The following is a 224,100-nucleotide window of genomic DNA, read 5'->3' on the forward strand; positions in this document are numbered from 1 at the left end:
TCGATCGTGACAATCTGACCGACGCCATGCGCGGGATAAACGATCGACTCACCGGTTTTGAAACCGTGACGGGCTGAAGTCTTCTTGATCTGGGTTGTCATGCTTTTCACAAACTCCCTAAAATGCTTCCGGTTGCCCGGGTGCGGCCCAGGGGCCGGGGGAGGCGACGCTTCGCCTGATAGTCTGACCGCGACATTTAAATTGCAGGCAAGCCCTTGATGCGGAGCGGATGAAATCAGTCCACCGAATGGTGCAGGTTTCAAGAGCGCCGCATGGAGGGATCGTAGCTTTCGTGATGTTTGGGCAAGTTACGCCCTTCGGGATCAGTGGGAGAGTGTCTACCACAAAAAACGGTGGAAATCAATAATTTGCTTTGACCTGCCGCAAGGACGCTCCACGGCGCTTCGCATCGTGGTTAAGCAGGAGAATCACGTCTGGAGGCGAACCCCGTTGGACGCCCTCCATGAAAGCGCCCCGCCCCTCTGCTCCCAGCAGCCGCCTGTCGAACCCAGGCGGCGGCTGCGCTTTCCATTCCTCAGTCGCCGGAGCCGGGCTTTTCAGAGAAGTACTTTTCGAACTTGCCTTCGACGCCGTCCATTTCCTTGGCCTCGGGAAGAGCGTCGCGCTTCTGAGTGATATTCGGCCAGATGGTTGCGTATTCAGCGTTTAATTTCAGCCACTTATCCAGACCGCTTTCGGTGTCCGGCTTGATGGCTTCGGCAGGACATTCCGGTTCGCAGACGCCGCAATCGATGCATTCGTCTGGATGGATGACCAGGAAATTTTCACCCTCGTAGAAACAGTCGACCGGGCACACTTCCACGCAGTCCGTGTACTTGCACTTGATGCAGTTGTCGGTCACGACATAAGTCATTCCAGGGCTCCAGATAAGGACGGGTCGACGGGCGTGGCATGCCCGATAAATTGTTTGTCCACTAGCTTTTTTGCCCCTGCTTTGCAAGGCGAAGTCAGGGAAAACGAGGTCTGCGGGCGGTGCATATCTGCCTTGCGTGAGGCTTGCCGAACGCAAACCTCATTCGTCGAAATCGTAACGACCCTTCAGACGTTCCATCTGGCGTCGTTCTTTCTTCTCCGGTCGGCCCGCGCCCGGTTCGCGCGTCGCCTGTTCGAATTTTGTCAGGCGTTCGCGCGGCGGAGTTTCGTCGTCATAGAGGAGCCGCGCTTCCTCGTAAGGGCCGCGGCGGTCTCCCGCCGCCTTGACGACGACGACGACGTGCTTTTCAGCCGTCGCCACCTCCAGCCGGTCGCCGATCTTCACATCGGCGCTCGGACGTCTGACCTTGTCGCCGTTGACGGCGACATGGCCCGCCTCGATCCAGCCTTGCGCCAGCGTGCGCGATTTGGCGATTCTCGTGAAGAACAGCCATTTGTCGATCCGCTGGCGTTGGCTGGCCTGGGCGTCGTTCATACCTTACTTCTTCAGCTGTTCCTTCAGCGCGGCGAGCTTGGCGAAAGGAGAATCCGGATCGATCGGCTTTTCCTTGCGGGGCTTTGCCTCGAAGCGCTGCGGCTGGCCGCGATTGCCCTTGTCCTGGCGAGGGGCGGCGTCCTGGCGCTCCTGACGATCCGGCCTATCCTGACGGGGACGGTCGTTGCGGTCGTTGCGCGGCGGACGATCCTGCTCCTTGCGGTCACCACGGCGGCCTTCGCCGCGGTTCTGGGCGTTCTGCGGACGACGATCGTCGCCCTGACGCTCGGGCCGGCGTCCGCCTTCGCGGGGAGCCTGGTCACGGCGGGGGCCTGCATTGCGCTGCGGCGCATCGCTGCGGCCGCCTGGACGCCAGAGAAGAACCCGCTTTTCTTCCTGCGGCTCTTCAGGCGCGGCGTCCTGAGCCGGAGCCGCGGTCGCCTCGGTCGGCGCCTCTTCGGTCACGGCGGGAGCCGCGGCCTGTTCGGCTGCTTCGGAGGCTTCTGCGGCGGCGGAGTCGTCTTCGGTCTTCGGCTCATCCGCAGGCGCTTCGGCTGACGCCGCGGCCGGCTGGGCCGGCGCCGGCGCGGTCGACGCCAGGTAAGCGCCGGCTTCTTCTGCGGTCACGCTGTCGGCGCGATAGCCGAGGCCCTTGAGGATCTCCTCGATGTCGTCGGCGGTGGCGCCGAGGATCGACAGCATGGCGGGCGTCGTCAGGAAGCGACGCCCGTCATAGGCGCCGTCCGGACGCGTCGGCGAACCGGGCTTCCACTGCAGAAGCGGACGAATGAGATCGGCGAGACGCTCGAGAATGTCGATGCGGACCGCGCGCTTGCCGAGGAAACGGAAGCCCGCGAGCCGGTAGAAATTGCGCTCGAAGCTGTGATCGGTGACGATCGAGGTGCGGCCTGCGGCCAGCGCCGGAATGAGATCGCCATAGCCCGGCAGGCCGAGCGCGTCGTTCTTGAGCGCCCAGAGCAGGGTGATGAGCTCGGCCGGAGCGGGCTTCAACAGCGCCGGCATGAAGACGTGATAGGCGCCGAAGCGGATGCCGTATTTGCGCAGCGAGGCGCGGCCGTCCTGGTCAAGCGCCTTGACGTCGTCGGCGACGTCGCGGCGGAACAGAACGCCGAGGCTCTCAGCCAACTGATAGGCTATGCCCTTGGCGATGCCCTGGAGATCCTCGGCGCGGACGAGGTCGTCGAGCGGCTTGAGGACGGTGGCGATGTGATGATTCACGAAACGCTCGATGCGAGCCTGAACGTGATCGCGGGCATGGCCCTGCAGCAATTCGTCGGCCAGCAGCACGATGCGCGGACGCATCACGTGATCCGACGCCGTCAGGCGCGCCACCGGCTCGCCGAGCCAACGGACCAGCCCGTCATTGGCGATCGCCAGGTCGCTGTTTCCAGCCGCGTGCAGCCGGGCGGCGCGCGCCTCGAACTCCAGACCGAGCGCCTTGCCGACCGCGCTTTCGACAGCTTTCAAATCCTGGCCGTCCGTCCCGCCCGCAAGCGTAAAGCGGAAACCCGACAACTGTCCCACATGATGCCCTTCGACGAAGACATCGCCATTCACACTGATTTCCGCTTCGAGCATAGCATTCTCTCTTAACCGCTTCATGAGCACAGATGTCCTGCGGTCTACGAAGCGTTTGGTCAACCTTTCATGCAGCGCGTCCGAGAGACGATCTTCGATTTCGCGCGTTTTTTCCTGCCAGTGCGCCGGATCGGCCAGCCAGCCGGGCCGGTTGGACACATAGGTCCAAGTCCTGATTTGCGCAATACGGGCCGAGAGCGTGTCGATCTCGCCATCCGTCCTGTCCGCCCGGCGCACCTGCTCGGCAATGAAATCCTCCTTCACCGCGCCGAGCCGGACGATGTCCTTGTAGATGGCGGCGACGAGATCGGAATGCTGCAGCGAGGTGATCCGCCTGTAATCAGGCAGGGCGCAAATCTCCCAGAGCTTTTCCACCCTTTCCCGCGATGTGGCAAGCTCCAAAATGTCCGGATACCGCGCCAGATGCTCAAGCGCCTGCATGTCGACCGACGGCAGCGCCTTGGTCAGGCCCTGCACCCGGGGTGCCAAGTCCAGGCTCTTGCGCAGATTGTCGACCGAGGAGAAATCGAGGGTCTTGGTGCGCCATTGCATCACCTTGACGGGATCGAATTCGTGGCTCTCGATGCGCTGGACCATTTCGTCGTCGAGCGGGCGGGTCTGGCCGGTGACCCCGAAAGTCCCGTCGCGCATGTGGCGTCCGGCGCGTCCGGCGATCTGGCCCATCTCTCCGGGCGTCAGATTGCGATACTGAAAACCGTCATATTTGCGGTCCTGGGCAAAGGCGACATGGTCGACGTCGAGATTGAGGCCCATGCCGATGGCGTCGGTCGCAACGATGTATTCGACATCGCCTTCCTGATAGAGCGCGACCTGGGCGTTGCGGGTGCGGGGGCTCAAGGCCCCGATCACCACGGCCGCGCCGCCGCGCTGGCGTTTGACCAGTTCGGCGATGGCGTAGACCTCGTCGGCCGAAAAAGCGACGATGGCCGAGCGGCGCGGCAGGCGAGTGATCTTCTTCTGACCGGCATAGAAGAGCTGCGACAGGCGAGGCCGCTCGACCACGGTCAGACCCGGCAGGATCTGGGTGAGAATCGGCTTCATGGTCGCAGCGCCCAGAAGCAGGGTCTCCTCCCGACCACGCAGATGCAGGATGCGGTCGGTGAAGACATGGCCGCGTTCGAGATCGGCGGCGAGCTGCACCTCATCGATGGCGACGAAAGAGGCGCGGGTCTCGCTCGGCATGGCTTCGACGGTGCAGACGGAATAGCGGGCCCCGGGGGGCGAGATTTTTTCTTCACCGGTGATCAGCGCGACATTGGCGACGCCGACTTTCTCGGCGACACGGCCATAGACCTCCCGGGCGAGCAGGCGCAGCGGTAAGCCGATCACGCCGGAGGCGTGCGCCACCATTCGCTCGATGGCGTAATGGGTCTTGCCGGTGTTCGTGGGGCCGAGAACCGCAGTGACGCCGCGGCCGCTCAAGATCAGGGGATCGGAAGTCAATGTGTCCAGTCCAGATGAAGGAGTCGGCGTAAAGCCGGCGGCTTTCCTTGCCCTCTAAAAGCGGCAATTGCAAGAAAAAGGGCGGGAGAAGGGAGATTTCATCTCGTCAAAGCAGTAGGGCGCAAGCTTCGGAACAGCTTGGGAACGAATCGGAGACGAATCGCAGACTCGACGTTGTTCACGACGCGTTCCCTACTAGATATTGAGGATTCCCGCGCACGCTTTCGATAGGTTGAATCGGGCGGAGAATCGCATGAGTTGCAGCCGAAAGTGGAGGATTTCGCCCCTTCCGGCGGTCAACGACCTCCGGAAATCATGGTGAATCAAACCTTTCGTCGGTCCGTCCTCCTGTGCCGGTCCGGCGCGCAGAAAACCCTGAACCTAGGTGGTACGAATCACCGACGAATCAGGCGTTGCAATCGGTTGCTTACCTGTCCACCACCATATCTTGTAGCGCAACGGTCCGTTAACCAGATTATTCATGCCTTTTGCCTGCGCCGTTTTCCTGGCGAAAATTCGTATCCACCGCCGGAACAAACCGCTTCATCGCTCGTTCTTTCCGTCAGTTCGATTGCGCATATGGGGTAGCGACATGCTTGGAACCATTCTTCTTATCATTCTGGTCCTGCTTCTCATCGGGTCTGTGCCCACCTGGGGTCACAGCAGAGGATGGGGATACGGTCCTTCCGGCGGAATCGGGCTGGTTCTCGTCATAGTTCTCATACTCGTCCTGATGGGCAGAGTCTGATCATTCGGAGAAGGAGCGTAGCGATGAAGAAAGTTATCCTGTCCATGGCCATGATCGGCGCCTTGGCGTCCTGCACCGCCACTGAGCGAGGCGCGGGCGTCGGCGCCGCCACCGGCGCCGTGATCGGCGGCGTGGCCACCGGCAATGTCCGCGGCGCTGCCGTGGGCGCGGTGGTAGGCGGCGCGGCCGGCGCGCTGATCGGCAGCGCAAGCCGCGAAGGATATTGCGTCTATCGCGACCGTTATGGCCGCCGCTACGAAGCGCGCTGCTGAAGCTGAGGCGGCGCCTGAACGGGATCGGAACGAATCGCCGACGAATCAGGCTTGATCGAACGTTCTCGAGACGTTCACCGCAAGATGTTGTATTTTATGCAAATTTTAACCATGGAGGCCGCCCATCGGGCGGCCTCCATTTTTTGTCTCACACCATATACTGACCGCCATTGGCGGAAATCGTCGATCCCGTGATAAAGCCGGCGTCGTCGGAGGCGAGGAAGACCACGCAGCGGGCGATCTCCTCGGGTTCGCCGAGGCGGCCCACCGGGATTTGCGGAATGATGCGCTCGTTAAGCACTTTCTCCGGCACGGCGCGCACCATCTCGGTGCCGATATAGCCCGGGCAGATGACGTTGACGGTGATTCCCTTGGCGGCGCCTTCCTGGGCGAGCGCCTTGGTGAAGCCGATGTCGCCCGCCTTGGCGGCGGAATAGTTGGCCTGACCCATCTGGCCTTTCTGGCCGTTGATCGAGGAAATGCTGATGATGCGGCCGAAGGAGCGATCGCGCATGCCCGTCCAGACCGGATGGGTCATGTTGAACAGGCCGGAGAGATTGGTGGAGATCACCGCGTTCCACTGTTCCGGGGTCATCTTGTGGAACATGGCGTCGCGGGTGATGCCGGCATTGTTGACGAGGATCTCGACCGGGCCCAGTTCCGCCTCGACCTGAGCGATGCCGGCGGCGCAGGCCTCATAGCTCGACACATCCCATTTGAAGGCGGGGATGCCGGTTTCGGCGGTGAAAGCCTTGGCCGCCTCGTCATTGCCGGCGTAATTGGCGGCGACCTTATAGCCGGCGTTCTTCAGCGCGATCGAGATGGCGGCGCCGATGCCGCGCGTTCCACCGGTAACGAGTGCTACTCTGCTCATGAATTCCCTCCCTGGATGGCGTTTTTGCCGACAGTGTTTTGGAGGGAGCGGCCGGAAAACGGGCCGCCCCCCAATGCAATCAAAGCGCCTCGAAGCACATGGCGATGCCCATGCCGCCGCCAATGCAGAGGGTGGCGAGGCCCTTCTTGGCCGAGCGGCGCTTCATTTCGAACAACAGCGTATTGAGCACGCGCGCGCCGGATGCGCCGATCGGATGGCCGATGGCGATCGCGCCGCCATTGACGTTGACGATCGACGGATCCCAGCCAAGATCCTTGTTGACCGCGCAGGCCTGGGCAGCAAATGCTTCGTTGGCTTCGACGAGGTCGAGGTCGCCCACCGACCAGCCGGCCTTTTCGAGCGCCTTGCGCGAGGCCGGGATCGGGCCGGTGCCCATGATCTTGGGATCGACGCCGGCGGTCGCCCAGGAAACGATGCGGGCGAGCGGCGTGATGCCGCGACGGGCGGCCTCGGCTTCCGTCATCAGCAGGGCGGCGGCGGCGCCGTCATTGAGACCGGAGGCGTTGCCGGCGGTCACGGTGCCTTCCTTGTCAAAGGCCGGACGGAGCTTGGCGAGCGCGTCGATGGTCGCGCCGGCGCGGATATATTCGTCGGCGTCGACGATCGTGTCGCCTTTGCGGCCCTGGATGACGAAGGGCACGATTTCATCCTTGAAACGGCCCGCAGTCTGGGCGGCTTCGGCCTTGTTCTGCGAAGCGACGGCGAAGGCGTCCTGCTCGTCGCGGGACAGCTGCCACTGGCGGGCCACGTTTTCGGCGGTGATGCCCATGTGATAGCCATGGAAGGCGTCGGTCAGGCCGTCCTTGATCATCGTGTCGATCAGCTTGACGTCGCCCATCTTCACGCCGCCGCGCAGATGCTGGCAGTGCGGGGCCATCGACATGGATTCCATGCCGCCGGCCACGATGATCGACGCGTCACCGGAAGCGATCTGCTGCATGCCGAGCGCGACGGCGCGCAGGCCGGAGCCGCAAAGCTGGTTGACGCCGAGCGCTGTGGCTTCGATGGGCACGCCGGCCTTCACGGCGGCCTGGCGGGCCGGGTTCTGGCCTTCGCCGGCTGGAAGCACCTGGCCCAGGATCACTTCGTTGACTTCGGAAGCCTCGACGCCCGCGCGTTCGAGCACGCCCTTGATGACGGCCACGCCGAGTTCATGGGCGGGGACATTGGCGAAGCTGCCGTTGAAAGAGCCGACGGCGGTGCGCGCCGCGCTTGCGATGACGATCGAAGGGCTGCTCATGATTGTTTCCTCCTTGATGGGTTGTCCTGACACTCGCAAACGCAAAAGGGGCTGTCAATGACGCGAAAGACCTACATGCCGCATTGCGGCACTTTGTTCATCTTCTCGTCATAGTTGATTTAGTTGACCCGCATGCGCCTGCCGTCTGCTGAGCGACGCCTGCTTTCGCCCGCTCACGCCGCAACGCACAAAAGCATTGTGCCCACAGGGCTTTTCGGCTTAGACTGGCCAAAAGCGCCTGAGAAATCGAGTGGAGGAGGCGTTTTTGCAAAAGAAAAGACGGTCAGGAGGAACGAATGGCCAAACATGATGGGCAGATCGTCATCAAAAAATACGCGAACCGGCGCCTCTACAACACCGGCACCAGCACCTATGTGACGCTCGACGATCTGGCGCAGATGGTCAAGAAGGGGGAGGACTTCACCGTCCAGGACGCAAAGAGCGGCGACGACATCACGCATTCGGTGCTGACGCAGATCATCTTCGAACAGGAGTCCAAGAACGGCAATACGCTGCTGCCGATCTCTTTCCTTCGCCAGCTTATCTCTTATTACGGCGATCAGATGCAGATGTTCGTGCCGTCTTATCTCGAACAGTCAATGCATGCCTTCAGCAGCCAGCAGAGCCAGATCCGCGATCACCTCGCCAAGTCGCTCGGCGATACGCCGCTCGCCAAGAATTTGCAGATTCCGATTCAGCTCATGGAAGAGCAGGTCAAGCGCAACACGGAGATTTTCCGTCAGGCGATGGAAGTGTTCACGCCTTTCGCCCCGAACGCCCAGGCCAAGACCGAGCCCAAAGGCAAGGCCGACGCCAAGGACATCGAAGATCTGAAGGAGCAGTTGCGCGCGCTCCAGGCCAAGATCGAGAATATGTGAGTTTTAGTTTGGGCGGCGGTCATTCGCCGCCCTGATCACAGGTCGTCACAGACCGATCGACACATCCCGGCCTGTCGACGAGATCGAAATGGTAAATCCTGCCGCGACATCGATGAAGCAGATCGCCATCAGCAGGAAGAACACATGCGTGGCCGCAGCCGGCGCCAGCAGAAACTCCACCAGAAACACCACGAAAAGCAGCATGGACAGAAGGTGATCCAGAACCGCTGATCTGCGTCGCGTCGCCTTGATGATCTCGAAGAACAGCACGAACAGCGCCACGAGGATCAACAGGTCTCCCAGGCTCATCGTCCAGGTCGCCCCCGACATCATGTCCAGGCTGAAGATCGAATTGTCCAGCGCCGCCACGCCGCCCGAGCCCAGCGCGCCGAACATGGCGAGATTGTAGAGAATGAAAGGAATGATCATCAGGGGGATGACGGCCATGTCGCGCTCCGCTTGTTTCTTGGCGCGACAATAAAGGCTTTCGGCGCGAAACGGAATCCGGGAAACGCCTTGGGCCGCCGATTTCAAACGATGAAGCGTTGGCGGCCGTTTTCGAAAGCCCTGAAAAGCAAAGGGCCGGCTTTCGCCGGCCCTTGAAATTTTGCGCAGGAGCGCGCCTGAAATCAGGCGTTTTCCTTCGGCGTCAGAACCTGGCGACCGCGATACATGCCGGTCTTCAGGTCGATGTGGTGCGGACGGCGAAGCTCGCCCGAGTTCTTGTCTTCCACATAGGTGGACGCCTTCAGGCCGTCAGCGGAACGGCGCATACCGCGGCGGGACGGGCTGGTTTTTCTCTTAGGAACTGCCATTTTCTTAACTCCAATCTCACCCGGACATCGTTTCGTTCAGCCAGGAAGGCCGCGCGCATCAGCGATCTTTTCCGGAAAATTTGGCGGGCTTATACATGCGCCAGAGGGCTTTGACCAGTCCCCCCGGATATTTTTTCTCAACCCTGCCGATTCCCGTCGTCAGGCTTCGTCTTCGGGGACGATCCATGTTTCGAGCGCTGCGGCCGCCGCCCATTCGCGAAATGCCGGGTGATCGACGACAGCCTGCATATAGGCGCGCGACTGCGGCTTTTCCGTGAGCATATAGGCGTCGAAGCGATTGACGACGGGCGCGAACATCGCATCGACAGCGCTGAAGTCGCCGAACAGGAACGGGCCCCCGCTTCTTGCGAGCGCATCCGACCAGATCTTTTCGATGCGCGCCACATCGGCCAGCAAATCCTCGCCGACCGCCATGGCCTTGCGCGGACGGCGCAGATTCATCGGGCAGGCGTTGCGCAGCGCGCGGAAGCCCGTGGCCATTTCGAGACTATAGGCGCGTGCAAGGGCGCGATCGCGAATGTGTTCGGGCCAGAGGCGCTTGTCCGGAAAGAGGTCGGCGACATAGTCGATGATCGCCAGCGATTCCCAGACCTTGAAGTCGTCATGCACCAGAAGCGGCACGCGCCCTGTCTCCGACACCGCCTTGATGGATGGATTGCCGGCCGGGAAATCGAAGGGAATGACTTCGTCTTTGAAATCGACGCCCGCCGCCTTCAGGGCGAGCCAGGGCCTGAGCGACCAGGACGAATAATTCTTGTTGCCGACATAGAGTTTGAGCTGCGCCATCGGGATCCTCCGTTGCCGCGAGATTACCCAATGCAAACGGCGTCAACCAATGAATTCAGGAGAGATCAGTCATAAAGGCATTTGATGTATTCGCCCGAGCCCTTGGCGCGGCGCTCGATCAGCGCGGCCAGCCGCTTCATGCCGCGGCCGGGTTTGGAGGCGTTGCGGGTGATCGGATTGGGCAGCGCCACGGCGAGAAGAGCGGCCTGCCGGCGCGTCAGTTTCTTGGCGGACGTGTTGAAATGATGCTTTGCGGCAGCCTCGACGCCATAGACGCCGGGACCCCATTCGGCGATGTTGAGATAGATCTCCATCAGCCGGCGCTTCGACCAGACGAAATCCGCTCCGACCGCGAGCGGCAGCTCCAACCCCTTGCGGATGAAGGAGCGACCGTTCCACAGGAATAGATTTTTGGCGGTCTGCATGGGGATGGTGGACGCGCCGCGGGTCTGCTTTCCGGCGAGCGCATCGTCGACCACGCCGTTCATCTGCACCCAGTCGACGCCGGAATGACTGCAATATTGCCCGTCTTCCGACATCATCACCGATTGGACGAGGACGGGCGCGATCTCCTCGAACTCCACCCAGCGGCGATCATAGCCCTGGAAGGTGACGAGATCCCAGAGCATCAGCGTCGATACCGGCCGCACCAAGTCGATCTTGTAGAACAGGATCAGGAGATAGGGGAGGACCAGCAAACCCAGAAGCGCAAGTCCGGCTTTTCGAAGATGAGCGCGCATCGGTCTTTCGCTTTCGTCGAGACGAGGCGTCGCATTCGCGGGCGTCCCCTGCCCTGCGTCCACAACCGCATTCGCCTCCGTCATGGCGTCCAAGATCGTCCGGTTCCTTTTGCCCTTCGCCACGTCTTCATAAACCGGGCGACGCAGCCTGACCAGACCACCGGCGCCGCTTTGTCGCGCCATCCCCGTGAACTGCGCGGTTGCAAGGCCTGCGCCGGCATGCGAAAGAGCCGGCATGCAGGACGAACTCTTCTTGACCACCCTTCAAGATCACGCCCGCGACGTCGAGACGTTGCTGGGGGCGCTTCTGTCGTCTGAGCCGCTGCCGGGAGAAGTCGCTCGGCCGCAGCGATTGCTCGCCGCCATGCGGCACGGCGTTCTTGCGGGCGGCAAGCGCATGCGCCCGGCGCTGGTGATCGAAAGCGCGCGGCTGTTTGACGGCGATTGCGATGCGGCCCTTCGCGTGGCGGCGTCTCTGGAATGCGTGCATTGCTATTCGCTGATCCATGACGATCTGCCGGCCATGGACGACGACGATCTCCGCCGCGGCCAGCCCACGGTGCATAAAGCGTTCGATGAAGCGGCCGCGATCCTGGCGGGCGACAGCCTGCTGACCTACGCCTTCGACGTGCTCGCCTCTCCGGATACCGATCTGCCGGCAGCCATCAAGATGGATCTGGTGCTGAGACTGGCGCGCGCCTCGGGACCGGGCGGCATGGCCGGCGGCCAGGCGCTCGATCTCGAAGCCGAAACCAAGGCGCTGATCGAGACCGAAATCCGCCAGCTGCAGGCGATGAAAACAGGCGCGCTCATCCGCTTCGCCTGCGAGGCCGGGCCGGTTCTGGCGGGCGCCCCGGACGCGGACATCGAGCGGCTGACGCATTTCGGCCGCATCATCGGTCTTGCCTTCCAGCTTCGGGACGACGTGCTGGATCTCGTCTCCGACAGCGCCACCCTCGGCAAGGCCGCCGGCAAGGATGCGGCGCGCAACAAGGGCACGCTGCCGGCCCTTTACGGAGTCGACTGGACAGAGCGGACCTTGAAGGATCTCGTCGACGAAGCGCATGCCGCGCTCGCGCCCTATGGCGTCCGCGCCGAAATGCTGTCGCGCCTCGCCACCTATGTCGCCACGCGGGAAAAGTAAGTCATGAGCAAATTCTGGTCGCCTCTGGTCGCCGACCTCAAGCCCTATGTCGCGGGCGAACAGCCGCGCATCGCCAATCTCATCAAGCTCAACACCAATGAAAATCCCTATGGCCCCTCGCCCAAGGCGCTGGAGGCCATCAAGGAGGCCGCAGACGACCGCATGCGGCTTTACCCCGATCCGTCCTCGCTCACGCTGCGCCAGGCGATTGCGACGCGGCATGGGGTGGAGGTCGACGAGGTGTTCGTCGGCAATGGATCCGACGAAGTGCTCGCGCATGTGTTCCAGGCGTTGCTCAAGCATGATGCGCCGCTTCTGTTTCCCGATATCAGCTACAGCTTCTATCCGGTCTATGCGGGATTGTTTGGCATCGACACGGTTCAGGTCCCGCTCGATGAGACGTTTCGCATCCGCATCGCCGATTACGACCGGCCGTGCGGCGCGATCATCATTCCCAATCCCAACGCGCCGACGGGCATCGCTCTGTCGCTTGAGGAGATCGAGGCTCTTGCCCGGTCGCATCCCGACCAGCCGGTGGTGATCGATGAGGCCTATGTGGATTTCGGCGCAGACAGCGCAATCGGCCTCACCCGCCGCTATCCCAATCTTTTGGTCGTGCACACGTTATCGAAATCCCGTTCGCTGGCCGGCCTTCGCGTCGGTTTCGCGATCGGCCAGCGCCCGCTGATCGATGCGCTGGAGCGCGTGAAGGACTCCTTCAACTCCTATCCGATCGACCGGCTGGCGGAAGTCGGCGCGACAGCGGCGATCGAGGATGAAACCTGGTTTCAGGAGACGACTCGGAAGGTGATTGCGTCGCGGAGCCGGGTGACGGACGCGCTTGTCGCGCGGGGCTTCGAGGTATTGCCCTCATCCGCCAATTTCGTCTTCGCCCGCCATCGCGATCATGAGGGCGCCGAGCTTGCCGCAGGACTGCGCGCCGAAGCCGTGCTGGTGCGTCATTTCGCCAAGCCGCGCATCGGCGATTTTCTCCGGATCAGCATCGGGACAGATGCGGAATGCGACCGTCTGGTCGAGGCGCTCGATCTTCTTCTGAACACGTGATCGAGCCAGCCGTCAGTCCCGTCAGGGGCGGATGACGCAGACGCCGTTTTCCATCGAGCATTCATTCCCGCCGGGCAGCGCCTCGACATCGATCATCAGGGGCTCGGCCGGAATTCCACTCGTTTGGATGTAAGCCACGGAAGAGCCGACCGAACCGAGCGACCAGGACCCGACGCCGGGGATGGTTACGATGTTCACATCGCCGGAATAACGGTCGAATTCCCGCCAGTCGCGCCCATGGTGGTGGCGATGATTGCGGTGGTCGAAGTCGGAACGGTCTCCGGCGAAACTCGGCAGGGAGATTGCGGCGAAGACCGCGGCGAGAAAGATCGGACGCAACACAGGAGCAAACCTTTCGCTAGGGGTGGCGGGAATACGCCGGTTAATGAAAGGTTAACATTGCGACTGCGGGGAAATCAACGTCGACCCGCGCAAATCTTCGCTCGCAGAGACAAAGGCTTAATACTAATCCGGCAGTCTCCGGACGGCGTAAAATGCAATAATCGATTAAAACGGAAATTGGCCTTTGGCAGGGCTTGCGGCGTTGTCATGACGGGACTAAACACGATTTTGACGCATTGCACACAGGCCTATGTGCAACACAAACCCTCGTGCGCCCCGGCTCCGGCGCATTTCGATTGCCCTCTCAGGAGGTTTCCATGGCGAATACGGTGAAAAACCGTCCTCTCTCCCCGCATTTGCAGATCTACAAACCGATTCCCACGATGATGGCGTCGATCACGCACCGAATCACCGGCGGCGCCTTGTTCTTCGGAACACTGCTCGTGGCCTGGTGGCTCATCGCGGCTGCATCCGGCGAGGATCATTTCAATCTCGTCAACGCGGTGTTCGGCTCGATCATCGGCCAACTCGTGCTGTTCGGCTATACCTGGGCGCTGGTTCATCACCTGCTCGGCGGTCTCAAGCACATCATGTGGGATCTCGGACATGGCTTCGAGAAGCACTTCTCGACCCGTCTCGCCATCGCACACTTCATCGCCTCGCCCGTGATCACGGTCCTTTTGTGGATCGTCGGTTACGCGGTTCGCTGAAAGGAGCCGACATCATGGATATGCGCACCCCTCTCGGCAAAGTCCGCGGTCTCGGTTCCGCCAAGGAAGGCACCGAACATTTCTGGCTGCAGCGCCTGACGGCCGTAGCCAATGTTCCGCTGGTTCTGTTCTTCATCGGCTTCGTCATCACCCATTCGGCGTCGTCCTATTCGGAATTGCGCGCCGCGATCGCCCATCCGGTCGTCGCCGTGCTGATTGGCCTGTTCATCGTGTCCTCGCTCACCCATATGCGTCTCGGCATGCAAGTGATCATCGAGGACTATGTGCATGGCGAAGTAACCAAGCTGGCGCTTCTGATGCTCAACACCTTCTTCACGGTCCTGGTCGGCGGTCTCTGTCTTTTCGCCGTGCTCAAGATCGGATTTGCAGGATAAAAACAATGGCTGCATCTTCCTCTCCCGCACTCGCCGGCAAGGCCTATGAGTTCGTCGACCACGCCTATGACGTCGTGGTGGTCGGCGCCGGCGGCGCCGGTCTCCGCGCCACGCTCGGCATGGCCGAACAGGGCTTCAAGACCGCCTGCATCACCAAGGTCTTTCCGACCCGTTCGCACACGGTGGCGGCGCAGGGCGGCATCGCCGCTTCGCTGCAGAACATGACGCCGGACAGCTGGCAATGGCATCTCTACGACACCGTCAAGGGCTCTGACTGGCTCGGCGATGTCGACGCCATGCAGTATCTCGCCATGGAAGCCCCCAAGGCCGTTTATGAGCTCGAACATTACGGCGTGCCCTTCTCGCGCACCGAAGACGGCCGCATCTATCAGCGTCCGTTCGGCGGCCACATGCAGAATTACGGCGAAGGCCCGCCGGTGCAGCGCACCTGCGCCGCGGCCGACCGCACCGGTCACGCCATCCTGCACACGCTCTATGGCCAGTCGCTGAAGAACAACGCAGAATTCTTCGTCGAATATTTCGCGCTCGATCTGATCATGGAAGCCGACGGCCGCTGCACCGGCGTGGTCGCCTGGAACCTCGATGACGGCACGATCCACCGCTTCGCCGCCAAGATGGTGGTGCTGGCGACCGGCGGCTATGGCCGCGCCTATTTCTCGGCCACCTCCGCGCATACCTGCACCGGCGACGGCGGCGGCATGATCGCCCGCGCCGGCCTGCCGCTGCAGGACATGGAATTCGTGCAGTTCCACCCGACCGGCATCTACGGCGCCGGCTGCCTGATCACCGAAGGCGCGCGCGGCGAAGGCGGCTATCTCGTCAATTCCGAAGGCGAGCGCTTCATGGAGCGTTATGCGCCGACCGCCAAGGATCTGGCGTCGCGCGACGTCGTTTCGCGCTGCATGACGATGGAAATTCGCGAAGGCCGCGGCGTCGGCAAGAGCAAGGATCATATCTTCCTGCATCTCGATCACCTCGATCCCGCCGTTCTCGCCGAGCGCCTGCCGGGTATTTCCGAATCGGCCAAGATCTTCGCCGGCGTCGACGTGACCCGAGAGCCGATCCCGGTTCTGCCGACCGTTCACTACAATATGGGCGGCGTGCCGACCAATTATTGGGGCGAAGTGCTCAACGCCGACAGCGACAATCCCGAACGCATCGCGCCCGGCCTGATGGCTGTGGGCGAAGCCGGCTGCGCCTCGGTGCATGGCGCCAACCGTCTCGGCTCCAACTCGCTGATCGACCTCGTGGTGTTCGGCCGCGCCGCTGCAATCCGCGCCGGTCAGGTGATCGACCGCGCATCGGCGATCCCCGCTCTCAACAAGGCGGCCTGCGACAAGATCATGGAGCGCTTCGACAAGACGCGCTACGCCTCGGGCTCCACGCCGACCGCCGTGCTGCGTGAAAAGATGCAGCGCGCCATGCAGGAAGACGCCGCGGTGTTCCGCACCCAGGAATCGCTCGAAAGCGGCTGCCGCCGCATGAGCGCGATCTGGAAGGAACTGCCCGACGTCAAGGTCACCGACCGCTCGCTGATCTGGAACTCGGATCTCGTCGAGACGTTGGAACTGGACAATCTCATGGCCAACGCCATCGTGACCGTCTATGGCGCGGAAGCCCGCAAGGAAAGCCGCGGCGCGCATGCCCGCGAGGACTTCTCCAGCCGCGACGACGTCAACTGGCGCAAGCACACGCTGGCTTGGGTCGGGGAAAGCGGTGACGTCAAGCTCGACTACCGGCCGGTGCATACCGACCTGATCGCCGACGGCATCGATCTCGCCAAGATCGCGCCCAAGGCGCGCGTCTATTAATCCGGGGATGGTGGATCATGGTTGAACTCGCACTGCCCAAGAATTCGCAGGTGACGGAAGGCAAGGTCTGGCCGAAGCCGGCCGGCGCCAAGAATGTCCGTGAGTATCGCGTCTATCGCTGGTCGCCCGACGACGGCAAGAATCCGTCGATCGACACCTATTACGTCGATGTCGACGACTGCGGTCCGATGGTGCTCGACGCGCTGCTCTACATCAAGAACAAGATCGACCCGACACTGACCTTCCGCCGCTCCTGTCGCGAAGGCATTTGCGGCTCCTGCGCGATGAATATCGACGGGACCAACACACTCGCCTGCACCAAGGGCACGGACGACATCAAGGGCACGGTGAAGATCTATCCGCTGCCGCATATGCCTGTCGTGAAGGATCTGGTGCCGGATCTCAACAACTTCTACGCCCAGCACCGCTCCATCGAGCCCTGGCTGAAGACGGTGTCTCCGACGCCGGCCAAGGAATGGAAGCAGAGCCATGACGACCGTCAGAAGCTCGACGGTCTCTATGAATGCATTCTCTGCGCCTGCTGCTCGACCTCCTGTCCGAGCTACTGGTGGAACGGCGACCGCTATCTCGGTCCGGCTGTTCTGCTGCAGGCCTATCGCTGGCTGATCGACTCGAGAGACGAAGCCAAGGGCGAACGTCTCGACAATCTCGAAGATCCGTTCCGGCTCTATCGCTGCCACACGATCATGAATTGCGCCCAGGCGTGCCCCAAGGGTCTGAACCCCGCCAAGGCGATCGCCGAAATCAAAAAGATGATGGTCGAACGCCGCAGCTGACGGCGGGCCACGGCGCCGGGCGAAAAGCCCGGCGTTTTTGCATGCGGGCGCGGAACTTCCGTTCATTTCGGCAGTTTCGCGGCAATGGCGGTAAAGCAGGGCCAAAATTTTCGCCCGGCAACCTTAGCGCTTGATTAACCATGGCGTCCTACGGTAATTCCGCCACATTTCACGCATGGTCATACAGGACGGTTTCTAGGAGTCTGGGATGCGAATTACACCCGTCGTCGGCATGATGGTTTCCATGGCGATGCTTGCCGGTTGCGCGAGCGACAGGATGGACGACATCGACACCGGCGTTCGTCCGCAACCTCTGGAGGCTCAGCCGATCGGTCAGGTCCAGTCGGGTCAATTGCCCGATCCGACCACGTCCACCTCTCAATTTCCTGAGAAACCGACCGTCGCCCCCGGTCTCGAGGGGCAGCAGGTCGCATCAGCCAATCCCGCCGGCGCGGCGCCCGCTACGGCCCTGGACGTCAAGAAGGAAACGATGGTCGGCGGCTGGAAGGTCAATTCCGCCGGCGCCGGCTGCGACATGTTCCTGACCTTGACCAATCTCGGCTCGGGATCGCGCGGCGGCACCCGCGGCTGCGTCGGCCCGCTCGCCGGCATGGGATCCTGGGAGGTTTCGGGCAAGCAGGTGATGCTGCGCGACCGCGCCGGCAACACCATCGCCACGCTCTACAAGTCGGCGGAAAACCGCTATGACGGCACGGTCAATGGCGGCCAGCTTGTCAGCCTGAGCCGCTGAGGTCCAACATTTTATGAAAGCGCCTCCGGATTATGCCGCCAGCGTCGTCGAACGGCTGGAGGCGATGGCAGCGGCCGGCGAAATCACCCGCGATGCGCAGCAGATCGCCATCGCAAAGCGCCTGGACGGCATTCTCGAAGCGCTGAAATCGCAGAAGCCGGCGGCGAAGAGTTCGGCGCTCGGCTGGCTGTTCGCCTCCAAGCGCCGTTCGAAAGAACCGGTGCGCGGGCTTTATGTCCATGGCAGCGTCGGCCGGGGCAAGACCATGATGATGGACCTGATGTTTGCGCTGGCGCCCATCGAACGCAAGCGCCGCGCCCATTTCCATGAATTCATGGCGGATGCGCATGCGCGGATTCACGAGCATCGCCAGAAGCTGAAGCGCGGCGAAACGAAACAGGCCGATCCTGTGCCGCCCGTTGCAGAAGCCATTGCCAAAGAAGCGACGCTGTTCTGCTTCGACGAATTCACCGTCACCGACATCGCCGACGCCATGATCCTGTCGCGGCTCTTCACCGAGTTGTTCGCGCGAGGCTGCGTGCTGGTGGCGACGTCCAATGTCGAGCCGGACAATCTCTACAAGGACGGGCTGAACCGCCAGCTGTTCCTCCCCTTCGTCGATCTTCTCAAGCAGTATGTCGATGTCGTCTCGCTGGACACCCCGACCGACTACCGCATGGAGAAGAACCGCAGCCTGCCCGTCTGGCTGACGCCTCTCGGCGATGAGGCCGACGCCAGGATCGAATCCGCCTGGCGGTCGATGACCGACGGCGCAAAGAGCAGTCCGGCGGAGATCGAACGGCCGGGCAGAACGATCCGGGTGCCGCAAGCCGCGGGCGACGCCGCACGCTTCACCTTCGCCGATCTCTGCGAGGCGCCCCTCGGCGCCACCGATTATCTCGCGCTCGTCGAACGCTACAGAACGGTGTTCGTGGAGCGCGTGCCGGTGCTCACGGTCGAAAAGCAGAATGAAGCCAAGAGGTTCATCAATCTGGTCGACACGCTTTACGACAATCACGTCCGGCTGGTGGCCTCGGCGGCCGTGATGCCGGAGGAGCTTCTGCCGGTCCGGCGAGGAACGGTCGGTTTCGAATTCGACCGCACCGTGTCCCGTCTCTTCGAGATGCGCAGCCGCGACTATCTGGAATCGTGCGAACAATAGGCGGTCAACTATTTCAGCCGTGCGACAAACTTTGACGTTTACGTAAGAAAATATAGTTCTAACCGATTGAATTTGCTTACGTCAAAATAATGTGTTGATATTTTAACCTTTTGGGTTTACTCCGATGCGCCATCCAGGGCCCTGATTGCGAAGCGCCCTGCGTCCAACAACCTGAAGGAAAGATTTCCCATGGCGCGTAAGAAAATCGCACTCATCGGTTCTGGCATGATCGGCGGCACGCTGGCGCATCTCGCGGGCATGAAAGAGCTCGGCGACGTCGTGCTGTTCGACATTGCCGACGGCATTCCGCAGGGCAAGGGTCTCGACATTGCCGAGTCCTCGCCGGTGGACGGCTTCGACGCGCATTATCAGGGCGCGAGCGACTATTCGGCCATCGAAGGCGCCGATGTCTGCATCGTCACCGCCGGCGTGCCGCGCAAGCCGGGCATGAGCCGCGACGATCTTCTCGGCATCAACCTCAAGGTCATGGAACAGGTCGGCGCCGGCATCAAGAAATATGCCCCGAACGCCTTTGTCATCTGCATCACCAATCCGCTCGACGCCATGGTCTGGGCGCTGCAGAAGTTCTCCGGCCTGCCGAAGAACATGGTGGTCGGCATGGCCGGCGTGCTCGACTCCGCCCGCTTCCGCTACTTCCTGGCGCAGGAATTTAACGTTTCGGTCGAAGACGTGACCGGCTTCGTGCTCGGCGGCCATGGCGACACGATGGTGCCGCTCGCCCGCTACTCCACCGTCGGCGGCATTCCGCTTCCGGATCTGGTCAACATGGGCTGGGTCTCCAAGGAGCGCCTCGAGGAAATCATCCAGCGCACCCGTGACGGCGGCGCTGAAATCGTCGGCCTGCTTAAGACCGGCTCGGCCTACTACGCGCCGGCTGCTTCGGCCATCGTGATGGCGGAGTCCTTCCTCAAGGACAAGAAGCGCGTCCTGCCCTGCGCCGCCTATCTCAACGGCCAGTATGGCGTGAAGGACATGTATGTCGGCGTTCCCACGGTCATCGGCCAGGGCGGTGTCGAGCGCATCATCGAGATCGATCTGAACGGCGCCGAAAAGGCCGCCTTCGACAAGTCGGTCGCTTCCGTCGCCGGCCTCTGCGAAGCCTGCGTCAACATCGCGCCGTCGCTGAAGTAATCCGTTTCCTGACAGGATTTCCCAATGAACATTCATGAATATCAGGCAAAAGCCCTTCTGAAGGGCTATGGCGCGCCGGTCGCCCAGGGCGTGGCGATCCTTTCGGCCGATGAGGCCGAAGCCGCCGCCAAGCAGCTTCCCGGTCCGCTCTACGTGGTGAAGAGCCAGATCCACGCCGGCGGCCGCGGCAAGGGCAAGTTCAAGGAACTCGGCCCCGACGCCAAGGGCGGCGTGCGACTCGCGAAATCGATCGAGGAAGCCGTCTCTCACGCCAAGGACATGCTCGGCAACACGCTGGTGACCGCCCAGACCGGCGAAGCCGGCAAGCAGGTCAACCGCCTCTATATCGAGGACGGCGCCGACATCGCTCGCGAACTCTATTGCTCGCTGCTCGTCGACCGTTCGGTCGGCCGCGTGGCCTTCGTCGTCTCGACCGAAGGCGGCATGGACATCGAGGCGGTCGCCCATGACACGCCCGAAAAGATCCACACGATCGCGATCGACCCGGAAACCGGCGTCACCGCCGACGACGTGGCCAAGATCGTTTCCGCGCTCGAACTCGACGGCGCAGCCGCCGAAGACGCCAAGTCGCTGTTCCCGATCCTCTACAAGGCCTTCAGTGAGAAGGACATGTCGCTGCTCGAGATCAACCCGCTGATCGTCATGACCGATGGCCATCTGCGCGTTCTCGACGCCAAGGTGTCGTTCGACGGCAACGCGCTGTTCCGCCATGACGACGTCAAGGCGCTGCGCGACGAGACCGAGGAAGACGCCAAGGAAATCGAAGCGTCGAAGTGGGATCTCGCTTACGTCGCTCTCGACGGCAATATCGGCTGCATGGTCAACGGCGCTGGTCTGGCCATGGCGACCATGGACATCATCAAGCTCTACGGCAAGGAGCCGGCGAACTTCTGCGACGTCGGCGGCGGCGCCGGCAAGGAGAAGGTGGCGGCGGCCTTCAAGATCATTACCGCTGACCCCAAGGTCGAGGGCATCCTCGTCAACATCTTCGGCGGCATCATGAAGTGCGACGTCATCGCCGAAGGCGTGGTCGCGGCCGTGCAGGAAGTGGGCCTCAAGGTTCCGCTCGTTGTGCGTCTCGAAGGCACCAATGTCGAGCTTGGCAAGAAGATCCTGAACGAATCGGGCCTGGCGATCACCGCTGCCGACGATCTGGACGACGCCGCCAAGAAGATCGTCGCGGCGATCAACGGCTAATCGGAAGGACCGGAACACTATGTCGATTCTCGTCAACAAGAACACCAAGGTCCTGGTTCAGGGCCTGACCGGCAAGACCGGCACCTTCCACACCGAACAGGCGCTTGCCTATTACGGCACGCAGATGGTCGGCGGCATTCATCCCAAGAAGGGCGGCGAAACCTGGACTGGCTCCAAGGGCGAAAGCCTGCCGATCTTCGCTTCCGTCGCCGAAGGCCGCGACAAGACCGGCGCCGATGCGACCGTGATCTATGTCCCCCCGGCTGGCGCCGCGGACGCGATCATCGAAGCGATCGACGCCGAAATCCCGTTCATCACCTGCATCACCGAGGGCATCCCGGTCATGGACATGGTGCGGGTCAAGGCCAAGCTCGACAAATCAAAATCGCGCCTGCTCGGCCCTAACTGCCCGGGCATCCTGACGCCGGAAGAATGCAAGATCGGCATCATGCCGGGCTCGATCTTCCGCAAGGGTTCGGTCGGCATCGTGTCGCGCTCGGGAACGCTGACCTATGAAGCGGTGTTCCAGACTTCGAACGAAGGCCTGGGCCAGACGACCGCCGTCGGTATCGGCGGCGATCCGGTCAAGGGCACCGAATTCATCGACGTGCTGGAAATGTTCCTCGCCGACGACGCGACGACCTCGATCATCATGATCGGCGAAATCGGCGGCTCCGCCGAAGAAGACGCCGCGCAGTTCCTGATCGACGAAGCCAAGAAGGGCCGCAAGAAGCCGATGGCCGGCTTCATCGCGGGCCGCACGGCGCCGAAGGGCCGCACCATGGGCCATGCCGGCGCCGTGGTTTCCGGCGGCAAGGGCGACGCTGAATCCAAGATCGCCGCCATGGAAGCGGCCGGCATCAAGGTGTCGCCTTCGCCGGCGCGCCTTGGAAAAACCTTGGTCGAAGTGCTCAAGGGCTGATGACAGGAAGGCGGAGGTCAATCCTCCGCCTTTGCAAACCGGGCCGGCAAACCGGCCCTGACGACAGATCAGGAGGCGGAGCCCGCTCCGCATTGGAAACATGGCAAGGCAAGAGGCCAATCAGAATTTCCTGGCGACATCCTTCCTGGACGGCGCCAACGCCCACTATATCGAGCAGCTTTACGCCCGCTTCCAGGAAAACCCTGACTCGGTGACGCCCGAATGGCAGGAATTCTTCCGCGCGCTTCAGGACAATCCGGGCGATGTTTCCAAGGCAGCCAAAGGCGCGTCCTGGCAGAAGAAGAGCTGGCCGCTCGCCGCCAATGGCGAACTCGTCAACGCGCTCGACGGCGACTGGCCTGCGGTCGAAAAGGCCGTGACGAAGAAGATCGAGGCGAAGGCCGCCGCGACGCCGGGCGCAGCGTCTGCGAACCCGGCCGACATCGAGCGCGCTGCGCGCGATTCCGTGCGCGCCATCATGATGATCCGCGCCTATCGCATGCGCGGCCATCTGCACGCCAAGCTCGATCCGCTCGGGATCGCCGCCCCCGTCGAAGACTTCAACGAGTTGTCGCCGTCCAATTACGGCTTCGGCCCCGAGGACCTCGACCGCAAGATTTTCATCGACAACGTGCTCGGCCTCGAATACGCGACCGTGCGCCAGATGATCGATATCCTTGAGCGCACCTATTGCTCGACGCTCGGCGTAGAATTTATGCATATCTCCGATCCCGAGGCGAAGGCCTGGATCCAGGAGCGTATCGAAGGCCCGGACAAGGGCGTCGATTTTACCCCGACCGGCAAGAAGGCCATCCTCTCCAAGCTGATCGAGGCTGAGGGCTTCGAGCAGTTTATCGACGTGAAATACAAAGGCACCAAGCGCTTCGGTCTCGACGGCGGCGAATCGCTGATCCCGGCGCTCGAGCAGATCATCAAGCGCGGCGGCCAGAGCGGGCTCAAGGAAGTGGTGCTCGGCATGGCCCATCGCGGCCGCTTGAACGTGTTGACCAATGTGATGCACAAGCCGCATCGCGCCGTGTTCCACGAATTCAAGGGCGGCTCCTACGCGCCCGACGACGTGGAAGGCTCGGGCGACGTGAAGTACCATCTCGGCGCCTCGTCCGACCGCGAATTCGACGGAAACAAGGTCCACCTTTCGCTGACCGCCAATCCGTCGCATCTGGAAATCGTCGACCCGGTGGTGATGGGCAAGGCCCGCGCCAAGCAGGACCAACTGGCCCAGACCTGGGACGGCGACATCATCCCGCTCAAGGAGCGCGCCAAGGTTCTGCCGCTGCTTCTCCACGGCGATGCGGCATTTGCGGGCCAGGGCGTCATCGCCGAAATTCTCGGTCTTTCCGGTCTTCGCGGTCACCGCGTCGCCGGCACCATGCACTTCATCATCAACAACCAGATCGGCTTCACCACCAATCCGGCCTTCTCGCGCTCGTCGCCCTATCCGTCCGACGTCGCCAAGATGATCGAAGCGCCGATCTTCCACGTCAACGGCGATGATCCGGAAGCCGTCGTCTACGCCGCCAAGGTGGCGACCGAATTCCGGATGAAGTTCCACAAGCCCGTCGTCATCGATATGTTCTGCTATCGCCGCTTCGGTCACAACGAAGGCGACGAGCCCTCCTTCACCCAGCCGAAGATGTACAAGGTCATCCGCGGCCACAAGACCGTCGTGCAGCTCTACGCCGAACGTCTGATTGCCGAGGGTCTGATCACCCAGGGTGAACTCGAAAAGATGCGGGCCGACTGGCGCGCTCATCTCGAGCAGGAATTCGAAGCCGGCCAGGCCTACAAGCCGAACAAGGCCGACTGGCTCGATGGCCTTTGGTCCGGTCTGCGCACCGCCGACAATGCCGACGAGCAGCGTCGCGGCAAGACCGCCGTGCCGATGAAGTCGCTCAAGGAAATTGGCAAGAAGCTCTCGACCATTCCGGAAGGTTTCAAGGCGCACAAGACCATCCAGCGCTTCATGGAAAACCGCGCCAACATGATCGAGACGGGAGAGGGGATCGACTGGGCGATGGGCGAAGCGCTCGCCTTCGGTTCGCTCTGCCTCGATGGCCACAAGATCCGCCTTTCCGGCCAGGATTGCGAGCGCGGCACCTTCTCACAGCGCCATTCGGTGCTTTACGATCAGGAGACGGAAGAGCGCTACATTCCGCTCGCCAACCTGTCGCCGAGCCAGGCTAAATACGAAGTCATCAACTCGATGCTGTCGGAAGAGGCGGTTCTCGGTTTCGAATACGGCTACTCGCTGGCGCGTCCGAACGCGCTGACGCTGTGGGAAGCCCAGTTCGGCGACTTCGCCAACGGCGCTCAGGTGGTGTTCGACCAGTTCATCTCCTCGGGTGAACGCAAGTGGCTGCGCATGTCCGGTCTCGTCTGCCTTCTGCCGCATGGCTATGAAGGTCAGGGCCCGGAACATTCGTCGGCTCGCCTCGAGCGCTTCCTGCAGCTCTGCGCCGAAGACAACATGCAGGTCGCGAACGTCACGACGCCGGCGAACTATTTCCATATCCTGCGCCGGCAGATGAAGCGCGATTTCCGCAAGCCGCTTATCCTCATGACGCCGAAGTCGCTGCTGCGCCACAAGCGCGCCGTGTCTTCGCTGTCGGAAATGGCCGGCGAAAGCTCTTTCCATCGCCTGCTCTGGGATGATGCCGAGGTCATCAAGGACGGCCCGATCAAGCTGCAGAAGGACGCCAAGATCCGCCGCGTGGTGATGTGCACCGGCAAGGTCTATTTCGATCTTCTGGAAGAGCGCGAAAAGCGCGGCATCGACGACATCTATCTCCTGCGCGTCGAGCAGCTCTATCCGTTCCCGGCCAAGGCGCTGATCAACGAACTCAGCCGCTTCCGCCACGCCGAAATGGTGTGGTGCCAGGAAGAGCCGAAGAACATGGGCGCCTGGGCGTTCATCGACCCCTATCTGGAATGGGTGCTGGCCCATATCGACGCCAAGTATCAGCGCGTGCGCTATACCGGCCGTCCGGCGGCGGCCTCTCCGGCGACGGGTCTGATGTCCAAGCATCTCGCCCAGCTTGCCGCCTTCCTCGAAGACGCGCTCGGAAGCTGATTTTCAGCTTCCGTTCCGCGCTACACGACATTCGATCCTTGACGATCACATAAACGGAAAAACGACATGGCCACCGAAATCCGCGTCCCGACACTCGGCGAATCCGTCAGCGAAGCCACGATTGGAACTTGGTTCAAGAAGGTGGGCGACGCCGTCGCCGCCGACGAAATCCTCTGTGAGCTCGAAACCGACAAGGTGACGGTGGAAGTGCCGGCTCCGGCGGCCGGCGTGCTTGCTGAAATCACCGCGCAGGCGGGCGACACGGTGGCTCCGGGCGGCCTGCTCGGCCAGATCGCCGCAGGCGCTGGCGCTTCTGCGCCCGCCGCGGCTCCGGCTGCTGCCCCGGCCCCCGCCGCCGCTCCGGTCGCCGCAGCTCCTGCCCCGGCTGCAGCGCCCGCTGCCGCTGCGTCCAGCATGCCGCCGGCTCCGGCCGCCGCCAAGCTGATGGCCGACAACAATGTCGCTGCCAGCTCCGTCGATGGCTCGGGCAAGCGCGGCCAGGTGCTGAAGGAAGACGTGCTGGCTGCGATCGCCAAGCCGGCCGCCGCGGCTCCTGCCCCGGTTCCGGCGGCCGCTCGCGCGCCGTCTTCCGCTCAGGATCAGGTCCGTGAAGAACGCGTCAAGATGACCCGCCTGCGCCAGACCATCGCCAAGCGCCTCAAGGATGCGCAGAACACCGCCGCCATGCTCACCACCTATAACGAGGTGGACATGACCGCGGTGATGAGCCTGCGCAACAAGTACAAGGACATCTTCGAGAAGAAGCATGGCGTGAAGCTCGGCTTCATGGGCTTCTTCACCAAGGCCGTGACGCATGCGCTCAAGGAAATCCCGGCCGTCAACGCCGAGATCGACGGCACCGATATCATCTACAAGAACTACGCCCATATCGGCGTGGCCGTCGGCACCGACAAGGGTCTCGTCGTTCCGATCGTCCGCGACGCCGACCAGATGTCGATCGCCGAGATCGAGAAGGATATCGGCCGTCTCGGCAAGGCGGCCCGCGATGGCCAACTGTCGATGGCCGACATGCAGGGCGGCACCTTCACCATCTCCAACGGCGGCGTCTACGGCTCGCTGATGTCCTCGCCGATCCTGAACGCGCCGCAGTCGGGCATTCTCGGCATGCACAAGATCCAGGAGCGTCCGGTGGCGATCGGCGGCCAGGTCGTCATCCGCCCGATGATGTATCTCGCGCTGTCCTACGACCACCGCATCGTCGACGGCAAGGAAGCCGTCACCTTCCTGGTGCGGGTCAAGGAAAGCCTGGAAGATCCGGAACGTCTGGTCCTCGATCTCTGATCTGAACTTGCCGGGCGCGCGATTACAGCGTGCCCGGATGCTTTCCGGAGACGGCCCGCATGGAAAACCTGACCCTTCTCACTTTCCCGGGGCTCGTCGCGCTCAGCGTCGCGCTGCTGGTTTTCCATGTCATGCTGCAGGGCAATCTCGCCACGCGGGAACTCGGATCGCAATGGAACGCCGGCCCCCGTGACGAGGGCAGGAAGCCGCAGGGCAAATTCGCTGGCCGCGCCGAGCGCGCCTTGCGAAATTTCCAGGAAACTTATCCGGCCTTTATCGGTCTTGCGCTGGCGCTCGCCATCGCCGAGCCGCACTCCTGGCTCGGCCTTATCGGCGCCTTCATCTGGTTTGCCGGGCGCATCGTCTATATTCCGCTCTATCTGTTTGGCGTATCCTATATCCGCTCGCTCGTCTGGCTCGTGGCCATGGCCGGGCTCGGCTGCATGGCTGTTGCGCTGCTGTTCTGATCGGAGACGCCTGTTGATGTCGCATTATCTCATCGAACTTCTGTCCCTGATGGCGATATTCTCCTTCGCCATCGTGTCGCCGGGCGCCGATCTCGCCATGGTCATCCGCCAGTCGGTAACCCATGGCCGTCGCGCCGCGATCATCACAAGCGTCGGCATCGGCGTGTCGCTGATGTTTCACGTGACCTATACGATCCTGGGTCTTGGTCTGGTGATTTCCCAGTCGATCCTGCTGTTCAACATAATCAAATGGTGCGGCGTCGCCTATCTGATCTATATCGGCGTTCAGTCGCTGAGGGCGGGCGCCAGCGAGATTGGACCTGGTCCAGCCGCAGTCGGCGCCGGGGCCCGCGAACAATCCGCCGTCAAGGCGTTCGTTCTCGGCTTCATGGCCAATGCGCTCAACCCCAAACCGGTGTTCTTCTTCCTGTCGGTGTTTTCCGCCGTCGTGCACCATGACACGCCGTCGATGGTGAAGTTCGGTTACGGCCTGGTCATGGCCTCCTGCCTGATCGCCTGGTTCGTCGGCGTCTCCTATTTCATGACCACACCGGCCATGCGCGCCGCCTTCGGCCGCATGAGCAAATGGATCAACCGTGCGAGCGGCGTCGTCTTCATCGGCTTCGGCCTGAAGCTCGCGACCGAAAAGGCGGGATGAGATGCGACGGGCGCTCGCCGGATTGTCTGTCTTGCTGTGCGCTGGCCCTTCGCTGGCCTCGCCCAGCGCCTGCACGCAGGAACGGGCGGTCTATGCCGACGCCGACAAGATCTTCGAGCTCCGCTTCCTGCCGGTCGATAGCCAGGCGGCGTCGGCCACCCATCGTTTCGAGATTGTCAGGCCCGGCAAGCGGCCCGCGCTCGACGGCTATGTGATGGCGACGGAACCGGTGATGCGATCGAGCGGCATGGTGTTCAACCAATGCCCCGAAGGCGACGTGACCGGCGAAGATCTCGCCAAATGCACCGTGTGGGAAGGGGTCATCTATGGCGAAGCCGCCGGCCGCCTGAATCTGCTGCCGCCTGAGGGACAGCCTGCCGCCGCAGAAATCCTGCTCTCCGGCTTCGGACCGGCGCTCGTCCAGTCCTCCGCCTGGGACAACGCCAAGGACCGGATCGCTCCCTGGGACGTGTTCACCCTCAAGGGATGCGGCGCATGACCGAAAAACCCGTTCTCCTCGTCACCGGCGGCAGCCGAGGCATCGGCGCCGCCATCTGCCGCAAGGCTGCGGCCCAGGGCTGGGCGGTGATGATCAATTACGCCAGCAATGAAACGGCCGCCCGCGCGCTCGCCGACGAGATTGAGGCGCAAGGCGGCGAGGCGCGCATCGTTCAGGGCGACACGTCGACGGAAGAGGGCGTCGCCGCGATCTTTTCGGCGGTGGATCGGGAATTCGGTCGGCTTGATGGCCTGGTCAACAATGCCGGCGTCGTCGATATTCCGCAGAACGTCGTCGATTACAGCCGCGCCCGGCTCGACCGGATGTTCGCGATCAATGTCATCGGCAAGATCCGCTGCGCCAGCGAGGCGGTCAAGCGCATGTCGACGGACCAAAGCGGCCGGGGCGGCGCCATCGTCAACATCTCCTCCATGGCCGCCATCATCGGCAGCGCCGGCCAATATGTCGATTACGCCGCCTCCAAGGCCGCCATCGACACGTTCACCCTCGGCCTCGCCCGCGAAGTCGCCACCGAAGGCGTGCGCGTCAACGCTATCCGTCCGGGGGTCATCGACACGGATATCCACGCCTCCGGCGGCCTGCCAGATCGCGCCGCCCAGATGGCCTCCCTTATCCCCATGCAGCGCGCCGGCACCGCCGATGAAGTGGCTGACGCCGCGCTCTATCTTCTGTCCGAACAGGCGTCCTATGTCACGGGCGCCATGCTGAATGTCAGCGGCGGCCGCTGACCGCCCCATAGAAGGAAAAGACCATGTCCTATGATGTCATCGTGATCGGCACCGGCCCCGGCGGCTATGTCTGCGCGGTCAAGGCTGCCCAGCTCGGCCTCAAGACGGCCGTCATCGAAAAGCGCGCCACCTATGGCGGCACCTGCCTTAATATCGGCTGCATCCCCTCCAAGGCGCTTCTGCACGCCTCCGAACAGTTCGCCCATGTCTCGCATGGCATGGACAGCCTCGGCATCGAAATCGCCGGGGCCTCGCTCAACCTGCCGAAGATGATGGGTCACAAGGACGGCGTGGTGAAGGCCAATGTCGACGGCGTCGCCTACCTGTTCAAAAAGAACAAGGTCGACGCCTTCCAGGGAACCGGCAAGATCGTCGGCGTCGGCAAGGTCTCTGTCACCAATGACGCCGGCGAAACGCAGGTGTTGGACGCCAAGAACATCGTCATCGCAACCGGCTCGGATGTCGCGGGCATTCCGGGCGTCGCCGTCGAGATCGACGAGACCGTGATCGTCTCCTCGACCGGCGCGATCGCGCTCGACAAAGTGCCGGAAAAGCTGGTTGTGGTCGGCGGCGGTGTGATCGGCCTCGAACTCGGCTCGGTCTGGGGCCGCCTCGGCGCCAAGGTGACCGTCGTCGAATATCTCGACACGATCCTCGGCGGCATGGATGGCGAAGTCTCCAAGCAATTCCAGCGCATTCTCGCCAAGCAGGGCTTCGACTTCAAGCTCGGCGCCAAGGTCACCGGCGTCACCCGCACCGAGACCGGCGCCCAGGTGACCTTCTCCCCGGTCAAGGGCGGCGATGCAGAGACCATCGACGCCGACGTGGTGCTGATCGCCACAGGCCGCAAGCCCTTCACGGCCGGCCTCGGCCTCGAGGAAGCCGGCGTGGCGCTCGACAATCGCGGCCGCATCGAAATCGACGGCCACTACCGCACCAATGTCGCCGGCATCTACGCTATCGGCGATGTGGTCAAGGGTCCGATGCTCGCGCACAAGGCCGAAGACGAGGGCGTGGCGCTCGCCGAAATTCTTGCCGGCCAGCACGGCCATGTGAATTACGACGTTATCCCGGGCGTCGTCTATACGCAGCCGGAAGTCGCCTCCGTCGGCAAGACCGAGGAAGAGCTGAAGGCGCTGGGCGTCGCCTACAAGGTCGGCAAGTTCCCCTTCACCGCCAACGGCCGCGCCCGCGCCATGGAAGCGACGGAAGGCTTCGTCAAGTTCCTCGCCGATGCGCAGACCGATCGCGTGCTGGGCTGCCACATTGTGGGCTTCGGCGCCGGCGAAATGATCCACGAGGCCGCGGTGCTGATGGAATTCGGCGGTTCGTCGGAAGATCTCGGCCGCACTTGCCACGCGCATCCGACCATGTCGGAAGCCGTCAAGGAAGCCGCGCTGGCGACCTTCTTCAAGCCGATCCACATGTGATCCGGGTCGGAACGTAAAGTTTCGTAAACCATGCGATTGCGCCTTGCGAAAGCGGGCGCAATCTGCGTTTCTAGGGCCAGAAACCCATTATCATTTTTTGATAAAAGGCAAGAAAATGAAGCCCTTGAGCTATAGCGTCCCCCAGCGCGCCCTTCACTGGCTGACCGTGCTGCTGATTTTCTTCAATCTTCTTCTGCCAGGCCAGATCGAGCGGGTGACGGACCTGCTCGGCGGCGGCAAGACGCCGACGCCGGAGGAGTGGACCTCCGCCAATCTCCACATCTATAGCGGTTTCGCCATTCTCGCTTTCACCGCTCTTCGCCTCATCCTGCGCTTCATTCAGGGCGTCCCGGCCGCGCCGGCCGAGGAGCCGGCCTTTTTCCAGCTGGTCGCCAAGCTTGCGCATGCGCTGATTTACGCGCTCCTGATCGCCATGCCGCTCGCCGGCATCGCCAAATTCTACGGCCATATCGGCATTGCCGGCTTCATCCATGGCGGGCCGATGAAGCTTGCGCTCTGGTTCCTGGTCATCGCCCATATCGGCGCGGTGTTCGTGCACAAGTTCTACTGGAAGACCAATATTCTGGACCGGATGACCAAGGGCGTCTGATACCAAGTGTCGATGATAGGGACCTATAGGACCGGCTCGATCGGATGTTCTGGCTAGGAGAGGTCCGCAGCGCGATGCTCACGCATCGGGCAAGGACATCGACAACGCCAGAACGCCAGAGAAGCCGGCCGAAGGTGACCTCAGGCTGGTCTCCGGCGTCGTTGCGCCGCTTGCCCGATGCGTGAGCATCGCGCTGCGCGACGCGCCTAGCCGGCGACCAGCCTGAGGTCATCCTATAGGTCCCTACCATCGACACTTGGTATGAGCCGCGTTTCCGCGTCGATCCGTCCCATGGCGGCCAACCCGCAGCCATGGGATGAATGCTCCCGATCGAGGGAGCTTGGGGTCATGGAGCATCGTCCGGAAATTGATCCGTTGCCAGGCGCCGACTGGCGGGACCGGTTCGAGGCTGCCATTCCGAACGCGGACATTCGTCCGCTCGAGGCAGCGAGGCAGATGCTCGATCATCCGCCGCTCTGGGTGAGCAGGCTGATGGTGCTCCGCAATCAGATTGTGAAGCGTCTGGGCCTTCGGCCGGTCGCGATGGTCGCGGGAGCGCGCGCCGGAGGTTTTCCGGTAATCGAAGATGGACCAAATCGCGCCGTTCTGGGCTTTGACGATCGCCATCTCGATTTCAGGATCGTCGTCGATATTGTCCGGTCGAACCATGGCGGGGTGCTCTGCGTCACCACGCTGGTCAAGCGAAACAATCTCCTTGGTTATATCTATCTTGCCGCCGTCTCGCCGTTTCACCGGCGCATAGTGCCCGTGACGATGGCAGCTGTCGGACGCGATCCCCACCGCGTCTTGTGAGAGGCGTTTTCCGTTAAAATCAGAAGATCGGCGTGGCTCTATAGCCCTTTTTCCGCAGCAGTTCGACGAGCCCCTCGTCGCCGATCAGGTGCAGGGCGCCGACCGCCATGAACACATTGCCCTTGTCGAGGATCGGCGCGCCGCGATCGGCCATATGGTGGTTGCGGATGGTGATCAGCTTTTCCTCGAAGGCGGCCATGTCGCGGGCGTCTTCCGGATTTTTCTCTGGCGCAAAATAGAGGGAGACGGGCAGCACCAGACCCATGCGGCTGGTCAGATAGAGATCGATCGTCGTCTCCATCACATTGGCGGTGTATTCGGGATAGCGAACCGCAGAGACGAGCGAGCGGACATGGAAATCGTTGGGCAGGCTCGCCATGGCCTCGATCTGTTCGGCCAGCGTTTCCACCCCTTTCACCGATTTGCCGGCGGCTTTGGCCTCCTGGGCGAGTTTCATGTCGAGAAACGGCTTGCCCGAAGATTTGCGCGCCAGTTCGCAGGGCGACAGCGCCACCATCGAGGTGAGGATATAGGGCTTCATCTTGACGACGGCGGCGAAGGGAATGCCGCGGGTCTTCAGCCCGGCCTCCAGCACCTTCTCGTCCTCGGGCGTCAGAAAATCCTTGATGCTCTGTTTGCCGGAGAACATCATCAGGTCCGGCTTGGCCATCAGGGCGACGGCTGCGCGTTGCTGGTCGAGTATTTCGTCGGATTCGACGATCAGCGTCCCCGCATTGTCGAAGGCGCTGCGGGCGGCGTCGGGCAGGTCGGTGACGCGAGGATCGGTCAGATGCATCGTGCCGAGCAGCCAGTTGGGCTGCTGGCCCGGCTTTTCGAGCTTCCAGAAGCGGGCGGAGCCGTTCTTCACCTTCTCGCCCTGGATGAGGAGCTGGGCGTAAGCGGCGGGATTGCTGTTCTCCAGACCGGCCAACAGATCCTTGCCGCCGCAGGCCTGGTCCTCTGCATAAGCGGGTAGGGCGGATAAAAGCGTGGCGATCAGGCTCGCCAGGAGCAGGAGCGGAAAGAGCGCGAGGCCGATCGCGATCCGGCGCGTGAAGCGATCCTCTTTCTCAGAGGCGGCATCGGTGTCGAGCAGGCGTGCGTTCAGCATGGCGATCCTTGGGTCTTCAGTCGAAGAGAGATTAGGCGTCGCCGCTCACCAGCGGCTTAACCGAAATGGTTAACCGGCGCGCGGATGGGCGCGATCGAAGACATCCAGGAGGCGGGCGGCGTCGACGCCGGTATAGATCTGGGTGGTCGAGAGGCTCGCATGGCCCAGCAATTCCTGGATGGCTCTGAGATCGCCGCCGGCGGAGAGCAGATGGGTGGCGAAGGAATGGCGCAATTTGTGCGGCGTCGCCGTCTCCGGCAGGCCGAGCGCCGAGCGCATCTTGCGCACTTCCTTCTGGATAATGCCCTGCTGCAGCGGCCCGCCGCGCGCGCCGAGAAAGATCGGGCTTTCGGCTCCGATCGCATAGGGGCAAAGCTTCAGATAGGCCTCCACGGCCTCGCGCGTGGCCGCCAGCAGCGGCGTAATGCGCGTCTTGCCGCCTTTGCCGGTGATGCGCAGCGTCTGCACGCCGCTCGCGAAATCGCCGCGCTTCAGCGACAGCGCTTCCGAGATGCGCAAGCCCGAGCCGTAGAGCAGGCTTAGCACGGCGGCGTTGCGCGCCGCGATCCAGGGCTCGTCGGCCAGCTGTCCGTCGTCCGAGCTGACCAGCAGCGCCTGTTCGGCCGACAGGGGCTTGGGAAGGCTCTTGCCCTGCTTCGGCGCGCGCACCGCGCGGGCGCCGGCGGCGTTGACCAGACCCTTCTTTTCGAGATGACGCAGCAGCGAGCGAAGACCGGCGAGATTGCGGCCGAGCGAGCGGGCGCCGGTCCCATCTTTGCGGCGGGCGGCGAGAAAAGCGCGGAAATCGGAGGGCCTGAGATCGGCGATGTCCTTGAGCCGCGCAGGGCTGCCGCGATGGCGGGCGAGAAACAGCAGGAATTGCCTGGTGTCGCGCTCATAGGCTTCCACCGTCAGCGCAGAGAGCCGCCGCTCCTCCGCAAGTGCGGAAAGCCAGGCCGCGCGCTCGGCCAGCAATGTCTCGTCCGCTATGATCAGGATGTCGTTCACCTGAGCCTCCTTGAAGAGGTCAGTTGTGCGGCGAAATGGTTAGCGGATCATGAAAATCGCCAGACCGTGGTCTTCTTGACCTCGGAATCTTCCAAAGCGCGCGTCACCGGCACCTCATAGGTGGCCAAAGCCTGCATTCTCTCGCGCGGGCAATAGGCGCGGCCGGGATCGCCGACGATCACCTCTGTTCCCTGTTGTCGCAGTGTTTCGAACCAGGGGATGAGCGCCTCGGCGAAACTCTTGTCGTAAAAGACGTCGCCGGCGAGCAGGACATCGGCCTCAAGCGGTTGGCCGACAATATTCTCGCCGGAAAAAGCGAGGTCGACGCCGTTGAGATCGCTGTTGAGCGCGATTGCGGTCTCAGTCCAGGGATCGATGTCGACAGCGGTGACGGCGCTCGCGCCCGCCTTCACCGCTGCAATCGCCACCAGGCCGGAGCCGGAGGCGAAATCGACGACGCGCTTGCCCGCCACGCAGTCGGGGTGATCGAGAATGTAGCGCGCCAGGCCCTGGCCGCCTGCCCAGGCGAAGGCCCAGAAAGGCGGCGGCAGGCCGATTGCTTCCAGTTCTTCCTCGGTCTTCAGCCAGAGATCATGCGCCTCATCGGCCAGCCGCAGCCGGATCTCCGGCGTATGCGGCGGCGCCATTACGCCGGTATTGGCGAGAATGAAGGCGCGCGGCTCGGTTTTCATGGCGAGAGCGGCGGATTGTCCAGGCCGCCCAACCGGCAAACCAGCCGATATTCCTCTTCGGTGACCGGCTGAACCGAAAGGCGCGAGAGCTTCACCAGCGCCATATTGGCGAGCTCAGGCGTGTTCTTGACCTTTTCCAGCGTCACCGGCACGGGCATGTCGCAGACGGCGCGGACGTCGACGCATTCCCAGGTGGGGACATCAGCCGTCGAATCAGGATGGGCGAGCGCTGAGACCTCGCAAATGCCGACCACGGCCAGACCTTCATTGGAATGGTAGAAGAAGCCTTTGTCGCCCAGTTTCATCGCTCGCATATTGTTGCGGGCGGCGTAATTGCGCACGCCGTCCCATTCCTGGCCCTTGGCTCCGATGGCTTTCAGATTGTCCCAGGAAAACTTGAACGGCTCGGACTTGAACAGCCAATAGGCCATGATCAGGCCTCCGGATTGTTGAAGACCCAGTTCCACGGCCGGATGTCGACCGAGGCGAACAGGCCCGCCTTGGCATAGGGATCGGCGGCGGAGATCGCCTGCGCTTCTTCCAAAGTTTCAGCCTTGACCACGACCAGGCTTCCATTCGGCTTGTTGTCGCCGTCCAGGAAGGGGCCGGCGAAAGTGAGCACGCCCGAAGCATTGATCTCGTTCAGCCAGGCGACGTGTTCGGGGCGGGTGTCCATGCGCAGTTGCAGCGCGCCGGGCTTGTCCTGGCAGAGAAAGGCGAAGAGCATGGGTTTATCCTTTCATTCGGTGGTGATCGGGCGCGTCATCAGCGCATTCATGGCCGAGGCCACGTCGAGATTGCCTTCTATGATCGAAGCGACGGCGTTTGTCACCGGCATATCGACGCCGCGCTCAGTGGCGAGCCGGGCGGCTACGGCTGCCGCGGCGGCGCCTTCCACCAGTTCGCCCTGGGGAAGCACGGCGCGGCCGCTGCGGCCGGTTTCGATGCCGAAACGCAGATTGCGCGATTGATGCGAGGTGGCGGTCAGCACGAGATCGCCGAGGCCGGACAGGCCGCGCACGGTGTGGGCGTCGCCGCCGAAGGCTGCGGCGAAACGCGACATTTCGGCCAGCCCCCGCGAAATCAGCGCCGCCCGCGCCGAATCGCCGAGGCCAGCGCCTTCGATGATGCCGCAGGCGATCGCCAGCACATTCTTGAGCGCGCCGCCCAGTTGGACGCCGATGCGATCGGCGGATGCGTAAAGCCGGAACGTCGGACCTGAGATCAGCCGCGCATGCGCGTCCGCCTCGTCGAGCGTCGCAGAGGCCACGACCATGGCGGTCGGCAGACCCTTGGCGATGTCGGCGGCAAAGCCCGGGCCCGAGAGCACAGAAATGCGCCGGCCCGGCAATTCACGCTCAAGCAGATCGGTCAGCAATTCGCCCGTCTCACGATCGATGCCCTTGGCGCAGGTGATCACAGCCATGTCTGGCCGCAGGTAGCGCCCGAGCGCCTGCGCCGCGGCGCGCTGCGCCTGGCTCGGCATGACGAAGAGCGCGACGTCAGCCTGATCGAGGCATGTGGGGTCGGCGGAAAAGGAGAGGCTGTCGGGCAGGCGCAAGCCGGGCAGATTGCGCGCGTTCACGCGCGTCCGGCTGAGATCGTCGGATTGCGCCGCGTCGCGGCAGAGCAACGTCACGTCGGCATTGCCCGAAAGGGTCGCGGCGGCGGCGAGCGCCGTGCCGAATGCGCCGGAGCCGACGACGACGAGCCGCTTGGTCATGCCTTGGCGCCTCGTTTGCCCGAGCCGAGCTTGCTCGCCGCGTTCTCATCGAGCGGCCAGCGCGAACGCGGTGAGACCGTCATGGGATCGGCGGGCAGATCGAGCGCCATGCGCTCGAGACCGGCCCAGGCGATCATGGCGGCGTTATCCGTGCAGAGGCTGAGCGGCGGGGCGATGAAGCGGAAGCCGTGTTGGTCTGACAGTTCGGTCAACACCCCGCGCAGCGCCTTGTTGGCGGCGACGCCGCCGGCCACCACCAGCGCCGGCTCGATCGCTTCGCCGGCGAAACGTTCCTTGAAGCGCGTCAGGCCGCGGCCGAGGCGATCGCGCATGGTGCGGCAGACGGCGTTCTGGAACGAGGCGCAGATATCGGCGACGTCCTGATCCGTAACCGGCTGGGCCGCTTCCGCCGCCTGACGCACAGCGGTCTTGAGGCCCGAAAAGGAAAAGTCCAGCCGCGCCTCGCCGACCAGCGGGCGGGGGAATGCGAAGCGTTGCGCATCGCCTGTCTGAGCGGCCTTTTCGACCGCCGGGCCGCCGGGATAAGGCAGGCCGAGCAGTTTCGCCGTCTTGTCGAAAGCTTCGCCGAGCGCATCGTCAATGGTCGTGCCCCAGCGCTCATAGTCGCCGACGCCTTTGACCAGGATCAGCTGGGTGTGGCCGCCGGAGACCAGGAGCAGCAGATAGGGGAAGGCGAGCCCGTCTGTGAGCCGCGCCGTCAGCGCATGGCCTTCCAGATGATTGACGGCATAGAGTGGTTTGCCGGTCGCCATCGATATCGCCTTGCCGGTCATCAGCCCGACAATCAGCCCGCCGATCAGGCCGGGCCCAGCGGTGGCCGCGACCGCATCGATGTCGGAGAGCGACATATTGCTGCGGGCGAGCGCTTCGCGGATCAGGCTGTCGAGCGCCTCGACATGGGCGCGGGCGGCGATCTCGGGCACGACGCCGCCATAGGCCGCGTGCTCGTCGAGCTGCGACAGCACCACATCGGCCAGAATCCGTCCCGAACCGTCTTGCCCGCGCTCGACCACGGAGGCTGCGGTTTCATCGCAGCTTGTCTCGATGCCGAGAACGCGGAGCACAGCCATCATGGACCCTAAGAATGATTGCGGATGCGGTGAAAGATGATTACTTGGGAGCCGATTACAAGGAAATGCCGCAAATGCAAACAAAAGCTTTCAGGATCGGCACCCGCGGCAGCCCGCTGGCGCTGGCCCAGGCGCATGAAACCCGCGACCGGCTGATGGCAGCCCATGGACTGGCGGAAAGCGATTTCGAGATCGTCGTGCTCTCCACCAAGGGCGACCGCGTCACCGACCGTCCGCTGTCGGAAATCGGCGGCAAGGGGCTGTTCACCGCCGAACTCGAAGAGCAGTTGTCGTGCGGCGAGCTCGATTTCGCCGTTCATTCTTCAAAGGATATGGCGACAAAGCTTCCGGTTGGACTGGAAATCGCTGCCTATCTGCCGCGCGAGGATGTGCGCGACGCCTTCGTGGGACGCGCGGCGGCGACGCTGATGGATCTTCCGGAGGGCGCCATGGTCGGCACCGCGTCCCTGCGTCGTCAGGCGCTGGTGCGGATGCTGAGGCCGGACCTCCAGGTCAAGATTTTTCGCGGGCTCGTCGACACAAGGCTGAGAAAACTCGCCGAAGGCGACGCCGACGCCACGCTTCTTGCTTTCGCCGGTCTGAAGCGGCTGGGGAAACCGGAGGTCGTCACCGAGCTTCTCGATCCGCAGCTGTTTCCACCAGCGCCGGCGCAAGGGGCGATCTGCATTGAAGCGCGAGCCGGCGACGAGAGGATTTCCGAATTGTTGGCGCCGATCAACGACCGCGCCACGTTTGCAGCGGTCACCTGCGAGCGCGCCTTTCTCGAAGTGCTCGACGGCTCCTGTCGCACGCCGATCGCGGGACTGGCGACGGTGGAGGGGGAGAGACTGTCTTTTGCCGGCATGATTCTTTCGCCCGATGGCGCGCGTTGTCATCGTATTGCGCTGGAGGGCTCCGTCGACCATTTCGCGGAATTGGGACGCAAGGCAGGCGAGGCAATTGTCTTAGAGGCCGGTCCCGACTTCTTCGCTTTGTGGAGCTGAGCGATGCGCGTTCTTGTTATCCGTCCTAGGGAACAGGGGGTGGCGACCGCCGAGAAGATCGCCGCTCTTGGACATGAGGCGGTCGTCTTCCCGCTGTTCGAGCCGTTTCATGATCTTGCGGCCGCGCGCGACGCGCTGTCCGCGCCGCATAACGTGCTGGCAGTCACGTCGGCCGAGGCGCTGCGTTGTTTCGGCAAGCTGGGAGCGGAGATCGAGCGTCATATCGATACGCCGCTTTTCGCGGTCGGTAAAACTACTGCGCGTCATGCCCGGGATCTCGGCTTCAAGATGGTGGTCGCCACCCAGGGCGGTGGGGCTGTGTTGGCGGCGGAAATTGCCGGTCGCTACGCCACTCAAGGCGCATCGGTCCTCTATCTCAGCGCCATCAATCGATCGCCGGATTTCGAAGCGACGCTTCAGGAGCACGGTTTTGCCTGCCGCACGGCGGAGGTCTATGGCATGGATGCGATCGACTATTCTCTGGCGGATCAGCAGAAAATGCTGGTGAACCATCCAGTCGACGCTGCCTTTATTTTTTCGAAGGACAATGCCCGCGCCTTTTTCGAACTGGAAGTTTTTCGGCAGAGTAGGGAATCGTTAAAGAAGACGCTGTTCTTCTGCCTCAGCCGCAATATAGCCGCAGCGGTGCCGGAGGAGTTCGCCGGCAGCGTGGTGACGAGTCTTAGTCCCGACGAGGACGAACTGATCGACCTCCTCTAGCGTTTCATCTCGCCGAAAGTCGCATCGGGACTTGCGGGGCCTGCGGTCGGCGCTAAGGTCAGGAAAAAGGATTGAAGGAAAAAGCCATGGAAACGGAAAAGCCTCGCCATTCCAGGACCAATGTCGATCCCAGGACGATCGATCTGACCGCAGAGCCCGTTCAAGCGGCGGAAGAAGCTGGAAAGCCGGAGACGAGCGAAGAGCCCGCGGCCGCCGCTGTCGCGCCGGAAACGCCGGAGATTATCGAATCTGCAGCAGGGCCAAAGGACGAGCCCTCAAACACGGGTCCTGCCCCAGCGGCTGCCGCTTCCCGTTCTGCTGCCGGCGGCGGGAGCGGCCTGTCCCTCATCGCAGCGAGCCTGATCGGCGGCGTGGTGGCGCTGGCCGGCGCGGCTGGCCTGCAATATTGGGGCGTGCTCGCCGCATTGGGCGGCAACGAGAAGATCGAACAGTCGGTCAATCTGGTGTCTTCCGATGTCGAAGCGCTGAAATCCTCCGTGGCGGCGCTGGCCAGCGCCAAGCCGGAAGTCGACCTCACCCCCGTCAACGACAAGATCGCCGCCATCGAAACGCGCCTTCAGGATGTGCCCAAGGCAAATGGCCTGTCCGTCGACGCCGACCAGCGCATCTCGGCGCTTGTCCAGCAAATCACCGAACTCAAGGCCGGTCTCGACGACGCGCGGAAGGTCGAGGAAACAGCCCGCGCCGAACTCGTCATGCGTATCGAAGCGTTGGAGAAGAAGGCCGCCGAACCCGGCGACGATGTGGCTGTCGCCGTCGCCATCGCCTCGGCCGGTCTGAAGGCGGCGATCGATCGAGGCGGGCCGTTCTCGGCTGAACTCGACACGCTGGCCTCTGTCGCGCCAGACATGCCGGCGGTTGCGGCGCTTCGGCCCTTCGCCGACACGGGCGCGCCGGCGCGCTCCAAGCTGATCGCGTCTTTCCCGGCGACCGCCGATCTCGTGGTGGAAGCCCTCAAGCCCGAAGATCCCAATCAGAGCATCACCGACCGGCTGCTGGAAAGCGCGTTTTCGGCCATCAAGGTTCGGCCTGTCGGCGATGTCCAGGGCGACCAGCCCGCCGATATCCTGGCCCGTGTCGAGGACCGGCTGGCCAATGGCGATCTCAAGGCCGCCGCCGCCGAATGGGACAAACTCCCCGAAGAAGGTCAGAAGGCCGGCGCGTCCTTCCGCCAGGCGCTCGACGCCCGCATCAAGGTGGAGGATCTCGTGGCGCAGACGCTCACCAACGCCGTGCGCAACACCGACAGCAAGGGCTGAAGAAAGGTTTTGAGATGATCCGTATCCTTGTCTTCATCGCTGTCGTTCTCGCGGTCGGCTATGGCTTTTCGTGGCTCGCCGATCGTCCGGGCGATCTCTTCATCATCTGGCAGGGCCAGCGCATCGAAATGACGCTGATGACTGCAGCCGTGCTGGTGTCGGTTCTGATCGCCTCGGTCATGCTCGTCTGGTGGCTGATACGGGCGATCTGGACCTCGCCGCATTCGGTGACGCGCTATTTCCGCGCCCGCAAGCGCGACCGCGGCTACCAAGCCCTGTCGACCGGGCTGATCGCAGTGGGCTCGGGCGATGCGCCGCTGGCGCGCCGCATGCTCGATCGCACCAAGGGCCTCATCCGCGCCGACAGCGAACCGCTCATTCATCTTCTCGAAGCCCAGGCTTTGCTGATCGAAGGCAAGACCGAGGACGCGCGCAAGAAGTTCGAAGCGATGGCCGAAGATCCCGAAACGCGCGAACTCGGCCTGCGCGGCCTCTATCTCGAAGCCCAGCGCCTCGGTGCGCATGAAGCGGCGCGCCATTACGCCGAAAAGGCTGTTGAAAAGGCCCCGCATCTGCCCTGGGCGGCGGAAGCCACGCTGGAATATCGCACCCAGGCCGGCCGCTTCGACGACGCGATCCGGCTTCTGGAAACGCAGCGGGTGCTGAACGGCATGGACCGCAAGACGCATGACCGCAAGAAGGCCGTGCTGCTGGCCGGCCGGGCGCTCTCGCGCCTCGACGGCGATCCCAAGGGCGCGCGCGAAGACGCCGTTCACGCGCTGAAGCTCTCGCCTGATCTCGTGGCTGCGAGCCTCGTCGCCGCCAAGGCCTATCTGCGTGAGGACAATCAGCGCAAGGCGATGGGCGTGCTGGAACAGGCCTGGAAGCTGACGCCGCATGCGCAGGTGGCCAGCGCCTATGTCGAAGCGGGCGGCGGCTCTGCGGCAGACAAGCTGCGCCGGGCCCAGCGCTTGGAGAGCATGCAGTCGCACGCTTACGAATCGCTCTATGCGGTCGCCTCAGCCGCGCTCGGCGCGCGTGAATTCGCGCTCGCCCGCGCCAAGGCGGAGGCTGCGGCGCGGATCGACGACCGTGAAAGCGCTTTCCTGCTGATGGCCGACATCGAGGAAGCCGAAACCGGGGATCAGGGCCGCGTTCGGCATTGGCTGGCCCAGGCGCTCAGGGCGCCGCGCGACCCGGAATGGGTTGCGGATGGCCAGGCGTCGGATGTATGGCTGCCGTTGTCGCCGGTCACCGGCAAGCTCGACGCTTTCGAATGGAAGAGCCTGCATCGCGCCCGCCCCGGCGCGATCGAGGACGGCAACCGCGCCGCCGAAGCTTTTAGCCGCCTGCCGGATCGCCGCGACGCCGCGACGCAGACGGCCGAGCCAGCGCCGGCCGCAACCCCTGAACCAGTCGGCGCCGCGCCGGTCGAACCCGTTGTGGCTCCTGCCGCGTCCGTTGCCCCGGCGCCCGCGCCGGCCCAGACTGCCTCGCGCAAAGCGCCGCCGCCGGCCGAGGAGCCCGTGCAGCCGTTCTTCGGGCGGCCGCCCGATGATCCCGGCGTCAAGCAACCGAAAGCCGCCGACGGCGCGCGTCTGTTCTGATCGGGAGGCTGCCGGGATGTTCGAGAAACTGATGGGTTTTCTCCATGCGTTGAGCGGCGAGACGCCGAAAGTGGAGCCGGATAGCCCGGCTGTCGCGGTGATCGCGCTCGCTCTCAGCGTCATCCAGGCTGACGGCGTGGTCAAAACAGCCGAGGAGCAGATGCTCGAAAAGGTGATCCGCGACTACTTCAATCTCAGCGGTCCCGAATTTCGTGAATTGCTGGCGACGGCGCGTCAGCAGGAAGAGGAGGCGGTCGACTTCTTCCGCTTCACGTCCCGGATCAACAAGGAACTCGATGAGCGCCAGAAGCTCGAATTCATCGGCATGCTCTGGCAGATCGTCCATGCCGACCACGAGCGCAACGAACTCGAGGATCACCTGATCTGGCGGATCGCCGAACTGATCGGCGTCTCGGGCCGCGACAGGGTGACCAAACGCATGGAAGTCGAGCGTCGCCTCGACGAAAGCGGGGAGACCTCCTGACAGCATGCTGCGTCACCCTGCAAAGACCAAGAAGGTGGATGACCGCCCGGTTCTGATCGTGCTGCACCAGGAGCGCTCCACGCCCGGCCGCGCCGGGCAGATGCTGGAAGAAAAGGGGTATCGGCTCGATATCCGTCGTCCCGCGCTCGGCCAGAAACTGCCCGACACCTTGCGCAATCACGCCGGCGCCGTCGTGTTCGGCGGCCCGCAGAGCGCCAATGACGATCTCGATTATGTGAAGGCCGAGATCGATTGGATCAGGGTTCCTCTGTCGGAAAACAAGCCCTATCTCGGCATCTGCCTGGGCGCGCAGATGCTGGTCAAGCATCTCGGCGGCAGGGTCGAAAGCCACATCGAAGGCAAGACCGAGATCGGATGGTATCCGATTTCCGCCACCGAGGAAGGCCAGAAGCTCATGGACTGGCCGTCAATGGTCTATCACTTCCATCGCGAAGGCTTCGACCTGCCCTCAGGGGCGGTGCGGCTGGCTGAGGGCGACACCTATGAAAACCAGGCGATCCGTTATGGCGAAAACGCCTGGGGCGTGCAGTTCCATGGCGAATTGACGCGCATGATGATGCATCGCTGGGTGGTGCATGGCGCCCATCGCTTCGAATTGCCCAACGCCCAGACGGGCGACAAGCATCTCGAAGGCCGCTTCCTGCATGATCAGGCGTTGAGGCTCTGGATGTCGAACATGCTGGACCTCGTCTTCGGCCACCGCCTGATCGCTTCGCAGAGCGCCAGCGGCTGATCAGTCCCGAACGGGCGCGTCCAGCGTGTCGATCTTGCGCAATTGCGGGAAGAGCCAGGCCCAGCCGACCGAGACCATCAGCGCGCCGATGCCGCCGATCACCACCGCCGGCACGGCGCCGAAGCCCCAGGCCATGACGCCGGCGCGCGCCTCGCCCAATTCGTTGGAGGCGCCGATGAACACCGAGTTGACGGCGTTGACCCGGCCGCGCACTTCGTCCGGCGTCCACAGCGCCAGCAGCGTCTCGCGCACATAGACCGAGATCATGTCGCCCGCACCCATCACCACCAGCGCCGCAATCGACAGCCATGCGGTCTGCGACAGGCCGAACACCAGCGTGCCGAGCCCGAACACCGCAACCCCGATGAACATGGTGACCCCGGCGCTTTTCTTGATGGGGAAGCTCGCGAGATAGATCGCCATGACGATCGCGCCGATGCCCGGGGCTGCGCGCAGGAGGCCGAGGCCGAAGGGGCCGAGAACGAGGATGTCGGAGGCGAAGACCGGCATCAGCGCCACCGCGCCGCCGAGCAGCACGACGAAGAGATCGAGCGAAATGGCGCCCAGCACGACCTTCTCCTGCCTGATGAAGCCGAAGCCCGCGACGATATAGGCCCAGCTTTTGTCTTCCGACGCCGTCTTCTGGCTCGGCTTCGGCACCAGGAAGATCAGGATGGCGCCCGCGGCCATGAAGGCGAAGGCGACGCCATAAGCGACCACAGGGCCGACGCCGTAGAGCAGCCCGCCCGCCATGGGGCCGACGATCGAGGCGGTCTGCCAGGACGAGGCGTTCCAGGCGAAGGAATTGGCGAGATCCTTCTCCGGCACCAGATTGGGCGCGAGAGACTGCACCGCCGGGCCCATGAAGGCGCGTTCGATGCCGAAGATGGTGAGGATGGCGAAGACCAGAGCAGGCGCGAAAGCGTCGGCGACCGTGAGCGCGAGCAGCGCGGCGGCGCAGCCGGCGCTGACCGCCAGGCAGATCGCCACGATGGCGCGCCTGTTATAGCGGTCGGCGACCGAGCCGGTGACCAGGATCAAGAGAAGCGAGGGTAGAAACTGCACCAGACCGATCAGCCCGAGAAACAGCGTGCTCTTGGTCACTTCATACATCTGCCAGCCGACGGCCACGGAAATGATCTGGATCGCGAAGGCGGCAAGAAAGCGGGCGAAAAAGAACAGGGTGTAGGACCGATGCCGGAACGCGGCAAAGCGGTCTTCCGCTGCGGCAAGTGACATTGGGAGTATTTCCTCGACTGATCCGGCCTCTGGAATGCGGGCCATTAAGGATGAATGACTCGGCGCGCAAGGCCGCCCTTGCCGGATAAAGACCGGTTCATTACATGTCTGTCAACGCTTAATCGGAGCAGACCATGCTGGCCATTCTCAATACGATCCTGTTTGCGCTGAACATCTATATCTGGATTCTCATCGCGTCTGCGATCTTCTCCTGGCTCTACGCCTTCAACGTCATCAATTCGCGCAACCAGTTCGTTGGCATGATCGGGCAGGCGCTGTCCGCCTTGACCGAGCCGGTGCTGCGGCCGATCCGCCGCTTCATGCCCAATCTCGGCGGCGTCGACATTTCGCCGATCGTGGTCTTCATCCTGATCTACTTCATCCAGCAGATCATTATTCTTTATCTCTACCCGATGGCGGTCGGCTACTAAGTGGCGGCTGAGCCCTTCCTGCGCCTCGCCGTGCGGCTCACGCCAAGCGGCGGGCGCGACGCCGTCGAGGGTTTCGAGACGGATGCGGCCGGCGAGCGCTGGCTGAAGGCGCGCGTGCGCGCCGTCCCCGAAGACGGCAAGGCCAACAAGGCGCTGATCGAACTGCTGGCCAAGACGCTGAAGCTGCCGAAATCGGCGTTTTCCTTCATCACGGGCGAAACATCGCGCAAAAAAATCCTCCGGATCGAGGCCGACTCGGAGGATGTGATGACGAAACTCGGTGGTTCCTGAGGCTTACTTGGCCTTTTCGGCCTTGGCGCGCTCGATGGCCTCGACGATCAGTTCCTTGGCGCGCGCAGAGCCTTCCCAACCGAACAGCTTGACCCACTTGCCGGGCTCGAGATCCTTGTAGTGCTGGAAGAAGTGCTCGATCTGCTTGACGGTGATTTCCGGCAGGTCGGTGTATTCATGCACCTTCTCATAGCGGAGCGTCAGCTTGGGCGAGGGGACCGCGATGATCTTTTCGTCCTTGCCGGAATTGTCTTCCATCATCAGGACGCCGATCGGGCGGACATTGATGACGCAGCCCGGCACCAGCGGACGGGTCGAGGCGATCAGCACGTCGATCGGGTCGCCGTCGTCGGACAGGGTGTGCGGCACGAAGCCGTAATTGCCCGGATAGGTCATCGGCGTGTAGAGGAAGCGGTCGACCACCAGCGTGCCAGCCTCCTTGTCCATCTCATACTTGATCGGATGGCCGCCCACGGGCACTTCCACGATCACATTGATGTCTTCCGGGGGATTTTTGCCGATGGATACTGCGTCGATGCGCATAAGTGCCTCCGCTGGGTGGAAAAATTCCGCATTGCGATAGACGAAAAAGCCGGAGAAGACAACAAGACCATAGGACAAAAGGCCCGAGTATTTCTCGCTGGCGGGACATGATGGTTGTTGTAACATGACGTCTTGCCGCGGTCGGCCGGCGGCGAGAGGGGCGGGAGAGGACGATGAGCAGATTTTTCGGACGGATGGTGAGCGTAGGGGGCTTGCTGATCCTGTGGGCGCTGCAGTCCGCGCAGGCAAGCGCTGAGGAGAGCGTCTATACGGATCTCGATCTCGACGCTTGCGTCTCGGTCAACCCATCCGCCGAAGAGGAACCCGGCGGTTTCGCCTCGCTCCGCTGCGAGGGCTATCGGGGAACGCCGGTCTACTTCAAGGAATTCGATCTGCGCCAGAGCGTCTATTACGGGCCGGTGTCCCAGAAGATCATCGACGAGGCGGGTGAAACCTTTTCGGCCTTCAATCACGTCGGCAAGAAGATCGAATGGCGGCTCGGCGCCGATGGGCGACCGACAGCCACGATCCTGCGCTGGTTCATCGAAAACACCAATCCCGACACCGGCTCGGTCGACAAGGCGCTGACGGGGCAGGTGCTCGTGGTTTCCAAGGCTGCGACCGACGACGATCCCATGGGCTGCGTAGCCGGTTATGTCGATGCCCTCGCCAATCCCGGCCCCAATGACCTGGCCCGGCAGGTGGCGGACGAGATCGCGCCTGGTTTCGCCTGCGGCGTCGACCGGCCGACATATCATGGCAAGCGCGGCGAAAAGGCCGGCGAGCCGTCCTACAGCTTTCCCCAGCCCTGATCCCTCGCGGTCAAGTAAGTCAGTTCGGCCAGATGAAGCCCAGCTTCTTGAGCGAGGCGTCGCCGAAATCTTCCATGCCTTCGGCCACATCGAGCCCGCCGCTGGCGCGGAAGAAGGTAACGGCGTGCTCGCTGTCTTCCAGGCACCATGCGGCCAGGCCGCGCATGCCCAGCCCCTTCAGAAGGGCGCGGGCTTCGCGGAACATGTAGCTGCCGAGGCCGGTGCCCTGAAATTCCGGCAGGATGTAGAGTTCGTAGATTTCGCCGTCCTGCTTGAGGGCGGGGGCGCGGTTGACGCCGATCGTCGTATAGCCGGCGATGGTTCCGCCGATATCGAGCACCAGCAGCGTCGACGGCCCCTGGGCGGCGCGGCGCCACCAGTCTTCCTTGCGGCGCTCCAGCATCTGGATCAGCGCTTTGTGGGGGATCAGGCCGCTATAGGAATGCAGCCAGGAACGGCGGTGGGTTTCGGACACGTCGCGCGCATCGGAAGCGTCCGCTCGCCGCAATTCGATCGACAACGTCTTCATAACGCTTCACCCATATGCCGGCCCCGGATCATCCGGGCCTACTCCAAACACCACCAGCGCGTCGTGCGACGCAGTGCGTAAAAGTTAACGCGGAATTAAGCTGCGCCGCAAGTCGTCATTGGTCATTCCACATAGAAAAGCCCGACCGCTCGGAAGCGGCCGGGCCAAATGGTTAATTCGGAAAAGCCCTGTCTCAGGCTGCGCCGGCGGCCTTGGCCTTTTCCATGCGCTTGCGGTCGTTGGCGTCGAGATACATCTTGCGCAGGCGGATGGACTTCGGCGTCACTTCGACCAGTTCGTCGTCCTGGATCCAGGACAGCGCGCGGTCGAGCGTCATGCGGATCGGCGGGGTCAGCTTGACGGCTTCATCCTTACCGGCGGCGCGGATGTTGGTCAGCTGCTTGCCCTTGAGCACGTTGACTTCCAGGTCGTTGTCGCGGCTGTGGATGCCGATGATCATGCCCATATAGACCTTCTCGCCCGGATCGATGATCATCGGACCGCGGTCTTCCAGGTTGAACAGGGCGTAAGCCACGGCTTCGCCGGCTGCGTTGGCGAGGAGCACGCCATTGATGCGGCCGCCGATCTGGCCCTTGAAGGGCTGGTAGTCGTGGAACAGGCGGTTCATGATCGCCGTGCCGCGCGTGTCGGTCAGGAGTTCCGACTGGTAGCCGATCAGGCCGCGGGTCGGGGCGTAGAAGCGCAGACGGACGCGATTGCCGCCCGAGGGACGCAGTTCGACCATTTCGCCCTTACGCTCGGACATCTTCTGCACGACGACGCCGGAATGTTCTTCATCGACGTCGATGACGACTTCTTCGATCGGCTCGAGCAGGGCGCCGCTTTCATCCTTGTGCATCACCACGCGCGGACGCGAGACGGCGAGTTCGAAGCCTTCGCGGCGCATGGTTTCGATGAGAACCGCGAGCTGCAATTCGCCGCGGCCCGACACGTAGAACGAATCCTTGCCTTCGGCCTCTTCGATCTTCAGGGCGACATTGCCCTCGGCTTCTTTGAACAGGCGGTCGCGGATGACGCGGCTCGTGACCTTGTCGCCTTCGGTGCCGGCAAGCGGGCTGTCATTGACGAGGAAGGACATGGTGACGGTCGGCGGGTCGATCGGCTGGGCGGTCAGCGCTTCTGTGACCGAGGGGTCGCAGAAGGTGTCGGCGACGGTGCCCTTGGAGAGGCCCGCGATCGCGACGATGTCGCCGGCATGGGCTTCTTCGATCGGCTGACGCTCGATGCCGCGGAACGCGAGGATCTTGGAGATGCGGCCGGTTTCGATGAGCTTGCCGTCCTGGCCGAGAACCTTCACCGCCTGGTTCGGCTTGATCGAGCCGGAATGGATGCGGCCGGTGATGATGCGGCCCAGGAAGGGGTTGGCTTCGAGGATGGTGCCGATCATGCGGAACGCACCGTCTTCCTCGCCGACGCTCGGCTCGGGGACGTGACGCAGCACGAGGTCGAGAAGCGGCGCGAGGCCTTCGTCCTTCGGGCCTTCCGGATTGACGTTCATCCAGCCGTCGCGGCCCGAACCGTAGAGGATCGGGAAGTCGAGCTGTTCGTCGGTGGCGTCGAGATTGGCGAAGAGATCGAAGACTTCGTTGATGACTTCCTCATGGCGGCCATCCGGACGGTCGATCTTGTTGATCGCGACGATCGGGCGGAGGCCGACCTTCAGCGCCTTGGAGACGACGAACTTGGTCTGCGGCATCGGGCCTTCGGAGCTATCGACCAGAACGATCGCGCCGTCCACCATCGAGAGGATGCGCTCGACTTCGCCGCCGAAGTCGGCGTGGCCTGGGGTGTCGACGATGTTGATGCGGACGCCCTTCCACTCGATCGAGGTCGCCTTGGCGAGAATGGTGATGCCGCGCTCTTTTTCCAGATCGTTGGAGTCCATCATGCGCTCGACCGTGCGCTGGTTTTCACGGAAAGAGCCGGACTGCTTCAGAAGTTCGTCGACAAGCGTCGTCTTCCCATGGTCAACGTGTGCGATAATCGCGATATTGCGCATTTTCATGATGTGGATCTCTGAGTTCGGGGGCGCGGCAACGGGACGCGGCGCCAATTGTTTGGCGGCCTCATACCCTTTTTTTTGCAAATGCGAAAGGGGGAGGTCGGATAAAGTCGAAACGCGGTGAATCCCGGCGATTTTCCCACGATGAAAAGAGCTCCCTGCGCCGATGGCGCAGGGAGCCGGGATGACGAGGTCGATCTCAGGCGAAGCGCGTCGGATCGAGCGTGATCTTCCAGAGTTCCTTGTCGGCGCGGTCCATCAGTCGCACGGTCAGCTGTTCGGTCTGGCCGTCGATGTCGACGAGGCCGAAGAACTGCATTCCGGCCGATGGCGGCAGGTTCTGGCCCTGGTCAGCCGTCGGAGCGGAGACGAACTTCACCTCCGGACCAAAGGTCATGTCGAGATCGTTCGGGCCGAACGTGCCGGCATGAAGCGGACCGGAGACGAATTCCCAGAAAGGCTCGAAGTCCTTGAAGGCGGCGCGCGACGGGTCGTAGTGATGGGCGGCGGTGTAGTGCACGTCGGCGGTTAGCCAGACCGTGTTGGTCACGCCGGCGCTCTTGATGAAGCGCAGGAGTTCGGCGAATTCGAGTTCGCGACCGAGCGGAGCGCCGTTGTCGGCGTTGGCCACGGCTTCCTGGCCTTTCTTCTCCTTGAAGTTATCCCAGACGACGAGGCCGATCGGCATGTCGCAGGCGAGAACCTTCCAGGTGGCCTTGGAGGCGGCGAGCTCCAGCTTCAGCCAGGCCATCTGCTCGGCGCCGATGATGCGCGCCTTGTCCGACAGCGTGGTTTCCTTGTCGTCGCCGTTCGGGCCGCGATAGGAGCGCAGGTCGATGAAGAACACGTCGAGCAGCGGGCCATAGGCGATCTTGCGATAGACGCGGCCGGGTTCGGCCGGCGTGTAGCGGATCGGCGTCATTTCATGGAAGGCGCGACCGGCGCGTGCGGCCAGAACGTGGACGGATTTTTCGGTGTAGCGGTCGTCGCCCATCAGGTTCTTGGAATCCGACCAGTTGTTGACCACTTCGTGATCGTCCCACTGGAAGAAGGTCGGACAGACGGCGTTCATGGCGCGGACATGCTCGTCCATGAGATTGTATTTCCATTGGCCACGGTATTCGGCCAGCGTCTCGGCGACCTTGCGCTTTTCGTCGATCAGAACCTTGTTGATCCATTTCGGCGCGCCCTTCACCTCGACCTCGTCCTTCATCGGGCCGTCGGCATAGATCGTATCGCCGGAATGGATGAAGAAGTCTGGTGTGTGCTTGGCCATGGTGGCGTAGGTCAGCATGCCCGTTTCGTCGATGCCCCAACCCTGACCGGCTGTGTCGCCCGACCAGGCGAAGCGGATATTGCGGCGGGAGGTGGGGGCGGTGCGGAAGCGGCCGATGAGCGGCTCGGACGTCAGGTTGATGTCCTGCAGGTCAGCGGCGACGAAGCGGTAGAAGATGTCCTGGTCGGACGGCAGGCTCTCGATCAGTCGCTTGGCGGTGAAGTCGCTTTCCGGGCCGACATCGAGCGGCGCCAGACGCTGCGCATCCTTGAAGCTCTCGACGGTCGAGACCTCCATCTGGATGCGGCTCGGACGATCGGCGCGCGTCCAGATCATGCCGGAATTGACGTCGACATCGCCGGACTGGACGCCATGGGTGAAGACGGGGCGCTGGGCGGCGCGGACATAGGCGGGCAAAGCAAGGCCGGAAGCCGCGACCAGACCGGTCGCGCCGACGCCGCGCATCAGCGTGCGGCGGGTGACGGATTTCAAAATGCCTGACATTGATCTCTCCTGTTTGAAATTTGGCGCGGGACGCCGGGCGTCCGGCGCGCCACACAAACAGGTTTTGATGTCAGCGGGGCAAAGCCCCGATGACGTTTCTCTGACAGTGTGCCATGCGCCGCAGAATCAGGCCGCGAGACCCTTCTTGCGCAGCATCGCCTCCGGGCTCGGCAGCTTGCCGCGAAAATCGATGTAGGCGACTTCCGGATCGACAGAGCCGCCCGAGGCGTAGATATGCTCGCGAAGCTTGGCGGCTGTCTTGGGATCGAAGGCGTCGCCGGTTTCCTCGAAGGCCTCGAAGGCGTCGGCGTCGAGCACTTCCGACCACATGTAGGAATAGTAGCCGGCCGAATAGCCGTCGCCGGAGAAGACATGCTGGAAATGCGGCGTGCGGTGGCGCATGACGATGGAGGAGGGCATGCCGATCTCGGCCAGAACTTCACGCTCCACGGCCATGGGGTCGTCAGCAGGCGCGCGCGTGTGGAAGGCCATGTCGACCAGCGCCGACGATGTGAATTCGACGGTGGCGAAGCCGGCGTTGAAGGTGCGGGCGGCCAAGACCTTGTCGAGCAGCGCCTGCGGCATCGGCTCGCCCGTCTCGTAATGCACCGCATAGGTCTTCAGGATATCGGGAACCGTCAGCCAGTGCTCATAGAGCTGCGACGGCAATTCGACGAAATCGCGCGACACGCCGGTGCCGGAGACGGAGGGGTAGGTCACATTGGACAGCATGCCATGCAAGGCGTGCCCGAATTCGTGGAACAGCGTGCGGGCGTCGTCGAGCGAAAGCAACGCCGGCTTGCCTTCGGCGGGCTTGGCGAAATTGCAGACATTGTAGATGATCGGCAGTTCGCCCTGGGCGCCGTTCTTGAGCGTCAGACGATGCTGGCTCTGGAAGGAACTCATCCAGGCGCCGGAGCGCTTGGAAGGACGGGCGAAATAGTCGCCGAGGAACAGCGCCTTCAAGGAGCCGTCGGCATTGCGGATTTCATAGACCCGGACATCCGGATGATAGCCGGCGACATCGGCCCTGCGGACCGCCTTGATCGCGAACAGGCGTTCGGCGACGGCGAAGCAGGCGTCGATGATCTTTTCGAGCTGGAGATAGGGCTTCAACTCGCTTTCGGAGAAATTGAAGGTGCGGGCGCGCAGTTTCTCGGCATAGTGGCGCCAGTCCCAGGGCTCGACGGCGTGGTTCTTGCCTTCTTCGGCGATGAGACGGGCGAGGTCGCCCTCCTCCTCCAGCGCCTTGGCGCGGGCCTTTTCCCAGACCTGCATCAACAGGCCGTTCACATGATCGGCCGTCTTGGCCATGGTGTTGTCGAGCTTCAGCGCCGCGTAATGCGGGTAGCCCAGCAGCCCGGCCTTTTCGGCGCGCAGCGCCAGCGTCTCGGCGATGATCTGGCGGTTGTCGGTCGCGCCGCCATTTTCGCCGCGGGCGATCCAGGCGCGGAAGGCTGTCTCGCGCAGATCGCGATTGTCGGAGAACGTCAGGAAGGGTTCGATGATCGAACGCGACAGGGTGACGGCGTATTTGCCCTTCTCGCCGCGGCTTTCGGCGGCGGCGGCCATGGCGTCGCGCAGGAAGTCCGGCAGGCCCGCCAGGTCCTCCGCGCTCTCCAGCGGCAGATGCCAGTCCTTCTCGTCGGCCAGCACGTTCTGGCCGAAATTCGTGCCGAGCGTCGAGAGCCGTTCGTTGATTTCGGCAAGGCGCTTCTGCTGCTCCTTGGGGAGTTTCGCGCCCGATTTAACAAAGCCTTTCCAGTGCCGTTCCAGCACGCGGATTTCCTCGAGCGTCAGGCCGAGTTCGTCTTTCTTCGACCAGAGCGTATCGATACGGGCGAACAACGCCTCGTTCTGACCGATCTTGGAATAATGCCGCGACATGACCGGGGAGATCTCGCGCTCGAGCGCCTGGATCACGTCATTGGTGTCGGCGCCGGCCTTGTTCCAGAACAGAGCCGAGACACGGGAGAGCTCGTCGCCGGCGATTTCCAGAGCGATGACGGTGTTGGCGAATGTCGGCGCTTCCAGATTGTTGGCGATGGCGTCGATCTCCGCCTCATGGGCGGCGAGCGCCTGGGTGAAGGCGGCGGCGAAATCCTCGTCCTTGACGGTCTCGAAGCGCGGCAGGCCGTGGGCGCCGCTCCAGGTGAAAATGGCTGGGTTCACTGTGTCGCTCATACCGTCCAATCCTCGCAAATCACTGACGTCTTTTCCCACATATAGGCGCAGTTTTGGCCAAATGGCGATGGGCGGAAAAGAACGGCGAGAAAATCGCCACGCTTGAAACTATCCCGCCCTGATAATAAGTAGAGCTTACTAAATCGCGGAGCTCGCATGACCCAAAGGGACAGTCTCGGATATCTCATGGCGGAGGCGGCCCGGCTGTTGCGCGCGGCCATCGAACGCGAACTCGCCGACGCCGGGCTTGGGCTCACCTCCTCCGAAGCGCGGGCGCTCGCCCATGTCGCCGAACGCGGCGGAGCGCGCCAAGCCGAGATCGCCGAAGCCATGGGCGTCGAGCCGATGACGGTCTGCGCCTATCTCGACCGGCTGGAAAAGGCCGGCTACGTGGAACGGACGCCCGATCCGCGCGACCGTCGCGCCAAGAATGTCCGTACGACCGAGCAGGCGGAGACGGTTCTGGCCGCCGTCCGGTCGCGGGCCGGCGATCTCTATGATCAGCTGTTTTCGGAATTCGACGCGGCTGACAGGGATCGCTTTCTCGATGGCCTCACGCTTCTCCGCAACACTCTCCGGCGTCGGCTCGATGCGCCGCAGGCTAATTGCGACAAGGCTGAGAAAGCGTGAGCCCCGCCCGCATGTCGAGCCTCAGGACCAGCCTGATCGGCGCGCTCTTGATCGCGCTCGGGCCAGTGTCGATGGCGCTCTACACGCCCGCCATGCCTGAACTGGTCAAGGCTTTCGGCACCACCGAGTCGATGATCAAGCTGTCGCTGTCGGTCTATTTCATCGGTTTCGCCTGTGCGCAATTGCTGTCGGGGCCTGCGTCCGACGCCTTTGGGCGACGCAAGGCGAGCCTGTTCTTCCTTGCCATCTATCTCGCCGGCAGCATCGCTGCGGCCATCGCGCCTTCGGTCGAGGCGCTGCTGGTTGCGCGTCTCGTGCAGGGCGTGGGCGCCTCCGTCGGCGTCACCGTGTCGCGCGCCATCGTGCGCGATCAGTTTACCGGCGCGGAAGCCAGCCGCCTGCTCAATATGATCGGCATCATGCTGGCGGTGGGACCGGCGGTAGGGCCGACGCTCGGCGGGCTGGCGCTGGCGCTGTTCGACTGGCGGGCCGTATTTCTGCTGATGGTGATCTTCGGCGCAGCGAGCGCCGCCGTCGTCTTCTTCCTGATGGCGGAAACGACTCGGCCGGACCCGGCGCTCATCCGTCCCGTGCGGCTCGCGAAAGCCTATGGAACGCTGGCGGGCGATCTCCGGGTCCTGTCGTCCGCGCTGGTGCTCGCCGGCGTCGTCGGAGCGCTCTATGCGCAATCGACCATGCTGCCCTTCATCCTGATCAACCGGGTGGGGCTGACGCCGGTCGCCTTCGGTCTGGGCATGCTGATGCAGACCGGCTCCTATTTCGCCGGCAGCGTGGCTTTGCGGCTGGTCTCGCCGCGATTGCCGCCCGGCTGGGCGGTGCGCATCGGGCTCGTTCTCACCGTTGCGGGTGGAGCGGCGATCTTCCTGTCGACCCGTCTCATGGAGCCCAGCTTCCTGTCGATCATGCTGCCGGTGGCGTTCTGTTCCTTCGGGATGGCTTTCGTAATCCCCGACATCACCACGGCGGGCCTGACACCCTATCCGCATTTCGCCGGCACGACCGCCGCGCTGATGGGCTTCATCCAGATGGGATCGGGGTTCCTGGGCGGGGCCACCGCGGCGTGGATCGGCGATCCACTCGCGGCTTTCGGCTGGATCATTCCGACCATGGAGATCGTGGCGCTCCTCGCCTATCTCGTCTTCACAGCCGCCTGGGCAAGAGCCAGACAATAGAAAACGCCCGCCGCTCGGGGGAGCAGCGGGCGGTGATGACTCACGTGAAACAGGGCTCAGCCCTTGAGGTTGCGCTTGCCGAGCGTGCGCAGGCGCAGCGCGTTGAGCTTGATGAAGCCGGCGGCGTCCTTCTGGTCGTAAGCGCCCTGGTCGTCTTCAAAGGTGACGAGCTGGTCGGAATAGAGCGACTTCGACGATTCACGGCCGATGACCATGACATTGCCCTTGTAAAGCTTCAGCGTCACTTCGCCTTCGACATGCTCCTGGCTCTTGTCGATCAGGGCCTGCAGCATTTCGCGCTCGGGCGAGAACCAGAAGCCGTAATAAATGAGCTCGGCGTAACGCGGCATGATCTCGTCCTTGAGATGGGCCGCGCCGCGGTCGAGCGTGATCGATTCGATGGCGCGGTGCGCCGAAAGCAGGATCGTGCCGCCGGGGGTTTCATAGACGCCGCGGCTCTTCATGCCGACAAAGCGGTTTTCGACCAGATCGAGGCGGCCGATGCCGTTGTCGCGGCCATAGTTGTTCAGCTCGGCGAGCAGCGTCGCCGGGCTCATTTCCACGCCGTTGATCGAGCAGGCGTCGCCCTTGCGGAAGCCGATCTTGATGATCGTGGCCTTGTCGGGCGCGGCTTCCGGCGAAATGGTGCGCATATGCACATATTCGGGGGCTTCCTGGCTCGGATCTTCGAGAACCTTGCCTTCGGAAGAGGAGTGCAGGAGGTTGGCGTCGACGGAGAAGGGGGCTTCGCCCTTCTTATCCTTGGCCACCGGGATCTGGTGCTGTTCGGCGAATTCCAGGAGGTCGGTGCGGCTTTTGAACGACCAGTCGCGCCAGGGCGCGATGATCTTGATGTCGGGGTTCAGCGCATAGGCGGAGAGTTCGAAGCGGACCTGGTCGTTGCCTTTGCCGGTCGCGCCATGGGCGATGGCGTCGGCGCCGGTCTTCTTGGCGATCTCGATCAGATGCTTGGAGATCAGCGGGCGGGCGATGGAGGTGCCGAGCAGATAGACGCCTTCATAGACGGCATTGGCGCGGAACATCGGGAAGACGAAGTCGCGGACGAATTCCTCGCGGACATCCTCGATGAAGATTTCCTTGATGCCCAGCATCTCGGCCTTCTTGCGGGCCGGCTCCAGCTCTTCGCCCTGGCCGAGATCGGCGGTGAAGGTCACGACTTCGGCGCCGAGTTCGGTCTGCAGCCATTTCAGGATGATCGAGGTGTCGAGGCCGCCGGAATAGGCGAGAACGACTTTCTTCACGTCTTTGGGAAGCGCCATGGCAAAAATCCATCAGGGTTTCGAGATATCGGGGGTCTTTTAGCCCTATTGGCGGCAGTTTCAAGCCCGGGGGCGGCGGCGAGTGGGCTCAGACGCGGCGAAAAGCGAACAAAACCGCCGGTATGGAAGGGCGGGTGGCGGCGGCCGCCGCTTTCGGCTACGAAAAAGGGAACAGGCGCGAGCCCCAGCCATTATCCGGGTTCTGCGCAAGGACAAGCCAAGGGAGGCCCTTCATGAGCGACAACGCGCTTCACCCCGTCTTCAAATCAGGCGCCACCGCCGTCGTCACCGGCGCGGCTTCCGGCATCGGGCTCGCCGCCGCCAAGCGTTTCGCCGAACTCGACATGAATGTCGTGCTGGCCGATCTCGGCGGTGACCGGTTGGTCGAGGCGGAAAAGACGGTGATCGCGATCTCGCCGCGCGGCCAGGATGCGGTGGCGGCGATCCCCACCGATGTGTCGAGCCTGCCCGAGATCGAGATCCTGTCGGAAGATGCGGAAGCCCGCTTCGGCAAGGTGCATGTGGTCATGAACAATGCCGGCATCCAGCCCGGCAGCGCGCTGTTCGGCCCGCTCGAGAATTGGGAAAAAGTGTTCCACGTGAATCTCTGGGGCGTGATCCATGGCAGCCGCGTCTTCGGCCGGAAAATGCTGGCGCATGGCGAAGCCGGGCTGATCATCAACACCGGCTCCAAGCAGGGCATCACCACGCCGCCGGGCGATCCTGCCTACAACACCGCCAAAGCCGGCGTGAAGGCTTTCACGGAGGCGCTCGCGCATGACCTGCGCAATGTCGAGGGTGGCGCGCTGTCGGCCCATCTCCTCATTCCGGGCTTCGTTTTCACCAGTCTCACCGCCAATGGCCGCAGCGAAAAGCCTGCCGCCGCCTGGACGCCGGAACAGACCGTCGATTTCATGATGGACAGCTTGACGCGCGGCGATTTCTATATTCTCTGCCCCGACAATGATGTGCCGCGCGAACTCGATGAAAAGCGCATCTTCTGGGCCGCGCATGACATCATCGACAACCGCCCGCCGCTCAGCCGCTGGCATCCCGATTATGCCGACAAGTTCAAGGCGTTTCTCGCCGGAGAGTGATCCCTGTCATGATGGAGTTCCTGCCCAGCCTCGCCACGCTTCTGACCTTTACCGGCATGTGCTGGGTGCTGGCGATCACGCCGGGGCCTGACATGACGATTTCGATCAGCCGGGCGCTGTCGGACGGCAAGGCGGGCGGGATCATGGTGGTGCTGGGCACCTCCAGCGGCATTGTCATTCATACGCTGCTGGTGGCCTTCGGCGTCTCTGCGCTGATCGTGGCGTCGCCGACAGCCTTCCTGATCCTGAAGACGGGCGGGGCCGGCTATCTGGTGTGGCTGGCCTTCCAGGCGGTCCGGCATGGCTCCAGCCTGTCGGTCAAGAAGGCCGAGGGGCCTGCCAAATCAGGCCTCGCCAATTTCCTGTCGGGCTTCATGGTCAACCTCATGAATCCCAAGGTCATCATCTTCTTCATGACCTTCCTGCCGCAATTCGTCACCGCAAACGATCCGCATGTGACGGGCAAGCTGATCTTTCTCGGCTTCTGGTTCATCCTGGTCGGCATGCCGGTCAACCTGATCATCGTGCTGACGGCCGAAAAGCTGGCCGGCTGGCTCGCCGCCAACCGCAAGGTTTTGCGCGGCATCGACTACACTTTCGCCGGCGTCTTTTCACTGTTCGCCGTCAAGATCTTCATGACCCAGGCGCGCTGAGCCCGGATCTTTCAGACCCCTTGCTTACATTCCTGCAGACGGCGTTCGAGAAAGCCGCGTTCAGCAGCGTTCTGCGATAGATCGCGTGCGATGGAAAAGGCGAGCGCCGCTTCCGACAGTTTACCTGTCCGCATCAAGAGATCCGCATGGGCGGCGTGAAACGGCTGATAGCCGCCGAGCAGGCGTCCCAGCGGTTCCAGAGCCGTGAGGGCCTGTTCAGGGCTTTTTGCGAAGGACAGGGCGACAATGCGATTGAGTTCGAAGATCGGATTGCTGAAGCGGCCTGCCAAAAAGTCGTAGAGCGCCAGAATCTGTGGCCAGTCGGTCTGGGCGAAGCTCGGCGCTTCCGCATGCAGGGCCGCGATCGCCGCCTGCAACTGGTAAGGCCCCGGCGTTCCCCGCTTCAGCGCCTCTTCGATGACGCGCCGGCCTTCGTCGATCTCGTCCAGGCGCCATAGCCGCCGATCCTGATGTTCCAGCGTAGCGAGCGATCCATTCGCAGACAGCCGGGCGTCGCGGCGGGCGTGATGCAGCAGCATCAGAGCGAGGAGGCCTTCGACCTCGCTTTCAGCCGGCGCCAGCGATGTCAGTAGCCGGGCGATCCGGATCGCCTCTGCGCAAAGGTCGGCGCGCAGCAGATGCTCGCCGGAGGAGGCGTAGCCCTCGTTGAACATCAGGTAGACGACGGCCAGCACATTCTCCAGCCGTTCACGCCAGTCCTCAGGTCCGGGAACCTGATAGGCGATGCCGGCTTTGGCGATCTTGTGGCGGGCGCGGACCAATCTTTGCGCCATGGCGTCTATCGTATCGAGAAAGGCGTCGGCCACCTCCTCCGTCTTGAGGCTGCAGATCGACCTGAGCGTGAGCGCGACGCTGGTTTTCCGGTCGAGGGCGGGATGGCAGCAGGTGAAGATCAGCGCCAGCCGTTCGTCGCGGAAGAAATCTCGCTCCTCTTCCTCCTCCGTACGGGGTTCGGCGAGCATGTCGTAGAGCCGGCCGATATCGGACGATTTACGGCTGAAATTTTGGGCGCGACGCAGGCGGTCGAGCGCCTTTCGCCGCGCCGCGCGCATCAGCCAGCCTGTGGGCGAATGGGGAAGGCCGACCCGTCGCCAATGCAGGAGCGCGGCTTCGACCGCGTCCTGCAGGCTGTCTTCGGCCAGCTGGAAGTTTCGCAAGACGCTGACGAGGCCCGACAGAAGGCGACCGCCATCCCGACGCATCACCGCATCCAGCGTGGAAGCGACGTGGTCCTTATCATCGCCTTGCGCTACAGCCGTCATCCCGCGTCGAAAATCATCAGTGGTCGCACTTCGACGGCGCCGCTTGCGGCATGCGGGATCATCGCGGCGAATTTCACCGCCTCGTCGAGATCCTTGCAATCGAGAATATAGAAGCCGCCGAGCTGTTCCTTGGTTTCGGCGAAAGGGCCGTCCATGGTTTCTGTCTTGCCGCCGCGCACCCGCACCGTCGTCGCCGTCATCGGCGGCTGCAGGGCGTCGCCGCCGACATATACGCCCGCCTCCGCATAGGCCTTGTTGCAGGCGTCGTATCCGGCCATCATCTTTCCAAATTCGGGCGTGTTGGGACGCTCGTCGGTTTCCGGATTGGTGTAGATCAGCGCGATATATTTCATATGGATCTCCTGTTTTCCGTCGCGGCCGCGGCGCGATCATCATGCGGCGAGACAAGGACGAACAGACTTTTGCGGATCGACATCGTCCCGAGAAGATTTTTGAAAAAACCGGAATACGCACGCTTACGCCCCCCGCCAGGCCTCTCGCCGGAGAGCCAGCATCTTAAAATCACGGAAAAAAGAAAAGAGCGCATGCCAAAATAGAAACGCGACCCGTTTCCGGATCGCGTCAAATTTTTCGTCTGGCTGCAGAGTTTATCAGTCGTCTTCGCCGTGATTGGCGATCATCATCGCTTCGAAGGCGAGGCGCTCGGTCTTGCGCATGCGCTCGGATTCCGACTTCAGCTGGCCGCAGGCGGCGAGAATGTCCCGGCCGCGCGGGGTGCGGATCGGGCTTGCATAGCCGGCCTGGTTGATGAAATCGGCGAAGGCCTCGATCGTTTCCCAGTCCGAGCATTCGTATTTCGAACCCGGCCAGGGATTGAAGGGAATGAGATTGATCTTCGCCGGCACGCCCTTGAGCAGCTTGATCAGGTTCTTGGCGTCTTCCAGGCTGTCGTTCACGCCTTTGAGCATCACATATTCGAAGGTAATGCGGCGAGCGTTGGAGAGACCGGGATAGGCGCGGCAGGCCTCCATCAGCTCCTTGAGCGGATATTTCTTGTTGATCGGCACGAGCTTGTCGCGCAGCTCATCATTCGTGGCGTGCAGCGAAATCGCCAGCATGACGCCCGTCTCCGAACCGGTGCGGTAGATTTCAGGCACGACGCCCGAGGTCGAGAGCGTGATGCGGCGCTTGGACAGCGACAGGCCGTCGCCATCGGAGGCGACGAGCAAAGCGCGCTTCACGTTTTCGAAATTGTAGAGCGGCTCGCCCATGCCCATCATGACGATATTGGTGACCTTGCGGCCCTCGGCCGGCACGATCGCGCCCTGCGGCGCTTCACGATCCGGGAAATCGCCGAGCCGGTCGCGGGCGAGCAGCAGCTGCGAGATGATTTCTTCAGATGTCAGGTTGCGCACCAGACGCTGCGTGCCGGTGTGACAGAAATCGCAAGTCAGCGAACAGCCGACCTGCGAGGAAATGCAGAGCGTGCCGCGGCCCTCTTCGGGAATATAGACGGTTTCGACCTCGACGGGGCGGCCCGCGCCGCGCGGCGGAAAGCGCAGGAGCCATTTGCGCGTGCCGTCGTTGGAAATCTGTTCTTCGACGATTTCGGGGCGCGCAATGGTGAAATGCGTCTTCAGAAGCTGGCGCAAGTCCTTCGACACATTGAGCATGTGGTCGAAATCGGAAATGCCGCGAATATAGAGCCAGTGCCAGACCTGCTGCACGCGCATCTTCGCCTGGCGCTGCGGCACGCCTTTCTCGACCAGCGCCTCGGCCAGTTCCTCGCGGGTGAGGCCGATCAGCGTCGGGCGGTTTTCGAACGAGAGCGCGTCCGGCAAAACAGTGGTCGGAGCCGACGGGCTCACGGCGGTCATCATATCCATGGCAGAATTCCCTGAGCGGCCCGCCCGGCGTCGTCCGGAAGAGGATCGCGGCGCGGCCTTGCCCTCATATCGGGCGTTTGGCGAGCGCCATATCACGGAAAGACGGGAAAGTCACCCCGTCAGGCGGGTGGTAATTGCAGACGCCTTGGCATGGTAAAGGCCGGACGCAGGGCGTCCGGCCTCATCATCTTGCTCGAAAATCGTATTACTGGCAGTTTTCGATCTTCTTGAGCGCCGCCGAGATGCCGGCGAGCGAGAAGACATATCCCGTCTTTGTGCCCTTGCGGGACACGGCGCCCATTGTCATCGATTTGCCGGAGCGCATGGCCTGCACCAGCGCCGGCTCTTCGGCGGCGTTTTCCAACCAGGCGGATTTGCCCTTGGTGAACATGGTGAAAGACCGGTCGTCGATCTTCACGTTGACCTTGGAGCCGGCCTGCAGTTCATAGCCGAGCATGGCCTGCGGCTCATAGGAGATGTTCTGGCCGGGACGCTGCGTCACCAGGAAAAAGATGTCTCCATGGTCGACATTGGCGGGCGTCAGCTGCTTGGGATCCGGCACGGTCAGCACGTAGCAAACCTTGCCGCTGCCGCCCTGATAGAAATAAGCGCCCCACGCCTTGAACTGCTCGATGCGCGTCGGCGCCTGGGCGTAAGCGGACGTGGCGATGGCCGTGACGGCCAGAAGGGCGGCAGTCAGTGTTTTCGCAAACATGATTTCCTTCCGATAGACTCAGGGACCGGCGCGACGCGCGCGCCCTCTTTGCGGTCATTATGCCTTTATTCAGGTTACCAAACTCTCAACGACTGTCGCGCATCGAAACAGAAGCGCCGCGGGCGCGATGTCGTCCACAAGTCATGGGGCGAGCCGAAACGCGACCCGCCTCTCGCGACTGAGAGCAGGAATTGGGCGAGATTGGGGCGATTTTCCTGCGCCACTCATCCTTTCTCAGGGGATGGCGTGAGATGTTCATGGCTCAGCGCCGCATCGGCCCGGTCGAAATGCTCGGGTTTCAGCGAACTGCGCACGGCCGCGATCGCCGCGGCGAGCACCGCGATATCGTCGCTGAAGCCGACGACGGCCAGAAGATCGGGAATCGTGTCGAAGGGCAGGATGAAATAAGCGAGCGCGCCGAGCAGGATCGCTTTCACGCGCCGGGGCGTGGTGGGATCGATGGCGCAGTAGTAGCTCGCCACGACATCGCGTGCGAAAGGCAGCCGGGAAAACGCCTTTTTCAGCACGGGCCAGAAGCGCGCGCGCACCTTTGCTTCGCGCTTTTCCGTCTCCGCCTCTTCTCCGGGCAGCAGAATTTCACCGATTTTGATGTCGTCCATAGCAGATCCTCGACCCTTTCAACTCATGATATGGGAGAGAAGTTTCGCCATTCAATGCCGGCGGGCGACCTTGTCCATGAAGGAGGCGAGCTTGGTGTCGAGCTCGGTCAGCCCCTTGGCGGAATGGGTTGTCAGTCTGACATCGACATTCCGGTAGACATTGCTCCATTCGGGATGGTGGTCGATCTTTTCGGCGTAAACGGCGCATTCCGCCATGAAGCCGAAGGCAGCGGCGAAATCGGCGAAGCGGAACTGCCGGGATATGGCGTCGCCGGTCTCGGCCAGCGTCCAGCCGTTGAGTTCTTGTAGAGCCCCGTCGATCTCGCTACGGGTAAGTCTATCGCGCGGCATGTCTCGCCTCCTCATCGCATCGGATCGCCATGGATCATCGCAAGATTCTGTTCGTCTGTCTCGGCAATATCTGCCGTTCCCCCCTCGGAGAAGGCATTCTTCGCCATCAGGCCGAGGCGCGGGGATTGTCGCGCCTCGTCTCGACCGATTCGGCCGGCACCGGCGGCTGGCATCAGGGCGAAGCGCCCGATCGACGCTCGATTGCGGTCGGCCGCCAACATGGCGTGGACATATCCACGCTGCGGGCGCGAAAATTGAAGACCAGTGATTTCACCGGTTTCGACATGATCTTCGCCATGGACCGCAGCAATCTGCGCGATATCGTCCGCGTCGCCCCGCATGATTCGAGCGCCGACATCCATCTGTTCATGGATTTCGTCAGCGGTGAACAGCGTGATGTGCCCGATCCCTATTACGGCGACGAGCGGGATTTTCAGGACGTCTATGCGATGCTTGACGCGGGTTGCGCCAAGCTTCTTGATTTCCTTCATCCCGATAGCCGCCCCGCTGGGGCGAGCTGAGGCCTGGTTACGGCCTGAGCTCCAGCGTCGCTCCCGGCGATTTCAGCCGGGGAATATCGAGCGGATAGGCTTCCTCGACCACATAGGGCCCGCCGCCGACCGAATCGCGCGAGGACATCACGACGAAGCGGGTGACGGTGAAAGGTCCGGCCGCGAAATTGCCGCGCCCGTTCATGTAATGAACGACATCGTCCACCCGGGCGTTCTTCAGTCGCGCCAAAGTGACATGCGGGGTGAATTTGCGGGGTTCGGGCGGCAGCCCGATGCGCTGGCAGACGCGTTCGATTTCGGCCTGCAGGGCGTTGAGCTGAGCCGAAGGCTGCACGCCGGCCCAGATGCTATGGGGTTTCTTGGAGCCGAACAGCCCGGTGCCGACCAGCGACACGTCGAACTGGGTGCGGTGGACGCGATCAAGACCGTTGATCAGGTCATCGGCGGTACGATGATCGACGTCGCCGATGAAGCGCAGGGTGATATGAAAATTCTCCCTGTCGATCCAACGCGCTCCGGGAAGTCCACCCCGCAATAGTGACAGGCTCAAAGCTGCGCTTTGCGGGATTTCGAGGGCGGTGAACAATCTCGGCATGACGAGCTCCTCGAATCGCTTCTCTGACTTCAAGCGAATCATTAATTCGCGGCCAGCGCAATTGATGTTTCCACTTTATCCCGCAGCGCATAAAAATTTCATGAACCGAGGCTTTTGAGAAACATCTCTGCTACCGGGAGAAACTTGTCCGCCATCACGTCCGTTCCCTTGCCATTCGGATGCATGCGATCCTCGAGTTGCAGGGAAGCGTCGAGGGCCACCCCATCGAGCACGAAGGGATAGAGCGCCACGCCATATTTCTTGGCGAGTTCCGGATAGATGGGGTTGAAGGCGGCCGCGAAATCCTTGCCGAGATTGGGCGGCGCGATCATGCCCATCATCACCACCGGGATCTTGCGCTCCTTCAGGCGCGCCAGAATGGCGTCGAGATTTTTGCGGGTCTCTTCTGGCGGCAGGCCGCGCAGCGCGTCGTTCGCTCCGAGTTCGAGAATGACGCCGTCGGTTCCGTCTGGCACCGACCAGTCCAACCGGGCGAGGCCGTCGGCCGTGGTGTCGCCGGAGACGCCGGCATTGGTGATCGTCACGTCGAAGCCTTTGTCCTTCAGTCTCTTTTCCAAGCGGGCGGGAAAGGCCTCGTCCGGCGGCAGCTGATAGCCCGCCATCAGCGAATCGCCGAGGCCGACCAGATTGATCGGTTCGGCGCGCGCCGCCGTACCTAATCCCGAGAGTATCGCGGCGAGGCCGGCCAGAGATAACAAAGTCTTGAACGCGGCTTTAAATCTCATCGGGCGTCTCCTACCTTGCTATGCGGAAAAAGAGGCGGCTTGCGCCTCGTCAAAAAGATATAGGACCGGCGCCCCGTGGTTGAAACCATCATCGAGCTGAAAAACGCGGATCTGACTTTGGGGGAGGGGGCGAGCGCGGTGCATGTGCTGAAGGATCTCAGTCTCAGCATAGAAGCCGGAACGTCCAACGGGGTCACCGGGCCCTCCGGTTCCGGCAAGTCGACGCTTCTGATGGTGCTGGCCGGACTTGAGAGCCTCGACGCCGGCGAACTGATCATTGCCGGAGAAGCCCTGCACAAAGCCAGCGAAGATCGGTTGGCCGCCTTTCGCGGCCGCAATATCGGCATCGTCTTCCAGTCCTTCCATCTCATCCCCAATATGACGGCGATCGAGAATGTCGCGGTTCCGCTCGAACTCGCCGGCAACCGCGACGCCTTCGCGATCGCCCAACGCGAATTGGAGGCTGTCGGGCTCGGGGCGCGGCTTCACCACTATCCGGGTCAGCTGTCGGGCGGCGAGCAGCAGCGCGTGGCGCTGGCCCGGGCGCTCGCCCCTTCGCCGAAGCTGCTGATCGCCGACGAGCCGACCGGCAATCTCGATGTCGAGACCGGGCGCCAGATCGCCGATCTGCTGTTCGCCAAGCAGGCCGAGCGCGGCATGACCCTGTTGCTCGTCACCCATGATCCCTCGCTCGCGGCCCGCTGCCAGCGGCAGATCCGCATCCGTTCCGGCCAGATTCTGGATCAGGCCGCATGACGGGCGCGGCATCGCTTCTCAAGGACTGGTCGCTCGCCTGGCGCTTCGCCATTCGTGAAATGCGCGGGGGCCTGAGCGGCTTCAGGATCTTCATTCTCTGCATTCTCCTGGGCACGGCGGCGATCGCCGGCGTCAATTCCGTCGCGGCCTCGATGTCGGAGGCGCTCGAAGGGCGTGGACGCGAGATTCTCGCAGGCGATATCCGTTTCGAACTCAAGCAACGCGAAGCGAATACGGCCGAGCGCGCCTATCTCGACAGTCTCGGCGAGGTCGCGGTCGCCTCCAATATGCGCTCCATGGTGCGCAGCGAGGACAAGACGCGGCAGACGCTGTCCGAACTCAAGGCGGTGGATGGGCTCTACCCGCTCTACGGAAAATTCGTCGCCGATCCCGATCGGCCTCTGGCAGAGTTGCTCGCCGCGCGCGAGGGCGTCTATGGCGCGCTCGCCCAGCCGATGCTGCTCGATCGTCTGGGCTCGAAGGTCGGCGACAGGGTGCTGATCGGCGACATGACCGTCGAGATCCGCGGCCGCATCGTCTCCGAACCGGATCAATTGTCGGACGGATTTGCGCTTGCGCCCCGGCTCCTGATCGCGCGCGAGGCGCTGGTGAAGAGCGGCCTGATGCAGACCGGCAGTCTCGTCGACAACAATTACCGCATCAAGCTGGCGGAAGGGTCAAAGCCCAATGGCCAGATCCGGCGCGAGGCGCAGGCGAAATTCCCCGAAGCCGGCTGGGCGATCCGGGGTTCGGGCAATGCGGCGCCGGCCTTGTCCAACAATATCGAGCGTTTTTCCGAATTTCTGACGCTGGTCGGGCTTGCCGCGCTGGCCGCCGGCGGCGTCGGCGTCGCCAATGCCGTCACCGCCTATCTCGATTCCAAACGCGGCGTGATCGCCTGCTTCAAGAGTCTCGGCGCGCCGGGCCGGCTGATCGTCATGGTCTACATGATCCAGATCCTGCTGATCGCGGTTCTCGCCATCATCGGCGGGCTTGCGGTCGGGGCGGCGATCACACCGGTGGCCGGGTATTTCCTCCAGGATTATATGCCCGTGCCGGAAGGGCTGACGCTTTATCCTCGCGCGCTTGGTCTGGCCGCTCTGTTCGGCCTGCTGATCACGCTCGCCTTTTCGGTGCTGCCGCTCGGCCGCAGCCGCCTCATCAGGGCGACGGAATTGTTCCGCAGCCAGAGCGAGACCGGCTGGCGGCGCGTGCCCGTGCGGTACTATATCGCTGCGGGTCTGGTGTTTCTGGCGGTCGGGGCTCTGGCTGTGCTTTCGGCCGACCAACGCTTCCTGGCCTTCGTCTTCGTCGCCTCGACTGCCGGCGCTTTTCTCGTGCTCCGGCTGGTCGCCTATGGCGTCGCGGCGCTGGCCCGACGGGTGCGCAAGGTTCAGTCGGCGACGCTCAGGCTGGCGATCGGCAATATTCATCGCCCCGGCGCGCTGACGGCGTCGGTTATCCTGTCGCTCGGGCTCGGGCTGACGCTTCTGTCGGCGCTCGCGCTGATCGAGGGAAATCTGCGCGGCAGCCTCGCCGGCGCGATGGCGGAGAAAGCGCCCAATTTCTTCTTCGTCGACATTCAGAGCCGCGATATCGACGGTTTCAAATCCGTGCTGGACAAGGCCGCCCCGGGCGGCGAGGTCAGGAGCGTGCCGATGTTGCGCGGCCGCATCCTCGCTTTCAACGGCGAGGATGTGCAGAAGCGCAACGTGCCGCAAGAGGCGCGCTGGGTGCTGCAGGGCGATCGCGGCATCACCTATTCGGAGACGGTGCCGGAGAATTCCCGCGTCGAGGAAGGCGCCTGGTGGGACAAGGATTACAGCGGCGAACCTCTGGTGTCTTTCGCCAGCGAAGAAGGTCATCAGTTGGGTCTCAAGATCGGCGATACGGTGACCGTCAATGTTCTCGGCCGCAACATCACCGCGAAAATCGCCAATTTCCGTGCGGTGGAATGGCGCTCCATGTCGATCAATTTCGTGATGGTCTTTTCGCCCAACACCTTCAAGGGCGCGCCGCATGCCTGGCTCGCGACCCTGACCGACCACGCCGCCACGCCCGCCGTCGAGCAAGGGGTGATGCGCTCGGTCACCAACGCCTATCCCGGAATCACCTCGATCCGCGTCAAGGACGCGCTCGACATCGCCTCCGATCTCGTCGGCCAATTGGCCACCGCGGTGCGCGCCGCTTCCTCCATCGCCTTGGTTGTGTCGGTGTTGGTGCTGTCCGGCGCGATCGCCGCCGGCAACCGGGCCCGCATTCATGATGCAGTGGTGCTGAAGACGCTCGGCGCCCGGCGCTCGATGCTGATGCGCGCCTATTTCTACGAATATGCGCTGCTTGGTCTGTCGGCCTCGGTGTTCGCGCTGGCCGCGGCTTCCGTAGCCTCCTGGTATGTGGTCACGGAAATCATGGAACTGCCGTTCCGCTTCCTGCCGGGGGCGGCGCTCTGGACGCTGGCCGTGGCGCTGATCGTGACCGCCGGCACCGGTTTTCTCGGCACCTGGCGGGTCTTGGGACAGAAGGCGGCGCCGGTCCTGCGCGAACTTTGACGGAGTGACGGCGGCTTCTTCCGCGCCGCCTTTACCATGGGTTGAAGAAGCTTGCGCATTTGTCATGCATTCGGGCTTGCCAGCGGCAGCGCCGGGTCCCATATTCATGCCATGCTTGCTGGAGCTCCGCGAGCTGCGCCGGCGTTCCTCTTGATCGAGGCGACCAGGCGGATCAACATCGGAGCTTTGTTAGAGGAAACCATGGCTGACTTGAGAGACTTTCAAACCCGAATGAGCAATCCCGCCGCGGCGCGCGCGGATGCCGATATCGACCAGGGTCTGCGCTCTTATATGCTCCGCGTCTATAACCTGATGGCGCTGGGCGTGGCGCTGACGGCGGTCGTCGCCTATGCCTTCTCCGCAATGGCGGTGTCTGGCGGACAGCTGACCGCTTTCGGTCAGGCGATCTATATGAGCCCGCTGAAATATGTGGTGATGTTCGCGCCGTTGGCTCTGGTGTTCTTCCTGTCCTTCCGGATTGAACGGATGAGCCTCGCTACCGCGCAGATGACCTTCTGGGCCTATGCTGCGCTGGTCGGCGCGTCGCTGTCGTCGATCTTCCTCGTCTATACCGACGCCTCGATCGTGCAGACCTTCGCCGTGACCGCGGCCTCGTTCGGCGCGCTGTCGCTTTACGGCTACACCACCAAGCGCAGCCTGTCTGGCATGGGCTCGTTCCTGATGATGGGCCTGTTCGGCCTGATCATCGCCACGGTGGTCAATATCTTCCTGAAGTCCTCCGCTCTCGATTTCGCCGTTTCCGTCATGGGCGTGCTGATCTTCGCCGGCCTGACCGCCTGGGACACGCAGCGGATCAAGGAAATGTACTGGGAAGCCGATGGCGTCGAAGTCGCCGGCAAGAAGGCCGTCATGGGCGCTCTCAACCTCTACATGGACTTCATCAACCTCTTCCTTTTCCTGTTGCGCTTCCTGGGCAACCGCGAGTAAGACCCGAAGAGGTCATGACATCGAAGGGCGGCAGTCATGCCGCCCTTTTCTTTTGCGAGGCAGCCATGAAGATCAGCCTGCGCGACGCCATCGTCGCCGATATTCCCGCCATCACCGCGATCTATCGCGAGTCGGTGCTCAACGGCATCGGCACCTATGAGCTCGAGCCCCCCTCCGAAGCCGAAATGCTGGCTCGCTTCGAAACGGTCACCGGCCAGAATTTTCCCTATCTCGTGGCGGTCAACGCATCAGGCAATATCGTCGGCTACGCCTATGGCTCGCCCTTCCGCACCCGTCCGGCCTATCGCTATCTCGTCGAGGATTCGATCTATGTGGCCGCCGATGGTCGCGGCCTTGGCGTCGGCTCGACATTGCTCGACGCTCTGATGAGCCGCTGCGCCGAACTCGGATTGCGCCAGATGATCGCCGTGATCGGCGGAGGCAATCCCGCTTCGGTGGCGCTGCATGAAAAAGCCGGCTTCAAGCATGTCGGCCGCATGCCTGCTTCCGGCTTCAAGTTTGGCCAGTGGGTCGACACGGTGCTGATGCAGCTGGAACTCGGCGAAGGCGCAACCACGCTTCCCTCGGCCGAGCCGAACCTGCGTCAGCCCTGATCTTCCGGCTTACTGTTCGGAAAGCTTGATGTCCGGGTTATAGTCCTTGCCCGGAACATCCTTCACCACGGCCTGACCGGCCATCATCTGGCCGGTAGCGTTGTTGAAGGTGAGCGACGGCGACCCATGCAGGTCCCAGCCCTTGTTGAGCGCGTCGGTGACGCGGTGGCAGAAGGAGGAGTCGTCGGGGCCGGTGAGGAAACGATAGACTTTCAAGGATCTCTCCGTGCGATGAGGTCCGCCCGCGCCTTCAGCGCCAGCGCCTGTTCATAATGGAGTCGTTCGACCATGCGGCCGCCGATGTCAAGCGCGTTGAGCCGGTCAGCGCCCGGCGCGCTGAAGCCGGCAATGATCTCCTCTGCCTCTGCAATTTCCGCAGGCGAAGGGCGGTAGCGGGCATTGGCCGCCGGGATCTGGGCCGGATGGATCAGCATCTTGCCGTCAAAACCCATCGCTCTTCCCGTCGCGCATTCCCGGTCGAAGCGCTTGAGATCGCGGAATTCGTTGCACACCGCGTCGATCACCCTGAGCCCGTAGGCGCGGCCCGCCAGCACCACCTGCATCAGCCAGGGTGTGACAAAGGTCCTGTCTGGATCGGGCAGAACGCCGGTCTCCTTGCGGAGATCGTTGAGCCCGACCACCAGCGCATCCAGCCTGCCGCCCGCCGTGCGCCCTGTCTCTGCGATCGCGCCGGCGTTGAGGATCGAGAGCGGCGTTTCCATCATCGCCCAGATGCGGATGGTCTCGGGCGCGTCGTTGTCTGCGAGATGGGCCGCGACATCGAGAATGTCCGAGGGCGAACGCACTTTCGGGATCAGAACGGCGTCGGGGCTGGTCTCCAGAACCAGCGCCAGATCCTTCGCTGCATGGCGGGAGGCGAGATCGTTGATGCGGATGATCCGCTCGACGCCATCGATGGCCGGAGCCTTGAAGAAGGCGCGGATCTTGTCGCGCGCGGCGTCCTTCTCGCTTTCGGCGACGGCGTCTTCGAGGTCGAGAATCACTCCGTCCATGGTGAGCGACGGTAATTTGGCGATGGCGCGCTCGTTTGAGCCGGGTAGGCAGAGGATCGAGCGGGATGGCCGCGAGGGGCGAAAAACCTGTGTCATCCGGCATTTATGGCCAATTGGCTGCTTCTGATCAAGAATATCTCGGCGCCGTGCGACGCTCTGACCCTTGCAAAAGACCGCTTTCTCGCCCACATTGGATCGTGAAGGAGTGGTGATTACCATGAAAAGCGTTCGTTCTTTCTTCCTGACCCTGGCCGGCCTGACCATGGTCGCCGTCGCCGCCGTGTTTACCGCATCGATCGGCCTTGCCATGATCGGCGCTCTCGCGGTGCTGGCTTTTGGTCATTGGCTCTCGGCGATGATCGATTCCGGCGCGACGCAACAGCCGGCGCGCGCCTATGCGCGCTACCGCGCGCGCCAGCGCGAAGAGAGTATGCGCGTCTGGAATGACGGCAAGGGCACCATTATCGACATGTGACGGCGCGGCCGGGCGAGAACCCAGGCCGATCGAAGGCGGACATGCGTTCCGCCTTTTTTGTATCCTCCATCCGCCGCACAAACTATTCTTCAGACGCCCAGAGCCTGACATGCAATTCACCGGAACCGACAGCTATATCGCCGACAAGGACCTGATGGTCGCGGTCAACGCCGCCATCCGTCTGGAGCGGCCATTGCTGGTCAAGGGCGAGCCGGGAACCGGCAAGACCGAACTGGCGCGCCAGATCGCCCAAAGCCTCGGCCTGAAATTCATCGAATGGAACGTCAAGTCGACGACCAAGGCGCAGCAGGGTCTCTACGACTATGACGCCGTTTCGCGGCTGCGCGACAGCCAGCTCGGCGACGCGAGAGTCCAAGACATCCGCAACTATATCCGCAAGGGCAAACTCTGGGAGGCGTTCGAGGCCTCCGAGCGCGTGGTGCTGTTGATCGACGAGATCGACAAGGCCGATATCGAATTCCCCAACGACCTCCTGCAGGAGCTCGACCGGATGGAGTTCCACGTCTACGAGACGAATGAGACGATAAAGGCGCAGCATCGTCCGATCGTGATCATCACGTCGAACAACGAGAAGGAACTGCCGGACGCCTTCCTGCGCCGTTGCTTCTTCCATTTCATTCGCTTTCCCGACGCCGAGACGCTGGCCCGCATCGTCGAGGTGCATTATCCCGGCATCAAGCAGCGTCTCCTGCACTCAGCCCTGACCCGCTTTTTCGAGATCCGCGAAACGCCGGGGCTCAAGAAGAAGCCGTCGACATCCGAAGCGCTCGACTGGATCCGCCTGCTGGTCTCCGAAGACGTCGATCCCGAAACGCTGGCGGCCAATCCCGCCAATGCTCTGCCGCGCTTGCATGGCGCGCTCCTCAAGAACGAGCAGGATGTGCATCTCTTCGAACGGCTCGCCTTCATGGCGCGGCGCGAGATGCGCTAGGGCGAGAGGCCCTGAGCAAGCCTTTCGCCCGTGAAGCGACCTGCTTTCGTCACATTGAAAATTAACGTCGCCCGGTATATGACAGATCAAACCGTGGTGATTTGCCGGCCGGCTTGCAGCCACGTTAAACAATTTGCTAAATAGGGCCACCGCGCAAAGGGGCGAGGGGACCGGCGAATTGTATTTCGACGCCGGCGTTAAGGAGTGCCCCGATGCCCATCAAGATTCCTGATCAACTGCCCGCTTTCCAGACTCTCGTTCAGGAAGGCGTGCCTGTGATGACCGATTCGGTCGCCATCCGGCAGGACATCCGTCCGCTGCAGATCGGTCTTCTCAACCTGATGCCCAACAAGATCAAGACCGAGATCCAGATCGCCCGTCTGGTCGGCGCGTCGCCCCTGCAGGTCGAGCTGTCGCTGGTCCGCATTGGCGGACACAAGTCCAAGAACACGTCCGAGGATCATCTCCTGTCCTTCTACAAGACCTGGGACGAGGTGAAGGACCGCAAGTTCGACGGATTCATCATCACTGGCGCGCCGGTGGAACTGCTGGACTACGAGGACGTCACCTATTGGGACGAGATGAAGGCGATCTTCGACTGGACGGAAACCAATGTCCATTCGACGCTGAACATCTGCTGGGGGGCGATGGCCGCCATCTATCACTTCCACAAGGTGCCGAAATATACGCTCACGGAAAAGGCCTTCGGCGTTTACCGCCACCGCAATCTCAATCCGGCCTCGCCCTATCTCCTCGGCTTCTCCGACGATTTCGCAGTGCCGGTGTCGCGCTGGACGGAAGTGCTGCGCAAGGACATGGATCCTAAATCCGGCCTCGAAGTGCTGATGACCTCGCATGAGACAGGCGTCTGCATGGTGGCCGAAAAGCGCGGCAACCGGCTCTATATGTTCAATCACGTCGAATATGATTCCACCTCGCTGGCGGATGAATATTTCCGCGATCAGGCGGCGGGCGTGCCGATCAAGCTGCCGGAGAACTATTTCCCGGACAATGATCCATCTAAGCAGCCGCTCAATCGTTGGCGGAGCCATGCGCATCTCCTGTTCGGCAATTGGATCAACCAAGTCTATCAGACGACGGAATATGATCTCAACAACGTCGGAATAGCTGCCAAATTGAAGGAGGAGGCGTAACGCTGGATGGTCGGTAGGAGCGATTATTGGCGAAAAGACAGCTACGATCAGATGGACAAGGTTGTCGATAATCTTGCCAAAGGCGCTTTCGCAGACCTTTATTCCGATTATATCCAATATCTTAAATTGAGACGTCAGGGGTTGAGGAAACAATCCCTGGCGTTCGCCGAAAAGTTCATCTCTTCCTATGAAGACGATCCATTCGAAATCCGGCAAAAAGTCTGCTGGGAATTGTTCGAGTGCACCGAGCCCTATTGGGACTCGTGGCCCGGAGGGCGTGGTTGGTTGTTTCCAGGCAATATCGAGAGAAAGTTGATTTCTCCGATGTTCGAGGAGTGGCGACAAAGAGAGCCTAAGAACGCCAATGTTTGGCTCTACCCACTCGGCGGATATCTGGAATGGCGAACTGATGTCGCATTCATGTTGGAGCCGCACAATCCGCGATGCCAGTTCGCGGAACTTACGCGCGTTGGAGCCGCAATAGGTTTCGCCGTGCACGAGCTCGATCACTTGGGATACATTCTCGCTTCCACTACCGAATTTTCCGAGCTGATTGCCGCATTGACGGCGGTGACGGAAGCCATCGGCGTCGATTTGAGCGTTGCTGCTCATGAAACTCTGGTTTGGCTACGTGCCTTGCGTGAGGTACAGGCTGAAGTGGATGATGATTTGAGGCCCGCGATGAGGTCGCGTGGGATCATTCGGCCGGAAAGTACGTCATTCTATGCACCTCTCCGGTGGTATCGTGACGCACCGCGTCTTTGGAGCCGCTGACATGTTCCTGCCCTTCTTCCTCGAACTCAAATCGGCGCAGGTCCCGGTCACGCTCCGGGAGTATTTGACGCTGATCGAGGCGATGAAGGAGGGCGTGGCCGATTTCGACGTCGAAGCCTTCTATTATCTCGCCCGCGCCGCGCTGGTGAAGGATGAACGCTTTATCGACCGTTTCGACCGTGTGTTCGCCCATGTCTTTCGCGGCGTCGTCGGTCAGGGAGACGCCTCAGGCGAGGCGAGCGGCCCTGTCGATCTGCCGGAGGAATGGCTGCGGCGGCTCGCCGACCGGCATCTGTCGGAAGAGGAGAAGGCGCTGGTCGAAAGCCTCGGCGGCTTCGACACGCTCATGGAGACGCTCAGGCAGCGACTCTCCGAGCAGAAGGAGCGGCATCAGGGCGGCAATAAATGGATCGGAACCGGCGGAACATCGCCTTTCGGCGCCGGTGGCTACAATCCCGAAGGTGTGCGCATCGCCCAGAAGGAAAGCCGGCATCGCAAGGCGGTCAAGGTCTGGGACGAACGGCATTTCCGCAATCTCGACGACACGGTCGAGCTCGGCACGCGCAACATCAAGGTGGCGCTGAAGCGCCTGCGGCGCTGGGTACGGGATGGCGCCGCCGAAGAGCTTGATCTCGACGGCACCATTCGCTCTACCGCCGAACATGGCTGGCTCGACATCCAGACCCGGCCGGAGCGGCGCAACCGGGTGAAGCTGTTGATGTTCTTCGATATCGGCGGCTCGATGGACGATCACGTGAAGGTTGCCGAAGAACTGTTCTCGGCGGCGCGTTCGGAATTCCGGCAGCTCGAATATTTCTACTTCCATAACTGCCTTTATGAGGGCGTGTGGAAGGACAATCTGCGCCGGCGGGCCACGGTCATCCCCACCGACGAGGTGCTGCGCACCTATGGTCCCGACTACAAAGTGGTGTTCGTCGGCGACGCCGCCATGAGCCCCTATGAGATCAGCATGGCCGGCGGTTCGGTGGAACATTGGAACCGCGAGCCGGGCGCCGTCTGGCTCGACCGGGTGACGGGTCATTTCCGCAAATGGGCCTGGCTCAACCCGCTGCCGGAAAGCCAGTGGGGCTATACGCAGTCGATCGCCATGATCCGGCAATTGTTCGCCGGCAAAATGTATCCGCTGACGCTGGGCGGACTTGAGGCTGCGGCAAAAGAACTGTCGCGTTGAGAACCTGTCGATCTTGACTTCGGGCCTTACAAGGCCGAACTGACACTCCTGCGTATAAGGGGCGAAAGCCTCACGCCGGCGAGAGCGCCGGCGCCGGAACGAAGGAGCGTCGCGATGACCGAAGCCGCCAAGACCACCATTGATCAGTCCGAAGTCGATCGCTTTTCCGCCATGGCGGCGGAATGGTGGAGCCCGACCGGCAAGTTCCGGCCGCTGCACAAGTTCAACCCGGTCCGCATCGAGTATATTCGCGACAGGGTGTCGGCGCATTTCGGCCGCGATCCCAAGGCGCATCTGCCGCTCAATGGGCTTCGTGTGCTCGATATCGGCTGCGGCGGCGGACTGCTGTCCGAGCCGGTGGCGCGGATGGGCGCCAGGGTCGTCGGCGCGGATGCGTCTGAAAAGAATATCGGCATTGCCCGCACTCATGCCGAACAATCCGGCGTCACCGTCGATTATCGCGCCGTCACCGCCGAACAGTTGGCGGCCGAGGGCGAACAATTCGACGTCGTTCTCAACATGGAAGTGGTCGAGCATGTCGCCGACGTCGCTTTCTTCATGGAAACCTGCGCGTCGCTGGTCAAACCCGGCGGGCTGATGTTCGTCGCCACGATCAACCGCACGCTGAAGGCGGCGGCGCTCGCGATCGTCGGCGCCGAATATGTGCTGCGCTGGCTGCCGCGCGGCACCCATCAATATGAGAAGCTGGTGCGCCCCGAAGAAATCGAAGCACCGCTCGGTTTGGGCGGCATGACGGTGACCGAGCGCACCGGCGTGTTCTTCAATCCGCTCCAGAACCAGTGGAACCTGTCCAAGGACATGGACGTGAATTACATGCTGCTGGCGGAAAAGAAGGCCTACTGAGCCGCTTATCCAAACTCATTCGGTAAAACAACGGCCCCGAAACGGATGTTCCGGGGCCTTTTCATTGGCGATGTCTCGGATCTCAAACCGTCTCGTAGGACCCGTGGCAGTGCTTGTATTTCTTGCCCGATCCGCAGGGGCAGGGTTCGTTGCGGCCGACTTCGCCCCAGGTCGAGGGATCGTTGGGGTCGCGACGGATCTCGGTCGCCCGGAAGCCGCCTTCGCTGAAATCGTCTTCGCCGGTCGAGGCGTCGATGTGATGGCCTTCCATCGGCGGCAGATCGGGCTCCGGCGCGCTCTGTGCGAGTTCGACCCGCATCAGCTGGCTCACCACGGTGTTGCGCATATTGGCGAGCAGAGCCTGGAAGAGTTCGAAGGCCTCCTGCTTATATTCCTGCAGCGGATCGCGCTGGGCGTAGCCGCGGAAGCCGACAACCGAGCGCAGATGCTCCAGATTGACGATATGCTCGCGCCAGAGATGATCCATGGTCTGCAGCACGATCGACCGTTCGATATAGGTCATGAGATCGGCGCCGAAACGTTCCGCTTTGTCCTTCATGACCGCATCGGCGGCTTCCTTGACGCGCTGGACGATGTCGTCTTCGGCAATGCCTTCTTCCGCCGCCCAGGCGTCGACGGGAAGGTCGAGCCCGAGCGTGTCGCGGATTTCCTGGCGAAGGGCTGCGACATCCCACTGTTCGGCATAGGCGCGTTCGGGAATGTGCTTCTTGGTGACCACCTCGATCACCTCGTCGCGCATGTCATCGATCGTCTCGGTGACGCTCGAAGCTTCCATCAGTTCGAGGCGCTGCTCATAGATCACCTTGCGCTGGTCGTTGAGCACGTCGTCATATTTGAGGAGATTCTTGCGGATGTCGAAGTTGCGGGCTTCGACCTTCTTCTGGGCGCGTTCGAGCGCCTTGTTGATCCACGGATGGATGATCGCTTCGCCTTCCTTGAGGCCGAGCTTCACCAGCATCGTGTCCATGCGCTCGGAGCCGAAGATGCGCATCAGATCGTCCTGCAGCGACAGGAAGAATTTCGAGCGGCCCGGGTCGCCCTGACGGCCGGAGCGGCCGCGCAGCTGGTTGTCGATGCGTCGGCTTTCATGGCGCTCGGTGGCGAGCACGTAAAGGCCGCCTGCGGCGAGCGCCTTTTCCTTGAGAACCTTGATCTCGTCGCGAATCGCCTGTTCCTGCGCGTCGCGTTCAGGCCCTTCCGGAACCTCGGCGAGTTCGCGGGCGATACGCATGTCGACATTGCCGCCGAGCTGGATGTCGGTGCCGCGGCCGGCCATGTTGGTGGCGATGGTCACGGCGCCGGGCACGCCGGCCTGGGCGACGATGAAGGCTTCCTGCTCGTGATAGCGGGCGTTCAGGACCTGGAAGTCCTTGACGCCTTCGCGGCGGAGCAGTTCGGCGAGCAGTTCCGACTTCTCGATCGAGGTCGTGCCGACCAGAACGGGCTGGCCCTTGGCCTGCGATTCCTTGATGTCGGCGATGATCGCCTTGTATTTCTCCTCGACGGTCCGGTAGACCTCGTCGTCCTCGTCGATGCGCTGGATCGGCACATTGGTCGGCACTTCGACGACTTCGAGATTGTAGATGTTGCCGAATTCTTCCGCTTCCGTGTTGGCCGTGCCGGTCATGCCGGCGAGCTTGGAATACATGCGGAAATAGTTCTGGAAGGTGATCGAGGCCAGCGTCTGGTTCTCGGGCTGGATCTGCACCTTTTCCTTGGCTTCGAGCGCCTGGTGCAGGCCTTCCGAATAACGGCGGCCCGGCATCATGCGGCCGGTGAATTCGTCGATGATCACCACTTCGCCGTTGCGGACGATGTAATCCTTGTCGCGCTGGAACAGCTTGTGGGCCTTCAGCGCATTGTTGATGTGGTGGACGATCGCAACATTCTCGACGTCATAGAGCGACTCGCCCTTGAGATGACCGGCGGCGCGCAGGAGGTTTTCCAGCTTTTCAGTGCCGCCTTCGGAGAAGTTCACCGAACGCTGCTTCTCGTCGATCTCGTAATCTTCTTCCGACAGCTGAGGAATGAAGGCGTCGATGGTGTTGTAGAGTTCCGAGCGGTCATCGAGCGGACCGGAGATGATCAGCGGCGTGCGCGCTTCGTCGATGAGGATCGAGTCCACTTCGTCGACGATCGCGAAATTGTGTCCGCGCTGGACCATCTGGCCCTTCTCGAACTTCATGTTGTCGCGCAGATAATCGAAGCCGAGTTCGTTGTTGGTCGCATAGGTCACGTCGCAGGCGTAGGCCGCGCGGCGCTGCTCGTCGTCCAGGCCGTGGACGATGACGCCGGTGGTCAGGCCGAGAAAGCCGTAGACCCGGCCCATCTGGGCGGCGTCGCGCTGGGCGAGGTAGTCGTTGACCGTCACCACATGCACGCCCTTGCCGGAGAGCGCGTTGAGATAGACGGGCAGGGTCGCCACCAGCGTCTTGCCTTCGCCAGTCTTCATTTCGGCGATGCCGCGCTCATGCAGGATCATGCCGCCTGTCAGCTGCACGTCGAAGGGGCGCATGCCGAGGACGCGGCGCGCTGCTTCGCGGGCCACGGCGAAGGCGGGGGCGAGAATGTCGTCCAGCGTCTTGCCGCCGGCGATCTGCTGCCGGAACTCCGCCGTCTTCGCCTTGAGCGCCTCGTCGGAAAGCGCCTTGATCTCGGCTTCCAGCGCGTTTACGGCGGCGACGCGGACTTTGTAGGAGCGGATGCGGCGATCGTTGGAGGAGCCGAACAATTTACGGGCGAGCCCGCCGAGACTGACCATGCCTATGGTCCTTTCTGAACTGTCTTCTTTGTGCGGAGGTTTCGGCGTCTCAAGAATTAAGCCGTAAAAACGTTCCGCTGCGCCGCATTCTTCTTCAGCGCAAACCCGCGAGACAGATAAGAGGGGGCTTGTGGTCTGTCAACGGCAAGCGCTGGCGCGCCCGCTTTTCCGATTGCCTTTTGGCTCGAAAAATGCAAATCCCGGGCCCTGTTTTTCCCTTTGTGCCAGAATGGTGAGAAGATGTTTCGCAAAGGCCTGCTAGCCGCTACTGCTTTGACCGCCCTGCTGATCGCCTCCAACGGGGCGTTCGCCGAGGATGCGGCGAACCCGGTGATCGCCACCGTCGACGGCGTCGACATCACCAAAGCGGATCTCGATCTCGCCGAGGCCAATATCGATCCGCAGCTGGCCCAATTGCCCGCCGAGCAGAAGCGGCTCGCCGCGCTGTCCTCGCTGATCGACGCCAAGCTGATCGCCGGCAAGGCCAAGGGCGAGAAGCTCGACGAGACGCCCGAATTCAAGGAGCGCGTCGCCTTCATCGTCGATCGCGAACTTCACAACGCCTATTTCAAGAAGCATGTCGTCGACGCCGTGAAGGAAGAAGACGTCAAGGCTCGCTACGACACTGAAATCAAATCGCTTCCGAAGCAGGAAGAAGTCCACGCCCGCCATATCCTGGTGAAGACCGAGGACGAGGCGAAGGCTGTGATCAAGGCGCTCGGCGAAGGCAAGGATTTCGCTGAACTCGCCAAGGAAAAGTCGACCGATCCGAACAAGTCCGACGGCGGCGACCTCGGTTATTTCCGCAAGGGCCAGATGGTGCCGGAATTCGAAACCGCCGCTTTCGCCATGCAGAAGGGCGAAGTCTCCAAGACCCCGGTCAAGACCCAGTTCGGCTGGCACGTGATCAAGGTGGAAGACAAGCGCATCGCCCCGCCGCCGCCTTTCGATCAGGTCAAGGACCAGGTTCGTCAGATCATCATGCGCGACAAATATCTCGAGCTGATCAAGACGTCCAAGGACGCCGCCAAAATCGAGGTCAAGGACCCGGCGCTGGCCAAGGGTTACGCCGAAGCCAACAAGCCGGCCAAGTAAATCAGATGAGAAAAGGCGCCTTCCTGGGCGCCTTTCGCCATCCGGCCTTCAAATCCAGACCCTAGACTGGGAAAAGTCCCTGCAAAGAGAGGTCCCCATGTCGCACGCCGTTTCGCCCCTCGCGCCCAAGTCCTATGCCGATATGCCCGTCATCGAGGGCGTCCGTATGGCCACCGCCGAAGCCGGCATCAAATACAAGAACCGCACCGACGTGCTGATGATGGCGTTCGACGAGCCCGCCACTGTCGCCGGCGTCTTCACCCGTTCCAAATGCCCTTCGGCGCCGGTGGATTTCTGCCGCGCCAATCTGCCGCATGGCAAGGCCAAGGCGCTGATCGTCAATTCCGGCAACGCCAACGCTTTCACGGGCAAAAAGGGCAAGGCGGCCACTGCGCTCACCGCGCAATCGACCGCCGCCGCGCTCGGCGCTGAGGAAAACGAGATCTATTTGGCCTCGACCGGCGTGATCGGCGAGCCGCTCAACGCCGACAAGATCGCCGCCGTTCTGCCGGATCTCGCGTCGCGCCTGACGGGGGACTTCTGGTTCGAGGCCGCCAAGGCGATCATGACCACCGACACCTATCCGAAGGTGGCGACCCGCAGCGCCAGGATCGGCGATGCGACTGTGACCATCAACGGCATCGCCAAGGGCGCCGGCATGATCGCGCCCGACATGGCGACGATGCTGTCCTTCGTCGTGACCGACGCGGATCTTCCGGCCGATGTGCTGCAGGCGCTTCTTTCCAGGGGCGTCGGCCCAAGCTTCAATTCGGTGACCGTCGACAGCGACACCTCGACCTCCGACACGCTGATGCTGTTTGCAACGCGCGCCGCCGGCAAGCGGGGCCAGGCGTCCGTGACCTCTGCGACCGATCCCGATCTCGCCGATTTTGCCGCGGCGCTCGACAGCCTGCTTCTCGACCTTGCCCATCAGGTGGTCTGCGACGGCGAAGGCGCGCGCAAGATGGTCGAAGTCACTGTGTCCGGCGCGGTCAGCGACGAGAGCGCCAAGAAGGTCGCGCTGTCGATCGCCAATTCGCCGCTCGTCAAGACCGCTGTCGCTGGCGAAGACGCCAATTGGGGCCGCGTCGTCATGGCGGTCGGCAAGTCGGGCGAGCCCGCCGATCGCGATCTGCTCGAAATCAGCTTCGGCGACATCCGCGTCGCGGTGGAAGGTGAACGGGACCCGGACTACTCCGAAGAGGCGGCGTCCGCCGTCATGAAGAAGGACAAGATCCCGGTGCGCGTGAACCTCGGCCTCGGCTCGGGCAAAGCCACTGTCTGGACCTGCGACCTGACCAAGGAATATGTTGAGATCAATGGCGACTATCGCAGCTGACGGGAAGACCCTGCCTTTGGTGCGACGGCTCGAGGCCGTGGGCTTCCGCGCATGGCCCGCCAAATCCGTCTCTTTCGACGGCAGCTGGCAGCTGCGCATCACGCCCGGTCATCCCTCCAAGCGCCTGAACAGTCTGGTGCCGCTCGATCCGTTCGACAGCCGCGACATGACGGAGCGGTTGCGACAGGCGGAAGCGCGGTTTCTGGCTGAAGGCGTGACGCCGACGGTGCGGCAATCGCCGCTCTGCCCGCCGGCGCTTCTCGACGTGCTGGCTTCAGAAGGCTGGACGCGGGGATCGGAAACCCATGTGATGGGGGCCGATCTCGACGCCCTCGATCTCAATCACGGCATGGATCACCTGCCGAGCCATGATATCCGCCGCTTCTCCGAAGCCTGCGTGGCGATCGACGACGGTCGGGAGGCGGACGCCGAGGTGATCGGCTCGATCATCGAGGCGATCGAACCGACGGCAGGGCTTTTCCTACTTGAAGACGCCCAGGGGCCGAGCGCGGTGGCGATCTGCGTGCAGGACAATGATCTTGCCGGCTTGCAACAGGTCGTGGTGCGCCGGGATCTGCGTCGTCAGGGTCTGGGACGGGAACTCGTCGCCGGCGCCCTGCGTTGGGCGCGCCTGCGCGGCGCGCGCAAGGCCTGGCTGCAGGTTATCGCCGCCAATCACGGCGCGGTCGCTCTCTATGAGACTATGGGCTTCAGCGTGATTTACGACTACGCCTATTGGCGCAAGGAGAGCGCGGCATGAGCGAGGCCGGAAAACGGATCATGCTCGTGGCCGCCTGCGCGCTGATCGACGCCGACGGACGGGTGCTGCTCGCCCAGCGGCCGGAAGGCAAGTCGCTCGCCGGTCTCTGGGAATTTCCGGGCGGCAAGGTGGAGCCCGGCGAAACGCCCGAGGAAACGCTGGTGCGCGAATTGCGCGAGGAATTGGGCGTCGAGACCAAGGTCCCGTGCCTTGCGCCGCTCACCTTCGCCAGCCACAGCTATGACGATTTCCATCTGCTGATGCCGCTCTATGTCTGCCGCCGTTACGAAGGCATCGCCCGCGGTCTGGAGGGCCAGGCGGTCAAATGGGTGCGCGCCAAGGATCTGCGCGACTATCCCATGCCGCCGGCGGACGATCCGCTTGTGCCATTTCTGGTCGATCTTCTGCCATAACGGCCTGTGGAATAACCATCTGTTAAGACTCTGTTTAGCAAGCGCTGGCATTATCGATCCGGTAACCAAATCGGACCTATGACAGGCTTGAGTGAACATGGACGACGATTTCTTGAGAGAGTCCCGTGAAGGGGATTTTGTCGACGAGCGCCGCAATCGCATCGGAGCCGTCAATGTCGCATTGCTGTTCGGCACCGCTGCTATCGCACTGTCGCTGATCCTGACCCCGATCGTGTCGCAGAAGAGCGACGAGATGCAGGCCGGCGCGACGCTCGGCTATGACGACATCAAGACGGGCTCGATCCCCACCGGCGACGGCAAGGTCAAGCGCTACACGATCCGCCGGTCGGTGCTGCAGGACAATCCCGGCGACGTCTGCATCATCGATCAGAACGGCCTGCGCAACGGCTGCTGATCCGCCTTCACCGGATTTGAGACGCAGCGGCCCGGCTCGAAGCCGGGTTTTTGATTCAGGGTTCCTTGTCGTCCGCCGCTTGCGCCGCCTGGCGGATCGCATCTTCCAGCCGCATCTTGGCGGAGCCGGGACGCAGCGGTTTCTGCTGGCTGTCATGCGGCGCCCAGCCGGACAGGAAGATCAGCGAGAATGTCGCGCGGATGCGGCCGTCCGGATCGGAATATTTCTCCTGGTAACGGCGCGCCGCCTCGATGAAATAGCGGCGCGACACGGGCGCGCGAGACCGAGCCGCCAGGCTGCTGGTCATGCCCATCGCCCGGAGGTCCGCCATCAGCGCCAACAGGGAATCATAGCGGACTGTGTAATTTTCGACATCCGCCACCGGCAAGCTGAAGCCGGCCCGCTGCAGAAGCGCGCCCAGCGCGCGGACTTCGCCGAAGGGGACGACGCGGGGGCTTGCGCCGCCATGAAGCGCGATGTCCGTTTCGATCAAGACATCGTTGAGCTCCGAAAGCGTGCCGACGCCGGGGATCGCCGCCATGAAAAAACCATCCGGCTTCAGCGCCCGGCGGATGCGGATCAGGCTGCCGGGGAGATCGTTGACGAGTTGCAGACAGAGCGGCGCAATCACCAGATTGACGCTTTCGGCTTGGATCGGAACATCCTCGAAACTGTTCGCAATCACCGAGGGATGCGCCTCGGGAGCGACCTCCACGGTTTTCAGCATCCCGATCTTGCCGGTGGCGAGGCACGCGCCCGCTGCCGCTCCTGTTCCGCCGAACAGTTCGATCGCCTCGTCGAAGCGGCGTTCTATCGCCGACAGCCTGAGCGACAGTTCCTCTGCGGCGAGATCGAGCAGAAAGCCTGCCTTGGGATCGAAAGCGCGGGCTGCGCGACGCCGGCGCTTTACAGCGAGATCGGGATCAATCAGTATTTCCATCGTCAGCTACTCTCGTGGATTGGCGGCACAGTCACCAAACGCCGGGCGAAGTCAAGCGATGTGGAGGGTGTCAGGCTCCTGGCGCGATCTCGGTCGCGCCGCGAAGGAAGCCGGCGGATGGTTGAGCCGTTCCGCCGCCGATCTTTTCTTTCCGCCGACATGCCCGGCCTGCGGGCGGTTGACGATGAGCGGCGGGGCGCTGTGCGCCGGCTGCTGGTCGCAAGTCCGCTTCATCGAAAAACCCTATTGCGACATTCTCGGCAGTCCCTTCAGCCATGATCTCGGCGATGGCGCGGTGTCGGCGGACGCCATCGCCCATCCACCCGATTTCGGCCGACTGCGCTCTGCCTGCCTGTTCGATGGCCCGGCGCGCGACTTGGTGCATGGGCTGAAATATCGCGACCAGACCGAGCTCGCGCCGATGATGGCGTTATGGATGGCCCGGGCCGGGGCGGAGCTCATCGCCGCCTCGGATGTCTTGCTGCCCGTGCCGCTGCATCGCCGGCGCATGCTGGAGCGCCGCTTCAATCAGGCGGCCGAACTGACGCGCGCCTTGTCTGGCGTCGCCGGCTTGCCCATGCTGCCGGACGCCGTCATGCGCATCCGCAACACCCGCCATCAGGTCGGGCTCACGCGGCTCGGCCGCGACGCCAATGTGCGCGGCGCCTTTCGGCTGAGGGACGGCGGCGCAAGCCAGATCTTCGGCCGCCGGATCCTGATCGTCGACGATGTCTACACGACCGGCGCCACGGTCTCCGCCATCGCCCGGCTGCTTGCGCGCAGCGGGGCGTCCGAGGTCAATGTTTTGACCTTTGCAAGGGCCTTGCCGGACACTATATGACGGACAGAAGACGTTTTTCTACGGCGAACGGAGACAGGCATGGCGTCCGTGGTGATCTATACGAGACAGGGTTGCGGCTATTGCAGCGCGGCTAAAGCGTTGCTGGGCGGCAAGGGCGTGAATTTCCAGGAGCATGACGCCACCGGCAAGCCCGAAATCCGTGAGGAGATGATGGCGAAATCCGGCCGCAACACATTCCCGCAGATCTTCATCGACGGCCAGCATGTCGGCGGCTGTGACGACCTGCATGCACTCGACCGCGCCGGCAAGCTCGACCCCCTGCTGGCGGCCTGATCCATGGTGAAAATCGCCGCGATCCAGATGTGTTCGGGCGTCGACCCGGAAAAGAACGCGCTGCGCATGGAGGCGCTCGTCCGCGAGGCCCATGCCGGCGGCGCGGTCTATATCCAGACGCCGGAAATGACCGGCGCTCTGCAGCGGGATCGCAAGGGCCTCGCCGCCATTCTCAGGCCGGAAGAGAGTGATCTGATCGTCGCTCGCGCCAAGGCGGTCGCAGCGGAACTCGGCGTTTACCTGCATGTCGGCTCGACCGCGATTGCGCTTGAAGACGGCAAGACCGCCAATCGCGGCTTTCTGTTCGGACCCGATGGCGACCTCGTTTGCCGCTACGACAAGATCCATATGTTCGACGTCGATCTCGACAATGGCGAGAGCTGGCGCGAAAGCGCCGTTTATCGCCCGGGGTCGGAGGCGCGCGTGGCGCGTCTGCCGTTCGGCGCGCTCGGCTTCGCCATCTGCTACGATGTCCGCTTTCCCCAGTTGTTCCGCGCCGAGGCTCTGGCCGGCGCTGAAATCGTCAGCCTGCCGGCCGCTTTCACCCGTCAGACCGGCGAAGCGCATTGGGAAGTGCTGATCCGCGCCCGCGCCATCGAAAACGGCGTGTTCATGATCGCCGCAGCGCAAGCCGGCCTGCATGAAGACGGCCGCGAAACCTACGGCAATTCGATGATCGTCGATCCCTGGGGCCGTATACTCGCCCGCGCGCCTTCGGTCGGCGAAGCGGTGATCATGGCCGATATCGATGTCGCGGAAACCGCCGCAGCCCGCGCCAAGATCCCCAACCTCAGGAATGCCCGGGATTTCGAGTTGGCCGAAGTCCGGCTCTGACCCCAATCATGGATAAGTGAGATCGTGATCCGCTATTCCCTCCATTGCGACAAGGCGCATGAATTCGAAGGCTGGTTCGCCTCGAGCGCCGATTTCGATCGCCAGGCTGAGGCCGGCTTCGTGTCCTGCCCTGTCTGCAACTCGCTGTCGGTCTCCAAGACGCTGATGGCGCCGAGCGTCTCGACAAGCCGTCGCAAGGAAGAAACCATGGCGCTTGCGCTCGATGTCACGCGCCGCGAGGCGATGCAGAAGCTGCGCGAAATCGTGAATGAGGTGCGGACCAATTCCGAGGATGTCGGCGAGCGCTTTCCCGAGGAGGCCCGCAAGATCCACTATGGCGAAACCGAAGCGCGCGGCATTATCGGCCAGGCCTCGCCGGTCGAGGTCAAGGCGCTTCTCGAAGAGGGCGTCGAGATCGCGCCGCTGCCCGTTTTGCCCGACGACGCGAACTGAGCGACCTGCATTCGGGCTCCAGCCCGAGCCCGCGATCGTCAACAAAGTCCGATCGTCCCCGAACCCTTTCTTAACCAAGACCCATGTACAAGCGGAGACTGTTCCTTTTCGCGCGTATGAGTTCGGGTATTGCGTATCATGGCCCTTCTGCAGGCCCCAGCCAAGGACGTTCCGTCGGGTCGCGTGAGCCAGTTGAAGGCGCGCGCGGCGAAGGTCTGGACGCGGCTGCGCGCATCCGACGCCGAAAGTCGCGCCGGCCGCATGGCGCTGATCGCCTTTCTCATCCGAATTCTGTCGGCCGGCATCGCCTTCGTGTCGCAGATCATTCTCGCCCGCATCATGGGCGAGCACGAATATGGTCTGTTCGTCTTCGTCTGGGTGCTGGTGATCCTGATCGGCAATCTCTCCTGCTTCGGCTTTCATTCGGCGCAGATCCGCTTCCTGCCGCAATTCGAGGCCGAGCGCGACCATGACCGCGCCCGCGGTCTGACCACCGCCGCCCGCATCTTCGCGCTCGTGTCCTCAAGTATCGTGGCGTTGATCGGCTATATCGCGCTTTCCCTGTTCGGAGACCGGCTCGAGCCCTACTATGTCGCGCCGCTGTTCATCGCTCTGTTCATCCTGCCGATGATTGCGCTGGGCGACACGATGGAAGGCACGGCGCGCGCCAATTCCTGGGCCGTGGTGGCGCTCAGCCCCACCTATCTCATTCGCCCGACGCTCATCCTCGTCTTCATGCTCCTGGCCGTCTGGGCCGGCGAGCCGCGCACCGCTCAAACCGCGCTGGTCGCCAGTCTCGCAGCCACCTACGCCACCACGATCGGACAGTTCTTCAATATCAACTGGCGGCTCAACAGGCGCTATGAGCGCGGCGCCTCGGTGGTGGAATTCGGCTCCTGGCTGCGTGTGGCGCTGCCGATTTTCCTGATCGAAGGCTTCAGCTTCCTGCTCACCAATTCCGATACGGTGGTGACGGGCCTGTTTCTCGATCCTGCCGAAGTCGGCGTCTATTTCGCGGCGTCGAAGACCATCGTCCTCGTGCAGTTCGTGTTCTTCTCGGTGAAGGCCGCAAGCGCGCCGCAATTTTCCGCCCTGCATGCCCGTGGCGCGACACACGAACTGGCGGAATTCGCCGGCCGCACGGTGCGCTGGGCCTTCTGGCCGTCGCTTGCCGTCGGTCTGGCGCTGCTTGCAGCCGGCAAGCTGTTGCTGTCGATGTTCGGGGCCGGCTTTGTGGCCGGCTATGACGTGATGGTCATCCTGTTCTTCGGCATCATGACGAAAGCGCTGGTGGGGCCGGGCGAAGTGCTCCTGACCATGTCCGGGCATCAGGCGCTGTGCGTGAAGCTCTATGTCGCGGCGCTGGCGGTCAATATCGGCCTCAATGTCGTGCTTCTGCCGCTGTTCGGCATCGAAGGCGCGGCCTTTGCGGCTGCAGGCGCGATGGCTGCGGAAGCGCTGCTGCTGCATGTGGCCGTGCGCCGCAAACTTGGAATTATCCTCTTCGCATTTGCCCGGCCGATCGCCGGGACCAAGACTTTGGGAGAAGCCTGACCATGGCGTTGACGCCCGCTCATCAGGACGATGGATTGCAAACCTCGCTGCATCTTGCCGAGGGTCGGCTGGCCGGCGATCTCGATCGTCCGACTGCGCTGATCACGCTTGAGACGGGCAAGCCCGGCCGGACGCTGTCGATTTATCACACCCAGTCGGGCTACGACCTGCAGAACGAGCTCGACTTCCTGTCCAACCGCGCGCTCGAACCGAACGTCTTTTTCTCCAGCCGCTTTCTCGCGCCGGCCATGCCGCGTCTCGAAGATAGGGAAGTGCGGCTCGCGCTGATCCGCGACGACTATGAAGGGCGAAGCCGCCTGCGCTATCTGATGCCCTTTTCGGTCGAAAAACCCGGCTTCTCGCTGGGCGCGCCGATCCTGCGCGTCTGGGCCAACAATTTCGGCCCGCTCGGCACGCCGCTGGTCGACGCCGAAGGCGCGGCCGAGACCCTCGACCATCTTCTGACGGCGCTCGCCGAACCTCGGGCCAAGCTGCCGCAGGTGTTGGTGATACCGGATGTTCGCGTGCGCGGTCCCTTCACCCAGTTGATGAAAGCCATCGCTCTGTCGCGCAATCTTCCGGTCGACGTTGTGGGTCTCAGCGAGCGGCCCATGCTCGAAAGCCTCGAAGATGGCGAGACCTATCTGCGCGCGTCGATCAAGGCGTCGCATTTGCGCGAGATGCGCCGGCAATGGGGACTGCTCGAACAGGCGGGCGCCGTCACCTATGCCGTCGCCCGCCAGCCTCGCGACATCCGCATGCGCATGGAAGAGTTCCTGCTTCTCGAAGCCTCGGGCTGGAAGGGCCGCAAGCGCACCGCCATGCTGTCGGACCGCTATCGCGCCGCCATGGCTCGCGAGGCGGTCAACAACCTCGCCGAAGTCGACCAGGCGCGCATCCACACCATCGATCTCGACGGCAAGGCCATCGCGTCGCTGATCGTGCTGATGATGAATGGCGAGGCCTATGCCTGGAAGACCGCCTTCGACGAAAACTATGCCCGCTTTTCGCCGGGCAAGCTGCTGATGGCTCAGGTCACCGAATGGCATCTCGACGACGCCAACATCACCCGCACGGATTCGCTCGCAGCGCCGGATCACCCGGTCATGAGCCGTTTCTGGCGGGAACGCGAGACGATGGGCACGCTGATCGTTGGCTTGACGCCGCATGCCGACCGTGACGTGCGCCAGGCAGGCTCGCAGCTGCATCTCTATCAGAACACCAAGAGTGTGGCGAAGATGATCCGCGAAAAGATCCGCGCCTTCGCCGGGCGTTCCTGATCAGGGCGTCGACTTGATGTGGCGGCCGAAGTCCGGCGCCGCCGTATCCTGGCCCGCCTCGATGATCGATCGGCGCACCGCGCGGGTGCGGGTGAAGAGATCGAACAGCTTGTCGCCTTCGCCCCAGCGGATCGCCCGCTGCAGATAAGCCAGATCCTCGGAGAATCGCGCCAGCATTTCCAGGATCGCGTCCTTGTTGTGCAGGCAGACGTCGCGCCACATGGTGGGGTCTGACGACGCCAGACGCGTGAAATCGCGGAAACCCGACGCCGAATATTTGATGACTTCTGATTCCGTGACCGTTTCCAGATCCGCCGCGGTGCCCACAATGTTGTAGGCGATGATATGCGGGAGATGCGAGACGATCGCCAGCACCTTGTCGTGATGGGCCGGGTCCATTTCCTCTACCTTCGACCCCAGCGTTTCCCAGAAATGACGAAGCCGGGCGATCGGTTCCGCTTGGCTGCCCTCGACCGGCGTCAGAATGCACCAGCGACCTTCGAACAGATCGGCAAAGCCGGCGTCCGGGCCTGAATGCTCTGTGCCGGCGATCGGATGGCCGGGGATGAAATGCACGCCTTCGGGCACATGCGGCAACATCTGGCTGATCACCGATGCCTTCGTGGAGCCGACATCGGTCAGGATCGCGCCCGGCTTGAGGGAAGCGGCAATCTCTTCGGCCACCGCGCCGGATGCGCCGACAGGCACGGAGACGATGACGAGATCGGCGTCGCGCACACAGTCGCGGGCCTCTTCGCAATAGAGCGTGCCCAGACCAAGTTCCTCGGCCCGCGCCAGCGTCTCGCGGCTGCGGGAGGAAATCGCCACCTCGCGCGCCAGGCCCTTGAGCTTGACGGCGCGAGCGATGGAGGAGCCGATCAGGCCGATGCCGATCAGCGCGATCTTGTCGAATTGAAGTGTGCTCATGGTCAGAAGACGCGCCCCGAAAGATTTCGCTCACGCCATAGACCGCGCGCCGGCGTTTGTCGAGATTGGGCTTTACTCCGCCTTGCGCGCCGTCGGCACGCCTTGCGGCGACAGAACCGGCACGAAAACGCGGCGCGACGCGCGGGCATGAACGGGGAGGCCCTGATAGAGCCGTTTCTGCGCTTCACACAGGATCACGCCGGAGAACACCGGCAGGAGCCGCCGCCCAAGCGGTTCGAGCCCGGACAGGAGCCGGAGCATCGCCCGGCTGCGATAGGGCGGGAAGAACAGGGCGCCGGCGGAAGCGCCGGGGGTGAAGTTGGCTTCGCGCAGCAGCGTCACCAACTGTCCGCCCGAATAGGGGCGTCCGGCGCCGAAGGGCGTGTGTTCGAGACGCGCCCAGACGCCGCGGCGATTGGGGACCACCACCACCAGACGCCCGCCGGGGGCCAGAACCCGCCAGACTTCTTTCAGCATCTCGCGCGGATTTTCGGCGAATTCCAGCGAATGCACCAGGAGAACGCGATCCATCGAAGCGTCGGGCAGCGGCAATTCCTCGTCGAACACCAGCGCGGTGGCCGAAAACCCGTCTGACGGCCAGTTCACCGCGCCCTGGCCAGCGGGCATGAAGGCGAAGGCGCGTTCGGCGTCCTGCTTGAGGTGATCGAGATAGGGCGGCGCATAGCCCAGCCCGAGCAGGCGCTCGTCGGGCAGACGAGGCCAGAGCCCTCTCAGGCTCGCTGTGATCGAGGCCTCCGCCAGCCGGCCGAGCGGCGAGTGATAAAATTGCCGGAGGTCCACGATGTCGGTGTTCATGGCGCAAATGTAACGAGGGCGGGTTGGACTTCAAGCCTCGATCGCCTAAATCTTGCCGACGACAGCACAGGAGAGACCCATGGCGACGCTCGAGATCGAACTGTTCACCGCCCGCAGCGACAATTTCGGCGTCCTTCTGCACGATCCGGCGTCCGGGCGCACAGCGTCGATCGACGCGCCCGAGGAGGCGGCGATCCTCGCTGCTTTGGAGCGGCGCGGCTGGACGCTGACCGACATCTTCACCACCCATCACCATCCCGATCACGTCGAAGCCAACCTCGCTCTCAAGGCCCGGTTCGGCGCAACGATCACCGGACCCAAGAACGAAGCGGCGCGGATTCCGGGCATCGACAAGGCTGTCGGCGACGGCGACAGTTTCGATTTCGCCGGCCATCGCGTCGAGGTGATCGAGACGCCCGGTCACACCGCCGGCCATGTCTGCTATCATCTGCCGCAGGACAAACTGCTGTTTTCTGCAGACACGCTGTTCGCGCTCGGCTGTGGGCGGCTGTTCGAGCGGCCGGCCGAGGTGATGTGGCCTTCGCTTCTCAAGCTCCGCGCGCTGTCGGCCGACACCACCGTTTATTTCGGCCATGAATATACACTGTCCAACGCCCGTTTCGCCGTGACCGTCGACCCCGAGAACGCGGCGTTGAAGGCGCGAATCCAGGCGATCGAAACACTGCGCGCCGAGGGCCGCCCGACTGCCCCCACCCTGCTTGCCGACGAAATCGCCACCAATCCGTTCCTGCGCGCCGATGATCCCGCCATTCGCGCCCATCTCGGAATGGAGAGTGCGGAGGATTGGCAGGTCTTCGCCGAAATCCGCGCCCGCAAGGATCGGTTCTGAGCATGCGACGGCTGACGAGCGAGGCCGAGATCGCGGAGGCCGTGGCCGAACTCGTCGCGCTCGATCCGCGCTTCGCCTCGGTCGTGGAGCGGGCGGGAGTGATCCCGCTCCGGTTTCGGCCGGCGGGTTATGCCGCGCTCGCCTCGATCATCGTCTCGCAGATGGTGTCGCGCGCGTCCGCCGAGGCGATATGGGCGCGGTTGGAGACCGCGCTTGGCAATGTGGAGTCGGGGCGGTTGTTGTCGTTTGCCGAGACCGATCTCAGGGCTGTCGGCCTATCGGGTGCGAAAATCACGGCGCTGCGCGCTGTCGCCGAGGCTTGCCGCGCTGGCCTCGATCTCGAAGCCATCGCAGGCTTTCCCGCAGAAGAGGCGATCAGCGCGCTCACCGCCATTCGCGGCGTCGGACCCTGGACGGCGGAAGTGTATCTCCTGTTTTCGGGCGGCCATGCCGATATCTTTCCAGCGGGCGACGTGGCTTTACAGACCGCAGCGGCGCGCGCCCTGGGGCTCGCGGCAACGCCGCAGCAGCGGCAATTGCGGCAGATAGCCGAGGCGTGGCGGCCGCTGCGCTCAGCGGCGGCGCGGCTTCTCTGGGCGTTTTATGCGACAGAGCGACGCGGCGCGGGCGTGTTGGCCGGTTGATGGGCGCTTTCTTAAAAAACCGTTTCTTTTCAGGCTTCACAATCCTGTTGCAATGCGCCTAGTATGAAGGGGCAGGGAATTCGAATCGGTCAGGGAGTCCATCTTGACGATTGCAGTATCACCCCAGTCGCTTCCGGCGTTGGTCCTTAATGCGGACTATCGGCCCTTGAGTTATTACCCCTTGTCGCTGTGGTCCTGGCAGGACGCGATCAAGGCCGTATTTCTTGACCGTGTGAACATCATCGCCGAATATGAGCACTCGGTGTCCTCGCCCAGCTATTCCATGAAGCTGCCGAGCGTCGTCTGTCTCAAATCCTATGTGCAGCCGTCACGCTATCCGGCCTTCACACGCTTCAATGTCTTCCTGCGTGACAAGTTCGAATGCCAGTATTGCGGATGTGAGGACGATCTCACCTTCGACCATGTGACGCCGCGAGCGCTTGGCGGTCAGACGACGTGGGAAAATGTCGTCACGGCCTGTGCGCCCTGCAATTTGCGCAAGGGTTCGAAACTGCCGCGTCAGGCCGGCATGTTCCCGATGCAGAAGCCTTACCGGCCGACGGTGCAGGACCTGCACAACAACGGCCGGCTGTTTCCGCCCAACTATCTGCATGAGAGCTGGCTCGATTATCTCTACTGGGACACCGAACTGCAGCCTTGAGAAACGGCCCCTCGCGGGCCTTTTTTCATGCCTTGCGGAGCAATCCCCGGATGCCGATGGCCGCGAGCGCGAGGCTCGCAATCACGTTCCAGCCCGCGAACGACAGGCCGAGCACGCGCAGCGTCGCATCCGTGCAGGACGGGCCGTGCTGCTTGTTGATGTCGTCGAGCAGGCTGCCGGCGTTCTGCGACACCGCATTGACCGAGGTCGAGCAGCTCGCGGGACCTTCCCAGAAGCGCCATTCGACGCCCGAATGATAGACGCCGAGGCCTGCGCCGATCAGCATGGCGAGCACGATGAGCGCGATCAGCGCTTTCGTCACAATGGGCGGCAGACGCAGCCAGGCGGCCAAGATCGCGATCAGCCCGAGCGGCACGCCGATATAGTAGGGATCGCGCTGCAACAGGCAGAGCGCGCAGGGTACATAGCCGCCGATATGCTCGAAACCGAGCGCGCTCAGGATGACCACGGCCATGCTGAGCGTGAGGAGCAGGGCGACGCCCAGATTGGGTCTGTCCGCGATCATGGAAGCCTCAATGTTTCAGCGCGAGATAGAGGAAATAGGCGAGGATCAGCGCCACGGCGACGGAGCCCACGATCATGTTGAGCCTGCGCTCGATGAAGTCGCGGATCGGGCTGCCGAAACGTGCAAACAGCCAGGACAGCAGCATGAACTTGCCGCCGCGCGCCGCCACCGCCGCCAGGAAGAACACCAGCAGATTGACCTGCAGCACGCCCGACAGAATGGTCACCACCTTGAGCGGCGGCAGATGCGCCACCCCTGAGGTCACCAGGAACAGCATCACCAGTTCCATCGACACCGCCGATTTCAGCGTCTCGAAATCGTCGAGCTTGCCGTAGAATTCCAGGATCGGCCTGGCGATGGCCTCGAAGGCGTAATAGCCGATCATCCAGCCGGCGACGCCGCCCAGGATGGAGCCGAGCGCGGCAATCAACCCGTAGCGCCAGACCTTGCGCGGATTGGCGATCGCCATGGGCAGGAACAACACTTCCGCCGGCACCAGAAAGATCGAGCTTTCGACGAAGGAGATGATGAAGAGCCAGAGCTCGGCGGAAGGACGTTCGGCGAGCCGCATGGTCCAGTCGTAAAGTCGTCGCAGCATCATCGGCCCCGTTCACGCAATTGCATCGTCTTTAGGCCTGCGGAGGCAAATTTGCAAATTTCCTTCGCGCGCCGCCTGCACACATCGTCGTGAAAATGCAGGCGCCGCTCGCCGGTGAAATCGCGCCATGATCTTCAAAAAAACCGGTTGACCGCAGCCTTCGCCTTCGTATAGTCCCGCGCAGTCTTCCAGTGATTTTCCTCACTGACTTGCCCCATTGGCGGAATTGGTAGACGCGCTCGACTCAAAATCGAGTTCCGAAAGGAGTGCTGGTTCGAGTCCGGCATGGGGCACCACAAATCCGAACACAATCTCAATTTGCCGCGCCCGCTCAGGCGGACGCCTCTGTGCGCCCTTCGCGTCCCAACAGCGCAATCAACCCGCCGCCAATGATCAGCAACGCCCCCACAAGCGTGGTCAAATAGGGAATTTCGCCGAAGAACAGGAAGCCCCAGAGCGGTGCCCAGAGCATGCCGGTATATTCGAAAGAGCCGACGATGCTGGCTTTGGCGACGCGGTAGGCCTGGGTGAGCAGCGTCACGCCGATCGCCGCGATGACGCCGCAGGAGGCGATGGCAAGGAAATCGGCGAGCGTCGGCCATGACCAGGACCGCACCAGGAAATCGAGCGAGGGATGGCCGAGTTCCTCGACGCCGATCAGATGGGTGATCGCGGCGATGATCAGCGCGCCGATCAGATAGACGCCGTTCTGGTAGCTCGCCATTACCGAAGCGGTCTCCTTGTCGCCGAGGCGTCGGGCCATCAGCATGGACAGCGCATAGGTGGCGGCCGAGAACAGCGACAGGAGCGCGGCCGGCTCAAAGACGCCGAGCCCAGGCCTGAGCATCACCAGCACGCCGGCAAAGCCGATCAGGGCGGCCACGATCTTGCGCGGCGTGATGGTTTCGCCGAGCAGGGGCGCCGCAAGCGCCAGCATGAACAGCGGCACGGTGAAATAGAGCGCCACCGCGTCGGCCAGCGGCAGGGCGGGAAAGGCCATGTAATAGCTGGTGTAGGCCAGCAGCATGATGGCCGAGCGCACGGCGAGCGAACGCGCATTGGGGGACAGAAGCGGCTTGAGACTGCGGTGCTCCCACCAGACGAAGGCGAGCAGGATGGGGGCCGAGACGAGGCAGCGGATCGACACGACTTCGGTCAGCGCATAAGAGCCGGACACGGATTTGATCACTGCGTCCTGCAATGAGAAGACAAGCACGCCAAGGCATAGCATGGCGACACCGAAGGCGGTTCTGTTCTGCATGGCGAATCCCGGATTGCGAGGTCAGATTAACGTCCGCAAAATCAGCGCCAAGTCCGGATCGCGACATCCTCGAAAAATACCGTGCGACGCCTGCGGACGCGCCGCTTGAGCCTCTATTTCCACGCAGTGCGGAATATGCTATTGCAGCGCACCAACACGCGGGGTTTGTGTGCATGTTCCTGCCAGATTGCGGCGGTTATGACGAGCTGATGGCCCGTTTCCGCTGGGAGATTCCGGAAAAATTCAATATGGGCCGCGCGGTCGCCGATATCTGGGCGGCGCGGGAGCCTTCGCGGCTGGCGCTCGAGCACTATGAACTCGACGGCCGGCATCGCCGCATGAGCTATGGCGAACTCGCCGATCTCTCCAACCGCTTTGCCGCCTCTCTCGTGGCGCTGGGCATCCAGCCCGGCGATCGTGTCGCGATCCTCCTGCCGCAATGTTTCGAAACCGTCATCGCCCATCTCGGCATCTACAAGATGGGCGGGGTGGCGCTGCCGCTCGCACTGCTGTTCGGCGCCGATGCGCTCGATTTCCGGCTGAAGGATTCCGGCGCTGCGGCCATCGTCACAAATCCCTATGGGCACAGCAAGCTAGAACCTCTGCTCTCCGGCCTGCCGTCGCTTCGTCGTGTGGTGGTCACCGAACCGGCAGGCGGTTCTGCTCTGGCGTTTCAGGCGCTGATCGAGGCCGAAGCCGGTGGCTTTGCGCCCCCCGATACCAGCAAGGACGACCCGGCCTTGATGATCTACACATCGGGGACCACTGGTCCGCCCAAGGGAGCGCTGCACGCTCATCGCGTGCTGGCCGGTCATGTGCCCGGCGTGCAGGCGGCGCAGGAGATGATGCCGCAGCCGGGCGACAAATTCTGGACGCCGTCTGACTGGGCCTGGGCGGGCGGGCTTCTCAATTGCCTGCTGCCGGGATTGATGCTCGGCGTGCCCGTCGTGTCCTCGCCGGCGCAGAAATTCGACGCGGATCTCGCTTATCGAATCATGGCCGATCTCGGCGTCACCAACGCCTTCATTCCGCCGACCGCGCTCAGGCTGATGGCGGCGATCGACAATCCGCGTCAGCGCTATGCGCTGAAATTGCGCGCCATCGGCTCTGCGGGTGAAACGCTGGGCCGAGAGACCTATGAATGGGCGAAACGGACCCTCGGGATCACCGTGAACGAATTCTACGGCCAGACCGAATGCAACATCGTGCTCGGCTCCATCGTCGGTTTCGGCGTCAGCCGGGCCGGCGCGATCGGCAAGACCATGCCGGGCCATACGGTCGCCGTGATCGACGAGCTCGGTCGCGTGCTGCCTTCAGGCAAGGCGGGACAGATCGCGGTTCGGCGGCCCGATCCGGTGATGTTCCTCGGCTACTGGAACAATCCCGAGGCGACGGAGAAGAAATTCATCGGCGACTGGATGCTGACCGGCGACCAGGGGGTGATGGATGCGGACGGTTATGTCGATTTCTTCGGCCGCGACGACGACGTCATCACCTCCTCGGGCTATCGCATCGGGCCTGCGGAAATCGAGGATTGCCTGATATCGCATCCGGCTGTCCGTCTCGCGGCTGCCGTCGGCAAGCCGGACGCGTTGCGCACCGAAATCGTCAAGGCCTATGTGGTGCTCGCCGATGGCGTGATCGGCGACGACGCCCTGAAAAAGGATATTTCCGATTGGGTGCGCCATCGCCTGTCGATGCATGAATATCCGCGCGAAGTCGACTTCATCGACGCGCTGCCGCTCACCACGACCGGCAAGGTGATCCGCCGCGAGTTGCGCGACCGCGCCGCGCGGGAAGCCGCGGGCGACATACGGCGACGCAACAGCGCCTGACGCCAAAGATCTCCGGGGTGAGATCAGAGCGGCGGAATGCGGCCGAGCGGGATCATGCTGAGCGAGATGTGGCCGCGATCGACGCGGATCGTCACCTTCACATCGTCCTTGCCCTTGGCGAGGCCCTTGAGGAGCGCTGAGACGGCGGAAATGGAGTCGCTGGCGTCGGGGAAAATCTCGCTCAATTTCCTTTTCCAGGCGTCGATGTCGTCGAGCTTGGCGCGGAATTTTCCGTTCAGATAGCCGTCTTCGTCGATGTCGAAATCGCCCGAGAGTTCGCCGAACAGGCCGTCAGTGGTCTCGATCTTGAAGCTGGTGATGGTGCCGCTCGATGCGCGCAGCCTCAGCGGCTTGCCGGCCAGAACCTCGGCCTGATCATCCAGTCGCATTTCCAGGCTGGTCGAGATTTCCGGCAGCAGCGCCTCGCCGGTTTCGGACGACACCGTCAGTTTGCGGGCCAGAACGGCGAGTTCGAGATTGCGATCGACGCGGCGCAGATGCGCCTGTCCCTCTTCCGCGCCGACATCGAGATCGACAGGCAATTGCGCCAGCCGAAGCCCGCTCTTGATGTCCGTCCCGGTCAGCGACAGCGATGTCAGACCATCGAGGCCGGCGCTGGCGCCCGCCCGCAACATCTTCCAGGTCGCCTGAGCAGTCGAGCCATCCGGCGCGGTCACGGCACCCGGGCTGTCGATTTCCGCAATGGCGCTGTTCGGCGCATAGATGCGGGCGGCGATGCGGGCGGCGCCGGCGCTGGCCGACAGGCCCTTCGTCGTCGTCAGGCCCGACCGAGCGCAGGTCGCGCCGATGAGAAAGGGAAAGCCGTCGACTTGAGGAGCGTCGCAGACGAGTTCGGACAGGCCCAAAGTCGCTGGATTGGCGATGCTCGCATCGAGTTCCGTTTCGATTTTGCTTGCAACGAAGAACCAGCCGGCCGAATAAAGGACCACGACCAGCACCACCGCGACGCCGAGCCGCCTGATCTTGCGGGAGGCGGATGAGGGCGCGCTGGTTCTGTCTTGCATGAATTTACTCTCGGATCAGTCTATCGCGAATGTCTATGAAGACCTTGCCTGCCGATATGGACGAATTTTGGGTGTTTGGCTACGGGTCGCTGATGTGGAATCCGGGCTTCGACCATGAGGAGCGGCGGCTGGCGGTGATTCGCGGCTATCATCGCGCGCTCTGCATCCATTCCTGGGTTCATCGTGGCACGGAGGAAAAGCCAGGCCTGGTGCTGGGGCTGGATCGCGGGGGAGCCTGCAAGGGCGCGGCTTTCCGGGTTCGCGCTGACCGCCGCGACGAGGTTCTGGCCTATCTTCGCGCCCGTGAACTCGTCACCAATGTTTATCTCGAGCGTGTCGCGCCCGTGACGCTCGATTGCGGCGCCCGACGTTTGGCCGTAACCTATGTCGTTGATCGCCGGCATCGGCAATATGCGGCGGGGCTGAGCGTCGAACGGGCGACCGAGATCGTGGCGTCCGCCCGCGGCGCGTCCGGAGCCAATATCGATTACGTTCTCAACACGCTTGCGCATCTGCGCGAACTCGGCATTCGCGATCACTGGATGGAGGCGGTGGGCAAAGGCCTCCGGAGCGATCAGCCGGCCGCCTGAGCGTCCTTGATGGCCTTCAGCCGCGACCGGGTGATGGCCGTGAGCTTCAGATGCGGATTGGCTTCCACCGTCTCCATCAGCAACCGATCGCTTTCGACTTCCATTTCAGTGGCGAGATGCTGAAAGAAAGCCTGCGCGGACATGCCCGGCTCGATCGGCTTCATGATGCGGATCTTGATGTGTCCCGGCTGGCGCAGAAAGCCGTGGCGCGGCCAGAACAGCCCGGCATGCGCGACCATCGGCACGACCGGGACCTGAAGGTCGCTGTAAAGGCGGGCGACGCCATATTTGTAGTCCGGCTCCGCGCCCGGCGCCTTGCGGGTGCCCTCGGGATAGATGATCAGCTGCCTGTTCTTGGCGAGTTCCTCGCGGGCGCGGGCGATCATGTTGGGGATGGCCCGGCTTTTGTCCGAGCGCTTGATCGGGATCATGTCCTGCTTGGCGGCGTACCACCCGAACAGCGGTATCCAGAGCAGTTCACGCTTCAGGATATAGACCGGATCGTCGACCATCGGCACGATGGCGATCACGTCCCAGAAGGACTGATGCTTGGCCGCGATGATGCAGCCGCCTTCGGGAATGTTCTCGCGGCCCTCGATCTCATAGGTGAGCGGAATGATCGTCTTGGCGAGCCAGAGATTGAGCCGCGCCCAGTTCTTCGGGATCACATAGGCTGTCTTGCGCGGCAGGAAGAAATAGATGGGCGAGAAGATGATCATCTGAACGATGAAGCTCACATAAAAGGCGAGCTGAAACAGGGCCGAACGCAGATAGATCATGGAAAAGTCCCGGATGCCGAACTGCCGCATTCCTTAGCCGATGCCCGGCGGGATGCAAAGCCGGATATGTTCAGAGGATGACGCCGGCGTAATCGCGACCGACGACCAGGATGTATTTAACATATTCTGAAGCCAGCGCGCGCAGCATCAGGGGATTGGCGGCGATGTCCGACAGCGTCAGCCGCTTCTCCACGGGATAGGGGAGGAAGTCGGTGTCGCGGTCCAGGCGGCGGATTTCAGCCAGGCTACGCGGCATATGGTAATTGTTGGTCACGAGGATCACGCGCTTGTAGCCATGGGCGCGGATCCATTGCACAGTCTCCGAGGCGTTGCCCTCGGTGTTGCGCGCGTCATAGCCGATATCGACGCAGCATTGGAAAAGCTCGTCGCGGCTCTTGGTGAAGGAGCGGATATGGCCGACCGACGTGGCCGGATTGACGCCCGAAATCAGCAAACGCTTTCCGGCCCCCTGCGCGAGCAGTTGCACGGCCTGATCGATGCGTTGATAGCCGCCGGTCAGCGCAACGATTGCGTCCGCCCTGGGATTGTCGATAGGTCCGAGCGCTGCGACCTGCGTGTAGAAGACCACGAAACCGACGCCGAAGGCGGCGATCGAGGCGAGCACGATGAAACCGACCGTCCGCAGGAACAGGCGTACGACGAGGGAAGCCAGACCGCGCGTGGGCGGCTGGATTATGGCGTCCTGCTCTGGCTCGGCGTCATGAGTCATCGGGCACGAGGAATAGCCAAAGTTTGAGGCCCAATATAGGCATTTCAGGTTGTATTGATCATTCCTGATGTATATCGAGGCGACCAGGGTCGGAGCGGATGTGATCGATCTCGTCGATCGTCCGCATCACCGTGAACCGCGCCGTCAGCGTGGTCAGCGCGGCGATCACCAGCATGGTCAGGAAGATGCCGACATAACCGGTCCAGTCGATGGTGAAGGCGCCGAACAGCGCCGTCGCCTGATCGCTTTCGGGTGTGGCGATGCTGCTCGACTGCCACCAGCCGGCGGCGGCGAAGGAGCCGGCCGCGAGAAAGGCGCCCGCGAGCGAGCCTTTCAGGGAAATCAGCAGGAAATGCTTCTGGAATTCCTGCGCCACGAAACTCGATTCGGCCCCGACGAAATGCAGGACCTCCACGATGTGCCGGTTGCCGGCGAGCGCGCCGCGGGTGGCGAAGATGACCGTCAGCACCATGGCGAAGAAGACGAGGCCCAGCACCGCCGAGCCAATGACTACAGTCGTGCGCGCCATCGACACCAGTCGGTCGACCCAGGTGCGATGGTCGTCGAGATAGGCCTGCGGGATCTTCTTCTGCAGCGCCTCGCGCATGGCGGCGAAATCTGGCGGGTTCCGTTCGTCGATGGTGATCACCACCAGCCGCGGCACCGGCAGTTCGTCGATGTCGAGGCCCGCACCCAGCCAGGGTTCGAGCAGCCGCGACGTGGCGGCCTTGTCGAGCACCGTGCCGGTCTTGGTGCCGATAAAGGACAGAGCGAGATCGCGCGCCTCCTCAAGCGCCTTCTCCATGTCGAGCGAATCATCCGGCTTGATCTGGATGGTGATCTCGCGGGAAATCTGGCTCGCCCAGGAATCGGCGGTGGCGCGGATCATGCCCACGGCGCCGATGGTCAGGCAGGCCAGGAAGGACATGATGACGATGACCGCCAGTAGCGCCTTGCTCTGGACGCTGCGTTGCGGAACGATCGCCGCCGTCGGGCGAAGGGCGATCTCGCGGCGGGGCTTCTGTGCGGCGTCATTCATAGAGATCGAGCCGCCCGGAGGTGAGAATCATGCGGCGCGCCTCGATCTGGTCCATCAGCGCGAGGTCATGGGTGGCGATGACCACGGCGGTGCCGATGCGGTTGAGCTCCATGAAAAGCTTGAGAATTCGCTTGGCCATCGGCGGATCGACATTGCCGGTGGGCTCGTCGGCGAGCAGCAGCTCCGGCTGGTCGATGAGCGCACGGGCGATCGCCGCGCGCTGCTTTTCTCCACCCGAGAGCACAGGCGGCAGGACATTGATGCGGTCGCCCAGTCCCACCCATTTCAAAAGTTCCACGACATCGGAACGGTAGCTCGCTTCGTCCTTGCCGCGCACGCGCAAGGGGAGCGCCACATTCTCATAGGTGGTGAGATGATCGAGCAGGCGGAAATCCTGAAAGACGATGCCGATGCGTCGGCGCAGAAGCGGCAATTCGCTCTGCGGAATGGTCGAGGCTTCGCGGCCGAAGACGCGGATCAGCCCCCGCGTGGGCCTGAGCGACATGAACAACAGGCGAAGCAGGCTGGTCTTGCCGGCGCCGGATGGTCCTGTGAGGAACTGAAACGAGCGTTTGGGAATATCGAAGGTGAGATCCTTGAGGATCTCCGGCCCCATACCATAGCGCAGGCCAACATTTTCGAAATGAATCAACGTTTTGTCCAGTTGGTCCGAGGAGAAGGGCTCGCGCGCCGTTAGCGAAGCATTAACCATACCAGTTTACTTCTCATGAAGGTGAAGTTCAATGCCGGCGACGCGTCGGCTGGCAAACCGATGGGGAAGGCCATGCAGGCGAACAACAACAAGGCCTGGCGAACCGTGGCGGATATCGACGTGCTGCCGCCCGACCGCGCGTCGAAGTCCCGGGCAGCCTCGACCCCGCGGCGTCTCGATGTCGAGGATGCGGTGTTCGAAGTGCTTGCCGGTCCCGGTCGGACGCGCAGCAACGACAACCGGCCGAAATATTCCGGGACTTCGCAGTTCTCCCCTGCAGCCTCCGTCCTGGCCGCCATGTTCCGCATGGGCGGGGCGCTGTCGGCCTCCCTGGAGAGCTGGCTGCTGCGGCTCTCCCCCCAGGCTTTCACCTGCCTTCTGTCCGCGGCGGTGGTTGCGATCTTCGGCATGTTCGGCGGCTTCGGCGCCCTGAGCGGCCAGACGGCAGATTTGCGCGCCGGCCCCTATCTCGTCTCCAATCTCAGGATTTCCACCCGCGATCTCGACGGCATGCGGGTCGCCGAAGTCGAAGGCGAACTCGTCAATGACGGGGCCGCCGTGCTGGTAACCCCTGTGCTGGAACTGGTCGGCGGCCCCAACCGCACCCGTCTCGGCAAGATCTCCATCGACGCCGACCGCATCGCGCCGTCGATCCGGTTTCCGTTTTCAGGACGGTTCCAGATCGCAGGTTCGAAAGCCGAGGATCTTACGATTCTGATCGCCTTGCGTTGAACCGCGATGCAGGGTCGTGGTAACGGACCCTATTGGAACCACAATCGGAGCATCACCATGCATGTCATTCGCGGCAAGACGATCGAGCCGCTCTTCACCGCGGAAATGATTGCCGAGCGCAACACGGCGCTCGCACAGCAAATCGCCGCCGGTCCCACCAAGGATCTGCTGGTGATTTCGGTGCTCAAGGGCTCCTTCATTTTCGCCGCCGATCTGATCCGCGCGCTGCACACCGCCGGCCTTGCGCCGGAAGTGGAGTTCATCACGTTGTCGAGCTACGGCGCCGGCACCGTCTCGCAGGGCGTCCGCATCATCAAGGACATCGACAGCGACGTGAAGGATCGGGATATCCTGCTGATCGACGACATCCTCGAATCCGGCCGCACGCTGACCTTCGCCAAGGAACTGATGTATGAGCGCGGCGCCCGCACCGTGACCATCGCCGTACTGCTCGACAAGCACGACAAGCGCCAGACCTCGCTGGAAGCCGATTATGTCGGCTTTTCCTGCCCGGATCATTTCGTCGTCGGCTATGGCATGGATGTCGCCTACGCCTTCCGCGAACTGCCCTTCGTCGGCGTCGTCACCGGCGAAGCCTGACATTGTCTGCCTAAAGGCGGCCGGTCGCGGCGTAAACCTTTGGGCAAGCATAAGCGGCATTAGCCGGCGGGCTCCCGTCCGCGTTTACCTTTCCCAAAGGGCCGGTGGTGTTCACTGGCCCTCGCGTTAAAACGAGGTAAACATCATGGCTCGCATTCTCATTACCGAAGACGAAGATTCACTCCGCCGTTTCGTGGCGCGAGCGCTTCGCCTCGACGGTCACGAGACTGTCGAGGCGGCCGACGGCGCCGAAGGGCTGGAAGCCCTGGGCGAGGGGTCTTTCGACCTGCTTCTGTCGGATATCCGCATGCCGGTGATGGATGGCATCGAGCTCGCCCACAAGGCGTCGGCCAATCATCCCGATCTCAAGATCCTGCTGATGACCGGTTACGCCGAGCAGCGCGAACGCGCCGACGACCTCATGGAAAAGATCGTCGACGTCGTCTCCAAGCCTTTTTCGCTGCCGGATATCCGCACGGCCGTCGCCCGCGCTCTGACCACGCAGAAGGCGGCCTGAAGACGCACGCCGAACGCCTTTTGCACAGGCTGGCGCGTTTTTCCTCTTCGCAAAGCCGCTCTCACTTGAGATCGAGCAGTCGCTCCAGATAATCGCGCTCGATGATGCTCGCGGGGCCCTCTCCGAGCCGCTTTCGGATTTCTTCGAGGATCTCACGCGCCCGCTGGATGTCGATCTGGTCGGGCACCTTGACCTGTTCGTCCATGTCGCTGCCCATCTGGCCTGGGCGGCGGCCAAGCGGGTCTGCGCCATCCGCCTGCTGGCCCGGCATGCCCATGCCCTGCCCCTGACCTTCCCCGGCTTGACGCAATTGCTGCATCATTTCGCCGGCGCCCTTGCGCAGCGCCTCGAGCGCGCGGCCTTGCGCGTCGGCAGAGCGCTGTCCCTGCGACTTGCCGAGCGCATCGGCTGAGTCGCCCATTTCCTTTCCGGCCTCGCCAAAGCCCGGCATCGGTTTCATGCCGAGTTCGGAGAGCTTCTTCTCCATGCCCTTCAGATCTTTCTGAAGCTCGGACTGACGCTCCCGGAGCGCCTTGAGCGCTTCGCGCAGCTGTTCGGCCGTCATCTTCTCGTCGGGCGATTGTTCCTTGCCGTTTTCGTCTCCCGCCTGCGGCTGACCGTCTTCGCCGGGCGGGTTCATTTCCTGGAACGGGTCTTCATCGTTGCCGAGACCCTGATCGTCGCGCGGATCGCCGCGCTGCATGCGGTCGCGCAGCGCCTGTTCCAGCCGATGGGTCTCCTCCATCAGCTTCTGCTGCTTCTGCATCAGCTCGCCCAGCCGATCGATCTGGTCGCGCATCGGATTGTCGCCCTGCTGACGCTGGTTCTGGGGTCGCGCGGTCTGCAGATTGTTCAGCATGCGCTGCATTTCCGACAGAAGCTTCTGCGCTTCCTCGCGCGAACCGGAGCGGGCGAGATTTTCCAGCTGGTTCAGCATCTTGTCGATGTCCTGCGCCCGCAGCATCTTTTGCGGCTGGTTGGCCATCTGGTTGTTTTCGGGATTGCCCATGCGCTTGGCGAGTTCGCTGAGATAATTCTTCATCGCCTCGCGCAATTCCTTCATCAACGCCTCGATCTCCTTGTCGGAGGCGTTGCGCGACAGCGCTTCCGACAATTTCTGTTGCGCGTCTCTCAGGCGTTTTTCAGCATTGGAGAGATCCCCGTCCTCGATATAGCGGGCGACATCCCAGAAATAGGCGGCGGTCTCTTCGAGGCCCGGGACTGTCTTGGCGAGTTTCAGCCGGTTCCGGGTCGATTCGAGCATCAGGTAATGCGACAGATTGGGGATCGTCTCGTCGGCGCGGAATCCGGCGATTTCGGAAAGCTGCAGCGCCCTGGGGACCTTGTTGACGTCGAGCGCGAAGACCTGCCGCTGTTCGGCGATCGAACCCGCCAGCGCCTGGGTGAAGATGCGCTGCGGCATCAGGATCGTCTTGGTTTCGCTGCGGCTCTCATGTCCTGCGGCGTCGCGGGCGATCAGGGTGATCGCGACTTTTTTGCCCGACAGCGGATGTTCGGTCAGGTCGCGGCTCGCTGTCGCCTTCACGCTCTTGGCGTTGCCGGGCACATCGAGCCGGAAAACCGGGAGTTCGAACAGTGCGATCGCCTTGGGGTCCTGATCGACCGGCTTGATCTCGGCGCGCGCCTCGGTAATCCCGTAATCGTCCTCGGCGGCAAACGAAATCTCCAGCGCGCCGTTGACGGCGCGGTCCGGCTGCTTGTCGAAGCGGATCTTCGGAGGCGTATCCGCGGTGATCCTGAAGGCAAACCGCGTCGCGCCCAGCGCAAAGGCGCCGTCGCGCGCCAGCTTGACGGTATAGCTGACGCTTTCGAGGGCGCCCTCTGCCGGCTTGGCCGCATCTTTTGCCGCGGCCGGCTTGTCCGGGGTCAGAGCCACGCTCTTGTCGGAACCGGCAGGCGTGAAGCTCGCCTGTTCTCCGGCGGCGGGACCGCTGACGCGAACCGTCAGCACCGAAAATTGCGGCGCGACGACGGCTTCGTCCGCCTTCGGGGCCGGCGTTTTTGCGCCGCGCTGCGCCGTCAGATAGATCGGCGCCGCGCCCGTATAGGCAGGCGGCGTCAGCCAGGCGTCGATGCGGCTTGCGGCGGCGATGTCCTCGGGGGAGGAAAAGGTGAAGGCGTCTGAGACCCGGCCGCCGAGATTGGACAGCGAAAAACTCCAGGCGATCACCAGACCCAGCACGGCGAGCGCGCGCAGAGCATAGGGATCGCGCCGGGCGATATCGGGGGAGGGGCCGCCGCTGTCGATTGCGCCGATCCTGCGCGCCATGCGCTCCTGATGGGCCTTCCACAGCGCGAGCGCGAAGGGGTCCGATGTCGCGGGCGCTTCGTCCTGCACACGAATCGCCTGATGGCCGAGGCCGCTCTTCTGCTCGAGGCGGCTGTCGATTTCATCCGTCGTCGGCCAGCGGAAGCGACCGAGCGAGAGGAGGGAGACGGAAAAACCAAAGGCGAAGATCACCAGCGCGGCGATCTTGAGGGCGGACGGCATCGGTCGCCAGAGGCCGAACCAGCTCGCGATCAAGAACAGACTGATGACGCCGAGAACGGGCAGCAACGCGATCACGCCGCGTTCCGCCACGATCACGGAAGTCGCCAGCCTGCGCATCCAGGCGATCCGCCGTCTCAGGCGGCTCATGTCTGGGGGCGGCGCGTGGTTGTCCGTCGCTGTCATCCGGAGCCTTTGATGCGTTGTGACCGAAGCAGGAGCATAGCATCCTTTTCGGCAAAGGCGAGGCAAGGCCCGCTTTTGCCAGATCACAAAGACTTTAGGCGGCGCTTAATAAGGCCTCAGCCTTCCAGCCAGTCCGGCAAGCTGTCGGCCCCGATCATGTCGTCATAAGCGGGCCGAGGCCTGATGACATGGAAGGCGGCGTCCTTGACCAGCACTTCGGGAATGAGCGGGCGCGAATTGTACATGCCGGCCTGCACCGCGCCATAGGCGCCGGCCGAGCCGACAGCGAGGAGGTCGCCCGGCTTAGGTTCGGCCATTTCGCGATCCAGCGCCAGATAGTCACCGGTCTCGCAAACGGGGCCGACGACATCGGCGCGGATGCGCGGCGCGCTGGCGGCCGTGATCTCGACCGGCATGATCTCGTGCCAGGCCTCGTAGAGCGTGGGGCGGATCAGGTCGTTCATCGCCGCGTCGACGATGACGAAGGTCTTGTCGCCACCATCCTTCACATAGATCACTTCGGTGACGAGAATGCCGGCATTGCCGACGATCAGCCGGCCCGGCTCGGTGACGATCTTGCAGCCCAGGCCGCGCAGCTGGTTCTTGACCACCTTGGAATAGGCTTCGGGATTGGGCGGCGGGTTGTTGTCGAGCTTGTAGGGAATGCCGAGGCCGCCGCCGATATCGACATGCTCGATATGATGGCCGTCGGCGCGCAGCGTCTCGACCAGTTCGGCCAGCAACCGGAAGGCGTCGTCGAAGGGCTGGAGATCGGTGATCTGGCTGCCGATATGCATGTCGATGCCGGTCACCTCGATGCCGGCAAGCGTCGCAGCATGGGCGTAGACGGCGCGGGCGCGGTCATAGGAGATGCCGAACTTGTTTTCCTTTTTGCCCGTCGAGATCTTCGAATGGGTCTTGGCGTCGACGTCGGGATTGATGCGGAACGACACCGGCGCGCGCTTGCCCTTGGCGATGGCGCAGGCGTTCAGCGCTTCGAGTTCCGGCTCGCTTTCGACGTTGAAGCAATAGATGCCGGCGTCCAGGGCGAAATCCATCTCGCGCTTCTTCTTGCCGACGCCCGAAAACATGATGCGGTCGGCGGGAATGCCGGCGGCGAGCGCGCGGCGCAATTCGCCTTCAGACACCACATCGATGCCGGCGCCCATGCGGCCGATCGTCTTCAGCACCGCCTGGTTGGAATTGGCCTTCATCGCGTAGCAGACGAGCGAATCCACATCCGCAAAGGCTTCCTTGAACACCCGCACATGGCGCTCGAGGGTGGCGGTGGAATAGAGATAGAACGGCGTGCCGACGGCGGCGGCGATCTCGGGAACGGAGACATTCTCGGCGTAGAGAACGCCGTCCTTGTAGTCGAAATGGTTCACGGCGGAGAATCCGATCAGAGCAGGGGGTCGAGGATGAAGGGTCGGTCTTCGATCTTGGCTTTTTCGCCGGGTTTGGGCTTCTGCACAGGCTCGGTCTGACCGGGCGTTTCGAGATCGCCCTTGCGGCCGCAGCCGGACAGCGCCAGCCCGGCTGAAATCAACAGGGCAATCGAAAGAAAGCGGACTGAAAGGGTCTTCGACATCGCGGATCCTTGAAACTGACTGCCGTCCTGATTAGCGAAAAAACCGGCGGCGCGCATCTCTATAATCGTGATGCGCGCGCACGCTGGCGTGATGGTTCAGACCCGTTCGCGCCAAAGGGCGATCTGGCGGCGCACCTGGTCGGGCGCAGTGCCGCCATAGCTCTTGCGCGCGGCGACCGAGGCTTCGACGGTGACGACCTTGTAGACGTCCTCCGTCACGCCGGGATGGATAGCCTGCAATTCATCGAGCGAGAGATCGGATAGATCGCAGGCTTTGCTTTCCGCCAGAGCCACGGCGCGGCCGGTGACGTGATGGGCTTCGCGGAAAGGCAGGCCGACGGCCCGCACCAGCCAGTCGGCGAGGTCGGTGGCGGTGGAGAAGCCGGCGCCGGCGGCAGCCTTCATCTTGGTCACGTTCACCGTCATGTCGGCGACCATGCCGGTCATGGCGGCCAGCGCCAGCTCCAGGCTTTCGGCGGCGTCGAACACCTGTTCCTTGTCTTCCTGCATGTCCTTGGAATAAGCGAGCGGCAGGCCCTTCATCACCGTGAGAAGCGCGATCAGCGAACCGTTGATGCGGCCGGTCTTGGCCCGCACCAGTTCGGCGGCGTCGGGGTTCTTCTTTTGCGGCATGATCGAGGAGCCGGTCGAAAAGGCGTCCGACAGCCGGATGAAGCCGAATTGCGGCGTAGTCCATATGACGATTTCCTCGGCGAAACGCGACAGATGCGTGGCCGAGATGGCGGCGAGCGACAGGAATTCCAGCGCGAAATCGCGATCCGACACGGTGTCGATCGAATTGCGGGTCGGTTCCCGGAAGCCAAGCGCTTGCGCCGTCATGTGACGGTCGATCGGGTAGGGCGTTCCAGCCAGCGCGGCGGCGCCCAGCGGAGATTCGTCGAGCCGGGCGATGGCGTCGCGGACGCGCGAGCGATCGCGGCCGATCATCTCCACATAGGCCATGCAGTGATGGCCGAAGGTGACCGGCTGGGCGGTCTGCAGATGCGTGAAGCCCGGCATCACGGTGTCGGCATGCGCTTCGGCCTTGTCGAGAAAAGCCTTGATCAGGCCGGTCATCAGCGCTTCGGTCTTGATCAGTTCCGCCTTGACCCAGAGGCGGAAATCCACCGCCACCTGGTCGTTGCGCGAACGGCCGGTGTGCAGGCGGCCGGCGGCCGGGCCGATCAGTTCGGCCAGCCGCGATTCCACATTCATGTGGATGTCTTCAAGTTTGCGTGAGAAGACAAATTGTCCGCTTTCAATCTCGCCCTTGATCTGATTAAGCCCGACGATGATCTGGTCGCGATCGGCGTCCGTGATGATCTTTTGCGCCGCCAGCATGGTCGCATGGGCAATCGAGCCGGCGATGTCCTGGGCGTAGAGTTTCTTGTCGAAGCCGATCGAGGCGTTGATTTCCTCCATGATGGACGCCGGGCCCGCCGCGAAACGGCCGCCCCACATCTGGTTGGAGGAAGAATTCGAATTGCTCTCGGACATGACGCGCCTTGCCGTTTTTCAAGAGATGGACCCGATGAAGGACAAGAAGCCGACCCTCTTTCCCTCCACCAAACTCGTGGCGATCGCCGCCCTCGCGGGTCTCGTCGCCGGTGGTATCGCCGTTTACATGAAGGAAGCCTGCAATGGCAATGGCGCATCCGCCGCCGCGGCCAGCCAATGCGCTCCGGCGAAGGCGGTGGCCGCGCGTCTGCAACCGCTCGCCAAGGGTCAGGTCGCGGCCTTCATTCCGGCGAGCGACCCCACGCCGCTGTCTCTTCCCGTGCTGAAGGATGAGGCCGGCAAGGACGTGTCGATCGATAGCTACCGGCCCAAGGTTCAGCTCGTCAATCTCTGGGCGACCTGGTGCTTCCCCTGCCGCGAGGAAATGCCTGCCCTCAATGGTTTACAGAAATCCATGGGCGGCGACCGATTCCAGGTGACGACGATCAATCTCGACAATGGCGATGCGGCCAAACCTTTGGCCTTCCTCAAGGAAAACAACATCGACGCGCTGCCGCTGCATCACGACGCCAGCCTGTCGAGCTTCAACGCGCTCAAGAAGCTCGGCGTCGCCATGGGCCTGCCGGCCACGGTGCTGATCGACGGCCGGGGCTGCATGCTCGGCGCGATGAACGGCCCTGCCGCCTGGGACAGCGACGACGCCAAGGCCCTGATCAAGGGCGCCCTCGGCGAGGGCGCCTGAGCGGCGTCAACTCCAGACGAAGTCGCCTGTCGTCAGGTCGTCATAATCGACGCCGGTCAGCTGAATCACCATGTCGGTCGTCGCGTCGCCGTTGACATCGACATAGAGCTTGTCGCCGGTTTCGGAGAAATAGGCCTGCGAGTTGCTGGTGGCGCTGAATGATGTGGCGTTGCCGAGATAGTTGAAAGTCCCTGTCAGCAAGCCGGAGAAGACCAGATCGTCTGTGGCGGTGGTGAAGTCGGCGATCACGTCGGTTTTCGTCGACGTCGACTGGCTGGCGCTGGTGAAGATGAACTGATCCGTGCCGGTGCCGCCATAGACCGTGTTGAGGCCGAGACCCATGGTGATGGAGTCGTCGCCGGTGCCGAGTTCGATCTTGGAATAGTCGGAGGTGTCTTCGTCGAGCACGATGATGTTGGTATCAGCGCCCGCGACGATGTTTTCCACATTGGCGATCGTCGCTGTGCCTGACCCGGCGAAGGTCACGTAGTCGGTGCCGCCGGCGAGATCGATATAGCCGCCGGTATACTTCCCACTCAGCGTAATGGAATCGTCTTCAGAGGCGCTGATCACTGTTTCCACTGCGGTCAACGTGGCTGTTACGCCATCGGTGAATGTCACCGAATCGAGACCTACGCCGAGATTGATCGTACCGCCGGTCATGTCACCTTCCAGCCGCACGGTGTCGTTGACATTGCCGCCCGTGATAGTTTCGGCAAATTCGATCGTCAGCGTGTTCACGGCATTGTCGAGCGTGACAGAATCGTTGCCGCTGCCGAGTTCCAGCATGACGCCCTGCGCCGCGCCCGAGAAATAGATCATGTCGTTGCCCGCGCCGGCGGTGACGGTTTCTACGCCGGTCAGCGTGATCGTGTTGCTCCCGGAACCGAGTTGCAGCGTATCCACCGCAGATCCGAGGTTGAAATAGCCGGAATAGCTCGATGATCCCGCGTAGATGCTGTCGCTTTGGGCGCCGCCAATCACTGTCTCGGCGCCAATGATGGTCGCGGTGTTGCCGGCGGCGCTGTAGAGCGTCAGGGTATCGCTGCCGTCACCCAAGTTGACAGATGCGCCCGACAGGGCAGACTCAAAAACGATGATATCCTCTAGCGATCCGCCACTGACGGATTCGATATTGGCGAGGGTGGCCGTCACCCCAACATTAGACCATGTCAGGACGTCGTTGCCGGCGTCTAAGTCGATGTTGGCGATGGCGCTGCCCACAGTGATCGTTACTTTATCGATGTTGCTGGAGCCGTAAATGCTTTCGATCTGGCCCACCGACAGTGTGCCCCCCTGGTCGAAATACAGTTCGTCCTGGCCGTCGCCCAAAACGATCGAACCGCTTGTCCAGGCGCCGGACAGAAAGATGCTGTCTCCCTGGCTTCCGCCGCTGACGGTCTCGATGTTCTTGATGGTGATTGTGTTATCGAAATTGGCCAGGGTGACTTGGTCTGTTCCCGCGCTGAGGTCGAGGATGGCGCCGGTGACCTGATCGGTGAAGTAAATGACGTCGGAACCCGTGCCCCCAGTCACGGATTCGACCCCGATGATGGTCATTGTCGCGCCGGTGGCGTCGATTTTCACCGTGTCTGTTCCGGCGCCGAGATCGAGCGTTCCGCCGGCATAGGACCCGGTCAGGACGACTAGATCGTTCGCCGATCCGCCGGACACCGATTCCACGTTCTTCATGCTGATGGTGCTGCCGCCGGAATAGAGATAGACGGTGTCCGAACCGCCGGCGAGATCGATCTGGACAGCCCCGTTAGCGCCGAGATAGATGGCGTCCGAGCCTGAGCCGCCGGTGATGGTTTCGGCGTTCAACACAGTCAGCGAAGAGCCGGCGTCGTAAAGGGTTAGCTGATCCGATCCACCCGCCAAGTTATAATAGCCGCCGGTCACCGCGTTTCCGAGCGTCACCTTATCGTTGCCGCTGCCGCCATTGACTGTTTCCACATTGGAGAGGGTGACGGTTGTGTTTGCGGTTCCAAAATTGACCGTATCATCACCAGAGTCGAGATTGATGCTGAAGCCGGTGACTTCCCCTGCAAGCGTTAAGACGTCGGATTTGGTCTTTCCGACAATTGTTTCTACATTCGTCACGGTGAGCGTGTTGGTGAAATCCCCGAGCAAGAGCGTGTCGAGAGAATCGCCAAGGTCAACTTGCGCGCCGGTTACTTGTGTAGAGAATGTGACATTGTCAGACCCGCCGCCGCCAATGACCGACTCGACCTCGCTGATTTTGATCGTCGCGCCGGTGGCGTCGATCTTCACAGTGTCTGTCCCTGAACCGAGATTTAGGGTCGCCTCAGTGGATGACTCTGTCAGGACGACCATGTCGTTCCCGGATCCGCCCGACACCGTTTCTACGTTTTTGATGCTGATGGTGCTGCCGCCAGAATAGAGATAGACAATGTCAGATCCGCCGGCGAGGTCGATCTGGGCGGAGCCGTTGTCGCCGAGATAGATCGTGTCCACGCCTGATGCGCCATTGATGGTTTCGGTGTTCATCACAGTGAGCGTGGGTTTCGCGCCAGAAAGGGTCAGTTGATCCAACCCCGCCCCCAGGTCGTAGTATCCGTTGGTTACTTCTGTTCCAAGGGTCACAATATCGCTGCCGCCGCCGCCGTTGACTGTTTCCACATTGGAGAGGGTTACGGTGGTGTTGGCGCTTCCAAAATTGATCGTGTCATATCCCGAACCAAGATCGATCGTGAAGCCGGTGACGTCTCCTGCGAGCGTCAACACGTCGTTGGTGTTGCCGCCCACGATCGTTTCTGTATTCGTCGCGGTGAGGGTATTGAAGTAATTTCCGAGCGTGAGTTTATCGAGAGAATCGCCCAGGTCGACCTGCGCACCGGTGATCTGCTTAGAAAAGATAACGATGTCGGAGCCGCCGCCGCCAATGACCGATTCGACTCCGATGAGCGTCATTGTCGAGCCAGTGGCGTCGATTCTCATCGTGTCTGTTCCCGAACCGAGATCGAACGTGCCCCCGGCAGAGGACTGGATCAGAACGACCATATCGTCCCCTGCTCCGCCTGACACAGTTTCCACGTTCTGGATGCTGATGGTGCTGCCGCCAGAATAGAGATTGACGGTGTCCGTGCCGCCGGCGAGGTCGATCTGGACGGACCCGCTGGCGCCGAGATAAATGGTGTCCGTGTTCGAGCTGCCGATGATGGTTTCGGCGTTCAGAACCGTGAGCGTCGAGTTCGCAACCGTGAGGGTGAGCTGGTCAGATTCTCCTCCCATATCGTAATAGCCGCCCGTCACCTGACTTCCGACCGTCACCATGTCACTGCCGCTGCCGCCATTGACCGTTTCTACCCTATAGAGTGTGACGGTGGTGTCCGCGCTTCCGAAATTGACAGTGTCAAATCCCGCGCCCAAGTCGATGTTGAAGCCGGTGACGTCTCCGTCGAGCGTCAAGACGTCATTGGTGTTGCCGCCCAAGATCGATTCCGTGTTAGTCACGGTGAGCGTGTTGAAGAAGTTGGCCAGCGACAGCGTGTCCGTCGAATCGCCGAGGTCGACCTCAGCACCTGTGACCTGCTTGCTAAAAATGACGCTGTCGGAGGCAGTGCTTCCGGTTACGGTTTCCACCGATACCACCGTAATGGTAGCGCCTGAGGAATCGAAGATAACCTGGTCGAGGCCATCGCCGAGATTCATTTCCATGCCGGTCACGCTTGCGCCAAGAGTTATGACGTCGGAAACGCTCGATCCGGCGACCGACTCGACGTTGCTGATGGTGATGGTGTTCGCATCCGACGCCGAGGTCGCGCCGAGGGTCAGCACATCCTTGTCGCTGCCGCCGCTGATGGTCGCGCCGGTTGTGCTGTCAACCGTGTCCTCAGGGCTGCCCAGATCGATTTCACCGACGAATGCCGAGACGAGCGTGATCGTCTGGGTGTTTTCGTCGCCGACGATCGTTTCGGCGTTGCTGACGGAGGCGGTCGCCCGACCTATGATAATCAGGGCGTCGCTGCCGGCGCCGAGGTCGACGTCCATGACTTTCGATGTGTTGTTGACTGTGGTGATATCGGATTCGGCCGAACCGACGATCACTTCGGCGTTGCCAATGGTCAGGGTGGTGTCAGACGTCACCTGAGACAGGTCGATACGGTCCGAGCCGCTGCCGTCGCCGAGATCGATCGTTCCCGTGGTGTAATCGCCGGAGACATAGACCCTGTCGGCGGATCTACCGCCAACGATCGTCTCGACATTCACCATCGTCACCGTGTTGGCGAAACTGGCGAGCGTGACAATATCCAGCCCTGAGCCCAAGGTGACGAGTCCGCCGGTGACTTGGGTTTCGAATGTTACGCTGTTGTTGACGCTCGAGTCTTCCGCATTGACGTTTTCAACGTTGGACAATTCTATGGTCGCGCCCGTTTCGGAAAAATCCACCGTGTCTTCGCCGTCTCCGAGATCGATCGACAGGCCGCTCACGTTTGAAACAAGGTAGATCGTGTCGTCGCCTGCGTTGCCGATGATGGACTCGACATTTTCAACCGTCACCGTGTTGCCGGTCGACGCGGTCACCAGAGTGTCGACGCCGGCGTCGAGATCGACGCTGAATTCCCCATTCGTGGGCTGGGCGCCGAGAAAGACATAATCCGCCTGACTGCCGCCAAGAATGGTCTCTGTATTGGCGATCGTCAAAGAGTTTGCGGCGTCCGCCAGGGTGATCTGGTCATCGCCGTCGCCGAGATCGATCGTAGCCCGGGTCAGTTTGCCGGACACGGTGATCTCGTCGTCTTCCGAGCCGCCGATGACCGTTTCGATCGCAACGATCGTGATCGTATTGTCGAAATCCGCGAGCGTCAGCCGGTCATTGCCCGTGTAGAGATCGTATTTGCCGCCGGTCAACTGATCGAGCACCGTCACGTCGTCGGATTTCGTGTGCGCAGTGCCGCCGATGGTCTCAACGCCTTGAACGGAAACGGTGTTGTTGAACTTGCCCAGTTTCAGTGTATCGCCTTCGCCGCCGAGATCGATCGTCAAGCCTTTCGCTTGCGTGCCGAGCGTGACGACGTCCTTGGCGTCCTCGGCGCCGATAATGGTTTCGACATTGCGCAGGGAGATGGTCGAGCCGTCTTCGAACAGGGTGATCTTGTCGTCCCCCGCCTTCAGGTCGACCATCGTCACCGTCTTGTCCATCATATAGACGATGTCTGTGCTGGTGCCGCCATAGATGGTTTCGATGCTGAACAGCGAAACCGTGTTGCGGTAACTGTCGAGCGTCAAGACATCTTTCCCGGTGTCGAGGTCGATTTCGACGCCTTTGGCGGCTCCGCTCCAGACAATGTTGTCGACGCCGCTGCCGCCTACCACGGATTCTGCATTGGCGACGGTGATGGTGTTGGCGCTGCCCTTGAGGACCAGTTCGTCCGACGAGCCGGATCCGAGATCGTAGGACAGGCGTGTGGCTGATGTACTGAGGACAATGTAGTCGTTCGAGCTGCTCGCCGTGAGGGTCTCGACGCCCGCGATCGTCACGGTCGCGGCCTCGTCGAAGAAGAGCTTGTCTTTGCCCGAGCCCAGGTCGATGCGCCCGCCATCCACCTCAGTGGCGATGTAGACGATATCGTTCTTTGTTCCGCCCGTCACCGTCTCCGTGTTGGACACGGTGATCAGGTTGCCGTTGAAGTTGTCGAGATCGACATAGTCCTTTTCGCCGTCGCCGAGATTGATGACGACGCCATCGGCGAGCTGATCGAAAACGATCTTCTGAAGGCCGTCGCCGCCGTTGATCGTTTCGGTGTTGTAGACCGTGACTGTCGCGCTGTTGTCCTGCAACAGGAGTTTGTCGTCGCCGCCCGCGAGATTGATCGAGCCTTGAGTCAAGTCGGATTCGTAGCGAATGACGTCGCCGCCGCTTGAGCCGAGGATCGATTCGACATTACTGACATAGACGGTATTGCCGGCGCTTTTCAGAATTAGCGTGTCTCGACCGGACCCGAGATCGACGCTGTCGCCTGCAACCGAAGCCGTGACGACAATGGTGTCTGCAGACGAAGTGCCCGTGACGGTGCTGAGGTCTGACACGGTTTTTGTCGTCGTGCTGGCCATGCTCTGGCTCCTTCTCTCGATCGGAAACAACGCCCCACTATTGGCAATACCTGCCCAAAACGCCGGCAGGGGAACATGCGCCCTGATGTAAGGGGCTAAGCTTTAGTGGGGCTGATCGGTCCAGTTTCACATTTTGCAATGCATTCCGCCCATTGAAACACCTCTTCTCTTCCGTTAAGAGACCCGACGATTTCGCCGGGAAAAGGCGGAAGCCGCAAAATTTGGCGTGGCCGACCCGGCGCGCGAGATATGGAAAAGACTGGCATGGCGCGCATCGTGATGAAATTCGGCGGAACCTCCGTCGCGGATCTTGAACGCATCCACAACGTGGCGCGTCACGTCAAACGCGAGGTCGACGCGGGTCACGAAGTCGCCGTCGTCGTCTCCGCCATGTCCGGCAAGACCAACGAACTCGTCGGCTGGGTGCAGAACACGCCAAAAGTCGCCAAGGCGGATTCGCCTTTCTACGACGCGCGCGAGTATGACGCCGTCGTCGCTTCCGGCGAGCAGGTCACCTCGGGTCTTCTCGCGATCGCCCTGCAGTCGCTCGGCGTCAACGCCCGCTCCTGGCAGGGCTGGCAGATTCCGATCCGCACCGACAATGCCCATGGCGCGGCCCGAATCCTCGATATCGACGGCGCGGAGCTTATCCGCCGCATGCAGGACGGTCAGGTCGCCGTCGTCGCCGGTTTCCAGGGTCTCGGCCCCGACAACCGCATCGCCACGCTTGGCCGCGGCGGCTCCGACACGTCTGCGGTCGCCATCGCCGCCGCCGTTAAGGCGGATCGCTGCGATATCTACACCGATGTCGACGGCGTTTACACGACCGACCCGCGCATCGAACCCAAAGCGCGCCGCCTGAAGAAGGTGGTGTTCGAGGAAATGCTGGAAATGGCGTCGCTCGGCTCCAAGGTCCTGCAGGTCCGTTCCGTCGAACTCGCCATGGTTCACAAGGTCCGCACCTTCGTGCGCTCGTCTTTCGAAGACCCCGATGCGCCGGGCATGGGCGATCTTCTCAACCCGCCCGGAACGCTGATTTGTGATGAGGAAGAAATCGTGGAACAGGAAGTCGTAACTGGCATCGCCTTCGCCAAGGATGAAGCGCAGATTTCGCTCCGCCGTCTGGCCGACCGGCCGGGCGTGTCGGCCGCGATTTTCGGACCGCTCGCCGAAGCCCATATCAATGTCGACATGATCGTACAGAACATCTCTGAAGACGGCTCGCGCACCGACATGACCTTCACCGTGCCGACCGGCGATCTCGACAAGGCGTTGAAGGTGCTCGACGAGCAGAAGGACAAGGTCGGCTTCGACGTGATCCAGAGCGAATCGGGTCTTGTCAAAGTCTCGGTCATCGGCATCGGCATGCGCAGCCATGCGGGCGTCGCCGCCCAGGCTTTCTCCGCGCTCGCCGCCAAGGGCATCAATATCAAGGCGATCACGACGTCTGAAATCAAGATTTCAATCTTGATCGACGGAGCCTATGGAGAACTCGCGGTTCGCACTTTGCATTCGGCCTACGGACTGGATAAGAAGTAAGGCGATATGGGAAGCCGCAACAGAGCGATGATGTAACAATCTGCGGCGGCTTCTCTTCCTGATAGAGCAGTTCGGAAGGGCGCCTTCGTGATCAGAGACATGGCAGCTGGACCGCGTATCCTGCTCAGGCGCCTCCGGGAGCTTTCGGCGGAGCCGCTGGAGCCTCAGGACCGCCTCGACAGGATCGTCATGCAGATCGCCCGCAACATGGTTGCGGAGGTGTGCTCGGTCTATGTGCTGCGCGCCGACGGCGTGCTCGAACTCTACGCCACCGAAGGTCTGAACAAGGAATCGGTCCACCTTGCCCAGTTGAAGATGGGCGAGGGTCTGGTCGGCACGATCGCGGCCTCCGCTCAGCCTCTGAATCTATCCGACGCGCAGAGCCATCCGGCTTACGCCTATCTGCCTGAGACCGGCGAAGAACTGTTTCACTCCTTCCTCGGCGTGCCGATCCTGCGCGCCGGCCGCGCGCTGGGCGTTCTGGTCGTCCAGAACCGGGCGCAGCGCCATTATTCCGACGACGAGGTCGAGGCGCTCGAAACCGTGGCCATGGTCATGGCCGAGATGGTGGCGTCGGGAGAGCTGAAAAAACTCACCAAGCCCGGCCAGGAACTGGACCTCTCGCGCCCCGTGACGATCGAAGGCGACGCCTATGGCGACGGCATCGGTCTCGGCTATGTCGTGCTGCACGATCCGCGCGTGGTCGTCACCAATCTGCTCAATGAAGACGTCGATCTCGAACTGAACCGACTCGGCGAAGCCTTGGGGTCGCTGCGGATCAGCATCGACGACATGCTGTCGCGCCGCGAAGTGTCGATGGAGGGCGAACATCGCGCCGTGCTCGAAGCCTATCGCATGTTTGCGCATGATCGGGGCTGGGTGCGCAAGCTCGAGGAAGCGATCCGCAACGGCCTGACGGCGGAAGCCGCCGTCGAGCGGGTGCAGAGCGAAACCCGCGCCCGGATGATGCGGCTGACCGACCCCTATCTGCGCGAGCGGATGCATGATTTCGACGACCTCGCCAACCGTCTTCTGAGGCAGTTGGCCGGCTATGGCGCGCATGCAGCGGCGGCGGCCTTTCCGAACGACGCCATCATCGTCGCGCGCGCCATGGGCGCAGCAGAACTTCTCGATTATCCCCGCGCCAATGTTCGTGGCCTCGTGCTCGAGGAAGGCGCGGTGACCAGCCATGTCGTCATCGTCGCCAAGGCCATGGGCATTCCGGTGGTCGGTCAGGCCGAAGGCGCGGTGTCGCTCGCGGAAAAGGGCGACGCCATCATCATCGACGGCGAAGACGGCAAGGTGCATTTGCGTCCCGCCCAGGATGTCCAGAAAGCTTACGAAGAAAAGGTCCGTTTCCGGGCGCGCCGGCAGGAGCAGTTCCGGGCGTTGCGCGCGGTCGAATCCGCCACCCGCGACGGCTGCCGCATCAGCCTCAATATGAATGCCGGCCTGTTGGTCGATCTTCCGCAACTGTCTGAAGCCGGCGCTGAAGGCATTGGCCTGTTCCGAACCGAGTTGCAGTTCATGATCGCTTCCACCATGCCCAAAGGCGAGGAGCAGGAGGCCTTCTACCGCAATGTGATCAAGCAGGCGGGGGGGCGGCCCGTCACGTTCCGCACGCTCGATATCGGTTCGGATAAGGTGGTCCCCTATTTCCAGGCGATCAAGGAAGAAAACCCGGCGCTCGGCTGGCGCGCCGTGCGTCTTGCGCTGGATCGCCCGGGCCTGCTTCGCACTCAGTTGCGGGCGCTTCTGAAGGCTGCGGGCGGCGTCGAACTCAAAATCATGATCCCGATGGTTACCGAAGTGCAGGAATTGCGCGCCGTGCGTGCGCTTCTTCAGAAAGAGGTCCAGCATCTTTCCAAGTTCGGCCATCTCCTGCCGCGCAAGCTGCAGTTTGGGGCTATGCTGGAAGTGCCGTCTTTGCTGTGGCAGCTCGATGAACTCATGATGGAGACCGATTTCATTTCGGTCGGTTCCAATGATCTCTTCCAGTTCGCCATGGCTGTCGATCGTGGCAACGCCCGTGTGTCCGACCGGTTCGACATTCTGGAGCGTCCGTTTCTCAGGATCCTGCGCGACATCGTCCGGGCCGGCGTTCGTAACAACACGCCGGTGACGCTTTGCGGCGAAATGGCAGGCAAACCGCTGTCGGCCATGGCTTTGCTGGGCTTGGGTTTCCGGTCGATCTCCATGTCGCCGGCCTCCATCGGGCCGGTGAAGGCCATGCTGCTTGGGCTCGATGCAGGGGCGTTGGGGCGGATGATGGACGAGGCGCTCGACGAGAAAACGCCGAAGGCGCCGATGCGTGAACTGCTGAAGCGCTTCGCCGAAGACCACAATATTCCGCTCTGACGGTAAAGATCCTTGGCCACGCTTCCCCTCGACAAGATGAAAGAACTCGAACGCCGTTATGCGGAGGTCGAGGCGCGCATGGGCGAAGGCCCTGCGGCGGACGTCTATATCAAGCTCGCCGGCGAGTATTCGGAGTTGCAGCCCATCGTGGCCAAGATCTCCACCTATATGAAGGCTGAAGAAGAGCTGCGCGGGCTGCGCGCGATCCTGAACGACAGCGGCATGGATCGCGACATGCGCGATCTCGCCGAACTCGAGCTGCCCGATCTGCAGGACAGGATCGAGCAGCTTGAGAAGGATCTTCTCATCGCGCTCCTGCCCAAGGACGCCGCCGACGAGAAGAACGCCATTCTCGAAATCCGCGCTGGCACCGGCGGCAACGAGGCGGCGCTGTTCGCCGGCGATCTTTTCCGCATGTATGAGCGCTATGCCTCCGCCCATGGCTGGAAGGTCGAAGTCCTCTCCGAAAGCGAAGGTGAAGCCGGAGGCTACAAGGAAATCATCGCCGAAATCTCCGGGCGGGGCGTTTTCTCCAAGCTGAAATTCGAATCCGGGGTGCATCGCGTGCAGCGCGTTCCGGCGACCGAATCGCAGGGGCGTATTCACACGTCAGCCGCCACGGTCGCCGTTTTGCCCGAGGCCGAGGAAATCGACATCGAGATCCGCCAGGAGGATATTCGCATCGACACGATGCGCGCGTCGGGCGCGGGCGGGCAGCATGTCAACACCACCGATTCCGCCGTGCGCGTCACCCATATCCCGACCGGCATCGTCGTCACCAGTTCGGAAAAATCGCAGCACCAGAACCGTGCCAAAGCCATGCAGGTGCTGCGATCCCGGTTGCTCGACATGGAGCGCCAGCGCGCCGACAGCGCGCGGTCGGCGGATCGCCGCAGCCAGGTGGGCTCGGGCGACAGGTCTGAACGCATCCGCACCTATAATTTCCCGCAGGGACGGCTGACCGATCACCGCATCAATCTGACCCTCTATTCGCTTGACCGGGTGATGCAGGGCGAAATCGGCGACGTTATCGACGCGCTGATCGCGGATTTCCAGGCCTCGGAACTCGCCCGTCTGGGAGAAGGCGGCGCTCCGTGACCACCACGCTCGGCGAGATCATGGCCCGTTTTCGCCGCGCTCTCCAGGACGGCGGCGTCGAAGACGCGGCCGCCGAAACCCGCATTATCATCGGCGGCATGCTGGATCTCGATCGGGCTGCGATGGTGGCGAGACCCGAACGTCCTGTCAGCAACGAAGACGAGGCTCGGCTCGACGCTATGCTGAAGCGCAGGCTTGCCGGCGAGCCGCCGCACCGCATTCTCGGTCGGCGCGAATTTTTCGGCCGCGAATTTCGCCTGAGCGATGCGACGCTCGAGCCGCGGCCGGACACCGAGATCCTTGTGGAGGCCGTGCTGGAGCGCCTGCAGACCCGGCGCGATGAGCCGCTCTCGATCGTCGACCTCGGCACGGGCACCGGCGCCATCCTGCTGTCTCTTCTCGCCGAATTGCCCCTCGCCAAAGGGGTTGCCGTCGATCTTTCCGATGAGGCGCTGGCCACGGCGCGCGACAACGCCGAGGCATTGGGTCTGCTCGACCGTTTCGAGATGCGCCAAGGCTCCTGGTTCGAGCCGCTCGAGGGGCTTCACTTCGACGTCATCGTCTCCAACCCGCCCTATATTCCCTCTTCGGTCATTCCTACACTGGATGTCGAAGTGCGGGAACACGATCCGATGCTGGCGCTGGATGGCGGCGAGGATGGTCTCGACGCCTATCGGGCGATCGCGGCCGGCGCCGGCGCGCAACTTGCGGCCTCCGGTTTCGTGGCGGTGGAAACAGGCTTCGATCAGAGAGAGAGCGTCGAAAATATCTTCCGCGTCCAAGGATTTATCTTGCTGGAGGCGCGTCGTGACTATGGCGGCAATGACAGGGTGCAGGTTTTTTCCAGGCCTTGATCAGTCTCGCCGGCCTTCCCCAAGGGAATATTGAGTTTCACCCTAAGAAAGTGCTTGGAATCCTTCGGAAAGCGGTCTAGGGTCGCCTTATGCACCGGGCGGCATCAGCTGGATCAGCGATTCGATAAAAGATTGCCGGGCTTTGGGGTTTCTCAAAACAAACGTCCTGACATATCGGGTCCGGTGCTGGGCTCTGGATTTTTGGAATAGATTCCGGGATCAGCGGCGTCCGTGGACGTGATCGCGACAGCGAGGCGCGAAGGCTGCGCTCTCAACGCCGATGCGGCGCGTCCGAGCGCAATGGAAACAGACATTTCGGGTGAATGATTTATGAGGCCTGGACAGCAGAAGCAGCGCAGCCGCGGCCGCAGCAGCGGCGGCAACAACAATAACAACAATAACAATAACAACAACAATAACCGCAAGGGCCAGAACCCGCTCACCAGAACCTATGACAGTTCCGGCCCAGACGTGAAGGTTCGCGGCACGGCGCAGACGATTGCCGAGAAATACATGACTCTCGCGCGCGACGCGGCGAGTTCCGGCGACCGCGTCATGGCGGAAAACTATCTCCAGCACGCTGAGCACTACAACCGCATCATCGCGGCGGCTCAGGCCATGTATCAGGAGCGCTATCAGCGCGATGATCGTTTCGAGCAGGGCCAGGAGCGTCAGGATTATTCCGAGCGCGACGAGGACGAAGGAGATTCCCAGGCGGAATCGGCTGCTCCGGTCGAGGCCGCGCACCAGCCTCAACCTCATGCGCAGCCTCAGGTCCAGCCGCAATCTCAGCCTCAGCCGCAACCGAGGCAGTCTTCGCGCCATTCGCATCCCAAGCCGCAACCTCAGCCGCAGCCGGTCATCGACGAAAGCACGCCGCAGCCGGTGATCGAAGGCGTTCCCGCCGAGGTGCAGATTGAGACCGAAGCCGCCCAGCAGGATGCAACGCCGGCGACCGAAAAGGCGCCGCGCCGTCGTAGCGCCAGCCGCCCCCGCCGGACCCCGCGCGCCGCCGCCAATGCCGAGAGCGGCGAGGCTGCTCCAGAGCCTGTTTCGGCCGAGTAAACGCAAGCTGTACAAACAGAAAGCCGCGCCCGATCCAGTCGGGCGCGGCTTTTTTCATGGAGTGTCGTCGGATCAGGCCGCAAGCGCTTCCTGGTCGTGGAACATCTTGGCGAGGTTCAGGAAGCAGATCATGCCGTTTTCGCGGGCGATGATGCCGTCGGTATAGGCCTTGTCGAAGGAGGTGGTGATTTCCGGAGCCGGCTGAACTTCGGAGCTCTTGATGGTCAGGATGTCGGAAACGCGATCCACCAGCATGCCGATGATCATGTTGCGCACTTCGGTCACGACGATGGCGCTGCGCTCATTGGCGGCTGCGCTCGGCAGGCCGAGCTTGCGGGCGAGGTCGATGATCGGGATCACGGTGCCGCGCAGGTTCATCACGCCGATCACATCCTTGGGGGAGTGCGGGATCGGCGTCGACGGCGCCCAGCCGCGAATTTCGCGGATGGTCGTGGTCTTCACGCAGAACTCCTGATCGTGCAGGCGGAAAGCGATGATCTCGATCGTGTCGGATTCGAAGATCGCGGTGGACTGCGGTGTCGCCATGCTCAAAACTCCTCCCAGCTGTCTGCGGACTGGGCAATAGCGGCATTGCCGTGAGTGGCGAATGCCCGGTTGACTCTTTGCGGCTTAGCCCGCTGCGGCGTCGCCGTGGCGGCCGGGGCCGCTGGCGGCAAAGAGGCCCGCTGCTGCGTGGCGCCGGTTTTGAAAGTCGCGAGCAACGCGTTGAGCGCGCTCACTTCCCTGGCAAGACCGTGGCTCGCTGCGGTGGATTCCTCGACCATGGCGGCGTTTTTCTGGGTGCCTTGATCCATGGTTATCACGGCTTCGTTAATTTCCTTTAAACCAGTCGCCTGTTCGCGCGCCGATTCAACGATCGCAAGAATATTCCGGTCGATATCCTGCACCTGACCGACGATTTCGGTCAGCACCTCGCCCGTTTGTCCCACCAAGCCGACGCCGCCCTTGACCTGTTCCGAGGAGGTGTTGATCAGCGTCTTGATCTCCTTGGCGGCATTGGCGGAGCGTTGCGCGAGTTCGCGGACTTCCTGGGCCACGACGGCGAAGCCCTTGCCCGCTTCGCCGGCGCGGGCGGCTTCCACCCCCGCATTCAACGCCAGCAGGTTGGTCTGAAATGCGATATCGTCGATCACGCCGATGATGCTGGAGATCTCCCGGGACGATGTCTCGATCGCGCCCATCGCCTTGATCGCCTGCTGGACGACGGAACCGGATTTCTCAGCGTTCTCCTTGGTGCGGCTCACCAGTCTACTGGCCTCTTCGGCGCGCTTGCTGGAATCGGCGACCGTGGTGGTGATCTGTTCGAGGGCGGCGGCGGTTTCTTCCACAGAGGCCGCCTGTTGTTCTGTGCGGCGGGAGAGATCGTCGGCCGCCGCGCGAATCTCGTTTGCGCCTGCGCCGATGGCGTGAGCGTTGTTGCTGATGTCGTCCATGGCTCTGCGCAAGCGGTCGATGGAGTTGTTGAAATCCGCCTGCACTTTCGCGAGGTTTTCCGGGAATTCCACCGTCAGCGACTGGTCGAGATTGCCCTCTGCGAGTTCACGCAGGCCTTTCGCCAGCGCTTCGACGGCATTGACGCGCATCGTCACGTCGGTGGCGAACTTCACCACCTTCACCACCCGTCCATAGGGATCGAGGATAGGGTTGTAGCTCGCCTGGATATAGACCGTGCGCCCGCCCTTGCCGATCCGCTTGAATTCATCTGCCTTGAATTTGCCGGCCGCAAGATCGCTCCAGAAATGCCGGTAATCGTCCGATCGCACATAGTCCGCGTCGCAAAACATCGAGTGATGTTTTCCGGCGATCTCCGACAGTGAATAGCCGAGCGTCGCCAAGAAATTCTCGTTGGCGGTAATGACGTCTCCCGACGGCGTGAACTCAATCACCGCCTGGATGCGGGATATGCTGTCGAGTTTGCCGGCGTCCTCGATCGCTTGATGTTTGCGCTCGGTGATATCGGTGGCGATCTTGACCACCTTGCGGACCTTGCCCCCTGAAATGACCGGATTGTACGACGCAGCGATCCAGACTTCGCGTTTGTCCTTGCCAAAGCGCAGATATTCGCGAGCGTCGAATTCGCCGCGCCGGAGCTTGTTCCAGAATTCGGCATATGCTGGGCTGGCCGCTTCAGCGGGATCGACGAACATTCGGTGATGCTTGCCCTTGATTTCGTCGAGCCTGTAGCCCACCGCCCGACAGAAATTCTCATTGGCGGTCAGGATTTCGCCCTCAACCGAGAATTCGATAATGGCTTGAGATTTATGGAACGCGGCCAAAACTGTTCCGGCGTCGCCGCCAAGATTGAACGATATCATTGTTTATTCGCCTTTTTGCGCCGAGGTTTCTCGGCTGAACTCCAGTGATGTGGAACGAAGCTGGGGCTTTCGGGTCAAAACCGAGAGAAACAGCAATGCGATAATCGAGGCATCCGGCCTAGATGCGAACGAAACGGCGACCCGTTCGGCCCCCGCGCTATTTCATCCACCTTGCACTATGAGATTTAAGAAAAAAATTTAATAAAAGATTATTGTTTGCTAATGGAGGTCGGATTTTGAGTAAAACTGATCAAAAAAACTTCAGGCGCCGCAAATTTTTGCAATAAGAGATTGAAAAAAATCCCGGGTAAAATCCCCGGGATTGAAAGTTGAACCGTCGATCTCAGTAGACCACGACACGCGTGCGGTGACGATAGCGGCGCGGGCAATCGTCGATATAGCGACGGCCCCACTGGTCGCGATAGTAGCACTGGCCCGGTTGTGCCGCCACGGCTCCAAGTACGCCGCCGATCGCCGCGCCCACAGCCGCGCCGCGCACGTCGTTCGACACGATGCCGCCGATTACGGCGCCGGACGCCGCGCCGACGGCTGCGCCTTTTTCAGTTTGGGTGCAGCCGGCCACCGTCAGGCCCGCCACCACAATTGCGATTGCTTTATACATGAGTGCCTCCGAAAGTTTGCCGGCCATCCGGCAACATCAAGCTTTACAGCCGGAACGAACGCCCGTTTCGCGAATCCGGCGTGGTATCGCTAGAAGCTAAAAAAGCTCAAATTGCGACTTCGTTCCAGCCGTCTGCGCAAATATTTCTATCTTCTTTCGAACCGGGCAGGCTGTTCCCGAAGGCACTGTCTCATTCATGCGCCACTTTGCGCATTCGCGCGGCGGGGTTGCGATGATGTTGCTTGATGAACGACAGGAAGCTGGCACACTCGCCGGAGGGTCCAACCCTTGGGAGGAAGTAAATGACAAAGGTAACCTTGACGGTGAACGGGCGGCGCGTGTCCGCTGAGTGCGACGACCGCACCCTTCTCGTGAATTTCATACGCGACAAGCTGGCTCTCACTGGCACGCATGTCGGCTGCGACACCACCCAATGCGGCGCCTGCGTCGTGCATATGGACGGCAAGTCGGTCAAGAGCTGTTCCATCCTGGCCGTCCAGGCAAATGGTTCGGAGATCATCACGATCGAAGGCGTCGCCGCCGATGGCGAATTGCATCCGGTGCAGGCAGCGTTCAAGGAAAACCACGGCCTGCAATGCGGCTTCTGCACGCCGGGGATGGTGATGACCTCGATCGACATGATCCGCCGTCATGGCGGTCAACTCGACGAAGCCACCGTGCGGCATGAGCTCGAAGGCAATATCTGTCGCTGCACCGGCTACCACAACATCGTCAAATCGGTGTTGTCGGCGGCCGCCGACATGAACGCCAAGCAAGCCGCCGAATAAGATTCAGTCTCTCGGGAGGAGAAACCGATGGGTATCGAAGGAATTGGCGCGCGCGTGGCGCGCAAGGAAGACAAGCGCTTCCTCACCGGCAAGGGCCGTTATACCGACGACATGAGCGTGCCGGGCATGAAATACGCCATCTTCGTGCGCAGTCCGCATGCGCATGCGAAGATCGCCGGCATCGACATTTCCGCCGCCAAAGACATGCCGGGCGTGATCGGTGTGCTGACTGGCAAACAATTGCAGGAGGACGGCATCGGCAATCTCATCTGCGGGTGGATGATCCATTCCAAGGATGGCTCGCCGATGAAGATGGGCGCATGGCGGCCGATCGCTTATGATACGGTCCGCTATGTCGGCGACGCCGTCGCCGTGGTGGTTGCAGACAGCGTGGCCGAAGCGCGCGACGCCGCCGAACAGGTGGTGGTCGATTACGATGTGCTCGACGCCGTCGTCTCGCCACTCGACGCGCTTCAGAGCCGCGCTCCGCAGATCCATCCGGAAGCGCCGGGCAATCTGATCTTCGACTGGGAGATCGGCGACAGTTCGGCGACTGACGCGGCCATCGCCCGCGCCGCCCATGTCACCGAAATCGAGATCCACAACAACCGGCTGTCGCCCAATCCGATGGAGCCGCGCGCCGCCCTCGGCATCTATGACGAGGCCGAGGACCATTTCACCTGCTACACCACCTCGCAGAATCCGCATGTGGCGCGGCTGGTGATGAGCGCCTTCTACAATGTCGCGCCGGAAAACAAGCTGCGCGTCATCGCCCCCGATGTCGGCGGCGGCTTTGGCTCGAAGATCTATATCTATCCCGAGGAGATCGTCTGTCTCTGGGCCTCCAAGAAGACCGGCGTGCCGGTGAAATGGACGTCGGATCGCACCGAAGCCTTCCTCACCGACGCGCATGGCCGCGACCATGTCTCCAAGGTCAAGATGGCGTTTGACGCTGACAACAATGTCATCGGCCTCAAGGTCGACACAGTCGCCAATCTCGGCGCCTATATGTCGCTGTTCTCCTCGGCGGTGCCGACCTATCTTTATGCGACGTTGCTGTCGGGCCAGTACGCCATTCCGGCGATCCACTGCAATGTGCGGACGGTCTACACCAACACCGCGCCCGTCGACGCCTATCGCGGCGCGGGACGCCCCGAGGCGACCTATCTGCTCGAACGGACGATGGAAACGGCGGCGCGCGAACTCGGCGTCTCGCCCGCCGAACTGCGCAAGCAGAACTTCATCCGCAGCTTCCCCTATCAGACGCCTGTCATCATGAACTACGACGCCGGCGACTATGAGGCGTCGCTCGTCGCCGCCATGCAGGCGGCGGACTGGGACGGGTTTGCCGCCCGCAAGGCGGAGGCCAAAGGGCGCGGCAAGCTGCGCGGCATCGGCATGAGCTGTTACATCGAGGCCTGCGGCATCGCGCCCTCGCAGGCGGTGGGTTCGCTCGGCGCCGGCGTCGGCCTGTGGGAATCGGCGGAAGTGCGGGTCAATGCGGTGGGCACGATCGAGGTGCTGACCGGTTCTCACAGTCATGGCCAGGGCCATGAGACCACTTTTGCGCAGCTGGTCGCCGATCGTCTCGGCGTGCCGATCGCCAGCGTCAACATCGTCCATGGCGACACCGACAAGGTGCAGATGGGCATGGGCACCTATGGCTCGCGCTCCGGCGCCGTCGGCATGTCGGCGATCGTCAAAGCGCTCGACAAGGTCGAGGCCAAGGCCAAGAAGATCGCCGCGCATCTGATGGAGGCCGACGAGGCCGATATCCAGATCGAGAACGGCGAGCTGGTGGTCGCCGGCACCGACAAGAAGCTGCCCTGGTTCCAGGTGGCGCTCGCGGCCTATACCGCGCATAATCTGCCGTCCGGCATGGAGCCGGGCTTGAAAGAAAGCGCCTTCTACGATCCGTCCAACTTCACCTTCCCGGCCGGCTGCTACATCGCCGAGGTCGAGGTCGATCCGGAAACCGGCAAGACCGAGATCTGCCAGTTCGTGGCCGCCGACGATTTCGGCAACATCATCAATCCGATGATCGTCGAGGGCCAGGTGCATGGCGGCATCGCCCAGGGCGTGGGCCAGGCGCTGCTCGAAGGCGTCATCTATGATGAGACCGGCCAGTTGCTGACGGCGAGCTACATGGATTACGCCATGCCGCGCGCCGACGACCTGCCGTCCTTCAAAGTGTCGCATCAGAACACGCCCTGCCCGGGCAATCCTCTGGGCATCAAGGGTTGCGGGGAGGCCGGCGCCATCGGCTCGCCGCCGGCGCTGATCAACGCCATCACCGACGCCATCGGCAATAACGCCCTCACCATGCCCGCCACGCCTGAAAAGGTGTGGTCGCTCGCCAACGCCTGACCCGGGGAGGAACCACGATGTACAACACGTCCTATCACCGCGCCTCTTCCGTCGATGACGCCGCGGCCAAGTTCGGCTCTGGCGAAGACGCCAAATATCTCGCCGGCGGCATGACGCTGATCGCCACCATGAAACAGCGGCTGGCCTCGCCGTCCGATCTCGTCGATCTCCGCCATGCGCCGGAGCTCAAGGGCATTTCGGTCAATGGCTCGTCGGTGCGCATCGGCGCCGGCGTCACCCATTTCGAGGTGGCGACGTCGTCGGCGTTGCGCGCCGTCTGCCCGGCGATCACGCAGCTCGCCGGGATGATCGGCGACCCGCATGTGCGCCATATGGGCACGATCGGCGGATCGGTGGCCAATAACGATCCGGCGGCGGATTATCCTTCCGCCGTTCTGGCGCTCGGCGCGACTGTTGTCACCAACAAGCGTCGCGTCGCCGCCGATGATTATTTCCGCGGCATGTTCGAGACGGCGCTGTCGGCTGGCGAACTCATCGTCGCGTTCGAATTCGACGCGCCGGCCACGGCCGGCTATTCGAAGTTCGCCAATCCCGCCTCGCGCTACGCCATGGCCGGCGTGTTCGTGGCGAAATCGGCGTCGGGCGCCGTGCGCGTGGCGGTGACGGGAGCAGGCTCGAACGGCGTCTTCCGTCATGCCGGCCTTGAGGCGGCGCTCGCCGCCAACTGGTCGGCGGATGCGGTGGTGAATGTCGAGGTCGACGAAGGCATGATGATGGCCGATATTCACGGCTCATCCGCCTATCGCGCCAATCTCGTCCGCGTGATGGCGAAGCGCGCGGTCATTGCCGCCGGTTGATATCAGACTGGGTCAAAACAGGACGCCGCGACCGGCGAATTTCCAGTCGCGGCGATTTGTCATTTAACAAGTGTTTATTGTTTTATTCGTAAGTATTTGACCATGTGGAGTCTGACGATGATGTCGGACATGAGCCCGCTCGGCTGCATGATGCGCGCTGGGTCAGGGAGTGTTTTCAGGATATTTCGATGACCTCCTCTTTCCAAGAGACTGCCGCGCCCAAAATCGACCGCCGTCTGGAATTCATGCAGTTCGCTCAAGCCGAGAAGGCGCAAGTCAGCGCCCTTCGCGAAGTGATCGAGCGGGAACTGCCAAAGGCGCTCGACAAGTTTTACGGAAAGGTCGGCAGCACTCCCGAAACGCGTCGCTTCTTTTCTTCCGATCAGCATATGGCGGCCGCCAAGGGCGCGCAGGTCGGTCACTGGACCAGCATCATCAAGGGCGACTTCACCGAAAACTATGCCGCTAATGTCCGCCGGATCGGCATGGCGCATGCCCGCATCGGGCTCGAGCCGCAATGGTATATCGGCGGCTATGCGATCATCCTCGACCATCTCTTGAAGGAAGCGGTGAAGGCGCATGCGCCGAAGAGCGGCCTGTTCGGCAAGAAGGGCGCGGACGCAGAGGAACTCGGCGCTATGCTCGGCAGCCTCGCCAAGGCGGTTTTCCTCGACATGGATCTGGCGATCTCGGTCTATGTCGAAGAGAAGGAAGCAGCGCTGAAGGCGTCGCAGCAACAGGCGCTGAAGGAAGCGGAGCATGTGTCCGAGGTGCTGGGCCAGGCGATCGCCGCGCTCGGCGAGAAGCGGCTCGATCATCGCATCGGCTCCGAACTGCCGCCGGCCTATGCCGCCATGGGCAAGGCCTTCAACGCCGCCATGGAAGAACTCGCCGGCACCATCCATCGCATCGAGACATCGGCCGCCCATATCCAGACCGAGGCAAGCGACATTCACGCCTCCGCCGATCATCTCGCCAAGCGCACCGAACAGCAGGCGGCTTCGGTCGAGGAGACGGCCGCCGCTCTCCAGCAGATCACCGCCACCGTATCCGATTCGGCCAAGCGCGCCGGTTTGGCCAATGATCTCGCCGGCCGCGCCAAGGCCGGCGCACAGCAGTCCGGTCAGATCGTCGATCAGGCGGTGGCGGCGATGAGCGGCATCGAGAACTCCTCCAAGGAGATCTCCAACATCATCGGCGTGATCGACGAGATCGCGTTCCAGACCAACCTGCTGGCTCTGAACGCAGGCGTCGAAGCGGCGCGCGCCGGCGACGCCGGCAAGGGCTTCGCGGTCGTGGCGCAGGAAGTGCGCGAGCTTGCGCAGCGCTCCGCCAAGGCGGCGAAGGAAATCAAGAGCCTGATCACCAATTCCGGCGAGCAGGTGAAGAACGGCGTCGCTCTGGTGGCCGAAACCGGCGAGGCGCTCAGCCGCATCGTGCACGAAGTCACCGAGATCAGCCAGCACATCCACGCCATCCATGAGGCGGCGCGCGATCAGACCAATGCGCTGTCGGACATCAATTCTTCGGTGACCGTCATCGATCAGGGCACGCAGCAGAACGCCGCCATGGTGGAGCAGGCCAACGCGGCAAGCACGCACCTCGCGGACGAGGCCGTGCGAATCAATGGCATGCTCGGCGAATTCCGCACCGGGCGCGTCAAGGAGACGACGAGGGCCCGGACTGCGCCGAAGCCGGCAGCCGCGCCGAAACCCGCCGCGCTCGCTTCCCAGCCGTCCCCGGTCAAATACGCGCCGCCCAGCCGGCCGCGCAGCGCGCCCGTCTCTTTGGGCGCCACGGCGCTCGCCCAGGACAATTGGGAAGAGTTCTGAGCCAAGGTCTCAAGAAAGGCCTCAATTTTCGCTCTGCGAGCCGTCTTGACGTAAGTCAAGGCGGCTTTGTTTTTAGGGCTTTAAGAGCTATTTTAGCGGATATGGATGATGATGCGATCTAACGACGCGGAGCTCATGATTCGCTTGGGCAGGGGTTGACGTTTGGAATGATTCCAAACACAAAAGACCTTATGAGTCTGGAGATGATTATGGAATTCGAAGCCTTCTTCAAGGAAGCGCTGGATGGGCTGCACCAGGAAGGCCGCTACCGCGTTTTCGCCGATCTCGAGCGTCGCGCGGGACAATTCCCCAAGGCCATCCGTCACACGGAAAACGGCCCGCAGGAAGTGACGGTCTGGTGTTCTAACGACTATCTCGGCATGGGCCAGCATCCCAAAGTCATCGCGGCGATGAAGGAAGCCATCGATTCCTGCGGCGCCGGCGCTGGCGGCACCCGCAACATCTCCGGCACGAATCACTACCATGTCCTGCTCGAGCAGGAGCTCGCGGATCTGCATGGCAAGGAAGCGGCGCTGCTGTTCAATTCCGGCTATATGTCCAACTGGACCACGCTCTCGACGCTCTGTTCGAAGATCCCGGGAATGATCGTATTCTCGGACGCCGGCAACCACGCATCCATGATCGAAGGCATCCGTCACGCCAAGTGTCAGCGGGTGATTTTCAAGCACAACGACCTCGCCGATCTCCGCGCCCATCTCGAAGCCGCCGATCCCCAGGCGCCCAAGCTGATCGCCTTCGAATCGGTCTATTCGATGGATGGCGACATCGCGCCGATCAAGGAGATCTGCGATCTGGCTGACGAGTTCGGCGCCATGACCTATCTCGACGAAGTGCATGCCGTCGGCCTCTACGGTCCCCGCGGCGGCGGCATTGCCGAACGCGACGGCCAGATGCATCGCCTGACGGTGATCGAAGGCACGCTCGGCAAGGCGTTCGGCGTCATGGGCGGTTACATCACCGGCTCGCATGCGCTGTGTGATTTCGTGCGCTCCTTCGCCTCCGGCTTCATCTTCACCACCTCGCTGCCGCCGGCCATCGCCGCCGGCGCGCTCGCCTCGATCCAGCATCTGAAGGCCAGCCCCTTCGAGCGCGCCCGCCACCAGGACCGCGTGCGCAAGCTGCGCGCCGCCCTCGACGCCAGCGGCATTCCGCATCTTTCCAATCCCAGCCATATCGTGCCGGTGATGGTGAAGGACGCGGCCAAATGCAAATGGATCTCGGACCTGCTGCTCGACAATTTCGGCATCTATGTCCAGCCGATCAATTATCCGACGGTGCCGAAGAAGACCGAGCGCCTGCGCATCACGCCGGCGCCCTATCACACCGATGGCGATATCGATCATCTGGTCGGTTCGCTGCATTCGCTCTGGGCGCGTTGCGCGCTGGCCCGCGCCGTCGCCTGATCATATCCACGGCTTGAAATCATCATGCGGATCATCGAGAGATGGTCCGCATGTTTCGTTTCAGGGGGAGTGTTTTCATGGGCATGGACCAGCGATTGGACCAGACGATCGATCGCGCCATCGGCGAGGGGGGCATCACGGGAAGCGTGGTGCTGGTCAGCCGCGATGGCGAGCTGGTTTATAGCCGGGCGGCGGGATTTGCCGATCGCGAGGCGGAGCGGCCCGTCAGCATGGACACGATCTTTCGCCTGGCCTCGGTCACCAAGCCCTTCGTCGCCGCCACCGTGCTCGCCATGGCCGAACGCGGTCTGCTGTCGCTTCAGGATCTCGTGCGCGATCATCTGTCCTGGTTTCAGCCGAAGCTGGCTGATGGCCGGATCGGCGACATCACGCTTCATCATCTGCTGACGCACACCGCTGGCCTTGCCTATGACCCTGCTCTTGAACGGCTGCCCGCCGATCTCGCCGTCAATTGCGGCCTGGCCGACACCGATCTCGGCTACGAGGCCAATTTCTCGCGCGTGAACGCCATTCCCCTGCGTTTCGAGCCCGGAAGCCAATGGCTCTATTCCTACGCCACCGACATTCTCGGCGCCGTGATCGCCAAAGTGCGCGGTTCGACGCTGGAAGAGGCTGTCCGGACCTATGTTGCCGATCCGCTCGGTCTCTCGGACTGCCGGTTTCACGTCACCGATCCGGAGCGGCTGGCGGTCGCCTATGCGGATGGACATCCTCACGCCGTCCGCATGCCTGATCCCTATAGTCCGCCCGAGACGGAAGGCTGGACGCTGACGTTCTCGCCGCGCCGCATCTTCAACGCCAAGGCGTTTCAATCGGGCGGCGCCGGCATGGCCGGGACCGCGCCGGAGGTGATGACGTTCCTCGACACTTTGGCCAGCGGCGGCGGCGACATTCTCTCGTCCGAGACGGCTCGCATGGCGCTCTCCAATCAGATCGGCGACCTCGAGGCCGAGCCGGGCCGGAAATTCAGCTATGTCGGCGCGCTGGTGACGGATCGCCACCTTGCGATGACGCCGCAATCGGTGGGCACCGTGCGATGGGGCGGCGTCTATGGGCTCAACTGGTTCATAGATCCCGTCAGCCGCATCACGGGCCTGTCGGTCACCAACAATGCGCTCGAAGGCTGCACGGGCCGCTATCCCGACGAGATCGTCCAGGCGATCTACGGCTGAGCTCAGGCTGCCTTGCGGGCGATGAGGTCGCTCGCGCGCCGGCGCGCCTCATGATCGGCGGCAAAGACGTCCTCGATCGTCGCGGCGGCCGACCAGTCGAGCATCGCCTCCATCGTGGCTTCTGCGATGTCGGCCATATCGAGAAAGCCGATGCGCCCGTCGCAGAAGGCGTGGAAGGCAGTTTCTTCGGCTGCGTTCATGGTGAGCGCCTGGACGCCGCCGCGCGTGAGCGCCAGACGCGCGAGCCGCAGCGCCGGAAAACGGACCTCGTCCGGCGCTTCGAAATCCAACCGCGCCAGTTTGGCGAAGTCCAATCGCTCGACATTGAGGGCAGGGCGGTCGGGGTAAGCCAGCGCATAGCCGATCGCGGCGCGCATATCAGGCGCGCCGAGTTGGGCGATAATCGATCCATCGCGATAGCCGACCATGGAATGGATGATCGATTGCGGATGCACGATCACCTCGATCTCATGCGGTTCGAGATTGAAGAGATGCTTGGCCTCGATCACCTCCAGCGCTTTGTTGAACATGCTGGCGCTGCCAATGGAGATTTTGAGCCCCATTGACCAGTTGGGATGGGCGCGGGCCACCTCGGCGCTGACGCCGGCCATCTGTTCGCGGCTCCATGTGCGGAAAGGGCCGCCCGACGCGGTCAGGATCACCCGCTCCACCGCATGGCGGCGTTCGGGATCGAGCGACTGGAAGATGGCGCTGTGCTCGCTGTCGACCGGCAGCAAGTGTCCACCGCCCGCCTTGACGGCGGTGACGAACAGGTCGCCTGCCGAGACCAGGCATTCCTTGTTGGCGAGCGCGATGTCTGCGCCGCGGCGGGCCGCGACAAGGGTCGGCGCGAGACCGGCCGTGCCGACGATCGCAGCCATGACCATGGAAGAGGGCATGTCTGCGGCTTCGAGCAAGCCGCTCTTGCCGGCAGCCACGGCGATCCCGGAGCCCGCCAAGGCGTCCTTGAGATCCTGATAGCGCGCCTCGTCGGCGGTTACGGCGAGCTTCGCCCGATGCGTTCGCGCCTGCTCGGCAAGCAGCGCGATATTGCCGGCGCCGGTGAGCGCCGCCACCTCGAAACCGTCCAAGTCTCCCATTTGCGCCAGCACGTCCAGCGTGTTGACGCCTATGGAGCCCGTGGCTCCGAGGATGGTGATGCTTCTCGTCATGCCGGCCGCTTCGATCACTGAAAAAGATCCCCGTCTCTATAGCGAGCATGGGGCGGGAGCAAGACAGGCAGCCTGCGGATTTGACGCGTCAGCCGTTGCGCAAGGCTGCGATCATCCGTGGCGTTACATGACCATCGCGGGTCAACGCCTTGATGTCAGCCAGGGTGACGCTGTTTGTGGTCAGCGCTTTGGCGATCCTTCGGCAGAGGATGGTGGGCAACTTATCTTTGGTCGTGCGAACATAGATCGCGATATCGGTCTTTGTCTGGACGTTCCAGTACCGGACCTGATTTTCGCAATAGCGCGTCCACCCCGCAATATTTTCAGGGTGTTTATTTGCGTGGGCGCGGGCCCTGGAAAGGTCCTCGTCGTTGTTGATGCAGGACGATAGACCGACCGCCATCAGAATTAGGAGTATGAACCGCATGTGATATCCCTGCTAGAAATTCGATTGAAGCTGTTTGGCGACAATGAGCGGGCGCCCCACTCAACCTTCCCGCATTGCTGCCAGCATGGCCGGCGTATAGCGCCCATCCCGCAGCAGTGAGACAACATCGGCCCCCGTTAACTGTCCATTTCTGACAGCGCGCGCCATCCGCCCGCAGACCGTTTCGGGCAGTTTATCGACGCTCGTCCTAAGAAAAACGGCTTGGTTAGTCTTCAGGGTAATGCTCCAGAGCTTGGTTCTTTTCACGCATCTGCTTTCAGCGCGTGCAATCAGCTGGGGGTCAGTGGAGCCATCCTGGATAATCTTGCCGAACCGCGCGTCATTGTCCGCACATGCGGTGAGACTGCAGGCTAACGCAATCATGGTGACAGTCGCTGTGATACGCATGGCCCCTCCCTAAAACAGAGATGTCCTACAAGATGAGGGCGGGAAATCGCAAATGTTTTCTTGTTCAGGTTTATATTCAAGTATTGCCTAAACAAATCTTGCGCTTATCGCCGTTGTGTATGGTGGTTTCGTTCGGCCCGGGTGCTCGAGTCTCGCTTCGTGCAAGACAAACAAAAACGGCGCCCCGAAGGACGCCGTTCCAATAGTCTCTGTAGATCGGCTTATTCGCCGGCGTTTTCCGCAGCAGCCTTTTCAGCAGCGGCGGCAGCTTCGGCAGCGGCCTTTTCAGCGGCGAGAGCCTGGGCGGCGGCAACCTTTTCGGCTTCGACGCGGGCCTTTTCAGCCTGAACGGCCTGGCGCTCGTTGTCGTTGAGCTTGCGGGCGCGGGCGCCGGTGTTTTCGACGATACGGGCAGCCTTGCCGCGCAGGTCGCGCAGGTAGTAGAGCTTGGCGCGACGGACCTTGCCGCGACGGACGACTTCAACGCCTTCGACGAGCGGCGAGAAAACCGGGAACACGCGCTCGACGCCTTCGCCGTAGGAGATCTTGCGAACGGTGAAGCTTTCGTTCAGGCCCGAGCCCGAGCGAGCAATGCAGACGCCTTCATAGGCCTGCACGCGGGTGCGCGTGCCTTCGACAACGCGAACGTTCACGCGGACGGTGTCGCCCGGGGAGAAGTCGGGGAGCGTGCGCTTGGCGGCGATCTTGGCGGCCTGTTCGGCTTCCAGCTGCTGGATGATGTTCATAGTCAACCTCGTTTGTGGTTTGACAGCCAGAGCGCTCACGATCAGCCTTTGGTCGAAACCTCCGGCGCTTGCCCTTTCGGACGGGAGCGGATACGTCTGCCTTTCATTGCTGGTTGATGGGCTTTTGCCCATTCCGGTCGCGCACATACTGCATAACCGGGCGTTTGTCACCCCTTGCCGGCGAAAAAGTCAAGGTTTGGCGCCTGCGCCGACGCCATCAGATCCGGAGCGCCACAATGTCTTTCGCCATGCTCGTCCTCATGTTCGCCGCGGGTTTTCTCTCCGCCGCCGTCAATGCGGTGGCGGGCGGCGGCACATTCCTCACTTTCGGCGTGCTGACCCTGGCGGGGCTGCCGCCGGTGGCGGCCAATGCGACATCCTCGATTATCCAGTTTCCGGGCTACATCACCTCGACGCTCGCCTATTTCAGGGATTTCCGCCGTCTCTGGCGGAGCGCGCTCGCGCTCGGCATCGTGTCGCTGGTCGGCAGCCTGTTCGGCGCTCTGTTCCTGATGTCGCTGAGTGACGCGGATTTTCGCGGCATGGTGCCCTGGCTGCTGCTTGCGGCGACCATCGTCTTCGCCGCCGGCCCCTGGCTGCGCCCCAAGCATGTCGGCGAACGGCATGCGCCGAGCGCCCTCGGTCTCGCTGTGCAGACGGCCACGTCCTTTTACGGCGGCTTCTTCGGGGCGGGCATGGGCATCATGATGCTGGCGTCGCTGGGGCTCGCCATGGGCGGCGATTATCACCGGCTGAACGCGATCAAGAACTTCCTCGCCATCGTCATCGCACTCGTCGCCATCATCGTCTTTTCGGCGGCGGATGCAGTGGCCTGGACGCATGCGGCGATCATGCTGCCCGCCGCCGCGCTCGGCGGGTATGCCGGCGTCCATTTCGCCAAACGCGCGCCGCAGGCGCTGCTGCGCTGGATGGTGGTCGCCTGCGGACTGGGTTTGTCGATCTATTACTTCGTCACGGGTTGAGCCGGCAGGAGATCGGGCCGGCGTTCGGCGGTCAGCTTCAGCGCCTGTTCGCGCCGCCAGGCCTCGATCCTGGCGTGATTGCCCGAGGTGAGGATCTCCGGGATATCGACGCTTTCGAAGCTCTGGGGCCTGGTGTAATGCGGATGCTCGAGAAGCCCGTTCTCGAAGCTTTCATGGGTCCCGGACAGCGGATTGCCCATCACGCCGGGCAGAACCCGGATCACGGCGTCCAGCAGGATCATCGCCGCCGGCTCGCCGCCGGAGAGAATATAGTCGCCGATCGACACTTCCTCGAGATTGCGGCTGTCGATCACCCGCTGGTCCACGCCCTCGAAGCGGCCGCAGACGATGACGACGCCGTCGCCGGCCGCGAGGTCCCGCACCTTCGACTGGGTGAGCGGTCGTCCGCGCGGGCTCATCAGCAGGCGCGGGCGGTTGTCCGCCGCCACGGAATCGATCGCCTTGGCCAGGATATCGGCGCGCAGCACCATGCCGGCGCCGCCGCCTGCGGGTGTGTCGTCGACGCTGCGATGCTTGTCTGTCGCGAAGTCGCGGATCTGGATCGTCTCCAGCGACCAGTCGCCGCGCGTCAGCGCCTTGCCGGACAGGGATTCGCCGAGATAGCCGGGAAACATCTCCGGATAGAGCGTCAGGATCGAAGCGTGAAACGTCATCCGCGGTCCCCGTCGCGCGGTTCATCCTCGCCGTCGGGATTGACGAGGCCGGCGGCGATCGGGTCGATCAGCAGCAAGCCGGCGTCGAGATCGATTTCCAGAACGGCGGCTTCGGAGAAGGGGATCAGTTGCGAGCGTTTGCCCTCTTGCGTGAGCTCGAGAATGTCGCCGGCGCCGAAATCGAAGATGCCGCTGACAATGCCATAGGCGTTGCCCTCGGCGTCGCGAGCCTCCAATCCTTCGAGATCGGCATAGAAGAATTCGTCCTCGTCGAGATCCTCGTCATCGAGCGCATCGCGTTCGACGAAGAGCTCGACGCCGCGCAGCGCTTCGGCCTGGTCGCGATCGTTCACGCCGCGGAAACGGATCACCACCATTTCCTTGTGCGGCCTGATATCGAGGATTTCGAAGGGTTTTCCGTGCTTGTCGTAGACCGTGCCATATTCGGCGATGGCGACGGGTTCCTCGGTGAAAGATTTGACCCGCACTTCGCCGCGCAGGCCCTGCGCCGCGCCGATGACGCCCATCAACACAGGATTTTCGAGTTTCTTGTTGCCCAGGGCCATGGTCACCTCGCTTGGGATCGCGGTTTTCGCCGCTTTCGGCGCTGTCTGCTATTAGCGCCGAAGCGCCCGCAAAGAAAAGCCCCCGCGCGGGTCCGCGCGAGGGCTTTCGAATGTCGCAGGAGCCGGATTATTCAGCGGCGGCTTCGGCAGCCTTGGCGGCCTTTTCCTTGGCGCGCTCGATGGCCTTCTTGCCGGGCTGGGCCTTTTCCGGGTTGTTGCGGGCTTCGCGCTTGCCGAGGCCGGCGTCGGCGATGAAGCGCAGCACGCGGTCGGTCGGCTGGGCACCGTTGTCGAGCCAATGCTTGATGCGGTCGTTGTTCAGAACGATGCGGTTGGCGTCGTCCTTGCCGAGCATCGGGTTCCAGGAGCCGAGCTTCTCGATGAAGCGGCCGTCACGGGGCGAGCGGGCGTCGGCGACGACGACGTGGTAGTAAGGACGCTTCTTGGAGCCGCCGCGGGCCAGACGAATTTTCAGGGACATGTTTTTCTCCTTGGATGTCTCTAGATGGTGGTTCCGCTGCCCTCAGGAAGCGGCAGTCTCTTTGCCGCCGAGATCGGCGGCGATGGCCTCATGATGCCGGATGACTTCCTTGATGATGAAATTCAGGAATTTCTCGGCAAAATCAGGGTCCAGATCGGCGTCCTTGGCGAGCTGCCGCAGGCGGTTGATCTGGTATTCCTCGCGCGCCGGATCGGCCGGCGGCAGATTGTAGGTCGCTTTCAGCACGCCGACCGCCTTTGTGCAGCGGAAGCGCTCGGCGAGCATGTGAACGAGCGCGGCGTCGACATTGTCGATCGACTGGCGATATTGGGCGAGTTGGCGCTTTGCATCGGCTTCGGTCATATTTCTGCGCCTCACTTCTTCTTCGGCAGGCCGGGAAGGCCGGGGAAACCGCCGCCCAGGCCAGGAAGCTTTCCGCCGCCGAGGCCCGGCATGCCGCCCGGCTTCAGGCCTGCGGCTTCCGCCTGCTTGGCGAGCGCCTCGAGCTGCTTGGGGTCGAGCTTGGAAAGATCGGGCATGCCGCCCATTCCACCCATGCCGCCGAGGCCCATCTTGTTAGCGAGGCCGCCCATCATCTGCTTCATCATGCCGCCGCCTTTGCCGCCGCCCATGGCCTTCATCATGTCGGCCATGCCGCGATGCATCTTGAGCAGCTTGTTGATTTCGGCGGCGTCGGTGCCAGAGCCGGCGGCGATGCGCTTCTTGCGCGAATGCTTGAGGATATCGGGATTGGCGCGTTCGGCCTTGGTCATCGAGGAGATGATGGCGATCTGGCGCTTGATGGACCTGTCGTCGAAGCCGGCGCCCGCCAGCTTGTCCTTCATGCCGGCCATGCCGGGCATCAGGCCCATGATGCCGCCCATGCCGCCCATTTTCTGCATCTGTTTGAGCTGTTCGGCCAGATCGTTGAGGTCGAACTTGCCCTTGGCCATTTTCTCGGCCATGGCCTTGGCTTTTTCGGCGTCGATCGTCTCGGCGGCCTTTTCGACCAGCGAGACGATGTCGCCCATGCCGAGGATGCGGTCGGCGATGCGGCGCGGATGAAATTCATCCAGATCCGTCATCTTTTCGCCGGCGCCGATCAGCTTGACCGGCTTGCCGGTGACGGCGCGCATCGACAGAGCTGCGCCGCCGCGGCCGTCGCCGTCCATGCGGGTCAGCACGAGGCCGGTGATGCCGACGCGTTCGTCGAAATTTCGGGCGAGATTGACGGCGTCCTGACCGGTCAGAGCGTCGGCCACGAGCAGGATTTCATGCGGATTGGACTTCCGCTTGATCTCCGCCATCTCCACCATCAGCGGCTCGTCGATATGCGTGCGACCGGCGGTGTCGAGAATGACGACGTCATGGCCGCCGAGCTTGGCGGCCTGAACGGCGCGAGCGGCGATGTCGACGGGAGACTGACCGGCGATGATCGGGAGCGTGTCGATATTGGTCTGGACACCCAGCTGGCGGAGCTGTTCCTGCGCGGCCGGACGGCGCGTGTCGAGCGAGGCCATCAGGACCTTCTTGCGCTCGCGATTGGTCAGGCGCAGCGCAATCTTGCCGGTGGTGGTGGTCTTGCCGGAGCCCTGCAGGCCGACCATCATGATGACGACGGGCGCCGCCGCGTTGAGATCGACTGTCTCACTTTCGGCGCCCAGCATCTCCACGAGTTCGTCATGGACGATCTTGACGACCATCTGGCCTGGCTTGATCGACTTGAGCACGGTCGCGCCAACAGCCTTTTCGCGGACGCGCTCTGTGAAGGACCGCACGACGTCCAGCGCCACGTCGGCTTCCAGAAGCGCGCGGCGCACTTCGCGGAGCGCAGCGTTGACATCGGCTTCCGACAGAGCGCCGCGGCCCGTCAGTCCGTTCAATATGCCGCCTAGGCGTTCCTGAAGGCTCTCAAACATCCAACCATCCTTTTGTCCGAACTCTGTTGTCCGGAACATCGGCATCCCCAGGCGCTCTGACAAGAGATCAAGCAAAAAAGCACCCGAGGGCGCATCGCGCTGTCGGGTGTTGACCTCCGGACTCGATCGTCAAACGACGGTCCGGTCGGCTGCTCAGATCGTCAAAGACCTGTGAGATTGCGCGGCTTAAACATCAGCGGGCCGGAAAAGTCAAGCCTTGTAGCCGATAGATCAGAATTCGTAGCCGAACAGGTCGATCACGAGGCGGTCGCGTCGGGCGACGAGGTCGCGCAATTCGTCGTCGTAATAGTCACGGTAGGTGGTGAGGGTGCGGGTCGATGCGTTCTTCGGCTGCGGCGCATGCTTCTTCAGGATCGCCTCGGCGTTCTTCTTGAAGCCGCAACGGTCGATGTTGTCGAGCACGAAAGTCGAAAAATCCTCGGTCAACGTTTCACTCTTGAATACGCGGTCATAAATAGCCCAGCGCTTCTGGTGGGCAATAGCGCGGTCCATGTTCCAGAGATAGGCTCGGTTCAGCGCAAGCGCAGGATGTGGCGTCGTCACGCGCAAGAAGCGGTAGGAATAAAAGCCGAGAAATGGATTGACCGACGAATGGGCATAGGGGTTTTCCGTCTCGATCGTCTTGAAGAAGTCGGGATCGTTGAAGGACTGCAACCACAACCGAAAGGACTCCTTGGGATTGGAGCGGTCAAAAAACCGCCTCAGGCCTTCCTCGCCAAGTGAATTCTGGATGGCGCGGTAATAAACGACATTGGTCTGCTGGATCGAGTAGGACCACATCGACACATACCAGTCCCAGGGATTGCGGACGGTGGCGAAGGCGTATTTTCCCTGCTTCCAGAAAAATGGCCGCCCCTTGGTCAGCGGCGCGTGACGAAATGCGCGCACAGGCTTGCCCGGAACGAGGCGGTTTAGAAGCGCCACGACGTAGCTGCTGCCGGTCTTGTACATGTCCAGATAGATGAACTTCTCGTACTCGATCATGGTCTTCTCGTCGTCGTGCCCCGGTTACGCTCGTTTAGTGATGCGGTGAGCAAAGGTCAAACGGTAGCGCCTGTGAGATGGAACTGGGGTGCTGGGGGAGCCCGCGCCTTGTAAGGTTTAGCCGAGCCTCTATCTTAAAAAATCTGCATAGCGAGGCGAGCCCATGACGAACTACGGACGGCGCGAGAAGAACCCCTATTACGATGGGCCGCGAAGCGATCATTTCGACGGCGTCAGGTTCTTCAATCCCCATGGCGTCGAACCGCTTGGCCTGGCGGCCCTGCTCCGGTGGCAATGGGGGGAAAAGCGCGCCCGCTGGCCCGACGCCTATCCCAGCCCCTTCGCCGGCGCAAAGCCCGCCTGGCGCATCGAGGGCGACGATCTCCGGGTAACCATGGCGGGTCACGCCAGCCTGCTGATCCAGACCCAGGGCCATAACATCCTGACCGATCCGGTGTTTTCGATGCGCGCGAGCCCGCTCACTTTTGCCGGACCCAAGCGTCACAATCCGCCGGGCATTCGTCTGGACGATCTGCCGAAGATCGATCTGGTGCTGGTGACGCACAATCACTACGACCATCTGGATATCGCCAGCCTCAAGACGATCGTGGCGGCGCATCATCCTGAGATCATCACGCCGCTCGGAAATGACGCCATCATCCGCAAGGCCATTCCGAACGCCCGGATCATCGCCACCGATTGGGGCGATCAGACGGATTTCGGTCCCTTCATCATCCATACGGAACCCTGTCACCACTGGTCGGCGCGAGGAACGCGCGATCGCCGCATGGCGCTCTGGGCAGCCTTCGTGATCTCGACGCCAGCCGGCGCGATCTATCACATCGGCGACACAGGCTTTCACGACGGGATCAATTATCGCACCGCGGCGGAAAAGCATGGCGGCTTTCGTCTCGCCATCCTGCCGATCGGCGCCTATGAGCCGCGCTGGTTCATGAAGGGGCAGCATCAGAATCCGGCCGAGGCGGTCGAGGGCATGCGGCTCGCCCGCGCCCAATACGCCGTTGGCCATCACTGGGGTACGTTCCAACTCACCAATGAGGCCGTGGAGGCTCCGCTTGACGCCCTGGCCGCAGCGCTCGACGCCGCCGGCCTCGAGCGGGAGCGTTTCCGGCCATTGCGCGCGGGCGAAAGCGTCGACATTCCCCTGAAATAGGCGAAAACTCTGGTCTTTTGACTGCGCTTCCGCCATATAGGGCGAAATTGTAGAGGATGCGGCTGACGCCATGACCATAGATGCGCCTTTCGCCAAGATGAACGGACTGGGGAACAAGATCCTGGTGGCGGACATGCGCGGCCGCAAGGATCGCGTCACGCCCGAGGCGGCCATTGCGCTCGCCGCCGATCCCGCGACGTCCTTCGACCAGATCATGGCGATCCATGATCCGAAGGCCGAGGGCACATTCGCCTGGATCAGCATCATCAATTGCGACGGCACCGAAGCGCAGGCCTGCGGCAACGGCATGCGCTGCGTGGTGCAGGCGCTGGCCGCGGAAACCGGGTTGAAGAGCTTTACCTTCCACACCCGCGCCGGCGTCTTGACCGGCGAGGAGCGCGACGACGGTCTGCTGTCCGTCGACATGGGCAAGCCGCAATTCGAGTGGAACAAGATCCCGCTGTCGGAAGAATTTCACGACACAAGCCGGATCGAATTACAGATCGGGCCCATCGACGCGCCGGTCCTGCACTCGCCCTCCGTCGCCTCCATGGGCAATCCGCATGCGGTGTTCTGGGTGGATCGCGACGTCTGGGACTATGATCTCGGCAAGTTCGGGCCGCTGCTCGAGCATCATCCGATGTTTCCCGAGCGCGCCAATATTTCAATCGCCCGCGTCACCTCGCGCCATTCTCTCGACCTGCGCACCTGGGAGCGCGGCGCGGGCCTGACGCTCGCTTGCGGTTCTGCCGCCTGCGCCTCCGCCGTCTCAGCCGCGCGCACCGGTCGCACCGAACGCCAGGTTGACGTGACCATGCCGAGCGGCGGCATATTGTCGATCGACTGGCGCGCCAACGATCACGTCGTCATGACCGGTCCCGCCGAATGGGAATGGTCGGGCATGCTCGATCCCATGACCGGCGCCTTCGCCCGCGATCAGGAGGCTGCGGCCCAGTGACCGGCGTCGACGTCATCACTTTCGGCTGTCGCCTGAACACCTATGAGTCGGAAGTCATCAAGGCCGAGGCTTCAAAGGCCGGTCTCGACAATGCATTGATTTTCAACACCTGCGCGGTGACGGGCGAGGCCGTGCGTCAGGCCCGTCAGGCGATCCGCCGCGCCCGCCGCGACAATCCTCAGGCCCGGATCATCGTCACCGGCTGCGGGGCGCAGACCGAAGGCGCGACATTCGCCCAAATGCCCGAGGTCGACGCCGTGCTGGGCAATGAGGAAAAGCTGAAGGCGGAGAGCTTCGCCCGGCTGCCCGATTTCGGCGTATCGGCGTCAGAGAAATTGCAGGTCAACGACATCATGAGCGTGCGCGCCACCGCACCGCAAATGGTGGATGTCATCGACGGACATGTCCGCGCCTTCATTCAGGTGCAAAACGGCTGCGATCACCGCTGCACCTTCTGCATCATTCCCTATGGTCGCGGCAATTCGCGCTCGGTGCCGATGGGCGCGGTGGTCGAGCAGGCGAGACGACTGGCCGAGAACGGCTATCGCGAGATCGTGCTGACCGGCGTCGACGCCACGAGCTATGGCGCAGACTTGCCCGGCGCGCCGACGCTCGGGCAACTGGCGAAATCGATCCTCAGAAACGTGCCCGAGATCCTGCGGCTGCGCCTGTCGTCGATCGACAGCGTCGAGGCCGACGCGCATCTCTGGGATCTGATCGCCGAAGAGCCGCGCTTCATGCCGCATCTGCATCTGTCGCTGCAGCATGGCGACAATCTCATTCTCAAGCGCATGAAGCGGCGTCACAGCCGGGAAGACGCGATCGCCTTTGTGCGCCGCGCCCGTGAACTCAGGCCGGAGATCAGCTTCGGCGCCGATATCATCGCCGGTTTTCCGACCGAGACCGAGGAGATGTTCGACAATTCGGCGCGTCTTGCAGAGGAATGCGGCATCGCAAAATTGCATGTCTTTCCCTATTCGCCGCGCGAGGGGACGCCCGCGGCGCGCATGCCGGCGCTCGACCGCAGGCTGGTCAAGGAACGCGCCGCGCGCCTGCGCGAGGCCGGCGAGCGGCTGCATCGCGCCCATCTCGACCGCATGGTCGGCAGCCGCCAGACCATTCTCGTCGAGAATACCGGTCTCGCTCATACGGAAAACTTCACGCTTTGCGAGGGATTGGGGCTCGCGCCCCGCAGCCTTGCCACGGTCACCGTCACGGGCCATAACGGCAAGCACCTCGTCGCAGACAGAATTCAGGAGGCGGCAGCCTGAAAAGGCCAGCCGGATCAGCCATGGCGCTCGGTTTCATCAAGAAGATGTTCAGCTTCGGCAAGGACGAAGCCGAGGACAAGGCGAAGCCCGCCGAGGTCGAAGCTGAGGCTGTGGTCGCCGACCCGGCTGCAGAAACCGAGTCGGCGCCCGCGGAAGAGGTTGTCGAAGAAGCCTCGGAGGCTGCGCTCGATGATGGAGAGGTTCAACCTCATCTCGACGAGATCGGATCCAGACCGGTCGCCCCAGCAGACGAGGTGGCCTTGGATGAGCCGGCTGTTTCCGAACCCGCTCTCCCCGAAGGCTTCACTGTTGCAGGCGCGCGCGATGCGGAAGTAGAGATTTCTGAGCAGGCTAAGAAACTCAGCTGGATCGAGCGGCTGCGCCAGGGTCTCGCCCGCACCTCGGCCCAGCTTGGCGCGCAGATTTCGGCGCTGTTCACCAAGCGCAAGCTCGACGAGGACACGCTCGAAGAGCTGGAAGACCTGTTGATCCGCGCCGATCTCGGCGTCGAAACCGCGCTGCGCATCACCGACACGCTGTCGTCGGAACGCTATGGCAAGGATGTCTCGGGCGAGGATGTGTCCCGCATCATGGCCGGCGAAATCGTCAAGGTGCTGAAGCCGGTGGCGAAGCCGCTCGAACTCGATCTCAGCCATAAGCCGCATGTGATCCTGGTCGTCGGCGTCAACGGCACCGGCAAGACTACGACGATCGGCAAGCTCGCGGCGAAACTGAGCCGCGCCGGGCTGAAAGTCATGCTCGCCGCCGGCGACACCTTCCGCGCCGCAGCCATCGAGCAGCTGCATATCTGGGCCAGCCGCACCGGTTGCGAAATCGTTTCGACCAAGCTCGGCGCCGATGCGGCGGGGCTGGCTTACGACGCCTATGAAAAGGCCAAGACGTCAGGCCAGGACGTGCTGATCATCGACACCGCCGGCCGGCTGCAGAACAAGACCGAGCTGATGGCGGAACTCGAAAAAATCGTCCGTGTGCTCGGCAAGCTCGATCCGGATGCGCCGCACACCGTGCTGCAGACGCTCGACGCCACCACCGGCCAGAACGCCCTCAACCAGGTCGAGATCTTCCGCAATGTCGCGGGCGTCTCGGGCCTGATCATGACCAAGCTTGACGGCACGGCGCGCGGCGGCATTCTCGTCGCCATCGCCGCAAAGCATAAACTGCCGGTCTATTTCATCGGCGTCGGCGAGGGCGTCGACGATCTCGAACCCTTCGATGCCGAAGATTTCGCCGAAGCCATCGCCGGCCTACAGACGCAGAAACAATAAGCAGGCGTACAGCCGCAACAGGAGACGCGCCCATGGCCGCCGAAACCGACAGCAAGACGACCGCGGGGAAGGAAAATCCCGTCATCAAGCTCGCGCTCGAACTCGGGCCGCTTCTGGTGTTCTTCTTCGCCAATTCCTATGGAGAGCGGCTGGCGAAAGCCTATCCGCCGCTTGCGAGCCTCGGCGGGCCGATCTTCATCGCCACCGCTTTGTTCATGGCGGCCACGGTGATCTCGCTGGTCGTCTCCAAGATCGTCATGGGCAAGCTGCCGATGATGCCGCTCGTGTCAGGCGTCGTGGTGCTGGCCTTCGGCGGATTGTCGATCTGGCTGCAGAACGAGACCTTCATCAAGATGAAGCCGACGATCATCAACACACTGTTTGGCGTGGTGCTCCTGGGCGGCCTGTTGTTCGGCCGTTCGCTGCTCGGTTACGTCTTCAACTCGGCCTTCCAGCTCGACGATGAAGGCTGGACCAAGCTCACCTGGCGCTGGGGTTTCTTCTTCCTGTTTCTCGCGGTGCTCAACGAAGTGGTCTGGCGCGGCGCGGACGCCTATTATCTGCCGGATTTGAAGGCGGCGGACGATTTCTGGGTCACCTTCAAGGTCTGGGGCACCATGCCGATCACCTTCCTCTTCACGCTCAGCCAGATGCCGCTGATCATGAAGCACCAGCTGGACGGCAAGGATGGCTGAGGCTGCGAACTCCCGTCGCCATCTTGTTTATGGGCTCGGCCTGATCGCGTTGATCATCCTCGTTCAGGTGATCATCGAACGGTTGATGGGCCGCGTCTGGCTCTGCGAATGCGGGGTGGTGAAACTGTGGGAAGGCGAGGTGCATTCCTCCGGCAATTCCCAGCAGATTTCCGACTGGTACACGCCGAGCCACATCATCCATGGTTTCCTGTTCTATGGGCTCGGATTTCTCGTCCTGCGTCGCGCGCCGATGTCGCTCCGGCTTGGGTTGGCGGGCCTGATCGAGGCGGGATGGGAGCTTCTGGAGAACTCACCCATCATCATCGAACGCTATCGCTCGGCAACCATGGCTTATGACTATGTCGGCGATTCCATCCTCAATTCCGGCATGGACACGGTCTGGATGACGCTCGGCTTTCTCGCCGCCTGGAAACTGCCGGTGAAGGTGACGATTGCGCTGGCCATCGCAGCCGAAATCGCCACGGCCTTCATCATCCGTGACAATCTCACGCTCAATGTCATCATGCTGATCTACCCGATCGAGGCGATCAAGGTCTGGCAGGGCGGGCTATAGGCCTGTTTCCGTCAGACCGAGGTCGTTGAGCCCGGATGCAGGCCCAGAAGGTAAACCGCGGCGAGCACGCCGGCCAAAGCCGCGAGCGTCAGGACGAAGAAAATCATGCCGCGCGAGGCGCGACGTTCGGTCTTTTGAGGGGGCTCGATCTTGGTCATGCCGAGACAATGCCGGATCGAAGGGAATGTTCCGCGCGTTGTGGCCGACGGGGACTGGCGATAGAATCAACCCGAAGATAAACCACGTCACGGTTTTGCCCGAAACGCACTGGATTCCTCAGCCTGGAAACGGGATGTTGCGCCGATGAAGATGATCGCTGTTGGACTGTTCCTGCTTGCCATTGTCAGCCCTCCCGCGCTCGCGGAAGACGCCGTGACCGCAGATCCCTCCACGCCCTCACAGCCGCAGGGCAATCCCTGTTCCGCCTATGGCGAGGGGTATATTGCGGTCGATGGTGGCAAAACCTGCATAAGGGTCGGCGGACGCATCCGTTACGACATCGGCGTGGGCGAAGACGAGACGCCGCGTAAGGATTGATCGATCAGGCCGTCTCGCCGTTGCGCCGGGCCAGAAAACGTTCTTCCAGCATCTTCTTGTGCGCGCGATAGGCTTCGGCCATCGCGACATGCCGCTTCTGCTGCTGCTCGGCGGTGTCCACCGCCTGGCCATGCGCCTTGAGATGCGCGATCGTCGCCGACAGCCTCGAGGCGAGCCTTTCGCTTTCGGCGATGTTCTGGTTCACTTGTTCATAAGCGTCGTTTTGACTGGCCATCATGGCGCTCCCTGGTTGCCTTCGATTAGAAGACTCGCATGGGTTCGGAGTCAATGCGTTTATTAGGGATTGGTTAACTTTTGCGGCGACGACGAAGTCATGCGCAGCGCAACCGCGTCAAGCAGCCTGAGCGAAACGACCATATGAGAAGTGCGGGCTTTATAGGTCAAAAAATGCTCGCTCTGCAGATGGTTTTCATAGGCAGCCTGATTTGCATAAACTTCCAATAGACGAAACTGGCACGGCGCTTCTCGCAAGCTCACTGCCTCTAGCCGCAAGACTCCGGGCTCCCGCTCGAGCGACAGGTCGATTTCCTCGCCAAGAAACCGCTTGTGGTCATCCAGGAAATCCGGTCCGACCTCTATCTCCGCCATGCGGATAACGCGGTTATCCGACATAGTCAGCAACCTCCCCTTTCCGCCAACTCATCTGGCTCCAGTCGGTCATCCCATCTAAATGTGAAGAATGGTGATTCCGACGCGATTCGAACGCGTGACCCTCAGATTAGGAATCTGATGCTCTATCCTGCTGAGCTACGGAACCACTGATCCTTCCATACAAAAAGAGGCGGGCTTCGCCAAGAAAATCTTTTGTGTCGCCTCAGGCGTCGTTGTAGGTGATGCGGATGCCGCCATTGTCGGCAACGGCGACCGTGAGGTCCCGATAATGCGGGATTGCCGAGCCTTCCTTATGCGGATGGGCATGCGTGGCGGTGACAACCAGCAGATCGGCGCCGGAGGCGCGGGCGGCTTCGATGCCGGCGGGGGCGTCTTCGAACACCAGACAATCCTTGATGTCGACGCCAAGCCGCTCCGCGCCGAGTAGGAAGCAGTCGGGCGCGGGCTTGCCGCGCTTGACGTCCTCGGCGGTGACCCAATGCCTGGGCCGCTTAATGCCGGCGGCGTCGAGCCTCGCAGTGGCGAGTTCGACGGTCGCCGAGGTGACGATCGCCCAGCGATCCTCGGGAAGCGCGTTCAGGAAATCCACCACGCCATCGATCGGCACGACGCCGTCGACATCCTCGATCTCGGCTCTTTCGACCCAGGCGACTTCGGCTTCCAGATCGATATTGGGAAGCCCCTGTTTGCGGATCGTGTCGGCGGCGCGAACCCCGTGAATGGTCGGCAGGAACGTCTCGACATCGAGACCGTGCCGGCGCGCCCAGGTCGACCAGACGCGCTCGGCCGCCGCGATCGAGCTCAGAAGCGTGCCGTCCATATCGAACAACAGGGCGGCATAGGTCTTTTCACGATAGGGCATGGCGGATCCGGCAGGTGGGAGAAAACGAACGGTTCGGCCTAACGCCGGGGCGACAAAAGTCAAGTCCGGCGCGGGGCGTTCCGGTTCGCTTCAGGCGCTGCGCAGGATATTCACCTCTGTCGCGGCCGCCACGAAGGCTTCGCGGGCGTAAAAGGCCGGCACATGGCCTTCGAGCGCATTGAGGCAGGCGGTGCGGGCCTTGGAATAGGCCTTGCCGGTCTTGGACGGCCATTTGTGCAGCAGGCATTGAGCGGCGTCGTGCAGATTGGAGATCACGCGGATCTCGCGGGTCGGGCTGAAAACCACTTCCACGCTTTTCGACCAGTTGATCATCGCTCCACTCTCCATGCTGCTGCGACACAAAATGCCGACAGCGGGCTGTTCGTTCCTCTCGCCGGCGTGAATTTTCATGCGCTGATTCCATGATGCGCTGATGTCGGCCCACTGTTTCTTGAGCGCCTGTCGCACGGGAAAGTTCTTTGCTCTTCAAACGAAACCACGCCCGAGGCGCGGAACATTCGCGATGGATTGCAATTGTCGGGAGATGACGCCAGACGCCGCGGAGGGATGAGAAATGACCGATACGAAGGCCGCCATGTTGACCGAAACGCAGGCTCCCGAGGATGAAGCCGAACGCGGGCGCGACGCCGCGGCGCCGCATGACATTCCGCCGCTCGGCTTGAAGGATGTCGCTTGGCGCGTGTTCTACGCCATTTTCGAGGATCGCATCTCGCTGATCGCGGCGGGCGTGACCTTCTTTCTGCTGCTCGCCTTCTTTCCCTCCATGGCGCTTCTCGCCACGATCTACGGTTTCTTCTCCGATCCCAGCGCCATTGCCGGCCAGGTGGGATTTCTGGCCGATTTCCTGCCGCCTGGCGGCATGGCGCTGATCACGGATCAGCTCGAGAGCCTGTCGTCCCAGAAGAATTCGACGCTCAGCTTTGCTTTCGCCTCCAGCTTCGCGCTGGCGCTCTGGAGTTCGTCGAGCGGGATCAAGGCGCTGTTCGACGCCATGAACGTCGCTTATAGCGAAACCGAAAGCCGCAGCATCCTGAGGCTCAATGCGGTGGCGCTCGCCTTCACGCTGCTGGCCGTGCTGCTGGCGGCGCTGCTGATCGTGGCAGTCGGCGTCATTCCCGCCGTGCTCGCTTTTCTTCGTCTCGACAGTTGGCTCGAAACGCTGGCCAGAGTGCTGCGCTGGCCCCTGGCGCTCGCGGTGATGATCGGCATGATCATGCTGGTCTATCGTTTCGGGCCAAGCCGCGAGCCCGCCAAATTGCGATGGATCACCTGGGGCGCGGGCGTCGCCGCCATTCTCTGGACGATCGCGACGTTCGGCTTTTCGTACTATCTCTCGCATTTCGCCGATTATAACGCGACCTATGGCGCGCTGGGCACGCTGATCGGCGTGATGATCTGGGTGTGGATCTCGGTGATGATTCTGATCCTCGGCGCGGAAATCAACGCCGAACTCGAACATCAGACGCTGCGCGATTCGACGACGGGAAGGCCCAGACCCATGGGCGATCGGGGCGCCTACGTCGCCGATACGGTCGGCCGCAAGGCGGAAAACCTGTGAGCCGGAATCCGCTAATTCAACGGGATGCGGGCCGGTCCTTGGGAACCTTACGCATTCCCGCGTGTTCATCACGTGTGATCAACAGGAGGCATCCCATCATGAACAACCTGATCTGGCTCGTCGGCGCCGTCGTTATCGTCCTTGCGATTTTGTCGTTTCTCGGCCTCCGCTGAGGCGAATTTCGCTGTCCGACGAACGTTTGGGCAGCGCTCGCAGCAAAAGCGCCTTCATGAAAGCGGCTTTCCCGGAGCCGCTTTTTTGTTGTCTGTTCGTCGGCAGACATGAAAAACCCGGCCAGTGCGGCCGGGTCTGGTAGGCTTTGGCTTATACCGGGATCAGTGGGTGTTCGGCCGTCCGTTGGCGCCGAATGTCTCCCGAACGCTTTCCCGGGCCGCGCCCTGAACGTTGGAAGCGACTTCGGCGACCTTCTGATAGGTGTCGGCCGCCACGCGTTCGCCTTCATCCAGGACATCGGATGTCTTGCGCGCCAGCGTGTCTCGCGCCTTGTCGCCGACATTGCCGACCGTCTCGCCTTCGATTTTCGTATGCGGCAGGGCTGCGCCGATCGCCGCGCCGATCGCAAAAGCCAGCGCGCCGCCGACCAGCGGCTGGTCGCGGAACTGGCGGGTCAGCATGTCGCTCATGCGCGCCGTCTGATCCTGCAGCCCGTGATAGGTGGCGTTGGAGCCGTTTCTGATCGACGAACCCAGGTCGGACACGCGTTGGCGGGTTTCGCGCCAGGCGCCGGCGGTCCAGCCGGACGCTTCGTCGAGCAGGCGGCCGGCCTCGTCGCGGATATCCGAGATCTGCTGGCCGGCGGTGTCGGCAAAACCGCGATAGGTCTTGCCGGTTTCATCGACGAAATGACCTGCCCGGCGACCCGTGGCGTCGGTCAGCGCGCGGAAACGTTGGCCGGCGTCGTCGGTGAAATGGCTGTAGCTGGAGCCGTTTTCTTCGAAGGCGGGACCGACGCGGCGCACCGAACCGGTGATCGGCGCAAGCGGATAGAAGGCTTCGTCGATGCTGTCGTCATGGGCTCGCGCGCCGTCTCGCTCAGAGGAGGCGGGCATCGCCTGATTCGCCATCATCCATGCCAGGCTCACGCCCATAAGCGCCACCGGCATGGGATTGCTTTTCACGGAGCGGCCGAGATTGGAAACGAATTCGGCGCTGCCGCTCGTCTTCATATAGCCCAGCACTTCGTCGATCATCTGTCCGGGCGACAGGCGCTCCTGGATGGCGTCGAGCTTTTCTTCGATTCGACGGCGGTCGCCGTCGATGTCACGTTCGATGTCTGCGGGGTCGCGGTCTGATAGAGCCATCAGAGTCTCTCCTTCACGATCTTGGCGTCGCGCTGAAGCGACGATGAGGTGCGGTCGAGCGAAAGGTCCGAGCCGCGCAGCGTATTGAGGCCGCTCGCCATCAGTCGCCAGGCGACAAGCGCCACCACGACGCCGACGATGACGGCCGACAGGGAATTGGCGTTCGGTTCGGTCATGCCCTGCGCAACGAAGAAGGCGCCGAGGCCGGTGACCAGCGCCGAAAGCAGCACGCCGACGGCGCCGATCGCAAAGACCGCGCCGATCGCCAGCATTTCGACCCCGCCCATGGCGTGCGAAATCTTTTCTGAGGTCTCCGCCTTAGCGAGCGCTATTTCCTTCCTGAAAAGGCTGGAAATATCGCTGACAAGGCCAGACACGAGTTCGGTCAGCGGTCGATTGTCAGTATTGGACATTGGCGCGGTCTCCCGGGAATGGCGTGCTGGCGACGGTGGTGTCGGCGAGCGCGGCGGAATTGTCGCGTCGGTCGAGACCAGGGGTCGGCATGTGTGACTGGCTCTGGGTTTCCCGGTCGCGCCGTCGAGCGGAGGCGGTCACGAAGCGGCTGGCAGCCAGGCCGGCGACCGCGGCGATACCAAGAAAGGCCAGTGGCTGCCGGCGGCCGTAATCCTCGGCCATCGCAGCGATTTCACCCATGTCGCGGCCTTCGATGTCGGATGCGAAGCTGCGGATGCTGGAGCCGATGTCGCCGGCATAACGGCCCATGGCGGCGCCGTCGCCGTTCTGCATGTCCCGGCCGGTGCGCTCGAGCGCGTCGCCGAGGCTCGACAATTGCTGGGCCAGAAAGTTTTTCTGTTCGTTGGCTGCTTCGGCGGCCTTGTCGGTCGCCTCATCGATCTTGGAGGCGGCGGCTTCGCGAACGGCGCCGAGATCTTCCGTCGCCTGGCGCTTGATGTCGCCCAGGCTGGGGGCGGATGCGGCGTCGGACGGTTTTGCCTGCTCGCCGACCAGGGAGCCCTGGCCGGTTTGCTGCCGCGACGCGGGGTCGCGGGTCATGTCGTTCTCGCTCATGGATCTCTCCCGGATACAGTCGACCCGTCCTGATTGACGGGCGCTGGTCTGTAACTTGCGGAAGAGGCTGTAAGTTCCTGCCGTCAGCTCAAGCTGTGTTGTTCAGCCTGCGTTTCGCTCGCGAAGGCTCTTTTCGATACGCCTCAGGCCGAGAGACAAGCCGATGGTCAGCACCAGATAAATATAGGCGACGATCGAATAGGTTTCGAAGAAGCGGAACGAGCCGGAGGCGTAGACCTTGCCCATCTGGGTGATGTCGGCGACGCCGAGCACGGAGACGAGCGAGGAATCCTTGACCATGGCCACGAAATCGTTGGAGAGCGGCGGAAAGATAACCTTCAGCGCCTGGGGAAAGATCACCAGCCGGAAGCGCTGGCTGCGCGACAGGCCGAGCGCCTTGGCGGCCTCGATCTGGCCCTTGTCCACCGATTGGATGCCGGCGCGGAAGATCTCGGCGATGAAGGCGGAATAGGCGATCATCAGGGCGATGATCGCGCGCCACATCAGCGAAACGTCGCGCACCATCATCGGCTCGATCAGACCGGCGCTCGTCAGCGGCGCGGTCAACCAGTTCCAGGCGGCAACAAAGCCCGGCGCGCCGACGAATGCGATGTAGAACAACAGCACCAGCACCGGCACGCCGCGGATGAGCTCGATATAGAAGCGGGATATCTGCCGGAGCGCCTTGGAATCGGACAGACCGAGCAGCGCCACGCCGAGGCCGAGCAGCGTGGCCAGCGTAAAGCCCGCCAGCGTCACGAAGATCGTGATGCCCAGTCCCTTGGAGACGGTGGTGAAGACTTGCGCATAGAGATCATTGGCGACGATCACGCCACCAATGCCAACGCCAATGAAGGCGAGCGCGACCAACCACCATGGGAAATCGGTCGCGCCCGCCTGTTCGTTCGTGGGGGCTGCCGCCATCGGGGATGACTTACTGGCCCATCTTGTAGTCGAGGAACCACTTCTTGTTGAGCGCGTCCATCGTACCGTCGGCCTTCATCGCGGCGATCGCGGCGTTGACCGGGGCGACGAGATCGGAGCCCTTGGGGAAGATGAAGCCGAAATCCTCGGTGCCGAGCGGTTCGCCGACGATCTTCAGGGCGCCGTTGGAGGCGTCGACATAGCCCTTGCCGGCGGTGCTGTCGGTGAGCACGAGATCGACGTCGCCGGCTTTCAGGGCCTGAACGGTGGCGCCGAAGGTTTCGAACAGCTTGATGCGCGGGTTCTGCTCGTTGCCGTCAAGCACTTCGTAGACGGCGGTGTAGAACGGGCTGGTGCCCGGCTGTGCGCCGACGAGGCCGCTTTCCAGCGTCTTGAAGCTCTTGGCGTCGGTGAAGCGGGTTTCGTCGCCGCGCACCAGCATCAGCTGCTGCGAGCGCATATAGGGTTCGGAGAAGTCCACCTTCTGCTTGCGGTCTTCCTTGATGGTGATGCCGGTCATGCCGACATTGTACTGGCCGTCCGACACGGCCTGGATCATCGCATCCCAGGAGGTGTTCTGATATTCGACCTTGAAGTTCAGGCGCTTGGCGATCTCGTCCATGGCGTCATATTCCCAGCCGATCTGCTTGCCGGTCTTGGGGTCGACGAATTGCAGCGGCGGATAGGCGTTTTCGGTGACCACGATCACCTTGCGGCCGCCGAGATCGGGCAGTTCAGCCGCGTGCGAGGCAAACGGGGCGGCGATCAGGGCGGCAAGACCGATAAGGAAACTGCGACGCAGCGTCATGGGAAACTCCGAAATTTGTGGCGGCAAACCCTGTCACAAAAGAGCCATTCTTGGCAAGGAGACGTTAGCTCTCAGTAAAGCCCATCGGCAAGAAAGTCGTCGAGATAGGCGTCGAGGCTTCTTGGCCCGGAAAGCGCCTGCCGCATCCAGGCCTTGCGCTCATGTTCGAGGACGATCGCCTCCCAGACGCAGGCCGCGAAGGGGCCATCCACCCGGGCGAAATCCAGTGGATGGGCGCTCGTCGACCGCGACAGAATCCGGCAGCCGATGCCGCTTTCGATCCACCAGTCGAACAGCAGCCAGTTGTTGGCCGAGGCCTCGCCGTTATGCAGGATCACCGAGCCGACGCCGAAATGCGGCGTCGCGTCCATCTCGGCCTGCAGCGTTCGGCAATAGGCTTTGGCCGCTTCGACGATGTCGGGACGGGCTGCGTAAGGCGGGTCGTTGACATGAGCGCTGATCAGCGTCAGCTTGAAGCGTTTGTCCGCGAGCGAAAAAACGCCCGCAGATCGGAAGCGCCGCTCCGCGTAGACAGGCTCACGCGACAGCGGCAACGCTTCGGTCATGTCGAAGCGGGGCCGGTCAGGCGGGTGATATGGCCCATCTTGCGGCCCGGCCTTGGTTCGGTCTTGCCATAGAGATGGATATAGACGCTCTTCTGGCGCGCCCACTCTTCCACGCCATGGATGTCGTCGCCGATCAGGTTCTGCATCACGCAATCGCTGTGACGGGCGGGGTCGCCGAGCGGCAGGCCGGCGACGGCGCGGATATGCTGCTCGAATTGCGAGATGACGCAGGCCGCTTCCGTCCAGTGTCCGGAATTGTGCACGCGCGGCGCAATCTCGTTGGCGATCAGCGCGCCGCCCTGGCCGACGAAGAATTCGATGCCGATGACGCCGACATACTCAAGGCCCGCCAGCAGCCGTTCGGCGGCGTCGCGCACCTGGGCTGCGACATGGGCGTCGATGGCGGCGGGCAAAGTGGATGTGTGCAGGATGCCGTTGCGATGGACATTCTCCGCCGGGTCGAAACAGACGACGACGCCTTCAGCATCGCGGGCGGCGATCACCGAAATCTCGCGTTCGAAAGCGATGAAGCTTTCCAGGATCAGGGTCGCGCCGCCGAGCCTGTCGAAGGCGCCCTCAGGGCTGTCGCCTGGGCGAAAAAGGATCTGGCCCTTGCCGTCATAACCCAGCCGGCGCGTCTTGAGCACGCCTTTGCCGCCGAATTCCGCCAAAGCGGTTTCGAGATCGGCCTGGCTGTTGACTGCGCGGAAATCAGCGGTGGGGATGCCGACGGAATTGAGATAGCGCTTTTCGGTCAGCCGGTCCTGGGCGACTTCGAGCGCGAACGGCGGCGGATAGACCGGGACGCTGTCGGCCAGCCGCCGTGCGGCGCCGACCGGCACATTCTCGAATTCGTAGGTAACGACGTCGCAGCGCGCGGCAAGCTCAGCCAGCGCGGCCTCGTCGTCATAGGCGGCGACGATCTGGCCATTGGCGAGCTGCGCCGCCGGGCAATCGGGCGTGGGCTCGAGAATGAGGGTGCGGAAATTCAGCCGGCTCGCGGCCATGGCCAGCATGCGGCCCAACTGGCCGCCGCCGATGATGCCGATCGTCTTCGCGCTCATCTCAGAGATCCACCGGATGTTCCGCCACCGAGGCGCTTTGCTCTTCGCGCCAGGTGTCGAGCCTGTCGGCCAGGTCGTCGTCATAAAGCGCCAGCACGGCCGCGGCGAGAAGGGCTGCGTTGACCGCGCCCGCGCGGCCGATCGCCAGCGTTCCCACGGGAATGCCGGCCGGCATCTGCACGATCGACAACAGGCTATCCTGTCCCGAAAGCGCCTTGGATTGCACCGGCACGCCGAAGACCGGCAGCGGCGTCATGGCCGCGGCCATGCCGGGCAGATGCGCCGCGCCGCCGGCGCCGGCGATGATGACCTTGAAGCCTTCGTCGCGGGCGGTCTTGGCGAAATTCACCAGTCGGTCCGGCGTGCGATGGGCGGAGATGATTCGCGCTTCATAGGGAATTTCGAGCGCATCGAGCGTGTCGGCGGCGTTTTTCATGGTCTCCCAGTCGGACTGGCTTCCCATGATGATGGCGACGGGCGGCTTGGAGAGCGTCATGAACGGGCTTTCGTCAGGCGATGATGTCGGGGATGATCTGGTCTTCGACTTGGCTGAGCTTGTCCTTGATCGCCAGCTTCTTCTTCTTCATGCGCTGGATCCGAAGCGCGTCGCAGCCGGTTGCGATCATCGCGTTGATCGCCACGTCGTAATCCTCGTGCTCCTGCCGCAGTCTCGCCGCATTCAATCTAAGCTCAGCCTGCTCCTGATCGGCCATTCGGTCCCGTCCCCATTCTCTTTGTCTTCGGCGGCAAGCGCCTGTAGTCCTGCCACTTGGCAGATTTCGCTCCTAACACGAATCATCCGCTAACGGGAAGTTTTCCTTTCCGATGAAATGGGCTTCGACAAACGGGGTGTTACGTGGCAGACTCCTCGTGTTGCAGCCTGAAACATCCGGCGGAGGATGGCCGGGTGTGGGCCGAACCAAAAGGAAACTGCCCATGACTATAGAAGCTCATATTCAGACGCTCGAAAAAAAGCATGGAGCCCTTGAAGCCGAACTGCATTCCGCAATGCTGCATCCCGCCACAGGCGACACGACCATCAGCAAGATCAAGAGAGAGAAGCTGAAAATCAAGGACGAGATCGAACGGCTGCGTAAACAGACACGTCACTGATCCGACCATCCCCCCAAACTCAAAAGGGTCGCCTTCCCGTTTCCGCAAGTCCGTATTCGCGTCAATTCGGGAGCCGCGCAAGGCGGCCCATTCCAGGACAGGTCACGCCTGCGCCACGGCGCTCAGATCAAGTGGACCAGAACTGATCCAGCCAGAAGCCGATTTTCTGAAAGCCCTGCGGGTTGATCGCATAGATCCGCTTCGTGCCCTGGCTCTCCACAGTCACCATGTGACAATCCAGCAAAGCCTTGAGATGCTGCGACACCGCCGGTCGGCTGACCGGCAGCAGCGCCGCCAATTCATTGACAGTACGCGGCGCTCTCCGCAATTCCTCCAGGAGGAAGCGGCGATTGGAATCTGAAATTGCTGCGAAAGGATCTGCGCTCATTGGCGAAAAGCTAAGCCAGACTTCGAGCGCTCACAAGTCTTTTTTGTGCATCGCATTTAAAATTTCTGCATTGCATTCAAAGGTTAGCGAGAGCGGACAGCACGGCGGCGGCGCCGTCGTAGCACAGCTTTGTTCCCGCGAGCACCAGCATGCCGTACATGAAGGGATAGAAGACCTCGACGCGCATCCGCCGGACGATCGCGCCGCCCGCAAGCGTCGCCAGAGGCGCGATCGGAAACAGGCTGGCTGAAATGGCCAGATTGGTGAAATCCAGCTGGCCCAGCGCCTGGTAGGGCGCGAGTTTGATCACGTTCACGATGGCGAAGAAGCGCACCGCGGCGCCGGTATAATCGCGCGGCGGCAGCTTCAGCGGCAGGCCGTAGACCTGAAACGGCGCGCCGCCGGCATGGGCGACGAAACTACCATAGCCCGACAGAGCGCCCCAAACGCCGGCGCGCCGCCAGTCATGCGCACGAGGCGGCGTCTCCTCGCGCCGACGCGGGCCATAGCGGTTGATGAAGAAGCGCGCGGCGAAGGTGACCGCGATCACGCCGATGATCAGCCGCATGACATAGGAGGGTACGATCGCCCAGGTCGCCCAGCCGATGGCGATGCCCACCAGCGCGCCGGGCAGCATGATCTTCACCAGACCCGGCGCATTGTGCTTGCGCCAGATCCACAGCGACGCGCCGTCCATGACGATCAGGATCGGCAAGAGGATGGCGGCGGCCTGGGCTGGCGGCACGGCCATGGACAGGATCGGCACGCCCAATAGGCCGAGCGCATCGCCCAACCCGCCTTTGCTCAGCCCCACCAGCAGAACGGCGGGAATGGCAATGAAATAGAAGCTGGCATCCATGGGCATGTTGATCGTTTTCATTCCCGGGGTTATGGCAGAAGCCGAGGCTCTCGGCCGCGTCGCGCCGCAAAAGAGCAGAACGAGAACAGGAAGTCCATGTCGACCGTCGAAAACCGCTGCCGCCTCGTCTTGATCGCGCCTGAAATCGCCGACCCGCAGGAGGCTGCGGGTGTGATGGCCGATGCGCTCAAGGGTGGCGACGTCGCCTCCGTGATCATTCCGCAATATGGGCTGGATGACGGCGCGTTTCAGAAACTCGCCGAAGCCGTGGTTGAGGTGGTGCAGGACGCCGGCGCCGCCGCGCTGATCGCCGGCGACAGCCGCGTCGCCGGTCGCGTCAAGGCGGATGGGCTGCATATCGAGGGCAACCCGGAGGCGCTGGCCGAGGCGATCGAGAAACACGCGCCGAAGATGATCGTCGGCGGCGGCAACGCCCAGGATCGCCACAAGGCGCTGGAGATCGGCGAGGCGCAGCCGGATTACATCTTCTTCGGCAAGGCGGCTGGCGACATCAAGCCGGAAGCGCATCCCAAGAATGTCGCGCTCGGCGAATGGTGGTCCTCCATGGTCGAGATCCCCTGCATCGTCATGGGCGGGACCGATCCGGCGTCCGTGCTGGCGATCGCCGAGAGCGGCGCGGAATTCGCCGCGCTTCGGCTGGCGGTGTTCGGCGAACCCGGCCGCGCTGCGCAGGTCGTGCAGGAAGTGAATGCGCTTCTTGACGAAAAAGCGCCACGCTTTCAGGGTTGAACGGTTCGCATGACAGCGACGAGATCTTTTCTGGCGGGACTTCTGGGACTGGCGGCGCTCTGCGCCATGGCCGGAGGCGCCGGGGCTGCCTCTTCCGACGTGATGAAGCGCATGCTGGGCGGCGGCGAGGAAAGCCGCGCCATCAAGCGCGACCGTCTTGCGCCAACCGGCAATGCAGAGGCCTTGCCGACGCTGACCTCGCCGCAGAATAACGACGTCGCTCCCTCGGGCGGCTTGAACCTGCTCGCGCGCATGGGCGCCTCCCTTCCCGATCTGCCGCCCGAAAAGCCGTTTCAGGGCAAGGTCGACGAAGCCTATGGCGCCTATCAGCGCGGCTATTATCTCGAAGCCATGGATCTCGCGCTCCCCAAGGCGCAGAAGGGCGAGCCGGCGGCGCAGACGCTGGTCGCCGAACTGCTCGACAATGGTTTCGGCGTGCGGCGCAATCGCCAGGACGCGGTGTTCTGGTACGAGCAGGCCGCAAAAGCCGGCGATCCCAACGCCCAGTTCAAATACGCCTTGATGCTGATGAACGGCGATCTCGTGGCTCGCGACAAGAAAAAGGCCGACGAGTTCATGTGGAAGGCGGCCCGCGGCGGCAATGCGCAGGCGCAGTTCAACGTCGCCCAACTGCTCGTCGCCGCCAAGCCGGGGCCGGAAGGGCTCAACGACGCTTTGCCCTGGTACGAGAAAGCCGCCGCCAAGGCGGTGCCCGACGCCGAATATGCGCTGGCGCAGCTCTATATGAGCCTGCCGGTCGACGCCGAAAAGAAGGCTGAAGCCCGCGACTGGCTGCTGAAGGCGGCGAAATCCGGATTCGACACCGCTCTCTACGACCTCGCCGTCTGGAACATCAACGGCGTCGGCGGTCCGCGCGATTATGAGATCGGCTTTCAGTGGATGAAGCGCGCCGCCAATCGCGGCCATGTTCTGGCGCAGAACAAGCTCGCCCATCTCTATGTCAACGCCATCGGCACGCGGCCCGACCCGGTCGAGGCGGCAAAATGGTATGTGTTGTCGCGGCGGGCGGGGCTCGCCGATCTCGATCTCGAGGACTTCTTCCTCGGCATCGAGGACGAGCAGCAGAAGGAAGCCATTCACCGCGCCAACCAGTTTCGCCCTCGCTGACGGCGGCCCGCGCCTCTTAACCTTGACGATGGCGCGCGGGAGCCATGCGCCACAAGAGACTTGAAAAAAGCCGGGTTTTGTGGTCTTGAGGCCGCCAATCTCATCGGCGCGCCCCTGAGCCGCAGCCGATTGCTCGTTGCACGGCCCCGTCTGCGGGGCCGCTTCACTTTGAAGGAACTCCCCCATGGCCCGTTCGGCGCTCTTGAATGTGATGGTCCAGGCCGCTCTGAAGGCCGGCAAGTCCCTCTCCCGCGATTTCGGCGAGGTGCAGAACCTCCAGGTGTCGCTGAAGGGCCCCGGCAATTATGTGAGCCAGGCCGATCGCAAGGCCGAGAAGATCGTTCGCGAGGAACTGCTCAAGGCGCGTCCGACTTACGGCTTCCTCGGCGAAGAGAGCGAAGAAATCAAGGGCACCGACGGCTCGCATCGCTGGATCGTCGATCCGCTCGACGGCACCACCAACTTCCTGCACGGCATCCCGCAATTCGCGGTGTCGATCGGGCTGGAGCGCAGCGGCGAAATGGTCGCCGGCGTCATCTACAATCCGGCCAGCGACGAGCTTTTCACCGCCGAACGCGGCGGCGGCGCCTATGTCAATGATCGTCGCCTGCGCGTCTCGGCCCGCAAGAGCCTGTCGGATTCCGTCATCGGCTGCGGCATGCCGCATCTCGGCCATGGCATGCATGGCCGCTATCTCATCCAGCTTCGCCATGTCATGGGCGAAGCCGCCGGCCTGCGCAGCCTGGGCGCGGCGTCTCTGGACCTTGCTTTCGTGGCTGCCGGCCGCATGGACGGCTTCTGGGAAGAGGGCCTGTCTCCCTGGGATATGGCGGCGGGCATCGTGCTCATCCGTGAAGCCGGCGGCTTCACCTCCGACATGAATGGCGACACGGATATTTTCGGCAGCGGCACGATCGTCGCCGGCAACGAGCATATCCATAAGGCGCTGCGCGACGTGGCGAACCGCCCCGTGCCGAAGGCCTAACCTGATCATCTGTCATAAATGATTGCACGCGCCGTGATCCCGGCCTAGACTTCGCGTCGAAGTTTGGGAGGATTTCATGGATTGCGACGTCTTGGTGATCGGCGGCGGGCTTGCGGGTCTCGTTTCAGCCGTTGAGGCCGCCGACCGGGGGCTCAAGGTCATCGTCCTCGATCAGGAGGGCGAACAGAATTTGGGCGGCCAGGCCTTCTGGTCGCTCGGGGGCCTGTTTTTCATCGATAGTCTCGAGCAGCGTCGCATGCGCATCCGCGACACGTTCGAACTGGCGCGGCAGGACTGGTTCGGTTCCGCCGGTTTCGACCGTCCCGAAGATCTCTGGCCGCGGCTCTGGGCGGAAGCCTATCTCGATTTCGCAAGCGGTGAAAAGCGCGCCTGGCTTTATCAGCAGGGCATGCGCTGGTTTCCCGTCGTCGGCTGGGCCGAGCGCGGCGGATCGCTCGCCGATGGCCACGGCAATTCGGTTCCGCGCTTTCACGTCACCTGGGGCACCGGCCCCGGTGTGCTCGCCCCCTTCATCCGTCGCGCTCGCGAGCAGGAAAAGACAGGGCGTCTCACGTTTCGCTTTCGCCATCAAGTCGATGGCCTCGTCGTCGCCAATGGCGCGGTCACGGGCGCGCGCGGCAGCGTGCTGGCGGACGATCCCGTGCTCCGAGGCCAAAGAAGCAGCCGCGACATCGTCGGCGATTTCGAGATCTCGGCAGGCGCAACGATCGTCGCCTCGGGCGGCATCGGCGGCAACCACGATCTCGTTCGGCGCAACTGGCCGGTCGAACGGCTGGGTCAGCCGCCGCGCTTCATGGTTTCAGGCGTGCCCGCCCATGTCGATGGCCGCATGATCGATATCGCCCAGGGGGCAGGGGCTGACGTCATCAATCCCGACCGGATGTGGCATTACACCGAAGGCCTGCGCAACTGGGATCCGATCTGGCCCAATCACGGCATCCGCATCCTGCCGGGGCCGTCGTCACTGTGGTTCGACGCGCTCGGCCGGCGTTTTCCTGCTCCGTACATGCCCGGCTTCGATACGCTCGGCACGCTGAAGGCGATTCTCGCCACCGGGCATGACCATTCCTGGTTCATCCTCACCAAAGCGATCATCAAGAAGGAATTCGCGCTGTCGGGCAGCGAGCAGAATCCCGATCTCACCGGCAAGGATATCCCGCTCTTGCTGAAGCGGCTCGGCAAGGAGCCGCCCGGACCGGTGCAGGCCTTCATGGACAAGGGCGCGGATTTCGTGGTGCGCAACACTCTTGAGGATCTCGTCGCCGGCATGAACGCGCTCACGGAAGAGCCGCTGCTCAATGCGGCGCAGATCCGCCAGCAGATCGAGGCCCGCGACCGTGAAATCGACAACCGGTTCAACAAGGATGCGCAGGTGACCGCCATTCGCGGCGCGCGCGCCTATCTCGGCGACAAACTCATGCGGACGGCGAAGCCGCATCGCATTCTCGACCCCGCAGCAGGTCCCTTGATCGCGGTGAAGCTCAATATCCTTACCCGCAAGACGCTGGGCGGGCTGCACACGGATCTCAAGGCCCGGGCGCTCGACGCCGAGGGCCGGGACATCCCGGGCCTCTATGCGGTGGGCGAGGCCGCCGGTTTCGGCGGCGGCGGCATGCATGGCTATAATGCGCTCGAAGGCACATTCCTCGGCGGCTGCCTGTTTTCAGGCCGGGTCGCCGGCCGAAGCGTCGGGGCGTAGAGCCCCGTCGCGTTATTCGCCGGCCGAGGCCACCAGCCTCGGCTCTTCCGTGGGCGCGTCCTGCTCCACGCCGAATTGCAGCCGGGCCAGACGGGAGTAAATGCCGCCCAATGCGGAGAGCGAGGCATGTGTGCCTTCTTCCACCACGCGGCCCTGGTCCATGACCAGAATGCGGTCGGCTTTCAGCACTGTCGCCAAACGATGTGCGATGACGATGGTGGTGCGGCCGGACATCAGACCGTCCAGCGCCGTCTGCACCAGCTTTTCGCTTTCGGCGTCGAGCGCCGAGGTGGCCTCGTCGAGCAGCAGGATCGGCGCGTCGCGCAGGATGGCGCGGGCGATGGCGATGCGCTGGCGCTGGCCGCCCGACAGCATGACGCCGCGCTCGCCGACCTCGGTGTCATAGCCGTTTTCCAGTCTGAGAATGAATTCTTCCGCCTGGGCGGCGCGGGCGGCGGCCTCCACCTGCGCCCGGCTCGCTTTGGGCGCGCCGAAGGCGATGTTGTCGAAGATCGAGGCGGCGAAGATCGTCACATCCTGCGGCACGATGGCGATGCGGTCGCGCAGTTCGAGCGGATCGACCGAACGGGCGTCGACCCCGTCGATCAGGATACTGCCGGCGGTCGGGTCGTAATAGCGCAAGATGAGCGAGAAGAGCGTGCTCTTGCCGGCGCCGGAGGGACCGACAACGGCCACGCGTTCGCCGGGGGCGACGGTCAGGCTCAAGCCCTTGAGGGCCGAGGTTCCCGGTCGGCTCGGATAGGAGAAGTCGACCTGGTCGAAGGCGACGCCGCCGCGCGCCGGGCTCGGCAAGGCGGCAGGCGAGGGCGGGGCGGCGATGCCAGGCTCTTCCGCCAACAACTCCATCAGGCGCGAGGCGGCGCCCGAAGCCTGCGACAATTCGCTCCAGACTTCGGAGAGAGCGCCGAGCGCGCCGGCGGCCATCACCGAATAGAGCAGGAACTGGCTGAGCGTGCCTGCCGTGATCGTGCCGGCGAGCACGCCTTGGGCGCCATACCACAGCACCGCGACCACGCTTCCGAACACCATGGTGATGGCGAAGCCGGTCAGGAAGGCGCGCTGGCGTGTCGACAGCCTGGCTGCCTCAAAGGCCTGCTCGGCGGCGTCGGCGAAGCGGTCCCGCGCAATGCCGCCGGCGTTGAAGGCCTGCACGGTGCGGATCGCGCCGATGGCTTCGGAGGCATAGGCGGAGGCGCCGGCCAGCCTGTCCTGCGCCTCGCGCGAACGCTTGCGCACCGAGCGGCCGAAACCCACCAGCGGGAAGACGATCAGCGGAATGGCGATCAGCACCAGCGCAGACAGCTTCGGGCTGGTGTAGATCATCATGGCGATCGCGCCGAGACAGAGGATCAGGTTGCGCAGCGCGAGCGAGGCGGTGGCGCCCACGGCCGATTTGATCTGCACGGTGTCCGCTGTCAACCGCGAGACGATTTCGCCGGACTGGTTGGCGTCGAAGAAGGAAGGCGACAGTTTGACGATATGGGCGAAGACGTCGCGCCGGAGGTCGGCGACGATCCGCTCGCCGATGGTGATGACGAAGTAGTAGCGCAGCGCCGAGGCGAGAGCCAGAACCACGGCCAGCCCCATCAGCATCGAGAAATAGGTATTGATGAAGCTGGAATCGGAGTGGGTGAAACCGTTGTCGATCATCCGGCGCACAGCGAGCGGTAGGATCAGCGTCGTGGTCGCCGCCAGCACCAGCGCGAAGAGCGCGCCGGCCGCGAGCCCCTTGTAGCGGCCGATATAGGGCGCGAGGCGCGCCAGCGGTTTCAGGTTCGCGCGCGAGGTTGTCTCTGTTTTTCGGGCCACCCGGCCTACTCCGCTGTGTGAGGCCGGCTGCAGGGCATCCTTGCGGAGATTCCCGGGCGCAGGCACTTGTTATCCTCAATCGCTTCATGTATAGGCCTCGCCATCAAGCGAAGCCGTGGTCCACAGGCGACTGCGGCTTCATTTATTCGTTTGGCTCGGCAGCCGCAAGTCATGCGGCAAAAGACCACTCTGACGGCAGGACAGTGTCATGAAAGCTTCAATTCATCCCGACTACCACATGATCAAGGTGGTCATGACCGACGGCACCGAATACGAAACCCGCTCGACCTGGGGTTCGGAAGGTCAGGTCATGAACCTCGAAATCGATTCCAAGTCGCATCCGGCCTGGACCGGCGGCAATCAGCAGCTGATGGACCGCGGCGGCCGCGTGTCCAAGTTCAACAAGCGCTTCTCCGGCCTCGGCATCTGATCGACGCTCGAAAGAATTTTTGCGAAAAAGCCCGGCCTGCCCGGGCTTTTTTGTTGCCTGAAATCCGGTTCGATCGGCCGGATTTCGAGTAATCGACCGTCATTTCTTCTGTGAGAGCGCTTTTTCGATCGCGGGCAGCAGTTCACCGCGCACCGACGCATCGTCGAAGGGGCCGACATGTTTGTAGAGAATCGTCCCGTCCGGCCCGACCAGAAATGATTCCGGAATGCCGTAGACGCCCCAGTCAATCGCGGCCGCGCCTTTGGGGTCGACGCCGATCGCCGAGAAGGGATTGCCGAGCTCGCCCAGAAAGGCCAGCGCCGCGTCGTTCTTGTCCTTGTAGTTGATCCCCACCACATTCAGCCGCTCGTCGGTCGACAGGCCGAGAATGACGGGATGCTCCTGCCGGCAGGGCACGCACCAGGACGCCCAGACATTGACGAGGGTCAGTTTGCCGCGGATCGCCTCCGAGGTCAGCGGCGGAACCGGCTTGCCATTCTTCACCGCGCCGTCGAGCGGCTTCAGCGCAAGGGTCGGGGCGGGCTTGCCGATCAGCGCCGAGGGGATGACCGACGTGTCGCGCCCCGAGGTCAGCTGCATCAGGAAGACGCCGGCCAGCGCCAGAAACAACAGAAGCGGTAGGAGCGCGATCAGGACGCGGCGTCCCTTGCCCGGGGTCTGCTCGGGCGTATCGGTCACGACGGGTCGCTCCCGGCGGCGGATCTGCGCCGGATGCCCTGGGCTTCCAGCCGCTTGAGATCGGCCTGAAGCTTGCGGCTGTCGAGCCAGGTGGCGGCGATCACCCCCAGGAGAACCAGAGCGGCTGCGCCCCAGGACGCATAGACGTAAAAGGCATGCGTCATGATGCGCCTCCCGCCTGGGCAGTGCGCGCGGCGTGGCGGCGCATCACGGAGATGCGCCGGCGCCAGATCTCGTTGCGCATGGCCGTCAGATGCAGGGTGAAGAACAGCAGCGTGAAGCCGATCGCCATGATCAACAGCGGCCGCAGAAATTCGGGATCGATGGTCGGGCCGTCGAGCCGCATGACGCTGGCCGGCTGATGCAGCGTATTCCACCATTCCACCGAGAATTTGATGATCGGGATGTTGACGAAGCCGACCAGGATCATGATCGCGCTGACGCGGGCGGCGCGGCCGGGATCGTCCATGGCGCGGTTGAAGGCGATCAGGCCGAGATACATCAGGAACAGGATGAAGACAGAAGTCAGCCGCGCGTCCCACACCCACCAGGTTCCCCACATCGGCTTGCCCCAGAGCGAGCCGGTGACCAGCGCGAGAAAAGTGAAGGCGGCGCCGAGCGGCGCTGCGGTCTTGGCCGAGACGTCGGCCAGCGGATGCCGCCAGACCAGCGTGCCCAGCGCCGAAGCCGCCATCACCGTATAGCACATCATCGACAGCCAGGCTGCGGGAACATGGATATACATGATCCGGACCGTCTCGCCCTGCTGATAGTCACCCTCTGTGGTGAAGCTGAGATAGACGCCTGCGATCAGACAGAGCGCCGAGATCGCCGCCAGCCAGGGAATGATCCGCGTGGCCAGCGCGATGAAGCGCGTCGGATTGGCGAGCGCCGTGAGCTTGGAGATGGTGAGGCTTGTTTCTGTCATGGGGGGAGTCTTACCGCCAAAGGCGGCGGCCCGCAATTGATCCTCGTCAAACCTGGAGCGGAATTGGCCTCACATCTTGGTCATCATTCAGCCGATGCGCGCAGCGCGAAAGCGGCCGCCAGCGGGCCGATCACCGCGAAGAACAGGCTGAGCGCGATGAGCGCCAGAAAGGGCGGCAGGAAGGGGGCGGGGTCCTCGACCGCCGCATAGACGGCGGAGACGCCGAAGATCAGCACCGGGATGGTCAGCGGCAGGACGAGGATCGAGACGATCAGCCCGCCGCGCGGCAGGGCTACCGCCACCGCCGCGCCCGCTGCCCCGATAAAGGTGATCGCGGGCGAACCGGCGAGCAGCGTCAAGGCGAGCGCCCCCATTGCCGTCTCGTTCATATTCATGAAGAGGCTCAGAAGCGGCGAGGCGGCAACCAGCGGCAGGACGGCGGAGACCCAATGCGCCAGGCATTTGATAAGCACGATCAGCGTCAGCGGCGTTTCCTGCATCATCAGGAGATCGAGCGAACCATCGTCGCGATCGGCCTGAAACAGCCGGTCCAACCCGAGCAGCGAAGCGAGCAGCGCCCCCACCCAGAGGATCGCCGGCCCGATTCGTGAAAGAAGATTGAGATCGGGGCCGACGCCGAACGGGATCACGGCGACCACGGTCATAAAGAACAATATGCCGATCATCACGCCGCCGCCGGCGCGAAAGCCCAGTCGGAGATCGCGGAGGAAAAGCGCGGTCATGCAGCCTCGCCCAGATAGTCGAAGCCGGTCATCACGAGTTCCTGTGCATTCTCCAGGCCGAGCGGTTGGTGGGTGGCGGCGATGATCAGCCCCCCCTGATCGAGATGGCTTTTCATCAGCCGGGCGAACAGGGATTCGGACTGGCTGTCGAGCGCCGCCGTCGGCTCGTCGAGCAGCCAGACGGGCCGCCAGGCTGTCAGGAGTTTGGCCATGGCCATGCGGCGCTGCTGGCCCGCCGAGAGATAGCCGAAGGGGAGATGCAGAAGGCCGATGAGGCCGAGCGCGTCGGCCGCCTCGTCGATCTCCATGCCGGATCCGTTTCGGTAGTCGCCGAAGAAGGATTTCCAGAATTGGAGATTTTCTTCAACCGTCAGTTCCCTTTTCATGGCGTTGCGATGGCCGAGATAGTGGCAGGCCTCGGCGGCGCGGGGGGCGGTTGCGCCGTCATCGAGCGTCAGCGTCACAGATCCCTCCTCGAGGGGCAGGAGACCGGCCACGGTGCGAATCAGCGTCGATTTCCCCGTGCCGTTTTTCCCCTTCAGGATCAGGCATTCGCCGGAGGCCAGTTCGAAAGAAACAGCTGAAAAAAGCCTTTCCCCGCCACGGTTTGCCGCGATTTCGCGGGCTTCCAAACGCATTGTTCACCTCTCCGGCACTTTCTTCTGCGACGCAAAAAAACTTCAGCTTCGACCTTCGTCAGTATGGAACCTTGTTTAGAAATTATCTATAACGTCCGCAATCGCGCCAGCAGCCGGCGTGAAGGTCATCCTTGCGCCGAACCAAGAGTTGAAAAACAATTCTTCGTGCGGACAGCGGAAATGGTTGCACCCGCATCCCATCATGCGCTTTCGGGCGCCGGGCGTTCGCACGTCAGTTCAGCTGAACAGACGAGACGGGTTTTCCATGTCGCATTCCCTCGATAGTTTCAATTGCCGCTCTACGCTGACCGTGAACGGCAAGGACTATGTCTACTACAGCCTGCCGAAGGCCGAAGCCAACGGCCTGGCCGGTGTTTCCAAGCTTCCCTATTCGATGAAGGTCCTTCTCGAAAACCTGCTCCGCAACGAAGATGATCGTTCGGTCACCAAGGCCGACATCCAGGCGGTCGCCGCCTGGCTCGTCAACAAGGGCCTCACCGAATATGAGATCGCCTATCGCCCGGCCCGCGTGCTGATGCAGGACTTCACCGGCGTTCCCGCCGTCGTCGACCTCGCAGCCATGCGCGACGGCATCAAGGCGCTCGGCGGCGATCCGGAAAAGATCAACCCGCTCGTTCCCGTCGATCTGGTCATCGACCACTCCGTCATCGTCGACGAGTTCGGCACGCCGCAGGCGTTCAACCGCAATGTCGAGCTCGAATATGAGCGCAACGGCGAGCGTTACCGCTTCCTGAAGTGGGGCCAGCAGGCGTTCAAGAATTTCCGCGTCGTTCCCCCGGGCACCGGCATCTGTCACCAGGTGAATTTCGAATATCTCGGCCAGACCGTCTGGACGAAGGATGAAGACGGCGAAACCGTCGCTTACCCCGACACCTGCGTCGGCACCGACAGCCACACGACCATGATCAACGGTCTCGGCGTGCTCGGCTGGGGCGTGGGCGGCATCGAAGCCGAAGCCGCCATGCTCGGCCAGCCTGTCTCTATGCTGCTGCCTGAAGTCATCGGCTTCAAGCTGACCGGCACGCTCAAGGAAGGCGTCACCGCCACCGACCTCGTGCTGACCGTCGTGCAGATGCTGCGCAAGAAGGGCGTCGTGTCGAAGTTCGTCGAATTCTTCGGCCCCGGCCTCGACACGCTGCCGGTCGCCGACCGCGCCACCATCGGCAATATGGGTCCGGAATACGGCGCGACCTGCGGCTTCTTCCCGGTTGATTCGGCCACGGTCGGCTATCTCGACATGTCCGGCCGCGCCAAGGACCGCATCGCGCTCGTGGAAGCCTATTCCAAGGCGCAGGGCATGTGGCGTGACGGCGACGGCGCCGACCTCGTCTTCACCGACACGCTCGAACTCGACCTCGGCGACGTCGTGCCGTCCATGGCCGGCCCGAAGCGTCCGGAAGGCCGCCTGCCGCTCGAGACCATCGCGCCGAACTTCGCGACCGCGCTCGAGGGCGACTACAAGAAGCCGGGCCAGTTGACCAACCGCTATGCGGTCGAAGGCACGGATTTCGATCTCGGCCATGGCGACGTGGCGATCGCCGCCATCACCTCCTGCACCAACACGTCCAACCCGAGCGTGCTGATCGCCGCCGGCCTTCTCGCCCGCAACGCGGTCGCCAAGGGCCTGAAGTCCGCGCCCTGGGTCAAGACGTCGCTGGCGCCGGGATCGCAGGTCGTCGCGGAATATCTGGAAAAGGCCGGTCTGCAGGTGTCGCTCGACGCGCTCGGCTTCAACCTGGTTGGCTTCGGCTGCACCACCTGCATCGGCAATTCCGGCCCGCTGCCGGCGCCGATCTCCAAGACCATCAACGAGAAGGGCCTGATCACCGCCGGCGTGCTCTCGGGCAACCGCAACTTTGAAGGCCGCATTTCGCCTGACGTCCAGGCCAACTATCTCGCCTCGCCGCCTCTCGTCGTTGCTTACGCGCTGGCCGGCACAGTGCAGAAGGACCTCACCAAGGAGCCGCTCGGCCACGACCAGGACGGCAACCCGGTCTTCCTCAAGGACATCTGGCCGACCTCTGCCGAAGTGCAGGAGTTCATCCAGAAATACGTCACGCGCGAATTGTTCGAGAGCAAGTATGCCGACGTGTTCAAGGGCGACGCCAACTGGCAGGCCGTGCAGGTTCCGGATGGTCAGACCTATGCCTGGGACGACGACTCCACCTATGTGCAGAACCCGCCTTACTTCGTCGGCATGAAGAAGGAAGCCGGCGGCGTGACCGACATCAAGGGCGCGCGCGTCCTGGGTCTGTTCGGCGACAAGATCACCACCGACCACATCTCTCCGGCCGGTTCGATCAAGGCTGCCTCGCCGGCCGGCGCCTATCTGCTCGGCCATGGCGTCGCCGTTGCCGACTTCAACCAGTACGGCACGCGTCGCGGCAATCATGAAGTGATGATGCGCGGCACCTTCGCCAATATCCGCATCCGCAACCACATGCTGGGCGCGAACGGCAAGGAAGGCGGCTATACGATCCACTATCCTTCCAAGGAAGAGATGTCGATCTACGACGCCGCGATGAAGTACAAGGACGAAGGCGTGCCGCTGGTGATCTTCGCCGGCGTCGAATATGGCAACGGCTCCTCGCGCGACTGGGCAGCCAAGGGCACCAACCTGCTCGGCGTGCGCGCCGTGATCGCCCAGTCCTTCGAGCGCATCCATCGCTCGAACCTGGTCGGCATGGGCGTCGTTCCCTTCGTGTTCGAGGACGGCCAGACCTGGGCGACCCTCGGCCTCAAGGGCGACGAAGTGGTGACGATCGAAGGCCTGGCCGAGATCAAGCCGCGCCAGAAGACGGTGGCCAAGGTCACCTATGGCGACGGCACGGTGAAGGACATCCCGATCATCTGCCGCATCGATACGCTCGACGAGATCGACTACTTCCACAATGGCGGCATCCTGCAGACGGTGCTGCGCGACCTCGCCGCCTGATCAGGGCGACGCGTGTGATATCGAGCCGCCGGGAGCAATCCCGGCGGTTTTTTCATGGGGTGAGATCAAAGCAGGCGGGGGTCTGATCGACGCCGTTGATCCTGAGGCAGATGGAATGTTCGCCGGCGTAATATCGTCTGGTGGTGATCGGACGGAAGGCGTGGCTGCGGCGGAACAGCCTCTCTTCGCCGGGCGCCAGCGTCAGCGAGCCCCCCTTGAACACTTTCGCCGCCGTCACGCCCCGCGCCTTGCGAAAATGGATGACGTAGTCGACCGTCAGCATCTGCGCATGATCCGCCAATGACGTAATCCCGGCTTCGAAGACCAGTGTGTCGGGCATGACGATTCTGGACAGGGAGAGGCGCAACGGGCTGGTCGAGACGGCAGGCGCATTGCGACCGAAAATCTCCAGCGCTCCGGGATCGCCCTTCTTGATCAGCGTCCGCAGGCCGTGTTTGAGCAGGGACAGACGCTCAGGGGGCGCATCCTTGGCCCAGTCGCGGGCCAGATCCAACGTCAGGCGCGGATGATCCTTGGAGATATCGTTGAGATGATTGGCGACGGAGCGGCGCACATAATCCGACGGATCGTCGCGTAGCCGGGTCAGGAGCAGCAGCATCGGACTGGGGTCCGCCATCAGCGCCGGCAGTTGCATCGCCCAGGGCAGGCGCGGACGAGATCCTTCCGACACCAACCGCCGGACATGCGGGTTGGGATCGTCGACCCAGTCTTCCATGATCCTGAGACCGCGCGCGAGATCATGCTTCAGGCAATAGCGGATGCCGAACTCGCTGGTCAGGCGTTTGGTCATGTCGCGCATCAACGCCATCGCGCCGTCGAAATCGTCCAGCCCATGCTGGCCGACCAGCAAAGTGAGCGGCATGATCGCCCAACCGCGCAGGCCCTTGGCGTCCGATCCCCTGTCGTTGTCCTCGCCTTCATCGGGATGCAGCATGGCGCGGAGCAGGGGAAAGCGGCGCTCGGGTTCTCTTGGCAGACGGTCATTTAGGGCGTCGGCAACCAGTTGCGCGCGCGCCTTCAGTTCGAGGTCCGGCAGCCGCGTCATCACAGCGTCTGTGAAAGACGCCGCGTCGATCTCCGGCGCGACGCGCTGCAGGTGGAAGGCGGTCCAGTCCACGAGGTCGCGCGAGAACAGATTTTTGAGCGGTTCCATGACCCGTCACTGTCCCGGATAGACGGCGAGGGACTCAAAGTGGCGCATGGTCGTGTCCTGAAGATCCATCAGCGCGAAATAGGCGGCGCAATCGGGTGACGTCATGGCCGTGTTCATCATCGTCTCCGCGTCTTCCTTGCTGCGCCAATGGACCAGATCCAGATAGACGCCTTCGGGCCCGCGCAACAATTCTCTTTTCAGGAAACCGGGCGCGCCATTCAGGAACACATGTTGAAATCGGTCAGACGCGGCGACGAAGTCCGCTTCTTCAATTTCCTGCTTCAGCCGGAAGCTGGCCATCTCGATATTTCTCGTCGTCATCGCATGTCTCCTCTGTCGATGAGCATGGTCTATGGAATAATACGCCATTTAATGGCATGTTTCTTTCATGCGCTCTTCTGACCTCTCCCGCCTTGAACGGCTCGACGCCATCGCCGCCCTGCTCAAGGACGACGCCGCACTGACGGCGAATGGCTTGGCGGAGCGACTTGGCGTCAGTCTCAGGACGATCAGCCGCGACCTGGCTCTCTTGCGTGACAGGGGCGTTCCGGTGGAGGCCGATCGGGGGCGCGGCGGCGGGCTGCGTCTGCCGCGTCAGTGGGGCGTCGGGCGGCTGAGCCTCACCTATCGCGAAGCGGTGGAGTTGCTGGTCAGTCTCGCCATCGCCGAGCAATTGCCGTCGCCCTGGCTGATCGCCAATCTCGCCGCGATCAGGCGCAAGCTGGTCGCCTCCTTCGCGCCGTCGCTCAAGGACAAGATCGCCGGGCTGCGAAGCCGGATTCTGATCGGCGGTTCGGCCTCCGCAGCCGTTTTGGAAAGCTTCTCGCCGCTCGGCCCCGAGATCAGCGAAGCATTGCTGACGGGTTTTCTCGAACAGCGACGGGTGCGCCTCTTTTATCGCGACGTCGCGGGACGGCTGACCGAGCGCGAAGTCGAGCCGCAATGGCTGCTCCTCAATACGCCCGTCTGGTACGTCATGGGCTGGGACCACAAGCGGCAGGCCGTTCGCAGTTTCCGCTGCGACCGCATCCTCGAAGCGCATTTGACGGACGTCCCGTTTACGCTTCGCCCGGCGCGGGAGTTCGATGAGGCGATCGCCGATATCCGCGCCATCCGTCCCTGATCCATCACTTTCAGTGATGCCACCTTCAGCAAAAGTCGCTTTCGTTCATCGCGAGTTTCGCTAAGGTCCGGCCAAAAGGACCTCCGCCCATGTCGATCGCTGACACGCTTCCCCATCTCGCCCTTGCCTGGATGGCCTATTTCATCGCCGTGATCAGCCCCGGCCCGGCGACGCTGGCCTTGATCTCGACCTCGATCACGCGCGGCCGCGCCGCCGGCATGGCCTTTGCGCTGGGGGTGATGACCGGATCGCTGACCTGGGCCTGCGCTTCGGCGATCGGGCTCGCGGCGGTGATGGCCAGCTATGCCGAGGTCTTGATCGTGCTGAAGATCGCCGGCGGCCTCTATCTGCTCTATCTCGCCTGGAAATCGTTCCGCTCGGCGATGACGTCGGGTGATCTGGCCGAGGCGGCGAAAGATGGCGGCAAGGACAGCTTGCGCCGCCTCTATCTCAAGGGGCTTGGCCTGCATCTCACCAATCCCAAGGCGGTGCTGGCCTGGATCTCGCTGATCTCGCTCGGTCTGCCCATGGGCGCGCCGGCCTCGATGATCGCGCTTTACATCGCCGGATGTTTCCTGATCGGTCTCGTGTCGCTCAACGGCATGGCGGCGCTGTTTTCGCTTCGGCCGGTCGTGGCGCTCTATCGCAGGGGTCGTCGGGGAATTGACGGCGTCATGGGCGCCTTCTTCGCCTTTGCCGGCGTCAAGCTGCTGACGGCGCGACTCTGACAGAGAAAAGGCGCAGAACCTGCTGCGCCTCTCCTGATTGGTCGTCTCAGGCGCCCTTGAGCGGCGATATCGAGATTTCGACGCGGCGGTTCTGGGCGCGTCCCTCGGGCGAGGCGTTCGAGGCAACCGGCCGGCTCGGGCCATAGCCCATGGCGGCGATGCGGCGGGTGTCGATGCCCTGGCCGCCGAGATAATTGGCGACGGAGACGGCGCGGCGCTCGGAGAGTTCCTGATTGTGCCCGAGGCTGCCGGTCGAATCGGTGTGGCCGGCGATGTCGATCAGCGTCTTGTTGAACTTGCGCAGCACGATCGCCACGGAATTGAGCGTCGGATAGAATTCCGAGCGCACCGCGTCCTGATCGGTGTCGAAGGTCACGTTCGAGGGCATGTTGAGGATGATGCGGTCGCCGGCGCGGGTCACCGAGATGCCGGTGCCCTGCAGCTGGGTGCGCAGTTCGGCTTCCTGGTTGTCCATGTAATTGCCGACCGCGCCGCCCGCCAGCGCGCCAAGACCTGCGCCGATCAGCGCCGCATTGCGCCGACCCGGGCCGTCATTGCCTATCGCCAGACCCGCGAGCGCGCCCAGACCGGCCCCGATCGCCGCCCCGCCGGCGGTGTTGGAAATCTTCTTTTCCCCCGTATAGGGATCGGTCGTCGTGCAGGCCGAGAGATAGGTTGCGCAAAGCGCAAGCAGCATAAACTTCTTCATCACCGGAATGTTCCCTTCATGGCGTGGATACGCCACAATAGAACAAATACGGCAAAATGAAGAGCGCCCGCGATGAGGCGGTCGCAGGAATTTTGAAACGATAGGGCTGAAATTACTCGGCAGCCTGGTTTTTTCGACCGAAACGCTTCTCGATATAGTCGATCACCAGCGCCTCGAAATCTGCGGCGATCTGGGGTCCGCGCAGGGTCAGCGCCTTCTGGCCGTCGATGAACACCGGGGCCGCCGGGTTTTCGCCCGTGCCGGGCAGCGAGATGCCGATATCGGCATGCTTGCTCTCGCCGGGGCCGTTGACGATGCAGCCCATGACCGCGACGTTGAGCGCCTCGACGCCGGGATATTTCTCGCGCCAGACCGGCATGTTCTTGCGCAGGTCGGTCTCGATCTTCTGGGCGAGTTCCTGAAACACCGTGGAGGTGGTGCGGCCGCAGCCCGGACAGGCGGCGACGACGGGCAGGAACTGGCGGAAGCCCATGACCTGCAGCAATTCCTGCGCCACGATCACTTCGCGGGTGCGGTCGCCGTTCGGTTCGGGCGTCAGCGAGACGCGGATCGTGTCGCCGATGCCATGCTGCAGCACATAGCCCATGGCGGCGGACGACGCGACGATGCCCTTCGAGCCCATGCCGGCTTCTGTCAGGCCGAGATGAAGCGCATGGTCGCAGCGTTCAGCCAGCATCTGGTAGCAAGCGATGAGATCCTGCACCTGGCTGACCTTGGCCGAGAGAATGATGCGGTTTCTGGCCAGGCCGATCTCTTCGGCCAATTGCGCCGACAGCAGCGCCGATTGCACGATCGCCTCGCGCGTCACCTGGCGGGCCGAAAGCGGAAAGCCCCTTTCCTGGTTCTCATCCATCAGCCGCGTCAGCAGTTCCTGGTCGAGCGAGCCCCAGTTGACGCCGATGCGGACAGGCTTGTCATAGCGGATCGCCATTTCGACGATGTCGGCGAACTGCTTGTCCTTCTTGTCCTTGAAGCCGACATTGCCGGGATTGATGCGGTATTTCGCCAGCGCCTCGGCGCAAGCGGGATGATCGGCGAGCAGCTTGTGGCCGATATAGTGGAAATCGCCGACCAGCGGCACATCCATGCCGAGCCGCAGCAGGCGCTCGCGGATCTTCGGCACCGCGGCTGCGCTCTCGTCGCGATCCACCGTAATGCGGACGATTTCGGAGCCGGCGCGGTGGAGCGCCGCGACCTGGGCCACTGTCGCATCGACATCGGCCGTATCCGTATTGGTCATCGACTGCACGACGACGGGGGCCCCGCCGCCGACGATCACGCCGCCGACATCGACGGCGACGGAGGCGCGGCGCGGTTTCGGATCGAAATCGGTGGGAAGCGACATGGCTTTTTCCAGCAAGTGAGGTCGTTGGCTGTCAGGTGGCAAAGAGGCGGGCCAATGTCAAGGAAAGCGCCGCTTCATGGCGAGGTTTTGACGGGCGCGGCCTCCGGATCGAAGCTGTATTGGAAATCGCAATGGCTCGCGCCTTCCATCACCGTCTGGGTGCGCTTCAGGGTGATGCGCGGGTCATAGCCGGTGCAGAAGGTGCCGTCGCGATTGCAGGACAGGAGATGGCCGATGTCGCCGAGACCCATGGCGCGATAGGTCTCGGCGTAGCGACAGCGATCGACGCGGTAATGGAATTCACTGTCGGTCGCCTTGGTCACTTCGATCGTCAGCGCGTCGTCCTGGGTCCAGAGGCTCTGAAGATCCTGGAAGGTTCTGAGACTCGTGCCGCCCGGCGTCTTGGCGGCAAAGGCGGCGCCGGCGGCGATGGCCGCCTTGCGGATCGCCGAATCGATGATCGCCTTGGCCTTTTCCTCGCCGATCTCCGCCTTCATTTCCTCATAGACCGGCTTGATGATGCCGGCCTCGATGGTGCGGCGGGCGAGAATGCCGATTTCGCCTTGGGTGGCGGGATTGTTCTGATCGCTCATGGCGGCCTCCTGTTTGCCCGAAGATAGTGCGGCGCAAGCGAGAAGAAAACCTTGCGGCGTCATCAGACTTTTTGCCAGTTGCCATCCCGCGCGGTTCGGGCGAACACTGCGGCGTCAATTCAGGGAGGTTTGCATGTTCAAGGCTTTGGTGGTCCGCAAGGCGGAAGACGGCGCGGTGTCGCAGGCTGTCGAGGAATTGGACGACGCTGCGCTTCCCGATGGCGACGTCACGGTGAAGGTCGAGTATTCGACGCTGAACTACAAGGACGGGCTCTGCATGCATGGCAAGGGCGGGCTGGTGCGCGCTTTCCCACATGTGCCGGGCGTCGATTTTTCCGGCGTGGTCGAGAAATCGGCGGATCCTCGCTATCAGCCAGGCGATCGGGTGGTGCTGACCGGCTGGCGGGTCGGCGAGGTCTGGTGGGGCGGCTACGCGACGCGGGCGAGGGTCAAGGCCGACTGGCTGGTGAAACTGCCCGACGAGATCTCGACGCGCCAGGCCATGGCCATCGGCACCGCGGGTCTCACCTCGATGCTGGCGATCATCGCGCTCGAAAGAGCAGGCCTTGCGCCTGAACAGGGCGAGGTGGTGGTGACCGGCGCGGCCGGCGGCGTCGGTTCCGTCGCCGTGGCGATCCTGGCTGAACTCGGCTATCAGGTGGCCGCCGTCACGGGCCGTCCCGAGACGGAGGACTATCTGCGCGGCTTGGGCGCCAGTGCGATCATACCGCGCGCCGAGCTTGCCGAGGCCAACAGCAAGCCGCTGGAATCGGAACGGTTCGCCGCCGGCATCGATGCGGTGGGCGGCGATATGCTGATGCGGGTGCTCAAACAGGTCAAGTATAACGGCTCCGTGGCCGCGATCGGGCTGGCTGCGGGCGCCGCCGTGCCCTCTTTCACCGTCATTCCCTTCCTGCTCCGCGGCGTCAATCTGCTCGGCATCGATTCGGTCATGCGGCCGTACGGCCAGCGCGTCGAGGCCTGGGCGCGGCTCGCCTCCGACCTGCCGGTGGATCGGCTCGAGGCCATGGTGAGCGAACACAGCCTTTCTGAGATGCCGGCGCTGGGCGCAGCCATCCTGAAAGGTGGCGTCAAGGGCCGCGTCGTGGTCAATCCGCAATTGTGAAGGTGCGCCGCGTCGCCACGGGCAGAAGGAGGGAACCCTTGCCGATTTCAGACGGCGAGGGTGGAGACTTCCTTGGCGGAAGACAGGACGATCAGCGTTTCGGTGCGCATCAGACCCTCGATCGACTTGAGTTCCTGGGCGAGGAACCGTTCGAGTTCGCGGGTGTTCTTGAGTCGCACCTTTAAGAGGTAATTCCATGCGCCGGTGACGTGATGGCACTCCAGAACTGCGCCGCTCTCTGCAACCTTTTTTAGAAACCGCTCTTCGACTTCGGGATCGTTCCAGCCGACGAAAACAAAGGCCAGAAGATCGAGCCCGACTTTCTCCGGATTGACGGCCGCATGGAAGCCGGAAATAATTTCGTTGCGGATCAATCGCTTGATGCGATCGTTCACGGTCGAGGGCGCCAGCTTGAGCTCTTGGCCGATCTCCGCGAGCGACAGCCTGTCATTCTTCTGGAGCAGGGCGAGCAGGCTGCGATCCGTTTCGTCCAATATACTCATATGCAACCTCCGGATTTTTTATAAGAGCGAAACTTTTTAATCGGAAATCCCGGTAGCCGAAAGGGCATTTTTTGCCTTTCGTGAAAGAACCGGGTTTTCCTGCAACGTAACACTGTCGTTGCGAATTTGTTCCCGACACCCGCACAAAAAGCCGAGCGGGACACCGCCTTCCGCTCAAGCGAATTTGATTGGGGCGTGACGGCCCTTTCCGCTATAGGATCGCGAGGCAAGGGGCGGGTAGACGCGCCCGATCGAAAGGCAAATTCATTGCGCAGGCTTGCATACGTTCTTCTCGCCATGGGCGCGTCCGGTCTTGCCGTGTTTGGCCTTCAGTGCCGCGCCGGCGAAACGGCGACGTCCAAGCCTGTCGGCGTGGTTGAACTCTTTACTTCGCAAGGCTGTTCCTCCTGCCCCAAGGCCGACGCCGCATTTGCGCGGCTGGCAGATCGGCGCGACATCATCGCGATTTCCTATCACGTCGACTACTGGAACTATCTGGGCTGGCAGGACACGTTGTCGGCGCGCGAAAACACCGAGCGGCAATATGGCTACAGCAAGAGTTTCGGCGCGAGCAATGTGTTTACGCCGCAGATCGTGTTGAATGGCGTGCGCACGGCCAAGACCAGCGGGCTCGCCAATGTCATGTCCGATCTCGACGCTCTGGCGCGGGGCGGCCAGGCCGTCAGCGTTCCCGTCTCCGCCCGGCTCACGCCGGAGGCGATGACCATCGCCATCGGCTCGGGCTCGGGCAAGGCCAATGTGGTGGTCGCCTATTTCAAGCGCAGCACCACGGTCGCGATCGAAAGCGGCGAAAACACCGGCAAGACCCTGCATTACCGCAATGCGGTCACCAAGCTCGAGACGGTCGGCGTGTGGGACGGCAAGCCGATGACGCTGAAGCTCCCCGCCTCGGTCGGCTCCAAACCGGGTTATGACGGCTGCGCCATTCTGCTTCAGGCGCATGACGCCGACGGCAATCCTGGCCGCATTTTCGGAGCCGCCGCCCTGTAGCCCCGGTCTGCCGCCAACCAATTTGGCTTGCAATTCCGGCTCGTTCAGGCACATTGTCGTCAATCCGTCATATGCGCGAGCGCGGGGCGGATCTAGTCGCAAGGCATTTCGGCGCAAGGGTTTCCATGGCGGATCACACCGAGCAGCAGGGCTCTTCCGAGCGCAACGGTCCGGCGGTCATCGACCTCAAGGACTATCGCGAAGCGCGCGATCCCGCGCCGGTCACCTTCCATCGTCTCGAACTCAGTCAAATTCTGCGCATCTACGGCCGTATGGTCGGCGAGGGCGAGTGGAAGGACTACGCGATCGACTTCTTCCGCGACAAGGCGGTGTTCTCGATCTACAAGCGTTCGGGCGATGCGCCGCTCTATCAGGTCGAGAAAGTTCCGAGGCTCGCCTCCAAACAGGGGGCTTTCGCGATTGTGAACACGCAGGGGCGCATCTTGAAGCGCGGCCATGAACTGGCCCAGGTGCTGAAATTCTTCGACAAGGTCCAGAAGCTGCGCGACTGAAATTCGTGCGCCCACGCCCTCCCCATCCGGTTCGTTTTCGTCTAAAGCGGTCGCCATGACCACTTTCGCCATTCTGCTCGGCGGTCGTCTCGTCGCGACCCCACGGCTACAATCGCAACTTTTCGGCGCGCGTGTCATCGCCGCCGATGGCGGGATGGCGCATGCCGAGACGCTTGAGGTTGAGCCCGAACTCTGGCTCGGCGATTTCGATTCCGCCTCCGACACGCTTCTCGCCCGCTTTCCCGACACGCCGCGCGAGACGCATCCGCCCGACAAGGCGCTGACGGACGGGGAACTGGCGGTCGAACGGGCCATTGCGCTCGGCGCTCGGCGTCTTATCCTTTTGGGGGCGATGGGCGGGACGCGCACCGATCATGGCGTCGGCCATCTCCTGCATGCGGTCGCCCTCGCCGAACGCGGCGTCGACGTCATGCTCACGTCCGGAGACGAAGAGGGCTATCCGTTGCTGGCGGGGGCGATCCATCTCGACCTTCCCTCGGGCAGCCTGTTCTCGATCATGGGCTTTTCCGATCTGAGCGGCCTCACCATCGAAAACGCCCGCTATCCGCTTGACGATTTCCACCTTCCCTTCGGCTCCTCGCGCACATTGTCCAATGTCGCAGAAGGACCGATCACCCTGAGGCTCGGCGCTGGCCGGGCCGTGACGCTTGCGCGTCCCTATGACATGACCGGAGTGTGACCCTTGGCCCCGCCCATTCTCAAGCTCGACGACATCCACCTCAGTTTCGGCGGCGCGCCGCTCCTGAACGGCGTCAGCTTCCAGCTCGAACCCGGTGAGCGCGTCTGCCTCGTCGGCCGCAACGGTTCCGGCAAATCGACGCTGCTTAAAATGGCCGCCGGCCTCGTCGAGCCGCAGTCGGGCGAGGTGTTCCGGCATCCTGCCTCGACCGTTCGCTATCTGCATCAGGCGCCGGATTTCGAAGGCTACGCCACGATCGAAGCCTATGCAGCGGCGGGCCTCGGCCCGTCCGACGATCCCTATCGCGTCACCTATCTCTTGGAGCATCTCGGCCTCGACGGCGCGTCGAGCCCCGCCAATCTCTCGGGCGGCGAAGCGCGCCGCGCCGCGCTCGCCCGCGTCATGGCGCCCGAGCCCGACATTCTCCTGCTCGACGAGCCGACCAACCATCTCGACCTGCCGACCATCGAATGGCTGGAAGGCGAGCTGATGAAGACCAAGAGCGCGCTGATCCTGATCTCGCACGACCGGCGCTTTCTCGAAAAGGTCTCCACCGCCACCATCTGGCTCGATCGCGGCGTCGCCCGCCGGCTCGATCGCGGCTTCGGGCATTTCGAAGCCTGGCGCGACAAGGTGCTCGAAGAAGAAGAGATGGAGCAGCACAAGCTCGGCAAGGCCATCGAGCGCGAAGAACACTGGCTGCGCTATGGCGTGACCGCCCGACGCAAGCGCAACATGCGCCGTCTCGGAGAATTGCAGGACATGCGCCAGCGTCATCGCACCCATAAGGGCGCGGTGGGCTCGGTGCAGGCGACCGTCGCGGAAGGACGCGAAAGCGGCAAACTGGTCATCGAGGCGGACAAGATCACCAAGACCTATGGCGACCGCACCATCGTCGCGCCGTTTTCGCTGCGCGTCCATCGCGGCGATTGCATCGGTCTCGTCGGGCCGAACGGCGCGGGCAAGACCACACTGCTCAAGATGCTCACCGGACAGCTCGAACCGGATTCGGGACTCATCAAGCTCGGCACCAACCTCGATATAGCCACGCTTGACCAGAAGCGCGAAGATCTCGATCTCAGCGACACGCTGGCGAACTACCTGACCGATGGCCGCGGCGAGAACCTGCTGGTCAATGGCGTGCAGCGGCACGTCACCGGCTATATGAAGGAGTTCCTGTTCCAGCCGGAGCAGGCGCGGACGCCGATCCTCAATCTGTCGGGCGGTGAGCGCGCCAGGTTGATGATGGCGCGCATCCTGGCCCGGCCCTCCAACCTGCTGATCCTCGACGAACCGACCAACGATCTCGACATCGAGACGCTGGATCTCCTGCAGGAAGTCGTCTCGGGCTATCAGGGCACCGTCATCCTCGTCAGCCACGACCGCGACTTCCTCGACCGCACTGTCACCTCGACCATCGCGCCCGCCGATCCCGAACATCCCGATGGCCGCTGGATCGAATATGCCGGCGGTTATTCCGACATGCTGACGCAGCGCAAGGGTCAGGCGGACGAGCGCCGCAAGGTCGAGAAGGAAAAAGCGGCCCAGGCGAAAGCCGACGCCCCGGCCACCGTCTCCGACGTAGGCAAGAACAAGGGCAAACTGTCGTTCAAGCAGAAATTCGCCATTGAGAATCTGCCCAAGCAGATGGCGGCGAAGGAAGTCGAAATCGCCGGCTTCGAGAAGAAGATGGCCGATCCCAACCTCTTCACCCGCGATCCCGACGGTTTCTCCAAGATCGCCGCCCAGCTCGAAAAGGCTCGCGACGAGCTGGCGCGCATGGAGGAAGAGTGGCTGGAGCTCGAAATCCTCCGCGAAGAGCTTGAAGGCTGACAGCACCTCTTCGGCTGAGGCGCGACGCGCCCCGACCGAGAAAATGCGCCGGGCCTGTTTTCATTGCCGGCCCGGATGTGCCATTTCACGAGGATGGCAAGAGATTCGCTGGACGACCTGTTCGGAGACAGGCCGCGGCCGAAAGTGGCGGCGGTCATGGCCCCGTTGCCGGCCCCCAAACCCTATTCCTACGCCGTGCCTGAGGGCATGCATGTCGAGCCCGGCTCGATCGTGCAGATCCCGCTTGGGCCGCGTCAGGTGTTCGGCGTCGTCTGGGACGGCGAACCCGCCGACCAGATCGACCCCAAGAAACTCAAGCCGATCACTGCCGTTTTCGATTGCCCGCCGCTGACGAAAGACATGCGGCAGTTCATCGACTGGGTCGCGAGCTATACGATATCGCCGCCCGGTCTGGTGGCGCGGATGGCGCTGCGCGCGCCGGCCGCCTTCGACCCTGAACCCATGGTGGAAGGGTTGCGGCTGACGGACAGCCGGCCCGAACGCATGACCCCGGCGCGCGGCCGCGTCATCGCGCTGGCCGCCGAGGGGCCGGCCTGGACGCGATCGGGGCTTGCGCATGCCGCCGGCGTTTCCACCTCCGTCATCGACGGTCTGACCACGCAAGGCGTGTTCGAGCCGATCTTTCTGCCGCCGCCGCCCGTGACCGCCGAACCGGAAGCCGATTACGCCCAGGCGCAACTGGAGGCCGATCAGCGCGAGGGCGCGGACCAGCTGATTGAGGCGGTGCGCCGCGGCGAATTCAACGTCACGCTGATCGACGGCGTCACCGGATCGGGCAAGACCGAAGTCTATTTCGAAGCGATCGCCGAGGCCATCCGGCAGGGCAAGCAAGCGCTGATCCTGCTGCCGGAAATCGCGCTCACGCCCGCTTTTCTCGAACGGTTCCAGGATCGTTTCGGCGCCAAGCCCGCCGAATGGCATTCCGATCTGCCGCCGCGCATGCGCGAGCGCGTCTGGCGTCAGGCCGCCGAGGGCCGGGTGAAGGTGGTGGCCGGGGCGCGCTCGGCGCTCTTCCTGCCATTCGAGGATCTCGGCCTGATCATCGTCGATGAAGAGCATGATCCGGCTTACAAGCAGGAAGACCGCGTCTTCTATAATGCCCGCGACATGGCGGTGGTGCGCGGCCGCATCGGCGGTTTTCCCGTCGTGCTGGCGTCGGCGACGCCGTCGGTCGAAAGCCGGGTCAACGCCGATCAGGGTCGTTACCAGAAAGTTCATCTTCCCGGCCGTTTCGGCGGCGCGGCGCTGCCGGATCTCCATCTCGTCGATATGCGGCGGCATCCGCCGGCGCGCGGCGGCTTCCTGTCGCCGATCATGCTGAAAGGCATGGCCAAGACTTTGGAGCGCGGCGAGCAATCGCTCCTCTTTCTCAATCGTCGCGGCTATGCGCCGCTGACGCTCTGCCGGGTCTGCGGCCATCGCTTCCAATGCCCCAATTGTTCGGCCTGGCTGGTTGAGCACCGCTTTCGCGGCGTGCTTCAGTGTCACCATTGCGGCCATAACGAGAAGAGCCCGGACGCCTGCCCGGAATGCGGCGCGCTCGATCATCTCGCCGCCTGCGGACCGGGCGTCGAGCGCATCGCCGAAGAGGTGGAGAAAAGCTTTCCCGAAAGCCGCATCATCGTGCTCTCCTCCGACATGGCCGGCGGGGTGAAACGGCTGAGGTTGGAGCTCGAGGCGATCGCCAAGGGCGAAGCCGACATCGTCATCGGCACGCAGCTGGTCGCCAAGGGCCATAACTTTCCGAAAATGACCCTGGTCGGCATCGTCGACGCCGATCTCGGTCTCGCCAATGGCGATCCGCGCGCCGCCGAGCGCACCTTCCAGCTTCTGTCGCAGGTCACCGGCCGCGCCGGCCGCAGCGGACTTCAGAGCCGGGGCCTGATCCAGACCTATCAGCCCGGCCATCCGGTGATGCAGGCCATCGTATCGGGCGATTCCGAAGCCTTTTACGAACGCGAGATCCTGGAACGGGAAAAGGCGCTGATGCCGCCCTTCGGGCGGCTCGCCTCGATCATCGTCTCGGCCGACAGCCGCAATGACGCCGAAGCGCATGCGCGCGGGCTGAGGCAGGCCGCGCCGCAGATGTCGGGCCTGAGCGTGCTGGGCCCGGCGGAAGCGCCGTTGGCGCTGGTGCGTGGCCGTCATCGGTTCCGCCTGCTGGTCCATGGCCGCCGCGGCGCCGATATGCAGGCCTTCGTGCGCTTGATGGTGGAGAAGGGCCCGAAGGAGCGCGGCTCCGTGCAGGTGCAACTCGATATCGATCCGCAGAGCTTCCTCTGACTCTCGGTTTTCTCTGCGCGAAAGTCACAGCAATCTCGTTTCGCCCCGATTCTCAGCGCCGGCCGCCTGTGCCATAAGGGGCGAAGCAGCAGAGAGGCGTAAATGGAATTCTCCCTTCCCGAATTTCCCGCGACCCCCATCGGGCAGGCGGCTTTCGTGTCCGCCGCGCTCGCGGTCGTGTTCGGGCTGCTCTATCTCTGCATTCCCCAGAGCATGGGCCGTCTCACCGGTCTGCAATCGGCGCGCAACGGCGCGATCGGCGAATTGCGTCCGGCTGGCGGCTTCCTCGCCGGTTTCGCCATCGCCACCCTCCTGCTCGATCAGCCGGTTCTTTATGCCGCGCTGGGACTGGCCCTCGGCCTCGGCGCCTTCGGCAGGCTCCTGTCGCTGATGTCCGATCAGGCTGTGGGTCTGGTGAATATCGTCATGCTCATTGTGCAGGCTCTGATGGCCGGAGCCTTGGCGACGCGGCTTCCGGAAGCCTTCGCGGAGGCCGGAGCCTTTCTGTGGCCGACCGAGTTTCTGGCGCAACTCTCCGCCTATGCCTATGCGGGCATGGCCGGCGTCGGTCTCGTCATCATGTTCATGCCCAGGGTGAGCGCGCACATAGCCGGTCTCGCTTTCCTCAGAGAGGCCGGTCATGGTCCGATCCGCTCCGCGGGCGGTGTTATTCTCGCAATCGGGCTTCTGGGCATCTATGTCGCAGGATTGACGGAAAGCCTTTACGTCGCCCAGCTGTTTCTCGCCATGGGAATGGTCGCGGCGCTCGGCCTCTCTCTGGTCGGAAGGGTCGCCGCATTGGCGATAAACAGAGGTAACTATCTGTATTCATTGATATTCCTGACTTTTTCTCTCTTGGAGGCCGCCGCATTCGCCTCCGGCTTCGCGGGAATGATTTGAGGCCGGTCCGGGCCTTGAAAGGGAAAAAAATTCCAACCCCGACGCCAAACGCTCCGCAATTTGGCAAATAAATGCGATTCTGCCGCGATTGCCCGCAACATCCTGTGTTGCGAGTCCTGTGGAGCTATGCTAGATGGCTTGCGAGTTTTTGGGGAGTTGGGCTCGCACGCCCAGGGAAATTCCGAAAATAATGCAACATTTTCAGGGTCTTGGATTCGGTGCGCCGTGTCCGGGATCCTGAGAGGAAATAGGGAAACTCAGCGCGTGGCAGAGTCATCGCAAATCGTTTCTGGCGTGGCAGAACGTTATGCCTCGTCCCTCTTCGAACTGGCGCTGGAACAGAATGCGGCGGGCGATGTTTCCGCTGCGCTGGATCGTTTCCAGGCGCTTCTGGATGAGTCGGAAGATCTCCGCCGTCTCGTGACGAGCCCGGTGTTCGGGGCCGACGAGCAGGTGCGGGCAATCTCCGCCATCCTCGACAAGGCCGGCATCGGCGGCCTCGCGGCCAACCTGATCAAGGTTGCGGCGTCCAATCGGCGCCTGTTCGCGGTGCCCGGCATGATCCGCGCCTATCGCGCCATTTACGCCCGCCATCGCGGCGAGGTGACCGCCGACGTGACGTCGGCCCATGCTCTGTCTCAGGAGCAGGAACAGGAATTGAAGGCGGCGTTGAAGAGCGTCACCGGAAAAGACGTGGCGATCAACATTGCCGTGGACCCCTCTCTTCTTGGCGGCCTGATCGTCAAGCTTGGTTCGCGTCAGATCGACACCTCGCTTCGCACCAAACTTTCTACCCTTAAGCTTTCACTGAAAGAGGTTGGCTGATGGATATCCGCGCCGCGGAAATTTCCGCAATTCTCAAGGACCAGATCAAGAATTTCGGCAAGGAGGCTGAAGTCTCCGAAGTGGGTCAGGTGCTGTCCGTCGGTGACGGCATCGCCCGCGTTTATGGTCTGGACAATGTTCAGGCCGGCGAAATGGTCGAATTCCCCGGTGGAATTCGCGGTATGGCCCTCAACCTCGAATCCGACAATGTCGGCGTGGTTATCTTCGGCTCCGACCGTGACATCAAGGAAGGCGACACCGTCAAGCGCACCGGCGCCATCGTCGACGTGCCGGTCGGTCCGGAACTACTCGGCCGCGTCGTAGACGCGCTCGGCAACCCGATCGACGGCAAGGGCCCGATCAATGCGTCGCGCCGTTCGCGCGTCGACATCAAGGCTCCGGGCATCATTCCGCGCAAGTCGGTGCATGAGCCGATGTCGACCGGCCTCAAGGCCATCGACGCGCTCATCCCGGTCGGTCGCGGCCAGCGCGAACTCGTGATCGGCGACCGCCAGACTGGCAAGACCGCCATCATTCTCGACACCTTCCTGAACCAGAAGCCGATCCACGACAACGGCCCGGACAACGACAAGCTGTTCTGCGTCTACGTCGCAGTCGGCCAGAAGCGTTCGACCGTCGCCCAGTTCGTGAAGGTCCTCGAAGAGCGCGGCGCTCTGAAATATTCGATCGTGATCGCGGCGACCGCCTCCGATCCGGCCCCGATGCAGTATCTCGCTCCGTTCGCGGGCTGCGCCATGGGCGAATACTTCCGCGACAACGGCCAGCACGCCCTGATCGCTTATGACGACCTGTCCAAGCAGGCCGTGTCCTATCGCCAGATGTCGCTCTTGCTGCGCCGCCCGCCGGGCCGCGAAGCCTATCCGGGCGACGTTTTCTACCTGCATTCGCGCCTGCTCGAGCGCGCCGCCAAGCTCTCCGACGAGCGCGGTGCCGGCTCGCTGACCGCTCTGCCGGTCATCGAAACCCAGGGCAACGACGTGTCTGCCTTCATTCCGACCAACGTGATCTCGATCACCGACGGCCAGATCTTCCTCGAAACCGACCTGTTCTATCAGGGCATCCGTCCGGCCGTGAACGTCGGCCTGTCGGTGTCGCGCGTCGGTTCCTCGGCCCAGATCAAGGCGATGAAGCAGGTTGCCGGCTCGATCAAGGGCGAACTCGCCCAGTATCGCGAAATGGCCGCCTTCGCACAGTTCGGTTCGGACCTCGACGCCGCCACGCAGCGCCTGCTCAACCGCGGCGCCCGCCTGACGGAGCTGCTCAAGCAGCCGCAGTTCTCGCCGCTCAAGACGGAAGAGCAGGTCGCGGTGATCTTCGCCGGCGTCAACGGTTACCTCGACAAGCTCACCGTGGCTCAGGTCGGCAAGTTCGAGCAGGGTCTGCTCGGCTACCTCCGCACCGAAGGCAAGGCGATCCTCGACGCGATCCGCACCGACAAGCAGATCACCGACGACACCAAGGGCAAGCTGAAGGCCGCTCTCGACAGCTTCTCCAAGACGTTCGCCTGATCGGACAAGCTGGGACGGAGAACCAATGGCTTCCCTCAAGGACCTGAAAAACCGGATCGCTTCCGTTAAAGCGACGCAGAAGATCACCAAGGCGATGAAAATGGTCGCCGCGGCGAAGCTTCGGCGCGCCCAGGAAGCGGCCGAGGCCGCTCGGCCCTACTCGCAGCGCATGGGCGCCGTCATGGCGAACATCGTGACTGCAGTGGGCGGGGACGCCGACGCGCCGCGCCTGATGACGGGCACCGGGTCTGACAAGACTCACCTTCTCGTCGTCTGCACCGCCGAACGCGGCCTGTGCGGCGGCTTCAATTCGCAGATCGCGCGTTTTGCGCGCGATCACGCCCGCCGCCTTTTGAACGAAGGCAAGACGGTGAAGATCGTGACCGTCGGCAAGAAGGGCAATGACATCCTGCGCCGCGAATTCGCGAGCCTGATCATCGACCGCGTCGAACTTCGCGACGTCAAGAAGGTCGGCTACGAGAACGCCGAGGCCATCAGCCGCAAGGTGATCGGCCTGTTCGACAAGGGCGAATTCGACGTCTGCACGCTGTTCTATTCCGAGTTCAAGTCGGTGATCTCGCAGATCCCGACCGCTCTGCAGCTCATCCCGGCCGTCGCGCCGGTCGTGGCTGACAGCGCGGCGAGCTCGGCGTCGGCAGTCTACGATTACGAGCCGGACGCAGGCGCGATCCTCGGCGACCTCATCCCGCGCAACATCACCGTGCAGATCTTCCGGGCTCTGCTCGAGAATGTCGCCGGCGAAATGGGCGCCAAGATGAGCGCCATGGACAACGCCACGCGCAACGCCGGTGAGATGATCAACAAACTGACGCTCAGCTACAACCGCCAGCGTCAGGCGAAAATCACCACCGAACTGATCGAAATCATCGCAGGCGCGGAAGCGCTCTGATCTACAAGAAAAGAGGGTATGAATATGGCTACGGCAGCTACCCAGTCCGCCGCCGGCAAGGTGACCCAGGTCATCGGCGCCGTCGTTGACGTCTCGTTCGAAGGCGCTCTGCCGCCGATCCTGAACGCGCTCGAAACCGACAACGGCGGCAACCGCCTCGTTCTCGAAGTGGCGCAGCATCTCGGCGAAAACACCGTCCGCACCATCGCCATGGACTCCACCGAAGGCCTCGTTCGCGGCCAGCCGGTGTCCGACACCGGCGCGCCGATCTCGGTGCCGGTCGGCGACGAAACGCTCGGCCGCATTCTTAACGTCATCGGCGAGCCGGTCGACGAACTCGGCCCGGTTCCGACCGAAGCCCGCCGCGCCATCCACCAGGCCGCTCCGGAATATGTCGAGCAGTCGACGGAAGCCCAGATCCTCGTCACCGGCATCAAGGTCGTCGACCTCCTGGCGCCTTACGCCAAGGGCGGCAAGATCGGCCTGTTCGGCGGCGCTGGCGTCGGCAAGACCGTTCTGATCATGGAACTGATCAACAACGTCGCGAAGGCCCATGGCGGCTACTCCGTGTTCGCCGGCGTCGGCGAGCGCACCCGCGAAGGCAACGACCTCTATCACGAAATGATCGAGTCCAAGGTTAACGTCGACCCGCGCGAGCATGGCGGCTCCGCTGCCGGCTCCAAGTGCGCGCTCGTCTACGGCCAGATGAACGAGCCGCCGGGCGCCCGCGCCCGCGTCGCTCTGACCGGCCTGACCATCGCGGAAGACTTCCGCGACAAGGGCCAGGACGTGCTGTTCTTCGTGGACAACATTTTCCGCTTCACCCAGGCGGGTTCGGAAGTGTCGGCGCTTCTCGGCCGTATTCCTTCGGCCGTGGGTTATCAGCCGACGCTCGCCACCGACATGGGCGCTCTGCAGGAACGCATCACCACCACCACCAAGGGTTCGATCACCTCGGTGCAGGCCATCTACGTTCCCGCCGACGACTTGACCGACCCCGCGCCGGCCACCTCGTTCGCCCACCTCGACGCGACCACCGTTCTCAGCCGTTCGATCGCCGAAAAGGGCATCTATCCGGCCGTGGACCCGCTCGACTCCACCTCGCGCATGCTTGACCCGATGATCGTCGGCGAAGAGCATTACGAAGTGGCTCGTAAGGTTCAGTCGACCCTGCAGCGCTACAAGGCTCTCCAGGACATCATCGCCATCCTCGGCATGGACGAACTGTCTGAAGACGACAAGCTGACGGTCGCCCGCGCCCGCAAGATCGAGCGCTTCCTGTCGCAGCCGTTCCACGTCGCCGAAGTCTTCACCGGTTCGCCGGGCAAGCTCGTCTCGCTGGAAGACACGATCAAGGGCTTCAAGGGCCTGGTCAACGGCGAATACGACCACCTGCCGGAAGCCGCCTTCTACATGGTCGGCTCGATGGACGAAGCGGTCGAAAAGGCCAAGAAGCTGGCTGCCGAAGCCGCCTGATAACCTCTGGCGCGGTCTTCCGGCCGCGCCGTCTCCGACACGAAAGAGTGAGTGATCATGGCTGATAGCTTCAGTTTCGAACTTGTCTCTCCGGAGCGCCTGCTCATGTCGGCAAGCGCGACCGAAGTGGTCCTGCCGGCGACCGAAGGCGAAATGGCGGTGATGGCCAATCACGCGCCCTTCATGACGACGATTCGCCCCGGCGTGGTCACCGTCAAGGAAGCCTCCGGCCAGACCCATAAATTCGTGGTGTTTGGCGGCTTCGCCGACATCGTTCCGTCCGGCTGCACCCTGCTCGCCGAATCGGCTCTGCCGGTCAGCGAATTCCGCAAGGATCAGTTGGCCAAGCGCGTCGATCTGGCAAAGGCGGATCTCGCCAGCGCTCCGGACGATGAAGCGCGGACGCGGATTTCGCAGTTGATCGCCGATCTCGACAGCCTCTCGTCTGTCGCGGCGTGAGCGAAGACAACACCGAGAAAGACACTGAACCCGGCGCCATCGCCGGGTTCTTCATTTCTGCGAGTTTTCGCAGCGGGATCGGCGCGATCTATTGTGAAAAGCAGTCTCGAGCTTGAAAACAAGATCGGCTCATATAGCCTGACGTTTCACTATTTGGAGGCGGGCTTGCAAGCGGAGCGTCTTTTATTGGACGGGGTGTTCAAGATCACTCCGCAGAAATTCGGCGACAACAGGGGCTACTTCTCGGAGGTGTTCAAGGCCGGCTGGTTCCGCGAAAACGTTGCCGATGTCGACTTCGTGCAGGACAATCAGTCGCTGTCGGCGGAGGCGGGCACGGTGCGGGGCCTGCACTTCCAGCTCGATCCCTTCGCCCAGGGCAAGCTGGTGCGCTGCATCGCCGGCAGCCTGTTCGATGTCGCGGTCGATATCCGCCTGGGCTCGCCGACCTATGGCCAATGGGTGGGGGCGACGCTGAGCGCGGACAATGGCGAGCAATTGTGGATTCCGGCCGGCTTTGCGCATGGTTTTGCGACGCTGGAGCCTGATACCGTCATCCATTACAAGGTCACCGCGCCCTATAGCGCCGCCCATGATCGCGGTCTGTTGTGGAACGATCCCGACATCGGCATCGCCTGGCCCGAGGCAGCGCTCAAGAATGCAGTGCTGTCCGACAAGGATCGGAAACAACCCCGGCTCGCGGATCTGCCGCCGTCCTTCCATTTCAGCAGAGAGGAAACCGCCTGATGCGTGTTCTGGTCACCGGAGGCGCGGGCTTTATCGGCTCGGCGCTCGTGCGTCATCTCGTGCGCGATGTCGGCGCAGAGGTGTTGAATGTCGACAAGCTCACCTATGCCGGCAATCTGGCGTCGCTGACGTCGATCGAGAATTCACCCAACTATCGGTTCCTCAAGGCCGATATCTGCGATGGCGCGGCGATGGCCGAGGCATTTTCCAGCTTCCGCCCCGACCGCGTCATGCATCTGGCCGCCGAGAGCCATGTCGACCGCTCGATCACCGGCGCGGCCGACTTCGTGCAGACCAATGTCATGGGCACGTTCCAGCTGCTCGAAGCGGCGCGGCGCTATTGGTCCGAACTCGACGGCGCGGAAAAGGACGCCTTCCGCTTCCTGCATGTCTCGACCGACGAAGTCTATGGATCGCTCGGCGCGGAGGGACTGTTCGAGGAAGTGACGCCCTACGACCCCTCCTCGCCCTATTCGGCGTCCAAGGCCGCGTCGGATCATCTCGCCATCGCCTGGCATCGCACTTATGGGCTGCCGGTTGTGGTGTCGAACTGCTCCAACAATTACGGTCCCTTCCATTTCCCGGAAAAGCTGATCCCGCTGGTCATTCTCAACGCCCTGCATGGCAAGGACCTGCCGGTCTATGGCAAGGGCGAGAATATCCGCGACTGGCTCTATGTCGAGGATCACGCCCGGGCATTGGACCTCATTGCCGCCCGCGGCCGTCTCGGCGAGAAATACAATGTCGGCGGCCGCAACGAGCGCCGCAATATCGATGTGGTTGGCGCCATCTGCGCGCTGATGGACGAGATGCGGCCGAAGGCGTCGGGCTCGCATGCCGACCTCATCCGCTACGTCACCGATCGACCGGGCCACGACGCCCGCTACGCCATCGACGCGACCAAGCTGGAGACCGAACTCGGCTGGAAGGCGCAGGAGAATTTCGACAGCGGCATCCGCGCCACCGTCGCCTGGTATCTCGCCAACGAATGGTGGTGGAAGCCCTTGCGCGACGGCGTCTATTCCGGCGAGCGCCTCGGCGTCCTCAAGGCGAAGGGCTGATCATGCGGCTTCTGGTCACCGGAAAACAGGGGCAGGTCGCAACCGCGCTTGATCAGACAAACCGTACCATAGAAAGTCTGTCCAAAAAACAGGATCAGGCATCGTCATGAAGGGCATCATTCTCGCCGGCGGGTCCGGCACCCGGCTTTATCCGATCACCCAGGCTGTCTCCAAGCAGCTGATGCCGATCTATGACAAGCCGATGATCTATTATCCCCTGACCACGCTGATGCTGGCCGGCATTCGCGAGGTGCTGATCATCACCACGCCGCATGACAACGAGGCCTTCAAGCGCCTGCTCGGAGATGGCGGGCAGTGGGGCATTTCGATAACCTACGCCGTGCAGCCGAGCCCCGATGGTCTGGCCCAGGCCTATATCATCGGCGCGGACTTCGTGAACGGCGATAGTTCCGCCCTCGTCCTCGGCGACAACATCTTCTTCGGCCATGGTCTGGCCGGCATTCTGCAAGATGGCGCCGCGCTCACGTCTGGCGCGCGGGTCTTCGCCTATCACGTCACCGATCCCGAACGCTATGGCGTGGTCGAGTTCGACAGCACGATGAAGGCTGTCAGCATCGAGGAAAAGCCCAAGGCGCCGAAATCGAGTTGGGCGGTGACGGGGCTCTATTTCTACGACGCGCAGGTGGTCGACATCGCCGCCAATCTCAAGCCCTCGGCGCGCGGAGAGCTCGAAATCACCGACGTCAACCGCATTTACCTCGAACGCGGTCAACTCTCGGTCGAACTGATGGGCCGCGGTTACGCCTGGCTCGACACAGGCACGCCCGACAGCCTGCTCGACGCTGCCGAATTCGTCGCCACCCTCGAACGCCGCCAGGGCTTCAAGATCGCCTGCCCCGAAGAAGTCGCCTATCGCATGGGCTTCATCGACGCCGCACAGCTGGAAAAGCTGGCGTCAGCGCTGGGGAAAAGCAATTACGGGCAGTATCTCCGCCGCGTGCCCACGATGGGCTGACGGACGGAGACGATCCCTCAAATGAAACGGGCGGCCCCAGGGCCGCCCGATCCGTTTTGCCGCTCAGCAGGAGCGCATCAGTTCCATTCGCGGATGTCGACGAAGTGGCCGGCGATCGCAGCGGCGGCGGCCATGGCCGGCGACACCAGATGCGTGCGGCCCTTGAAGCCCTGACGGCCCTCGAAATTGCGGTTCGAGGTCGAGGCGCAGCGCTCGCCCGGCTTCAGGCGGTCGTCATTCATGGCGAGGCACATCGAGCAGCCCGGCTCGCGCCAGTCGAAACCGGCGGCCTTGAAGATCTTGTCGAGACCTTCTGCTTCCGCTTGCTCCTTGACGAGGCCGGAGCCCGGGACGATCATCGCGGAGACGGTGGAGGCCACCGTCTTGCCTTCGACCACCTTGGCGACTTCGCGCAGGTCTTCGATGCGGCCATTGGTGCAGGAGCCTATGAAGACGCGGTCGATGGCGATGTCGGTGATCTTGGTGCCCGGCTTCAGGCCCATATAGTCCAGCGCGCGCCATTTGGAGGTGCGCTTGTTCTCATCGGTGATGTCGTCGGGATTGGGAACCACGCCCTGCACCGAGATCACGTCCTCGGGCGAGGAGCCCCAGGAGACGATCGGCGGCAGATTGGCGGCGTCGAGCACGACGACGCGGTCATAATGCGCGCCTTCGTCGGATTGCAGCGTCTTCCAGTAGTCGATCGCCATCTCAAGCGCCTTGCCCTTGGGCGCGCGCGGCTTGTCCTTGATGTATTCGAAAGTCTTCTCATCCGGCGCGATGAGGCCGGCGCGGGCGCCGCCTTCGATCGTCATGTTGCAGACGGTCATGCGGCCTTCCATCGACAGCGAGCGGATTGCTTCGCCGGCGAATTCGATGACATGGCCGGTGCCGCCGGCAGTGCCGATTTCACCGATGATGGCGAGGATGATGTCCTTGGCGGTGACGCCCGGCGGCAGCTGGCCGTCGACGCGCACAAGCATGTTCTTGGCCTTCTTCTGGATCAGCGTCTGAGTGGCCAGAACGTGTTCCACTTCCGACGTGCCGATGCCATGCGCCAGAGCGCCGAACGCGCCATGGGTGGAGGTGTGGCTGTCGCCGCAGACGATGGTCATGCCCGGCAGGGTGAAGCCCTGTTCGGGGCCGACGATGTGGACGATGCCCTGGCGCTTGTCGCTGGCCGAGTAATATTCCACGCCGAAATCGGCGGCGTTCTGCGCGAGCGCCTCGACCTGGATGCGGCTTTCCTCGTTCTTGATGCCGAGATGGCGATCCGGCGAGGTCGGCACATTGTGGTCGACGACGGCGAGCGTCTTCTCCGGCGCGCGGACCTTGCGGCCGGTCATGCGCAGGCCTTCGAACGCCTGTGGGCTGGTCACTTCGTGAACCAGGTGGCGATCGATATAGAGGAGACAGGTGCCGTCGGCCTGCTGATCGACGACGTGGTCGTCCCAGATCTTGTCATAGAGTGTGCGGGGTGCGCTCATGGGTTTCACCGTGCTGAACTATAGAGGAAAAAGGCGTCGCGAGACGCTGATCCGCGAGAAGCGGCCAGCGGACGGGATCAGCCGAGATGGGCGGTGGCGCGGCCGGAAAGGGCGGCAAAGAAGCGCTGCGGCAGGCGTTTGCGGTCCTGCAGCACGAAAAAATATCTCTTTGGCGCGCGTTTGCTCATGGCGCTTCTTTACCATCATTCTAAACGGGCGGCAATGGCCGACCTTGGGCGGTTTGTCGCCGCCGCCGCTAACCTCGACCCCAGGGTCGCGCCGGGTCGCGATGCATTCCGGACGCCCTGAAGTCGGTCGGCGTGACGCCGAAGATGCGCCGAAAGGCTTTCGAAAAGTAATTGGCGTCGGCGAAGCCGGCTTGCGCCGCCACGTCCCGGATCGAGGGCGCGGGCTCCGCAGCCAGGAGCCGCGCGGCGTAACGTAGATTCTCCTGCAACAGATAATCCGCCGGGGTCTCGCCCGTCGCCGCCGTGAATTGCCGGGAAAAATGCGCGCGGCTGAGACCGGCGAGCTCGGCCATGCGTGTCACGCTCATCGCCTTGCCGGGATGGGCCGCGAGATGAGCAAGCACCCGCGCCACGCCTTCCGGCGCATCCCCTTGGGCCCCGTTCTGAGCCGTGACCGCCTGAAGCGCGCAGAGCGCAAAGGCGTAAGCGAGGCTGGAGGCGCGATAGGGATCATGGTCTTCCCGCATCAGGTCGCGGCAGAGACCTGCGAGCCTGTCCGCCGCGTCGGCTGGGATCGCGGGCGCAGTCCCTCCAGCAAGCCGCGCCCGCTCCATCAGCCGCAACGCCTCGGGTCCGCGCAGCGACACCCAGAAAAACTCCCAGTCGTCGCCGTCTTCCAGCCAGTAGCGATGATCTTCCGGAACCATCAGGAGCATCGCTTGTCCGGCTCCGACCACGTGCCGGTCGCGGCCGAAGGCGAGACGCCCGGCGCCCGACATCGTATATTGAAAGATGGCGAAGGGCTCAGCGCCGCGCTTGCGGCCGTCCCAGTCATAGTCGGGCCCGCGCCTTTTTTCATAACCGCATCCGGTCGGATAGATGACGAAGGGCGCGCCGCCCCGGGGCGGCGTTTGCAGATAGGGGCCTGCGGCGATGAGGTCGGAGAGCACGATATTACCCTTTGCAGCACAACTATCCTCTTACCTCCTGATTAGACGAGGATTATGGTGCGCGCAATCGGCGCATCCCTCCCAAGGAGACAGCACAAAATGACGAGAAATCCAAAAATCACCTTCATCGGCGCGGGTTCCACCGTGTTCATGAAGAACATTATCGGCGACATCCTGCAGCGGCCGGCTTTGTCCGGCGCCACCGTGGCGCTGATGGACATCAATCCCGAGCGCCTCGCCGAGAGCGAAGTGGTGGCGGGTAAGCTGGTCTCCACGCTCGGAGCTAGCGCCAAGGTCGAAACCTACGACAATCAGAAGAAGGCGCTGGACGGCGCGGATTTCGTGGTCGTCGCCTTCCAGATCGGCGGCTTCGAGCCCTGCACGGTCACCGATTTCGACGTGCCGAAGAAATATGGCCTGCGCCAGACGATCGCAGACACTCTCGGCATCGGCGGCATCATGCGTGGCCTGCGCACCGTGCCGCATCTCTGGTCGATCTGCGAGGACATGCTTGCGGTCTGCCCGAACGCCATCATGTTGCAATATGTCAACCCGATGGCCATCAACACCTGGGCGATCGCGGAAAAGTACCCCACGATCAAGCAGGTCGGCCTCTGCCATTCCGTTCAGGGCACGGCCTGGGAACTGGCGCGCGATCTCGAAATTCCGGTCGAAGAGATCCGCTACCGCGCCGCCGGCATCAATCATATGGCCTTCTATCTCAATTTCGAGCATCGCCAGCCGGACGGTTCGTTCAAGAACCTCTATCCGGAGCTGCTCAAGGGCTATCGCGAAGGACGCTTCCCCAAGCCGAGCCATTGGAACCCGCGCTGCCCGAACAAGGTGCGCTACGAGATGCTCACCCGTCTCGGCTATTTCGTCACCGAGAGCTCGGAGCACTTCGCCGAATACACCCCCTATTTCATCAAGGAGGGCCGCGAGGATCTGATCGAGAAGTTCGGCATTCCGCTCGATGAATATCCCAAGCGCTGCGTCGAGCAGATCGAGCGCTGGAAGACCGAGGCCGAAGAGCTCAAGAACTCGCCGACCATCGAGATCAAGCAGAGCCATGAATACGCCTCCGAGATTGTCAACTCGGTCTGGACCGGCCAGCCCTCGGTGATCTACGGCAATATCCGCAACAATGGCTGCATCACCTCGCTGCCGGCCAATTGCGCGGCGGAAGTGCCCTGCCTGGTCGACGCCAACGGCATCCAGCCGACCTATATCGGCGAATTGCCGCCGCAGCTCACCGCGCTCATCCGCACCAATATCAATGTGCAGGAGCTGACGGTGAAGGCGCTCTTGACCGAAAATCGCGAACATATCTATCACGCCGCGATGATGGATCCGCATACGGCCGCAGAACTCGATCTCGACCAGATCTGGTCGCTGACTTCGGATCTCCTGAAAGCCCATGGCGAATGGCTGCCGGCCTGGGCCCGCGGCTGATCCAGCCCGCCTTTCCAATGTTTCGAGCCGGCGGTCACCCCGCCGGCTTTTTCATGTCTCGAGACAAGAAAAAAACCCGGGACGCGTGACGATCCCGGGTGGAAGGTAGCGGTCCTGCATGCGCATGCGGCCGCCTGGGAGGATGGCGCCGGTCGGGGCGGGAAGGAGGATGAAGCCCCGACCGGGCGGTGCGGCGCCGGAGAACCGGCGCCACGCGCATTCTTAGTTGTGGTAAGCGGCTTCGCCATGCGAGGCGAGGTCGAGACCTTCGCGTTCGGCTTCCACCGGCACGCGCAGGCCGACGATCAGGTCGACGATCTTGAAGAGGATCGCAGACACGATGCCCGACCACAGCAGCGTGACGATCACGCCCTTGAACTGGCTCCAGACCTGCGTGCTCAAGCCGGGGTAAACCGAGCTGTTGGCGACGTAGTCGACGATGCCGGCGCCGCCGAGGGCCGGATCGACCACGATGCCGGTCAGCAAAGCGCCGAGAATGCCGCCGACGCAGTGGATGCCGAACACATCGGCGGTGTCGTCGTAACCGAGCTTGTTCTTCACCGTCGAGACGAAGAAGTAGCAGATCGGCGACACGACCAGACCCATGACGATCGCGCCCACCGGACCGGCGAAGCCGGCAGCCGGGGTGATGACGACGAGGCCGGCGACAGCGCCCGACACTGCGCCGAGCATGGACGCCTTGCCGCGAGCGAAGCTTTCGACCACGGACCAGGACACCAGCGCAGCGGCCGTGGCGAGGAAGGTGTTGATCATCGCCAGTGCGGCGTAACCATTGGCTTCCAGGTTGGAGCCGGCGTTGAAGCCGAACCAGCCGACCCACAGCAGGCCAGCGCCGACCAGCGTGAGGGTCATGGAGTGGGGAGCCATCATGTCCTTGCCGTAACCGGTGCGCTTGCCGACCATATAGGCGCCGACGAGACCGGCGATACCGGCATTGATGTGAACCACGGTGCCGCCGGCGAAGTCGATCGCGCCGAACGCCCAGATCAGGCCAGCGCCGGCAACGGTCGCATCAGCCGCATTCGTGGACGCGAATTCCGGACCAGGCCACCACCAGACCATATGCGCGACCGGGAAGTAGACGAAGGTCAGCCACAGGATGGTGAAGAGGATGACGGCCGAGAACTTGATGCGCTCGGCGAAAGCGCCGACGATCAGGCCCGGGGTGATGGCGGCGAAGGTCATCTGGAACGCCAGGAAGGCGTATTCCGGAATGACCACGCCGCGCGAGAAGGTCTCGACGACCGTCGACGGGTCGACGCCAATCAGGAAGGCCTTGGAGAAACCGCCGACGAAGGAGTTGAGCGAGCCGCCATCGGTGAAGGCGAGCGAGTAGCCGTAGAACACCCAGACCAGCATGGCGGTCGCGGCGACCACGGTCACCTGCATCAGCACGGAGAGCATGTTCTTGGCGCGAACCAGGCCGCCGTAGAACAGGGCGAGGCCCGGGATGGTCATCAGCAGCACGAGCACGCTGGAGACGAGCATCCAGGTCGTGTCGCCCTTATCGGGAACAGGAGCAGCAGCAGCGGCGGCCGGCGCGGCCTCCTGGGCGAAAGCGACGACCGGAGCCATCGCGGCCGAGGCGGCAAGCGCCGCGCGGCTCAGAAGAGTGGAAAGTCTCGTTGCGGACATAAAGTGTAACTCCCTACGATAGCGGACGTCAGAGCGCTTCGGCGTCGGTTTCGCCGGTGCGGATGCGCACGGCATGGTCAATCGAGTAGACGAAGATCTTGCCGTCGCCGATCTGGCCGGTCTTGGCGGCGCCGGCGATCGCTTCGACCGCCTTGTCGACCAGTTCGCCGGAAACGGCGAGTTCGATCTTCAGCTTCGGCAGGAAGCTGACGGCGTATTCGGTGCCGCGATAGATTTCCGTGTGTCCCTTCTGCCGCCCGTAGCCCTTCACTTCGGTTACGGTCAGGCCCTGAATGCCGACAGCCGTGAGGGCTTCGCGCACCTCATCGAGCTTGAACGGCTTGATAATGGCCATCACAATTTTCATCTGGTTTCCCATCCTTTGACGAACATGCCGGCGGGGATCCGCCTCTCCGTGATCTCGGGAAAAAGTCTCATGCCCTCCCGTGACTGTGCTTACCAATACAAGGCGCGTGCCAGTTTCGAGGTGAGGGCGTAAGCTTTTGAAAACTATGAAATAAATGTTGTCGGATCAAAAAAAGGGCAGTTAATCCGAAATTAGCCGCCTAAAATTAGTGCAAAAATTGCAAAATGCACTCAATTTAATCATTTGCTCGTTTGCGAATCAGACCCTCCTGGGCCGTCGAGGCGATCAGGCGTCCTGAACGGTTATAGATCGACCCACGACTCAACCCACGCGCGCCGCCGGCGAAGGGACTGTCCTGGGTGTAGAGCAGCCAGTCGTCCAGCGGATCCTCGGCGTGAAACCACATCGCATGGTCGATGCTCGCGGCCTGGATGTCGCGGTCGAACACCGATTGGCCATGCGCGAACAGCGATGTGTCGAGCAGCGTCATATCCGAGAGATAGGCGAGCACCGCCGCCCGCAATGCGCGGTCGGCCGGCGGCGCGCCATTGCCCTTGATCCAGATATGCTGGGACGGCGGCAGCCTGTCGCGCGAGATGTAATGCGTCATCGACACCGGGCGAACCTCGACGGGGCGCTCGCGCAGCCAGTAGGCGCGCACATGGTCGGGCGCGTGTTTGAGATAGGTCTCGTAAAGGGCCTGCGAGTCCGGCAGCGTCTCCGGCGCCGGCACATCCGGCATGTCGATCTGGTGCGTGAGGCCTGATTCGTCGATCTGGAAGGACGCCGACAGCGCGAAGATCGGCTTGCCGTGCTGGATGGCGATCACCCGCCGGGTCGAGAAACTGCCGCCATCGCGCATATTCTCGACCTCGTAGAGGATCGCTAAGGAGGGATCGCCGGGACGCAGGAAATAGGCATGCAGCGAGTGGACATGCCTGCCCTCGGGCGCGGTGCGGCAGGCGGCGACCAGCGCCTGCGAAATCACCAGCCCGCCGAACACGCGCTGCCAACCGACATCGGGGCTCGCGCCGCGATATTTGCCTTCCTCGATCTTTTCGAGATCGAGGATTTCCAGAAGCTGGGCCATGTCGGTGAGCTTGTTTCCCTGGCGCGGCATTTTGGCGTTCTCCGATGGTTTAATCAGCGCGTTCATTCCTCTATACTCCCCGCCGAAATGCGGGCAAGCCGCGAGAAGGAGCATGGTCCATGTATGACATTCTGGTCGCAGGCGGCGGTTATGTCGGTCTCTCCACGGCGGTGTCGATCAAGAAGGCCGCCCCGCATATGCGAATCCTCGTGGTCGACGCGGCGCCCGCCGGCGTCTGGGAAAAAGACGGTCGCGCTTCCGCGATCGCGGCAGCCGCCTCGCGGCTCCTGTCCGCGCTCGGGGTCTGGGAGGAGATCCTGCCGAACGCCCAGCCGATCAACCGCATGATCGTCACCGATTCCAAGACCGCCGATCCCGTCCGCCCTGTGTTTCTCACCTTCGACGGCAGGGTGGCCGATGGCCAGCCCTTCGCCCATATGGTCCCGAACCCCGCCATGATCGGCCCGCTGCTCAGGCTTGCGGGCGAACTGGGCGTGGAACTGCGTCAGGCTGCGACCGTGGACGGCTTTTCCCGCGATCCCGCCCGGATCGCCGCCAAACTCTCGACCGGCGAGACGATCGAGGCCAGGCTCCTGATCGCCTGCGACGGCGTCCGCTCCAAATTGCGCGACGCCGCCGGCATCAAGACCGTGCATTTCGACTACGGCCAGTCCGGCATCGTGGTGACGGTCGAACATGAGCGATCCCATGACGGCGTTGCGGAAGAGCATTTCCTGCCGGCCGGTCCCTTCGCCATTCTGCCCTTGCCCGGCAACCGCTCGTCGCTGGTCTGGACGGAGAGAACGGCGGACGCCGAACGTCTGGTGCGCGGCGATGATTTCCTGTTCGAGGAAGAACTCGAGCGGCGTTTCGGCCACAAGCTCGGCGCGCTCAAGGTCGTATCGCCGCGCCGCGCCTATCCGCTGGGACTGACGCTGGCGCGCGGTTTCGTCGCCGATCGTTTCGCGCTTGCCGGCGATGCGGCCCATGGCATCCATCCGATTTCGGGCCAAGGCCTCAATCTCGGTTTCAAGGATGTCGCTGCACTCGCCGAAACCATCGTCGACGCCGACCGGCTGGGCCTCGACATCGGCTCGCTCGCCGTTCTCGAACGATACGAGACCTGGCGTCGCTTCGACACGTTCCGCATGGGCGTGACCACCGATGTGCTCAACCGGCTGTTCTCCAACGATATCGCTCCGATCCGCATCGCCCGCGATTTCGGCCTCGGTCTTGTCGATCGCCTGCCGTCGCTCAAGAATTTCTTCATTGGCCAGGCGGCGGGCACGACCGGTCGCACCAATCCCAAGCTGCTCGACGGCGCGCTGCCGTAAGGTGAGCGCGAGTGAAAATAGTTAACCGGCTTGTCTTGAAACTTTTAACCTTTGGCGCCTATCTTTGAATATCGGTGCGCTCGCACCGGTGCATGTCCTGTTTAAGAAAGAAAGGAAGTCCTCTGACGACAGTGCACGCAAAAGGAGCGGCGCGTTTCGCCCCCTCCCGGAGCATGGAACGCGGTAGCGACGCCGCAGCCAAGGCTCTTGAAACGGTCCTCGAAAGCCTTGAGGACTCGAAGGCTGAAAACATCTCCCACATCGACATCACGGGCAAATCCGCGCTGGGCGATCACATGGTGATCGTGTCCGGACGCTCGAACCGTCACGTGACAGCCATTGCCGATCATCTCATCGACGACATCAAGGCGGCCGGCTTCGGTCCGACCCGCGTCGAAGGGCTGGAAACCGGCGACTGGGTGCTGATCGACGCCGGAGACATCATCGTGCATGTGTTCCGACCCGAAATCCGCGAGTTCTACAACATCGAAAAGATGTGGGCCGCGCCGGATCTCGACGAGGAAACCCTGCACTAAGCCGCTTTCGCAGAGAAAGCAGGCCAATACCCGCGGAGAATGATCTTCTCCGGCGTGAAAGATCTGGTCTGGAAAGACATGCGCATATCCGTGTTTGCGGTCGGCAGGTTGAAGTCCGGACCCGAAAGAGAGTTGGCCGATCGTTACTTCGATCGTTTCGCCAAGGCGGGCCCTTCGACTGGCCTCGAATTGGGAAAAATCACCGAAATCAATGAAAGCCGAGCCGGCAATGCGGAGACGCGCAAGCGCGAGGAAGGCGCAAGCCTGGACAAGCTCCTGGCCGATGGCGCGCAACTGATTCTGCTCGACGAACGCGGCAAGGCGCTCGACAGCGTCGCTTTCGCCGATCTGCTCGGCGGTCTGCGCGACCAGGGACGGCGCGAGACCATCATCGCCATCGGCGGTCCCGACGGCCACGATCCGGCGCTCGCCGGCCGCGCCGACCACATGCTGTGCTTCGGCAAGATGACCTGGCCGCATCAGATGGTGCGGGTGATGCTCGCCGAACAGCTCTACCGGGCCGTCACCATTCTCTCCGGCCACCCCTATCATCGCGTCTGACGCCCGAACGTCCCCGACGATCAAATCGATTTGCGCTTTCGGCAAATCAGCTTAGAGTCCCGGCCATTGAGCAATGGCGGTGGCTTGTTGAGGATCGGCGGACAATCGAAACAAGGAGCGTTCCTGCGCGCGGCCATGGCTGCGGGCCTTTTCGCGTTTGCCGATCCGGCCGTCCCCCAGGAAAACAGCGTCAAATCCGGCCCCGCCGTCAATGAAGAGGGTCTGTTGCGCATCCGCCGCAACGCCACCGAGAGCGAATTGCGCGAACTCGCCAAGAGCCTCGCCGAATCGCGCGACCGCACCAAAACGCTTCAGGCCGGCCTGATCGGCATCGAGCGCACCAGCGCGGGTTTGCGCCAGGCGCTGGTGGCGTCGGCCGAGAAACGCAAGTCGCTCGAAAAGCAGACGCTCGAAGACGAGGCCAAGCTTCGCGATCTCGAAGCCAAGCTGGCCAAAGTCAAGGCGTCGCTGCACGACAGGCGCGGGCTGCTCGCCGAAGTGCTGGCCGCGCTCCAGCGCATGGGCCGCAATCCGCCGCCGGCGCTTCTGGTCTCGCCAGACGACGCGCTGTCTTCCGTGCGCAGCGCCATCCTGCTGGGGGCCGTGGTGCCCGGCGTCCGGCATGAAACCGATCGGCTCGCCGCCGATCTCAAGAGTCTCACCGATCTCTCCGTCGCGCTGACCGCGCAGCGGCAGACCTATGTGACGACCATGGCCTCGGCGATCGAGGAAGAACAGCGGATGAATGCGCTGCTCGAGGAAAACGCCAAGCTTTCGGCCAAGAACAAGGGCGATCTGGAGCGCGAGAACCAGCGGGTCGAACAGCTCGCCGCGCGGGCCACCAGCCTGGAAAACCTGATCGCCTCGCTTGAACGCTCCATCTCGTCGGCCCGGCAGGCGGCGGATGCCGCGCGCGCCAGCGATCGCAACATGGCGGCGCTGACGCCTGCGGAACGGACGCGGTTGCAGGAGGAAGCGGGCGCCGTATTGCCCGACAAAAACCGCATTGCCCCCGCATATCCCTTCTCCGTCCTCAAGGCGAAACTGGAGCTTCCGGTTGCAGGAGAGATCATCCGCCGCGTCGGCGACGACGACGGCACAGGCCATCCCGCCCAGGGCCTCACGGTCGCGGCCGGGCCGGGACTGGTGGTGACGGCGCCGGCCGATGGCTGGGTGATGTTCGCCGGGCCATTTCGCAGTTATGGCGAAATGGTGATTATGAATGCGGGAGAGAATTACCATATACTGCTTTCCGGCATGGATAAGGTGTCCGTCCGTCAGGGCCAGTTCGTCGTCTCCGGCGAGCCGGTCGGCCAGATGGGCGCAAAGAGAATAGCAAGCGCGACCGGTCTCAATCTGGAAACGGATCGACCGACGCTGTACATAGAATTTCGAAAGGACGGAAAACCGGTCGATTCGCGGCCCTGGTGGTCCGTCAAAGAGCTTGGAAAGGCGCGAAATGATACGTAAGACTTCACTGGTGCTGCTGGGCGCATTGCTGGGCTCCACCGCCACGCTGGCCGTCTATTCCGCCGGCCTGCCGGCGCAGGCCGCCGGCTCCTCGACCTATCGGGAACTCAGCGTGTTCGGCGAAGTCTTCGAACGCGTGCGCGCGCAATATGTGACGCCGCCCAACGAGCAGAAGCTGATCGAAGCCGCCATCAGCGGCATGCTCACCTCGCTCGACCCGCATTCGAGCTATATGAACGCCAAGGACGCCGACGACATGCGCACGCAGACGCGCGGCGAATTCGGCGGTCTCGGCATCGAAGTCACCATGGACAACGAACTCGTGAAGGTCATTGCGCCGATCGACGATACGCCCGCCTCCAAGGCCGGCGTCCTGGCGGGCGACCTGATCTCCAAGATCGACGGCACGGATGTGCGCGGCATGAAGCTCGAGGACGCGGTCGACAAAATGCGCGGCGAGGTCGGCGCGCCGATCAAGCTGACCATCCTGCGCAAGGGCGCCGACAAGCCGATCGAACTCACCATCAAGCGCGACATCATCGCGGTGCAGGCGGTCAAGACCCGCGTCGAAGGCGATGTCGGTTATCTCCGCGTCATCTCCTTCACCGAGAAGACCTATGACGACCTGAAGAAGGGCATCGAGAAGATCCAGGCCCAGGTGCCGGACGACAAGCTCAAGGGCTATGTGCTCGACCTGCGCCTCAACCCGGGCGGTTTGCTCGACCAGGCGATCAACGTGTCCGACGCCTTCCTCAACAAGGGCGAGATCGTTTCGACCCGCGGCCGCATCGAAAGCGAGACCCGTCGCTTCAGCGCCACCGAAGGCGATCTGGTCAACGGCAAGCCGGTGATCGTGCTGGTCAATGGCGGCTCCGCCTCGGCGTCCGAAATCGTCTCGGGCGCGCTTCAGGATCTCAAGCGCGCCACCGTTCTCGGCACGCGCTCCTTCGGCAAGGGATCGGTGCAGACCATCATTCCGCTCGGCGACAACGGCGCGCTGCGCCTGACCACGGCGCTCTATTACACGCCGTCGGGCAAGTCGATCCAGGGCATCGGCATCACCCCCGACATCAAGGTCGAGGAGCCGATCCCGGCGGAACTGCAGGGCAAGATCGAGACGGCGGCCGAATCGGCGCTCAAGGGCCATATCAAGGGTCAGGATGAGACCGAGGAAGGTTCCGGCTCGGCGGCCTATGTGCCGCCGGATCCGAAGAACGACGTGCAGCTCAACTATGCGCTCGACCTGTTGCGCGGCAAGAAGACCGATCCGGCCTTCCCGCCGGATCAGGCCAAGGCTGTGGCGGCCGAACAGCAGAAGAAGTAAGACGGACGCGGCGGGACATGATCCCGCCGCCTCTCTGTTGAACGGGGGCAGGCTCGGACGTGACGTCGGGACTCCAATCGCCGCTGGGCAAAGGGCGAAAGCCGAAACATGATGCGCGCCCCGGGCTCCCCTGGGGGCGCATTTTTGCGTCGTCGCTCGTCGTCCTGATCTTCGCCGGCCTCGCCGCCTACCCCTATCTGTCCCCCGATCCGCTGCAGAAGCCGGCGCCGCCGGCCGAGGCGACTGCCGCGCCTGCCGAGGAGACGGTTGTCGCCGCCCCTGAGGATCCGAACGGCATCAAGCCGAGCCGCCCTTCGGATGGAGCCAATGTCGTCCGGCAGGTGATGCCGGATGGCTCGGTGGTGACCAAGTACAGCCCGCGCGATCAATCCGAGGACGGCCCCAAGCTGATCGACGCGACGGCGACCGGCCCGCAATCGCCCGATCTCGCAGCCTTTCCCGATGAAGCGCTGATCGAAGACACGCCCGATGGCAAACTGCCGGTGATCGCCGCGGACGGCACGCGGCCCTTCGATCGTTACGCCCGTCCCTGGTCGGGCGCGCGGGGCACGCGAATCGCCATCGTCGTCGCCGGCCTCGGCCTCAGCCAGACCAGCACGCAGAAGGCGTTGCAGGTTCTGCCGGAAGAGATCACGCTGGCTTTCGCCGCCAATGGCAATTCCCTGTCGCGCTGGGCGCCGGAAGCCCGGCGCACCGGCCATGAAATCCTGCTTCAGGCGCCGATGGAGCCGTTCGATTATCCCGACAACGATCCCGGTCCGTTGACGCTGACCCATGACCAGAGCGAGGCGCGCAATCTCGATCTCCTGCATCAAAGCATGGGCAAGATGACCAATTACACCGGCGTGATGAATTTTCTCGGCGGCCGTTTCCTGTCCGATGCGGACGCGTCGGCGCCTGTGCTGCGCGACATCGCCCGGCGCGGCTTGATGTTCCTCGACGACGGCACGGCGTCGCAGTCGCTGTCGCCTGTCTACGCCAAGGCCTATGGCATGCCGCACGCCTTCGCCGATCTCGTGCTCGACCAGGAGGTCAATCACGGCGCCATTCTCGCCAAGCTCGACGATCTCGAGCGCATCGCGCTGCGCAAGGGTTCGGCGATCGGCGTCGCCTCCGCCTTCGACGACAGCGTCGCCGCTATTGCCGAATGGTCGCGCGAGGCGGCGCGTCGCGGCATCGAGATCGTGGGCGTCTCCGCCCTCGCAACCGTTCCCAACTGACGAAAGCGCGAAGGTCGCGCAAGGACAAGACGATGAGCAAGACGATCAAGGCCGAAGACCTGCCCTACCGCCCCTGTGTGGGCATCATGGTGCTCAATCGAGAGGGCCTGGTCTGGGCCGGCCGGCGCATCCCGCTCGGCAATTCCGAATATGACGGCTCGCCGCAGCTCTGGCAGATGCCGCAGGGCGGCATCGACAAGGGCGAGGATCCGGAAGCGGCCGCCTATCGCGAACTCTATGAGGAAACCGGCATCAAGTCGGCGACGCTGATCGCCCGCGCCAAGGACTGGATCCATTACGACCTGCCGCCGGAACTGATCGGCATCGGTCTCAAGGGCAAATATCGTGGCCAGACCCAGGCCTGGTTCGCCTTCCGTTTCGAAGGCGAGGATTCCGAAATCGCCATCAACCCGCCGCCGGGCGGCCACGAACCTGAATTCGACCAATGGGAATGGAAGCGGATGGAGGATCTGCCGGGCCTGATCGTGCCGTTCAAGCGCGCGGTCTATGATCAGGTGGTTGCCGAATTCGCGCATCTCTCCGGCGTCACGGCCTGATCTCCAAAGCCAATAGAAAAGCCGCCGGAACCCGGTTCCGGCGGCTTTTGCAATTCTGACGGCCGATTATTCCGCTTCGTCGGCGGAGGCGGCGTTCAGCTGGCCATACTTTTCTTCGCCGAGCTTGGACAGCAGTTCGAGCTGGGTTTCCAGGAAATCGATATGGCCTTCTTCATCGATCAGAAGCTGTTCGAACAGCTTCATCGACACATAGTCGCCGGCCTCGTGACAGATGTCGCGGGACTTTTTGTAGGACGTGCGGGCGTCGTATTCACCGGCGAGATCGGCTTCGAGCACTTCCTTCACCGTCTGGCCGATGCGCAGCGGCGCGAGCGTCTGCAGGTTCGGATGGCCTTCGAGGAAAATGATGCGAGCGACGATCTTGTCGGCATGCTGCATTTCCTCGATCGATTCGGCGCGTTCCTTCTTGGCGAGCTTGAGATAGCCCCAGTCCTCGAGCAGGCGGTAATGCAGCCAGTACTGGTTGACCGCTCCCAGTTCGAGGAACAGTGCCTCGTTGAGGCGTTCGATGACTCTGGCGTCGCCCTTCATATGTCGTCTCCTGTTATCCAACGTAAGTATGACGGGATAAGAGCAGGAAACACACGCAAAGTCGAGCCCCTAGTTTGGAATGATTCCAAAATTGGGAGGTTTGCCGACAGACAATATTCAGGCGACGCGCGACATGCGCTGGCGGCGCTCGATGATCTCGGCCTTCTGCTCGGCGTGGAAACGCTTGAGGCGGTCGAGGAAATCCACCACTTCCGCCGTCTCGCCGCGATGACGGGCGTGGTAGTCTTCAGTGGTGCTGACGATGATGTCGACGACGTTGGGGAAACAGCCGCAGCATTTGCCACGCTTGTTCATCGCATGATAGACCTTGCCCGGCACGATCAGCTGCCAACAGTCCTCATCGAGCATCGAGACGATCACGTCCCTGATCTCTTTGTCGGTGATAATGTTGCAGCTGCAGACCATCATGGCGAGAAACCCGCTCGTCTTCCAATATGCCCCGTTATCTAAAAGCGGATGGCAAATGTCAAGAAAAACAGCGGGTCCTGCGACAAAATATGTCAACGTTTCTCCACTTTAGCGCCGGCCTCGTCTGACCCGTCACACTCTGAGCTGCAATTCATGGAAGTCTTCGGTGCCGAAGAAGCGCTTGTAGCGTTCCACCTCCGAAGGATCGCCGGTCGCCTTGCGCGGATTGTCCGACAGTTTCACCGCCGGTCGGCCATTGGCCTCGACGACCTTGCAGACGATCGAAATGGCGTCGAGCCCCAGAAGTTCGGTGGGCGCGCAACCCTGGAAGTCGTTGGTGAGATTGGTGCCCCAGCCGAAGCTCATGCGCACCTGGCCTTCGAAATGCTTGTAGGTCTCGATGATCGTGTCGACATCGAGCCCGTCGGAGAAGATCAGCAGCTTCTCGCGCGGATCACGTCCATGCGCCTTCCACCAGTCGATGATCCTCTGGCCGCCTTCGATCGGCGGAGCGCTGTCGGGACGGAAGCCGGTCCAGTCGGCCACCCAGTCCGGCGCGTTGCGCAGGAAAGCCGCCGTGCCGAAAGCGTCGGGCAGCACGATGAGCAGATTGCCGCCGTAAAGCTGGGTCCAGTCCTCCAGCACCTTGTAGGGCGCCTGGCCCAGCGCCTCGTCGGTTTCGGCGAGCGCCGCCTTCACCATCGGCAATTCATGCGCATTGGTGCCGACGGCTTCGAGATCGGTGTCCATGGCGAGCAGAACATTGGATGTGCCGGTGAAAGCCGGGCCGATGCCTTCCTTCAGCGCTTCGACGCACCAGCGATGCCAGAGGAAGGAATGCCTGCGCCGTGTGCCGAAATCGGAGATGCGAAGGCCGGGATATTGCCGCAAGCGCTCGACCTTCGACCACATCTTCGCTTTGGCGCGAGCATAGAGCACATCGAGCGTGAACTGGCCCAGGCCCTTCATCGCCGCCCGCGAGCGGAGCTCGTTGATGATCGCCAGCGCCGGGATCTCCCACATCGTGGTTTCCAGCCAGCGGCCTTCGAAGCACAGCTCATACTGGCCATCCTTCACGGACAGCTCATAGTCCGGCATGCGGAAACTGGCGAGAAAGGCGATGAAGTCAGGTTCAAAGATCTGCTTCTTGCCGTAGAAGGTGTTGCCGGCGAGCCAGATCAGCTCCTTCTTGGTGAAGCGCAGCTCACGGACATGGTCGAGCTGGTCGCGGAGTTCCTGCTCGTCGATATCGTCGGCGAGGCGCACGCGCGTCGTCCGGTTGATCAGCGAGAAAGTGGCGCGCACATCCGGATGCAGCTTCCAGATCATCTGCAGCATCAGGAGCTTGTAGAAATCCGTGTCGAGCAGACTGCGCACGATCGGGTCGAGCTTCCAGGCGTGATTGTACACGCGCCGGGCGATATCTGTCTTGGCCGCCATGCGGCGTCTCCTCCGTGCCTGTCAGACGAGCGTCACGCCCGCCTGCCGCATTTTTTCAAGTTGCGCGCTCATCGATCCGCCGAGATCGATGCCGCGACAGGCGTCGAGCGCCACCGTGGTCTTGAAGCCGGCGGCCACGGCGTCGAGCGCCGAGAAGGCGACGCAGAAATCGGTGGCCAACCCGCAGAGCGTCACGGCCTCGATGCCGCGTTCGCGCAGATAGCCGGCGAGGCCCGTCGGCGTGGTATGGTCGTTCTCGAAGAACGCCGAATAGGAATCGATCGCTGTCCGATAGCCCTTGCGGATCACCAGCTCGGCCTTGGTCCAGACCAGTCCCGGATGGAACTCCGCGCCGGGCGTGCCCTGGATGCAATGATCCGGCCAGAGCGTCTGTTCGCCATAGGGCATGGTCACGCTGTCGAACGGGGCCTTGCCGGCATGGCTGGATGCGAAGCTTGAATGTCCCGCCGGATGCCAGTCCTGGGTCAGCGCCACATGGTCGAAACGTGAAATCAGCGCGTTGACGGCCGGCAGGATCGCGTCGCCATCGGCAACCGCGAGCGCGCCGCCGGGGCAGAAATCGTTCTGGACGTCGATGACGACAAGCGCTTCTCTCAGCATGTCAACCCCCATATGTGTCTGATGAAAGGTCAATCATGTTTGCGGCCGGGAGACAAGCCCGGCCGGCCTGATTATGGCGCAATGTCAATGACCTCCGCCCTTGACGCCATCGGCGTGGCGGGCAAGGCCTGACAACGCCAACACGATGGCGAGCAGCAGCGGCGCACCGATATAGATCGCCTGATAGCCGGTATGCTCCACCACGAAGCCGAACAGGGTGGGGGCAAACAGGGTGCCGGAATAGCCCATGGCGGTGACAACGGAGAGGCCGACGCCCTTGGCCATGCCGGGCAGATTGCCGGCGGCCGAAAAGGCGATCGGCACGAGATTGGCGACGCCGAGACCCGCCAATGCGAAGCCGAAGACGGCGACATAGGGATGCGGCGCAAAAGCGCCGATCCACATGCCGGCAAAGGCGATGGCGCCGGAGATCCGCATCGTCTTGACTGCGCCCAGGCGATCGCGCACGGCGTCTCCGCCAAATCGCACGATCATCATCGTGGCGTGGAAGGAACCTGCGGCCAGCGAGGCCACGGTCAGCGTCGCGCCGAGTTCGCGGCTGAGATAGAGCGCGCTCCAGTCGATCACGATGCCTTCCTGCAGCATGGAGAACAGCGCCATGAAGCCGAGTAGCCAGGGCAGGGGGCTGGAGAAAATGCTCGGCCGTGGGCCGGCCTCATGATGTTCTTCCGCGTGCGGCCCGTCGGGCATCAGCCAGGCGAAAGCGAGGGCGACGACGCCGGCGTTGAAGACGGTGATGATCACGGCGTGCCAGACCGGGCCGAACTGGTCGATCAGCGCGCCGCCGGTCGCCGAACCGATCAGGCCGCCGAGGCTCCAATAAGCGTGGCAGGACGACATGATCGCCCGGCGCATGCGCTTTTCCACCTCCACCGCATTGGCGTTCATCGCCACGTCCATCGCGCCCGCAAAGCCGCCGAGCATGAACACGACCACGGCGGCTGATGCGAAGTTCGGCGCGAAGGTCAACAGCATCATCAGCGGCAGGAACAGGATGGAAAAGGCCATCGCCACCTTGCTGGAGCCGTACCGGGCGATCTGCGCGCCGGCCAGCGGCATGATGGTGACCGAGCCGACGCCGAAGAACAACAGGAGATAACCCATCCATTGCGGCGACAGCGACAGCGTTTCGGCGATCACCGGCAGTTTCGGAGACCAGGCGCCGATGTAGAGGCCGTTCGCCAGGAACAGCAGCGAGACGGCGATGCGCTCCTTGGGATAGGAGCCGGTCAAGGGCGGGGCGGCGGAACGGACGGGCGTGGTCATGAATACTCCTCCTGGCGCGGCCGGGCCGCGAAGCAAACGTCGTTTGAAGGTTCTGTCAGAGGCGCGCGTCTCACGGTGACGACGCCTTCACGAAACGGGCGCCCGAACCGGCAAGACCCGCGCAAACCGTGTCATCGGCGTCATGTTCCACCACGACGGTGAAACGGTCCGACAGGCCGAGCACGGGAAAGGGAGCCGGGCAGCCCAGCTTTTCATTGGTTACGGCGGCAATGACGCTGCGGCTGGCTCTGGCCATGGCGCGCTTGAACTCGGCCTCCTCGAGGAAGGAGGCGGTGACGCCGGTCTCGATGTCGAGGCCGCAGCTTCCGAGAATACAGATGTCGGTGCGATAGGAGCCGGCTTCGGTAATGGCCTTGGCGCCGAGGATCGCCCCGGATTTATGATCCATGCTTCCGCCGATCAGCGCCACGTCTATGTCGCGGCGGTCCATCAGGGCCGCGGCGATCACCGGCGCATTGGTGATCACCGTCAGCCCGGCGTCCAAGGGGAGATCGCGGGCGATGGCGAGATTGGAGCTTCCGGCGTCGATGAACAGGCTGGATCCCGGCTCGATCAGCTGCGCCGCGCGGCGCGCCAGCGCCTGCTTGCGATCGACGGCGACATCGATGCGACGGCTGAGAGGCTGCGGCGCGTCCATCGGCAAAGCCCCGCCATAGACGCGGCGGCAGACGCCCTGCGCGGCCATTTCCCTGAGGTCGCGCCGGATCGTATCTTCCGACGTCTCGAAGAGCGCAGCGAGATCGGCGGCAAGAACCCGGCCGTCTTCCGTCAGTTTGCGCAGGATTGCGGCTTGCCTCTCATGGGGTAGATAATCAGTCATGGTCACGCCTGTCGAATTCGGCATGAACATGCACAATCAGGCGCGGCGCGTCAATGGCGTGATTTTGCTTCTTGTGAAGCTTCAGACGCTCGCGGCGGCGCTGTCTTCGGGTCGGACCATCGTCTCGAACGCTGTGCGCTCGGCAGGGCGGCCGAACAGGTAGCCCTGTCCCTCGGCACAGCCCCAGCCGCTCAGAAGCTCCAGATCGCTTGCCTTTTCAATGCCTTCCGCTGTGCAGCGCAGATTGAAATTCCGCGACAGGCCGATAATCGCGCTGATGATGGCGATGCTGTCATTGCTGTCGGCCATGGATTGCACGAAGGTCTGGTCGATCTTGATCTTGTCGAATTGGCAGACGCGAAGATGATTGAGCGTCGAAGCGCCCGTGCCGAAATCGTCAAGCGCGACGGACACGCCCGCGGCGCGCAGCGCCTCGATATTGGTCTTTGCGGTCATCAAGTCGGTGATCAGCGCATTTTCGGTGATCTCCACCTCGAGCCGGGCGGCCGGGAAATCATGGGCGGCGAGAATGGCGAGCAGCTTCTGGGCCAGATCCTTGTCGCGCAATTGCACCGGCGAGAGATTGACCGACAGCATGACATGCGCCGGCCAGAAGCGGGCGAGCGTCACCGACTGGGCAAGGATCGTCTCGCAGACCTGCTGCACCTGCCCGGTCTGTTCGGCGACGGGAATGAAATCGGCGGGATTGATCATGCCGCGGGTCTGGTGCCGCCAGCGCGCCAGCGCCTCATAGCCGATCACGTCGCGGGTCGAGAGATCGACGATCGGCTGGAAATAGGGGACAATGTCGCCGTTCTGCAGCGCCAGCCGCAATTCGGCCTCCATCCAGCTGCGAGCCTGCACGGCGCTTTCCAGTGCGCTTTCATAGACGGCGATCTGGCGGCGTCCGCGCCGTTTGGCCTCGTAGAGAGCGATGTCGGCCCGGCGCAGGGCTTCGCCCACGGTGTCGACCGCATCGCCGATCATGGCGACGCCGACCGATGCGCCGACGCGCAGGGACAGGCCCTTGTAATCGAAGGACGCCTGAACGGCGGCGATCACATAGCGGGCGTAATTCAGCGCATCCTGATCGTCGGCGAGCGGCGGGGTGATGGCGGCGAATTCGTCGCCGCCGAAACGGGCGACGAGCCCGCCCGGAAAATGGCCTTCGATCCGGCTCGCGAAATCGATCAGCACCTTGTCGCCCGCCGCATGGCCGTGGGCGTCGTTGACCGGCTTGAAGTGATCGAGGTCGATGAGGAAGACCGCCCGCTTTTCCGTGGCGGGGCGTTCGAACATGGCGCGTTCGGCGAAGCTTTCGAAATTGCGGCGATTGGCGAGGCCGGTCAGCTGGTCGTGCATGGCGAGCCGGCGCGAATGCAGCTCCGCCTCCTGCTGGCGACGCAGCGCGGCCCGCAGACGCTGGTATTGAACGACGGCGAAGGCGGTCAGGCCCAGGCTCGCAATCAGGCCGAACATCAGGATCGCGTCGAAAGTCTCATGTCCGTCCGCGGCCTCGATCTTTGGCCCGAAGGATTTGGTCAGCGGCGCAGAGACCGGGGCGGACTGCGCCGGATGTGAAGAGGAGAACAACGTTGCGAGGTCGTGATGCCATCCCCATGTCATTGCGATCACGAACAACAGGAGGGTGACGCCGGCGATCAGGAGGTTTTCGGCCCTCTGTCGGCGTCGGGTTGCGAGGTCTTGAAGCGGCTCGTGTTCCACGGCTCGGCCCTTGCGGTCGTTGTCTGACGCCGAGAAAGCTAGGGGAAAAGCCTTAACCCGGTTTAAATCGACTCAAATTTTACGGAATTATCCGAATCTTCTTCAGATTCGACGTAAAGAAAGCGTTTATGCGCGCCGATATCAACCGGAAAAGACAGGGCGCGAACGCCCTGTCCTGATTGTGTCGTTCATCAACTGAAAACGATCAGCAGATCCTTGGCGTCGATCTGGTCGCCGGCGCGGACCAGCACTTCGGCGATCACGCCATCTTTCTCGGCATGCAGCGCGGTTTCCATCTTCATTGCTTCGATGGAGAGCAGCACGTCGCCGGCCTTGACCTGTTGGCCCTGCGCCACCGCCACCGTCGAGACGACGCCCGGCATCGGCGCGCCGAGTTGGGCGGCGTTGCCGGCCTCGGCCTTGCGGCGGATCGCGCCATTGGCCGCGCCCTGGGCGCGGTTCGGCACCTTGATGCGGCGCGGCTGGCCGTTCAATTCGAAGAACACGGTCACCATGCCCTTCTGATTGGTTTCGCCGATCGCCTGGTTGAGGATCACCAGCGTCTTGCCCTGTTCGATGTCGGCGAACAGTTCCTCGCCCGGCGGCAGGCCGTAGAAGTAATTGGGCGTCGGCAGCACCGACACCGGACCATACTGATCCTGCGCGAGGGCGAAATCGGTGAACACCTTCGGATACATCAGGTAGGAGGCGAATTCAAAGTCGCTGATCTTGCGTTCGAGCTTGGCTTCGATCTCGGCGCGCTCCTTGTCGAGATCGGCGTCCGCCAGCAGCGAGCCGGGACGGGCGGTGTAGGGCTTCTCGCCTTTCAGCGCCTTCTTCTGCAAGGCTTCCGGCCAGCCGCCCGGGGGCTGGCCGAGATCGCCCTTCAGCATGGAAACGACCGATTCCGGGAAGGAGATCTCCTTGGCCGGATCGACCACGTCTTCGACGGCGAGATCTTGGCTCACCATCATCAGCGCCATGTCGCCGACCACCTTGGAGGACGGCGTCACCTTGACGATATCGCCGAACATCTGGTTGGCGTCGGCATAGGCCTGGGCGACCTTGTGCCACTTGGTCTCGAGACCGAGCGAGCGGGCCTGCTCCTTGAGATTGGTGAACTGGCCGCCCGGCATTTCATGCAGATAGACTTCGGACGCCGGTCCCTTGAGGTCGCTTTCGAAGGCGGCGTATTGGGTCCGCACCGCTTCCCAGTAGAAGGAGATGCGGCGGATCCAGGCGGGGTCGAGGCCGGGATCGCGCTCGGTGCCCGACAGCGCCTCGACGATCGAGCCCAGGCAGGGCTGCGAGGTGTTGCCGGAGAAAGCGTCCATGGCGGCGTCCACCGCATCGACGCCCGCTTCCACGGCCGCCAGCACGGTCGCGGCCGAGATGCCCGACGTGTCATGGGTGTGGAAGTGGATCGGCAGAGACGTCGCCTGCTTGAGTTCGCGGAACAGCACGCGGGCCGCAGCCGGCTTCAAGAGGCCGGCCATGTCCTTGACGGCGATGATATGCGCGCCCGCCTTTTCCAGCTGCTTGGCGAGATCGACGTAATATTTCAGATCATATTTCGGACGGGCGGAGTTGAGGATGTCGCCGGTGTAGCAGATCACCGCCTCGCACAGCTTGTTCTCCTCGATCACCGCATCCATGGAGACGCGCATGTTCTCGACCCAGTTCAGGCAGTCGAACACCCGGAAGAGGTCGATGCCGCCCTTGGCCGCATGCCGGACGAAATACTTCACGACATTGTCGGGATAGTTCTTGTAGCCGACGCCGTTCGCCCCGCGCAGCAGCATCTGCAACAGGAAGTTCGGCGCATTCTGGCGGATCAGCGACAGGCGTTCCCAGGGATCTTCGGTCAGGAAGCGCATGGCGACGTCGAAGGTCGCCCCGCCCCAGCACTCCAGCGAGAACAGGTTCGGCAGCGCCTTGGAATAGGTGCCGGCGATGGCCGCGATGTCATAGGTGCGCATGCGCGTCGCCAGCAGCGACTGATGGCCATCGCGCATCGTCGTGTCGGTCATCAGCACGCGCTTCTGGGCGACCATCCAGTCGGCGAATTTCTTCGGGCCGAGATCGTCGAGAAGCTGTTTGGTGCCGGGCTGCTGCGGCAGGTCGCAGAACGGGATCACAGGCGCTGCCGCGTCCTTCGGAGGCTTGGCGCGGCCCTTGACCTCGGGATGACCGTTGACGGTCACGTCGGCGATATAGGTGAGCAACTTGGTGGCGCGGTCCTGGCGTTTGACCTGCTGGAACAGTTCCGGCGTCGTGTCGATGAAGCGCGTCGTATAGCTGTTGTTCTGGAAGGCCGGATGGCTGATGATCGCTTCCAGGAAGGTCAGGTTGGTCGCAACGCCGCGGATGCGGAATTCGCGCAGCGCGCGATGCATGCGTTGGATCGCCTCGGTCGGCGTCGGCGCCCAGGCGGTCACCTTTTCGAGCAGCGGATCGTAATAGCGGGTGATGAAGGCGCCGGAATAGGCGGTGCCGCCGTCGAGACGAATGCCGAAACCGGTCGCGCCGCGATAGGCGGTGATGCGGCCGTAATCCGGAATGAAATTCTGCTCCGGATCCTCGGTGGTGATGCGGCACTGCAGGGCGTGGCCGTTGAGGTGGATGTCTTCCTGGGCCGGGACGCCGGATTCGGGCGTTCCGATCGCAAAGCCGTCGAGAATGTGAATCTGCGCCTTGACGATGTCGATGCCGGTCACCTGTTCGGTGACGGTGTGCTCGACCTGGATGCGCGGATTGACTTCGATGAAGTAGAATTTGCCGGTGTCGGAGTCCATCAGATATTCAACGGTGCCGGCGCCGATATAGTTGGTGGCTTCGGCGATGCGCAGCGAATAACCGGCGAGCTCCTGGCGCTGGGCGTCGGAGAGATAGGGCGCGGGGGCGCGCTCGACGACCTTCTGGTTGCGGCGCTGGATGGAGCAGTCGCGCTCGAACAGATGCACGACATTGCCATGCGTGTCGCCGAGCACCTGGCTTTCGACATGGCGGGCGCGTTCGACCAGCTTTTCGAGATACACCTCGTCCTTGCCGAAGGCGGCCTTGGCCTCGCGCTTGGCTTCGGTCACTTCCTTCAAAAGATCCTTGGGATCGCGGATGGCGCGCATGCCGCGGCCGCCGCCGCCCCAGGAGGCCTTGAGCATCACGGGATAGCCGATCTCGTCGGCGAGACGCTTGATCTCTTCGGGATCATCCGGCAGCGGCTCGGTCGCGGGCACCACCGGCACGCCGATGGAAATGGCGAGATTGCGGGCCGCGACCTTGTTGCCCAGCTGGCGCATGGTCTCGGGCTTGGGGCCGATAAAGGTGATGCCGGCCTCGGCGCAGGCTTCGGCGAATTCCGGGCTTTCCGACAGGAGGCCGTAGCCGGGATGAATGGCGTCCGCGCCAGACAGTTTGGCGACGCGGATGACTTCGTCGATCGACAGATAGCTCTCGATGGGTCCGAGATCCCGCTCGAGATGCGGGCCCCGGCCGACCTGATAGGATTCGTCGGCCTTGAAGCGGTGCAGCGCCAGCTTGTCTTCTTCCGCCCATATGGCGACTGTTTTCAGTCCCAGTTCATTGGCGGCGCGGAAGATGCGGATCGCGATCTCGGACCGGTTGGCGACGAGAATTTTCTTGATAGACAAGGCCGAAGTCCCTCCTGACACGGATGTGTAACACGCCCATGATATCTCCGCCGCGCCGGTCGACCTGTTCAATCAGCGCCGCCGGTTTCCCCCACCGGCGAAGATTTTTTTGTGCGGAACGGCAGAAAAATATTGCGCGCGCGAACAGACGCTAGCGCGTCGCACACAGAAATTCAATTTGATTGTTTCATTCGTCAGAAACAATTTAAATCGATTCAGGTGATCAAACCCTGCCTGAACGCCAGGGCGACCGCATGGTTGCGGTTGCGCGCCTTGAGCTTGGCCTGCAGGCTTGCGACATACCAGTCGACCGTGTTGGAGGAGACGTTGAGAATGGCGCCGATCTCCGGCGAGGTCCTGCCCTCGGCGAGATTGTTGAGCGCCTGGATCTCGCGATGCGTCATGGTGATTTCCGCTGTCGGCTGCACGGCCAGGGCGGGCGCCTCGCCCATGAATTCGAGATAGCGGATATAGGCGTTGCGGAAGGCGGTCTCGAGCAGCGCGACTTCGGCCGGCGACAGTTCGATATCTTCAGGTCCGCCGATCGTGGTGGCGCCGATCAGGCCGGCGCGCGAAAAGACCGGGAAGATGTATCCCGACGTGAGGCCATGCGCCTTGCCGTCCGCCATCATCGCCTTCATCCGGCGGTAATGCGGATTGTCCCGATAGGCCTCCACTGCCTGGCGCCAGGAGAAACTGCGATTGGCGCGCAGCAGGAAACGGATCGTCGGGTCCATGACGATGTACTTCTTCGCCACGTAACGTTTGACCCAATCCGCCGGCCAATTTGCGGCTACAATGAGTTCTGCGGCGTTTTCAATCGGCTTCGGCTGATGAAAGACGCAGTAATACTTGAACCCGTATACGTTCAGAATCCGTTCTATTTCCGTCGACAGCAGCTCCGAAGATGGAACTTCGGATATCGTCACCAGAAAATGCATGATCTCTGTGAATCGCAAGTCTTGCTCCGTGCGGATTCGTTCTGCTTTAAAGATTTCTAATAGGCAATCGAATCGACAAAACCATATTTTTCATTCGGGAGAAACTGCTACTTCTCGCACTATCGCCTCTCCGTATTTTTCGCATTCGACGGCTTTTGCCAGTTCGACAAACGGAAAGCCGCCGACGGCGGGCGTCGACGGCTCTTTTAGGACAGTATGGTCAGGCCGCTATCAGCCCATGCGCTCGGAGGCGTAGGAGCCCGGGCTCGCCGGGAAGACGATCGTCTTGTTGCCGTTCAGGAAGGTGCGGTGATGGATATGCGCATGGATGGCGCGCGCCAGAACCTGGCTTTCCACGTCGCGGCCGATCGAGACATAGTCGGAGGCCGACTGCGCATGGGTGATGCGGGCGACGTCCTGCTCGATGATCGGACCTTCGTCGAGGTCGGCGGTCACGTAGTGAGCGGTCGCGCCGATCAGCTTCACGCCGCGCTCGAAAGCCTGCTTATAGGGGTTGGCGCCCTTGAAGCTCGGCAGGAAGGAGTGATGGATGTTGATGATCCGGCCAGACATCTTCTTGCAGATGTCGTCGGAGAGCACCTGCATGTAGCGGGCGAGCACGATGAGTTCGGCGCCGGACTGTTCGACGATCTCCATCAGGCGGGCTTCGGCCTGCGGCTTGTTGGCCTTGGTGACGTTGACGTGATGGAAGGGGATGTCGTGATTGACGACGACCTTCTGGTAATCGAAATGGTTGGAGACCACGCCGACGATGTCGATCGGCAGCGCGCCGATCTTCCAGCGATAGAGCAGGTCGTTGAGGCAGTGGCCGAAGCGCGACACCATCAACAGCACCTTCATCTTGGCGTCGCCGTCATGGAATTCGGAAACCATGGCGAACTTCTTCTTCACCGGCTCGAAGCCTTCGGCGATCTCCTCTATCGCCACGCCTTCCTGGCTGGTGAAGGTCAGCCGCATGAAGAACATGCCGGTGTCGAGGTCGTCGAACTGCGAGGAGTCGACGATGTAGCAACCCTTGTCGGCCAGGAAGCCGGTGATGGCCGCGACGATGCCTCTGGTCGAAACACAGGATACGGTCAGGACATAGTTCTTCATGTGAGGCCTTTCGAACGCCTGTTTGATAAAATTCCACCCGGCGGACCGGCGAGGCCCGCCTTAACTTTCCCTGGCGCCCGTGACAAGGCCGCCCCCGGTCCGGACGCCCGCCGCCGGATCTTTGGCGAGAGCGTCGGTTCGGGGGGCAGCATAGGGCATTTCCTGTGTCGCTATTTGCTGTTTGCGACAGCTCTTTGATGCCGCCCGTCAAATATCGAGCGTCGTCGACCTTTCCCATTCGGTGAACTGGGAGCAGTAGCTGTTCCATTCCTGATGCTTCAGCTTGAGATAGGCCGAGGAGAAGGCGTCGCCCATGGCGGCTTTGAGGCCTTCGTCGCGGTCATATTCGCGCAGCGCATCCAGAAGGTTGAGGGGCAGGCGCGGCGCGTCGGTGATCTTATGGCCGTCCCTGTACATGTCGATGTCGTGATGCGGGCCGGGATCGGCGTCGCTCGCCAGCCCGCTCAGGCCGGCGGCGATGATGATCGCCTGCAGGAGATAGGGGTTGACGGCTCCGTCGGGCAGGCGGAGTTCGAAGCGGCCGGGGCCGGGCACGCGCACCATATGGGTACGGTTGTTGCCGGTCCAGGTCACCGTGTTGGGCGCCCAGGTCGCGCCCGATATGGTGCGCGGCGCGTTGATGCGCTTGTAGGAATTGACGGTCGGATTGGTGATCGCGGCGAGCGCCGAAGCGTGCTTCATGATCCCGCCGAGGAAGGTCTTGCCCTTTTGCGACAGGCCGAAAGGCATGGCCTTGTCGGCGAAGGCGTTGACCTTGCCGTCGAGATCCCAGACCGAAATGTGGCAATGGCAGCCGTTTCCGGTCAGCCCCTTGAACGGCTTGGGCATGAAGGTGGCGCGAAGGCCGTGCTTTTCGGCCACCGACTTGACCATAAACTTGAAGAAGGAATGCTTGTCGGCGGTAGCAAGCGCGTCGTCATACTCCCAGTTCATCTCGAACTGGCCGTTGGCGTCTTCATGGTCGTTCTGATAGGGCTTCCAGCCGAGTTCCAGCATGTAATCGCAGATCTCTGCGATCACGTCGTAGCGGCGGAGCAGCGCCTGCTGGTCGTAG

At 62.8% G+C, this 224,100-nt stretch carries 228 protein-coding genes, 2 tRNA genes and 1 riboswitch (2 of these 231 running past the window's edge); of the genes, 120 read left to right on the forward strand and 110 right to left on the reverse strand.

Annotated elements, in window-relative coordinates; all coding sequences use genetic code 11:
• From E8Q41_RS18620 to E8Q41_RS18635, 4 genes are all read right to left on the reverse strand, one after another.
• Positions 1-101 carry the start of a CarD family transcriptional regulator gene (locus E8Q41_RS18620; RefSeq protein ID WP_137157053.1) on the reverse strand. Its footprint begins 469 nt before the window's first position, so 101 of the gene's 570 nt are visible here — the first part of the coding sequence; the start codon lies at positions 99-101; its stop codon lies beyond the left edge, outside the window.
• A gap of 434 nt (positions 102-535) precedes the next feature.
• Positions 536-874: a ferredoxin FdxA gene (gene fdxA / locus E8Q41_RS18625; protein ID WP_137157054.1), complete on the reverse strand. Its 339-nt coding sequence runs from the start codon at positions 872-874 to the stop codon at positions 536-538.
• Between the two features lie 159 nt (positions 875-1,033).
• Entirely contained in the window at positions 1,034-1,429 is a 396-nt protein-coding gene (locus tag E8Q41_RS18630; RefSeq protein WP_137157055.1) for an RNA-binding S4 domain-containing protein, read from the reverse strand.
• Positions 1,430-1,432: 3 nt separating this feature from the next.
• Positions 1,433-4,501, reverse strand: coding sequence for a helicase-related protein (locus E8Q41_RS18635; protein ID WP_137157056.1), 3,069 nt, complete (start codon positions 4,499-4,501; stop codon positions 1,433-1,435).
• A gap of 583 nt (positions 4,502-5,084) precedes the next feature.
• Here E8Q41_RS18635 and E8Q41_RS18640 point away from each other — a divergent pair.
• On the forward strand, positions 5,085-5,240 hold the full coding sequence (locus E8Q41_RS18640) for a DUF3309 family protein (RefSeq protein ID WP_137157057.1): 156 nt from the start codon (positions 5,085-5,087) through the stop codon (positions 5,238-5,240).
• A gap of 23 nt (positions 5,241-5,263) precedes the next feature.
• A complete protein-coding gene (locus E8Q41_RS18645) occupies positions 5,264-5,512 on the forward strand; it encodes a glycine zipper domain-containing protein (protein WP_137157058.1) in 249 nt (82 codons plus the stop codon).
• A 148-nt stretch (positions 5,513-5,660) separates the two neighbouring features.
• Here E8Q41_RS18645 and E8Q41_RS18650 read toward each other — a convergent pair whose 3' ends face one another.
• Together E8Q41_RS18650 and E8Q41_RS18655 are read right to left on the reverse strand one after the other, a co-directional pair.
• Positions 5,661-6,386, reverse strand: coding sequence for a beta-ketoacyl-ACP reductase (locus E8Q41_RS18650; protein ID WP_137157059.1), 726 nt, complete (start codon positions 6,384-6,386; stop codon positions 5,661-5,663).
• Positions 6,387-6,465: 79 nt separating this feature from the next.
• On the reverse strand, positions 6,466-7,647 hold the full coding sequence (locus E8Q41_RS18655) for an acetyl-CoA C-acetyltransferase (RefSeq protein WP_137157060.1): 1,182 nt from the start codon (positions 7,645-7,647) through the stop codon (positions 6,466-6,468).
• A 296-nt stretch (positions 7,648-7,943) separates the two neighbouring features.
• On the opposite strand from E8Q41_RS18655, the gene phaR reads away from it, so the two are divergent.
• Entirely contained in the window at positions 7,944-8,525 is a 582-nt protein-coding gene (phaR, locus tag E8Q41_RS18660) for a polyhydroxyalkanoate synthesis repressor PhaR (protein ID WP_137157061.1), read from the forward strand.
• 45 nt (positions 8,526-8,570) lie between these two features.
• Here phaR and E8Q41_RS18665 read toward each other — a convergent pair whose 3' ends face one another.
• From E8Q41_RS18665 to mtgA, 4 genes are all read right to left on the reverse strand, one after another.
• On the reverse strand, positions 8,571-8,972 hold the full coding sequence (locus E8Q41_RS18665; protein ID WP_137157062.1) for a hypothetical protein: 402 nt from the start codon (positions 8,970-8,972) through the stop codon (positions 8,571-8,573).
• 182 nt (positions 8,973-9,154) lie between these two features.
• On the reverse strand, positions 9,155-9,340 hold the full coding sequence (gene rpmF / locus E8Q41_RS18670; RefSeq protein ID WP_137157063.1) for a 50S ribosomal protein L32: 186 nt from the start codon (positions 9,338-9,340) through the stop codon (positions 9,155-9,157).
• Positions 9,341-9,499: 159 nt separating this feature from the next.
• Positions 9,500-10,147: a glutathione S-transferase family protein gene (locus E8Q41_RS18675; RefSeq protein WP_137157064.1), complete on the reverse strand. Its 648-nt coding sequence runs from the start codon at positions 10,145-10,147 to the stop codon at positions 9,500-9,502.
• A 65-nt stretch (positions 10,148-10,212) separates the two neighbouring features.
• Positions 10,213-10,887 (reverse strand): monofunctional biosynthetic peptidoglycan transglycosylase, encoded by a 675-nt coding sequence (mtgA, locus tag E8Q41_RS18680; protein ID WP_246660251.1) that lies wholly within the window; start codon positions 10,885-10,887, stop codon positions 10,213-10,215.
• A 235-nt stretch (positions 10,888-11,122) separates the two neighbouring features.
• Between mtgA and E8Q41_RS18685 the strand changes: the two genes are divergently transcribed.
• Both E8Q41_RS18685 and hisC read left to right on the forward strand, forming a co-directional pair.
• Positions 11,123-12,031 (forward strand): polyprenyl synthetase family protein, encoded by a 909-nt coding sequence (locus tag E8Q41_RS18685; protein ID WP_137157065.1) that lies wholly within the window; start codon positions 11,123-11,125, stop codon positions 12,029-12,031.
• A gap of 3 nt (positions 12,032-12,034) precedes the next feature.
• Complete coding sequence (gene hisC / locus E8Q41_RS18690) at positions 12,035-13,096, forward strand: histidinol-phosphate transaminase (RefSeq protein WP_137157066.1); 1,062 nt, start codon at positions 12,035-12,037, stop codon at positions 13,094-13,096.
• 21 nt (positions 13,097-13,117) lie between these two features.
• Here hisC and E8Q41_RS18695 read toward each other — a convergent pair whose 3' ends face one another.
• Entirely contained in the window at positions 13,118-13,438 is a 321-nt protein-coding gene (locus E8Q41_RS18695) for a hypothetical protein (protein ID WP_137157067.1), read from the reverse strand.
• A gap of 317 nt (positions 13,439-13,755) precedes the next feature.
• Here E8Q41_RS18695 and sdhC point away from each other — a divergent pair, with 317 nt between their 5' ends.
• The 18 genes from sdhC to E8Q41_RS18785 all read left to right on the forward strand — a co-directional run bounded on the left by sdhC (position 13,756) and on the right by E8Q41_RS18785 (position 31,996).
• Entirely contained in the window at positions 13,756-14,148 is a 393-nt protein-coding gene (gene sdhC, locus E8Q41_RS18700) for a succinate dehydrogenase, cytochrome b556 subunit (protein WP_137157068.1), read from the forward strand.
• Between the two features lie 14 nt (positions 14,149-14,162).
• Complete coding sequence (gene sdhD / locus E8Q41_RS18705) at positions 14,163-14,543, forward strand: succinate dehydrogenase, hydrophobic membrane anchor protein (protein WP_137157069.1); 381 nt, start codon at positions 14,163-14,165, stop codon at positions 14,541-14,543.
• A 5-nt stretch (positions 14,544-14,548) separates the two neighbouring features.
• Positions 14,549-16,375: a succinate dehydrogenase flavoprotein subunit gene (sdhA, locus tag E8Q41_RS18710; RefSeq protein ID WP_137157070.1), complete on the forward strand. Its 1,827-nt coding sequence runs from the start codon at positions 14,549-14,551 to the stop codon at positions 16,373-16,375.
• Between the two features lie 17 nt (positions 16,376-16,392).
• Entirely contained in the window at positions 16,393-17,172 is a 780-nt protein-coding gene (locus tag E8Q41_RS18715; RefSeq protein WP_137157071.1) for a succinate dehydrogenase iron-sulfur subunit, read from the forward strand.
• Between the two features lie 250 nt (positions 17,173-17,422).
• A complete protein-coding gene (locus E8Q41_RS18720; protein ID WP_246660252.1) occupies positions 17,423-17,923 on the forward strand; it encodes a protease inhibitor Inh/omp19 family protein in 501 nt (166 codons plus the stop codon).
• 13 nt (positions 17,924-17,936) lie between these two features.
• Positions 17,937-19,085, forward strand: a complete 1,149-nt coding sequence (gene zapE / locus E8Q41_RS18725) for a cell division protein ZapE (RefSeq protein WP_137157073.1) — start codon at positions 17,937-17,939, stop codon at positions 19,083-19,085.
• Between the two features lie 189 nt (positions 19,086-19,274).
• Complete coding sequence (mdh, locus tag E8Q41_RS18730; RefSeq protein ID WP_137157074.1) at positions 19,275-20,237, forward strand: malate dehydrogenase; 963 nt, start codon at positions 19,275-19,277, stop codon at positions 20,235-20,237.
• Positions 20,238-20,261: 24 nt separating this feature from the next.
• On the forward strand, positions 20,262-21,455 hold the full coding sequence (gene sucC / locus E8Q41_RS18735; protein WP_137157075.1) for an ADP-forming succinate--CoA ligase subunit beta: 1,194 nt from the start codon (positions 20,262-20,264) through the stop codon (positions 21,453-21,455).
• 19 nt (positions 21,456-21,474) lie between these two features.
• On the forward strand, positions 21,475-22,377 hold the full coding sequence (gene sucD / locus E8Q41_RS18740; RefSeq protein ID WP_137157076.1) for a succinate--CoA ligase subunit alpha: 903 nt from the start codon (positions 21,475-21,477) through the stop codon (positions 22,375-22,377).
• Between the two features lie 100 nt (positions 22,378-22,477).
• Complete coding sequence (locus E8Q41_RS18745) at positions 22,478-25,468, forward strand: 2-oxoglutarate dehydrogenase E1 component (protein ID WP_137157077.1); 2,991 nt, start codon at positions 22,478-22,480, stop codon at positions 25,466-25,468.
• Between the two features lie 66 nt (positions 25,469-25,534).
• Positions 25,535-26,770 carry a 2-oxoglutarate dehydrogenase complex dihydrolipoyllysine-residue succinyltransferase gene (odhB, locus tag E8Q41_RS18750; protein ID WP_137157078.1) on the forward strand — a complete coding sequence of 412 codons (1,236 nt, stop codon included), beginning with the start codon at positions 25,535-25,537 and terminating at the stop codon, positions 26,768-26,770.
• A 59-nt stretch (positions 26,771-26,829) separates the two neighbouring features.
• Positions 26,830-27,237: an MAPEG family protein gene (locus tag E8Q41_RS18755; protein ID WP_137157079.1), complete on the forward strand. Its 408-nt coding sequence runs from the start codon at positions 26,830-26,832 to the stop codon at positions 27,235-27,237.
• 16 nt (positions 27,238-27,253) lie between these two features.
• Complete coding sequence (locus E8Q41_RS18760) at positions 27,254-27,895, forward strand: LysE family transporter (protein WP_137157080.1); 642 nt, start codon at positions 27,254-27,256, stop codon at positions 27,893-27,895.
• A 1-nt stretch (position 27,896) separates the two neighbouring features.
• Positions 27,897-28,394: a hypothetical protein gene (locus tag E8Q41_RS18765; protein WP_137157081.1), complete on the forward strand. Its 498-nt coding sequence runs from the start codon at positions 27,897-27,899 to the stop codon at positions 28,392-28,394.
• Positions 28,391-29,143: an SDR family oxidoreductase gene (locus tag E8Q41_RS18770; RefSeq protein WP_137157082.1), complete on the forward strand. Its 753-nt coding sequence runs from the start codon at positions 28,391-28,393 to the stop codon at positions 29,141-29,143. Before E8Q41_RS18765 ends, E8Q41_RS18770 begins: the two co-directional genes overlap by 4 nt.
• Positions 29,144-29,166: 23 nt before the next feature.
• Positions 29,167-30,573 carry a dihydrolipoyl dehydrogenase gene (gene lpdA / locus E8Q41_RS18775; RefSeq protein WP_137157083.1) on the forward strand — a complete coding sequence of 469 codons (1,407 nt, stop codon included), beginning with the start codon at positions 29,167-29,169 and terminating at the stop codon, positions 30,571-30,573.
• Positions 30,574-30,688: 115 nt separating this feature from the next.
• Complete coding sequence (locus E8Q41_RS18780; RefSeq protein ID WP_137157084.1) at positions 30,689-31,183, forward strand: cytochrome b/b6 domain-containing protein; 495 nt, start codon at positions 30,689-30,691, stop codon at positions 31,181-31,183.
• Positions 31,184-31,531: 348 nt separating this feature from the next.
• Entirely contained in the window at positions 31,532-31,996 is a 465-nt protein-coding gene (locus E8Q41_RS18785; protein ID WP_137157085.1) for a DUF2867 domain-containing protein, read from the forward strand.
• Between the two features lie 19 nt (positions 31,997-32,015).
• On the opposite strand, the gene E8Q41_RS18790 is transcribed toward E8Q41_RS18785, so the two are convergent.
• The 7 genes from E8Q41_RS18790 to tsaD all read right to left on the reverse strand — a co-directional run bounded on the left by E8Q41_RS18790 (position 32,016) and on the right by tsaD (position 37,624).
• A complete protein-coding gene (locus E8Q41_RS18790; RefSeq protein ID WP_137157086.1) occupies positions 32,016-33,107 on the reverse strand; it encodes a TraB/GumN family protein in 1,092 nt (363 codons plus the stop codon).
• A gap of 69 nt (positions 33,108-33,176) precedes the next feature.
• Complete coding sequence (locus tag E8Q41_RS18795) at positions 33,177-34,115, reverse strand: tyrosine recombinase XerC (RefSeq protein ID WP_137157087.1); 939 nt, start codon at positions 34,113-34,115, stop codon at positions 33,177-33,179.
• 47 nt (positions 34,116-34,162) lie between these two features.
• Complete coding sequence (locus E8Q41_RS18800) at positions 34,163-34,807, reverse strand: methyltransferase (protein ID WP_137157088.1); 645 nt, start codon at positions 34,805-34,807, stop codon at positions 34,163-34,165.
• Positions 34,804-35,238 carry an EVE domain-containing protein gene (locus E8Q41_RS18805; protein WP_137157089.1) on the reverse strand — a complete coding sequence of 145 codons (435 nt, stop codon included), beginning with the start codon at positions 35,236-35,238 and terminating at the stop codon, positions 34,804-34,806. The genes E8Q41_RS18800 and E8Q41_RS18805 overlap by 4 nt, the downstream gene beginning before the upstream one ends.
• Positions 35,239-35,240: 2 nt before the next feature.
• Positions 35,241-35,534, reverse strand: a complete 294-nt coding sequence (locus E8Q41_RS18810) for a YciI-like protein (RefSeq protein ID WP_137157090.1) — start codon at positions 35,532-35,534, stop codon at positions 35,241-35,243.
• Positions 35,535-35,546: 12 nt separating this feature from the next.
• Entirely contained in the window at positions 35,547-36,530 is a 984-nt protein-coding gene (locus tag E8Q41_RS18815; protein ID WP_137157091.1) for an NAD(P)H-dependent glycerol-3-phosphate dehydrogenase, read from the reverse strand.
• A complete protein-coding gene (tsaD, locus tag E8Q41_RS18820; protein ID WP_137157092.1) occupies positions 36,527-37,624 on the reverse strand; it encodes a tRNA (adenosine(37)-N6)-threonylcarbamoyltransferase complex transferase subunit TsaD in 1,098 nt (365 codons plus the stop codon). The genes E8Q41_RS18815 and tsaD overlap by 4 nt, the downstream gene beginning before the upstream one ends.
• Positions 37,625-37,695: 71 nt before the next feature.
• Here tsaD and hemC point away from each other — a divergent pair, with 71 nt between their 5' ends.
• The 6 genes from hemC to E8Q41_RS18850 all read left to right on the forward strand — a co-directional run bounded on the left by hemC (position 37,696) and on the right by E8Q41_RS18850 (position 43,470).
• Positions 37,696-38,625 carry a hydroxymethylbilane synthase gene (hemC, locus tag E8Q41_RS18825; protein ID WP_137157093.1) on the forward strand — a complete coding sequence of 310 codons (930 nt, stop codon included), beginning with the start codon at positions 37,696-37,698 and terminating at the stop codon, positions 38,623-38,625.
• A 39-nt stretch (positions 38,626-38,664) separates the two neighbouring features.
• Positions 38,665-39,345: a uroporphyrinogen-III synthase gene (locus E8Q41_RS18830; RefSeq protein ID WP_170976532.1), complete on the forward strand. Its 681-nt coding sequence runs from the start codon at positions 38,665-38,667 to the stop codon at positions 39,343-39,345.
• 86 nt (positions 39,346-39,431) lie between these two features.
• Positions 39,432-40,625, forward strand: a complete 1,194-nt coding sequence (locus E8Q41_RS18835; RefSeq protein WP_137157095.1) for a COG4223 family protein — start codon at positions 39,432-39,434, stop codon at positions 40,623-40,625.
• A 14-nt stretch (positions 40,626-40,639) separates the two neighbouring features.
• The gene (locus E8Q41_RS18840; RefSeq protein ID WP_137157096.1) at positions 40,640-42,232 is read left to right on the forward strand and encodes a heme biosynthesis protein HemY; all 1,593 of its coding nucleotides are present in this window, start codon (positions 40,640-40,642) and stop codon (positions 42,230-42,232) included.
• A gap of 16 nt (positions 42,233-42,248) precedes the next feature.
• Positions 42,249-42,716, forward strand: a complete 468-nt coding sequence (locus tag E8Q41_RS18845) for a TerB family tellurite resistance protein (RefSeq protein WP_170976533.1) — start codon at positions 42,249-42,251, stop codon at positions 42,714-42,716.
• A 4-nt stretch (positions 42,717-42,720) separates the two neighbouring features.
• A complete protein-coding gene (locus E8Q41_RS18850) occupies positions 42,721-43,470 on the forward strand; it encodes a glutamine amidotransferase (protein WP_137157098.1) in 750 nt (249 codons plus the stop codon).
• On the opposite strand, the gene E8Q41_RS18855 is transcribed toward E8Q41_RS18850, so the two are convergent.
• Complete coding sequence (locus E8Q41_RS18855; protein WP_137157099.1) at positions 43,471-44,709, reverse strand: MFS transporter; 1,239 nt, start codon at positions 44,707-44,709, stop codon at positions 43,471-43,473. It lies immediately after the preceding gene.
• A gap of 134 nt (positions 44,710-44,843) precedes the next feature.
• On the opposite strand from E8Q41_RS18855, the gene E8Q41_RS18860 reads away from it, so the two are divergent.
• Entirely contained in the window at positions 44,844-45,140 is a 297-nt protein-coding gene (locus E8Q41_RS18860) for a YggT family protein (RefSeq protein ID WP_137157100.1), read from the forward strand.
• A complete protein-coding gene (locus tag E8Q41_RS18865; RefSeq protein WP_137157101.1) occupies positions 45,141-45,431 on the forward strand; it encodes a DUF167 family protein in 291 nt (96 codons plus the stop codon).
• Positions 45,432-45,434: 3 nt separating this feature from the next.
• On the opposite strand, the gene ppa is transcribed toward E8Q41_RS18865, so the two are convergent.
• The gene (gene ppa, locus E8Q41_RS18870; RefSeq protein ID WP_137157102.1) at positions 45,435-45,974 is read right to left on the reverse strand and encodes an inorganic diphosphatase; all 540 of its coding nucleotides are present in this window, start codon (positions 45,972-45,974) and stop codon (positions 45,435-45,437) included.
• Positions 45,975-46,147: 173 nt separating this feature from the next.
• Between ppa and E8Q41_RS18875 the strand changes: the two genes are divergently transcribed.
• Positions 46,148-46,786 carry a hypothetical protein gene (locus tag E8Q41_RS18875; RefSeq protein ID WP_246660245.1) on the forward strand — a complete coding sequence of 213 codons (639 nt, stop codon included), beginning with the start codon at positions 46,148-46,150 and terminating at the stop codon, positions 46,784-46,786.
• Between the two features lie 19 nt (positions 46,787-46,805).
• Here E8Q41_RS18875 and E8Q41_RS18880 read toward each other — a convergent pair whose 3' ends face one another.
• The 4 genes from E8Q41_RS18880 to E8Q41_RS18895 form a co-directional block, all read right to left on the reverse strand.
• Positions 46,806-47,315, reverse strand: a complete 510-nt coding sequence (locus tag E8Q41_RS18880) for a GNAT family N-acetyltransferase (protein WP_137157103.1) — start codon at positions 47,313-47,315, stop codon at positions 46,806-46,808.
• 193 nt (positions 47,316-47,508) lie between these two features.
• The gene (gene typA, locus E8Q41_RS18885; RefSeq protein WP_137157104.1) at positions 47,509-49,341 is read right to left on the reverse strand and encodes a translational GTPase TypA; all 1,833 of its coding nucleotides are present in this window, start codon (positions 49,339-49,341) and stop codon (positions 47,509-47,511) included.
• A gap of 196 nt (positions 49,342-49,537) precedes the next feature.
• Positions 49,538-51,118 (reverse strand): alkaline phosphatase, encoded by a 1,581-nt coding sequence (locus E8Q41_RS18890; RefSeq protein WP_137157105.1) that lies wholly within the window; start codon positions 51,116-51,118, stop codon positions 49,538-49,540.
• A gap of 126 nt (positions 51,119-51,244) precedes the next feature.
• A complete protein-coding gene (locus E8Q41_RS18895; protein WP_137157106.1) occupies positions 51,245-53,302 on the reverse strand; it encodes a M3 family metallopeptidase in 2,058 nt (685 codons plus the stop codon).
• 156 nt (positions 53,303-53,458) lie between these two features.
• On the opposite strand from E8Q41_RS18895, the gene E8Q41_RS18900 reads away from it, so the two are divergent.
• Together E8Q41_RS18900 and E8Q41_RS18905 are read left to right on the forward strand one after the other, a co-directional pair.
• Entirely contained in the window at positions 53,459-53,932 is a 474-nt protein-coding gene (locus E8Q41_RS18900) for a MarR family transcriptional regulator (RefSeq protein ID WP_137157107.1), read from the forward strand.
• 11 nt (positions 53,933-53,943) lie between these two features.
• Entirely contained in the window at positions 53,944-55,125 is a 1,182-nt protein-coding gene (locus tag E8Q41_RS18905) for a multidrug effflux MFS transporter (RefSeq protein WP_137157108.1), read from the forward strand.
• Positions 55,126-55,181: 56 nt separating this feature from the next.
• On the opposite strand, the gene E8Q41_RS18910 is transcribed toward E8Q41_RS18905, so the two are convergent.
• Positions 55,182-56,405 carry an argininosuccinate synthase gene (locus tag E8Q41_RS18910; RefSeq protein WP_137157109.1) on the reverse strand — a complete coding sequence of 408 codons (1,224 nt, stop codon included), beginning with the start codon at positions 56,403-56,405 and terminating at the stop codon, positions 55,182-55,184.
• Positions 56,406-56,638: 233 nt separating this feature from the next.
• On the opposite strand from E8Q41_RS18910, the gene E8Q41_RS18915 reads away from it, so the two are divergent.
• Together E8Q41_RS18915 and E8Q41_RS18920 are read left to right on the forward strand one after the other, a co-directional pair.
• Positions 56,639-57,502 (forward strand): SDR family NAD(P)-dependent oxidoreductase, encoded by an 864-nt coding sequence (locus tag E8Q41_RS18915; protein ID WP_137157110.1) that lies wholly within the window; start codon positions 56,639-56,641, stop codon positions 57,500-57,502.
• Positions 57,503-57,513: 11 nt separating this feature from the next.
• Positions 57,514-58,155, forward strand: a complete 642-nt coding sequence (locus E8Q41_RS18920) for a LysE family translocator (protein ID WP_137157334.1) — start codon at positions 57,514-57,516, stop codon at positions 58,153-58,155.
• Between the two features lie 11 nt (positions 58,156-58,166).
• Here E8Q41_RS18920 and E8Q41_RS18925 read toward each other — a convergent pair whose 3' ends face one another.
• The 6 genes from E8Q41_RS18925 to E8Q41_RS18950 all read right to left on the reverse strand — a co-directional run bounded on the left by E8Q41_RS18925 (position 58,167) and on the right by E8Q41_RS18950 (position 62,971).
• Positions 58,167-59,438 (reverse strand): DUF6596 domain-containing protein, encoded by a 1,272-nt coding sequence (locus tag E8Q41_RS18925; RefSeq protein WP_137157111.1) that lies wholly within the window; start codon positions 59,436-59,438, stop codon positions 58,167-58,169.
• A complete protein-coding gene (locus E8Q41_RS18930) occupies positions 59,435-59,791 on the reverse strand; it encodes a YciI family protein (RefSeq protein ID WP_137157112.1) in 357 nt (118 codons plus the stop codon). Before E8Q41_RS18930 ends, E8Q41_RS18925 begins: the two co-directional genes overlap by 4 nt.
• A 258-nt stretch (positions 59,792-60,049) precedes the next feature.
• Positions 60,050-61,279: a 23S rRNA (adenine(2503)-C(2))-methyltransferase RlmN gene (rlmN, locus tag E8Q41_RS18935; protein ID WP_246660253.1), complete on the reverse strand. Its 1,230-nt coding sequence runs from the start codon at positions 61,277-61,279 to the stop codon at positions 60,050-60,052.
• A gap of 211 nt (positions 61,280-61,490) precedes the next feature.
• Positions 61,491-62,000, reverse strand: coding sequence for an invasion associated locus B family protein (locus E8Q41_RS18940; RefSeq protein ID WP_137157114.1), 510 nt, complete (start codon positions 61,998-62,000; stop codon positions 61,491-61,493).
• 224 nt (positions 62,001-62,224) lie between these two features.
• Positions 62,225-62,620 (reverse strand): YkvA family protein, encoded by a 396-nt coding sequence (locus E8Q41_RS18945; protein ID WP_137157115.1) that lies wholly within the window; start codon positions 62,618-62,620, stop codon positions 62,225-62,227.
• A 51-nt stretch (positions 62,621-62,671) separates the two neighbouring features.
• Entirely contained in the window at positions 62,672-62,971 is a 300-nt protein-coding gene (locus E8Q41_RS18950) for a 4a-hydroxytetrahydrobiopterin dehydratase (RefSeq protein ID WP_137157116.1), read from the reverse strand.
• Positions 62,972-63,000: 29 nt separating this feature from the next.
• Here E8Q41_RS18950 and E8Q41_RS18955 point away from each other — a divergent pair, with 29 nt between their 5' ends.
• Positions 63,001-63,492 carry a low molecular weight protein-tyrosine-phosphatase gene (locus E8Q41_RS18955; RefSeq protein WP_137157117.1) on the forward strand — a complete coding sequence of 164 codons (492 nt, stop codon included), beginning with the start codon at positions 63,001-63,003 and terminating at the stop codon, positions 63,490-63,492.
• A 7-nt stretch (positions 63,493-63,499) separates the two neighbouring features.
• Here the strand turns inward: E8Q41_RS18955 and thpR are convergent, their stop codons facing one another.
• Together thpR and E8Q41_RS18965 are read right to left on the reverse strand one after the other, a co-directional pair.
• Positions 63,500-64,078 carry an RNA 2',3'-cyclic phosphodiesterase gene (thpR, locus tag E8Q41_RS18960; RefSeq protein WP_137157118.1) on the reverse strand — a complete coding sequence of 193 codons (579 nt, stop codon included), beginning with the start codon at positions 64,076-64,078 and terminating at the stop codon, positions 63,500-63,502.
• A 98-nt stretch (positions 64,079-64,176) separates the two neighbouring features.
• Positions 64,177-64,824: an arylesterase gene (locus tag E8Q41_RS18965; protein ID WP_137157119.1), complete on the reverse strand. Its 648-nt coding sequence runs from the start codon at positions 64,822-64,824 to the stop codon at positions 64,177-64,179.
• 75 nt (positions 64,825-64,899) lie between these two features.
• On the opposite strand from E8Q41_RS18965, the gene E8Q41_RS18970 reads away from it, so the two are divergent.
• The 4 genes from E8Q41_RS18970 (at position 64,900) to E8Q41_RS18985 (ending at position 69,694) form a co-directional block, all read left to right on the forward strand.
• Complete coding sequence (locus tag E8Q41_RS18970; protein WP_137157120.1) at positions 64,900-65,580, forward strand: ABC transporter ATP-binding protein; 681 nt, start codon at positions 64,900-64,902, stop codon at positions 65,578-65,580.
• Positions 65,577-68,132: an ABC transporter permease gene (locus E8Q41_RS18975; protein WP_137157121.1), complete on the forward strand. Its 2,556-nt coding sequence runs from the start codon at positions 65,577-65,579 to the stop codon at positions 68,130-68,132. Before E8Q41_RS18970 ends, E8Q41_RS18975 begins: the two co-directional genes overlap by 4 nt.
• A 201-nt stretch (positions 68,133-68,333) precedes the next feature.
• Positions 68,334-69,080, forward strand: coding sequence for a Bax inhibitor-1/YccA family protein (locus tag E8Q41_RS18980; protein ID WP_137157122.1), 747 nt, complete (start codon positions 68,334-68,336; stop codon positions 69,078-69,080).
• Positions 69,081-69,145: 65 nt separating this feature from the next.
• Entirely contained in the window at positions 69,146-69,694 is a 549-nt protein-coding gene (locus E8Q41_RS18985; protein WP_137157123.1) for a GNAT family N-acetyltransferase, read from the forward strand.
• A 9-nt stretch (positions 69,695-69,703) separates the two neighbouring features.
• Here E8Q41_RS18985 and E8Q41_RS18990 read toward each other — a convergent pair whose 3' ends face one another.
• Positions 69,704-69,910, reverse strand: coding sequence for a DUF1737 domain-containing protein (locus tag E8Q41_RS18990; RefSeq protein WP_137157124.1), 207 nt, complete (start codon positions 69,908-69,910; stop codon positions 69,704-69,706).
• Positions 69,907-70,803, reverse strand: coding sequence for a CoA ester lyase (locus tag E8Q41_RS18995; protein ID WP_137157125.1), 897 nt, complete (start codon positions 70,801-70,803; stop codon positions 69,907-69,909). The genes E8Q41_RS18990 and E8Q41_RS18995 overlap by 4 nt, the downstream gene beginning before the upstream one ends.
• A 121-nt stretch (positions 70,804-70,924) precedes the next feature.
• Here E8Q41_RS18995 and E8Q41_RS19000 point away from each other — a divergent pair, with 121 nt between their 5' ends.
• From E8Q41_RS19000 to ubiG, 6 genes are all read left to right on the forward strand, one after another.
• Complete coding sequence (locus E8Q41_RS19000) at positions 70,925-71,182, forward strand: hypothetical protein (protein ID WP_246660246.1); 258 nt, start codon at positions 70,925-70,927, stop codon at positions 71,180-71,182.
• A gap of 109 nt (positions 71,183-71,291) precedes the next feature.
• The gene (locus E8Q41_RS19005) at positions 71,292-72,134 is read left to right on the forward strand and encodes a MoxR family ATPase (RefSeq protein WP_137157126.1); all 843 of its coding nucleotides are present in this window, start codon (positions 71,292-71,294) and stop codon (positions 72,132-72,134) included.
• 83 nt (positions 72,135-72,217) lie between these two features.
• Positions 72,218-72,295, forward strand: a riboswitch (SAM riboswitch).
• 51 nt (positions 72,296-72,346) lie between these two features.
• A complete protein-coding gene (gene metA, locus E8Q41_RS19010; protein ID WP_137157127.1) occupies positions 72,347-73,288 on the forward strand; it encodes a homoserine O-succinyltransferase in 942 nt (313 codons plus the stop codon).
• A gap of 51 nt (positions 73,289-73,339) precedes the next feature.
• Positions 73,340-74,062 carry a hypothetical protein gene (locus E8Q41_RS19015; protein WP_137157128.1) on the forward strand — a complete coding sequence of 241 codons (723 nt, stop codon included), beginning with the start codon at positions 73,340-73,342 and terminating at the stop codon, positions 74,060-74,062.
• Between the two features lies 1 nt (position 74,063).
• Positions 74,064-75,254: a VWA domain-containing protein gene (locus E8Q41_RS19020; RefSeq protein WP_137157129.1), complete on the forward strand. Its 1,191-nt coding sequence runs from the start codon at positions 74,064-74,066 to the stop codon at positions 75,252-75,254.
• A gap of 114 nt (positions 75,255-75,368) precedes the next feature.
• Positions 75,369-76,118: a bifunctional 2-polyprenyl-6-hydroxyphenol methylase/3-demethylubiquinol 3-O-methyltransferase UbiG gene (gene ubiG / locus E8Q41_RS19025; RefSeq protein WP_137157130.1), complete on the forward strand. Its 750-nt coding sequence runs from the start codon at positions 75,369-75,371 to the stop codon at positions 76,116-76,118.
• An 82-nt stretch (positions 76,119-76,200) separates the two neighbouring features.
• On the opposite strand, the gene secA is transcribed toward ubiG, so the two are convergent.
• Entirely contained in the window at positions 76,201-78,900 is a 2,700-nt protein-coding gene (secA, locus tag E8Q41_RS19030; protein ID WP_137157131.1) for a preprotein translocase subunit SecA, read from the reverse strand.
• Positions 78,901-79,140: 240 nt separating this feature from the next.
• On the opposite strand from secA, the gene E8Q41_RS19035 reads away from it, so the two are divergent.
• The 5 genes from E8Q41_RS19035 to E8Q41_RS19055 all read left to right on the forward strand — a co-directional run bounded on the left by E8Q41_RS19035 (position 79,141) and on the right by E8Q41_RS19055 (position 82,922).
• Positions 79,141-79,995, forward strand: a complete 855-nt coding sequence (locus E8Q41_RS19035) for a peptidylprolyl isomerase (RefSeq protein ID WP_137157132.1) — start codon at positions 79,141-79,143, stop codon at positions 79,993-79,995.
• Between the two features lie 97 nt (positions 79,996-80,092).
• A complete protein-coding gene (argJ, locus tag E8Q41_RS19040) occupies positions 80,093-81,334 on the forward strand; it encodes a bifunctional glutamate N-acetyltransferase/amino-acid acetyltransferase ArgJ (RefSeq protein WP_137157133.1) in 1,242 nt (413 codons plus the stop codon).
• Positions 81,315-82,094 carry a GNAT family N-acetyltransferase gene (locus tag E8Q41_RS19045; RefSeq protein WP_137157134.1) on the forward strand — a complete coding sequence of 260 codons (780 nt, stop codon included), beginning with the start codon at positions 81,315-81,317 and terminating at the stop codon, positions 82,092-82,094. The genes argJ and E8Q41_RS19045 overlap by 20 nt, the downstream gene beginning before the upstream one ends.
• A complete protein-coding gene (locus E8Q41_RS19050) occupies positions 82,091-82,507 on the forward strand; it encodes a (deoxy)nucleoside triphosphate pyrophosphohydrolase (protein WP_137157135.1) in 417 nt (138 codons plus the stop codon). The genes E8Q41_RS19045 and E8Q41_RS19050 overlap by 4 nt, the downstream gene beginning before the upstream one ends.
• Before the next feature lie 97 nt (positions 82,508-82,604).
• Positions 82,605-82,922 (forward strand): hypothetical protein, encoded by a 318-nt coding sequence (locus tag E8Q41_RS19055; RefSeq protein WP_137157136.1) that lies wholly within the window; start codon positions 82,605-82,607, stop codon positions 82,920-82,922.
• 55 nt (positions 82,923-82,977) lie between these two features.
• Here the strand turns inward: E8Q41_RS19055 and E8Q41_RS19060 are convergent, their stop codons facing one another.
• Positions 82,978-83,862 (reverse strand): methyltransferase domain-containing protein, encoded by an 885-nt coding sequence (locus tag E8Q41_RS19060; protein ID WP_137157137.1) that lies wholly within the window; start codon positions 83,860-83,862, stop codon positions 82,978-82,980.
• A 58-nt stretch (positions 83,863-83,920) separates the two neighbouring features.
• Between E8Q41_RS19060 and E8Q41_RS19065 the strand changes: the two genes are divergently transcribed.
• The 6 genes from E8Q41_RS19065 (at position 83,921) to E8Q41_RS19090 (ending at position 89,118) form a co-directional block, all read left to right on the forward strand.
• Entirely contained in the window at positions 83,921-84,703 is a 783-nt protein-coding gene (locus E8Q41_RS19065) for a ComF family protein (RefSeq protein ID WP_137157138.1), read from the forward strand.
• 39 nt (positions 84,704-84,742) lie between these two features.
• Complete coding sequence (grxC, locus tag E8Q41_RS19070; RefSeq protein WP_137157139.1) at positions 84,743-84,997, forward strand: glutaredoxin 3; 255 nt, start codon at positions 84,743-84,745, stop codon at positions 84,995-84,997.
• 3 nt (positions 84,998-85,000) lie between these two features.
• Complete coding sequence (locus E8Q41_RS19075) at positions 85,001-85,831, forward strand: carbon-nitrogen hydrolase family protein (RefSeq protein WP_137157140.1); 831 nt, start codon at positions 85,001-85,003, stop codon at positions 85,829-85,831.
• Positions 85,832-85,855: 24 nt separating this feature from the next.
• The gene (locus E8Q41_RS19080; RefSeq protein ID WP_137157141.1) at positions 85,856-86,284 is read left to right on the forward strand and encodes a DUF1178 family protein; all 429 of its coding nucleotides are present in this window, start codon (positions 85,856-85,858) and stop codon (positions 86,282-86,284) included.
• 138 nt (positions 86,285-86,422) lie between these two features.
• On the forward strand, positions 86,423-87,838 hold the full coding sequence (locus E8Q41_RS19085) for a lipopolysaccharide biosynthesis protein (RefSeq protein WP_137157142.1): 1,416 nt from the start codon (positions 86,423-86,425) through the stop codon (positions 87,836-87,838).
• 2 nt (positions 87,839-87,840) lie between these two features.
• Complete coding sequence (locus E8Q41_RS19090) at positions 87,841-89,118, forward strand: GNAT family N-acetyltransferase (protein ID WP_137157143.1); 1,278 nt, start codon at positions 87,841-87,843, stop codon at positions 89,116-89,118.
• Here E8Q41_RS19090 and E8Q41_RS19095 read toward each other — a convergent pair whose 3' ends face one another.
• Both E8Q41_RS19095 and E8Q41_RS19100 read right to left on the reverse strand, forming a co-directional pair.
• Positions 89,119-90,045: a prephenate/arogenate dehydrogenase family protein gene (locus E8Q41_RS19095; RefSeq protein WP_137157144.1), complete on the reverse strand. Its 927-nt coding sequence runs from the start codon at positions 90,043-90,045 to the stop codon at positions 89,119-89,121.
• A 72-nt stretch (positions 90,046-90,117) separates the two neighbouring features.
• Entirely contained in the window at positions 90,118-90,861 is a 744-nt protein-coding gene (locus tag E8Q41_RS19100) for a class I SAM-dependent methyltransferase (protein WP_137157145.1), read from the reverse strand.
• A 79-nt stretch (positions 90,862-90,940) separates the two neighbouring features.
• Between E8Q41_RS19100 and gloB the strand changes: the two genes are divergently transcribed.
• The 3 genes from gloB (at position 90,941) to E8Q41_RS19115 (ending at position 93,016) form a co-directional block, all read left to right on the forward strand.
• Positions 90,941-91,711, forward strand: a complete 771-nt coding sequence (gene gloB / locus E8Q41_RS19105) for a hydroxyacylglutathione hydrolase (RefSeq protein WP_137157146.1) — start codon at positions 90,941-90,943, stop codon at positions 91,709-91,711.
• A gap of 2 nt (positions 91,712-91,713) precedes the next feature.
• Entirely contained in the window at positions 91,714-92,355 is a 642-nt protein-coding gene (locus E8Q41_RS19110; protein WP_137157147.1) for a DNA-3-methyladenine glycosylase, read from the forward strand.
• 103 nt (positions 92,356-92,458) lie between these two features.
• Complete coding sequence (locus E8Q41_RS19115) at positions 92,459-93,016, forward strand: HNH endonuclease (protein WP_137157148.1); 558 nt, start codon at positions 92,459-92,461, stop codon at positions 93,014-93,016.
• 25 nt (positions 93,017-93,041) lie between these two features.
• On the opposite strand, the gene E8Q41_RS19120 is transcribed toward E8Q41_RS19115, so the two are convergent.
• Both E8Q41_RS19120 and E8Q41_RS19125 read right to left on the reverse strand, forming a co-directional pair.
• Entirely contained in the window at positions 93,042-93,542 is a 501-nt protein-coding gene (locus E8Q41_RS19120; RefSeq protein ID WP_137157149.1) for a disulfide bond formation protein B, read from the reverse strand.
• A 7-nt stretch (positions 93,543-93,549) separates the two neighbouring features.
• A complete protein-coding gene (locus E8Q41_RS19125; RefSeq protein WP_137157150.1) occupies positions 93,550-94,140 on the reverse strand; it encodes a YqaA family protein in 591 nt (196 codons plus the stop codon).
• Positions 94,141-94,351: 211 nt separating this feature from the next.
• Here E8Q41_RS19125 and E8Q41_RS19130 point away from each other — a divergent pair.
• A tRNA-Leu gene (locus E8Q41_RS19130) sits at positions 94,352-94,436 on the forward strand.
• A gap of 35 nt (positions 94,437-94,471) precedes the next feature.
• Here the strand turns inward: E8Q41_RS19130 and E8Q41_RS19135 are convergent.
• The gene (locus E8Q41_RS19135; protein ID WP_137157151.1) at positions 94,472-95,401 is read right to left on the reverse strand and encodes a DMT family transporter; all 930 of its coding nucleotides are present in this window, start codon (positions 95,399-95,401) and stop codon (positions 94,472-94,474) included.
• A gap of 173 nt (positions 95,402-95,574) precedes the next feature.
• On the opposite strand from E8Q41_RS19135, the gene E8Q41_RS19140 reads away from it, so the two are divergent.
• A complete protein-coding gene (locus E8Q41_RS19140; RefSeq protein ID WP_137157152.1) occupies positions 95,575-97,236 on the forward strand; it encodes an AMP-binding protein in 1,662 nt (553 codons plus the stop codon).
• A gap of 23 nt (positions 97,237-97,259) precedes the next feature.
• Here the strand turns inward: E8Q41_RS19140 and E8Q41_RS19145 are convergent, their stop codons facing one another.
• Entirely contained in the window at positions 97,260-98,261 is a 1,002-nt protein-coding gene (locus E8Q41_RS19145) for a DUF2125 domain-containing protein (protein ID WP_137157153.1), read from the reverse strand.
• Positions 98,262-98,305: 44 nt separating this feature from the next.
• Between E8Q41_RS19145 and E8Q41_RS19150 the strand changes: the two genes are divergently transcribed.
• The gene (locus tag E8Q41_RS19150) at positions 98,306-98,851 is read left to right on the forward strand and encodes a gamma-glutamylcyclotransferase (protein WP_246660254.1); all 546 of its coding nucleotides are present in this window, start codon (positions 98,306-98,308) and stop codon (positions 98,849-98,851) included.
• On the opposite strand, the gene E8Q41_RS19155 is transcribed toward E8Q41_RS19150, so the two are convergent.
• From E8Q41_RS19155 to ftsE, 4 genes are all read right to left on the reverse strand, one after another.
• Complete coding sequence (locus E8Q41_RS19155; RefSeq protein ID WP_137157154.1) at positions 98,836-99,630, reverse strand: lysophospholipid acyltransferase family protein; 795 nt, start codon at positions 99,628-99,630, stop codon at positions 98,836-98,838. The two genes, E8Q41_RS19150 and E8Q41_RS19155, sit on opposite strands and share 16 nt — an antisense overlap.
• A gap of 70 nt (positions 99,631-99,700) precedes the next feature.
• Complete coding sequence (locus E8Q41_RS19160) at positions 99,701-100,360, reverse strand: YdcF family protein (RefSeq protein ID WP_137157155.1); 660 nt, start codon at positions 100,358-100,360, stop codon at positions 99,701-99,703.
• Between the two features lie 58 nt (positions 100,361-100,418).
• Entirely contained in the window at positions 100,419-101,399 is a 981-nt protein-coding gene (locus E8Q41_RS19165) for an ABC transporter permease (protein ID WP_137157156.1), read from the reverse strand.
• Complete coding sequence (gene ftsE / locus E8Q41_RS19170; RefSeq protein ID WP_170976535.1) at positions 101,392-102,051, reverse strand: cell division ATP-binding protein FtsE; 660 nt, start codon at positions 102,049-102,051, stop codon at positions 101,392-101,394. Before ftsE ends, E8Q41_RS19165 begins: the two co-directional genes overlap by 8 nt.
• A gap of 132 nt (positions 102,052-102,183) precedes the next feature.
• Between ftsE and E8Q41_RS19175 the strand changes: the two genes are divergently transcribed.
• The 3 genes from E8Q41_RS19175 to E8Q41_RS19185 all read left to right on the forward strand — a co-directional run bounded on the left by E8Q41_RS19175 (position 102,184) and on the right by E8Q41_RS19185 (position 103,960).
• Positions 102,184-102,843, forward strand: coding sequence for a hypothetical protein (locus tag E8Q41_RS19175; protein ID WP_137157158.1), 660 nt, complete (start codon positions 102,184-102,186; stop codon positions 102,841-102,843).
• Positions 102,844-102,900: 57 nt separating this feature from the next.
• Positions 102,901-103,443 (forward strand): hypoxanthine phosphoribosyltransferase, encoded by a 543-nt coding sequence (gene hpt, locus E8Q41_RS19180; protein WP_137157159.1) that lies wholly within the window; start codon positions 102,901-102,903, stop codon positions 103,441-103,443.
• 145 nt (positions 103,444-103,588) lie between these two features.
• Positions 103,589-103,960 (forward strand): response regulator, encoded by a 372-nt coding sequence (locus E8Q41_RS19185; protein ID WP_137157160.1) that lies wholly within the window; start codon positions 103,589-103,591, stop codon positions 103,958-103,960.
• Between the two features lie 61 nt (positions 103,961-104,021).
• On the opposite strand, the gene E8Q41_RS19190 is transcribed toward E8Q41_RS19185, so the two are convergent.
• From E8Q41_RS19190 to argH, 4 genes are all read right to left on the reverse strand, one after another.
• Positions 104,022-106,655, reverse strand: coding sequence for a TIGR02302 family protein (locus tag E8Q41_RS19190; RefSeq protein WP_246660247.1), 2,634 nt, complete (start codon positions 106,653-106,655; stop codon positions 104,022-104,024).
• Between the two features lie 116 nt (positions 106,656-106,771).
• A complete protein-coding gene (gene lysA / locus E8Q41_RS19195) occupies positions 106,772-108,043 on the reverse strand; it encodes a diaminopimelate decarboxylase (protein ID WP_137157161.1) in 1,272 nt (423 codons plus the stop codon).
• A gap of 14 nt (positions 108,044-108,057) precedes the next feature.
• On the reverse strand, positions 108,058-108,246 hold the full coding sequence (locus tag E8Q41_RS19200) for a lipoprotein (RefSeq protein WP_137157162.1): 189 nt from the start codon (positions 108,244-108,246) through the stop codon (positions 108,058-108,060).
• Between the two features lie 96 nt (positions 108,247-108,342).
• Positions 108,343-109,743 (reverse strand): argininosuccinate lyase, encoded by a 1,401-nt coding sequence (argH, locus tag E8Q41_RS19205; protein ID WP_137157163.1) that lies wholly within the window; start codon positions 109,741-109,743, stop codon positions 108,343-108,345.
• Positions 109,744-109,777: 34 nt separating this feature from the next.
• Here argH and E8Q41_RS19210 point away from each other — a divergent pair, with 34 nt between their 5' ends.
• Complete coding sequence (locus tag E8Q41_RS19210) at positions 109,778-110,446, forward strand: TlpA disulfide reductase family protein (protein ID WP_137157164.1); 669 nt, start codon at positions 109,778-109,780, stop codon at positions 110,444-110,446.
• A 6-nt stretch (positions 110,447-110,452) separates the two neighbouring features.
• On the opposite strand, the gene E8Q41_RS19215 is transcribed toward E8Q41_RS19210, so the two are convergent.
• Positions 110,453-116,524 carry a calcium-binding protein gene (locus E8Q41_RS19215; RefSeq protein ID WP_137157165.1) on the reverse strand — a complete coding sequence of 2,024 codons (6,072 nt, stop codon included), beginning with the start codon at positions 116,522-116,524 and terminating at the stop codon, positions 110,453-110,455.
• A 264-nt stretch (positions 116,525-116,788) separates the two neighbouring features.
• On the opposite strand from E8Q41_RS19215, the gene E8Q41_RS19220 reads away from it, so the two are divergent.
• The 5 genes from E8Q41_RS19220 (at position 116,789) to E8Q41_RS19240 (ending at position 123,438) form a co-directional block, all read left to right on the forward strand.
• A complete protein-coding gene (locus E8Q41_RS19220) occupies positions 116,789-118,063 on the forward strand; it encodes an aspartate kinase (RefSeq protein ID WP_137157166.1) in 1,275 nt (424 codons plus the stop codon).
• A gap of 90 nt (positions 118,064-118,153) precedes the next feature.
• Positions 118,154-120,421, forward strand: coding sequence for a phosphoenolpyruvate--protein phosphotransferase (gene ptsP, locus E8Q41_RS19225; protein ID WP_137157338.1), 2,268 nt, complete (start codon positions 118,154-118,156; stop codon positions 120,419-120,421).
• 12 nt (positions 120,422-120,433) lie between these two features.
• Positions 120,434-121,519: a peptide chain release factor 1 gene (gene prfA / locus E8Q41_RS19230; protein ID WP_137157167.1), complete on the forward strand. Its 1,086-nt coding sequence runs from the start codon at positions 120,434-120,436 to the stop codon at positions 121,517-121,519.
• Positions 121,516-122,373 (forward strand): peptide chain release factor N(5)-glutamine methyltransferase, encoded by an 858-nt coding sequence (gene prmC / locus E8Q41_RS19235; RefSeq protein ID WP_137157168.1) that lies wholly within the window; start codon positions 121,516-121,518, stop codon positions 122,371-122,373. The genes prfA and prmC overlap by 4 nt, the downstream gene beginning before the upstream one ends.
• A gap of 330 nt (positions 122,374-122,703) precedes the next feature.
• On the forward strand, positions 122,704-123,438 hold the full coding sequence (locus E8Q41_RS19240; protein ID WP_137157169.1) for a DUF4167 domain-containing protein: 735 nt from the start codon (positions 122,704-122,706) through the stop codon (positions 123,436-123,438).
• A 72-nt stretch (positions 123,439-123,510) separates the two neighbouring features.
• Here the strand turns inward: E8Q41_RS19240 and E8Q41_RS19245 are convergent, their stop codons facing one another.
• The 3 genes from E8Q41_RS19245 to E8Q41_RS19255 all read right to left on the reverse strand — a co-directional run bounded on the left by E8Q41_RS19245 (position 123,511) and on the right by E8Q41_RS19255 (position 126,396).
• Positions 123,511-123,984, reverse strand: coding sequence for a chemotaxis protein CheW (locus E8Q41_RS19245; protein ID WP_137157170.1), 474 nt, complete (start codon positions 123,982-123,984; stop codon positions 123,511-123,513).
• A 2-nt stretch (positions 123,985-123,986) separates the two neighbouring features.
• Positions 123,987-125,774: a PAS domain-containing methyl-accepting chemotaxis protein gene (locus tag E8Q41_RS19250; protein WP_137157171.1), complete on the reverse strand. Its 1,788-nt coding sequence runs from the start codon at positions 125,772-125,774 to the stop codon at positions 123,987-123,989.
• A 343-nt stretch (positions 125,775-126,117) separates the two neighbouring features.
• Positions 126,118-126,396 (reverse strand): YMGG-like glycine zipper-containing protein, encoded by a 279-nt coding sequence (locus tag E8Q41_RS19255; RefSeq protein WP_137157172.1) that lies wholly within the window; start codon positions 126,394-126,396, stop codon positions 126,118-126,120.
• A 302-nt stretch (positions 126,397-126,698) separates the two neighbouring features.
• Between E8Q41_RS19255 and E8Q41_RS19260 the strand changes: the two genes are divergently transcribed.
• From E8Q41_RS19260 to E8Q41_RS19285, 6 genes are all read left to right on the forward strand, one after another.
• Complete coding sequence (locus E8Q41_RS19260) at positions 126,699-127,184, forward strand: (2Fe-2S)-binding protein (protein ID WP_137157173.1); 486 nt, start codon at positions 126,699-126,701, stop codon at positions 127,182-127,184.
• Positions 127,185-127,211: 27 nt separating this feature from the next.
• Positions 127,212-129,551 carry a xanthine dehydrogenase family protein molybdopterin-binding subunit gene (locus E8Q41_RS19265; RefSeq protein ID WP_137157174.1) on the forward strand — a complete coding sequence of 780 codons (2,340 nt, stop codon included), beginning with the start codon at positions 127,212-127,214 and terminating at the stop codon, positions 129,549-129,551.
• 17 nt (positions 129,552-129,568) lie between these two features.
• Entirely contained in the window at positions 129,569-130,369 is an 801-nt protein-coding gene (locus E8Q41_RS19270) for a xanthine dehydrogenase family protein subunit M (RefSeq protein ID WP_137157175.1), read from the forward strand.
• Between the two features lie 188 nt (positions 130,370-130,557).
• Positions 130,558-132,201: a globin-coupled sensor protein gene (locus E8Q41_RS19275; protein ID WP_137157176.1), complete on the forward strand. Its 1,644-nt coding sequence runs from the start codon at positions 130,558-130,560 to the stop codon at positions 132,199-132,201.
• Positions 132,202-132,410: 209 nt separating this feature from the next.
• Positions 132,411-133,625, forward strand: a complete 1,215-nt coding sequence (gene hemA / locus E8Q41_RS19280; RefSeq protein ID WP_170976536.1) for a 5-aminolevulinate synthase — start codon at positions 132,411-132,413, stop codon at positions 133,623-133,625.
• Between the two features lie 77 nt (positions 133,626-133,702).
• Positions 133,703-134,818 (forward strand): serine hydrolase domain-containing protein, encoded by a 1,116-nt coding sequence (locus E8Q41_RS19285; protein WP_137157178.1) that lies wholly within the window; start codon positions 133,703-133,705, stop codon positions 134,816-134,818.
• A 2-nt stretch (positions 134,819-134,820) separates the two neighbouring features.
• Here E8Q41_RS19285 and dxr read toward each other — a convergent pair whose 3' ends face one another.
• From dxr to rplS, 4 genes are all read right to left on the reverse strand, one after another.
• Complete coding sequence (gene dxr, locus E8Q41_RS19290; protein ID WP_170976537.1) at positions 134,821-136,008, reverse strand: 1-deoxy-D-xylulose-5-phosphate reductoisomerase; 1,188 nt, start codon at positions 136,006-136,008, stop codon at positions 134,821-134,823.
• Between the two features lie 70 nt (positions 136,009-136,078).
• The gene (locus E8Q41_RS19295; RefSeq protein ID WP_137157180.1) at positions 136,079-136,417 is read right to left on the reverse strand and encodes a hypothetical protein; all 339 of its coding nucleotides are present in this window, start codon (positions 136,415-136,417) and stop codon (positions 136,079-136,081) included.
• A gap of 60 nt (positions 136,418-136,477) precedes the next feature.
• On the reverse strand, positions 136,478-136,825 hold the full coding sequence (locus E8Q41_RS19300) for a hypothetical protein (RefSeq protein ID WP_137157181.1): 348 nt from the start codon (positions 136,823-136,825) through the stop codon (positions 136,478-136,480).
• Between the two features lie 221 nt (positions 136,826-137,046).
• Positions 137,047-137,571, reverse strand: coding sequence for a 50S ribosomal protein L19 (rplS, locus tag E8Q41_RS19305; protein ID WP_137157182.1), 525 nt, complete (start codon positions 137,569-137,571; stop codon positions 137,047-137,049).
• A gap of 236 nt (positions 137,572-137,807) precedes the next feature.
• On the opposite strand from rplS, the gene E8Q41_RS19310 reads away from it, so the two are divergent.
• Complete coding sequence (locus E8Q41_RS19310; RefSeq protein ID WP_137157183.1) at positions 137,808-138,554, forward strand: sulfite exporter TauE/SafE family protein; 747 nt, start codon at positions 137,808-137,810, stop codon at positions 138,552-138,554.
• Here the strand turns inward: E8Q41_RS19310 and trmD are convergent.
• The 6 genes from trmD to E8Q41_RS19340 all read right to left on the reverse strand — a co-directional run bounded on the left by trmD (position 138,536) and on the right by E8Q41_RS19340 (position 143,199).
• Positions 138,536-139,228 carry a tRNA (guanosine(37)-N1)-methyltransferase TrmD gene (gene trmD / locus E8Q41_RS19315; RefSeq protein WP_137157184.1) on the reverse strand — a complete coding sequence of 231 codons (693 nt, stop codon included), beginning with the start codon at positions 139,226-139,228 and terminating at the stop codon, positions 138,536-138,538. The two genes, E8Q41_RS19310 and trmD, sit on opposite strands and share 19 nt — an antisense overlap.
• Positions 139,225-139,794 (reverse strand): ribosome maturation factor RimM, encoded by a 570-nt coding sequence (rimM, locus tag E8Q41_RS19320; protein ID WP_137157185.1) that lies wholly within the window; start codon positions 139,792-139,794, stop codon positions 139,225-139,227. Before rimM ends, trmD begins: the two co-directional genes overlap by 4 nt.
• A gap of 127 nt (positions 139,795-139,921) precedes the next feature.
• On the reverse strand, positions 139,922-140,275 hold the full coding sequence (gene rpsP, locus E8Q41_RS19325; protein ID WP_137157186.1) for a 30S ribosomal protein S16: 354 nt from the start codon (positions 140,273-140,275) through the stop codon (positions 139,922-139,924).
• Positions 140,276-140,317: 42 nt separating this feature from the next.
• Complete coding sequence (locus E8Q41_RS19330) at positions 140,318-140,638, reverse strand: chorismate mutase (RefSeq protein ID WP_137157187.1); 321 nt, start codon at positions 140,636-140,638, stop codon at positions 140,318-140,320.
• 11 nt (positions 140,639-140,649) lie between these two features.
• Complete coding sequence (ffh, locus tag E8Q41_RS19335; RefSeq protein ID WP_137157188.1) at positions 140,650-142,194, reverse strand: signal recognition particle protein; 1,545 nt, start codon at positions 142,192-142,194, stop codon at positions 140,650-140,652.
• Between the two features lie 231 nt (positions 142,195-142,425).
• Positions 142,426-143,199 (reverse strand): sulfotransferase family 2 domain-containing protein, encoded by a 774-nt coding sequence (locus E8Q41_RS19340; protein ID WP_137157189.1) that lies wholly within the window; start codon positions 143,197-143,199, stop codon positions 142,426-142,428.
• 163 nt (positions 143,200-143,362) lie between these two features.
• On the opposite strand from E8Q41_RS19340, the gene E8Q41_RS19345 reads away from it, so the two are divergent.
• The 6 genes from E8Q41_RS19345 to E8Q41_RS19370 all read left to right on the forward strand — a co-directional run bounded on the left by E8Q41_RS19345 (position 143,363) and on the right by E8Q41_RS19370 (position 149,157).
• Entirely contained in the window at positions 143,363-144,373 is a 1,011-nt protein-coding gene (locus E8Q41_RS19345; RefSeq protein ID WP_137157190.1) for an MBL fold metallo-hydrolase, read from the forward strand.
• Between the two features lie 70 nt (positions 144,374-144,443).
• Positions 144,444-145,331, forward strand: coding sequence for a diaminopimelate epimerase (dapF, locus tag E8Q41_RS19350; protein WP_137157191.1), 888 nt, complete (start codon positions 144,444-144,446; stop codon positions 145,329-145,331).
• On the forward strand, positions 145,328-146,602 hold the full coding sequence (mtaB, locus tag E8Q41_RS19355) for a tRNA (N(6)-L-threonylcarbamoyladenosine(37)-C(2))-methylthiotransferase MtaB (RefSeq protein WP_137157192.1): 1,275 nt from the start codon (positions 145,328-145,330) through the stop codon (positions 146,600-146,602). The genes dapF and mtaB overlap by 4 nt, the downstream gene beginning before the upstream one ends.
• A 20-nt stretch (positions 146,603-146,622) precedes the next feature.
• A complete protein-coding gene (ftsY, locus tag E8Q41_RS19360) occupies positions 146,623-147,888 on the forward strand; it encodes a signal recognition particle-docking protein FtsY (RefSeq protein WP_137157193.1) in 1,266 nt (421 codons plus the stop codon).
• A 32-nt stretch (positions 147,889-147,920) separates the two neighbouring features.
• The gene (locus E8Q41_RS19365; protein WP_137157194.1) at positions 147,921-148,583 is read left to right on the forward strand and encodes a septation protein A; all 663 of its coding nucleotides are present in this window, start codon (positions 147,921-147,923) and stop codon (positions 148,581-148,583) included.
• Positions 148,576-149,157: a DUF2585 domain-containing protein gene (locus tag E8Q41_RS19370; RefSeq protein ID WP_137157195.1), complete on the forward strand. Its 582-nt coding sequence runs from the start codon at positions 148,576-148,578 to the stop codon at positions 149,155-149,157. Before E8Q41_RS19365 ends, E8Q41_RS19370 begins: the two co-directional genes overlap by 8 nt.
• Before the next feature lie 11 nt (positions 149,158-149,168).
• Here the strand turns inward: E8Q41_RS19370 and E8Q41_RS25630 are convergent, their stop codons facing one another.
• Positions 149,169-149,315 (reverse strand): hypothetical protein, encoded by a 147-nt coding sequence (locus tag E8Q41_RS25630; protein ID WP_170976538.1) that lies wholly within the window; start codon positions 149,313-149,315, stop codon positions 149,169-149,171.
• Positions 149,316-149,460: 145 nt separating this feature from the next.
• On the opposite strand from E8Q41_RS25630, the gene E8Q41_RS19375 reads away from it, so the two are divergent.
• Complete coding sequence (locus E8Q41_RS19375) at positions 149,461-149,694, forward strand: porin (protein WP_137157196.1); 234 nt, start codon at positions 149,461-149,463, stop codon at positions 149,692-149,694.
• Between the two features lie 4 nt (positions 149,695-149,698).
• On the opposite strand, the gene E8Q41_RS19380 is transcribed toward E8Q41_RS19375, so the two are convergent.
• From E8Q41_RS19380 to E8Q41_RS19400, 5 genes are all read right to left on the reverse strand, one after another.
• Positions 149,699-149,929, reverse strand: coding sequence for a hypothetical protein (locus E8Q41_RS19380; RefSeq protein WP_137157197.1), 231 nt, complete (start codon positions 149,927-149,929; stop codon positions 149,699-149,701).
• Positions 149,930-149,991: 62 nt separating this feature from the next.
• A complete protein-coding gene (locus tag E8Q41_RS19385) occupies positions 149,992-150,327 on the reverse strand; it encodes an antibiotic biosynthesis monooxygenase (RefSeq protein WP_137157198.1) in 336 nt (111 codons plus the stop codon).
• Positions 150,328-150,395: 68 nt separating this feature from the next.
• Positions 150,396-150,472 (reverse strand) — tRNA-Arg (locus E8Q41_RS19390).
• 57 nt (positions 150,473-150,529) lie between these two features.
• The gene (locus E8Q41_RS19395) at positions 150,530-151,189 is read right to left on the reverse strand and encodes an HAD family hydrolase (protein WP_137157199.1); all 660 of its coding nucleotides are present in this window, start codon (positions 151,187-151,189) and stop codon (positions 150,530-150,532) included.
• Positions 151,190-151,279: 90 nt separating this feature from the next.
• A complete protein-coding gene (locus E8Q41_RS19400; protein ID WP_137157200.1) occupies positions 151,280-151,600 on the reverse strand; it encodes a DUF982 domain-containing protein in 321 nt (106 codons plus the stop codon).
• Positions 151,601-151,763: 163 nt separating this feature from the next.
• Between E8Q41_RS19400 and E8Q41_RS19405 the strand changes: the two genes are divergently transcribed.
• Positions 151,764-152,768, forward strand: a complete 1,005-nt coding sequence (locus E8Q41_RS19405; protein ID WP_246660248.1) for a YihY/virulence factor BrkB family protein — start codon at positions 151,764-151,766, stop codon at positions 152,766-152,768.
• Between the two features lie 335 nt (positions 152,769-153,103).
• On the opposite strand, the gene E8Q41_RS19410 is transcribed toward E8Q41_RS19405, so the two are convergent.
• From E8Q41_RS19410 to E8Q41_RS19450, 9 genes are all read right to left on the reverse strand, one after another.
• Positions 153,104-154,090 (reverse strand): DUF3618 domain-containing protein, encoded by a 987-nt coding sequence (locus E8Q41_RS19410; RefSeq protein WP_137157201.1) that lies wholly within the window; start codon positions 154,088-154,090, stop codon positions 153,104-153,106.
• Entirely contained in the window at positions 154,090-154,503 is a 414-nt protein-coding gene (locus E8Q41_RS19415) for a phage holin family protein (protein WP_137157202.1), read from the reverse strand. The genes E8Q41_RS19410 and E8Q41_RS19415 overlap by 1 nt, the downstream gene beginning before the upstream one ends.
• Positions 154,490-155,119, reverse strand: coding sequence for a nutrient deprivation-induced protein (locus tag E8Q41_RS19420; protein ID WP_137157203.1), 630 nt, complete (start codon positions 155,117-155,119; stop codon positions 154,490-154,492). Before E8Q41_RS19420 ends, E8Q41_RS19415 begins: the two co-directional genes overlap by 14 nt.
• Positions 155,120-155,221: 102 nt before the next feature.
• Positions 155,222-156,043 (reverse strand): amino acid ABC transporter permease, encoded by an 822-nt coding sequence (locus tag E8Q41_RS19425; RefSeq protein ID WP_137157204.1) that lies wholly within the window; start codon positions 156,041-156,043, stop codon positions 155,222-155,224.
• A gap of 10 nt (positions 156,044-156,053) precedes the next feature.
• Positions 156,054-156,851 carry a basic amino acid ABC transporter substrate-binding protein gene (locus tag E8Q41_RS19430; protein ID WP_137157205.1) on the reverse strand — a complete coding sequence of 266 codons (798 nt, stop codon included), beginning with the start codon at positions 156,849-156,851 and terminating at the stop codon, positions 156,054-156,056.
• Positions 156,852-156,922: 71 nt separating this feature from the next.
• Positions 156,923-157,417, reverse strand: coding sequence for a hypothetical protein (locus tag E8Q41_RS19435; RefSeq protein ID WP_137157206.1), 495 nt, complete (start codon positions 157,415-157,417; stop codon positions 156,923-156,925).
• Positions 157,414-158,481, reverse strand: coding sequence for a 5-(carboxyamino)imidazole ribonucleotide synthase (locus E8Q41_RS19440; protein ID WP_170976540.1), 1,068 nt, complete (start codon positions 158,479-158,481; stop codon positions 157,414-157,416). The genes E8Q41_RS19435 and E8Q41_RS19440 overlap by 4 nt, the downstream gene beginning before the upstream one ends.
• Before the next feature lies 1 nt (position 158,482).
• Entirely contained in the window at positions 158,483-158,977 is a 495-nt protein-coding gene (purE, locus tag E8Q41_RS19445) for a 5-(carboxyamino)imidazole ribonucleotide mutase (protein WP_137157208.1), read from the reverse strand.
• Between the two features lie 13 nt (positions 158,978-158,990).
• Positions 158,991-159,194 carry a DUF465 domain-containing protein gene (locus E8Q41_RS19450; protein WP_137157209.1) on the reverse strand — a complete coding sequence of 68 codons (204 nt, stop codon included), beginning with the start codon at positions 159,192-159,194 and terminating at the stop codon, positions 158,991-158,993.
• 223 nt (positions 159,195-159,417) lie between these two features.
• Between E8Q41_RS19450 and E8Q41_RS19455 the strand changes: the two genes are divergently transcribed.
• The gene (locus E8Q41_RS19455) at positions 159,418-159,594 is read left to right on the forward strand and encodes a DUF465 domain-containing protein (protein ID WP_137157210.1); all 177 of its coding nucleotides are present in this window, start codon (positions 159,418-159,420) and stop codon (positions 159,592-159,594) included.
• Between the two features lie 127 nt (positions 159,595-159,721).
• Here the strand turns inward: E8Q41_RS19455 and E8Q41_RS19460 are convergent, their stop codons facing one another.
• Entirely contained in the window at positions 159,722-159,982 is a 261-nt protein-coding gene (locus E8Q41_RS19460; RefSeq protein ID WP_137157211.1) for a metalloregulator ArsR/SmtB family transcription factor, read from the reverse strand.
• A 76-nt stretch (positions 159,983-160,058) separates the two neighbouring features.
• Complete coding sequence (locus tag E8Q41_RS19465) at positions 160,059-160,847, reverse strand: sulfite exporter TauE/SafE family protein (RefSeq protein ID WP_137157212.1); 789 nt, start codon at positions 160,845-160,847, stop codon at positions 160,059-160,061.
• A 90-nt stretch (positions 160,848-160,937) separates the two neighbouring features.
• On the opposite strand from E8Q41_RS19465, the gene E8Q41_RS19470 reads away from it, so the two are divergent.
• The 4 genes from E8Q41_RS19470 to E8Q41_RS19485 all read left to right on the forward strand — a co-directional run bounded on the left by E8Q41_RS19470 (position 160,938) and on the right by E8Q41_RS19485 (position 165,424).
• Positions 160,938-161,591, forward strand: coding sequence for a thiamine phosphate synthase (locus tag E8Q41_RS19470; protein ID WP_137157213.1), 654 nt, complete (start codon positions 160,938-160,940; stop codon positions 161,589-161,591).
• A 9-nt stretch (positions 161,592-161,600) separates the two neighbouring features.
• Entirely contained in the window at positions 161,601-162,719 is a 1,119-nt protein-coding gene (locus E8Q41_RS19475; protein WP_246660249.1) for a tetratricopeptide repeat protein, read from the forward strand.
• A gap of 184 nt (positions 162,720-162,903) precedes the next feature.
• A complete protein-coding gene (locus E8Q41_RS19480; protein WP_137157214.1) occupies positions 162,904-163,704 on the forward strand; it encodes an inositol monophosphatase family protein in 801 nt (266 codons plus the stop codon).
• Positions 163,705-163,780: 76 nt separating this feature from the next.
• Positions 163,781-165,424, forward strand: a complete 1,644-nt coding sequence (locus tag E8Q41_RS19485; protein WP_137157215.1) for an FAD-binding dehydrogenase — start codon at positions 163,781-163,783, stop codon at positions 165,422-165,424.
• 12 nt (positions 165,425-165,436) lie between these two features.
• On the opposite strand, the gene E8Q41_RS19490 is transcribed toward E8Q41_RS19485, so the two are convergent.
• Positions 165,437-167,254: an ABC transporter transmembrane domain-containing protein gene (locus tag E8Q41_RS19490; protein WP_137157216.1), complete on the reverse strand. Its 1,818-nt coding sequence runs from the start codon at positions 167,252-167,254 to the stop codon at positions 165,437-165,439.
• A 208-nt stretch (positions 167,255-167,462) separates the two neighbouring features.
• On the opposite strand from E8Q41_RS19490, the gene rpmE reads away from it, so the two are divergent.
• Positions 167,463-167,684: a 50S ribosomal protein L31 gene (gene rpmE / locus E8Q41_RS19495; RefSeq protein ID WP_137157217.1), complete on the forward strand. Its 222-nt coding sequence runs from the start codon at positions 167,463-167,465 to the stop codon at positions 167,682-167,684.
• Between the two features lie 99 nt (positions 167,685-167,783).
• Here rpmE and E8Q41_RS19500 read toward each other — a convergent pair whose 3' ends face one another.
• The 5 genes from E8Q41_RS19500 to ccmA all read right to left on the reverse strand — a co-directional run bounded on the left by E8Q41_RS19500 (position 167,784) and on the right by ccmA (position 170,692).
• Entirely contained in the window at positions 167,784-168,383 is a 600-nt protein-coding gene (locus tag E8Q41_RS19500) for a DsbE family thiol:disulfide interchange protein (protein ID WP_137157218.1), read from the reverse strand.
• Positions 168,380-168,547: a heme exporter protein CcmD gene (ccmD, locus tag E8Q41_RS19505; protein WP_137157219.1), complete on the reverse strand. Its 168-nt coding sequence runs from the start codon at positions 168,545-168,547 to the stop codon at positions 168,380-168,382. Before ccmD ends, E8Q41_RS19500 begins: the two co-directional genes overlap by 4 nt.
• Positions 168,544-169,311: a heme ABC transporter permease gene (locus E8Q41_RS19510; RefSeq protein ID WP_137157220.1), complete on the reverse strand. Its 768-nt coding sequence runs from the start codon at positions 169,309-169,311 to the stop codon at positions 168,544-168,546. The genes ccmD and E8Q41_RS19510 overlap by 4 nt, the downstream gene beginning before the upstream one ends.
• Before the next feature lie 83 nt (positions 169,312-169,394).
• Entirely contained in the window at positions 169,395-170,054 is a 660-nt protein-coding gene (ccmB, locus tag E8Q41_RS19515; protein ID WP_137157221.1) for a heme exporter protein CcmB, read from the reverse strand.
• A complete protein-coding gene (gene ccmA / locus E8Q41_RS19520; protein ID WP_137157222.1) occupies positions 170,051-170,692 on the reverse strand; it encodes a heme ABC exporter ATP-binding protein CcmA in 642 nt (213 codons plus the stop codon). The genes ccmB and ccmA overlap by 4 nt, the downstream gene beginning before the upstream one ends.
• 265 nt (positions 170,693-170,957) lie before the next feature.
• Between ccmA and acnA the strand changes: the two genes are divergently transcribed.
• On the forward strand, positions 170,958-173,648 hold the full coding sequence (acnA, locus tag E8Q41_RS19525; RefSeq protein ID WP_137157223.1) for an aconitate hydratase AcnA: 2,691 nt from the start codon (positions 170,958-170,960) through the stop codon (positions 173,646-173,648).
• A 52-nt stretch (positions 173,649-173,700) separates the two neighbouring features.
• Here acnA and E8Q41_RS19530 read toward each other — a convergent pair whose 3' ends face one another.
• Together E8Q41_RS19530 and E8Q41_RS19535 are read right to left on the reverse strand one after the other, a co-directional pair.
• Complete coding sequence (locus E8Q41_RS19530; RefSeq protein ID WP_137157224.1) at positions 173,701-174,822, reverse strand: DNA alkylation repair protein; 1,122 nt, start codon at positions 174,820-174,822, stop codon at positions 173,701-173,703.
• 6 nt (positions 174,823-174,828) lie between these two features.
• On the reverse strand, positions 174,829-175,143 hold the full coding sequence (locus E8Q41_RS19535) for a hypothetical protein (protein ID WP_137157225.1): 315 nt from the start codon (positions 175,141-175,143) through the stop codon (positions 174,829-174,831).
• 67 nt (positions 175,144-175,210) lie between these two features.
• Here E8Q41_RS19535 and E8Q41_RS19540 point away from each other — a divergent pair, with 67 nt between their 5' ends.
• Positions 175,211-175,945 (forward strand): WYL domain-containing protein, encoded by a 735-nt coding sequence (locus tag E8Q41_RS19540; protein ID WP_137157226.1) that lies wholly within the window; start codon positions 175,211-175,213, stop codon positions 175,943-175,945.
• A gap of 89 nt (positions 175,946-176,034) precedes the next feature.
• Complete coding sequence (locus tag E8Q41_RS19545) at positions 176,035-176,673, forward strand: LysE family translocator (protein WP_137157227.1); 639 nt, start codon at positions 176,035-176,037, stop codon at positions 176,671-176,673.
• 46 nt (positions 176,674-176,719) lie between these two features.
• Here the strand turns inward: E8Q41_RS19545 and E8Q41_RS19550 are convergent, their stop codons facing one another.
• From E8Q41_RS19550 to E8Q41_RS19560, 3 genes are all read right to left on the reverse strand, one after another.
• Positions 176,720-177,385 (reverse strand): OmpA family protein, encoded by a 666-nt coding sequence (locus tag E8Q41_RS19550; protein WP_137157228.1) that lies wholly within the window; start codon positions 177,383-177,385, stop codon positions 176,720-176,722.
• 109 nt (positions 177,386-177,494) lie between these two features.
• Positions 177,495-178,748 carry a flavodoxin-dependent (E)-4-hydroxy-3-methylbut-2-enyl-diphosphate synthase gene (gene ispG / locus E8Q41_RS19555; RefSeq protein WP_137157229.1) on the reverse strand — a complete coding sequence of 418 codons (1,254 nt, stop codon included), beginning with the start codon at positions 178,746-178,748 and terminating at the stop codon, positions 177,495-177,497.
• A gap of 74 nt (positions 178,749-178,822) precedes the next feature.
• Positions 178,823-179,341: an L-2-amino-thiazoline-4-carboxylic acid hydrolase gene (locus E8Q41_RS19560; RefSeq protein WP_137157230.1), complete on the reverse strand. Its 519-nt coding sequence runs from the start codon at positions 179,339-179,341 to the stop codon at positions 178,823-178,825.
• Positions 179,342-179,474: 133 nt separating this feature from the next.
• Between E8Q41_RS19560 and E8Q41_RS19565 the strand changes: the two genes are divergently transcribed.
• Positions 179,475-180,467, forward strand: a complete 993-nt coding sequence (locus tag E8Q41_RS19565; RefSeq protein ID WP_137157231.1) for an MDR family oxidoreductase — start codon at positions 179,475-179,477, stop codon at positions 180,465-180,467.
• 47 nt (positions 180,468-180,514) lie between these two features.
• Here E8Q41_RS19565 and E8Q41_RS19570 read toward each other — a convergent pair whose 3' ends face one another.
• Positions 180,515-180,970 carry an Lrp/AsnC family transcriptional regulator gene (locus E8Q41_RS19570; RefSeq protein WP_137157232.1) on the reverse strand — a complete coding sequence of 152 codons (456 nt, stop codon included), beginning with the start codon at positions 180,968-180,970 and terminating at the stop codon, positions 180,515-180,517.
• A gap of 267 nt (positions 180,971-181,237) precedes the next feature.
• Here E8Q41_RS19570 and E8Q41_RS19575 point away from each other — a divergent pair, with 267 nt between their 5' ends.
• From E8Q41_RS19575 to rfbA, 14 genes are all read left to right on the forward strand, one after another.
• Entirely contained in the window at positions 181,238-181,981 is a 744-nt protein-coding gene (locus E8Q41_RS19575) for a DUF1223 domain-containing protein (RefSeq protein ID WP_137157233.1), read from the forward strand.
• A gap of 125 nt (positions 181,982-182,106) precedes the next feature.
• On the forward strand, positions 182,107-182,493 hold the full coding sequence (locus tag E8Q41_RS19580; RefSeq protein WP_137157234.1) for a DUF2794 domain-containing protein: 387 nt from the start codon (positions 182,107-182,109) through the stop codon (positions 182,491-182,493).
• 55 nt (positions 182,494-182,548) lie between these two features.
• Entirely contained in the window at positions 182,549-183,193 is a 645-nt protein-coding gene (locus E8Q41_RS19585) for a thiamine diphosphokinase (RefSeq protein WP_137157235.1), read from the forward strand.
• 3 nt (positions 183,194-183,196) lie between these two features.
• Positions 183,197-185,026, forward strand: a complete 1,830-nt coding sequence (locus E8Q41_RS26170) for an ABC-F family ATP-binding cassette domain-containing protein (RefSeq protein WP_137157236.1) — start codon at positions 183,197-183,199, stop codon at positions 185,024-185,026.
• A 93-nt stretch (positions 185,027-185,119) separates the two neighbouring features.
• Positions 185,120-187,330 carry a primosomal protein N' gene (locus E8Q41_RS19595; protein ID WP_137157237.1) on the forward strand — a complete coding sequence of 737 codons (2,211 nt, stop codon included), beginning with the start codon at positions 185,120-185,122 and terminating at the stop codon, positions 187,328-187,330.
• 102 nt (positions 187,331-187,432) lie between these two features.
• Positions 187,433-188,230 (forward strand): hypothetical protein, encoded by a 798-nt coding sequence (locus E8Q41_RS19600; RefSeq protein ID WP_137157238.1) that lies wholly within the window; start codon positions 187,433-187,435, stop codon positions 188,228-188,230.
• 264 nt (positions 188,231-188,494) lie between these two features.
• Positions 188,495-189,055 (forward strand): F0F1 ATP synthase subunit delta, encoded by a 561-nt coding sequence (locus E8Q41_RS19605; RefSeq protein WP_137157341.1) that lies wholly within the window; start codon positions 188,495-188,497, stop codon positions 189,053-189,055.
• Entirely contained in the window at positions 189,055-190,584 is a 1,530-nt protein-coding gene (gene atpA, locus E8Q41_RS19610; protein WP_137157239.1) for a F0F1 ATP synthase subunit alpha, read from the forward strand. The genes E8Q41_RS19605 and atpA overlap by 1 nt, the downstream gene beginning before the upstream one ends.
• 25 nt (positions 190,585-190,609) lie before the next feature.
• Positions 190,610-191,494: a F0F1 ATP synthase subunit gamma gene (locus tag E8Q41_RS19615; RefSeq protein WP_137157240.1), complete on the forward strand. Its 885-nt coding sequence runs from the start codon at positions 190,610-190,612 to the stop codon at positions 191,492-191,494.
• A 24-nt stretch (positions 191,495-191,518) separates the two neighbouring features.
• The gene (gene atpD, locus E8Q41_RS19620; protein WP_137157241.1) at positions 191,519-192,970 is read left to right on the forward strand and encodes a F0F1 ATP synthase subunit beta; all 1,452 of its coding nucleotides are present in this window, start codon (positions 191,519-191,521) and stop codon (positions 192,968-192,970) included.
• Between the two features lie 57 nt (positions 192,971-193,027).
• Positions 193,028-193,429 (forward strand): F0F1 ATP synthase subunit epsilon, encoded by a 402-nt coding sequence (locus tag E8Q41_RS19625; protein ID WP_137157242.1) that lies wholly within the window; start codon positions 193,028-193,030, stop codon positions 193,427-193,429.
• 165 nt (positions 193,430-193,594) lie between these two features.
• Positions 193,595-194,173: a dTDP-4-dehydrorhamnose 3,5-epimerase gene (gene rfbC, locus E8Q41_RS19630; RefSeq protein WP_137157243.1), complete on the forward strand. Its 579-nt coding sequence runs from the start codon at positions 193,595-193,597 to the stop codon at positions 194,171-194,173.
• Positions 194,173-195,234, forward strand: coding sequence for a dTDP-glucose 4,6-dehydratase (gene rfbB, locus E8Q41_RS19635; RefSeq protein ID WP_137157244.1), 1,062 nt, complete (start codon positions 194,173-194,175; stop codon positions 195,232-195,234). Before rfbC ends, rfbB begins: the two co-directional genes overlap by 1 nt.
• 106 nt (positions 195,235-195,340) lie before the next feature.
• Positions 195,341-196,210, forward strand: coding sequence for a glucose-1-phosphate thymidylyltransferase RfbA (rfbA, locus tag E8Q41_RS19640; RefSeq protein WP_137157245.1), 870 nt, complete (start codon positions 195,341-195,343; stop codon positions 196,208-196,210).
• Between the two features lie 77 nt (positions 196,211-196,287).
• On the opposite strand, the gene leuC is transcribed toward rfbA, so the two are convergent.
• Positions 196,288-197,697, reverse strand: a complete 1,410-nt coding sequence (gene leuC / locus E8Q41_RS19645) for a 3-isopropylmalate dehydratase large subunit (RefSeq protein WP_137157246.1) — start codon at positions 197,695-197,697, stop codon at positions 196,288-196,290.
• 256 nt (positions 197,698-197,953) lie between these two features.
• A complete protein-coding gene (locus E8Q41_RS19650) occupies positions 197,954-198,835 on the reverse strand; it encodes an AraC family transcriptional regulator (RefSeq protein WP_137157247.1) in 882 nt (293 codons plus the stop codon).
• 99 nt (positions 198,836-198,934) lie between these two features.
• Between E8Q41_RS19650 and E8Q41_RS19655 the strand changes: the two genes are divergently transcribed.
• Positions 198,935-200,287 carry an alpha-glucosidase/alpha-galactosidase gene (locus tag E8Q41_RS19655; RefSeq protein WP_137157248.1) on the forward strand — a complete coding sequence of 451 codons (1,353 nt, stop codon included), beginning with the start codon at positions 198,935-198,937 and terminating at the stop codon, positions 200,285-200,287.
• 222 nt (positions 200,288-200,509) lie between these two features.
• On the opposite strand, the gene E8Q41_RS19660 is transcribed toward E8Q41_RS19655, so the two are convergent.
• The 3 genes from E8Q41_RS19660 to E8Q41_RS19670 form a co-directional block, all read right to left on the reverse strand.
• Entirely contained in the window at positions 200,510-201,943 is a 1,434-nt protein-coding gene (locus tag E8Q41_RS19660) for an ammonium transporter (protein WP_137157249.1), read from the reverse strand.
• Between the two features lie 28 nt (positions 201,944-201,971).
• A complete protein-coding gene (locus tag E8Q41_RS19665) occupies positions 201,972-202,322 on the reverse strand; it encodes a P-II family nitrogen regulator (RefSeq protein WP_170976542.1) in 351 nt (116 codons plus the stop codon).
• A gap of 223 nt (positions 202,323-202,545) precedes the next feature.
• Positions 202,546-203,430 (reverse strand): acyl-CoA thioesterase II, encoded by an 885-nt coding sequence (locus E8Q41_RS19670; protein WP_137157342.1) that lies wholly within the window; start codon positions 203,428-203,430, stop codon positions 202,546-202,548.
• 89 nt (positions 203,431-203,519) lie between these two features.
• On the opposite strand from E8Q41_RS19670, the gene E8Q41_RS19675 reads away from it, so the two are divergent.
• The 7 genes from E8Q41_RS19675 (at position 203,520) to E8Q41_RS19705 (ending at position 210,423) form a co-directional block, all read left to right on the forward strand.
• A complete protein-coding gene (locus E8Q41_RS19675) occupies positions 203,520-204,734 on the forward strand; it encodes a ubiquinone biosynthesis hydroxylase (RefSeq protein ID WP_137157251.1) in 1,215 nt (404 codons plus the stop codon).
• 92 nt (positions 204,735-204,826) lie between these two features.
• A complete protein-coding gene (rsfS, locus tag E8Q41_RS19680) occupies positions 204,827-205,270 on the forward strand; it encodes a ribosome silencing factor (protein ID WP_137157252.1) in 444 nt (147 codons plus the stop codon).
• Between the two features lie 78 nt (positions 205,271-205,348).
• Positions 205,349-205,831, forward strand: a complete 483-nt coding sequence (gene rlmH / locus E8Q41_RS19685) for a 23S rRNA (pseudouridine(1915)-N(3))-methyltransferase RlmH (RefSeq protein WP_137157253.1) — start codon at positions 205,349-205,351, stop codon at positions 205,829-205,831.
• A 135-nt stretch (positions 205,832-205,966) separates the two neighbouring features.
• Positions 205,967-207,301: a murein hydrolase activator EnvC gene (locus E8Q41_RS19690; RefSeq protein ID WP_137157254.1), complete on the forward strand. Its 1,335-nt coding sequence runs from the start codon at positions 205,967-205,969 to the stop codon at positions 207,299-207,301.
• Entirely contained in the window at positions 207,291-208,625 is a 1,335-nt protein-coding gene (locus E8Q41_RS19695) for a S41 family peptidase (RefSeq protein WP_137157255.1), read from the forward strand. Before E8Q41_RS19690 ends, E8Q41_RS19695 begins: the two co-directional genes overlap by 11 nt.
• Before the next feature lie 59 nt (positions 208,626-208,684).
• The gene (locus tag E8Q41_RS19700; protein ID WP_137157256.1) at positions 208,685-209,866 is read left to right on the forward strand and encodes a divergent polysaccharide deacetylase family protein; all 1,182 of its coding nucleotides are present in this window, start codon (positions 208,685-208,687) and stop codon (positions 209,864-209,866) included.
• A gap of 32 nt (positions 209,867-209,898) precedes the next feature.
• Positions 209,899-210,423, forward strand: a complete 525-nt coding sequence (locus tag E8Q41_RS19705) for an RNA pyrophosphohydrolase (RefSeq protein ID WP_137157257.1) — start codon at positions 209,899-209,901, stop codon at positions 210,421-210,423.
• 66 nt (positions 210,424-210,489) lie between these two features.
• Here E8Q41_RS19705 and bfr read toward each other — a convergent pair whose 3' ends face one another.
• The 11 genes from bfr to glnT form a co-directional block, all read right to left on the reverse strand.
• Positions 210,490-210,975 carry a bacterioferritin gene (bfr, locus tag E8Q41_RS19710; RefSeq protein WP_137157258.1) on the reverse strand — a complete coding sequence of 162 codons (486 nt, stop codon included), beginning with the start codon at positions 210,973-210,975 and terminating at the stop codon, positions 210,490-210,492.
• Positions 210,976-211,092: 117 nt separating this feature from the next.
• A complete protein-coding gene (locus tag E8Q41_RS19715) occupies positions 211,093-211,404 on the reverse strand; it encodes a (2Fe-2S)-binding protein (RefSeq protein WP_137157259.1) in 312 nt (103 codons plus the stop codon).
• Between the two features lie 132 nt (positions 211,405-211,536).
• Positions 211,537-212,844: a nicotinate phosphoribosyltransferase gene (gene pncB / locus E8Q41_RS19720; protein WP_137157260.1), complete on the reverse strand. Its 1,308-nt coding sequence runs from the start codon at positions 212,842-212,844 to the stop codon at positions 211,537-211,539.
• Between the two features lie 21 nt (positions 212,845-212,865).
• A complete protein-coding gene (pncA, locus tag E8Q41_RS19725) occupies positions 212,866-213,465 on the reverse strand; it encodes a bifunctional nicotinamidase/pyrazinamidase (RefSeq protein WP_137157261.1) in 600 nt (199 codons plus the stop codon).
• A gap of 84 nt (positions 213,466-213,549) precedes the next feature.
• Positions 213,550-214,752, reverse strand: coding sequence for an MFS transporter (locus tag E8Q41_RS19730; protein WP_137157262.1), 1,203 nt, complete (start codon positions 214,750-214,752; stop codon positions 213,550-213,552).
• A 70-nt stretch (positions 214,753-214,822) separates the two neighbouring features.
• Positions 214,823-215,593 carry a DeoR/GlpR family DNA-binding transcription regulator gene (locus E8Q41_RS19735; RefSeq protein ID WP_137157263.1) on the reverse strand — a complete coding sequence of 257 codons (771 nt, stop codon included), beginning with the start codon at positions 215,591-215,593 and terminating at the stop codon, positions 214,823-214,825.
• Between the two features lie 81 nt (positions 215,594-215,674).
• A complete protein-coding gene (locus E8Q41_RS19740; protein WP_137157264.1) occupies positions 215,675-217,318 on the reverse strand; it encodes an EAL domain-containing protein in 1,644 nt (547 codons plus the stop codon).
• Positions 217,319-217,509: 191 nt separating this feature from the next.
• On the reverse strand, positions 217,510-220,968 hold the full coding sequence (pyc, locus tag E8Q41_RS19745; RefSeq protein WP_137157265.1) for a pyruvate carboxylase: 3,459 nt from the start codon (positions 220,966-220,968) through the stop codon (positions 217,510-217,512).
• A 215-nt stretch (positions 220,969-221,183) separates the two neighbouring features.
• On the reverse strand, positions 221,184-221,927 hold the full coding sequence (locus E8Q41_RS19750; RefSeq protein ID WP_137157266.1) for a LuxR family transcriptional regulator: 744 nt from the start codon (positions 221,925-221,927) through the stop codon (positions 221,184-221,186).
• 213 nt (positions 221,928-222,140) lie between these two features.
• Positions 222,141-223,025 carry a formyltetrahydrofolate deformylase gene (gene purU, locus E8Q41_RS19755; RefSeq protein WP_137157267.1) on the reverse strand — a complete coding sequence of 295 codons (885 nt, stop codon included), beginning with the start codon at positions 223,023-223,025 and terminating at the stop codon, positions 222,141-222,143.
• Positions 223,026-223,232: 207 nt separating this feature from the next.
• On the reverse strand, positions 223,233-224,100 hold the 3' portion of the coding sequence (glnT, locus tag E8Q41_RS19760) for a type III glutamate--ammonia ligase (RefSeq protein WP_137157268.1). The gene runs 440 nt beyond the window's last position; the window shows 868 of its 1,308 coding nt (coding positions 441-1,308); the start codon falls outside the window, past its right edge; the stop codon is at positions 223,233-223,235.

It is taken from the genome of Rhizobium sp. FKL33 (assembly GCF_005222915.1).
Taxonomy (GTDB): Bacteria; Pseudomonadota; Alphaproteobacteria; order Rhizobiales; family Rhizobiaceae; genus Rhizobium_E.

Bases quoted from the DNA above. Each gene is read 5' to 3' on its own strand.
- fdxA (WP_137157054.1), bottom strand. From the start codon at position 874: ATGACTTATGTCGTGACCGACAACTGCATCAAGTGCAAGTACACGGAC.
- E8Q41_RS18630 (WP_137157055.1), bottom strand. From the start codon at position 1,429: ATGAACGACGCCCAGGCCAGCCAACGCCAGCGGATCGACAAATGGCTG.
- E8Q41_RS18640 (WP_137157057.1), top strand. From the start codon at position 5,085: ATGCTTGGAACCATTCTTCTTATCATTCTGGTCCTGCTTCTCATCGGG.
- E8Q41_RS18645 (WP_137157058.1), top strand. From the start codon at position 5,264: ATGAAGAAAGTTATCCTGTCCATGGCCATGATCGGCGCCTTGGCGTCC.
- E8Q41_RS18650 (WP_137157059.1), bottom strand. From the start codon at position 6,386: ATGAGCAGAGTAGCACTCGTTACCGGTGGAACGCGCGGCATCGGCGCC.
- E8Q41_RS18655 (WP_137157060.1), bottom strand. From the start codon at position 7,647: ATGAGCAGCCCTTCGATCGTCATCGCAAGCGCGGCGCGCACCGCCGTC.
- phaR (WP_137157061.1), top strand. From the start codon at position 7,944: ATGGCCAAACATGATGGGCAGATCGTCATCAAAAAATACGCGAACCGG.
- E8Q41_RS18665 (WP_137157062.1), bottom strand. From the start codon at position 8,972: ATGGCCGTCATCCCCCTGATGATCATTCCTTTCATTCTCTACAATCTC.
- rpmF (WP_137157063.1), bottom strand. From the start codon at position 9,340: ATGGCAGTTCCTAAGAGAAAAACCAGCCCGTCCCGCCGCGGTATGCGC.
- E8Q41_RS18675 (WP_137157064.1), bottom strand. From the start codon at position 10,147: ATGGCGCAGCTCAAACTCTATGTCGGCAACAAGAATTATTCGTCCTGG.
- mtgA (WP_246660251.1), bottom strand. From the start codon at position 10,887: ATGCGCGCTCATCTTCGAAAAGCCGGACTTGCGCTTCTGGGTTTGCTG.
- E8Q41_RS18685 (WP_137157065.1), top strand. From the start codon at position 11,123: ATGCAGGACGAACTCTTCTTGACCACCCTTCAAGATCACGCCCGCGAC.
- hisC (WP_137157066.1), top strand. From the start codon at position 12,035: ATGAGCAAATTCTGGTCGCCTCTGGTCGCCGACCTCAAGCCCTATGTC.
- sdhC (WP_137157068.1), top strand. From the start codon at position 13,756: ATGGCGAATACGGTGAAAAACCGTCCTCTCTCCCCGCATTTGCAGATC.
- sdhD (WP_137157069.1), top strand. From the start codon at position 14,163: ATGGATATGCGCACCCCTCTCGGCAAAGTCCGCGGTCTCGGTTCCGCC.
- sdhA (WP_137157070.1), top strand. From the start codon at position 14,549: ATGGCTGCATCTTCCTCTCCCGCACTCGCCGGCAAGGCCTATGAGTTC.
- E8Q41_RS18715 (WP_137157071.1), top strand. From the start codon at position 16,393: ATGGTTGAACTCGCACTGCCCAAGAATTCGCAGGTGACGGAAGGCAAG.
- E8Q41_RS18720 (WP_246660252.1), top strand. From the start codon at position 17,423: ATGCTTGCCGGTTGCGCGAGCGACAGGATGGACGACATCGACACCGGC.
- zapE (WP_137157073.1), top strand. From the start codon at position 17,937: ATGAAAGCGCCTCCGGATTATGCCGCCAGCGTCGTCGAACGGCTGGAG.
- mdh (WP_137157074.1), top strand. From the start codon at position 19,275: ATGGCGCGTAAGAAAATCGCACTCATCGGTTCTGGCATGATCGGCGGC.
- sucC (WP_137157075.1), top strand. From the start codon at position 20,262: ATGAACATTCATGAATATCAGGCAAAAGCCCTTCTGAAGGGCTATGGC.
- sucD (WP_137157076.1), top strand. From the start codon at position 21,475: ATGTCGATTCTCGTCAACAAGAACACCAAGGTCCTGGTTCAGGGCCTG.
- E8Q41_RS18745 (WP_137157077.1), top strand. From the start codon at position 22,478: ATGGCAAGGCAAGAGGCCAATCAGAATTTCCTGGCGACATCCTTCCTG.
- odhB (WP_137157078.1), top strand. From the start codon at position 25,535: ATGGCCACCGAAATCCGCGTCCCGACACTCGGCGAATCCGTCAGCGAA.
- E8Q41_RS18755 (WP_137157079.1), top strand. From the start codon at position 26,830: ATGGAAAACCTGACCCTTCTCACTTTCCCGGGGCTCGTCGCGCTCAGC.
- E8Q41_RS18760 (WP_137157080.1), top strand. From the start codon at position 27,254: ATGTCGCATTATCTCATCGAACTTCTGTCCCTGATGGCGATATTCTCC.
- E8Q41_RS18765 (WP_137157081.1), top strand. From the start codon at position 27,897: ATGCGACGGGCGCTCGCCGGATTGTCTGTCTTGCTGTGCGCTGGCCCT.
- E8Q41_RS18770 (WP_137157082.1), top strand. From the start codon at position 28,391: ATGACCGAAAAACCCGTTCTCCTCGTCACCGGCGGCAGCCGAGGCATC.
- lpdA (WP_137157083.1), top strand. From the start codon at position 29,167: ATGTCCTATGATGTCATCGTGATCGGCACCGGCCCCGGCGGCTATGTC.
- E8Q41_RS18780 (WP_137157084.1), top strand. From the start codon at position 30,689: ATGAAGCCCTTGAGCTATAGCGTCCCCCAGCGCGCCCTTCACTGGCTG.
- E8Q41_RS18785 (WP_137157085.1), top strand. From the start codon at position 31,532: ATGGAGCATCGTCCGGAAATTGATCCGTTGCCAGGCGCCGACTGGCGG.
- E8Q41_RS18790 (WP_137157086.1), bottom strand. From the start codon at position 33,107: ATGCTGAACGCACGCCTGCTCGACACCGATGCCGCCTCTGAGAAAGAG.
- E8Q41_RS18800 (WP_137157088.1), bottom strand. From the start codon at position 34,807: ATGAAAACCGAGCCGCGCGCCTTCATTCTCGCCAATACCGGCGTAATG.
- E8Q41_RS18805 (WP_137157089.1), bottom strand. From the start codon at position 35,238: ATGGCCTATTGGCTGTTCAAGTCCGAGCCGTTCAAGTTTTCCTGGGAC.
- E8Q41_RS18810 (WP_137157090.1), bottom strand. From the start codon at position 35,534: ATGCTCTTCGCCTTTCTCTGCCAGGACAAGCCCGGCGCGCTGCAACTG.
- E8Q41_RS18815 (WP_137157091.1), bottom strand. From the start codon at position 36,530: ATGACCAAGCGGCTCGTCGTCGTCGGCTCCGGCGCATTCGGCACGGCG.
- tsaD (WP_137157092.1), bottom strand. From the start codon at position 37,624: ATGATGGCTGTGCTCCGCGTTCTCGGCATCGAGACAAGCTGCGATGAA.
- hemC (WP_137157093.1), top strand. From the start codon at position 37,696: ATGCAAACAAAAGCTTTCAGGATCGGCACCCGCGGCAGCCCGCTGGCG.
- E8Q41_RS18835 (WP_137157095.1), top strand. From the start codon at position 39,432: ATGGAAACGGAAAAGCCTCGCCATTCCAGGACCAATGTCGATCCCAGG.
- E8Q41_RS18840 (WP_137157096.1), top strand. From the start codon at position 40,640: ATGATCCGTATCCTTGTCTTCATCGCTGTCGTTCTCGCGGTCGGCTAT.
- E8Q41_RS18845 (WP_170976533.1), top strand. From the start codon at position 42,249: ATGTTCGAGAAACTGATGGGTTTTCTCCATGCGTTGAGCGGCGAGACG.
- E8Q41_RS18850 (WP_137157098.1), top strand. From the start codon at position 42,721: ATGCTGCGTCACCCTGCAAAGACCAAGAAGGTGGATGACCGCCCGGTT.
- E8Q41_RS18855 (WP_137157099.1), bottom strand. From the start codon at position 44,709: ATGTCACTTGCCGCAGCGGAAGACCGCTTTGCCGCGTTCCGGCATCGG.
- E8Q41_RS18860 (WP_137157100.1), top strand. From the start codon at position 44,844: ATGCTGGCCATTCTCAATACGATCCTGTTTGCGCTGAACATCTATATC.
- ppa (WP_137157102.1), bottom strand. From the start codon at position 45,974: ATGCGCATCGACGCAGTATCCATCGGCAAAAATCCCCCGGAAGACATC.
- E8Q41_RS18875 (WP_246660245.1), top strand. From the start codon at position 46,148: ATGAGCAGATTTTTCGGACGGATGGTGAGCGTAGGGGGCTTGCTGATC.
- E8Q41_RS18880 (WP_137157103.1), bottom strand. From the start codon at position 47,315: ATGAAGACGTTGTCGATCGAATTGCGGCGAGCGGACGCTTCCGATGCG.
- typA (WP_137157104.1), bottom strand. From the start codon at position 49,341: ATGAAAATGCGCAATATCGCGATTATCGCACACGTTGACCATGGGAAG.
- E8Q41_RS18890 (WP_137157105.1), bottom strand. From the start codon at position 51,118: ATGTCAGGCATTTTGAAATCCGTCACCCGCCGCACGCTGATGCGCGGC.
- E8Q41_RS18895 (WP_137157106.1), bottom strand. From the start codon at position 53,302: ATGAGCGACACAGTGAACCCAGCCATTTTCACCTGGAGCGGCGCCCAC.
- E8Q41_RS18900 (WP_137157107.1), top strand. From the start codon at position 53,459: ATGACCCAAAGGGACAGTCTCGGATATCTCATGGCGGAGGCGGCCCGG.
- E8Q41_RS18905 (WP_137157108.1), top strand. From the start codon at position 53,944: ATGTCGAGCCTCAGGACCAGCCTGATCGGCGCGCTCTTGATCGCGCTC.
- E8Q41_RS18910 (WP_137157109.1), bottom strand. From the start codon at position 56,405: ATGGCGCTTCCCAAAGACGTGAAGAAAGTCGTTCTCGCCTATTCCGGC.
- E8Q41_RS18915 (WP_137157110.1), top strand. From the start codon at position 56,639: ATGAGCGACAACGCGCTTCACCCCGTCTTCAAATCAGGCGCCACCGCC.
- E8Q41_RS18920 (WP_137157334.1), top strand. From the start codon at position 57,514: ATGGAGTTCCTGCCCAGCCTCGCCACGCTTCTGACCTTTACCGGCATG.
- E8Q41_RS18925 (WP_137157111.1), bottom strand. From the start codon at position 59,438: ATGACGGCTGTAGCGCAAGGCGATGATAAGGACCACGTCGCTTCCACG.
- E8Q41_RS18930 (WP_137157112.1), bottom strand. From the start codon at position 59,791: ATGAAATATATCGCGCTGATCTACACCAATCCGGAAACCGACGAGCGT.
- rlmN (WP_246660253.1), bottom strand. From the start codon at position 61,279: ATGATGACCGCCGTGAGCCCGTCGGCTCCGACCACTGTTTTGCCGGAC.
- E8Q41_RS18940 (WP_137157114.1), bottom strand. From the start codon at position 62,000: ATGTTTGCGAAAACACTGACTGCCGCCCTTCTGGCCGTCACGGCCATC.
- E8Q41_RS18945 (WP_137157115.1), bottom strand. From the start codon at position 62,620: ATGGACGACATCAAAATCGGTGAAATTCTGCTGCCCGGAGAAGAGGCG.
- E8Q41_RS18950 (WP_137157116.1), bottom strand. From the start codon at position 62,971: ATGCCGCGCGATAGACTTACCCGTAGCGAGATCGACGGGGCTCTACAA.
- E8Q41_RS18955 (WP_137157117.1), top strand. From the start codon at position 63,001: ATGGATCATCGCAAGATTCTGTTCGTCTGTCTCGGCAATATCTGCCGT.
- thpR (WP_137157118.1), bottom strand. From the start codon at position 64,078: ATGCCGAGATTGTTCACCGCCCTCGAAATCCCGCAAAGCGCAGCTTTG.
- E8Q41_RS18965 (WP_137157119.1), bottom strand. From the start codon at position 64,824: ATGAGATTTAAAGCCGCGTTCAAGACTTTGTTATCTCTGGCCGGCCTC.
- E8Q41_RS18975 (WP_137157121.1), top strand. From the start codon at position 65,577: ATGACGGGCGCGGCATCGCTTCTCAAGGACTGGTCGCTCGCCTGGCGC.
- E8Q41_RS18980 (WP_137157122.1), top strand. From the start codon at position 68,334: ATGGCTGACTTGAGAGACTTTCAAACCCGAATGAGCAATCCCGCCGCG.
- E8Q41_RS18985 (WP_137157123.1), top strand. From the start codon at position 69,146: ATGAAGATCAGCCTGCGCGACGCCATCGTCGCCGATATTCCCGCCATC.
- E8Q41_RS18995 (WP_137157125.1), bottom strand. From the start codon at position 70,803: ATGACACAGGTTTTTCGCCCCTCGCGGCCATCCCGCTCGATCCTCTGC.
- E8Q41_RS19000 (WP_246660246.1), top strand. From the start codon at position 70,925: ATGAAAAGCGTTCGTTCTTTCTTCCTGACCCTGGCCGGCCTGACCATG.
- E8Q41_RS19005 (WP_137157126.1), top strand. From the start codon at position 71,292: ATGCAATTCACCGGAACCGACAGCTATATCGCCGACAAGGACCTGATG.
- metA (WP_137157127.1), top strand. From the start codon at position 72,347: ATGCCCATCAAGATTCCTGATCAACTGCCCGCTTTCCAGACTCTCGTT.
- E8Q41_RS19015 (WP_137157128.1), top strand. From the start codon at position 73,340: ATGGACAAGGTTGTCGATAATCTTGCCAAAGGCGCTTTCGCAGACCTT.
- E8Q41_RS19020 (WP_137157129.1), top strand. From the start codon at position 74,064: ATGTTCCTGCCCTTCTTCCTCGAACTCAAATCGGCGCAGGTCCCGGTC.
- ubiG (WP_137157130.1), top strand. From the start codon at position 75,369: ATGACCGAAGCCGCCAAGACCACCATTGATCAGTCCGAAGTCGATCGC.
- secA (WP_137157131.1), bottom strand. From the start codon at position 78,900: ATGGTCAGTCTCGGCGGGCTCGCCCGTAAATTGTTCGGCTCCTCCAAC.
- E8Q41_RS19035 (WP_137157132.1), top strand. From the start codon at position 79,141: ATGTTTCGCAAAGGCCTGCTAGCCGCTACTGCTTTGACCGCCCTGCTG.
- argJ (WP_137157133.1), top strand. From the start codon at position 80,093: ATGTCGCACGCCGTTTCGCCCCTCGCGCCCAAGTCCTATGCCGATATG.
- E8Q41_RS19045 (WP_137157134.1), top strand. From the start codon at position 81,315: ATGGCGACTATCGCAGCTGACGGGAAGACCCTGCCTTTGGTGCGACGG.
- E8Q41_RS19050 (WP_137157135.1), top strand. From the start codon at position 82,091: ATGAGCGAGGCCGGAAAACGGATCATGCTCGTGGCCGCCTGCGCGCTG.
- E8Q41_RS19055 (WP_137157136.1), top strand. From the start codon at position 82,605: ATGGACGACGATTTCTTGAGAGAGTCCCGTGAAGGGGATTTTGTCGAC.
- E8Q41_RS19060 (WP_137157137.1), bottom strand. From the start codon at position 83,862: ATGGAAATACTGATTGATCCCGATCTCGCTGTAAAGCGCCGGCGTCGC.
- E8Q41_RS19065 (WP_137157138.1), top strand. From the start codon at position 83,921: ATGTGGAGGGTGTCAGGCTCCTGGCGCGATCTCGGTCGCGCCGCGAAG.
- grxC (WP_137157139.1), top strand. From the start codon at position 84,743: ATGGCGTCCGTGGTGATCTATACGAGACAGGGTTGCGGCTATTGCAGC.
- E8Q41_RS19075 (WP_137157140.1), top strand. From the start codon at position 85,001: ATGGTGAAAATCGCCGCGATCCAGATGTGTTCGGGCGTCGACCCGGAA.
- E8Q41_RS19085 (WP_137157142.1), top strand. From the start codon at position 86,423: ATGGCCCTTCTGCAGGCCCCAGCCAAGGACGTTCCGTCGGGTCGCGTG.
- E8Q41_RS19090 (WP_137157143.1), top strand. From the start codon at position 87,841: ATGGCGTTGACGCCCGCTCATCAGGACGATGGATTGCAAACCTCGCTG.
- E8Q41_RS19095 (WP_137157144.1), bottom strand. From the start codon at position 90,045: ATGAGCACACTTCAATTCGACAAGATCGCGCTGATCGGCATCGGCCTG.
- E8Q41_RS19100 (WP_137157145.1), bottom strand. From the start codon at position 90,861: ATGAACACCGACATCGTGGACCTCCGGCAATTTTATCACTCGCCGCTC.
- gloB (WP_137157146.1), top strand. From the start codon at position 90,941: ATGGCGACGCTCGAGATCGAACTGTTCACCGCCCGCAGCGACAATTTC.
- E8Q41_RS19110 (WP_137157147.1), top strand. From the start codon at position 91,714: ATGCGACGGCTGACGAGCGAGGCCGAGATCGCGGAGGCCGTGGCCGAA.
- E8Q41_RS19120 (WP_137157149.1), bottom strand. From the start codon at position 93,542: ATGATCGCGGACAGACCCAATCTGGGCGTCGCCCTGCTCCTCACGCTC.
- E8Q41_RS19125 (WP_137157150.1), bottom strand. From the start codon at position 94,140: ATGCTGCGACGACTTTACGACTGGACCATGCGGCTCGCCGAACGTCCT.
- E8Q41_RS19135 (WP_137157151.1), bottom strand. From the start codon at position 95,401: ATGCAGAACAGAACCGCCTTCGGTGTCGCCATGCTATGCCTTGGCGTG.
- E8Q41_RS19140 (WP_137157152.1), top strand. From the start codon at position 95,575: ATGTTCCTGCCAGATTGCGGCGGTTATGACGAGCTGATGGCCCGTTTC.
- E8Q41_RS19145 (WP_137157153.1), bottom strand. From the start codon at position 98,261: ATGCAAGACAGAACCAGCGCGCCCTCATCCGCCTCCCGCAAGATCAGG.
- E8Q41_RS19155 (WP_137157154.1), bottom strand. From the start codon at position 99,630: ATGATCTATCTGCGTTCGGCCCTGTTTCAGCTCGCCTTTTATGTGAGC.
- E8Q41_RS19160 (WP_137157155.1), bottom strand. From the start codon at position 100,360: ATGACTCATGACGCCGAGCCAGAGCAGGACGCCATAATCCAGCCGCCC.
- E8Q41_RS19165 (WP_137157156.1), bottom strand. From the start codon at position 101,399: ATGAATGACGCCGCACAGAAGCCCCGCCGCGAGATCGCCCTTCGCCCG.
- E8Q41_RS19175 (WP_137157158.1), top strand. From the start codon at position 102,184: ATGCAGGCGAACAACAACAAGGCCTGGCGAACCGTGGCGGATATCGAC.
- hpt (WP_137157159.1), top strand. From the start codon at position 102,901: ATGCATGTCATTCGCGGCAAGACGATCGAGCCGCTCTTCACCGCGGAA.
- E8Q41_RS19185 (WP_137157160.1), top strand. From the start codon at position 103,589: ATGGCTCGCATTCTCATTACCGAAGACGAAGATTCACTCCGCCGTTTC.
- E8Q41_RS19190 (WP_246660247.1), bottom strand. From the start codon at position 106,655: ATGACAGCGACGGACAACCACGCGCCGCCCCCAGACATGAGCCGCCTG.
- E8Q41_RS19200 (WP_137157162.1), bottom strand. From the start codon at position 108,246: ATGTCGAAGACCCTTTCAGTCCGCTTTCTTTCGATTGCCCTGTTGATT.
- argH (WP_137157163.1), bottom strand. From the start codon at position 109,743: ATGTCCGAGAGCAATTCGAATTCTTCCTCCAACCAGATGTGGGGCGGC.
- E8Q41_RS19210 (WP_137157164.1), top strand. From the start codon at position 109,778: ATGAAGGACAAGAAGCCGACCCTCTTTCCCTCCACCAAACTCGTGGCG.
- E8Q41_RS19215 (WP_137157165.1), bottom strand. From the start codon at position 116,524: ATGGCCAGCACGACGACAAAAACCGTGTCAGACCTCAGCACCGTCACG.
- E8Q41_RS19220 (WP_137157166.1), top strand. From the start codon at position 116,789: ATGGCGCGCATCGTGATGAAATTCGGCGGAACCTCCGTCGCGGATCTT.
- E8Q41_RS19240 (WP_137157169.1), top strand. From the start codon at position 122,704: ATGAGGCCTGGACAGCAGAAGCAGCGCAGCCGCGGCCGCAGCAGCGGC.
- E8Q41_RS19245 (WP_137157170.1), bottom strand. From the start codon at position 123,984: ATGGCGACACCGCAGTCCACCGCGATCTTCGAATCCGACACGATCGAG.
- E8Q41_RS19250 (WP_137157171.1), bottom strand. From the start codon at position 125,774: ATGATATCGTTCAATCTTGGCGGCGACGCCGGAACAGTTTTGGCCGCG.
- E8Q41_RS19255 (WP_137157172.1), bottom strand. From the start codon at position 126,396: ATGTATAAAGCAATCGCAATTGTGGTGGCGGGCCTGACGGTGGCCGGC.
- E8Q41_RS19260 (WP_137157173.1), top strand. From the start codon at position 126,699: ATGACAAAGGTAACCTTGACGGTGAACGGGCGGCGCGTGTCCGCTGAG.
- E8Q41_RS19265 (WP_137157174.1), top strand. From the start codon at position 127,212: ATGGGTATCGAAGGAATTGGCGCGCGCGTGGCGCGCAAGGAAGACAAG.
- E8Q41_RS19270 (WP_137157175.1), top strand. From the start codon at position 129,569: ATGTACAACACGTCCTATCACCGCGCCTCTTCCGTCGATGACGCCGCG.
- E8Q41_RS19275 (WP_137157176.1), top strand. From the start codon at position 130,558: ATGACCTCCTCTTTCCAAGAGACTGCCGCGCCCAAAATCGACCGCCGT.
- hemA (WP_170976536.1), top strand. From the start codon at position 132,411: ATGGAATTCGAAGCCTTCTTCAAGGAAGCGCTGGATGGGCTGCACCAG.
- E8Q41_RS19285 (WP_137157178.1), top strand. From the start codon at position 133,703: ATGGGCATGGACCAGCGATTGGACCAGACGATCGATCGCGCCATCGGC.
- E8Q41_RS19295 (WP_137157180.1), bottom strand. From the start codon at position 136,417: ATGCGGTTCATACTCCTAATTCTGATGGCGGTCGGTCTATCGTCCTGC.
- E8Q41_RS19300 (WP_137157181.1), bottom strand. From the start codon at position 136,825: ATGCGTATCACAGCGACTGTCACCATGATTGCGTTAGCCTGCAGTCTC.
- rplS (WP_137157182.1), bottom strand. From the start codon at position 137,571: ATGAACATCATCCAGCAGCTGGAAGCCGAACAGGCCGCCAAGATCGCC.
- E8Q41_RS19310 (WP_137157183.1), top strand. From the start codon at position 137,808: ATGTCTTTCGCCATGCTCGTCCTCATGTTCGCCGCGGGTTTTCTCTCC.
- trmD (WP_137157184.1), bottom strand. From the start codon at position 139,228: ATGACGTTTCACGCTTCGATCCTGACGCTCTATCCGGAGATGTTTCCC.
- rimM (WP_137157185.1), bottom strand. From the start codon at position 139,794: ATGGCCCTGGGCAACAAGAAACTCGAAAATCCTGTGTTGATGGGCGTC.
- rpsP (WP_137157186.1), bottom strand. From the start codon at position 140,275: ATGTCCCTGAAAATTCGTCTGGCCCGCGGCGGCTCCAAGAAGCGTCCT.
- E8Q41_RS19330 (WP_137157187.1), bottom strand. From the start codon at position 140,638: ATGACCGAAGCCGATGCAAAGCGCCAACTCGCCCAATATCGCCAGTCG.
- ffh (WP_137157188.1), bottom strand. From the start codon at position 142,194: ATGTTTGAGAGCCTTCAGGAACGCCTAGGCGGCATATTGAACGGACTG.
- E8Q41_RS19340 (WP_137157189.1), bottom strand. From the start codon at position 143,199: ATGATCGAGTACGAGAAGTTCATCTATCTGGACATGTACAAGACCGGC.
- E8Q41_RS19345 (WP_137157190.1), top strand. From the start codon at position 143,363: ATGACGAACTACGGACGGCGCGAGAAGAACCCCTATTACGATGGGCCG.
- dapF (WP_137157191.1), top strand. From the start codon at position 144,444: ATGACCATAGATGCGCCTTTCGCCAAGATGAACGGACTGGGGAACAAG.
- ftsY (WP_137157193.1), top strand. From the start codon at position 146,623: ATGGCGCTCGGTTTCATCAAGAAGATGTTCAGCTTCGGCAAGGACGAA.
- E8Q41_RS19365 (WP_137157194.1), top strand. From the start codon at position 147,921: ATGGCCGCCGAAACCGACAGCAAGACGACCGCGGGGAAGGAAAATCCC.
- E8Q41_RS19370 (WP_137157195.1), top strand. From the start codon at position 148,576: ATGGCTGAGGCTGCGAACTCCCGTCGCCATCTTGTTTATGGGCTCGGC.
- E8Q41_RS25630 (WP_170976538.1), bottom strand. From the start codon at position 149,315: ATGACCAAGATCGAGCCCCCTCAAAAGACCGAACGTCGCGCCTCGCGC.
- E8Q41_RS19375 (WP_137157196.1), top strand. From the start codon at position 149,461: ATGAAGATGATCGCTGTTGGACTGTTCCTGCTTGCCATTGTCAGCCCT.
- E8Q41_RS19380 (WP_137157197.1), bottom strand. From the start codon at position 149,929: ATGGCCAGTCAAAACGACGCTTATGAACAAGTGAACCAGAACATCGCC.
- E8Q41_RS19385 (WP_137157198.1), bottom strand. From the start codon at position 150,327: ATGTCGGATAACCGCGTTATCCGCATGGCGGAGATAGAGGTCGGACCG.
- E8Q41_RS19395 (WP_137157199.1), bottom strand. From the start codon at position 151,189: ATGCCCTATCGTGAAAAGACCTATGCCGCCCTGTTGTTCGATATGGAC.
- E8Q41_RS19400 (WP_137157200.1), bottom strand. From the start codon at position 151,600: ATGAAAATTCACGCCGGCGAGAGGAACGAACAGCCCGCTGTCGGCATT.
- E8Q41_RS19405 (WP_246660248.1), top strand. From the start codon at position 151,764: ATGACCGATACGAAGGCCGCCATGTTGACCGAAACGCAGGCTCCCGAG.
- E8Q41_RS19410 (WP_137157201.1), bottom strand. From the start codon at position 154,090: ATGGCTCTATCAGACCGCGACCCCGCAGACATCGAACGTGACATCGAC.
- E8Q41_RS19415 (WP_137157202.1), bottom strand. From the start codon at position 154,503: ATGTCCAATACTGACAATCGACCGCTGACCGAACTCGTGTCTGGCCTT.
- E8Q41_RS19420 (WP_137157203.1), bottom strand. From the start codon at position 155,119: ATGAGCGAGAACGACATGACCCGCGACCCCGCGTCGCGGCAGCAAACC.
- E8Q41_RS19425 (WP_137157204.1), bottom strand. From the start codon at position 156,043: ATGGCGGCAGCCCCCACGAACGAACAGGCGGGCGCGACCGATTTCCCA.
- E8Q41_RS19430 (WP_137157205.1), bottom strand. From the start codon at position 156,851: ATGACGCTGCGTCGCAGTTTCCTTATCGGTCTTGCCGCCCTGATCGCC.
- E8Q41_RS19435 (WP_137157206.1), bottom strand. From the start codon at position 157,417: ATGACCGAAGCGTTGCCGCTGTCGCGTGAGCCTGTCTACGCGGAGCGG.
- E8Q41_RS19440 (WP_170976540.1), bottom strand. From the start codon at position 158,481: ATGAGCGCGAAGACGATCGGCATCATCGGCGGCGGCCAGTTGGGCCGC.
- purE (WP_137157208.1), bottom strand. From the start codon at position 158,977: ATGACGCTCTCCAAGCCGCCCGTCGCCATCATCATGGGAAGCCAGTCC.
- E8Q41_RS19450 (WP_137157209.1), bottom strand. From the start codon at position 159,194: ATGGCCGATCAGGAGCAGGCTGAGCTTAGATTGAATGCGGCGAGACTG.
- E8Q41_RS19455 (WP_137157210.1), top strand. From the start codon at position 159,418: ATGACTATAGAAGCTCATATTCAGACGCTCGAAAAAAAGCATGGAGCC.
- E8Q41_RS19460 (WP_137157211.1), bottom strand. From the start codon at position 159,982: ATGAGCGCAGATCCTTTCGCAGCAATTTCAGATTCCAATCGCCGCTTC.
- E8Q41_RS19465 (WP_137157212.1), bottom strand. From the start codon at position 160,847: ATGCCCATGGATGCCAGCTTCTATTTCATTGCCATTCCCGCCGTTCTG.
- E8Q41_RS19470 (WP_137157213.1), top strand. From the start codon at position 160,938: ATGTCGACCGTCGAAAACCGCTGCCGCCTCGTCTTGATCGCGCCTGAA.
- E8Q41_RS19475 (WP_246660249.1), top strand. From the start codon at position 161,601: ATGACAGCGACGAGATCTTTTCTGGCGGGACTTCTGGGACTGGCGGCG.
- E8Q41_RS19480 (WP_137157214.1), top strand. From the start codon at position 162,904: ATGGCCCGTTCGGCGCTCTTGAATGTGATGGTCCAGGCCGCTCTGAAG.
- E8Q41_RS19485 (WP_137157215.1), top strand. From the start codon at position 163,781: ATGGATTGCGACGTCTTGGTGATCGGCGGCGGGCTTGCGGGTCTCGTT.
- rpmE (WP_137157217.1), top strand. From the start codon at position 167,463: ATGAAAGCTTCAATTCATCCCGACTACCACATGATCAAGGTGGTCATG.
- ccmD (WP_137157219.1), bottom strand. From the start codon at position 168,547: ATGACGCATGCCTTTTACGTCTATGCGTCCTGGGGCGCAGCCGCTCTG.
- E8Q41_RS19510 (WP_137157220.1), bottom strand. From the start codon at position 169,311: ATGACAGAAACAAGCCTCACCATCTCCAAGCTCACGGCGCTCGCCAAT.
- ccmB (WP_137157221.1), bottom strand. From the start codon at position 170,054: ATGACCGCGCTTTTCCTCCGCGATCTCCGACTGGGCTTTCGCGCCGGC.
- ccmA (WP_137157222.1), bottom strand. From the start codon at position 170,692: ATGCGTTTGGAAGCCCGCGAAATCGCGGCAAACCGTGGCGGGGAAAGG.
- acnA (WP_137157223.1), top strand. From the start codon at position 170,958: ATGTCGCATTCCCTCGATAGTTTCAATTGCCGCTCTACGCTGACCGTG.
- E8Q41_RS19530 (WP_137157224.1), bottom strand. From the start codon at position 174,822: ATGGAACCGCTCAAAAATCTGTTCTCGCGCGACCTCGTGGACTGGACC.
- E8Q41_RS19535 (WP_137157225.1), bottom strand. From the start codon at position 175,143: ATGACGACGAGAAATATCGAGATGGCCAGCTTCCGGCTGAAGCAGGAA.
- E8Q41_RS19540 (WP_137157226.1), top strand. From the start codon at position 175,211: ATGCGCTCTTCTGACCTCTCCCGCCTTGAACGGCTCGACGCCATCGCC.
- E8Q41_RS19545 (WP_137157227.1), top strand. From the start codon at position 176,035: ATGTCGATCGCTGACACGCTTCCCCATCTCGCCCTTGCCTGGATGGCC.
- ispG (WP_137157229.1), bottom strand. From the start codon at position 178,748: ATGTCGCTTCCCACCGATTTCGATCCGAAACCGCGCCGCGCCTCCGTC.
- E8Q41_RS19560 (WP_137157230.1), bottom strand. From the start codon at position 179,341: ATGAGCGATCAGAACAATCCCGCCACCCAAGGCGAAATCGGCATTCTC.
- E8Q41_RS19565 (WP_137157231.1), top strand. From the start codon at position 179,475: ATGTTCAAGGCTTTGGTGGTCCGCAAGGCGGAAGACGGCGCGGTGTCG.
- E8Q41_RS19570 (WP_137157232.1), bottom strand. From the start codon at position 180,970: ATGAGTATATTGGACGAAACGGATCGCAGCCTGCTCGCCCTGCTCCAG.
- E8Q41_RS19580 (WP_137157234.1), top strand. From the start codon at position 182,107: ATGGCGGATCACACCGAGCAGCAGGGCTCTTCCGAGCGCAACGGTCCG.
- E8Q41_RS19585 (WP_137157235.1), top strand. From the start codon at position 182,549: ATGACCACTTTCGCCATTCTGCTCGGCGGTCGTCTCGTCGCGACCCCA.
- E8Q41_RS19595 (WP_137157237.1), top strand. From the start codon at position 185,120: ATGGCAAGAGATTCGCTGGACGACCTGTTCGGAGACAGGCCGCGGCCG.
- E8Q41_RS19600 (WP_137157238.1), top strand. From the start codon at position 187,433: ATGGAATTCTCCCTTCCCGAATTTCCCGCGACCCCCATCGGGCAGGCG.
- atpA (WP_137157239.1), top strand. From the start codon at position 189,055: ATGGATATCCGCGCCGCGGAAATTTCCGCAATTCTCAAGGACCAGATC.
- E8Q41_RS19615 (WP_137157240.1), top strand. From the start codon at position 190,610: ATGGCTTCCCTCAAGGACCTGAAAAACCGGATCGCTTCCGTTAAAGCG.
- atpD (WP_137157241.1), top strand. From the start codon at position 191,519: ATGGCTACGGCAGCTACCCAGTCCGCCGCCGGCAAGGTGACCCAGGTC.
- E8Q41_RS19625 (WP_137157242.1), top strand. From the start codon at position 193,028: ATGGCTGATAGCTTCAGTTTCGAACTTGTCTCTCCGGAGCGCCTGCTC.
- rfbB (WP_137157244.1), top strand. From the start codon at position 194,173: ATGCGTGTTCTGGTCACCGGAGGCGCGGGCTTTATCGGCTCGGCGCTC.
- rfbA (WP_137157245.1), top strand. From the start codon at position 195,341: ATGAAGGGCATCATTCTCGCCGGCGGGTCCGGCACCCGGCTTTATCCG.
- leuC (WP_137157246.1), bottom strand. From the start codon at position 197,697: ATGAGCGCACCCCGCACACTCTATGACAAGATCTGGGACGACCACGTC.
- E8Q41_RS19655 (WP_137157248.1), top strand. From the start codon at position 198,935: ATGACGAGAAATCCAAAAATCACCTTCATCGGCGCGGGTTCCACCGTG.
- E8Q41_RS19660 (WP_137157249.1), bottom strand. From the start codon at position 201,943: ATGTCCGCAACGAGACTTTCCACTCTTCTGAGCCGCGCGGCGCTTGCC.
- E8Q41_RS19665 (WP_170976542.1), bottom strand. From the start codon at position 202,322: ATGGGAAACCAGATGAAAATTGTGATGGCCATTATCAAGCCGTTCAAG.
- E8Q41_RS19670 (WP_137157342.1), bottom strand. From the start codon at position 203,430: ATGCCGCGCCAGGGAAACAAGCTCACCGACATGGCCCAGCTTCTGGAA.
- E8Q41_RS19675 (WP_137157251.1), top strand. From the start codon at position 203,520: ATGTATGACATTCTGGTCGCAGGCGGCGGTTATGTCGGTCTCTCCACG.
- rsfS (WP_137157252.1), top strand. From the start codon at position 204,827: ATGTCCTGTTTAAGAAAGAAAGGAAGTCCTCTGACGACAGTGCACGCA.
- rlmH (WP_137157253.1), top strand. From the start codon at position 205,349: ATGCGCATATCCGTGTTTGCGGTCGGCAGGTTGAAGTCCGGACCCGAA.
- E8Q41_RS19690 (WP_137157254.1), top strand. From the start codon at position 205,967: ATGGCTGCGGGCCTTTTCGCGTTTGCCGATCCGGCCGTCCCCCAGGAA.
- E8Q41_RS19695 (WP_137157255.1), top strand. From the start codon at position 207,291: ATGATACGTAAGACTTCACTGGTGCTGCTGGGCGCATTGCTGGGCTCC.
- E8Q41_RS19705 (WP_137157257.1), top strand. From the start codon at position 209,899: ATGAGCAAGACGATCAAGGCCGAAGACCTGCCCTACCGCCCCTGTGTG.
- bfr (WP_137157258.1), bottom strand. From the start codon at position 210,975: ATGAAGGGCGACGCCAGAGTCATCGAACGCCTCAACGAGGCACTGTTC.
- E8Q41_RS19715 (WP_137157259.1), bottom strand. From the start codon at position 211,404: ATGATGGTCTGCAGCTGCAACATTATCACCGACAAAGAGATCAGGGAC.
- pncB (WP_137157260.1), bottom strand. From the start codon at position 212,844: ATGGCGGCCAAGACAGATATCGCCCGGCGCGTGTACAATCACGCCTGG.
- pncA (WP_137157261.1), bottom strand. From the start codon at position 213,465: ATGCTGAGAGAAGCGCTTGTCGTCATCGACGTCCAGAACGATTTCTGC.
- E8Q41_RS19730 (WP_137157262.1), bottom strand. From the start codon at position 214,752: ATGACCACGCCCGTCCGTTCCGCCGCCCCGCCCTTGACCGGCTCCTAT.
- E8Q41_RS19735 (WP_137157263.1), bottom strand. From the start codon at position 215,593: ATGACTGATTATCTACCCCATGAGAGGCAAGCCGCAATCCTGCGCAAA.
- purU (WP_137157267.1), bottom strand. From the start codon at position 223,025: ATGAAGAACTATGTCCTGACCGTATCCTGTGTTTCGACCAGAGGCATC.